Here is a 218,541-nt window from a genome sequence, read left to right as displayed (position 1 = left end):
CTCTGCGAAAAGGACCTGGCCGACATCGCCCGCGAGATCATCGAAAAGGCCAAGGCCGCAGGCTGCGAGCTTCTGCTGCCGGTCGATGTGGTAGTGGCCAAGAAGGTCGCCCCCGGCGTCGACGCCGAGACCCGCGCGCTTGGCGACGTCCAGCCCGACGACCTGATCCTCGACGCCGGTCCCGAAACGACCCGGCGCCTGCTGGCGGCCATGGACGCCAGCAAGACCCTGATCTGGAACGGTCCTCTGGGCGTTTTTGAAGTCCCTCCGTTCGACGAAGCGACCGTTTTGGCGGCGAAACATGCCGCCCAGCTGGCGAAATCGGGTAAGATCGTCGCCGTGGCTGGCGGCGGTGATACGGTGTCGGCGCTAAATCACGCGGGCGTCGTGGGTGACATGACCTTCGTCTCGACCGCCGGCGGCGCGTTTCTTGAGTGGATGGAGGGCAAGGACCTGCCCGGTGTCTCGGCTTTGAACACCTAAGGGATCCAGATTTTTGAAACGCGGGCCTCCGGAAGGGGTCCGCGCGCGTTATCGAACGACCCGGGCAGAGAACGCAAAAGCGTCACGGCCCCAAAAACAAGAAACGACCCAAACCTTTCAAGCTTGCAGGAGAGATATCACGTGGCGAGGATCACGCTTAGGCAGTTGCTGGACCATGCGGCGGAGCATGAGTACGGGCTGCCGGCCTTTAATATCAACAACATGGAACAGGGTCTGGCGATCATGGAGGCGGCTGACGCCGTCAACTCGCCGGTCATCATCCAGGCCTCGCGCGGCGCGCGCAGCTATGCCAACGACATCATGCTGGCTCGCATGATCGACGCCCTGGCCGAGATCTACCCCCATATTCCGGTGTGCATGCACCAGGACCACGGCAACGGCCCGGCGACCTGCGCCACGGCGATCCAGTACGGCTTCACCTCGGTGATGATGGACGGATCGCTGATGGAGGACGCCAAGACCCCGGCCTCCTACGAGTACAATGTCGAGGTCACCCGCAAGGTCGTCCAGATGGCCCACAGCTGCGGCGTGTCGGTCGAGGGCGAGCTTGGCGTGCTGGGCTCGCTGGAAAGCGGCATGGGCGAGGCCGAAGACGGCCACGGCTTCGAGGGCGTGCTTTCCCATGACGAGCTGCTGACCGACCCCGACCAGGCCGTCGACTTCGTGCAGCAGACCGGCGTCGATGCCCTGGCCATCGCCATGGGCACCAGTCACGGCGCCTATAAATTCACGCGCAAGCCGGACGGCGACGTCCTGGCCATGAACGTGATCGAGGACATCCACCGCCGCCTGCCCAACACCCATCTGGTGATGCACGGCTCGTCCAGTGTTCCGCAGGACCTGCAGGACATCATCAACCAGTACGGCGGCCAGATGCCCCAGACCTGGGGCGTGCCCATCGAAGAGATCCAGCGCGGCATCAAGCACGGCGTTCGCAAGATCAATGTCGATACCGACAACCGGATGGCGATCACCGGCGCGATCCGCAAGGTGTTGGCGGAAAAGCCGGGCGAGTTCGACCCGCGCGCCTATCTGAAGCCCGCCAAGGAAGCCATGCGCAAGGTCTGCGCGGCGCGCTTCGTCGAGTTCGGCTCGGCCGGTCACGCCAGCAAGATCAAGGCGTTTTCCACCGCCACCATGGCCAAGCGCTACAGCTCGGGCGAACTGCACGCCAAGTTCGGCGTCGCGGCTGGCAAGGTCGCGGCCGAATAGGTTTTCGATCAGAGGCGAGAACAGGGGCCTCCCGGAGCGATCCGGGGGGCCTTTTTCATTCGCCGATCGCGAGATCCGGAAGGGGGCGGCGGCTGATCAACTTCAGTCCCACGGCCCCGACCGCGCCGCACAGCAGGATGGCGGCCGTGTACGACAGCGCCACGAACAGGAAGGTCGAGCCATGGCAGTGTACGCCGTACACGCTGGCGGCCACGGCGCCGCTGAACAGGCCGACGAACAGGCCGGTCGCGGCCGGCCGCTCCAGCTCGATGCCGCGCAGGCCAATCCCGGCGATCAGCAGCATGGGCGCCGACAGGATGGCGACATAGGCGGCGCAGGCCAAGGCTCCGGCCGGATCGAACACGTGGGTCAGCATCGCCGCGTCCAGGCTCGGCGCCTCGAAGGCTGCGGCGAGGGCCATCACAGCGACAACCGCGGCGCCGGTCGCCAAAGCGGGACGCATTGAGACACCCGGGCGCGCGACGGCCGTCGCGCCGCCCAGGGCCACCGCGGCCAGGGCGACGGTATAAAGCACCTTGAGCCAGAAGAACGGCTGGCCGATGGCCACCCAGAAGTCGGCCCGGGGGTGGAGCCAGACCAGGACCAAAAGCACGGCCGCCAGAGCGCCTGCCGCGGCGATCTCCAGAAGGCGCTTGTGCAGTGTTGCTGTCGACCACCCCGGGGCGGCCGCCGGCGCCTCGTCAGGGAGGACGAGGACGTCGTCTATCGTCACGGGCGACCCTCCCCACAAGGTGTCAGAACCGGCCAGGAGCCGCGTTTTGCGTATCGCTCGCAAAATAGGCGATGGCACTTGAGGAGTTGGACCGCCCCCTGTCAACCGTCATTATGCCGCCGCTAACCAGACGTGATCGCGGCGCTCGCCAGCCGGCTAGAGCATTTTCCGATAAGTGTGAAACGGTTATCGGATCGAAAAATGCTCTAAACTTTTGATTTAGAGCCTTTTTCGCCCGACCCTGATGAAGCCATCAGGTCGTAAAGGGCTCTAGCGCGCACGCCGGCGCAGCGCAGTGTGCGTTAGGCGCGCAGGAAGGTTGTCACCAACCCCCGTAGATCGGCCCGAACCGGTATTCCAGATCGTCTACCTCGCGCTCGGCGTCGCGCTTGGCCCAGTCGGCGCGGCGCCCGTCCTCGACGGCGGCGCGGCGCTCGCTGCGCAGCCGGTTCAGCCGGTCGCGAAGCTCGCGCTTCTGCTCGTCGTTGAGCACCGGATTGCGCAGTTCGTCCTCGACGCCGCGCGCCTCGCGATCCCGCTTTTCGGCGCGATTGTCGGCGCTGGAGCGATCGGATTCGGCCTGACTCAGCCGCGCCCCCGCTGCGTGGACCAGCCTGCCGTCGGCATAGGCGGCCAGAAAGTCGCGCGCCGGACCGTCGGGGCAGACTTCCGCATAGGCGTTGCCCTGGCGGCCCTCATGAAAGCCGCGTCCGGGCGTGCAAAAGAGCTTCAGCCCTTGAGCGCGGGCCGCGAAATAGGGCACCGGATCAGGGGCGACGCCGCTCTTGGAGCAGGCCTTGGCGTGATCGTCCAGACGGCTTTGCGGATGCCCCGCCTCGCCGTCCTTGAAGCCGGCGCCAGCCCAGTCGCCCTGCAGGCAGGATTCCTTGCTCATCGTCGCGCAGCCGGCCAGCAGCAGCCCGCCCGCCAGGACCGAAATCAGTAGACGCATGCCAAATTCCCCCGAAGTCGTCCCGGGAGCTAAAGCTTGGCCGTATGACTGGTCAATGAACCAGATCCAGCGGACCTAGCTTATCGAAAACGCTCTAGTGCAGCGTCGGCGCCAGCGGCCGGCGCCACAGGTGGGCGGTCAGCGCATTGGCCACGCCCAGCCAGCCCAGGTCCGGGGCCGTACCGCCGCCGACCTTGTGGGCCTCGATGGCATAGGCCGTCGAGGCCGCCAGCGAAGCGGTCGCCGCAGTGGCCTGTCCGCCCAGACGCCGGGCGCCCAGACCCAGCCACAGGGCGTTGAAGCCCTGGGTCAGGCTCCACAGGGTCAGGGCCCGCGTACGCGCCGGGCTGGCGGGCGCGTTCCAGGTGCGCAGGCCCGACAGGGTCATGGCGATGAACAGGGGCGGCAGGATCAGGCTGGTCAGCGGCTTGGGCTGATGGGCGACGGGCTCGTGCATCTCGGCAAACTCGACCGCGTACATTTCGTCGTCCAGCAACGCCTCGTGCCGCCGCCCCATGGCGAGGGCCGCCAGGATGGCGCCGCCCGCCAGCAAGGCGCCGAGCGCTATCTGGGCGGCGGGATGGTTGTTGGTGTGACCCTCAGCCTCGAAGGCCTCGCGTCCCGCACGGGTCCGGCTCCGGTGCGGTTTGCCATTCAGAATGTTCATGCCCGGACTCCTCGCTAAAGTGGCTGTCTAACCGTCCGGAACAGGCTTTGTTCCGGCGCGGCGCAGACGCGGTCCATGATGGATTTGATCGCGTCGCAAAGCCAGCGGCTAGAGCCGTGAGGGTGCGAGTGGCTGGACCTCGGCGTGCGCCCGCGCCAAGCTTGGCCCATGCCTCCCCTCCTTCGCCCCGCTCGCCAGGATGAGATCGAGACGCTCCGCGCGATCGAACGGGCCTCCGCCCGGCGGTTCGTGGGGGTGATGGATGCGTTGGCCGAAGACGAGCCCACGCCGGACCCAGTGCTGGCCGACCGGATCGCGGCGGGAGGCCTGCTGACGGCCGTCGTGGACCAGATCCTGGCGGCCTTCGTGATGTTCCGGCCAGTCGAGGACAGCCTCTATATCGAGCAGATCGACGTCTTGCCGGCCTTCGCGGGCCAGCGGATCGGCGCCCGTCTACTGGACGCTGTGGCGGACGAGGCCCGGGCCAGCGGCTTGCACGCCCTGACCCTGTCGACCTTCCGCGACGTGCCGTGGAACGCGCCCTGGTATCGCCGGCTGGGCTTCATCGACATCAAGGGCGACGGCTTGACGCCGGGCCTTCTGCAGATCCGCCGGGAGCATCTGGCGCGCGGGCTGGATGAGAGCGCGCGCACCTTCATGCGGCGCGCGCTTTAGGCCGGCAGTTCGCCCATGGCGCTCTGCAGGTAGTTCTGCTCGCCCAAGGCCTTGACCAGACCCAGCTGCATTTCGAGGAAGTCGATATGCTCCTCGGTGTCAGTGAGGATTTCGCGCAGGAGTTCGCGGGTGACATAGTCGCGGACCTGCTCGCACTGGATGACGCCGGGGATCAGGGTTTCGCGGCCGCCGACTTCCACGGCCAGATCCGAGGCCAGGCACTCGGGCACGGTCTCGCCGATCTTCAGCTTGTGCAGGTCCTGCAGGTTGGGCAGGCCTTCCAGGAACAGGATGCGATTGATAAGCTTGTCGGCGTGCTTCATCTCGCCGATCGACTCGTCATAGGTGATCTTGCCCAGGCGCTTGAAGCCCCAGTTGTCGTACATCCGCGCGTGCAGGAAATACTGGTTCACGGCGGTCAGCTCGTTGGTGAGCACCGCGTTGAGCAGGCGGATGATGCCAGGATCGCCTTGCATGGCGCGCCTCCCTAGAAATCGGGTTGGGAAAATTCGAGTCGGCGCGACCGTGAGGCAAGCTGACACAGGCTTCAACCGCTATGTCTGCAAGTGTTTCGCGCTTTCACGGAAATCTTCGCGAGCGCCAATCGTTCTCAGAATGCGTTCTGAAAAGCGGCTTTAATTCTGCGGCGCCAGCTCTATTCTGCGGCGTAGGCCATGGCCTCGCGGCTCTCGTCGATCATTTGGCGCATCTCGCAGACGCACTTGGCGCACTGGGCCTGGCAGCCTTTGTGACGGAAGATCTCGGCAGGACGGCTGGCGCCCGCGTTGATGGCGGCGCGCACTTCGCGCTCACGGATACCGTTACAGTTGCAAACGTACACGGAAACAAGGCCCTTGCCGAATGAGTGTCATTCTCATGTAACGAAGCCTGACGCCTTTTGCAACTGACTCTCACTCTGGTCAGCAGCGACGCGGTGTCGCGGGAGATCCTCCCTGAAGGTAGGAGGTGGTCGCGTAGCGGCCGGAGGGGGGGAGTCTCTCTGTTCATGGCATCGCCTCTCCGTCGACTGCGCCGACACCTCTCCCACAGGGAGAGGATCATGCTATTTCCCACATCATGACCCTCGATTGCCGCCTCTACCTGATCACTCCGCCGGTCCTGCCCGATCTGATCGCCTTCGGCCTCGAGTTGACCAAGGCGTTGGAGGGCGGCGACGTGGCTGCGCTGCAGATCCGGCTGAAGGACGCGCCCGACGACGTCATCGCGGCTGCGGTGGCGGCCCTGGCTCCCATCGCCCGCGCCCATGACGTGGCGGTGATCCTCAACGACCGGCCCGACCTCGCCGCCAGCCTCGACTGTGACGGCGTGCACGTGGGCCAGGGTGACATGCCCTTTGCGGCGGCCCGCAAGCTGATGGGCAAGGACCGCATGGTCGGCGTCACCTGTCATGACAGCCGACATCTGGCCATGGAGGCCGCCGAGGCCGGGGCCGACTATGTCGCCTTCGGAGCCTTTTACCCGACCACGACGAAAGAGGCGCCAACCACCGCCGATCCGGAAATCCTGTCGATCTGGCATGAGGTGATGGAGACCCCCTCGGTGGCCATCGGCGGCGTCACCGCCGACAACGCCGCCATCCTGGCCCAGGCGGGCGCCGACTTCCTGGCGGTCTCGGCCGGGGTCTGGGGCTATCCGAAAGGTCCGGCCGCCGCCGTGGCCGACCTCAACGCCGCCATCGCGGCCGGGCTCGCCGCTCGTGTCTGAGAACAGCGTTATTGTGGGCGGGTCCCGACAGGCATAGCCTTCCCGCAACGATAAGTTACCGGGGGCGACGCGATGAACTATCGACTCGTACTGTGCTTGCTTGGCGTATCGGCCGTGTCCGTGGCGACCTTCGCCCAGGCCGAGAACTGGAAGCCCTCGCCGGGCGAAACCAAGACCTTCTACGACCAGGACTTCATGCGGATGGACAACAAGTCCGGCATGGTCGTGGTGCGGATCGCCGACGGCAAGCCCAATGGCCCCTACAGGAACTGGCCGGCCGCCAGTCGGGGTCCGATCATGCTGTTCGCGCTCGATTGCGCAGCCAACAAGTGGATCGACCTGGGCATGGACTTCACCGGCGACCAGGGCGTTGGAAAAGGCTGGCGCAACGACGAAAAGATCGAGGACATCAGCGGCGCTGTCGGCGGCGCGGGTAAGCTGGCCTGCGAGACCAAGGATAGCCTTCCGAAGGTGGATCTGCCTTAGCGCCAAGTCCTGCCCCTGAAGGGGGAGGCGGCCGGAGGCCGGAGGGGGAAGGCCGCAATGACTCAGCCGCACTTCCCCCTCCGTCGCCTGCGGCGACACCTCCCCCGCTAGAGCCCTTTCCGACCTGATGGCTTCTTCAGGGTCGGGCGAAAAGGGCTCTAAATCAAAAGTTTGGAGCATTTTTCGATCCGATAACCGTTTCACACTTATCGGAAAATGCTCTAGGGGGAGGATCTTCTGCCTAGCTGTTCAGTCGCGCCAGCTTGTCCGGGTTGCGCATCGTATAAACGGCGGCGATGCGGCCATCGACCAGTTCAAGGCCTATGGTCTGGAACACCACATCTTCGTGCGACAGCACGATGCCAGGCTGGCCGTTGATCCGCGCCAAGCGCGCAGTCGCGCCCTCCGGCGGCGGCCACTTCTTCTGAATGCCAAGGATCAGGCGCACCGCGTTGTCCAGGCCGTACACCGGGTTCAGAGTAGCCGACACCTTGCCGCCGCCGTCGGCATGCCAGACCACGTCCGGGGTCAGCAGATTTCGCGGCGAGACCTCGTCGCCCGTCATGGCCGCCAGCAGAAAGGCCGTCGTCAGCGAGCGTTCCTCGTCCACCGACGGCCTGTAGCGGGGTCGCTCCTCGCGGACATGCTGGCGCGCCCGGGCCGCCAGCTGCCGACAGGCCGCCTCACCGCGCCCCAGGGTTTTGGCGATCTCGGCGAAGGGCGTGTCGAACACGTCGTGCAGCAGGAAAGCGGCGCGCTCCAACGGCGTCAGGCGCTCCAGGGCCAGCAGGAAGGCCACCGACAGGTCGGCGTCCAGCTCGCCGGGGACGGCGTCGAAATCCTCCTCCACCACCGGCTCGGGCAGCCATTCGCCGACATAGACCTCACGGCGGGCGCGAGCCGATTTCAGGCGGTCCAGGCACAGGCGGGCGACCACGCGATTGAGAAAGGCCGCGCCGTCCTCGACTCTCGTGGTCTCCACCTTGCGCCAGCGCAGCCAGGCGTCCTGCACCACATCCTCGGCGTCGGCGCGCGAGCCGAGCATGCGGTAGGCCAGGCCCGTCATGGCCGGCCTGCGGGTCTCGAACAGCGTCTGCGCCGGGGTCATGCCTCCCCCCCCCCCACATCTTGCGGCAGAGTTCGAAGGCGATCCAGCCCGCCAGGATGGCCGGCAGGAACACGCCCGGGAAATCCCGCGCCAGTAGGAGCCAAGGCGGCGCGGTCCCGCAGAAGGGCGTTATGACGTGGATCGCGGCGTGGACGATCAGGAACGCCGCCGCCACGACCGCCCCGCTGGTCCCGCGCCGGGGATCCAGCGCCGCCCACGCCAACCCGACCGCGCAGGCCAGATAGGTCGCCCCGACATCGCGCACGAAGTGGTCGTTGAACGGCCCGGTCTCGACCACACCCGGCACGCGCATGAACCAGCCATAGGGGACGAGCAGCATGGCCAGCCCATTCAGGGCCAACAGCGCCGCCAGGATCAGTCCCGTCCACCGGATCTTCGTGCCAGGCTCCTCCAGCTTTCGAAGACGAGACGAGACAGCATGGCCGGTCGCGACATCGCGCCACGAAAAATCGCCTCGCCTTGCTTTCGCAAGCGTCCGCGACTAGGTTCCGCGCCCAATTTCCCGATCTTTCTTACCGCCGCTCGCATATCCCCCGCCGTCTTCCCTTGACTGCAAAGAGGGGGACGCTGCGCAGGGGGACCTATGAGGAAAACCCGTCTTGGCCACGCCTTCCGCCCTCCTGAACGTGATGATCGACGCTGCTCGCAAGGCAGCGCGTGGCCTGGCTCGCGACTTCGGCGAAGTCGCCGAGCTGCAGGTTTCCAAGAAGGGCGCGGCCGACTTCGTCACCAACGCCGACCTGAAGGCCGAGCAGACGATCTTCGAACTCCTGGAAAAGGCCCGTCCCGGCTACAGCTTCCTGGGCGAGGAACGCGGCCTGATCGAAGGAACCGACAAGACCCACACCTGGGTCGTCGATCCGCTGGACGGCACCACCAACTTCCTGCACGCCATCCCGCACTTCGCGGTCAATATCGCCCTGCAGCGCGAAGGCGAGGTGGTGGCCGGCGTCACCTACAACCCCGTCACCCACGACCTGTTTTGGGTCGAAAAGGGCAAGGGCGCCTTCCTCGGCGCCGAAAAACGCCTGCGGGTCGCCGCCAGGCGCTCGCTTGACGAGGCCGTACTGGCTACCGGCGTGCCGTTCCTGGGCAAGCCCGGCCACGCCCAGTTCCTGAAGGAACTGCATCAGGTCAGCCAGAAGGTCGCCGGCGTCCGCCGCTTCGGCGCCGCGTCCCTCGATCTCGCCTGGGTCGCCGCCGGCCGCTTCGACGGCTACTGGGAACGCAATCTGGGCGCCTGGGATGTCGCGGCCGGCGTACTGATGGTCAACGAGGCTGGCGGCAAGGTCTCGACCATCGAGGAACACGGCAACCCGGCGGAGGGCGTCTCGATCCTGGCCGCCAACCAGGACCTGCACCCGCTGGTGCTGGAGAAGCTGCGCGCGGCCCAATAGTCACCGCTCATCCCCGCCACGGCGGGACCCAAGCGGCGGATGGGCTCAATACGCAGGCGTGCGGCGGCGGACTCGGCTCGGGTCCCGCCTTCGCGGGGATGAGCGAATAAAGAAGGTTTCAGCACAGCTTGGCGCTCGCCAAACCGTCACATCCTGGCGCTAAATCGCCGCCATGACCCTGCTGACCCGTCGCGCCATGACCACAGCCGCCCTCGCCGGAACCTTCCTGCCGGGCCTCGCCCGCGCCCAAGGCAAGAAGCCCATCGTCATCGCTCACCGCGGCGCTTCGGGCCTGCGGCCGGAGCACACCGCCTTGGCCTATGAGTTGGCCATCGAGCAGGGCTGCGACTTCATCGAGCCGGATCTGGTGCCCACCAAGGACGGTCATCTGGTCGCTCGCCACGAGAACGAGATCGGCGGCACGACCGATGTGGCCGCCCGTCCCGAATTCGCCGCCCGCAAGGCGACCAAGACCATCGACGGCCAGACGGTCGAAGGCTGGTTCACCGAGGACTTCACCCTCGCCGAGCTCAAGACCCTGCGCGCCCGCGAGCGCCTGCCGCAACTGCGCCCCGCCAGCGCCGCCTTCGACGGCCAGGCCCAGATCCTGACCTTCGACGAGGTGGTCGCTATTGCCAGGTCGGCGACCGCCCGCGCCGGCCGGACCATCGGCGTCTATCCGGAGATGAAGCACCCGACCTATTTCGCCTCCATCGGCCTGCCGGTCGAAGGCCGGATGCTGGACGCCCTGAAGCGCAACGATCTGAATTCAGCGACCGCGCCGGTGTTCGTGCAGTGCTTCGAGGTCACGCCCTTAAAGACCCTGCGCTCGAAGACACGCGCCAGGCTTGTCCTGCTGGCCGACGCCGAGGGCGGCCCGCCCGATTTGAAGAATGTGAGATATGCCGACCTGCTCACCGCCGAGGGCCTGAAGGGCGTCGCCGCCTATGCCGACGGCCTGGGGCCGCATCAGGCCCTGGTCATCCCTCGCGCCGAGACCCTGCTGCCCGCCACCTCGTTGGTGAAATACGCCCACGCAGCGGGGCTGCAGGTGCACCCTTGGACCGTGCGCGCCGAGAACTATTTCCTGCCGCCTGCCCTGCGCCGGGGCGACGCCGCGCGGCCGGACTATATGGCCCTGCCGGGCGACGTGGAGCCGCTGCTGAAGGCCCTTTACGCGGCCGGCGTCGATGGCTTGTTCAGCGACTTCCCGGACCTGGCGGTCGCCGCCCGCTGAGTTTCATTACATTTGGTTCATTTGCCGCCCGCGCCGCGCGGGGGCAGCGTGCCCGCCTTGAGTTTGAGCGAGGCGCCTTCATGAACATCCGTCTGGCCGGCCTGGCCGCCGCTCTGCTCGGGGCCTCCGCGCCCGCCCTCGCCGCCTCTGCTGGCGGTCCGAAGCTGGACGTCATCGCCAAGGACTTCGTCGCCCTGACGCTTGAGGCCGGCGAGCGCGAGCCGGGCTATGTCGATGCCTATTACGGTCCGAAAGCGTGGGCCGACGCCGCCAAGGCCAATCCGCGCGCCGTGCCGGCGCTCAAGGCCGAGGCCATCCGCCTGACCGCCGCGACCAGGGCCGTGGACGACGCCTCACTTACCCCTGACGAGCGCCGCCGCAAGGCGTTCATGCTGGGCCAGCTGAAAGCCGCCGAAACCCGCTTGGCCATGCTGGAAGGCCAGAAGTTCAGCTTCCAGGACGAGGCAGAGGGCCTGTTCAGCGTCCGCCCGCCGATCAAGCCGCTTTCGAGCTTCGACCCGATCCTGGCCCGCATCGACAAGCTGGTCCCCGGTGACGGCGACCTGGCCGCCCGCATTGACGCCTTCCAGAGCCGGTACGTCATCCCCGCCGACAAGCTGGACGCGGTGATGAAGGCCGGCATCGCCGCCTGCAAAGCCCGGACGCAAGCGCATATCGCGCTACCGAAAGCCGAGAAGTTCGACCTCGCCTTCGTCACCGGCAAGCCCTGGAGCGGCTACAACTGGTACAAGGGCGGCGCCCACAGCCTTATCGAGATCAACACCGACCTGCCCGTCGCCATCAGCCGCGCCGTCGATCTGGGCTGCCACGAGGGCTATCCGGGCCACCATGCGCTGAACGTGCTGCTGGAAGACAAGCTGACCAAGGGCAAGGGCTGGGTCGAGTTCTCGGTCTATCCGCTGTTCTCGCCGCAATCCCTGATCGCCGAGGGCTCGGCCAATTACGGCATCAGCCTGGCCTTCCCGGGGCCTGAGAAGGTCAGGTTCGAGCGCGAGCACCTCTATCCGCTGGCCGGCCTCGACCCGCAAACCGCCGACGCCTATGACGCCCTGATGACCGCCAAGGCCGATCTCGCCAGCAGCGAGAACACCATCGCTGACGCCTATCTGTCGGGGAAGATGGACAAGCCGACCGCCGTCGCCGCCCTGGCCAAATATGGCCTCAGCTCGGTCGCCCGCGCCGAAAAGCGCCTGAGCTTCATCGAGACCTACCGGTCCTATGTGATCAACTACAACCTCGGCCAGGACATGGTCCGCGCGCATGTGGAACGGGCGAGCGCCAGCCAGGACGCGCGCTGGAAGGCCATGGAGGCGGTGATCAGCCAGCCCACAACGCCTGCGGATTTGATGAAATAAATCCTCCCCCTAGAGCATTTTCCGATAAGTGTGAAACGGTTATCGGATCGAAAAATGCTCTAAACTTTTGATTTAGCACCTTTTTCGCCCGACCCTGATGAAGCCATCAGGTCGGAAAGGGCTCTATCGGGGGAGGTGTCGCCGCAGGCGACGGAGGGGGAAGTGCTGCTGCTGAGTCGTTGCGGTCTTCCCCCACCGGCCTCCGGCCGCCTCCCCCTTCAGGGAGAGGATGTTCAGGCCGCTTCCACCCCGAACTGCAGCTTGGCCAACCTCGAATAGAGCCCGCCGCGCGCCGAGAGCTCGGCGTGGGTGCCCTGTTCCACGACGCGGCCGTCCTCCATGACCACGATGCGGTCGGCCTTCAGCACGGTGGCCAGGCGGTGGGCGATGACCAGCGTCGTGCGGCCGCTCATGGCCGCGTGCAGGGCCTGCTGGACCAAGCGCTCGTTCTCGGCGTCCAGAGCGCTGGTGGCCTCGTCGAGCAACAGGATCGGGGCCTGACGTACGAGCGCACGGGCGATGGCCAGGCGCTGGCGCTGGCCGCCCGACAGAGTCTTGGCGCGCTCGCCGACGGCGGTGTCGAAACCCTCCGGCAGGGCTTCGAGGAAGCCGGTCGCCTGGGCGGCGGCGGCGGCGGCGCGGGCCTCGGCCTCGGTGGCGTCCTCTCGGCCAAAGCGGATATTGTCTAAAGCCGAGCCCGAGAACAGCGGCGAGTCCTGGGCCACCAGCGCCATGCGCTGGCGCACCTCCACCGGGTCGGCGTCGCGCAGATCGACGCCGTCGAGGCGCACTGCGCCGACTTGCGGGTCGTAGAAGCGCAGGAGCAGGCGCAGGACGGTGCTCTTGCCCGCGCCCGAGGGTCCGACCAGGGCGACGGTCTCTCCGGGCCTGACGGTCAAATCAAAGCCCTTCAGCGCCGGCAGGTCCGGGCGGCCGGGATAGGCGAAGGTGACGTTCTCGAAGGCCACGGCGCCGGTGGCGGGCGTCGGCAGGGCGGTCGGCTTCTCCGGCGCGGCGATGCCGGGCCGCGAGCTCAGCAGTTCGGCGATGCGCTCCATGGCGCCGGCGGCCTTCTGGACATCGCCCCAGACCTCGCCCAGGGCGCCGATCGAGCCGGCGGCCATGATGGCCAGCAGGGCGAACTGGGCCAGGGTGCCTGGGCTCATCTCGCCGGCCAGCACCAGACGCGCGCCGGTCCAGAGCAGCAGGGTGATGCTGCCGAAGGCCAGGACGATGACCACCGCCGTCATGCCGGCCCGGGCGCTGATGCGGCGCACCGAGGCCTGATAGGCCATCTCGACTGCCTCGCCGAACCGGCCGACCGAGGCCTTCTCGCGCCCGAAGGCCTGGACGGTGTCGAGGGCGTCGAGGCTCTCGCCGGCATAGCCGACAGCTTCGGCGAAACGGTCCTGGGCCGTGACGGACAGCGTGCGCACCTTGCGACCCATCACGAACATCGGCGCCAGCACCACGGGCACCATCAGCACGATGAAGCCGGCCAGCTTGGGGCTGACCACGGCCATATAGCCCAGGCCGCCCACGAGGCTGAGAATGTTGCGCACGGCCACCGAGGCCGAGGTGCCGACCAGTTGCTCGACGATGGTGACGTCGGTGGTCAGGCGCGACAAAACCTCGCCGGTGCGGGTTTTCAGGAAATAGGCCGGATCCAGCGTCAGGGTGTGGCCGTAGAGCGCGCGGCGCAGGTCGGCGACGACCCGCTCGCCCAACCGGGTGACGAAGAAGAACCGCGCGGCGGTGGCCACGGCCAGCACCAGGGCTACGGCGCCCAGGCCCAGAAACGCGCCATTGACGTCCGCCTCGGCGCCGGAGGCGAATCCCTTGTCGATAACGCCTTTGAAGGCCGCCGTGAGGCCCAGGGCGGCGCCGGTGGAGAACAGCAGGAAGAAGCCCGTGGCCAAGGCGTCGCCCACGTGGGCGCGCACGAAAGGCAGCAGATGGGCGAGCGGGCGGACGTCCTTTCGGCGGGGCCGCCGGGCAGCCGCATCGGCCATGCCCTGGACCAGTTCGGCGCCTGCGCCGGGGCGCCCGTCCGCCGAAATTTCTCCGCCGTTCACGTCGGTCATCAACTGTCCCTTGCCAAATTCGCGCGTGTTCTTTATAGCCGCGCCTCTTCGAGGGCCACCCGCAAGGGAGTCCGCTCACCAACTTTCACACCGCCAGTCGGTTGGACTCGCCCGATGAAACAAGACATTCACCCCGACTATCACTTCATCACCGTCACCATGACCGATGGCACCAGCTATCCGACCCGTTCGACTTACGGGAAAGAGGGCGCGACCCTGGCGCTGGACATCGATCCGCGCGTTCACCCGGCCTGGACCGGCGGCAACGCCCACCTGCTGGACCGTGGCGGTCGCGTCTCGCGCTTCAACGCCAAGTTCGCTGGCTTCACCAAGAAGTAGGCACTTCTCGCAGCAAGGGCGACGAAAAGCCGGCTCCGCGTTCGCGGGCCGGCTTTTTCTGTGCTTGGTGTCCAGAGCCCTTTCGGACCGGATGGCTTCATCAGGGTCGGGCTAGGCGTCAAAAAGCCCGCCATCTCGGCCGAGATGGCGGGCTTTTTGCTGGATCGCGGGCGGCTTAAGCCGCGCCGAACGCCGCCGCGAGGCGGTCGAACTGGGCCTGGACCGGGCGGGGCGCGTCTTCGAGGGCGATCTCGATATACATGCGCTTGTCCAGGTGACGGACCCGCTCGTACAGGCGCTCGGAGCGCTGCAGCAGATTGACGAGACCGTAGGGCAGTTCCTCGACCGCGGCGCCGATCACGGCGGCTTCCTCAGCCAGGCGATAGCTTTCGGCGCAGGCGGCCTCGGCGGCCATCTCGCCTTCGCGCACTGCGCGCTGCACCAGCAGCCACGAGGCTACCTGCATCAGGCGGGTGGTCAGGCGCATGCTTTCGGTGGCGTAGGCCAAGGCGGCGTTGCGCGAGAGGATCTTGCTGTCATGGCGGCCCGCGCCGTCGAGATAGCCTGCGGTCTCCTCGACCAGCATCATGCCTTCCTCGAACGTGCGGTCGAACAGCTCCGACTTCGCGAAGTCCTGGATGACTCCTGCACGCCAGGGCGTCGACGCGGATGCGTTCAGATCGGTCATAGGTACTCAATGCCCCTTCGAAAGGCCGCGAGAACGTCTCGCCTAGCGACGGGACTGCAACCCCCGTGCCAACCGAACTCGTCCCGTTTCGCGACCCGCCCCCTTCGAACCTCGACACACGTAAAACAACGCGGCTTCCGCCTTTAGATATTGATTAGGGTAAACGAATCCCTAGTCGAGGCGACCAAACAGCGCATTGGCCGCGTCGCGGCCCGCGCGCTTCTTGTCCAGCTGGGTTTTGGTCCGGGCGATTTCGGCCTGCAGAGCCTCGATGCGCTCCTCGAGCTCGGCCACGCCATAGATTTCGAGGTCTTCGTGCGTCGTTTCATTCAGGGCGCGACCACTGAAAGCGCGCGGCTCGACAGGTTCCTCGAACATCGACTGGCTCCCTAAGACCTATCAACGACCTTTTCGATCTTTCATCTGACGCCTACCTAAGGCTCAAGGCAAGCTTGAGGGACAACACATCATGTCGGATACGATGACCGCGATCGCCATCGAAGGCGGCAAAGGGCCGGCCGACGCTCTGGTTCCGACCACCCTGGAGCGCCCTGTTCCCGGCCCCGGAGAGATCCTGATCAAGGTTGCGGCGGCGGGCGTCAATCGACCCGACCTCATCCAGCGCCTGGGCTATTATCCGCCCCCCCCGGGCGCTCCGGTCACTTTGGGCCTGGAAGTCGCGGGCGAGGTCGTCACCGGTTTTGGCCGCTGGAAGGCCGGCGACAAGGTCTGCGCCCTGCTGGGCGGCGGCGGTTATGCGCAATATGCCGTGGTCGACGCCCGCCACGCCCTGCCCGTGCCGGAGGGTTTCGACTTCATCCATGCGGCCGCCCTGCCCGAGACGGTTTTCACCGTTTACGCGAATGTGTTCGAGCATGGGGCGCTGAAGGTTGGCGAGACCCTGCTAATCCATGGCGGAACGTCCGGAATCGGAACAACCGCCATCGCCATGGCGAAGGCCGCCGGCGCCCGGGTGATCGCCACCGGACGCGGCGCCGACAAGAAGGCCAAGGCCCTGGAACTGGGCGCCGACATCGCCGTCGATACCAAAACCGAGGACTTCGCCGAGATCGCCCGCGCGGCCGGCGGCGTCGACGTGGTGCTCGACATGGTCGGGGCCAGCTATTTCGACAAGAATCTGCACGCCCTCAATATCGGCGGCCGCATCGTCTATATCGCCGCCCTGGCTGGCCCGGTTCTGGAGGTGCCGATTATGCAGATCATGCAAAAGCGCGCCACCATCACCGGCTCGACCCTGCGCCCCCGCTCGGCCGACGAAAAGGCCCGTCTGGCCGCCGAGATCGAACGCGTCGTCTGGCCCTGGATCGCGGCGGGCAAGCTGAGGCCGATCATCGACGCGACCTTCCCACTGGAGGAAGCCGCCAAGGCGCACGCCCACCTGGAGGCGGGCGAGCATGTGGGCAAGGTGGTGTTGGTGGCTTAGACCGCCGACAGGGCCTTCTGCACCGCCTCGGGATCGTGGGCGATAACGGTGAGCAGGATGCGGTCGGACATGGCCAGCTTCCGGCCCTGCTCCCAGCCCTCGAGAGTCCGCGCCGGAATCCCGAACTTGCGCTCGAACTCCCTGGGGCTCTTGGCCACGGCCTTGCGGATCGCCTTTACGCGGGCCGCAGACATCGGCTCCAGCTTGCGGGTTTCCAGCGCCAGCTTGCCGTCACGGTGCGCGATCGCCTCAAGGAGGGCGGCCTCCAGGTCAAGGCCCAGGTCGGTGCGCTCGTCAGCCATCGGTCAGTTCCTTCACCAGGGTCTTGAACAACTTCAGCTCGGCCTTTGTCAGATCGTCCTTGTCGGCCTTGGGATAGGTCACCAGCAGATAAAGGGTCTCGTCTTCGGTCAGGACGTAATAGATCGTCCTGCCGCCGCCCGGGCACCTATATCGGCATAGCCAAAGCGAACCTTCCGCATCCCGCCCGAGCCCGGTATCACGTTACCGACATGGGGATTGGCCGCGACGGCGTCTTCCATGTTCAAGATGTCCTGATCGGACGCGCCCAGCTTGAGCAGGCGCTTGACGCCCTAGGCGTAGCTGCTGGTCCGGACGATCTCCATGCGAACCTTGATACGCCAATAGCGTACTATTTGTCAAGCAAGGCTACACAGGTCACGTCGTGACTCCGAACTTCGCCGCCGGCCTACTTCGCCAGCGCCGCCGCCACCTCGGCGCGGGCCATGTCCATGTCTTGGCGAAATACGGCGGAGCGATGCTCGGCGGCGTAAATGACCGTGCCCGCTTGCAGACCCGCCTCGGCGGCGCTGACCGTGTGCGAGCCGCAGATGTAGCGGCTTTCGGCATACTCTCGACCCCGCGCGTAGAGCGCGTCGGCCCGTGAGGGGGCCAGCTCGGCCAGGATCATCGCCACGTGCCCGCCGTGAGCCGAGTGGCCGGACGGGTAGTCTGGATTGGCGGTCAGATCGGCTCTCTTGGTCTCGCAGACCGGAGCGGCGTCCTTGCCAACATAGGGCCGCTTGGTCCCCCAGTGGGTCTTGGCCACCCCGACCACCGGGCGATCCTCGCCCGCCCGCTCGATCAGGGCGGTCAGGATCGGGGTCTTGGCGGGGTCCAGCCGCACACCCAGGGCGTCGGCGAAATGGTCGTAGAAGTGGCCCTTGACGTCGTCGGTGGCCAGCACCCAGCGGGGCGTGTCCTTCAGGCTGCGGGTCTGGTCGAAGATCGCCGCGTCGGCGATAGCCCGGGGCGAGCCCGGGGCCGGCGGCGGGGCGAGGATCTTCGTCAGGTCGGGCCGCGCCTCAGGCGCCAGATAGCCGCGCGCCGGGGCGCCGGGCAGGGCCTCCAGCGCCAGACCCTCGCAGCGCTGCGCCGCCCGGACGGGATTGCACGCGGCGACGTCGCCGCCCGTCAGGCGGACAGCATAGCCTCCGACGAAACGCGGATCGGCCCAGATATAGTCGGTCGAGACATATTGCGCGCCGCTCGACAGGGCGGCGCTGCGCTGCGTCACATCATTGGTTCGCGCGGCCCAGGTGTCGGCGTCGGCGCGGGTGCGGACCATGAAGCCGGCCTTAACGGCGGCGGCGATGCGGTCCTTCTGGGCCACAGGATCGTTGAGGGTCAGATAGGCGGCGGCCGGCGAGGCCTCGTCGGTATTGACGAACATCGCCCGGCCTTCCAGCGAGCGCCGCGCGCCGCGATAGAGGGCGACCTTGGCGGGGCTTTCGTCCAAGGCAAAGAATAGTTTGCCGCGCGACGCCGCCAGCCGGGGCCAGCCATCGGCCAGCACCGCCTCGCGCAGGGTGGCGCGCTTGCCGCGCACTTGGTCGGGGGTGATCAGTTCGCCGTCCGCAAACACCGAGCGGATCTCGGCGTCGAGGGCGTCGAAGGCCGTCTCGTTGAAGGCCAGGGGCGTTACGCCGCCGGGCAGGCTGGCTTGGCCCTCCTTGGCGTTGATCAGGATCAGGATCGGCACGTGGCCTGGGTGGGCGTTCGACCAAGCCTTCACCTGGGTCAGGCACGCTACAAAGGTCAAGCACGAGGTGCGAAAGTCGACATCGGGCATGTGCAGGGTCTTGAACCCCGGTCGGGCCAAGGCGGCGACTTGGTCGGGCGTCAAGGTCGTCCCTGCTCCAAGCGCCGTCAGCGGCCGCGCGTAGAGCCCGCCCTGCGGATCGGCGACGACGTCCAGCTCCAGCTGGCGGGCGCCGGCGTCCAGCTGCTCAGCCAGAGGGCGGTGGTACTTCGGCAGCATCGGCATGCTGACCGCCGGCGTGTTCCACAAGAACATCGACGGCCTGGTGACCAGCCAGACCACCACCAATGTCAGCTACGCCAGCACCGGCTTGGCCGAGGGCCTCTATCCGGGCGTCACCGGCTCGACCAACGTTGCGTCCTATACCCGCCAGGTGAACCTCAACAATGCCAAGCTCACCGGGCTGGAGCTGAGCGTCCAGAGCGACTTCTTCTTCCTGCCGGGCCCGTTCAAGAACATGGGCGCGGTGGCCAATGTCACCCTCATCGACTCCGAGACGGTGAACCTGGTCAACGGCAAGAGCCAGAAGAGCGCCATCTATGGAATGTCGGACCTCAACCACAACGTCACGATCTACTACGAGACGGCCCAATGGGGCGCGCGGGTGTCGTCGAACTATCGCTCCGACTACACGATCGACAACGGCGGCTTCGAGGCAACGACCTATATCGACGCGGCGGCTTTCTATCAGCTGATCCCGCGCATCCGCCTGTCGCTGGACGCCGTGAACCTGTCGGACGAGCGCGAGGCCCAGTATAACAGCTTCAACAATGGCTTTGGCGAAACGGGCGCCCACCGCCTGTGGAACCACACCACCAGCGGCCGCACCGTGTTCATCGGCGCCAACATGCAGTTCTAGACGACCTCGTGAGGGGGAACGGGGGATGCAACCGCATCCCCCGTTCCCTTTTCAACTGAACCGGATTATAGCGGTCACCAACATCCCGCCCGGCCGAAAGGCCGGGCGCCGTCATTTCTGGAGGACCGCATGTCCGACATCCTGATGCCCAAGGCGACGGCCGTCTGGCTCGTGGACAATACGTCGCTGAGCTTCGAGCAGATCGCCGACTTCTGTAATCTGCACCCGCTGGAAGTGCGTGGCATCGCCGACGGCGAAGTGGCGCGCGACATCCGCGGCGCCGATCCGATGGGCAACGGCCAGCTGACCCGCGAAGAGCTGGACCGCGCCCAGGCCAACGACGCCTATCGCATGAAGGCCCAGGTCAGCCGGCACGCCGAGCTGCTGAAGCCGCAGAAGAAGGCCCCGCGCTACACGCCCGTGTCGCGCCGTCAGGACCGCCCCGACGCCATCGCCTGGTTCCTGCGCCATCACCCCGAGGTGACCGACGCGCAGATCTCCAAGCTGCTGGGCACCACCAAGTCGACCATCGAGCAGGTGCGTCACCGCACGCACTGGAACGCCGCCAACATCAAGCCGATCGATCCGGTGACGCTTGGCTTGATCGGTCAGCTGGAACTGGACGCCCTGGTCAAGAAGGCGGCCGAGAAGAAGGCCAAGGACGACCTGAAGAAGGGTATCCTGCCGGAAGATCCGACCCTGCGCCCCGCCTCCGAGACCGGCGTCGTCGAGACGCCCGAGGAGGACGAAGAAGCCGTTTACCGCAAGTCGCGCGCCGAGCCCAAGGCCGAGGACGTGTTCGGCAAGTCGACCTATGTGGCCGATGACGAGGACGACGACGAAGACTAAGCCCTCTCGCGGCCCCAATGAAAAAGGCCCATTCCGCGATCACGGAATGGGCCTTTTCTAGATCAGGGTCGTCCCCCTGCTTGCTCCTTTGAGCAAGCAGGATGGGTTTCAAACATTTGGCGCGTGATGGACGCCGAAACCGATTTCCACTTTCGGCTATCACGCTTCAATGCAGCTGGGATCTGAGCCCCTCTATCTCTTCCTTCAGCCTGAGCTTTTGCCGCTTGAGCTCTCGAAGTCGGGTCGCATCGCTGGCGGGACGCTTGGTCTCTTCCTGGATCGAGCGATCGAGGTTCTCGTGACGGGACCCAAGCTCGCGGATACGGGATTCGATGGCCATGGCTGTCGGCTCCTTGCTGTTGACCTGATGAGTGAACACCCGCTGCGCCGGGCTGTCAGATCACATATGGTTGCACTCGGCCCCGCTTGACGTAGGGCTTCTTCCTCCCGTGTCGGACGAAAATTCACCATGTTGGACCCTTCCAAGACCGCCGATCGGCCCAGACTGATCGTTGGAATCTCAGGCGCTTCGGGCGTTATCTACGGCTTGCGGGCGCTGGACGCCTGTCGCGAGCTAGGGGTCGAAAGCCATCTGGTTTTGTCCAAATCGGCGGCCCTGACCCTGTCGCAGGAGACCGATCTTTCTGTCTCGGAGGTCAATGCCAAGGCAGATGTGGTGCATCGCGCCTCCGATGTGGGCGCCGCGATCGCCTCGGGATCGTTCCGGACGCTGGGCATGATCGTCGCCCCCTGCTCGGTGCGAACCATGAGCGAGATCGCCAGCGGCGTAACGTCTTCGCTGCTGACGCGGGCCGCCGACGTGGTGCTGAAGGAGCGCAAGACCCTGGCCCTGATGGTGCGCGAGACGCCGCTGCACCTGGGCCATCTGCGCACCCTGACCAGGCTGTCGGAGATGGGTGCGGTGATCGCCCCGCCCCTGCCGGCCTTCTACGCCAAGCCGACCTCCATAGCCGAGATGGTCGACCAGTCGGTGGGCCGGGTGCTGGACCTGTTCGACCTCGACTGGCGGCCCGTGAAGCGCTGGGGCGAGGACATCGCTCCCATCGCCGGAAAGGACTGAAAGTTAACGCCATGAAGCTCTGGGACTGGGCTCTGCAAGCCTATGCGCGACAGCATGTCGCGGACGCCTGCCTGCACCTGCAGGACGCTCACGGCCAGAACGTGCCCTACCTGCTGTGGGCCGCCTGGGCCGCCGGCGAGGGCCGCGGCGCCGACGCCAAGGCCGCCGCCTTGCTGATGAAGCGCTGGGACACCGAGGTCGGCGCGCCGCTGCGCGGCGTGCGCCGGGCGCTGAAGGCCCCCTTCCCGGCCGTCGCCGACGCGCCGCGCGAAAGCTTCCGCGAGGCCGTCAAGGGCGTGGAGCTGCAGGGCGAGCGGGTTCTGATGGAAAGCCTTGAAGCCATGAGCGGCCCTTCCAGCGCCCCCCAGGACGTTCTGGAAGGCTTGGTCGCCGCCGCAAAGGCCTCTGGCGATCCGCCCCGTCGTGCCGCTTTGGAGCGTCTCGCGGACGCGCTGGCTTGAACCCCTTTACGAGCGCTGCGCCTTTGCTATCTATCGGGTCTGGCGGGCCGGCCGAGGAGAACCATCCATGACCGATGAACCGTCGACGAACGACGACGAGCCGTCGGACGAGTCCGACCACGCGATCGAACGCCGACTGTCGATCCTGCGCGAAGAGCACCAGGATCTGGACGCCGCCGTCCAGGCCCTGGAAGAGCGCCCCCAGCCCGACATGCTGCAGGTCGCGCGGCTGAAAAAAAAGAAGCTGGCCCTGAAGGACAAGATCGGCCGGCTGGAAGACATGCTGATGCCGGACATCATCGCCTAAGCCGACCAGCAGGTCCCGATCAGTGGGCCTGGCAGGCCTCGAGCGCCCGGACGCCGCTGAGCAGGCTGGCGGGGGTGATGGGCTTTTCGAGGCGGGCGTCGGCCCACTCGTCCTCGCGGAGGTTGGCCGGATCGATGGCCGAGGCCAGCAGGGTGCAGGTCAGGGCGCCGCGACGCTTGCGCACCGCGCGGATCAGCTCGCCGCCGGTCATTCGCGGCATGTAGAAGTCGGTGATCACCAGGTCGGGCGCGAAAGCATCCAGCGCGTCCAGCGCTTCCACGCCATCGCGACACATCAGAACCTCGAATCCGGCCTCGGCCAGCGTGATCTCATAGATCATCGACAGGATGGGATCGTCCTCGGCGATCAGAATTCGGTGCATTCTCGCGCCCCACAACGCCCGACCGCAGCCAGAGCGCCTTTGCTTAACCAGTGGTTAAGCCATAGCGCGCCGGACCGGCGGGAGTCCCTGCGCAAAACGTCGCAAGACCCTGAGGAGAGCAGTGCGTGTCTAAAGCGTTTTCGAGCGAAGTGGATTCCGGTTCGCGTGAAGAAAATGCGTTAAAACAATAACCTAGAGTTTCGGACTGACGCAGTCAGGATGGAAAATGCTCTAGGTCTGCCGACGCTTGCGCACGAACATCGCCGCATCGGCCTCGGCCAGGGCCTCTTCGGGATCGGCGCCCGGAGCGATCTCGCGCACGCCCCACGAGATGTGCAGCGGGGCGGACCATTCGCCGAACTCCACCGGCGTGTCCTGCACGGCGGCGGCCAGGCTGGCGGCCTTGGAGAGGGCGGTTTCCTTGTCGGCCTGGGCCAGCAGCACGGCGAATTCGTCGCCGCCCATGCGTCCGACCACGTCGCTCTCGCGGACATTGGCCAACAAGCGACGCGCGACAGCCTGCAAGGCGGCGTCGCCGGCGGCATGGCCAAAGCGGTCATTGACGCTCTTGAAGCCGTCGAGATCGAAGAACACCACGCTGGCGGGCGAGCCATAGCGCTGGGCGAAGGCGGCCACGCGCTTCATCTCGCGCAGGAAGGCGCGGCGGTTCAGCACCGGGGTCAGCACGTCCTGGTCGGCCTGGAACTGGGCTTCGTTGAGCCGCAGCTTCAGGACCGACACCTCGTTTCGCAGGTCGTCGATCTCGGTCATCAGGGTCGATAGCGCTTCCTGCACCTGAGGCGTCAGGTCAGCCTCGCCCAAACCCAGGAACGACGCGGCGTCCGGGGCCGCGACCTCGCGCGCGGACACCTGCGCGCCCGCCCGGACCAAGGCCCGTTTGCGGATAGCGGCGAAGGGTTCGGTCCGGGCGCCGGAGATCTTCATGAACTAGGGAATCATCCGTTGTCGAGCTTCCGTCAATTCTTAACGGGAACGTCGCTGCGCGCAATCGGGGCGCGTTTTGGTCGCAGGGGCTTGTGGTCACGGCTCCTCTTCAGACCGGGGGGCGCCCGTTTCCAAGGCGCATATGGCGTTTTGCACTTGCGCTGGCGCGATTGACGCGCATACGGGGCGGCTTTCAGGCTCGCCGCCGCAAGGGGACCTCGACGCATGCCTAACGCGATCCCGGACAGGAAGGGCAAGCCGCCCCCCATCTCGCCTCAGGTCGCCATCATCATGGGCAGCCGCTCGGACTGGCCGACCATGAAGGCCGCCGCCGACGCGCTGACCAGCCTTGGCGTCGCCTACGAGGCCAAGGTGATCTCGGCCCACCGCACGCCAGAGCGCCTGTTCGACTTCGCTAAGGGCGCGCAAGGCGCGGGTTTCAAGGTGATCATCGCCGGGGCCGGCGGCGCGGCCCACCTGCCGGGCATGGCCGCCGCGATGACCAACCTGCCGGTGCTGGGCGTGCCGGTGCAGTCCAAGGCGCTCAGCGGCCTGGATAGCCTGCTCTCCATCGTCCAGATGCCCGGCGGAATTCCCGTGGCCACCCTCGCCATCGGTGAAGCGGGCGCCAGGAACGCTGGCCTGCTGGCCGCCCAGATCCTGGCCCTGTCCGACCCCGCCCTGGCCGAGCGCCTGGCGGCCTTTCGCATCGCCCAGACCGACAGCGTCGCCGAAACCGTCGAGGACTGACCGGCATGAGCGACACAGACATGAGCAAGGGGACCTTTCCCCTCGTCCCCGGCTCGACCATCGGCTTATTGGGCGGCGGACAGCTGGGCCGCATGCTGGCCCTGGCCGCCGCGCGGCTGGGCTTCGACGTTCTGATTCTGGATCCTGAGGAAGGAAGCCCCGCCGGCCGCGTCGCCGCCCGCCAGATCGTCGCCGCCTATGACGACCGCTGGGCCCTGAAGCGGCTGGCCGAGGCCTGCGACGTCGTCACCTACGAGTTCGAGAACGTCCCCGCCGAGACTGTCGCCGAGCTGGCCGCCCTGGGCTGCGTCGTCGCGCCCGGTGCCAAGGCCCTGGCCGCCGCCCAGGACCGGGTCGTTGAGAAGAGCTTCCTGGCCGAGATCGGCGTGCCCACCGTGGCCTTCGCCGCCGTCCACGACACCGAGACCCTGGCCGCCGCCGTCGCCCGGATCGGCGCGCCATCCCTGCTGAAGACCCGCCGCGAAGGCTATGACGGCAAGGGCCAGGCCTGGATTCAGCGGGCCAGCGAGGCCGAGGCCTCGTTCGACAGGATCGGTCGCCAGGCCGCCATCCTGGAAGCCCCCGCCGACTTTGGCCGCGAACTGTCGGTCATCGCCGCGCGCGGCCGCGACGGCGAGATCGCCTGCTATCCGCTATCGGAAAACCACCACGAGGGCGGCGTGCTGAAGCGCACCTCGGCCCCCGCCAAGATCACCCCGGCCACCCGCGATCAGGCCGAGACCATCGTCATCAAGATCCTCACCGCCCTGGACTATGTGGGCGTCATCGGGGTGGAGCTGTTCGAGCTGGTCGGCGGCAAGCTGCTGGTCAACGAGTTCGCCCCCCGCGTCCACAATACCGGCCACTGGACCCAGGACGGTTGCGAGGTCGACCAGTTCGAGCAACACATCCGCGCCGTGGCCGGCTGGCCGCTGGGTCCCACCCAGCCGCTCGCCCATGTGGAAATGACTAACCTGCTGGGCGCCGACATCGACGCCTGGAGGAAGCTGGCCAGCGAGCCCGAGACCCGCGTCCACCTCTACGGCAAGGGCGAGGCCCGCCCGGGCCGCAAGATGGGGCATGTGAACCGGCTGCGGGGCCTGAAGGACTAGCCTCCCCATGACCGACCAAGCGATCATCGGCCTGATCGGCGGCATGAGCTGGGAAAGCTCGGCCCAGTATTACCGGCTGATCAACGAGGCCGTCCGCGACCGGCTGGGCGGCGTGGCTTCGGCCCGCACCCTGATGTGGTCGTTTGATTTCGCGCAGATCGAGGCCCTGCAGCACCAGGGACGCTGGCCCGAACTGGCCCGCCGCCTGGCCGACGCCGCCCGGGCGCTGGAGGCCGGCGGGGCCGACTTCCTGGTGCTGTGCACCAACACCATGCACCGCGAGGCCGACACCATCGAGGCGGCCGTCCACATCCCCCTGCTTCACATCGCCGACCCGACAGCCGAAGCGATCAAGGCCGCCGGGCTTTCAAAGGTCGCCCTGCTGGGAACCGCCTTCACGATGGAGCACGACTTCTATCGCGGCCGGCTGGAAAAGCGCCACGGCCTGGAGGTGTTGACCCCCGACCCCGACGACCGCAAGGCCGTGCATGACATCATCTATCGCGAACTGGTGGCGGGCCAGGTTGTGGACGCCTCCCGCGAGGTCTATCGCGGGGTGATCGCCCGCTTGGTCGAGCGCGGAGCCCAGGCGGTGATCCTGGGATGCACCGAGATCATGCTGCTGGTCGGGCAGGAGGACAGCGCCGTGCCGGTGTTCGACACGACGCAGTTGCATGCGCTGGCGGCGGTGGAGCGGGCGCTGGGTCGCGACGCATAGGCTGAGGTCGAGAGGGCGGCTACGGATGGAAGGCCGAATCAAGCGCCACGCTGGCTGGGCGCGTTAACGGCTGGGCAAGCGGTCATCGCTCGCCATCGACGATATCCTTTTGCGGGTCAGAACGCTTCCCACGACTGGGCCGCCGCCTGGGCCGCGCCGCCAGGACGGACGAAAGCGGCGATCTTGGCCTGAGCGCGCGCCACAGGGTTCGCCGCAGGGGCATGGCGGCCTGGCTGGGCGCGTTCGACCCGCGCCGTGGGTACGCCGGTCTGAAAGCGCGAGACCAACGAGGCAAGTTCGGCGGCTTCGGTCTTGAGATTAGCCGCCGCGGCGGTGGCTTCCTCGACCATGGCGGCGTTCTGTTGGGTGACCTGATCCATCTGGTTGACGGCCGTATTGACCTCATTGAGGCCAGTGGCTTGCTCTTGAGACGACGTGGCGATCTCAAAGATCAATACGTCGATTTCTGCGATCTTGCCGGCGATGCCCGTCAGCGCCTGGCCGGTGTCGCCCACCAACCTGACCCCCCGTTCGACCTGGGCGGTGCTGCTGGCGATCAGTGTCTTGATTTCCCAGGCCGCTTCCGCTGAGCGCTGGGCCAGGGCCCGGACCTCTTGCGCCGCGGCCGCAAAGCCCCGGCAGGCTTCCCCGGCGCGAGCGGCCTCAACGCCCGCGTTAAGGGCCAGAAGGTTGGTCTGGAAAGCGATCTCGTCAATCACGCCGATGATCTGGGTGATCTGTTGTCATGGATGGCGAGCTTTCACACCCGGGTCCAACCATCCTGTATGTCAATGGCGCCTTCGAACGTATGACGGGTTATCAGAGCGTGGAGCTGCTGGGACAAACGCCCCGCATGCTTCAAGGCGAAAAAACCAGCCTTGCCACGCGCCGAACGCTGGTGCGCGCGTTGCGCGAAGGGAAACGGACAAAGGTCGCCTCGATCAACTATCGCAAGTCGGGCGAGCCTTACCGCTGCGAGATCGAGGTTTTTCCCATCCTCAGCAGGGACGGAGAGTTGGTCAACGCCGTGGCGCTGGGGCGGGAGGTTCGGCGCGGACCGGGCCGGCGTCCTGCGATCAGCGAAGCCTAGCCTCTGGCGCGCTGAACAATCTTGCGGACGTACCCCAGCATGAACGCTCAGGGCCGCCCCCCATCATCTGACGGGTGAAGCGCCAGCGAAGTGCGCATGCACTTTGCTCCTCCCACGCTCGCGGCGGCGCGAGGGATCCCCGCCACAAAAGCGTGTGTTGACCAGGACCGACACTCCGTTTGGGCCATGGTCCCGTTCCAGGCCGGAAGTCGATAGCCGACTCCGACCCTTCTCTGGCCTTCGCGATGTCTGGTTTCGGGCGACGGCCTGATTTCAGGCCTCGACCCGGAGCGGTCGTTTGGCTTGCCGCCTATGGCTGCTTGTTGGAGGATAGACGAACGCGTTTCGGAGCCAATTCATGCCATTTGTGACCTATCTGGAAGTGGCTGCATTCCTCTTCGCGGCTGCAGGTTTGTTATCCGCGAGCGGCAGCCTGCTAGCGTCCGCTGGGTTCGTTGTAGCGGCGCTCGCCAGCTTCGCGCTTTCTTGGTCCGTCAGATGTCCGCGCTGCGAGTTGCAGGTGCACAGCACCGACGGCGTCCGAAAGTTTGGTGAAGCCGCATCCAAAAACTGCGAGCGCTGTGGTCGCACACGGATCGGGGTCTGGCCCCTCCAATACAAGCTAAGGCCTGAGCATTGGGATGGGACAAAGGCACGTGCCTGCTAACCACCGAGGCTGTGTAAAAACGTCGGGCAGAACCCGCTCACGAAAGAAAACTTTCGCGTCCCGATCGGCCGCCATGCGCGACAAAGCGCCAGATCAGCCATTTCGTGACCCAGTCAACGGGCGCCTTCAGGTCCGAAACGCGTTTTTACACAGCCTGCACCCGGAACAGACCCTCGGCATGTCCGCTTCCGGCGCCGGCGGCCGGCCTTAGCTAGCGTCGGTGTTATCCCCGTCGTTGAGAGCGGGAATGAGGGGGTACGGGGATCGGCTGTGCTCTATCCCCGTGCTTTCCAAAACAAACTCCAGCTAGATCAGCGACTTGTAAAATTCTTGATCGCGCCAATCCTCGGCGCTGAAACCGCCCGCATACTCATCTCACCCCAAGGCAAGGGAAGGGACGTCGGCCGGCGACCTGATGGGCCTTGGGGTGTGATCGAGCGGGGTTTGCCGGAGTCGCGAGAGCGGGGCCGGCGGACTTAATCAGAGGACAGGGGACGTAAACCTGTTCATCGGGGAACCGCCAGGGTCCCCGCCCGTCCGAAGGTTCGTTCCGGGTCCCCGGGAAGGCCGTGGCTGCAGCTCAAGGGCTGGGTCCGGTTTCGAAGGGGGCAAGCCCGGACGGGGGCAAAAGGTTGAATGAGACCTGCGCGCCCCGGCCAGAGGGATAACGATCACGCGGAGCGTCTGCCTTCGTCGAAACGGTAATTCTACACCCTCACATCCGGGCGAGGCCCGGACGCTCCGCAGCCCTTCCCATCACCTCGGCGGTTTTCGCGCGAGGCTGCGAACGCGCGCGCCTCGACGGATCGTAGGCGCCATCGAATTGAGCCATGCTTTTCCGGACGACCGGCATCGAGCAGGAGACATCATGGCGCGCATCTCGATCTCGAGCGTCGATATCGAATACGAGCTTCTCGGCGAGCCCGGCGCGCCCGCAGTGGCTATCACGCCGGGCGGCCGGTTCTCGAAGGACATGCCCGGGATCGGCGAACTGGGCCAGGCCCTCGCCGCCGGCGGCCGCCGCGTGCTGCTCTGGGACCGCCCCAATTGCGGCGCGTCGGACATTGCCTTCGACACCGACGGCGAGTCGGCGCTGCACGCTAGAGCCCTTTCCGACCTAATGGCTTCATCAGGGTCGGGCGAAAAGGGCTCTAAATCAAAAGTTTAGAGCATTTTTCGATCCGATAACCGTTTCACACTTATCGGAAAATGCTCTAGGACCCTGATCGAGCTCATCCGCGCTCTGGACCTTGGCCCCACGGCCCTGGCGGCGGGTTCGGCGGGCTCGCGGGTGTCGTTGATCGCCGCCGCGCGTGATCCCGACCTGATCTCGCACCTTGGGTTGTGGTGGATCAGCGGCGGGATCGTCAGCCTGATCAGCCTGGCCAACTATTACTGCATCGACTACGCCCTGGCGGCCAGCGCTGGCGGCATGCGGGCCGTCGTCGCCATGCCCGGCTGGGCCGAGCAGATTTCCTGTAATCCGAAGAACCGCGACATCCTGCTGGCCCAGGACCCTGCGGCTTTCATCCAAAAAGATGGAGCAACGGGTGCCGGTCTATCTGCCGGTCGAGAACTCGCCCGTGCCCGGCATGAGCCCGGCCGACTTCGCCCGGCTGCGGATGCCCGTGCTGCTGTTCCAGAACGGCCTGAGCGACATCAGCCACACCCGCGCCACCAGCGAGTGGGTCGGCAGCCTGATCCCGCATGCCGACCTGCGCGAACCGCCGTGGCCGGATCAGGAGTGGAACCAGCGCTGCGCGAGCGTGACGGCGGACGGCCGGCCCGGCCTGTTCGCCGGCTGGCCCGCCATGGCGCCGGCGATCCTGGAGTTTACCGCGCCCGGTTGAAGGAGGGGGTCACCTCCGCCCGTAGCGCATCTTCGCCAGCGCCGTGACCAGCTCGCTGGCCAGGTCCATCGGCTTCAGTCCCGCCTTCCACTTCTCGAAGGCCATCACATTGTCGATGCGGGCGTCCAGATGGGCCAATGCCGAATCCCGGCCCGAGGCCATGTCGACAGCCATGGTCGAGATCAGGATGCCGGAGAGAATCGCCCGTTTGGAATAGTGGTTCTCGTCGGTAGCCGTATCACCGGCCCAGCGCCACAGGACGTCGGCGCTTTCCCAGGTCAGGCGCAGGGCCAAAGCCAGGTTGGTCGGGAAGGCCAGGAAGGCGGCCAAGGCCCGCATGACCTCGGCGTCGGCGGCCACGGCGTCCAGGCGGGCGATAACGCCAGCGCGGATCTTTTCGCGGATCTTCAGGGCGGCGGGGTCGAGGGCGGTCAGCGTCTGCAAGGCCGCCGCGTCATGGCGCCGCGACAGCAAGGCCGCCAGATCCCTTGCCCCTTCGGGCAGCAACAGCTGGGTTTCGCCGGGCGACAGACCCGCCGCCTGGGCCGCACGCTCGGTCAGCCTGGCGTTCCAGCCGGCGGCCGGCGCCAGGCGCAGGGCCTCGTCCAGCACGCGCTGTTCGGCCTGGTCGGCCCAGCTGCTCGCCGTCTGATTTCCGTCTTGGGCGCCTTTGCTCATGAATCCGAGTCTACACCGTGGTTTAGGCCGCGTCGCGCATGGACAGGGCCCATTCACTCTGCTATCAGCCGCCCCTCGTTTCCCGGAAGCCCCCCTTCCGGATTTATCAGGTTTTGTTCGCCCGCCCGGCCCCTGAGAGGGACTCGGGACATTGGTCGGGCCGTCGAATGGAGAGAGACCCCTGGTCCAGATTTTCGTCCGCGACAACAACGTCGATCAGGCCCTCAAGGCCCTGAAGAAGAAGATGCAACGCGAAGGCTCGTTCCGCGAAATGAAGCGGCACGTGCACTATGAAAAGCCGTCGGAAAAGCGCGCCCGTCAAAAGGCCGAAGCGGTTCGCCGCGCTCGCAAGCTGGCCCGCAAGCGCGCCCAGCGCGAAGGCCTGATCCCGATGCCCAAGAAGCCGGTCGGCGCGCGGTAGGCATTAGCCTCACCGCCTGAGGATTATCGAAAGCCGCGCGGCGATCCGCGCGGCTTTCGTCGTTTCTGGCTCTAGCTCATCTACCCCCGCCCGGGTTGGCCACGAAGGCCACAGCCTTGACGATGTGGTCGGCGAATTCTCGGCCCAGCAGCCGGGTATGGCTGGCGGCCACGACATGGTCGATCATCCCGTGGTGGGAGGCTTCCGCCGGCGCCGACTGGATCGCCTTCCACGCCTCACGCCCCTTCGCCGGCCCGGCGGTGACCACGGCGACCGGCCATTTGGGATCATAGGGCGGCTGTTTTCCGGCCTGATCCGAGGCTTCCGCCCACAGCGCCACCTCGTCGGCCGAGGTGCGGTTATGGCGACCATTGGCGAAGGCCCAGCGCTTCTCGGCGCTCGCTTGCTTTGGCAACCCAATCTTGTCGCCTAACCGGGTATGGGCCAGCGGCTTGTAGAGGCCGATGGACGCCCCTCGCGCCGCCCAGCGCGAGGCCGAGGCGAAAGTTTTGATGAAGCCGCTCATGCGAGGATTCTGGGCCGCTTCCGGCGTCGCCGCGTCGATCAGAACCAGGCCCACGATCTTGTCCGGGTTGCGGCCCGCATACTGACGCAGCCTCAGCCCCGCCATCGAGTGACCGACCAGGACATAGGGCCCCGGCTCGCCCGAGGCGGCGGTCAGCTCCTCGAAGTCGGAGACGATGGCCAGACCATCACGCGGCGCGGGTCCCGGCGGCGAATAGCCCATGCCAGCCCGATCATAGGCGCAGGAGCGCCAGCCGGCCGCCGTCAGGGCTTCCTGGGTCGCCCCCCAGTCTGCGGCGAAGCCGAAGGCTCCGGCCTCCAGCCAGACCACCGGACGGGCGCTGCTTGGCCCTTCGCAGACCAGCCGCAGGTTGCGGCCTTGCTCGATCTGGGCCATCTCGCCGCGAGGCCGCGGCGCGCTGGCGGCGCTCATCACGCCACCCAGAGCGATATAGGAAACCAGGAAAACAAAGACACCAGCGAAACCGCGAACAAGGACCTTGGACATGGCCCCACCTTACCGGCGGATCGCGATGCGTCGAGCCGCCTTGCTCAGCTATCGGCGACCGAAATGCGGGTCTGGATCCGGCCGCCCTTGGCCTTGGTCACCTTCACGCTATCTGGCCAGTTGGAAACCTGGGCCATCCGGACCTTGCGGGACACGCGGGCGGCGGCCCGGAGCGGCAGGTCGTCGGCCTCGGCGAAGGTTTGCCCCAGGAAGAAGGAGGGGTTCAGCGGCTTGCCCTTGCGGCGCAGTTCAAAATGCAGGTGCGCGCCTGTCGAGCGGCCGCTGCTGCCGACATAGGCGATCGTCTGGCCGCGCTTGGCGTACATGCCGGGCTTCACGCCCCGCGCCGTAGCGCCCAGATGGGCGTACATCGTGCGGAAGCCGTCCTTGTGGGCGATCTCCACGAAACGGCCATAGGAGCCGCTGGCTCCCGCGCGGACGACCACGCCGTCGGTGGCGGCCTTGATCGGCGAACCTGCCGGCGCAGCGATGTCGACGCCTTCGTGCAGGCGCCCGTTTTCTTCCCAGGGCAGCTGGCGCAGACCGAACGGCGAATTGACCACCCGGCCCGGCAACGGCGTGTCGAAAACAAAGGCCGGCGGCGGCGGAGGCGGCGGAGCTTCGACGGGCGGCGCCTCAACGACAGGAACCGGCGCGGGCGCGGGCTCACTGGCGAAAGCGCGCAAGGCCGAGCCCGCGTTCAGCGCGCCCACGGTGGCGATCACGCCCACCAGGGCGAGAAACGCGACACGGGAATAGGGCGGTCGGGTGGCAAGGGTCTGTGACGTCAAGAAATCCGCTTCCTCAGAGACGAGCGGCCTGATTGCGGGACCGTGCGAAGGCGCACTTGGTCCCACATCGACCTTTCGTGATAATGAATCGACGGGCTAGATGACGACTCTATTGGGCGAAAGCTGGGCGCAGCTTAACCATTCATCTACCTATAGCCCCGCCGAGCACCCGCGTATCAACATGCATTCTATCGCTCGACATGTTGATTGAAGCGCTCATGGCAATATTCGACCGCCGCTCGCCAAGAACTTTAGCGGCGCGGGTCAGGAAAGAGTGATCGCGTCTTACACCCTGCCAACCCGGCAAAGCTTGCCAAAGCTTTAGGCGCATTGGCGGGCCACGGCCTTGAAATCAGGAACGAGCGGATCAAGCGCCACCTTGACCTAGACAATGGCCGCTTTCGCCCGGCGCGCTCTCCGCAGAACGGTGCGACACCCTGTCGCGACAGGTCGCCTCCGCGAGGATCGCGATCGCCTGCGGAGCCACACGCGCCGATCACCCCAAACATTACTGGAAGTTTATTCTGTTAAACCCACGTAACTCTTTAAATTAGACGTCATGACCGAGACGTAACGGGACTTAAAGAACACTCGCAAGTACACCTCTCGACATGGGGCGCAGCAAAGCGCCGGACACCAACCAAAACCGAGGGATTATTTCAAATGCGCAAGTTCATCATGAGCCTGACCACTGTCGCCAGCCTGAGCCTGGCCGCCATTCCCGTCCTGGGCCTTACCCAGGCCGCTCACGCCGGCGAACCCCAAGCCCGCATCGCATTCGGCGACCTGAACCTTTCCAACCCCGCCCAGGCCGCCGTGTTCAAGGCTCGCCTCGGAGCCGCCGCCGACACCCTGTGCAGCGCCAAGGCTCGCACCAACGACCTGAACATGTCGTTCAACGATTGCCGCGTGTCGGTCGAGCGTGAAGCCCGCCGCCAACTGTCGAACACCCAGCGCAAGGCCCTGCAAGTCGCCGCCCGCGCCGCGCCGGTCGAGATGGCCGCCCGGTGATTTCAAACCCACCGACGCCTGAAAACGATAAAGGCCTCAGGATCACCTGAGGCCTTTGCCATATCTGGAAGATGAGAAGGAAGATCAGAGGCCCTTCACGATCCCCTCGACCATCTTCTTGGCGTCACCGAACAACATCATGGTGTTGTCGCGGAAGAACAGCTCGTTCTCGACGCCGGCATAGCCCGAAGCCATGCCGCGCTTGATGAACAGGACCGTGCGAGCCTTTTCGACATCCAGGATCGGCATGCCGTAGATGGCGCTGGTCGGGTCGGTCTTGGCGGCCGGGTTGGTGACGTCATTGGCGCCGATCACGAAGGCCACGTCTGCTGTCGAGAACTCGCTGTTGATGTCTTCCAGTTCGAAGACCTCGTCATAAGGAACGTTGGCCTCGGCCAGCAGCACGTTCATGTGGCCTGGCATGCGGCCGGCGACGGGGTGGATGGCGTATTTCACCTCCACGCCCTCTTCCTTCAGCTTGTCGCACATCTCGCGAAGGATGTGCTGGGCCTGGGAAACGGCCATGCCGTAGCCGGGGACGATGATCACCTTGGACGCGTTCTTCATGATGAAGGCCGCGTCATCGGCGCTGCCGCGCTTGACGGGACGGCTCTCGACCTTGCCGCCCGGGCCGGCCACGGCGTCTGCCGCGCCGAAGCCGCCGAGGATCACCGAGACGAACGAGCGGTTCATCGCCTTGCACATGATGTAGGACAGGATAGCGCCCGACGAACCCACCAGCGCGCCGGTGATGATCAGGGTGGTGTTTTCGAGCGTGAAGCCGAGCGCCGCCGCCGCCCAGCCGGAATAGCTGTTCAGCATCGACACCACGACCGGCATGTCGGCGCCGCCGATCGGGATGATCAGGGTGATCCCGATGATCAGGGCCAAGGCGAAGACCCCCCAAAAGGCCCAAATGGCCGAGCCGCCGGAGATCACCAGCACCACGATCAGAACGACGATGCCCAGGCCCAGCGCGATGTTCAGCAGGTGGCGAGCGGGCAGCATGATCGGCGCGCCGCCCATGTTGCCGTTCAGCTTGGCGAAGGCGATGACCGAACCGGTGAAGGTGATGGCGCCGATGGCCAAGCCCAGCGACAGCTCGATCAAGCTGTTGACGTGGATGCGGCCGTCCTCGCCAACAATGCCATAGGCAGCCGGGGTGTAGATGGCAGCCACGGCCACCAGACAGGCGGCCATGCCGACCAGACTGTGGAAGGCGGCGACCAGCTGCGGCATCGAGGTCATCGGCACCTTGCGGGCGATCACCGCGCCCACGCCGCCGCCGACGGCGACGCCGCCGAGAATCAGGCCCAGGGTGGTGACGTCCAACGCGCCTAGGCCCCACAGGGTGGCAAGGGTGGTGCCGACGGCGATGGCCATGCCGATCATGCCGTTGCGGTTGCCCGCCTGACTGGTGGTCGGGCTGGAGAGGCCGCGCAGGGCCAGGATGAACAGCACCCCCGAGACGATGTAGAGGATGGCGGCGATATTGGCGTTCACTCGGAGGTCCCCCCGGACGGCGGCGCCTTTTCGGCGCGCAGATTAGAGAGCAGCAGCGCCGCGCCCATGCCGACGGCAAAGGGCGAGAGCCAGCGAAGGATGTCGGCCGCGCCACTCGTTCCGGCCTGCAGGCCGACGGCGTTGGCGCTGAGGCCGATGGCGATCAGGACGAAGGCGGGCGCGAAGGCGGCGCCGTTGCCGGCGGATTTCCGCCGGGGCAGCACCATCGAGACGCCGGCGGCGATGATCAGGATGACTAGCGCAGCCAGGGTCAGAGTGGCAAAGCCGCTCACTTGGCCTTGTCCTTCTTCTTGTACATGGCCAGCATCCGCTGGGTGACGAGGAAGCCGCCGAAGATATTGACCGCCGCGAAAGCTGCGGCGATGGCGCCGGCCCCCTTGGAGATCCAAACCGAACCGGTCGTCGCCTCGCCCGCTCCGCCATGAGCGGCGGCGGCCAGCAGGGCCCCAACGATGATTACGGAGGAAATGGCGTTGGTCACGGCCATCAACGGCGTGTGCAGGGCGGGCGTGACGCTCCACACGACGTAATAGCCAACAAAGATGGCGAGCACGAAGATCGCCAGACGGAACACGGTGGGGTCGACGGCTTCCATGGGAGCCTCCCTTTCGATGTGAGTTAGGCGGTCTTCAGCGAAGGATGGACGATCTCGCCCCCCTGGGTCACCAAGGCGGCTTTCAGGATCTCGTCCTCGAAGTCGGGGGCGAACGCGCCCTCCTTGTTCAGGAACAGACCCGAAAGGGCGAAGAGGTTGCGCGAGTAGAGCGCGCTGGCGTCGGTGGCGATCCGGCCCGGCAGGTTGGCCCGGCCGAGGATCTTGGCGCCATTGGCGGTGACCACGGTCTCGTTCAGCCTGGCGCCGACGACATTGCCGCCCTGCTCGATGGCCAGGTCGATCAGGATCGAACCGACGCGCATCGAGGCAACCTGTTCGGCGCTGACCAACTTGGGGGCCGGACGACCGGGGATCAGGGCCGTGGTGATAACGATGTCCTGCTTGGCGATGTGCGCGGAAACCAACTCAGCCTGCTTGGCTTGGTATTCCTTGGACATTTCCTTGGCGTAGCCGCCGGCGGTCTGGGCGTTCTTGAACTCGTCGTCTTCAACAGCAAGAAATTTGGCGCCGAGGGACTCGACCTGTTCCTTGGTGGCTGGACGAACGTCGGTGGCGGTGACCACCGCGCCCAGACGGCGAGCTGTGGCGATGGCCTGCAGGCCGGCGACGCCGACCCCCATGATGAACACCTTGGCCGCGGCGATGGTGCCGGCGGCGGTCATCATCATCGGCAGGGCCTTGCCATAGGCCTCGGCGCCCTCGATCACGGCGCGATAGCCGGCGAGGTTGGCCTGGCTGGACAACATGTCCATCACCTGGGCGCGGGTGATGCGCGGGATGAATTCCATGGCGATGGCGCTGGCGCCGGCCTTGGCCAGGGCGGCGAGCGTGTCCTTGTCTTGGTGCGGATTGAGGGCGGCGACGACGATGGCGCCGCTCTTCAAGGCGGCGATTTCGGCGGCTTCAGGCGCGCGCACCTTGAACAGGACGTCAGCGCCGGTAATCGCGTCTTTCGCGGTCTTGGCCAGCTTGGCGCCAGCCGCTTCATAGTCCGCGTCGGGGTAGGAAGCGGCGCTGCCCGCGCCGGCTTCGACCACCACCGAGAAGCCGGCGGCGGTCAGTTTCTTCACCGTTTCAGGCGTGGCGGCGACCCGCGTTTCACCCCCGCGGGTTTCTTTCGTCACGGCGACGACGGCCATCGGCATACCCCTCCCAGAGCGCTGCTATCCTAGTCAGCTTGCGCTGCTGTTTAGGGGATAGTCTTGCCTCTTGTCGAGGCATCACGCGCAGGTAAGGGAGAAAATATGCCGATGTCCACCGGTGTCAGTGTGACGAAGCGGGCTTTTCGCGAAGGAACACAAAGCCCGCCACGGCCAGTACGAATCCGGCGATAGCGCCACCAAGGAAACCGGCCGAGGTGCAGAACCACACGGTGATCGTCAGCAGCAGGACAGCGATCGCCAGCGAGCCCCACTTGGTCATGCCGCCAAAGGCCGCATAGGTCGCTGCCTGTTCCTCAATGTCCATTTCACCGCGGTGGTAGTCGCCGGCCATGTCGTCGTCCTCGTTGGGGAAGAGAAATCGTCTTGCCGCTTACAACGGCGGGGCTAAAGGCTCAAGCGGGCTATGCCGGCGACACTTTCGACCGTCAGGGCCGTCATGCCGCCCCGCGGGCCGATAATCGGCCGCAGAAAGCGCGAATAGTCGAGCGGCGGGCTGTCGCCGAACAGGCCTATCGACGGGACACCCACCGAGGCTGCGAGATTGAGCGGCCCCGAGTCGTTGCCGATGAAAAGGTCGGCGCGCGAGAGCAGCGCCGCGCCGGCGTCGAGCTTCAGGTCGCAGACATTGACGTTGATGCAGCCCCGGTCGGCGCGCGTCAGCTCGGCGTCGACGGCGGCGCTGTCGCCTGATCCGCCCAGCCAGAAATGAGTCCCGCCAAGGTCCGACAGGGCGGCGCTGAGGCCCGTAAAGCGGTCCAGCGGCCAGCAGCGGTGCGGCTCGCTGGCCCCCACGCCATAGACGATCCATGGCTTGGGCCTGTCGCCAAAGCGTTGCTCGACGACCTCCAGAGCGGCGGGCGCGGGCGTCAGCGCAGGCTCACGACTGGCCACCTTCAGGCCATGCGCTTCTTCAAACGCGGCCAGCTTGGCGATCCGGTGGGCTGGTCGCATGTCACGAGGCAGGAAGGGTCCGTGGGTCAGCCAGCTTTCCTGGCTGTGCCCCAGGCCAAAGCCGCGCCGCTCGCGCACCCCGGCCAGGGCGGCGCCGATGGCTGGACGGTCGATCTTTTCCAGTATCCACACCGCCCGGGGGCGACGCAGCCGGCACAGGCGATAGAAGTCGATGATCTCGGCCAGATGACGGAAAGCGCCGGAGCGATACTCCAGATAGTCGACGACCTCGATGCAGGGTTCGCCTGCCAACAGTTCCCGCGCCCGGCTGGACGGTCGGGCGGCGAGCAGGACCCTGCCCTCAAGCGCCCGGCTCGCGATGGCGCGCAGGGTGGGCAGGTGCCACATCAGGTCGCCCACGCCCCGGTCGGGCATGTAGACCATCACCATTCCAGTAGGAGCCCCCCCAGGCTGGGTCATCGCCAGTTGGCGAGCAGGCCGCGCAGCCCGGCCACGAAGGCCAGAGGCTGGTCGATCATCACATGGTGGTCGGCGTCGGGGATCGGCACGAGCAACACATCCTTGGGCATCTGCTCGACCATATAACCCAAGGTCTCGGCATCCATAAGGTTGGACCGGTCGCCCCACATCAGAGCGGCGGGGCAGGCGATGCCGGTCAGCAGCGCGCCCAGATCCGGCATCTTGAAACGCTGCCCGAAGCTGGGGTCGAATTTCCAGGTCCAGCCACCGTCCACCGCCTTCAACGAGCGGCGGGCGATGTCGTCGGCGATATAGAGGTTTTCGCAGCCCTGCGGCGGCGCCAGCCGGAAGCGGCCCAGGGCCTCGGCCAGGGTAGGATAGACCTTGTGGCCGAGATGCTCGCGCGGCAGGGGTCCCTTCCAGCGCTTCTCCGGCGGCTGGATGCTGGTGTCGACCAGAACGATCCCGCGAAGCCGGTCGGCGTGCTCGACACCGCAATAGAGGGTGGGAAAGCCGCCAAACGAGTGGCCGACGAGGATTGGCTTGACGCCGCCTGCCTCTAATTGCGCCGCCTCGATGGCGCCGAGAACCTCGGCCGCGAAGCTCTCGGTCGAATAGGTGTCCCGCCAACCAGAACCGCCCATGCCGGCCCAGGAGATCGCCGCGACGCGCCAGTCCCCGCCAAGTGACGGATCGGAAAAATAGGGCGCGATGAAGCTCCACCAGTCGGCATGGGCGCCATTACCGTGGAGGAACAGCAGGCCCGGCTTGCCGACCTCGCCCCAGGTCAGAAGCTCGATATCGACGCCTTCGACGGCGAAGGTCGAGCGCTCGGGCTCGATCGCCAGCGCGGCGCCGAACCAGGCCGGGGCCGGGGGACGCTCGCCCTGAAACGGGACGAGCAGCGCCGGAACGGCCGGCTTCTGGTCGTCTGCCATGCTCAGGCCTCGGCCTTGAAGGCCAGCTCGCCCGGACGCGGCTTGCGGGGACTGAGGCCTTTGAAGACCCCCGTGCCGGTGATCAGGGTGCGGTCGCCTGACCAGATGCGGCCCCGCACGGTGAATACCTTGTCTTCCTCGCCGATCAGTTCGCCCTGGCCCTCGACCCAGTCGCCCAGCTTGGCGCCCGAGAGAAAGTCGCACATCAGCCGCACCGTGACCCAGCTATAGGACTTCTGTAGCGAGATGATCCGGCCCCAAGCCATGTCGGCGAAGCTCATCAGCATGCCGCCGTGGCAATTGCCCAGGCCGTTGGTGTGATGCTCCTCGACACGGAAGCCGAGACAGGCTTGGCCCGGCCCGGAGTTCTGCTCGAACAGCGGCCCGATCTGTCGGCCAAAGCCGCGCGACCAGTTGAGCTGGCTGTAGCCGTCTGGAATGGCGGCGGTCTGGGCGTCTGTAAGATCATCGGACATGGGACAAATCCTAACGACCGTTTGAACAAAGCGGAACCCTTCCGCGACGGTGCTCAGGACCGGTCATTCCTAACGATGGCTAGAAGGCCCCGCCGGCGCGCAGGTTGATCCCGTATTCCAGCGAGCCCTTCATGACCGCCAGCATATGCATCCAGCCGCCGGCATTGCCTTGCGAGGCGGTGATCCCGGCCTGGGTCTCCGGCCAGCCGGACTCGCTGATCTGGACCATGGTCTCCTCGCCATTCATCGGCTTGAAGACGATCTCGACGCTGTTGACCCCTTCGCCCACCGCCGAGGGCCATTCAAAAACGACGCGCTCGTTCTGGACCACTTCGCGCCCCGTGACCGGAAACGCTTCGTCCAGTTCCGGGAACTTCCACATCACCGTGACGCCAGAAACCAGCGGACCGGTCGAGGTCTCGATGAGGTAGCCGCTCAGCTTCCTGTGATCGACCACCGCGTCGAACACCTGGGCCACAGGCTTGCGGATCTTCAGCTGCACCTGGAATTTCAGGTCCATGGTCGAGGCCTCCCCTTAGACGCGGTGAGTTCACACCGAAAACCGGGACTACGCCACCCCGGCCGCCGCCAACACTGCCGCCTGTCGCTTGGCCAACCCCTCTTCCGAAAAGCCCTCCAGCGAGGCCTCGAACAGGGCCTTCCAGTTATGACGCGCGCCCAGATGCAGGAAGGCCGCGCCCAGGCCGATGGCGGCGCGGTCCATGAACACGAATTCGCGGGGAATGGTGATCGGGCCCTTTTCCTTGAGGGCCTGACGCACCTTGAAGGCTTCCCGCCGGCCATATTCGCCAGGCGGCACATCGTCGGCGACGCTGCGCACGCGGTCGTCGAGCAGAGGGCCGTAGATGAAGCGCGCCCAGACGTTCAGCACGTCGATCAGATCGTCATTGAGGTTGGAGAAGCCCCAGCTGCGATAGGCCTCCATCTGCTCGGCGCGGTCATCGGCCAGCAGGGCGCGATAGAGCCGCACGACGCCCGCCACGAAGCGCGGCGGGAAGATGCGGATACAGCCGAAGTCGAGCAGGTTCAGATGCGCCGCGCCGTCCCCGCCCTCGGGACCGCCGAAGGTGTAGTTCCCCAGGTGCGGGTCGCCGTGGATGATGCCCAGCTTGGTCATCGGGCTCCACCAGGCCTCGAACAGCAGGGCGGCGATGCGGTCGCGGGTTTCCTGCGGCGCGTCCTTGAAGGCCAATAGCCCCTGCCCGTCCATCCAGGTCATGCTGAGCAGCCGTTTGGTCGACAGTGAAGGCACGGGCTCGGGCACGCGGATGTCGTCGCGACCCGCGAAGAAGCCGCCATACAGCGCCATCAGCCTGGCCTCGCGCTCGTAGTCGAGCTCCTCGCGCAGGCGGTCGCCGATCTCCTCGATCATCTGGGTGGGGTCGATGGATCCGTCCATACGCTTGAAAAGGGCAAACAGCGATCGAAGCTGGCCAAGATCGCTTTCGACGGCGCTCTGCATGTCGGGATATTGCAGCTTCACGGCGATGGCCCGGCCGTCCGGCGCGACGGCGCGGTGGACCTGGCCCAGCGAGGCGGCGTGGGCGGCCTCGTGCTCGAAGCTCTGGAACCTGCCCTGCCAGTCAGGGCCGAGCTCGGCAGCCATCCGCCGACGAACGAACGGCCAGCCCATAGCCGGGGCGTTGGTCTGGAGTTCCGCCAGTTCGGCAGCGAACTCCGGCGGCAGGAGGTCGGGGACCGTGGCGAACATCTGGGCCGCCTTCATCAGCGGCCCCTTCAGCCCGCCCAGCGCCGCGCGCAGGGCCTTGGCGTTGCGGGCGTCGGCGCTGTCGCCGCCGAACAGGCTGTTGGCGCCGTAGGATACGGCCGCGCCGGACAGGCCCGCCCCGACCTTGGCGAAGCGGGTCAGGCGGCCGGACAGGCGGTCGCGTTCGGGGTCGCGGGTCATCTAGATCCTCCCCCTGGCGGGGGAGGTGTCGGCGCAGCCGACGGAGGGGGAGGTCGGCCGACCCATTGCGGCCTTCCCCCTCCGGCCTCCGGCCGTCTCCCCCTTCAGGGGGAGGATCTCGCGGGCAGCACTCACACCAACGCCTCGAACTCGTCCACCAGCCGCTCAAGCTGCGAACAGCCCGCCGCCCAGAACGCCTTCTCGCGCGGGTTCAGACCGAACGGTTTCAAAGCCTCGACATAGGTCTTGGTGCCGCCCGCCGCGAGCAACGCCTCATACAGCGGCGCGAAACCCTCCGGATCCTCGCGACGCTTCTCCATCAGGCCGCGCACCAAAAGATCGCCGAAGGCGTAGGCATAGACATAGAAGGGTGCGTGGCAGAAGTGGCTGACATAGGCCCAGTAGTGCTCGTAGCCGGCGTTCAGCCGCACCGCCGGGCCCAGGCTCTCGCCCATCACCTCCAGCCACAGGGCGCCGATCTGCTCGGGCGACAGCTCGCCGTCCTGACGGGCCTCGTGGAAGCGGCGTTCGAAGCGGTGGAAGGCGATCTGGCGGACGACGGTGTTGAGGCCATCCTCAATCTTGCCGGCCAGCAGCTTCCTGCGGTCGTCCGGCGTCGCCTCGGCCAGCAGGCGGTCGAACACCAGCCCTTCGCCGAAGATCGAGGCGGTCTCGGCCAGGGTCAGGGGCGTGTCGGCCAGCAGGGTGCCCAGCGGCGCGCACAGGGTCTGGTGCACGGCGTGGCCCAGTTCGTGGGCCAAGGTCAGCACGTCCCGCCGCTCGCCCATATAGTTCATGAACACATAGGGATGACGCTCGGCCGTCACCGGATGGGCATAGGCGCCCGACTGCTTGCCGGGGCGCGGCCTGGCGTCGATCCAGGGCTGGGTGAAGAAGGTTCGGGCGGAATCGGCGAACTTCGGGGCCAAGGTCTGGAAGCTCTCCAGCACCACGCTCCGGGCTTCTTCCCAGTCATAGGTGCGCGGCGCGGCGGCATCCAGCGGGGCGTTGCGGTCCCAATAGTCGAGGGCGTCGACGCCCATGATCTTCGCCTTCAGCGCATAGTAGCGATGCGACAAGCGAGGATAGGCCTCGACCACCGCCGCCTCCAGGGCGTTGACGGCGTCGGCGTCGACCTCGTTAGAGAGGTGCCGCGCCTGGGCCGGATCGGCGTAATGACGCCAGCGGTCCTCGACCTGTTTTTCGAAGGCCAGGGTGTTGAGAACCAGGGCCTGGGTCGAGACACGCGCTTCCAGAGCGGCGGCCAGACCCTCGGCGGCGGCCTTGCGGCGGGCGACGTCGGAGTCGGACAGGCGGTTGAGGGTTTCGGGCAGGGTCAGGGTCTCGTCGCCGACCTTGGCCTGCAGCTTGGCCAGGGTCTCATCATAGAGACGCACCCAGTTGGCGGCGGCCGGGCTCTTGTCGACGATGAACCGCTCCAGATCCGGCGACAGCTCGTGCGGCCGCGACAGGCGCACCCGGCGCAGCCACGGCGTCCAGCGGACGCCCAGCGGATAAGCGCGAAGCGCCGCCTCGATCTCGGCGTCCTCAAGCTTGTTGAGCTCCAGAGTGAAGAACAGGCTTTCGGCGGCGATCCCGGCCGAGCGGGCCCGCAGGTCGGCCTCGAACTTGGCGCAGGCCGGATCGTCGTGCGCCACCGAGCCGGCGAGGCTGGCATAGGCGCCGACGCTCCACAGGTGGTTGGTGGCCTTCTCGTAGAGCTGGATGCCGCGATCGATCAGCAGACCCAGGCGCTCAGGCTCCGTGCGCGCCTGCAGGAACAGGCCCTCCAGCGAGGCCAGTTCGTCATTGGCGGCCTTGGCGGCGGTCAGGTCGAGCTCGATGCGAGGATCGTCGCGACGCTCATAGAGGTCGGCGAGGCTCCACTCGGGAAGGGCGTCGGTCTTGAAGGGGGCGTTCATGATCACAGGGATATGGCGCGCGTGGGGTCGGACGCAACGGCGCACGGCCGTTGGGGGGTGACATTCGTTGTGCGGTCTGGCGGACACGGCTTGTCGGCCTCGCGCCAAACTGGCTGCAAGTGGGTGGGGAGGCGCGAAGCGGCCGGGGCGAACCCGGATGACCGTGATGTGTTTTGTGCGTTTCGGTTCGACCTGTCCGCTTCGCCAAGCTGTTCTTGACCGTGAGGATCGGGGCACACGAGCGTTAGTTTCAGCTCTGATTCCCAATTAACCCCCGGACGGGCGCGCATCTCGTCGATCGGCTATCCGTCTCGACGCCGACGATGTGCGATAGGCGGCTTCTGATCCCCGCCCTCTTCAACCCGCGCTCACCCGGCCGACAAGCCACTCAGCGTTTGCGCCGTCCTTCTGAGACAGCCCGCACACCTCGACCCGCCTTCCAGGGCGTCGCGGCCCCGCTCAGCTTCATCACCCGTCGCCGCATCAGGCCGGTACCAAGCGCCCTCCCCCTGCGACGGGGACAGGGAGAAGTATCCACCAGGTTTTGGAGCGGGGGATACAGAAGGGTGAGAAATCTTCAAGTCATTGATTTCGCTGATTTCGATTCGCTGAACGCAGAGGATAGAGCGCGAATCTTCACTGATGGGCTGTGCTACCGCATAAGACCAAAAGCGGTTGTCATCCCGGACGAGCGCGAAGCGCGAAGATCCGGGACCGACGCCTGAGCGCCGCGCTTCCGGCGGTCCCGGCTCTCCGCTTCGCTGCGGCCGGGATGACAAGCTTTGTTGGCGCCGAACACACCTTCGCGCCGAGGGGAGCCATCCTTACATCTCACGGCGAGATGATCGCCGGATTGGAAAGATCACTCCGCCGACACCGCCCTCCGGGCGGCCGCTCCGCGGCGGCCCGGAGGGCCGTCCTTGACAGACCTTTCCAGTCCGGCACGCTGCCGCCTCCAAGAGATTTAAGGATGAGCGGGACGCGGGGCGTCCGTTTATGGGTCATGAGACGAAGGGCGCTTTCGACCCTAGTCGGACGTTCGCCACGTCCGCTTCCCGGCGGATGCTATCAGACTTCGTTTCTTGGGCCTCGTTCGAGCGCGGTCAGCAGCACGCTCAGTTGGATCAAATTGAGCTCACCCGTGCTCACAAACCATTGTTTTTCTTCGAAGCGCACGCAGAGTTGAGGCCATCCGGAACTGTCGATAATCCCAATCCAGCTGCTAACGACAGGCACGGACCAAATACGCGCAAACAATCTGTGCATCGTTAGCACCCCGTCTGCGAGCACCAGTCTGGCCGTCGCCAAATAAGCGATCACGAGCCCCAAGATGGCGACGACGCCCAGAGCCGCCAGCTCACCGGTAAAAGCCAACCAGAGAAAAAACGCCAGTATGGGAGCCGTTACGATCGGCACGAATATGGTTGAGCCGGCGCTCGGACCGACGGTGATCAATCTGGCTTCCCACTTTGCTGCGCCAGCTAGTTCTCAGCTTTCGACGGTGATGGTTCAAGCAAAGATTGCGAGATAGGGAAATCGGAACAAGGCGAGCGTCGAGTCTGACATCCACCCACAACCGACCCTCCGCGCGTCCGCTTCCCCGTCAAACCTCCCACCGCCTTCGGCTCCACGATCCTCCACGCCTCCCGCAACAACCCCGCCAGCTCTTCCGCCTCGATCTCCGCCAGCCGCACCAGCACCGCCGGATAACCCCGATAGTGGTCGTCATCGAAGAAGCGATCAGGCGCGGCTTCGATCAGCATCTCCTTGGTCTCGATCCGGCAGCGCACCGCGAAAACGCCGGGGACGAGCACACGGCGAGCCTTGGGCGCGGGCCGCGCCACATAGGCCCAGGCGAAACCCTTGCCGCCCACCGAATAGGCGATCTGGGCGCCGTTGAGGGCCTCCTCCGCCTCCGGCAGGGCCATCGCCAGGGCGCGCAAACCGACCCCGTCGATCATCGTCAAAACCCGTCCTGGCAAGGCCTTGTTAAGCCTGAACCTTAAGGTTGCCGACACCTCTCCGAAAGCCGGTGTTTACCCCCGTGCTGTATCACTCTGAACCAACAAGAGCCCTGCTCCATGTCGAGCGTGGCCGGTTATGATGGGTGTCTTCCTATGTCCAAGACGGTTCTCGTCGTCGATGACGATCCGACTCAGCGGCGCCTGATCCAGGCCGTGCTGGAGCGCGACGGGTTCGCGGTCTCGCATGCCGAGAACGGCGACGCGGCGATGGCGCACCTGTCCTCCGGCGCGCCTACCGACGTGGTGCTGCTGGACTTGGTCATGCCCGGCCTGAACGGCCACGACACCCTGAAGGAGATGCGCTCGCGCGGGTTTGTGCAGCCCGTCATCGTTCTAACGGCCAGCGGCGGCGTCGACACCGTGGTCAAGGCCATGCAAGCCGGCGCCACCGACTTCTTCATCAAGCCGGCTTCCCCCGAGCGGATCACCGTGTCGATCCGCAACGCCCTGTCGATGGGCGACCTGAAGGGCGAGGTGGAACGGCTTACCAAGCGCACCGCCGGCAAGACCACCTTCGCAGATTTGATCGGAACCTCGCCCGCCATGACCCTGGTCAAGCGGATGGGCGAGCGCGCCGCCAAAAGCTCTATCCCCATTCTGATCACCGGTGAAAGCGGCGTCGGCAAGGAGCTGATCGCCCGCGCCGTGCACGGCTCGTCCGACCGGGCCGGCAAGCCCTTCGTGGCCGTCAACTGCGGCGCGATTCCCGAAAACCTCGTCGAATCGATCCTTTTCGGCCACGAGAAGGGCAGCTTCACGGGCGCCACCGACAAGCATCTGGGCAAGTTCAAGGAGGCCGACGGCGGCACCCTGTTCCTTGACGAGGTCGGCGAACTGCCGCTCGACATGCAGGTCAAGCTGCTGCGCGCGTTGCAGGAGGGCGAGATCGATCCGATCGGCTCCAAGCGTTCGCAAAAGGTCGATGTGCGTATCGTCTCGGCGACCAATCGCGACGTGGCCCAGGCCGTGGCGCAAGGCCGGTTCCGCGAGGACCTCTATTACCGCCTGAACGTCTTCCCCATCGAGGCCCCCTCGCTGCGCGAACGCCGCGACGACGTGCCGGCCCTGGTCGAGGCCTTCATCCGCCGGTTCAACGTGGAAGAGGGCAAGCGCGTCATCGGCGCCTTGCCCGAGACGCTGGCCCTGCTGACCGCCTTCGACTGGCCGGGCAATGTCCGCCAGCTGGAAAACACGGTCTATCGGGCCATCGTCCTGGCCGACGCGCCCTATCTGCAGCCCTACGACTTTCCGGCGATTTCCGGCCTGCAGGCGCCGATCGAGGCCCTGCCGTCGGCCAGTGTGAGCGCGCCCGACCTGCCTTCGGTGCTTCAGGCGACCCATGCGGCCATGGCCAACGCAGCCGGTGACGCACCGGTGCGGATCCTCGATGATCGCGGCCATCTGCGGACGCTGGAAGAAATCGAACGTGACCTCATTCAGCACGCGATCGATGTCTATGCGGGCCACATGAGCGAGGTGGCTCGCCGTCTGGGGATCGGTCGCTCCACCCTCTATCGCAAGGTCCGGGAGCAGGGCATCGAGATTGATATGAAGGAAGCTGGCTGATGACCATCGTTCTGCGCCCGGTCTCGCGCGAGCAGCGCCTGAAGACGCTGATCCGGCCCTGGAAGGCGCCCCGCCAGGCGCCCCGTCAGGTCTAGTTTTTACGCCACTTGGGCGACTTCGCTGTCTTCGGGATGATCGGGATCGACCGTTTCGGCCGTCCGGGTCCATCCCGCCAGACCACGCGTCACCGCGCCGTCGGCTTCGAGTTGCTGCAGTTCGAGCGTGATGGCCGTGACCGGCAAGGACCGGTTCCAGCGTCGTTCAAGCTGCAGGGCGATGTCGGTCACAGCCAGACCCGCGCCGCCGTGCTGTAAGGCCATCAGGATCATGTCGCCGATGGAGCGGCTTCGCCGTCCCCTCCGGCTGGGCGCGGGAATGGCGAAGGAAGACGGTTCGGCCGCGACACGGTCCTCGCTGAGGCCGGCCCTTTCGATCGCTCCCAAAGCCAGACCGATAGCTCGCAGTTCGCCTTCGAAGGGCGCCAAGGCGCGCTTCTGGGCTTCACCCATGCGGACCTCTAGGTCCGCCTTTCTTCGTAGTAGATATTCATACGTCGTCGCCATGGCGCTTGTCCGTTATCGTTAGCGTTGATCCGGCGCCGATGCAGATCAAGGTCCGCGCGCGCTAGAAGGGCGAACGTCGCCCCCACCGGACGAAGCGTTCCTTATGATCAGGACCGTGAGATCCTGCGCCATAATGTCTCACCCGGCGGGTTACTGCGGCCTTAACGGAGGTCGCTGAACGTTGGTTTTCGGTAAGCTTTTGAGACCGTTATCTCGGCAAACAACGGCAAAAACTCATTGCGCCGAGCGCTCGGCGCCATACCGAATATTCTAAATCCTTATCGCCCTGAGCGTGCGTCCGTGGCCGGGGTCCGCAGCCTCCAGCGGGCCGCGAGGGCGATCGGCATGCCGACGGCCAGAACGTGGGCGAATATTCCGTCGAGGAAGACGAGCCAGTCGAACGCTCCGCTGCCGGCCAGCGACAGCGGCACGACGACATAGGTCATCACGACGTACAACCCCAGGCCGTACAGACTTCCCATCGTCCACGGCCGTCGGATCAGGACCTCGAGACGGCGCGCGGCGAGCACATAAACGGCGGCCATGATCAGGGTCATGCCAAAATGCAGACCAAGCCCCAACCCTGCGGTTGGCAGGCCGCCAGCGAAGGACGCCTTGCCAAGAAGCCCCGAGGCGACCGACTGCAGAATGCGGATCGGCTCGACCCCCTTTAGGGCGTAGAACACCATCACCTGAATGATATCGAAGGCGCCCGCGCAGACCCCGCCGACGGCGATGGCGACAAGCTCTCTCTTCGATACCGTGGCGGTTCCCGACATGGCGACTCCCCTGCGACTTGGGCGAGCCTAACTTTCAGAACGGCGTTATGCCAATGGCCGGCTACTCATCGCCCTCGGCTTCGACTTCGGTCGGCGTCGCCGCCGCGCGGCGGCCAAAGCCTCGGCCGCGCTTCATGGGCTTCTTCTCGCCCTTGGCCTTGGCGACGATTTCCTTGAGCTTGAGGGTCTGATTGCCCGACAGGGCCTGGTCGCGACCGCCCTTTTCGGGATCGCCGAAGGCCCGGCCATAGGTCTCGACCCGCTGGGCGACCGAGGTCAGGAACTCGCCCTCCCAGTCGGAAAGCGCGATCCCGCTCTTGTCGGCGGCCCGCCTGGCGCGTTTCAGAGCGTTCAGCGCCGCTCTCTTGGCCTGGGCTCTGGGATCAGGGGGCTTGGCGCGCATCGAGGGAGACTATCCCCGAAGCCGCGCCAAGACGCACCCTGCAAAAATGCCCGAGGCGCGCGTTCGGGCGCCGGCCAAAGATAGGCTTTAGATCGCGCCGACGGCCGACAGATAGAGGTCGAGGATTGCGTCTTCTTCCTGACGCTTGGCGCGGTCCTGCTTGAGGATGCGGACCACCTTGCGCAGGATCTTGACGTCGAAGCCGTTGCCCTTGGCTTCGTTGTAGACTTCCTTGATCTGCTCGGAGATCTCGGCCTTCTCGACCTCGAGGCGCTCAATGCGCTCGATGATGCTCTTCAGCTGGCCTTGAGCGGTGGAGTTCAGAACATCGGCGTGGGCGGCATCGTCGGCCATGACGGGAAAGCTCTTCGGTCGGGGGTGGAATTGGGCGCGGACCATAGGGCCCGAGCCTCTCCGTCACAACAGGCCGTGGGCCTGAATCATCGGCCGCGGAGCCGCCAGATCTGTGAACAGATGTGTATGGAATCCCATCGCGTCGGCGGCCGCGATATTGGCGGCGTTGTCGTCGACGAACAGCAGGTCGCCGGGCTCAAGGCCCGTCCGCTCCAGCACGATCTCGTAGATCCGCCGGTCGGGCTTGATGACCTTTTCTTCGGCCGAGACGATGACGTCCCGGAAGAGCGTGAACACCGGGCTCATCGCCTGGACGCCGGGCCAGGTCTCGCTCGACATGTTGGTGAGGCCAAACTGCGGGACGCCCCGCGCGGCCAGGTCGTTCATGACGGCCTCAGTTTCGGGAATCGCACCCGAGAACATTTCCGGCCAGCGGCCCCACCAGGCGGCGATCTGTTCGGCATATTGGGGATGCAGCGGTGTCAGCCGCGCGATGTTGTCGGCGAAGGTCAGGCCCCGGTCGGTCTCGCCGTGCCAATCCATGGTGCAGACATGCGAAAGAAACCCGTCAAGTTCGGCGGGTTCCTTGAAGATCTTCGCGAACAGCGTGCGCGGATTCCAGCGCACGATGACATTGCCGACGTCCCAGAGCAGCGCCCTGGGTCCATCGACAAGCGTCATCAGCCCTGCTTGGCTTTGAAGCGCGGGTCGGTCTTGTTGATGATGTAGACGACGCCCTTGCGGCGCACCAACTTGCAGTCGCGGTGGCGAGACTTCAGCGACTTGAGCGAGCTACGAACCTTCATGACCGTCTCTATATTCAGCGGAGAGGTTCGGGAACGCCAGATGGCGACCAGAACATCCGGGATGTTTCGGAGGGAGGGCGTATAGGCAAGGCGCGGCTCGGAGTCAACGGCGCTAACCCTTCAATCGGAACTTCACCGCTTTGTCGGCCTTGTGATTGAAGAGTTCACCCGGATGCCGGTAGCCTGCGCTCATGGATCGTCGCTTCTTTCTCGTTCTCCTCCTCGCCGGCTGCGCTGACGCCTCGCCGCAAGGGCCGCTGACGCCGCTGACCTCGGCCATGCCGACCGCGGCGCCGCCGATTCCGGTGAACACCGCGCCGCCGCCGGCGGCGACCGCTGTCCCGGCCAGGGAGCTCAGCTTCGACACTTGGCTGGCCGACTTCATGGTTCGCGCCCAGGCCGCCGGCCTGACACAGCAATTGCTGAACCGCGAGCTGGGCGGCGTGACGCCCGATCCCAAGGTCATCAGCCTGGACGGTCGCCAGCCTGAATTCTCCAAGCCGGTCGGCGACTATATCAAGGGCGTGATCAGCGACGACCGTGTCGCCGTGGGCCGCCGCAAGCGCGCCGAACTGGCCTTCCTGCAGCAGGTCGAAGGCCGCTACGGCGTGCCGCGCGACATCCTGCTGGCGGTCTGGGCCATGGAATCCGCGTTCGGCCAGATCCAGGGTAATTTCGACGTCGTCCGCTCGATGGTCAGTCTCGCCGCCGACGGCCGCCGACGCGGCTGGGCCGAGGGCGAACTGATCGCGGCCCTGCAGATCATCGATTCGGGCGAGGTGCCTCGCAGCCAGCTGAAGGGCTCGTGGGCCGGGGCCATGGGCCAGACCCAGTTCCTGCCCAGCAACTATCGCTCGACCGCCGTGGACGCCGATGGCGACGGCAAGCGCGACATCTGGGGGTCGGACGCCGATTCCCTGGCCTCGGCCGCCAATCTGCTGGCCAAGGGCGGCTGGAAGCCGGGCGCCGGCTGGGCCGAGGAAGTGATCCTGCCCGCCGGCTTCGACTACGGCCTGTCGGAAGGCCCGCGCGAGGTCCCGTCATGGTGGGAAGCCAGGGGCGTGCGTCGCGCTGACGGCTTGCCGTGGAGCGCCGCCGACGCCGCCTCGCCCACAGGCCTGATCCTGCCGGCCGGCGCCAATGGCCCGGCCTTCCTGGCCCTGCCCAACCACTTTGCGATCCGCAAATACAATAACTCGACCTCCTATGCCCTGGGCATAGGCCTGCTGGCCGACCGCTTCGGCGGCAGCGGTCCGCTGGTCGCCGTCTGGCCGGTCGAGGCGCCGCTATCGCTGTCGGATCGCATGGCCGCCCAGATCGCCCTGGCTCGCCTGGGCTTCGACCCCGGCGCGCCCGACGGCGTGATCGGCGCCGGCTCCCGCAAGGCCCTGCGCGCCTGGCAGCAAAACCGCGCCCTGCCGGCCGACGGCTATCTGTCGATGGACATGGTCCAGCGCCTCAAGGCCCAGGCTGGGCTCAGCTGATCGTCGCGCTGGCGCCCGTGCGAAAACCCTCTCTCTTTGAGAGAGGGTTTTAGGTGCGCGGCGGGTCGAACGTCGCCTCTCAGCCTGTTGTGATCTCCATCCAGATCACGTGACTCTGGCCCGGCGCCAAGGTCACCATGCCGGAGTCCGGGGGTCCAAAGGGATTGGGCCGGTTGGCGCACGGTTCAACGCAATAGAAGTCCTGGCCGGGCGGCACATAGAGATGCAGCCAGCGGCACTCGGGTGAGGCGGTGATCGTCGTGGTCGGCTGGCCCGGCGCGCTGAGCTCGGCAAGCTGGTTCCAGCCCGTGTAGCAATGGTCGATCAGGCTATCGTGACCCTCGACGCCGGCGCCCCTGGCCCAGTCAGGACCCCAGACGCCTTCGTGATGGATGGTCGGCAGCACGGTTTCGTCGATCATCCAGACGCCACCGACCGTCGCCTTCAACGCCTCGCCCGGGCGGCGCGGGAAATAGGGGTGGAAGCCCAGGCCGGCGGGCATGGGCGCATCGCCCGTATTGGTCACTGACAGTTCCATACGCAGGCCGCGCTCGCCCAGGATGAACCGTTGCTCGGCGCGATAGGCCCAGGGCCAATCCGAAGGCGCATGGTCGTAGGAAAGCAGCGCCTGGGCGCCCTTGGCGCTATCGACGGTCCAGGCTTCGCGCCAGCCCTGGCCATGCAGCGGATGGGGATGACCGCCGAGGTTAGGCTTCAGACCCACATCGCGCCCCTCGAACGCGAAGCGGCCGTGCGGAATGCGATTGCAGAACGGCACCAGCGGGAAACTGGCTGCGTCCAGCACGTCGATCGCGCCCTGCGTCATCGGCCTCAGGATGTCGCGGCCATCGACGGTGAAGCCGGCGACAGAGCCGCCGACATTGGGGAACAACTGAAGGCGCGACGCGCCGTTTTCGAGGACGATCATGGCCCATCGGTAGGGCCTTTCCCGGATCGCGCGCAAGTCCGATTGGTAGCGATCCTACCCCCCAGGCGGCTTGCGCGATCCGGTCGGACGATGCTCAACTTGGCCATGATCGAGAAGCTCTCCGCCAGGACGGCGCGGCGTATGGCGCTGGCGGCGCAGGGGTTTGGCAAGGCGCGCCCAACCGCGCCCGGACGTCGCCATGTGCTCTCGACGATCGAGACGCTGGGCCTTCTCCAGATCGACTCGGTCAATGTGGTGTCACGCTCGCACTACCTGCCGCTGTTCTCGCGCCTGGGCGACTATCCGCGCGGCCTGCTCGAAGACCTCGCCTGGGGCAAGAAGCCCGCCCTGGTGGAATATTGGGGCCATGAGGCCTCGCTGATGCCGCGCGACATGCATCCGCTGTTTCGCTGGAGGATGGCCGACGCCAAGGCCGGGGTCGGCGTCTGGAAGGGCGTGGCCCGGTTCCTCGACAGCCATCCCGACTTCATCGCCAAGGCCCTGGCCGAGATCCGCCGACGCGGCCCGATCTCGGCCGGCGAACTGGAGATCGGCGCCAAGAAGGGCCCCGGCGGCTGGTGGGGCTGGAGCGAGGCCAAGCGGGCGCTGGAATGCCTGTTCTGGATCGGCGAGCTGACCACCGCCACCCGCCGCGCCGGCTTCGAGCGGGTCTATGGCACGCCTGAGCAGGTGCTGCCTGCGTCCCTGATCGAGGCGCCGACACCCCACCGCGAAGACGCCCACCGCGCCCTGATCGCCCGCGCCGCCAGGGCCATGGGCGTCGCCACCGAACGCGACCTGCGCGACTATTTCCGCATGGGTCCCGCCGAAACTCGCGCCCGTGTCGCCGAACTGGTCGAGGAAGGGATCCTCGTCCCCGCACAGGTCGAGGGCTGGGAGCACACGGCCTATGTCTCCGCAGGGGCCGCCAGACCCCGCAAGGTCGAGGCCCGGGCCCTGCTGTCGCCGTTCGACAACCTGATCTGGTTTCGCGAGCGCGCCGAGCGGATCTTCGACGCCCGCATCCGGCTGGAAATCTACACCCCCGCTCACCTGCGCACCCATGGCTACTACGTCCTGCCGTTCCTGCAGGGCGAGACCCTGACCGCCCGCGTGGATCTCAAGGCCGACCGTAAAACGGGTCGCCTTCTGGTCCAGGCCGCTCACGCCGAACCCGCCGCCAATGGCGAGACGGCGGCGACCCTGGCTGAGGAGTTGAGGTTGATGGCCGGCTGGTTGGGCCTGTCGGACGTCACCGTGGCGGAGAAGGGCGATCTGGCGGGAAACCTGGCCTCAGCACTAAAGGTCTGAACCTCCAGGTTGACAGGTCTGACCTCTTCCGGGATTTTATCAGAGAGACATTTTTTACATATAATAAACCGGGACGAACACAGTGGGCGCGGCGCCATCGGATAGCGGATCGGGCGAAGCGGTGATTTCGCGCCTGCCTCCGCTGGGATTCGGCGGCGGAGCGATCGGCAATCTCTACGCCGCGATGAGCGACGCCCAGGCGTCGGCAACCATCGCGACAGCCCTCGACGCCGGCCTCCGCTATTTCGACACCGCGCCCCACTACGGCTTTGGCCTGAGCGAGGCGCGGCTGGGCCAGGCCCTGTCCGGCCGTTCCGACGTCATCGTCTCCAGCAAGGTCGGCCGGCTGCTGGTTCCCACCGACGCCGGCCCGGGCGAGCGGCACGGCTTCGTCGACGCCGCGCCGTTCGAGCCGGTCTTCGACTACGGCTATGACGCGGTGATGCGCTCTTGCGAAGAAAGCCTGAAGCGCCTGGGCCGCGACCGCATCGATATATTGCTGGCCCACGACCTGGGTCGCCGCACCCATGGCCAGGATCACCCCGCCCGGTTCCGCGAGTTCTTCGAGGGCGGCTATCGGGCCATGCGGGAACTGCGTGACAGCGGCGCGGTCGGGGCCATCGGGCTGGGCGTAAACGAGCATGAGGCCTGCGAAGAGGCGCTGGGCCATGGCGACTTCGACGTCTTCCTGCTGGCCGGTCGCTACACCCTGCTGGAACAGACCGCCCTGGACGGCTTCCTGCCGCTCTGCCTGAGGCGGGGCGTCCGGATCATCGTCGGCGGTCCGTTCAATTCCGGCGTTCTGGTCGAGGGGCTCGCAAGCGCCCACTACAATTACCGGCCAGCGCCATCGGAGATCATCGACCGGGTTCGGAAGCTGCAGGCCGTCTGCGCCGCCCACGACGTTCCATTGCCGGCAGCGGCGCTGCAGTTTCCGCTGGCCCATCCGGCCACGGCCAGCGTCATTCCGGGCCTCGGCAGCCCCACTCAGGTCGCCCAGGCGATGGCCTGGATGCGCACGCCCATCCCCGGCGCTCTGTGGGACGATCTTCGCACCGAGGGCCTGCTGCATCCCGGCGCCCCGACGCCAGACGCGCGGGTCCCCGCATGAAGCTGGTCCTGCTGCATCCCGACGACAATGTCATGGTCCTGGCCGCCCCGGTTCGAGCGGGTGAGACGCTTAGTATTGAGGGAAGCGCGCTCGTCGCCTCGACCGATGTCGAGGTGGGTCACAAGCTGGCCCGGCGCGCCCTGGCGGTCGGCGACAAGGTTCTGAAACACGGCGCGCCGATCGGATCGATGACCGCCTCGGCGGCGCCCGGCGAACACGTCCACCTGCACAACATGAAGAGCGACTACATCGCCAGCCACACACGGTTGGCGACCGGGGCGGGCGAGGTCTGAGCCATGCGCGGTTATCTGAGGGGCGATGGTCGCAAGGGCGTCCGCAACGTGGTGGCGGTGGCCTATCTGGTGGAATGCGCCCACCACGTGGCGAGGGCCATCGTCAGCAAGATCGATGACCCCGACGTCCATCTGATCGGCTTTCCCGGCTGCTATCCCAACGCCTACGCCTTGAAGGTCATGCAGGCCATCGGGACCCATCCCAATGTCGGCGGGGTGCTGCTGATCTCGCTGGGTTGCGAGAGCTTCAATCGCGAGGCCCTGCGCGCGACCATCGAGGCCAGCGGCCGGCTGGTCGAGACCCTGGTGATCCAGGAGGCCGGCGGCACGGCGGCGACCATCCAGAAGGGCCGCGAGGCCGTGGCCCGTTTGAAGGCTATCGCCGACCAGGCGCCGGTGGTTTCCATGGACATCTCCGAACTGGTGATCGGCGCCATCTGCGGCGGTTCGGACGGCACCAGCGGCATCACCGCCAATCCCGCCGTCGGGCGAGCCTTCGACCGTCTCGGCGCGGCCGGCGCGGCCTGCATCTTCGAGGAGACCGGCGAGCTGGTCGGCTGCGAGACGATCATGGCGGGCCGCGCGATCACGCCGGAACTGGGCCGCGAACTGGAGGCCAGCGTCCGCAAGGCAGAGGCCTATTACACCCTGATGGGCTATGGCAGCTTCGCGCCCGGCAACGCCGAGGGCGGCCTGACGACCCAAGAGGAAAAGTCGATGGGGGCCTATTCCAAGTCCGGCTCGGCGCCCATCGTCGGCATCCTCAAGCCTGGTGACCAGCCACCAAGCGGCGGGCTGTATCTGCTGGACGTGGTGCCGGACGGCGAACCGCGCTTTGGCTTTCCCAACATCTCCGACAATGCGGAGATCGTCGAGTTGATCGCCTGCGGAGCGCACATGACCCTGTTCACTACCGGCCGAGGCTCGGTGGTCGGCTCGGCCATCTCACCGGTGATCAAGGTCTGCGCCAATCCCGAGACCTATCGCAAACTGGCCGGCGACATGGATATCGACGCCGGCCGGATCATGGAAGGGCGCGGCACGCTGGAGCAGGTCGGCGACGAGATCCACAATTTGGTCGTCGCCGTGGCCGGCGGCGCGCGGACGGTGTCCGAAACGCTGGGCCACCAGGAGTTCATCCTCACCTACAAGGCCTTCGACCCGGTTGGTCCAGCCTGCCTGCCCCTTCGACGGGTCAGCTGATGGGCAGACTGGCTGGCCGACTGGCGGGCAAGACCGCCCTGGTGACCGCGGCGGGTCAGGGCATCGGCAAGGCCAGCGCCGAACTGTTCGCCCGCGAAGGCGCGCGGGTGGTCGCCACCGATATCAATGACGACCTTCTGACCGCGGTGGAAGGCTGCGAAACCCGCCGCCTCGACGTGCTGGATCCCCAGGCGATCAAGGCGCTGGCCGCCGAGCTTGGCGCGGTGGACGTGCTGTTCAACTGCGCTGGCTTTGTTCACGCCGGCACGATCCTCGACTGCGACGAGCAGGCCTGGGCCTTCTCAAACGACATCAATGTGGGGGCCATGTACCGGACGATCCGCGCGTTCCTGCCGGCCATGCTGGAGACCGGGGGCGGCTCGATCGTCAACATGTCGTCGGTGGCCAGCTCGATCAAGGGCGTGCCTGGACGCTTTGCCTATGGCGCCACCAAGGCCGCCGTGATCGGGCTGACCAAGGCCGTGGCGGCCGACTTCGTGGGACAGGGAGTTCGCTGCAACGCCATCTGCCCCGGCACGGTCGAGACTCCGTCCCTGAACCAGCGGCTGGCCGACACCGGCGACTACGAGGCTGCCCGCGCGGTCTTCACCGCACGTCAGCCCATGGGGCGTCTAGGTCAGCCGGAGGAGTTGGCGCAACTGGCGCTGTATCTCGCCAGCGACGAGTCGTCGTTCACAACGGGCCAGATCCACATCGTCGATGGCGGCTGGATAAACTAGGGCGGAAAGCCCTCAGGCGATCTCGCGGCTCTGGGCGAGACACTCGCCGATGGCGCGCGCGCAGCCCGGAATACCGAGCGCGCCGATGAACGACATGGCGACGGCGCCGACCAGCATTACGGGCTGAAAGATCGATTGGAAGAAGCGCATGGGGTCTCTCCGCAAAGCCTCACCGTTCGGCGTTATGCAAAGCAATAAGCCTGAACCGTGACAATTGTTCCGGACCCGTCCTGAAAAGTTCAGACCGCGTTGTTTTTATCGCTGACGTCCGCGAACCCGTAGGCCTGCCGGGCCGCCTCGATCCGGTCAAGCTTGGCGTAGAGAGGGGCCCAGTCGTCCTCGGCGGCGATGGACCCCCACAGCGCCTCGACCTCTTCGATAAGCAGCTCCTCAGGCTCGTCGCTTGCGAAGACCGGATGCTCCAGACGTTCCGGCCGATCCGGCTCGAAGTCCGCCAGCCTGCCGCGGAAATCGGCGAAGGCCTCGTCGCCATAGAGGGCGGCGCGAGGACCGGCCATGGCGCGGGACTCCGAGGCCGGTCCGCCAAACCAGTCGAAGAAGAAGGGCTCCCAGCGCAGGGCGTCACCCCCCGCCGCCAGGGCCTTGAAGGCGGCGCTGACCAGGTTCATGTCGGTCGCCAGATCGCGAGGCTTGAGGTCGAGGCGTCGCAGCATCGCCGCGCGGAGGGCGTCGCGATAGGCGTCGGAGAAGCCGTTCAGCGCCTCGACCAGCCCGGCCTGGTCGGTCACCAGGGTCAGGCAGGCGGCCAGTTGCTGCAGATTCCAGAACACCGCCTCTGGCTGGCGGCCAAAGCTGTAGAGGCCGTTGTGGTCAAAATAGGCGGCGGTGAAGTTCGGATCGTTGCGCGGCAGGAACCGCCACGGGCCGTAGTCAAAGCTCTCGCCGGTCACCACCATGTTATCGGTGTTGAGCACGCCGTGGACAAAGCCTGCCGACATCCAGCCGGCCAAGAGCTTGGCGCTGGCCTCGACCACCGCCCGCATCAGCGCGGCGGGGCGGTCGGGTTCATGGGCCAGATGCGGATAATAGGTCTCGACCGCGTGATCGACGAGCACGGTGATCAGATCAGGCCGCTCGAAATAGGCCTGACGCTGGAAGGTCCCGAAACGGATGTGGCTGTGCGACAGCCGGGTCAGCACGGCCGAGCGGGTCGGGCTGGGCTCGTCGCCGCGCTGCAGTTCCTCGCCGGTCTCGACAAGCGAAAAGGCGCGCGAGGTCGGAACGCCAACGGCCTCCAGCAGGCTGGCGGCCAGGATCTCGCGCATGCCGCCCTTCAGGGTCAGCCGTCCGTCGCCCTGCCGCGACCAAGGCGTCTGGCCCGAGCCCTTGGTGGCCAGGTCAAGCAGCCGCCCTGTCTGGCTTGAGGGCGTCCCCTGTTCCCGAAGCTGAGCGAACAGGAAGCCGCGCCCGTCGCCAAGGTCGGGATTGTAGCTGCGGAACTGATGGCCGTGATAGCGCATGGCCAGTGGCTGGGGCTGATTGCCGGGCAGAGGCTCGAACCGGCCGAACGCGGCGATCCACTCGGCGTCCGACAGGCCGTCCAGCCCCACGGTCGCCGCCGCGCGGTCGTTGCGGAAGCGCAGGCGGGTCGTGGGGAAATCGGCAGGATCGACCGGATCGGCGAAGTCGCGACCCAGGGCCATGAACTGCGGATCGGGACGATAGGCGAGCGACGATGTCATAGGTCGCAAATGAGCGCGCCGAACCGATCTTGCAAGCTTCGCCAACGACGGGCTGCATCACCGGGGATGGCGACCGACCCGTGTCGCTTCTGCGCAACAGGCCTTTCCGATCCTTTTACCTGTAAGGGTTTTCACTTGCTCTGACCGCCAGCGATCCGTAACCGTGGAGTGTCCATTTGAACAGTCGTTCGAGTGAGTCCAAACAAAATCAGCCGTGGGCGATGCAAGCGCTCGCGGCATAACGAACCGAGGTAGGAAATGCGCTTTACCCAGGTGCTTTGCGGCACGGCGTCCGCCGTTGTGCTTGCCGGTCTGTTCACCGCTGGCGCGGTTCAGGCCCAGGAAGTCGAAATCCCCACCGTCGACAGCATCGTCGTCACCGCCCAAAAGCGCGAGCAGAACCTGCAGGACGTGCCGGTCGTGGTGACCGCCGTCGGCGCCAAGCTGCTGCAAGACACGGGCATCAAGGACATCAAGGATCTGACGATCCTGACCCCCGGCCTGACCGTCACCTCGACGACGTCGGAAGCCTCGACCACCGCCCGCGTCCGCGGCGTCGGCACCGTCGGCGACAACCCCGGTCTGGAAAGTTCGGTCGGTATCGTGATCGACGGCGTCTATCGCCCGCGTAACGGCGTGTCCTTCGGCGATCTGGGCGAAATGGAGCGCATCGAGGTCCTGAAGGGCCCGCAAGGCACGCTGTTTGGCAAGAACACCTCGGCCGGCGTCATCAACGTCGTGACCAAGGAGCCTGAGTTCGGCTTCGCCGCCAACGCTGAAGCCACCATCGGCAACTTCAACGCCCACGGCCTCGCCGCTTCGGTGACCGGCCCGCTGTTCGGCACCGAGACCCTCGCCGGTCGCCTGTATGTCGCCGCCCGCGAGCGCGATGGCTACAACGACGTCAACAACGGCCGCGGCCCTAGCGACCGCGACCAGGACGCCGACCAGGGCTTCTACACCGTGCGCGGCCAACTGCTGTTCGTGCCCAATGACGAAGCCACCTTCAAGATCATCGCCGACTACACCAAGCGCGACGAAAACTGCTGCGGCGCCGTGCAGATCCGCACCGGCCCGACCGCCGGCATCCTGAACCTGGTCAGCGGCGGCGTCGCCCTGGCTCCGACCGCCAAGCCCTATGATCGCGTCGTCTATGCCAACCGCGGCACACCGTCCTCGATCGAGGACAAGGGCGTCTCGCTGGAGGGCAATATCGAACTGCCGATCGGCGAACTGACCTCGATCACCGCCATCCGCAACTGGCGCACCGACAACGGCCAGGACAGCGATTTCTCCACCGCCGATCTGGCCTATCGCAACAAGGACGGCACCAACTACAGCGAGTTCCTGACCTTCACCCAGGAACTGCGCCTGGCCGGCAAGACCGGTAACCTCGACTGGCTGGTCGGCGCGTTCCTGGCCGACGAGAAGCTCGAGACCAAGGCCAACTTCCTCTATGGCAATCACTACGAGCAGTATCTGGGTCGCCTGCTGTCGCAGTCGGCCGCCAATCCGGCCGGCATCGCCAACTTCATCTCGATCCTGACCGGCCGCGCGCCGAACACCACCTTCACGCCCGGTCAGGGCCTGCGGGACAGCTATAGCCAGCGCGCCAAGACCATCGCGCTGTTCACCAGCAACACCCTTCAGCTCACCGACGCGTTCAGCATCACCGCCGGCCTGCGCTACAGCGCCGACAAGAAGGATCTGGACACCTACCAGACCATCACGGACGGCGGCGTCGGCTGCGGCATCGGTCTGTCGCCCGCCGGTCAGGCTCGCATCGCCGGCATCGTCGGCCCGGCGTCCACCCCGCTCGTCGTCGGCCGCCTTTGCCTGCCCTGGGCCAACCCGCTGTTCAACAACCGCGGCACCCACCAGACGCGCACCGACAAGGAATGGTCGGGCACGGTCAAGGCCGCCTATCGCTTCTCGCCCGAAGTGTTCAGCTACGCTTCATTCGCTCGCGGCTATAAGGGCGGCGGCTACAACCTGGACCGCACCCAGTCGTCCAACGGCCTGCAAAGCGGCGGCCAAGGCGTGCTGCCGATCCAGGACACCTCGTTCGAGGGTGAGTTCGTCGACAGCTATGAAATCGGCCTGAAGAACACCCTCTTCAACCGCTCGGTGCTGTTCAACGTCACGGGCTTCTATCAGAAGTTCACCGACTTCCAGCTGAACACCTTCCTGGGCACCTCGTTCGCCGTGCGTTCGATCCCGGAAGTGGTTTCGCAGGGCGTCGACGTCGACTTCCTGTGGTTCACCCCGGTCCGCGGCCTGTCGGTGCAGAGCGGCTTCACCTACGCCAAGACCGAATACGGCGACCAGAAGATCCCCAACGATCCGGGCAACGCCCTTTCCCAGTTGCCGGGCAGCCGCCTGTCGCTGGCGCCGGAATATTCGGCCTCGGGCTCGCTGACCTATGAGCGTCCGGTGGGCGACAACTACCGCGCCCGTTTCAACGTCGGTGCGAAGTACTCCTCGGAGTACAACACCGGTTCGGACCTGTTCCCGCCGAAGACGCAAGAAGGCTACACCGTGGTCAACGCTCGCATCGGCTTCGGCGCCGCCAGCGAAGCCTGGACCGTCGAACTGTGGGGCCAGAATATCCTGGACGAAGAATACACCCAGGTCGGCTTCAACGGCTTCCTGCAAGGCGCGTCGGGCCTGAGCGCCACCAACGCGACGTACGTCCCGGCTAATGACACCATCACCTACGACGCCTTCCTCGGCGCGCCGCGCACCTACGGCGTGACGCTGCGGGCGAAGTTCTAACCGGGAGGGGATCCGAAGGTCCGCTCTCCAAAGCGAGCAGGGCCTTTGGCTTTCGGATGAGGAAGGGGCGATCCGGGCAACCGGGTCGCCCTTTTTCTTTTGGCCTTCCGATCCCGCCTGACCCGACGCAACCTCCTGATGGGGATTCGCCGGACCACGAGGCAGACCGTGAAGACGATCAGGATACTGGGTTTCTGGATCTGTCTGGCCATCGGCGTGGCCCTCGGCGCCTACGCCCAGAGAACGCCTCAGCCTGTCGACGCCTCCGCGCCGGCCGCCGCCTTCTCCGCAGCCCGCGCCATGGGCGATGTCAAGGCCATGGCGCAGCGTCCGCACCCGACCGGCTCGGCCGATATCGTGCGGGTGCGCGATCACCTGCTGACCCGGATCGGCGAGTTGGGCCTGGAGGTCTCGGTGCGCCCCGGCGAGGGCTTCCAGCCCTATTCGAACAATGGCCGATCGCTGGGCGTGGCGGCGGTGCAGAACGTGGTCGGCGTCCTGCCCGGACAGGACCGCGAACTGCCAGCCGTGCTGGTGATGAGCCACTACGACTCCGTGCACAATTCGCCCGGCGCGGCTGACGACGCCCTGGGGGCCGCCGCCGCCCTGGAGATCGCCCGCGCCCTGAAGGCCGGTCCGCCGCCGGCGCGCGACGTGATCTTCTTGTTCACCGACGGCGAGGAAGCCGGCCTGCTGGGCGCCGACGCCTTCTTCGCTCGCGACCCCACCGCCGCCCGGGTCGGCGTGGTGCTGAACATGGAAGCCCGGGGAGACGCCGGTCGCGCGGCCATGTTCCAGACCGGCCCCGACAACGGCGGCCTGCTGGCCCTGATGGCTCGCGAGGCCGTGGGCCCCTCGGCCAATTCCCTGGCCTCGACCGTCTATGAGCGCATGCCCAATGACACCGACTTCACCCATTCGGTGAAGGCCGGCCTGCCGGGCCTGAACTTTGCCTTGATCGACAATCAGCTGGCCTATCACACGCCGCTGTCGACGCCCGAGCGGCTGGACCAGGGCAGCCTGCAGCATATGGGCAACCAGGTCTTGCCCATCGCCCGGGCCCTGGCCAGCGGCGCGAGCCTGCCCACCAAGACCCCCAACGTCATCTATTCCGACGTGCTGGGCCTGTTCCTGATCAGCTATTCGACGGCCATCGGCTGGGGGCTTCTGGCCCTGGCCGCCGGAATGATCGGCTTCGTGGTCTGGCGCGCCCTGAGCGGCGGCGTGACGTCCCCGCTCGATATCGTCCGGGGCGTGGCTGGCGCTGTGCTGCTGCTGCTGGCCAGCGCGCTGGTCCTGCATCTCCTGGGCCGCCTGCTGAACGTCGGCGACGGCCAGAAACTGTACGATCTGCTGGGTCGTTTTGACTTCCTGCTGCTGGGGGCCGGAGCGCTCAGCGTCGGGACCGGACTGCTGGTCGTCACGGCCCAGGCCCGGGGCGCGAAGCGGATCTGGCCCAGCCTGGCGGCCCTGGCCCTGGGCGGCGCCTGCAGCATCGTCGGCGGGTTCGACGCCGTGGGCCTTGGCCTTGGCGTCGCGGTAGAGTTGATGTGCTGGGCGGCGCTAGGAGGCAGGGTCGGGGTGTTGGGCGTCTGGATCGGCGGCCTCCTCACCCTGCTGCTGCTGTCCCTGGCCGCCCAGATCATGGCGCCCGGCGCGACGGTGATGCTGGTCTGGCCGCTGCTGATCGCCGCCTTGGGCGCGACCCTGGCCATGGCGCTGGGCGGAACCCGCGACCGCCGCGTGGCCCTGGCCATGACCCTGGCCATGGCGGTGCTGGCCACCGTGACCATCGCCCAGTTGACCGCCTGGGGCGCCTGGACCTTCGCCGGGATCGGCCTGATGGAGCCCGCCGTCCTGGCTCTGTTCGTACTGCTGGCCACCCCGGCCCTGGTGCCGATCACCTTCGACTTCGCGCAATCCCGATGGAGCTGGCGCGGTGTGGTTGTGCTGGTCGTGGCCGGCCTTGGCCTCGTGATCACTGCCGCCATCCCCGGCGCCTCGGCCGACCGGCCCAACCTGACCGAGGCCCATCACATCGCCGATCCCTCGACAGGCAAGGCCTGGCGCGTCTCGTCAATGCCAGAGCTGGACGCCTGGACCCGCGCCGTCCTGGTCGCCGACGGCGGGGTGGACCTGAAGAAGCAGCCCCTGCACCCGTTCCACGGCGACCCGATCTGGATGGCCGAAACCCGCGCCGTGCCGGTCACCCCGCCGGTCCTGACCGCCGAGCGCTCGGGCGACCGCCTGATCGTTCGCGTCATCCCCGGCCCGGGAACCGAGGTGCTGACCCTGAAGATCCGCGCCACCACCGATCTTCTCGATCCACGCCTGAACGGCCGGCCGATCACCCTGACCAGCCAGCCCGACGCCTGGTCGACCGTGACCTATCACGCCCCCGATCCCAATGGCGTCACGCTCAGCTTCACCTCCGGGGCGACGGGCCGGGTCGAGGCTGCGGTCATGGAGATGCGTGACGGCTGGCCCGCCGAAGCGACAGCCCCCGCCGCCAAACCGCCCGAGCTGATGGCCACCGGCATGTCGGACAAGACCGCCGTGATCGCCCATGCCCGGCTGGCCTGGTAGGCGTCAGACCGTAACCACGCCTTCCCCCAGCTGGGCCGCATACAGCGCCTCGACCAGGGCCGCGCGCCGCTCAAGCGTCGCCCGCTGGTTCACATAGCCCTTGTCGGTGATCTCGCCGGCGTCGATGGAGGGCGGCTCGGTCATCACCGTGAAGCGCCCCACCCTGCGCGACGAGCCCCCGGCAGCCGCATTAAACGCCGCCAGCCGTTCGCGCAGAAATACGACCAGCTTCTCCATCGGCGTGCCCGGCCCCTCATCGGCGACCAGGGCCATCAGGCCCGACGGCGAGGGCCAGAACAGCGCGCCGATGAAGCCCTTGTCCTGGCCGCAGATCACCGCGTCCTGGATATAGGGGCTACAGGCTGCCACCAGATCGGGGCGCAGCACGCCGACGCTGACCCAGGTGCCGCTGTCGAGCTTGAAGTCCTCGGTCACCCGGCCGTCGAACACCAAGCCCTTGGCCGGATCTTCGGGATCGACGAACCGCGCCGCATCCCCCAGCCGATAAAAGCCCTCCTCGTCGAAGGCCGCCGCGGTTTTCTCAGGATCCTTGTGGTAGCCGCTGGCCACCGTCGGCCCCTTGACCCGCACCTCGAACTTGGACCCGCTGGGCGCCAGTTTCAGCTCGATGCCCGGCAGGGGCAGGCCCACCAGCCCGACGCGCTCGGTGATCCAGTGGGTGACGGTGATGCCCTGGGTTTCGGTAGCGCCATACATCGTCGTCAGCGGGATGCGATGGCCGGTTTCGGCAACGGCGAGAGCCTGGATGCGCGTATAGACGTCGTTCGACAGCGTCGCCCCGCCATAGGCCATGTAGCGCAGGTTTTTGAAGAACGAGGCGCGCAGCACCGGGTCCCTCTCCATGGCCTCGGCCAGCATCGAAAAGGCGATCGGCGCCGAGCCGAACACGATGGGCGAGACCTCATAGAGGTTCTTGATCGTGGTCTCGAACATCCCGGGCAAGGGCTTGCCCTCGTCGATATGCAGGGTGCCGCCGGACCACAGCAGGCCATTGAAGCCGATATTGCCGGCCGAGATGTGGCTCCACGGCATCCATTCCAGCCCCTGCGAAACCTCGCCGTCTTCGGGCTCGTCGAGCTTCAGACCCTCCTGGCCGGCGATCACCCCGGCCATCATGCCGTGGGTCTGGGGCACGGCCTTGGGCATGCCGGTCGAGCCGGAGGTGAACAGGTACTTGGCCACCGTGGCCGGACCCAGGGTCTCGCGCGAGGCCTCGACAGCGATGGTGGGAACGGTGGCGGCGATGTCGGCGAAGCTCAGCACGCCCCCATCCCCCATTGAGCCGGTTCCATCAACGGTGATCACCTTCACGGTCGGATCGATGGCCCGAAGGGTCTCCAGCGCCTTGGCGAACATCGCCCCGCTCTGGGCGAAGACGACGCGGGGGGCGACCTTGTCGAAACAGTGCTTCAGCTTGGCGTGATCGGTCGAGACCAGGCTATAGGCCGGGCTGATGGGCGCAGCCGGGACGCCGGCGGTGTAGGCGCCCAGCGTCATCAGGGCATGCTCGACGGAGTTGCCCGACAGGATCATCACGCTGTCGTCGGCTCCGAAGCCCTGGTCGAGCAGCCACTGAGCAATACCCTCGATCGCTCGCAGGGCCTGTCCATAGCTCACCGACCTCCACGGCCCGTGGCCGGGCTCGCGCTGTTTCAGATACGGCCGATCCGGATGCTCGGCGGCCTTCTGGGCCAGCAGATGGGCGATGGAGCGCGGCCCCTCGCCGGGCGCGTGGTTGGAGGTGATGATCAGCGAGCCATCCGGCCGATGCTCGACGCTGACGTCCGGCCCCTTCATCGGCAAGGGCTTGAAGGGAACATCGCTGACGTCGCGCGCGAGCGACGCGCCTTGGGGCGGCGTCATGGTTTCTCTCCCGGTAGGTTATCGTTGTTCTGTTGGGACGAGACGTTAACGCAACCTCGGCGGACGGCAAGGATCACGCAAGGGAACCGCCCCCTTCGACGCGCGGTTAGAGATGGAGACGTCCAGCCAAGGAGCCTGACATGAACCCGATCAGCGCAACGCCCGACGACAAGACCGAGCTCGAGCCCTCCCTGACACCCACCGAGGCCTCCACCGACAAGAAGGCCGCGGCCGAGGAAGAGCGAGCGATCGACTCCGACTCCGGCCTCGCGCCCGTGCAGCAGGGCGCCTCGGCCCTCGCCAATCTGGGCAAGCGGCGCGGTAGCGAGCTTTTCCGGGAATAGTTGCGCCGGAACCTTCCTCGCTGCGCGGTGAAGAGGCGATAGGCCCCAGGGCCCGTTCATGAGGTGGCGCCGCCGGGGTCTGGGTGAGCAACCGTTCGGCGAGGGCGGTGGTTGCCCCAACCTCGTTCGCCCACTCCCCAAACGCCTCCTCGTCATCCCGGGCCTTGTGCCCGGCCCCCCCGGTTCAGCTTCCGCGTGAGGGACCCGCCCTGTTCCGCGCCTGCGGCGGATAGAGGGGTCCCGGGCACAAGGCCCGGGATGAAGGAGCTTAGATGGGTCGCGGCTTGCCGCCCCTTCGCGCCGAGGGGAACAAACCCTCATCTCACGGCGAGACGATCGCCGGTCTGGACAGGTCACTCAAGGACGACGCTTCGCGTCGCCGCGACGCGGCCGTCTGAGGCGGGCCTTGACTGACCTGTCCAGACCGGCACGCTGCAGCCTCCAAGAGATGAAGGGATTGGCGTGACGCCTGGGCGTCCGCTTTCGAACCAACATGAGTATTGAGCTAGCAAACGTCGCACATCTCGACCGCCTCAGCCTGGATTCGGACGGCGCGGAAATCGTCCGATCAGCGATCGGTTCGGACACTCTGAGAATGATCAGAGAGGCCCTTTTCGACCAGCCGGCGGATCAGGCCGGGATCAGGCTCTTCGGCGTGGAGGACCTGCGCCCCTTCCTGGAACCGGATGGAGCTATCGGCAAGCTCGCCGCCCTGAGGATGAAAGGGTCGCCACGGGCGGTCCGCGCCATTCTCTTCGACAAGACTCCTTCGACCAACTGGTCACTGGCCTGGCATCAAGACCGGGTCATCGCGGTTCAGGACCGCATCGAAGTCGCCGGATTTGGACCGTGGAGCCGGAAGCATGGCGCGCTTCATGTCGCTCCGCCGTTTGAAGTTCTGTCGCGCATGATCACGCTGCGAGTTCACCTCGATCCCGTGCCCGAGACTAATGCGCCGCTGCTCATCGCACCGGGCTCGCACAGGCGAGGCCGGATCGCCGAGCACGATGTGCTCGCCGTGGTAGGTGAATGCGGCGTGGTGTCGTGCTTGGCTGCGGCCGGTGACGCCTGGCTTTACGCGACGCCGATCCTGCATGCGTCGGAGGCGGCGGCCATTCCGGCGCATCGTAGGATTCTGCAGGTGGACTTTGCAGCCGAACCGCTGCCCGGCGGCCTGCAATGGCTAGACGTTTGAGACCGGCACGCTGCAGCCTCAAAGAAATAAACGGCCGGGTGGGAGAGTAGCTTTGCAGCTTGCAAATGCCCGCCGGTCAGATTTACGGTCTCGGAATGTCGAGACGACGCTTGGAACCGTCGCCTCGACAAACCGGGCCTGTCCTTTTGGAAGGGACAGCGGGTGTTGTAGATGGGGCGTTTCCCTTGAGAAGGAGCCCCATCTACGTTCCCATAGGGGCCACAGTGGCTGATGACTCGTCAACGACGAGACGACCGCTCCACACCGATTTTTAGTTAACAAGATGTTAACGTCTATAACTATTTTAATAAAATCAATAGCTTAAAAGATCGGCTATTTTCCGGTTGAGCGGCAATATCGGCATGAGTAGATCCGTCCTGCGATGTATTCGCGCCGAATCGCCCCCAATGTGGCCGTTAATCGCTCTAGATCCACGCGACCAACCTCAATCCTATTCGAGACTTTCTACGTTCTCGGACTTCCAACACTTCAAAGGTCACGCAATCTGCGGCCACGAAACAAAAAAAGGGCGGAGCCCTTGAGCCCCGCCCCTTCAAACTCACAACCTCAGTAGAACCCTACTCCGCCGCCACTTTCGCCGCGTAGCCCAGGATCGCCTTCGTCTCGAGGAACTCCCCGAACGCGTGGTCGCCCCATTCGCGGCCGTTGCCGCTCATCTTGTAGCCGCCAAACGGGGCCATCATGTCGGGGCCGGCGCCGTTGATGTTCACCTGGCCGGCGCGCAGCCGCGAGGCCACCTTGCGGACCTCCGCTTCGTCGCCGCCCGAGATATAGGCCGCCAGGCCGTACTCGGTGTCGTTGCCGACCTTCACCGCCTCGTCGATCGTCTCGTAGCCGAGGATGGCGACGACCGGGCCGAAGATCTCTTCCTTGGCGATGCTCATCTCGTTGGTGACATTGGCGAAGACGGTGGGCTTGACGTAATAGCCCTTGTCCAGGCCTTCGGGCCGGCCGACTCCGCCGCTGACCAGGGTGGCGCCCTCGTCGATGCCCTTCTGGATCAGGCCCTGGATCTTGTTCCACTGCACGTCGGAGACGACGGGGCCCATCTTGGAATTGCCGTTGGGGTCGCCCACCGTGTGGGACTCGGCGGCGGCGCGGGCGATGGCGATGACCTCGTCCATCTTCTTGCCCGGCACCAGCATGCGGGTGGGGGCGTTGCACGACTGGCCCGAATTCATCATCACCGAGGCGATGCCGCCGGTGACGGCGCGCTGGAAGTCGGCGTCTTCGAGGATGATGTTGGGGCTCTTGCCGCCCAGTTCCTGGTGCACGCGCTTGACGGTCGGGGCGGCGTTGCGGGCCACCTCGATGCCGGCCCGGGTCGAACCGGTGAACGACACCATGTCGACTTCCGGATGGCTCGACAGGGCCGCGCCGACGGTCGGGCCGTCGCCATTGACCAGGTTGAACACCCCGTGCGGCACGCCGGCGGCATGCAGGACCTCGGTCCAGATATAGCCGCTGAACGGCGCGATTTCCGAGGGCTTGAGCACCATGGTGCAGCCGGTGGCGAGCGCGGGCGCCACCTTGCAGGCGATCTGGTTGACCGGCCAGTTCCACGGCGTGATGAAGGCGCAGACGCCGATCGGCTCCTTGACGATGCGGGTGGTGCCGCGATCTTCCTCGAACTTGTAGGTCTTCAGCACCGCGATGGCGGTCTGGACGTGGCCGATGCCCATGGCGGCCTGGGCGCGCTGGGCGAGCCACGCGGGGGCGCCCATTTCCTCGGTGATGGCCTTGGCCATGTCCTCGAAACGCTTCTGATATTCGGCGACGATGCGCTCCAGCAGGTCGATGCGCTCTTCGCGGCTGGTCAGGCTGAAGGTCTCGAACGCCTTGCGGGCGGCCATGACGGCCTTGTCGACATCGGCGACGCCGCCCATCGAGATCTTGCCGCAGACCTCTTCATTGGCCGGATTGATCACGTCGAGCGTTTTGGGCGCGACCGGATCGACCCAGGCCCCGTCGATATAGAACTTGGTGTAGTCGCGCATGTCGTGCTCCTGCCCTGTCTGGGAATGTTCGAGGCCCGCTCTCATGTGGGACGCGGCGAGCCTTCTTCAAACAACCATTTTAATGATCGGCGATCATGTGGCTAGGGGCTGAGCGCCAAAACCACGAACAGTTGTCATTCCGGGCGAAGACCCGGGACCGCGACAGGCTCCGAACTTCCGGCGGTCCCGGATCGGCGCGCTAGGCCCGCGGCTCAGGGCCGGGGCGGGCTGATAGCTTTCAACCTCACCACAGCGGGTCGGATTCCACCCCCTCCAGAGCCTCGACGATCCGCCGCCGCGTGGCGGGGGTGACGTCGTCGGGAAGCGCGTCCGGCGCAAACCAGCCAACCTCATGGATTTCGCCCTGAGCCGAGGCCGCACAGGGCTCCCAGGCCTCGATGCGATAGACCAGCACGTGATCGCCGGGATGGCGGGCGTTGTTGTCATGCGCCGACAGCAGGCGTGGCCGGCCGATGACGCGCACGCCGGCCTCCTCCTGCAGTTCGCGGGCCACGGCGGTCTCGGCCGTCTCGCCCCGCTCGACCCCGCCACCGGGCATGTACCAGCCGGGCACACAGGTGTGCTGGATCAGTAGCACCCGGCCCTCCTTGTCGGTGACCAGCCCGCGCACTCCCAAGGTCAGCCCCCGGTTCCAGCGAAACCAGGCATAAACCAGGGGACGGGTGAAGGGTTCGATGCGACGGCGCCAGAGCATGGGGGTTAGGTTAGCCGTCCTTGCTCGTTCGGCCCATTCGAACTATCATCTGACCAGCTAGTCAGATGGAACATTCGATGGGCGATCTCAGCTGGAAACTGGAAGACGCCAAGGCGCGCTTCAGCGAAGTGGTGCGCCTGGCCCGCAGCCAGGGCCCGCAGCGCGTGACCGTGCGTGGCAAGGACGCCGTCGTGGTGATGAGTGTCGAAGACCTGGAGCGTCTGGCTCCGCCCGATCCGACCCGCCCGTCGCTGATCGCGTTTCTCGAAGGCTTGCACCTGGACGGCCTGGATCTCACGCGCGAACCCGACCACGGCCGAGATGCCGAACTGTGAAGGGCTGGCTGATCGACACCAATGTCATCGCCGCCTTGATCAATCCCAACGGCGCGCCCAGCGTGAAGGCCTGGGCGGCCGGCCAGCCCGAGGACCGGATGTTCATCAGCGTCCTGTCGCTGGGCGAATACGACAAGGGCGTCCACAACCTGCCGGCCGATCATCCCGACCGGTCGCGCTACATCGCCGCCCGCGACGCCCTGGCCGGACGGTTTGCTGGACGTATCCTGTCGGTCAGCGATTCCGTCGTGCGCCGCTGGGGCGAGATCTCCGGCTCGGTGAAGCAGCGGACAGGTCATGCCCCCGCGTTGATTGACACCCTATTGGCCGCAACGGCGCTAGAACACGACCTGTTCCTGGTCACCGGCAACACGCGCGACGTGCAGGAAAGCGGCGCGGCGGTGTTCAATCCCTGGACCGATGATCCCACGCAATTTCCGTTGGCGTGACCCCGCTCTTGCCGCCGGCCCTTCGCCTCGCTAAAGCCGCAGGAACCTTGGTCTTCAACGGAGCCGCGTCATGATCGCGATCCTCGTCATCGTCGGCTTCATCGGCGTCCTCCTGGCCCTGAACTATTTCGAGTTCGGCCGTATCGACTAGGCCGCATATGAGCTCGCGCGGCGCGGCCCTGGTCACCGGCGCGGGGCGTCGGATCGGCCAGGCCCTGGCTCTCGAGGCCGCGCGCGCCGGATACGACGTCGCCGTGCACCATCGCGGCGGGGCCGAGGAAGCTGCCGAGACGGTCGCTGCGATCCAGGCCCTGGGCCGCCGCGCCATCGCGGTCTCGGCCGAGCTTTCCGACGAGGCCCAGGTCTCCGGGCTGATCGCCCGGACCGCCGAACTTGGCCCCCTGACCCTGCTGGTCAACAGCGCCTCCAGCTTCCATGACGACCGCGTCGGCTGCCTCGACCGCGCCCTGTGGGACAGCCATATCGAGACCAATCTGCGCGCGCCGCTGGTGCTGGCGCAGGCCTTCGCCGCGGCCCTGCCGGAAGACGCCGAGGGGCTGATCGTCAATATCGTCGACCAGCGGGTCTGGCGGCCTAATCCGCAGTTTTTCAGCTACAGCCTCAGCAAGGCCGGCCTGTGGTGGGCGACCCAGACCCTGGCCCAGGCCCTGGCCCCGCGCATCCGCGTCAACGCCATCGGTCCCGGCCCCACCCTGCCGTCGGTGCATCAGGCCCCCGGCGAATTCGAGGCCGAGGCCGCCAGCACCCTGTTGCAGCGCCGCGCCACGCCGGACGACCTGACCGCCGCCCTGCGCTATCTCATTGACGCAAGGTCGGTCACGGGCCAGATGATCGCGGTGGACGCCGGGCAGCATCTGGCCTGGCGTACGCCCGACATCGTCGCTCCTTAAGAAAGGCGCACCGCTTGGCCGCCTCCTCCCTCGCCGAAAACGCCTCCGAAAGCGTCCCCCCACAAGGCCTTATTGGGGCCCGCGTGATCGTGACCAAGGTCTTCGTCCGCGCCCTGAAGGTGGAAGCCTGGATCGGGGTCTATGACCACGAGCACGGCGCCCGGCAGCCGCTGATCATCGATGTCGAGCTCGACATCGCCGCCACTCACTGCGAGCGCATCGGCGATACGGTCAATTACGAGACCATCGGCCAGTTCGCCCGCGCCATCGCCGACGCCGGCCATATCGACCTGGTCGAGACCTTCGCCGAGCGCCTGGCCCAGGCCTGTTTCGCCGACGCCAGAGTGACCCGCGCCCGGGTGCGGGTGGAAAAGCCCCTGGCCCTGGCCCCTCACGCCGCCGCCGCCGGCGTGGAAATCACCGCCGTCCGCTCATAATGGACCCGACCCACAGCGCCCGCCTCGCGCCGTTCCAGCCGGAAACGGTCTGGACGCTGAGGGATGGGACGCTGGTCGAGACGCGCGGAGTCCGGGTGCGCGGCTTTCCTCTGTCGGCGCTGACCCGCTTTCGCCTCGCCGCCGCGCCGCAAGGCGGCCACCGCCGCGTGCTGCAGCTGAGCTTTGGCCGCGCCAAGGTCGTCATCATCGCCCAGAGCTATGTCGGACCCGGCCGCACCGAGGACCGGCTGGCCAACTTCTCGGCCTTCGTTCGCATCCTGGCCCGCCAGGCCGCCGACGCCGCGCCCGCTGCGCGCTTCGACCTGGCCGGTGTCGAGGCCCGCCCGGCCCTCACTTGGGTCGCCGGGTTCCTGGCCATCGGCGTCATCGCCCTGCTGCTGTCGTCGCTGGGCGCCGACATGGCGGGGGTCGGGATCGACATGGCCGCGCGGATGAGCTTCGTCCTGATCCTCCTGCTGGCGGCGCTGCCCTGGCTGTCGCGCGGCGACGGCTTCGACCCGCGCGATCCGCCAAGGAATCTGCTGCCTTAAGAGGTTCGCGACGGTCGAGGAAAATCGGACCCGATGTCGGAAGACCCCTTGGCCGTTCGTTCTCGGTGTATCGCCGTCACGCCTTCGCCCGGATCCTCGCCATGCGCCCCACCATCACCGCCTTCAAAAGCTCGCCGGATCGCGGCCGGGGACTGGCGCGTGACATGTAGGTGCGCTGGGCGTTTGAGGAAGTCGGCCTGCCCTACGACGTCCGCCTGCTTTCGTTCGGTGAAATGAAGGAAGCCCCACATCGCGCGCTGCATCCCTTCGGGCAGATCCCCACCTATGAAGACGGCGATCTGGCCCTCTTCGAGTCGGGCGCCATCGTGCTCCACATCGCCGAACGCCATGCGGGCCTGCTGCCGGACGATGCGAACGCCCGGGCGCGCGCGGTCACCTGGATGTTCGCCGCGCTGAGCACCGTCGAGCCGCCCATCGTCGAGCGCAGCATGGCCGTGCTGCTGGAGCGCGAGAAAAGCTGGCACGAAGAGCGCTTGCCCATCCTCGAGCAACGCGTCCGCGGCCGGCTGGACGAGCTTTCCAAGTATCTGGGTGACGCCGACTGGCTCGACGGAGACTTCAGCGCCGGCGACCTGATGATGGTCACGGTGCTGCGCAGACTGACAGGATCGGGCATACTGGAGGACTATCCCAACCTCTGCGCCCATATCGCCCGCGCCGAGGCCCGGCCCGCTTACGGGCGCGCGTTCGACGACCAGTTGGCGGTGTTCGTCGTAGCGTCCAGCGACTGAGGTTGGCCTCGGGTTACGGGACCTTCATTTGCATCGATGACCGATAAGGACGATCCTTGGGACAACATCGTTTTTCAGGGTTCAGCCTCAAAGTGACCGATCTCGACCCCACCGCCCAGCCTGCCCTGCAGGACGACAAGACCCTGCCTGTCGTCGTCTATGTCCTGCATCTGGCCGGACTGGTGACTGGCATCACCTCGGTGATCGCCGTCGTGCTGGCCTACGTCAGCCGCAAGAACGCGCCGGAGTGGATCCAGAGCCACTACGAGTTCGCCATCCGCACCTTCTGGCTGGCTTTGCTGTTCGCCATCATTGGCGCGGTGTTGAGCGTGATCGGCATCGGCTTTGTGATCCTGGCGGCGATCGGCGTGTGGGTCGCGGTGCGCTGCATCGTGGGCCTCTCCTACCTGATCAAGGGCCGGGCCTATCCCACCCCCAAGAACTGGATGCTCTGAGCCATGACCGACACGTCCGCCCCTGTTGTCCGCGCCGAAGAGGACAAGGTCCTGCCGGCCGTCGTCTACAGCCTGTATCTGCTAGGCTTCGCCAGCTGCGCGGCCACCACCATCGTCGGCCTGATCGTGGCCTACGCCAATCGCTCGACGGCCGGGCCGATCAACGAGAGCCACTACACCTTCGCGGTCCGCACTTTCTGGCTGACCATCGGCTGGTTCCTGATCGGGCTGGTGCTGTTTATCCTGGGCTTGCCGCTGTCGCTGCTGATCGTCGGCATCCCCGTCGTAGCCGCTGGCGCGATGATCATGGGCCTGGTCGGCGTATGGTTCGCGGTCCGCTGCGGCGTCGGGATCTACTACCTGGCGCGCGGCGAAGCCTATCCCCGCCCCCGGACATGGCTGATTTAGAGGCGCCTTTGGCGGCCGGCGCCCGTATGAGGGTCGTCCGGTTGCACCCGAATCCCCCACCGGTTGAGACGGCTCGACGTCGCATGCCTGCTCGGTTGACCTGTCGCTCCTGGCGAATGGACGTCTTGGAGGGGGCGGGATGCTGGCTCGTATCGTAGGGATCATCTTGGGGACGATCCTGGCGACGTCGGGATATGTGGTTGCGGGCTGGGGGCAGCTGGGAAGCTGGGCCGCGCATCTCGATCTCGGACCGTTCGAGCCGCATCGACCATTGGCCGGGGCGGCGGCGGCGATACTCGGGGGAGTCTTCGTCGTCGCCGCCCTGACGCCGCGCCCAAAGCCCAAGTCGCGCAAAAAGGGTCCGACGATTCTGGACTTCGACTCCAGCCTGGCGGCCTGGCCGGTCGCGGCGCCGGAACAGGACTTCGCGCCCATCGCCACCCCGATCCTCAATGTCGCGCCGGCGCCGAGCCTCCAACCCGCGTCGCTCGCCCAGCCGGTCGAGGCGGCGGCTCCGCAGGCGACGCCCGCCCCGGCCGCCGCCGAATCCTTCGCCCAGATGCGCGAGCGCATGGTCGACCTGACCCGAGCCGAATCCTGGTCCGAGGCGGCGCGGGTGCTGATCGCCATGAAGAGCGCCGCACGCGGCGACCGCGAGCTGGCCGCCGTCTATCGCGACCTGGGCGACTTCGCGCGCGGCCAGGGTCAGATGGACGACGCCGCCGAGGCCTATGAAACCGCCGCCTCTTACGCCCGCGACGCCTTGCGCGCCGCTCCCAGCAACGTCGACGCCATCGAACTGCTGGCCGGCACGCTTGCCGGGGTCGGCGATGTGGCCGAAGCCGAGGGCCGCCTGGACGACGCCCTGTCGGCCTTCGAGGAATCCCTGGCCCTGCGCCGGTCCAGCGGCGGCCGGGAGGCCCGGGATCCGCACGCCCAGCGCGCCCTTTCGGTGTCTCTGGAGCGGCTGGCCGACCTGCGCGAGGATCGCGGCCATCGCATGCGGGCTCTGGACCTCTATCGCGAAAGCTACGACGTCGCCGCCCGCCTGGCCGCCGCCGACCCGGCGCGGTTCGGACCAGACCTGGCCCTGACCCGACAACGGCTGGCCGAGCTCGAGGCCAAGGTCTCGACCTGACCCCACATTGGCGCTTGAACAACTCATAGCTCTGTAGTTATACGTTTATCCATAGCCAGTGAGTTATTGATTAACCATGCAGACTGCTCAGGACATGCTGTTTCGAACGCTCGCCGACCCGACCCGGCGGGCGATCTTCGAGCGGCTGTGCCGTGACGGAGAGCAAACGGTCGGGACCCTGACGGCTCAGGCCGGAGTTTCGCAACCGGCCGTCTCCAAGCATCTGGCCGTCCTCAAGCAGGCCGGGCTGGTGCGCGACCGCCCCGAAGGCCGCCAGACCCATTACAGCGCCCAGCTCGCCGCCCTTGGCCCGCTGCGCGACTGGACCAATGAAATGGCCGGGTTCTGGGAAACCCGCTTCGACCGTCTCGAAGACCTGCTCGCAAGGATGGACCAATGAGCCCTGCCGCGCCCGATATGCGCTCCCCCGAAACGCGCTCTGTCGTGGTCGAACGGGAGATCGCCTTTCCGCCCGAAAAGCTCTGGCGCGCGCTCACCCAGCCGCACCTGATCGAGGAATGGCTGATGAAGAACGACTTCCAGCCCGTCGTCGGCCACGGCTTCAATCTGCGCGGCGAGTGGGGCGGCGTGCTGAACTGCGAGGTCCTCACCGTGGAGCCCAACCGGACGCTGTCCTACACCTGGAACCACACCAACGAGGACGCGGCCTACGACCTGCGCAGCGTGGTGACCTTCACCCTCACCCCGACGGGCGCGGGCACGCATCTGCGCATGGAGCAGTCGGGCTTCAGGCCCGATCAGAAGCAGGCCTTCGGCGGCGCCGGCCACGGCTGGCGGCAGTTCTTCGAAAAGCTGGAACAGGTCGTAGCGGGCCTCGACTGAGGCCGCCCAGCCCCTTCGGCACATTCTCAGAGGAGGTCGCCTTGAATTGGAACTCATGAATTCGGCAGGGCCACCGCTGGCTTTCCATCGCCTTCACCCTGGGTGTCATCACCTACATGGTCGTCATGTCGGGCGGCCAGCCCGCCGTCTGGGTAGGGCTGCTGGCGCTGGTCCCGCTGATCCTGCTGCTGCTGTCGGGCCTCTATCTGTTCGCCCTGCCGCATGTCATCCGCTGGCGCCGACCGCGCCGCGGACAAGGCTGACGCCATGACCGGTGAGCCACCCGCGCCCAGGCTGCTCTCGGGCGGCAACCCAGAGATCGCCAAGGGCGACGGAGATGCTTCGGTTCAGGCCTATATCGCCGCTATGCCGGGCTGGAAGAGCCAGGCCGGGCGCCCGCGCCATCGATTTCCATGAAGGCGCCCAACTCGACGAAAAGGCGTTCGAGGCGCTGATCCAAGCCGCCGTGGCCTTGAACACGGCCCCCAAGCCCAAGCGCGGTGGCTGAGCAGGCACGCATCGGCCAGTGATGCCGAAAAGGTAAAAACTGGTCGATCATCTCTTACAGGTAAGATGCATTAACTCTCTGGGCTGACCGTCTAAAACGTGAACTCTCTGTAATGATTACAAAGATATAACAACCTTTCGGCCTTGTAACTTGAGATGAACGACCCGCACCGGCAGACCTCGTCAATAAGTTTGACGGGGATACCGATGACCAGAACCATCCTGCTGGCCACCACAGCGCTTGTCTTGACCGCCGGCCCGGCCTTCGCCGCCAATGCCGCGCAAACGGCCGAGACACCAGCGCCGGCCAGTGCGGTCGCCGACGACGCCAGCCGGAGCGGCGTTCTGGTCTTCAAACCCGACTTCTTCGCCGCCCAGCGCCCGAACACCGCCTTGGACATGGTCAACCGGGTGCCCGGCTTCGCGGTCAATGACGGCTCGGGCGCGCGCGGCTTCGAGGGCGCGGTCGGCAACATCCTGATCAACAACAACCGCCCGGCGTCGAAGAACGACACCGGCTCGAATGTTCTGTCGCGCACGCCGGCCAGCCAGGTCGAGCGCATCGAGCTGATCCGTGGCGGCGCCTCGGGCATCGACATGCAGGGCTATTCGGTGATCGTGAACGTGATCCTGAAGACCACCGCCAGCCGCCAGTCGATCCTGACCTGGAACGCCGCGATCTTCGACGGCGGCCAGGACCTTTATGGCGGCTCCTACCAGTTCACCGCCGGCGAGGGGGCCCGGAGCTGGGGCGTCACCCTGTCGGACGGCATTGGCAACAACGACTCCAACGGCCCGGGTCGCACGATCCGCCGCGACGGCGCCGGGAACATCATCCGCGACGAGTCCTACGAGAACGACGGCTACGGCGGCGGGCGCGGTATTCGCGGCAACTATACCGGGCCAGTGGCCGGCGGAAAGCTGGACGCCACCGCCCGCTACGGCGTCAACGACTGGCAAAGCTGGAGCCTGCAGCGCTCGGCGGTCGCCTTACGCGAGAGCGACTATGCCGAAGAAAGCAAGAGCGGCGAGCTGGGCCTGACCTTTACCCGTCCGATCATGCCGCGCTGGGCGTTGGAAACGCGGGCCATCCACGAATTCGAGACCTTCGAAGACGTCTCGACCGGCAACGAGACCCTGGGCGGCGCCGCTCGTCCCGAACAGCGGTTCAGCGCCGAGGGCGAATCCTCGGAATCCATCGCCCGCGCCCTGGTCCGCCACGAGCGCTCCGCCGCCCTGACCTTCGAGGCCGGCGGCGAGGTGGCCTACAACATGCTCGAGATCCGCCAGGCCTTCACCCAGGGCGGCGTGGCCGTGCCCCTGCCCTCGGCTTCGGTCAAGGTCGAGGAAACCCGCGGCGAGGCCTTCTCCAAGGCGACCTGGCGAGTGAACCCCAAACTGACCCTCGAAGGCGGCCTGCGGCTGGAAACCTCGACCATCAAGCAGTCGGGCGACGCCGATCAGGAGAAGAGCTTCTTCTACGCCAAGCCCCGGTTCCTGGCGACCTGGACGCCGGTCGCCAACAACCAGTTGCGCGTCCGCTTCGAGCGCGAACTGGGCCAACTGGACTTCGGCGACTTCGCCGCCTCGGCCGAGCTGGAGGACGACACCGTCTATGGCGGCAATGTCGATCTGGAGCCGGAACAGCGCTGGATCTCGGAGGTCACCTATGAGCGCCGCTTCTTGGGCGAGGGCATCGTCTCGATCGGCTATCGCCATGACGAGATCATCGGCGTCATCGACCGCCTGCCCCTGCCGGGCGGCCTGTCGGCCACGGGCAATATCGGCAATGGCACGCTGGACAAGCTGTCGGTCAACATCGTGGTGCCGCTGGACAGGTTCGGCATCAAGGGCGGCCGCTTCACGGCCAAGAACGACTGGAACGAGACCCACGTCACCGACCCGACCACCGGCAAGGACCGGCCGATCTCGCGCATCCGTCCGACCCAGGCCAATATCGGTTTCCAGCAGGATCTGGTGAAGTACAAGATCCAGTGGGGAATCAATTGGCTGCCGCTGCTGGGCCAGGGCACCTATGACGTCGACCAGACCAGTGTCTGGCGCGGCGCGAACTATTACGAGAGCTTTGTCGAGTACAAGCCGACCCCGACCCTGGCGCTGCGGGCCCAACTGAATCTCTGGGATGACTACACCAATCGCCGCACGGTCTTCTCCAATCGCACGACCCGGACGGTGGCCTTTGTCGAGGACCGGGCCGTTGATCCGCGCACCTTCATGAACCTGCGCCTGCGCAAGACCTTCTAGACTCGCCAAGGCCGCGATCCCTGCGAGCCGGCTGGGGGCGATCCCGGGCGGCTCTTTCGTTCATGGCGGGGCGCGCTGGAACGCCGATCATTTGGCTGCCGCTGGTGGCGATTTAGCGAACATGAGGGCCGTCGGGGTTGTTCTTGGTCGCGCTTGCCTTGCGGGCCTCGCCGATCTCGGCCACCGTGTGCGATAGACCTCCCGACATCTCGAACCGTCAACCAAGTGGACTCACGGCGATGATAGCCCCCCTCCAGCAAGGCGCGGCCGATCCCCGGCTCATCCTGCGCGAGGAGGAGCTGGACAGCGGACTGGAGCTGATCCTGCTGGCCGAAGCGGCCCTGTGGGCGGCGGTCGACGCGACCCTGGAGGCCGAGACCCTGGGCCTGGGCCGCTCGCACTGGCGCGCGGCCTTCTTGCTACGCCGCCGGCCCGGCATCGGGGTGCAGGACCTATCGAAACTGACCAGCCTCTCCAAGCAGGCCGCCAGCCGCACCCTGTCGGACCTGACCAAGGCCGGGCTGGTCGAACGGGCCGGGGGCGATCTGGACGGCCGCCGCAAACCCGCCGTGCTGACGGCTGAGGGCGTGGCCTTCGAGGCCCGAACCGCCGAGCGCCTGCGCACCCTGCTGGCCAAGGCCTATCGCACCGGCGGCCTGGACGGTGTGGCCGGCACACGGCGCATCCTGGCGGCCCTGGCCGGTTCGCGTCAGGGCGTCGGTCCGACCCGGCGGGTCGTGGCATGAGCCCCGACGAACGCCGCGACCGCCACCTGCTGGTGGTCGATGACGACGACCGCATCCGCAAGCTGCTGAAGGAGTTTCTGGTCCGGGCCGGCTTCCGGGTCAGCACCGCCGCCGACGCCGCCGGGGCCGACAAACTGTGCGGGTCGCTGGACTTTGATTTGATGGTGCTGGACGTGATGATGCCGGGCGAGGACGGCTTTGCCTTCACCAAGCGCCTGCGGGCCAAGGGCGGCGAGACCGGCAAGACCCCGATCCTGATGCTGACCGCCCGCGACCAGACCCAGGACCGCATCGAGGGCCTGAGCCACGGGGTCGATGACTATCTGGGCAAGCCCTTCGAGCCGCAGGAACTGTTGCTGCGCATCGAGGCCATACTGCGCCGCACCGCCGCCAGGCCCAGCGGGCCGCGCGAGTTGTCGCTGGGCCGCTGTTCTTTCGAGCCCGAGCGCGGCGAGCTGACCTGCGACGGCCAGCCGGTGCGCCTGACCGAGGCCGAGGTCGCCCTGATGCGCCGGCTGGCCCGCGTGGCCCACGAGCCGGTCGACCGCCTGGAACTCGCCCGCGACACCGCCGACGCCACCGGCCGCGCCATCGACGTCCAGGTCACCCGCCTGCGCCGCAAGATCGAGCCGGACCCAAAGAACCCACGGTACCTGCAGACGGTGCGGGGCATAGGGTATCGGCTGGCGCCGGATTGATGGGATCACGCGCGCAAATCCTCCCCCCAGCGGGGGAGGCGGTCCGCAGGACCGGAGGGGGAAGTGATCCCCATGGCCTGCCGACTTCCCCCTCCGTCCCCTCCGCGGACACCTCCACCGCCAGGGGGAGGACTTAAGCCATGCGTCTGCGCGCCAAGCTCTACATCCCGCGTCAGATCAAGCGCTGGCTGCCGACTTCGTTGTTCGGCCGCTCGCTGCTGATCATCGTCCTGCCCGTCGCCGTGATGCAGATCGCCGTCACCTGGGCCTTTTTCGACGCCCATTGGCAGACCGTGAACAGCCGTCTGTCGGAAGGTCTGGCCGGCGACGTCGCCTGGGCCGTGGCCAGCTATCAGGACGATCCAGGCCCCGCCGCTGTCGACAAGCTGGCCGACCGGGCCGAGGAATCCCTAGCCCTTTCCATCGCCTTCCAGAAGGGCAAGAAGCTGCCGACCGGCCGGCGCACCTCGCTGCTGCCGGCCCTGGATCGTTCGCTGCAGGAGGCCCTGGCCGACCGGTTGAACGCCCCGTTCTGGTTCGATACCACCCGTTACACCGCCTATATCGACATCCGGGTGCAGGTGGATGGCGGGGTGCTGCAGATCTACGCCCTGCGCGACCGGGCCTTCGCGACTCAGGGCCATATCTTCATCGTCTGGATGGTGGTGGCGACCCTGCTGCTGACCGCCGTCGCCATCCTGTTCATCCGCAACCAGGTGCGGGCCATCGAGCGTCTGGCCGACGCGGCCGACGCCTTCGGGCGCGGCGGCGACATCGACTTCAAGCCGCACGGCGCCCGCGAAGTGCGCCAGGCGGCCCAGGCCTTCCTGGCCATGAAGGCCCGCATCCAGCGCCATATCGAGCAGCGAACCGCCCTGTTGGCCAGCGTCAGCCACGACCTGCGCACGCCGCTGACCCGCCTGAAGCTGGAGGTGGCCCTGGCCGAGCCGTGCGAACGAATGGACGCCATGAAAGGCGACCTCTCCGAAATGGAGCACATGATCGACGAATATCTGGCCTTCGCGCGCGGAGAAGGCGGAGAAGCGCCTCAGACCGTAGACCTGACCGACCTGATCGGCGGCGTTGTGGCGGCGGCGACCAGGGCCGGCGCGGCGGTGGAAGCAGAAGTGCCGCCCGAACTGACCGTCGAGCTGCGTCCCAACGCCTTCAAGCGCGCCCTGGCCAACCTGATCGACAATGCCGCCGCCCACGGCGACCACGTCAAGGTCACCGCCGCCGAGCGGCTGACCGGTGGGGTCGAGATCGTCGTCGAGGACGACGGTCCGGGCATTCCCGAGGACCGTTACGAGGAAGCGTTCAAGCCGTTCAGCCGGCTGGACGAGTCGCGGAACCAGAACGAGAAGGGCGTCGGCCTGGGTCTGGCCATCGCGCGCGATATGGCGCGCGGACTGGGCGGTGATCTAGTGCTGGAGCGGTCGGCGATGGGGGGACTGCGGGCAGTGATGCGGTTGCCGGGGTAGGCGGAATTAAATCCTTCCCCTGAAGGGGGATGCGGCCGGAGGCCGGTGGGGGAAATCGGCAATGACTCAGCAGCACTTCCCCCTCCGTCGGCTCCGCCGACACCTCCCCCGCTAGAGCATTTTCCGATAAGTGTGAAACGGTTATCGGATCGAAAAATGCTCTAAACTTTTGATTTAGAGCCCTTTTCGCCCGACCCTGATGAAGCCATCAGGTCGGAAAGGGCTCTAGGGAGAGGACCTTTACTCGAACCCTGCCCCGATCTTCGATAGCCGCTCGGCCATCTGCTTCAGCCGCTTGTCCAACTCAGCCATGGTCCGGTTCAGCGCGCCCTCGTCGTCGCGCCAAACCTGAACCGTACGCGCCCACACAGCCGTCATCGCCGCCAGCCGCACGGGGGTCGCTTCCACGCCGCCGGCCTCGAGCATGGCTCGCGCGGTCTTGGGAAACCGCAAGGCCGAGACCACCACGCCTTCCGAGCTGGCGATGGCGATCAGCGCCGCGCGGTGCGGCTCCATGGCCTCCAGCCGCGCCATGGCGGCGTCGAACAGGCGGTCATGCGGCGCGGCGTCCTCGGCGCAGACGGTGCCCAGGGCGGCGCGGTCGAAGCGCGTCGAAAGATGGGCCAGCACCGCACCCTTGCCCGAGGCCAGGGCGTAAAGCTCGACGAACGGGACCTCTGCCTTCAGGGCGATGTCGCGCAGGGCGATGTAATGCCAAGGCCTGTCCGCCGCCAGGGCGAGAGCAGCGGCGGCGGCGCGGTCGAGGATGTCTTCAGCGGCGGTCATGGTGACTCAGATGGCTGTGGAAAGCGGCTCTGGCAAGGCGGGGCGCGCGATGGGCAAGCGACGGCGCTAGAGCATTTTCCGATAAGTGTGAAACGGTTATCGGATCGAAAAATGCTCTAAACTTTTGATTTAGAGCCCTTTTTGTCCGACCCTGATGAAGCCATCAGGTCGGAAAGGGCTCTAGCCGCCCAATTCCTTCGAGCGCGCAATCGCCGCGTCCAGCGCCCGGGGCAGCAGGTCCCCGAACCCGCCCTGCCCCATCAGCACCGCCAGCGCCGCCGCGGTGGTGCCGCCGGGCGAGGTAACCTGCTTGCGAAGCTCGGACGGTTCTTCGCCGCCGGCCTCCATCAGGGCCGCCGCGCCGATGATGGTGGCGCGGGCCAGCCTTGCCGAGGCGGCGGGATCGAGACCGGCGCCGGCGCCCGCTGCTTCGAGCGCCTCGACGAAGGCGTAGAGATAGGCCGGAGCCGAACCCGATACGGCGGTGGCGGCGTGGAGCAGCTCTTCGTCGTCCAGATCGACCACCGTGGCGACTGGCGCAAATAGGGCGTGGGCGGCGGCGCGGGCCGTGGGATCGGCGGCGTGAATGCTAGCCGTGCCCCGGCCGATGGCCACGGCGGTGGTCGGCATCACCCGGGCGACGGCGCGGCCGCCGAAGGCTTCGGAAATGTCGGCCGCGCGCACGCCGGCGGCGATGGAGACGATGATGGCGTCGGGCGCCAGATGCGGAACCACGTCCTTGATCGCCTCGCGCCAGATCTGCGGCTTCACCGCCAGCAAAACGGTCTGGGCGGCCGACAGGGCTTCGAGCGGCGGATTGACCAGCGCGCCCCCAAAGACGGCGGGGTCGGCGGCGGCGTCGACATTGGGATCGCGGACGATCAGGTCGGCGGCGGAGAAGGCTCCGGCGTAGCGCCAGCCCTGGATCAGCGCGCCGCCCATGCGACCGGCGCCGAGGAGGAGGATGGGGGTCATTCGAGTCGCTCCGCTGCCGTCATCCTTCTCCCCTTGCGGGAGAAGGTGTCGCGAAGCGACGGATGAGGGGTCGCACGGCGCCCATCAAGACCGATCAGTGGCGAACAAGGAGAAACCCCTCATCCGACCTGCTTCGCAGGCCATCTTCTCCCGCAAGGGGAGAAGGAAAGTCCAGCGCTATGCCTGACCCACCGTCTCGAACATGCAGGCCGCCATGGCCTCGTCCGGGGTCTTGGCGCCCTGTAGCAGGAAGTCGAAGGCCGGATAGAAGCGGTCGGCCGCTTCGACGGCGGCGTCGATCATCGAGGCGGCCTGGGCCATGGTCGGACGCTCGCCCGAGGGCAGGGCCAGGGCATGGCGGAACACGACCTCGCCGTCCTCGGTCCAGACCTCGAAATGGCCCAGCCAGACGCGCTGGTTGATCATGGCCAGCAGCTCATAGGCGCTGGTGCGCTTGGTCTTCGGAGCGCGCAGGTCGAGCGACAGGCACAGCTGGAGGCAGTCGGCCTCGGGCCGCCAAGCGAACCACAGCTCGTAGTCCTTCCAGTCGCCGGTCAGGGAGAAGGCCAGATCGCCGTCTTCGGTGCGATCAAAGGTCAGGTTTTCGGCCGACAGGACATGCTCAACCACTTCGAGGGGGTCGAGAGCCATCAGGACGTCGTCGTCTTCCGGTTGGGTGTCCATGGGAATCCTGCGCGTCCCGTGAGCGATGGCGGGCGTGAGACCCTCCATGAATCGCTTACGTCGCGATGAGTCTAATCTGCTTCGGGAGCGCCGTCACAGCCCCTTCACGTCAAGGGCGAGCGGCGAATGGTCTATTCGCCTGTTCCGGCCGCCTTCTTGGGTAAGGCCTTCTTGGCTTTCAGGCCCGCAACCTCTTCGCGCAGCGCAGCCACCTCGGCCTTCAGCGCCTCGAAATCGTCGCGACGGATCAGATCGAATTCGGCTGTCAGGCGGTCGGCCTGGGCGCGCATCGCGGTCTTGGCTTCCTCGCCGGCCGTCTGGGCGATGCCCATGGCCGCCTGGGTCAGCTTGGCGAATTCGTCAAGGAAAGGGTTCTGGCTGTGCATCGAGGTTCCAAGGGCGGGCGTCGTGTCCGCCGTCCTTATATGGGATGCGGGGGGTGAAAGCGAAGACCGAACCGGCTATGCCTGCGACGATCTGTCCGGAACGGAGCCTGCCGCGTGATCTTTCCCGATATCGACCCGGTCGTTCACATCGGCCCGCTGGCCCTGCAATGGGGGCCGCTGGCGATCCGCTGGTACGCCCTGGCCTATGTGGCCGGCATCCTGCTGGGCTGGCGCTACGCCGTACGGCTGGTCAAGAACGAACCTCTGTGGGGCGGACGCACGCCGACCGCCACACCGGTGCAGATCGACGATCTGGTGCTGTGGATCACCCTGGGCATCATCCTGGGCGGACGGCTGGGCTACATCCTGTTCTACATGCTGATCAATCCCGATCAGCGCTATGGCTTGATGCAGCAGCCGCTCGAAGCCTTCAAGATCTGGGAGGGCGGCATGTCCTTCCATGGCGGCTTCCTGGGGGTCTGCGCGGCCATCCTGCTGTTTGCCCGCCAGCAGAAGATCGACGTGCTGAAGCTGGGCGACCTGATCGCCCCCGTCGCGCCCATCGGCATCTTCTTCGGGCGCGTGGCCAACTACATCAATGGCGAGCTTTGGGGCCGGGTCACAGACCACCCGTTCGGCGTGATTTTCTGCAACCAGACGATCCAGACCGCCAATGGCGGCCGCTGTCCCGCTGGACCTGATCCCCGTCATCCCAGCCAGCTTTACGAGGCGGCGCTGGAGGGCGTGGTGCTGTTTGCGATCCTGTGGTTCGCAACCCATCGCCTGAAGTGGCTGCAGCGACGCGGCGCCCTGATCGGCACGTTCCTGGTTGGCTACGGCCTGTTCCGCGCCGTGCTTGAGAACGTCCGCAATCCCGACGAGGGCATGCCCGACTTCCCGCTGGGTCTGACCATGGGGATGATCCTGTCGATCCCGATGCTGCTGGTCGGGATCTGGCTGTTGTGGAAGGCCCTGCGCGAACCGGCCGACCAGGCTCATGAGCCTGCTTGATCGCCTGAAGGCGCAGATCGTCCAGGACGGGCCGATCAGCGTCGCCGAATATTTCAGCCGCTGCCTGCACGACCCGCGCGACGGCTACTACGCCACGCGGCCTGATCTGGGCCCCGGCGGCGACTTCATCACCGCGCCGCTGGTCAGCCAGATGTTCGGTGAGTTGATCGGCCTGTGGGCGGTCGAGACCTGGATCCGCATGGGCCGGCCCTCGCCTTTCCTTCTTATCGAGATGGGACCCGGCGACGGAACCCTGATGAGCGACCTGCTGCGCGCTGCGGGGCTGGCGCCGGACTTTCTCGCAGCGGCCGACCTGTGGTTGGTCGAGGTGTCGCCACCCTTGCGGGCTCTGCAAGCGCAGCGGTTGATCGCCGCTACGCCGCAGTGGGCCGATCGGCTGGAGACCGTCCCAGCTGGCGCGCCGATGATCCTGGTCGCTAACGAGGTGCTGGACTGTTTGCCCGCCCGGCAGTTCGTCCGCACCTCAAAGGGCTGGGCCGAGCGGGTGATCGGACTGGATGAGCAGGGGAACCTGGCGTTCGGACTGCGCGGTTTGTCGGCTCCGACGCGTGGCGAACCCTCGCCGCCGGAGGCTGGCGACAGACCGGTCGGCGTCATCCTCGAATCCTCCCTCGCCCAGGAAGCCCTTGGGGCCGAGATCGGCCATCGCATCGCCACCGACGGCGGCGCGGCGCTGCTGATCGACTATGGCCGCGACGCGCCCGGCGCCGGCGACACGCTCCAGGCCATCCAAAGTCACGGCAAGGTCGATCCGCTACATGCCCCCGGCCGGGCCGACCTGACCGTCTGGGCCGACTTCCCCGCCGTGCTGGCCGCTGGCCGTGAGGCGGGAGCCCAGACCGGTCCAATCCTCAGCCAGGCCATCTTTCTCGCGATGCTCGGAATCGAGGCGCGGGCCGGGGCTCTGGCCGCCGCCCGCCCCGACCGCGCCGAGATCATCGCAAGACAGCTTGATCGCCTGACCGGCGAGGCGCAGATGGGCGCGTTGTTCAAGGCCGTGTGCCTGCACGCACCCGGTTTCACGCCGCCTGCCTTTGAGGTCGCCTGACATGCCGTACAGCAAACTGCCCACGATCCAGTCGCCGCTGCTGGCCGCCGTTCCCGGCGTGCGCCACGCCTTCTTCACGCGCCAGGGCGGGGTCTCGACCGGCATCTACGACAGCCTGAACGTTGGGCGCGGCAGCAAGGACGACCCGGCCGACGTGATCGAGAATCGCGCCCGCGCCGCCCGCTGGTTCGGGGTCGATCCGGAAGACCTCAACACCTGCTACCAGATCCACTCGACCATCGCGATCAAGGCCGACGGCTCGTGGGGCGACGTCCGACCCGAGGGCGACGCGGTGGTCACCAGGACCCCCGGCATCGTATGCGGCGCCCTGGCGGCCGACTGCGCCCCGGTGCTGATCGTCGATCCCGAGGCGAAGATCGTGGCCGCAGCCCACGCCGGCTGGCGCGGGGCCCTGGACGGCGTGGTGCAGGCCGCTGTCGACCGCATGGTCGAGCTAGGCGGAAGCCCTGAACGCATGATCGCCGCCGTCGGCCCCTGTATCGGCCCGGCCTCCTACGAGGTCGGCCTGGAATTCCTGCACCGCTTCGAGGCCGACTGCCCGGGCTCTGGCCACTTCTTCCGGCCCGGCGTCAGCGAAGACAAGCGGATGTTCGACCTGCCGGCCTTCGTGCTGGACCGCCTGCGCACAGCGGGGATCGAGCAACGCGAATGGGTAGGCCGCGACACCCGCGCCGAGGAAGCCCTGTTCTTCTCCAACCGCCGCGCGGTCCTGAACGGCGAAGGCGACTATGGCCGCCTGCTGTCGGCCATAGCACTGGAGGGGTAAGGCGGCCCGAAAGCCACAAAGCGTCATCGATCCGTCACGCGGGCCGTTAAGGTCTTGTTCGCCGGCCGATCACTGCTAGAAGGCCCGGCAACGCGCACCCCCTGCTCCGAGCGACCCCATGAAGCTGCTGTCCGGCAACTCGAACCGCCCGCTGTCCCAGGCCATCGCGGAGTACCTCGACATGCCGTTGACCCGCGCCCAGGTGCGCCGGTTCGCCGACCTGGAGGTGTTCGTCACCATCGACGAGAATGTGCGCGGCGAGGACGTTTTCGTCCTGCAGTCGACCAGCTATCCCGCCAACGACAACCTGATGGAACTGCTGATCTGCATCGACGCCCTGAAGCGCGCGTCGGGCAAGCGGATCACCGCCGTCCTCCCCTATTTCGGCTATGCCCGCCAGGACCGCAAGACCGGCGGCCGCACGCCGATCTCGGCCAAGCTGGTGGCCAATCTGATCACCCGCTCGGGCGCCGACCGGGTTTTGACGATGGATCTGCACGCCGGCCAGATCCAGGGCTTCTTCGACATTCCCACCGACAACCTGCTGCCCTCGCGCCTGCTGGCCGACGATATTCGCGGCAAGTACCCGCTGGGCGAGGACCTGATGATCGTCTCGCCCGACGTCGGCGGCGTGGTGCGCGCCCGGGCCCTGGCCAAGCGCCTGAACGACGCCGATCTGGCCATTGTCGACAAGCGCCGCTCGGGCCCCGGCCAGTCGGAAGTGATGAACATCATCGGCGATGTTTCGGGCCGCCGCTGCATCCTGTTCGACGATATCGCCGACTCGGCCGGCACCCTGTGCAACGCCGCCGCCGCCCTGGTCGCCCAGGGCGCGGTCTCGGTCAGCGCCTATGTCACCCACGGGGTGCTGTCGGGCGCTGCCGCCGAGCGCGTCGCCAACTCGGTTTTGACCGAACTGGTGGTCACCGACTCCATCGAGGCGTCGGACCCCGTCAAGGCCTGCCCGAAAATCCGCTACGTATCCTGCGCCCCGCTGATCGGCGAAGCGATCCGCCGGATCGCCAACGAAGAGTCGGTTTCAAAGCTGTTCGACTGATCTTTTGGCTTTCGAAGCCTGAGAGGCCTAGAGCATTTTCCGATAAGTGTGAGCCGGTTATCGGATCGAAAAATTCTCTAAACTGTTGATTTAGAGCCCTTTTCGCCCGACCCTGATGAAGCCATCAGGTCGGAAAGGGCTCTAGCGTTTCGAGCGGCCTCCGGCGGCCGGAACAAGCCCTACCCGACAGCGTTACCGGCTGAGGGAGGCGGCTTTGACCGACATCGTGCCGAATAGCATTCCTGCCAACGAGCAGCAGCGGCTGGCCGCCGTCAGGCGCTACGACGTCCTCGATACGCCGCCAGACGGCGCCTTTGATCGCATCACGGCGATAGCGGCCCGGCGCTTCGATGTTCCGATCGCCATCATCAGCATCGTCGACGAGAACCGCATCTGGTTCAAATCCCACCACGGCCTGCCTGTGGAGGAGATCGGGCGAGATTCCGGACTGTGCGCATCGGCGATCCTGTCGCCCGAGGTCCACATCGTTCTCGACGCCAGCCTGGATCCCCGCACCTTGGCCAATCCGCTGGTGGCGAGCAATTTTGGGCTGCGATTCTATGTCGGCGTGCCGCTGGAAACGAACGACGGATACAATCTCGGCACCCTCTGCGTGATCGACAAGGTCGCACGCACCGTCAACCAGGATCAGATCGACGATCTGAAGGACCTGGCCACGGTCGTCATGGATCAGCTGGAATTGCGGCTGGCGGCTCGTAAATCCGTCGGTCAGGCGCAGTTGATGGCCCGCGAGATCGATCACCGCGTCATGAACAGTCTGCAGTTCGTCTCCGGCATTCTGGCGATGCAAAGCCGAACCGGCAGCGCTGAGGCGGCAGAACAGCTCGAAACAGCCGCCAACCGCGTCGCCGCCGTGGCGCGCGTGCACCGCCACTTTCACGCCGAGCAGGCCGACATGGTGTCCAGCCTGGGCTTTCTGCGCCGCCTTTGCGCAGAACTGTCCGACATTCTCGACCGGCCGATAGAGGTGGTCGGCGATGAAGGGATGGTCGCCACCACCCTGGTGCAACCCATCGGCCTGATCGCTAACGAGCTGATCACCAATGCCGCAAAGCATTGCGCGGGCGCGGTGCGCGTCAGCTACCGGATCCGGGGCGGGTCCCACACACTGGCCGTGTGCGACGAAGGAGAAGGCCTGCCTGCGGCCTTCGATCCCGAAAAGGGCGCCGGACTGGGCATGAAGGTGATCGTGGCCCTGGCGCGCCAGCTGGGCGGTAAATTCGCGGTCGAGCAAAATTCCGTCGGCGTCGGATCCAGACTCTCCGTGACCTTCACCCCGCCAGACCCTATGCATCCGGATCTGCAACTCTCCCGGTGAGGGGGCTTGCAGATCAGGACCGTTCTTTACAGACACGCATCAGGTGAACGGCCTTGCGGCCACGCTTGTCAAAGTCTGGTTAACGGGCTGAGTGTCACAATATCGCCCGTCGCGGGTGCTACTCGCGAAATCAGACTCATGGGGAAGTTGCCCGGAATGCACATTTTTTCGCGTGCGCGCGCCGTTCTAATGACGGCCGCCGTCGCGCTGACCACTGTGGTGGCCGGCTGCGAAACCCCGCCTCCGCCGCCGCCGGTCGTGATTGCGGCCCCGCCGGCCCCGCCGCCGATCACCCTGTCCAATGTCCTGGTCGAGCGCGCGAGCGCCTTCCGCGGCTACATGGCCCGAGCCGGAGCGATCAACCCCAAATTCCTGAACGGCGACGAGATCCAGTCCTCGCTCAAGGTGGCCGTCGCCTACGAACCCAAGCAACTGCTGTCGGGCGTCACCGCCTACGCCGCCGTCATCGCCCTGCAGGACCCGGCGTTCGTCGGCGCGGTGCGAACCTTCGCCGTCGATCCTGTCCAGCGCCAGCAGGTCATCGCCCAGTTGGTCGCCGATCCGGCCTACGCCGTCGGTTTCAAGGGCAGCGACACCGCAGCCGGACTGGTCATCGACACGCTCGGCGCGGAAGGCCTGAAGGTCTACATCACCGGCAAGGCCGTCAAACAGGCCGCCTACGACGTCCAGCACTCGTCCTGGTCCAAGGCTTCGGTAGCCGACCGCGACGGCCGCCTGGCCTATGCCAAGACCATGTCGGCAATCCCGGCCCTGGGCGACACTACCGACGTGACCGCCTTGCAGCAGGCCTCGGTGGGGGCCCAGCCCTTGACCCTGACTCCGCGCTCGGCCTCGGGTCCCTACTCGCCCGTGGTCATTCGCGGCCTGGCGGTAGCCGCCCTGGCGGCGCTTGGCGCGGCCGGCGACGACAACCTGACCCTTATCGAAGCGGTGATGGCCGAGCCCAATTCGGCCATGTGCCTGAACATGGGCAAGCTGAACCTCTACCAGTGCCTAGCCGTGTCGAAGCCGCACTATGAGGACGTCTTCTGCCTGGGCCAGCACATCCTGATGGACACCGGTCAGTGCGTGATCAAGGCTTCGGGCTCGCCGATGCCGGTCGAACCGCCCCCGCCGCCACGCGCCGTGCCGGAAAAGACCTCGCTCAGCCAAGGTGGCGGCGCGGGCCGCAACTCCAAGAAGGCCAAGGATGCCGTCAAGAAGCCGGTGACCAAGAAGTAGTCGCCTTCACGGCCTCGGCCGGAAAAACCTGGAAGGGCCGGACGTTGCATCGTCCGGCCCTTCTGTGTATGTAGCGCCACCCTAAAAACGTCGACCGAGCGGGACAATTCAGTCCTGTGCGGCGATTTTGCATTTCGAGAGCAAGGGCTCTCCAGAGAGAATATCATGGCCGAGATCATTCTGAACGTTGAACTGCGTGAACGCGCCGGCACCGGCGGCGCTCGCGAAACCCGCCGCAACGGCAAGGTCCCCGGCGTGCTGTACGGTGGCGGCAAGGCTCCCGTGAACATCGCGGTGAAGGTCAACGAATTCCGCAAGGCGCTCTACACCGGCAAGCTGCTCGGCCACTTGGTCACGCTGCAGCATGGCGAAGAGAAGCAATCGGTCATCGCCAAGGCCGTCCAGTTCCACGCCGTCACCGACGTTCCGGTCCACTTCGACCTGTTCCGTGTCAGCGAGCACCAGCTGATCAAGATCGAAGTTCCGGTTCACTTCAAGAACCACGAAACCTCGGTCGGCCTGAAGAAGGGCGGCACGCTGGAAGTGATCCGTCACACCGTCGAGCTGGCCTGCCCGGCCGACAAGATCCCTGAAGAACTGGTCATCGATCTGGCCGGCCACGACATCGGCGACGTCATCCGCATCTCGGAAGTAAAGCTTCCGGAAGGTGTGAAGCCCGCCCAGGACCGCGACTTCGTGATCGCCAACCTGAAGGCCTCGGCCGCTTCGCAATCCGGTGAAGGCGACACCACCGCCGAAGGCTAGAGCCCTTTCCGACCTGATGGCTTCATCAGGGTCGGGCGAAAAGGGCTCTAAATCAAAAGTTTAGAGCATTTTTCGATCCGATAACCGTTTCACACTTATCGGAAACTGCTCTAGGCCTTCGGACCGGTTGTCCGATCGACTATCGAGACGGGCGGGCTTTCGGGCCCGCCCGTTTTTCGTTTCCGCTTACCGCGTTGGATTGAAGCGATGCTGATCCTGGCCGGTCTCGGCAATCCCGAGGCCAAGTACGAGAAGAACCGCCACAATGTCGGCTTCACGGCCGTCGAGGCCCTGGCCCGACGCTGGGGTACGGGGCCGTGGCGTGCGCGCTTCCAGGGACTGGCCTGCGAGGGTCAGGTCTCGACTCCGGCCGGGGCGGTCAAGCTGCTGCTGCTCAAGCCAAAGACCTTTTACAATGAGAGCGGCCGCGCCGTGGGCGAGGCGATGAAGTTCTTCAAGCTGGCGCCCACCGACGTCATCGTTTTCCACGACGAGATCGACATGGCCCCGGGGCGCTTCCGGATGAAGGCCGGCGGCGGAGCGGCGGGCAATAACGGCATCCGCTCGATCACCAGTCAGGTCGGCGACACGTTCCGCCGAGGCCGGATCGGCGTGGGCCATCCGGGCGACAAGGCCATGGTTATGCACTACGTGCTGGGCGACTTCCACAAGGTCGAGCACCAGTGGCTGGATCCGCTGCTCGACGCCATCTGCGACGCCCTGCCCTTCGCGGCGGCCGGCGACGATGAGCGCTATCAGGCCGAGGTGCTGCGCCTGGCGCCCGCGCCGAAGGCTGACCCCAGGAAGCCCATCAAGTCCGGGGACTGACGGTCAGGACAGCCGGTCGCGAAACTCGGCATAGTCGAACTCCCGCACCAGCTCCAGGGCGTCGGTGTCGCTGTTCCACAGGGCGATGGCCGGCAGGGGCACGCCGTTGAAGGTGTTGGTCTTGACCATCGAATAGTGGGCCTGGTCGAGGAAAGCGATGCGCTGGCCCGGAACCGGCCGCGTGGCAAAGCCGTAGTCGCCGATGATGTCGCCGGCCAGGCACGAGGGCCCGCCGATCCGCACCGCGACGCCAGCACCGCCCTCTACCGCGACCTCGTCCAGCATGGCCGGCCGATAGGGCGCCTCGATGACGTCGGGCATGTGGCAGGTGGCCGAGATGTCGGTAATGGCGACGGGCAGGCCGTTGTCGAAGGTGTCGAGGATCTCGCCCACCAGGATGCCCGCGTCCAGCGCGATGGCCTCGCCGGGCTCGATATAGACCTGCAGCCCGTGGCGTTCGGCGATCCCGGCCAGGAAGGCGATCAGGTCGGCGGTCTGGTAGTCGGCCCGGGTGACATGGTGGCCGCCGCCGAGGTTGAGCCATTTCAGCCGGCCCAGCATCCCCTCCAGCCGGGGCTCCAGCGACTGCCAGATCCGCTGCAGCGGCGCGAAATCCTGCTCGCACAAGGCATGGATGTGCAAACCATCGACGCCGTCGAGATGCTCCGGACGCAGCTGCGAGACCGGAAAGCCCAGGCGCGAGCCGCGCTGGCAGGGGTCGTACTTGGCGACCTCGGCCTCGCTGTGCTCGGGGTTCAGGCGCAGGCCGATGTCGAACACATCGCCCGCCGCCCGCGCCGCCGCGATCAAATCGGGAAACCGCGCAATCTGGTCGGGCGTGTTGAAGATCACCGAGTCGGAGATCCGCAGGATGGCGGGCAGATCCTCGCGCTTGTAGGCCGGCGAGTAGGTGGTCAGGTGGCCGCTATAGAACTCGCGAGCCAGCCGGGCTTCCCACAGGCCCGAGGCGCAGACGCCGTCCAGATATTCGGCGACGACGCCGGCCAGCGACCACATCGAGAACGCCTTCAGCGCTAGCAGCACCTTGGCGCCGGACCCTTCGCCCACGGCCTTGAGCATGGCGAGGTTACGCCGCACCGCGACCTCGTCGACCACGAAACAGGGCGACGGGACGCGGTTCAGATCGAAGCGGGCGAAAGCGCCGGGGCCGGCGGCCTTGGTTTCCATGATCAGAAAGCTAGCGGAGCTTCCAGGTCCTGGACCTTCCAGGGCAGGCCATGCCTGTTCAGCATGTCCATGAACGGATCGGGATCCAGCTGTTCCATGTTGAACACGCCCGCGCCCTTCCACTGACCGGTCAACATCAGGGCAGCCCCGATCATGGCCGGAACGCCGGTCGTGTAGCTGACCGCCTGATTGTTGGTCTCGGCGTAGGCTTCTTCATGGTCGCAGATGTTGTTGATGTAGACGGTGCGCGCCTTGCCGTCCTTCTCGCCCGTGGCGATGGTGCCGATATTGGTCTTGCCCTTGGTGATCGGGCCCAGCGACGACGGCTCTGGCAGCAGGGCCTTCAGGAACTCGATCGGGATGATCTCGCGGCCCTGGAACATCATCGGCTCGATGCTGATCATACCGATATTGCCCAGCACTTCCAGGTGCTTGAGGTAGGAGTCACCGAAGGTCATCCAGAAGCGGATTCGCTGGATCTCGGGGTAGAACTTCACGAGGGACTCAAGCTCCTCGTGGTACATCAGGTACATGTTCTTCGGGCCGACCTGGTCGAAGTCAAACACCTGCTTGTGGCTCAGCGCCGGACCTTCGACCCACGCGCCGTTCTCCCAATGCCGGGAGGGCGCGGTCACTTCGCGCAGATTGATCTCGGGATTGAAGTTGGTGGCGAAGGGCAGGCCAGTGTCGCCGCCGTTGCAGTCCAGGATGTCGAGCGTGTCGATCCGGTCCAGCAGATGCTTCTTGGTGTAGGTGGCGAACACCGAGGTCACGCCCGGGTCAAAGCCGCTGCCCAGCAGCGCCATCAGGCCGGCGTCCTTGAAGCGGTCCTGATAGGCCCACTGCCAGCTATATTCGAACTTGGCCTCGTCACGCGGCTCGTAATTGGCCGTGTCGAGATAGTTCACCCCGGCCGCCAGACAGGCGTCCATGATGTTCAGGTCCTGGTACGGCAGGGCCAGATTGACCACCAGAGCCGGCTTCACCACCTGGATCAGGGCTGTCGTCGCGGCGACATCGTCGGCGTCGATCGCGGCCGTATCGACCGTCACGCCCGTGCGCTGCTTCACCGACGCAGCGATAGCGTCGCATTTCGACTTCGTGCGACTCGCCAGCGTGATGTGCGAGAACACATCGGCGTTCATCGCCATCTTGTGGACGGCGACCGAACCAACGCCGCCAGCACCGATAACCAGCACCCTGCTCATTTGGGCTTCTCCTAACGCGTATTACCTCTGGCAGCTCAAACGCACGCAAGAGGGGGGCGGGGGTCTTATCACGAGGACCGCGAGTCCGCTAACCACCCTAGGCAGAAGCTGCGACGGTTCTTTATCTGCTCTGTCCCCGTATCAAAACCTCTGCAAGCACCGCGCGGTAGGCCGTATCGAACGGAACGCGGTCGTTTTCGGGCTTGGTTGGATAGATTGGCCGCAGGTTAGCAATTCGAGCGGCCGTCGCCTCGCGCCAGGCTGGACTGGCCCTTTCCAGTCGCGCCAGGATCGCCGCGTCGTCGCGACCGGCGACGGGTTCATAGGCCAGCAGCGCCTTGAACTGCCATGTCGCCTGGCGCGAGACGTCCGGCTTGGCCGAGCCCGAGGAGCGCCTGCCCGTCCAGCGAATCGCCTCGGCCACCTGCCGACGGAAGCGCGGATCGTCCCAGGTCGAGGGCGTGTGGCCCAGATTGGTGAAGAACAGCCGCCCCTTGCCGATCTGGCGCGCCCAGGTCACCGGCACGGCATAGGGGCGCTTCAGCGGCGTTCCGGTAAAGTCCAGGGTCTGCAGCACGCGCACCCGGGCCGGATCGAAACCCGAATACTGATAGATCTCCTCGGCATAGTCGAAACCGACGGGCCACATCGAAACCGCTGGAAAGTCGGGGTCCAGGGTCTCGATCCGGATCGGCGTGCCTTGGGTCCACGGATGGCCGGCGAACTGCCCGCCGATGAACCGGTCATAGGGCTCGCCGGGGCCGTCATAGGTCCAGTTGGTGTCGGTGGCGCTGTGCAGGCCTACGAAACCCAGCTTGCCGGCCGCGACGCGGGTCTGCACCGCGCTCCACGCTTCGGCCGAGATCGGCAAGGCGCCGGTCGTGTAGAACACCAGCACGTCCACGCTCGCCAGCCGCTGCGGTGTGATCTCGCGGCCGTCCTGGGTGACCTCGGCGACGAAGGCGCGGCTTTCCTGGCCGATGGCGATCATCGCGATTTCGGAAAGGGCCAGGCCGCCCTTGCGCGGCCGGACCACCGGCTCGTGCCGCCAGCCCACCGACTGGTCCAGATAGAGCACGCGCAGCGGCTCGCCGGCCGCGATGGCCGCAGTCGACAGCGTCAGGAAGGTCGTCGCGGCGACCAGGAAGACGATCAGTCGATGCATCTATTGGCCCTTCATCTTCAGATAGAAGTTCGACAGCACCTCGAACGCCGGCTTGCGGCGACCGGTCGGCGAGACCAGGCCCTTGCGGTTCCAGCCCTGCTGATAGACGGGATGCTGGCGGCGCGGCGCGCGGAAGTCCTTGAGGATCCACGGCGACATACCGCGCAGCGAGGGCGCCTTGGCGGCCATTTCGAGGGTCTTCTCGTAGTACTTCTTCTGGAAGTCCTCGCTGAACTTGCGCATCAGTCTGGGGTCCTCGAACCCGGCGAGGGCGTCAGCGCCAAACTCCGAGAACATCATCGGCTTTTCGGTCTTCGTCCAGCCTATGGCCGGCAGGTCGTCCAGCGCGTCGTCCGAATACCAGCCGCTATAGGTGTTGACCGACAGCACATCGAGCTTCTCAGCCAGAGGATCGGCCACACCCATCTGCGGATGGCCGTCGACGGTCTTGCGGTCCGACAGCAGGGCGGCGGTGACCAGACGCGTATCGTCCAGAGCCCGCACGTCGTCGATCAACTGGTACAGGAAGGCGTTGCGCGCCTCGCCCACCGGGGTCTCGTTGGCCACGCTCCAGAACACGATGGAGGCGCGGTTGCGGTCGCGGCGGATCATGTCGGCCAGCATGCCGCGCGCCAGGCCAAGCGTGCGCGGGTTCCCGAAATCGACCAGCCAGTAGACCGGGATCTCGCTCCAGACCAGCAGGCCCATCTCGTCGGCCAGCCGGGTGGTGATCTCGGCGTGCGGATAGTGGGCCAGGCGCACGAAATTGGCGTTCAGCCCGTCGCGCGCCTCGCTAAGCAGGGCGCGAGCGCCGGCCTCGGTGATGGTGCGGGCGGGGTTTTCGCCAAACTCCTCCTCGTGGATGCTGATGCCGCGCAGATAGATCGGCTTGCCGTTCAACAGGATCTGGTCGCCGCGCGTCTCGATGGTGCGAAAGCCGACCCGGTCGGTCATGCGATCCTCACCAGCCTCGACCACGATGTCGTAGAGCTTGGGCTTCTCGGTCGACCAGCGGACCAGCCCTTTGGGGGCGGCGGCCGACAGCTGGGCGACGCCGTCCGCGCCGGCCTTGCCGGAGAGCACCAGCCCCAGCTCCGGCGCGCGCACCCGCACCTCCAGGCCCGCAGACTGGGCGCCGTCCAGCTTCACGGTGGCGGCGATGCGGCCGTCCTTGCCCAGGCGCACCCAGGCCTCGTCGACGAAGGTGGCCGGGGTCAGCACCAGCCGCATCGGCCGGGTGATACCGCCGTAGTTCTCCCAATCGGTGACCGGCGGCGGCACGCCATCGACCTTGGGGGTAGAGTCGACGCCCACGGTCACCTGGTTGCCCCCGTCGCGCAGCAGGTCCGTGACCTCCAGCGAGAACGGCGTAAAGCCGCCTTCGTGCTCGCCGGCCGGCTTGCCGTTCACATAGACCCTGGAGGTGTAGTTGACGGCCTCGAAGCGCAGGAAGGCCCGCTGGCCCGGCTTGAACGCCGCCTCGAAGCGGCGCTGGTACCACATCAGGCCCTGATAGTGCCGAAGGCTCGGATCGTGGGCCAACCAGGCCTGGGGCAGGGATACGCTGGGCGAGCGGTCCATGTCGTATTCATAGAGGGCGTTGGGATTGGCGCGGGTGAAGGCGTCCACGTCGGTGTCGTCGAAGCGCCGATGCCCCTCGCCCGCCGCGCCGCGATGGAAGCCCAGCAGGCCATCGCGATAGGGATCGATCGAGTAGTGCCAGGCGCCCGACAGGTCCTTGCCGGCGCGCAGGTCGGCGCGGGTCAGGGTGGGCGTCGAGGCCATGGCGCCCATCGGAGCGATCAGGCCGATGGCGCAAATCATCAGCGCCCGGCGCAGACGCGCCGCGAGTCCCTTGGCCATACGTTTCCTCCACGCTCTATTGGTCAGGCCACTTGAAGCACAGGCGCGGCGGAGGCGTAAGGGGGCTACGGCAGACGTCGAGAACGCCCCCTCCGTCACGTCGCGTATCGCCATTACGGAGGGGGCGTCCCGGCCGTACCGGCATCGGTGACGCCCGGGATCACCTTGACCGTGACGCCGCCGTCGCGCGCCTCGACCGGGATCGCGTCGCTTTCGAATTCCAAATAGCCGGGCTCGCTCATCTTGAGCTTCGCTGGCAGGTTCACCCACAGCTGGAAGCCGCGCATGCGGCCCTACGCCTGTTCGGGCATTTCGGAGTGAACGATGCCCTTGCCGGCCCGCATCCACTGGATGCCGCCGGGACCGATCACGCCTGCAGCTTGCTTCACAACACGCATAGGATGTGCCAATCTGCTTGACGTCTCCACGGTCGCGAGGAAATAGCGATGAACCGCAAGATCGTAGTCGGGATGCGCGCCCTTACCCTGACGCTGGCGGCGGGGTTGGTCGCGGCAGCCTGCAGCGTCAGCGAAACCAGAGCCCCCTCGCGCTTTGTCATCACGGGCCCGTCCCCGCGCGTGGAGCAATATCTGGCCCGGCAAAGCGCCTGGCGTCCCGAGTTGCGGCCCTCAGTCTCGGCGCCCGACAGTCAGGGTCGGGTCGAGGCTACTGTGATACTGCCCAAGACCTTCGCGGGCGATGATGTACTGCAAATGGCCAATAGAGCCAGCGACGCCAAGCTGACCTGGTCCTACACGGAGGGCGGCTCAACCCGCACCCTGCGTCTGGGCTGAACCGATCTCGATCGTAGTCGCGCTCGATTGCGACGATCCACGCCGTCCGATGGTGAGCGGGGCAGTCCCCGCCCTTCGCCTTCCCGCGCATCCGTGCTAGGTCGCGGCCAACGAAATTCACGAGAGTTCCATGGCCCTTAAAGTCGCCATCGTCGGCCTGCCCAATGTCGGCAAGTCCACCCTGTTCAACGCCCTGACCCAGACGGCGTCTGCCCAGGCCGCCAACTATCCGTTCTGCACGATCGAGCCCAATACCGGCGAGGTCGCGGTGCCCGAGGCGCGCCTCGACGCCCTGGCCAAGATCGCCGGCTCCAAGGAAATCATCCCGGCCCGGATCACCTTCGTCGACATCGCCGGCCTGGTGCGCGGCGCGTCCAAGGGCGAGGGCCTGGGCAATCAGTTCCTGGCCAATATCCGCGACTGCGACGCCGTGGCCTTCGTGGCCCGCTGTTTCGAGGACGGCGATATCGTCCACGTGGAAGGCCGCATCGACCCGATCAGCGATCTCGACATCATCGAGACCGAGCTGATGCTGGCCGATCTGGAAAGCCTGGAAAAGCGCGTTCCCGCCCTGGAAAAGCGCGCCAAGACCGGCGGCGACAAGGAAAGCGCCAATACGCTGCGCCTCGCCAACCTGGCCCTGGACCAGCTGCGCGAAGGCCGTCCCGCCCGCGTCGCCAAAATCGACGCCGACGACGAGAAGGCCTGGCACATGCTGCAGCTGCTGACCGCGTTGCCGGCCCTCTATGTCTGCAATGTCGACGAAGCCAGCGCCGACAAGGGCAACAAATATAGCGATCTGGTCGCCGCTCGCGCCGCCCAGGACAACGCCAACAGCGTGGTGATCTCGGCCCAGATCGAGAGCGAGATCGCCCTGCTCGACGCCGACGAACGCGCAGATTTCCTCGAGACCCTGGGTCTGGAAGAGCCGGGCCTGAACCGCCTGATCCGCGAAGCCTATAAGCTGCTGGACCTGCAGACCTATTTCACGGTCGGCCCCAAGGAAGCCCGCGCCTGGACCATCCATGTCGGCGACACCGGCCCCCAGGCGGCCGGCGTCATCCACACCGACTTCGAGAAGGGCTATATCCGCGCCGAGACCATCGCCTATGACGACTTCGTCAAGCTGGGCGGTGAAAACGGCGCCAAGGAGGCCGGCAAGATGCGGGCCGAAGGCAAGGACTACGTCGTCAAGGACGGCGACGTGATGCACTTCCGCTTCAACGTCTAGGACATTCAAACGGCCGGGGTGGAAACGCTCCGGCCGTTTTCATATCGGGAAGATCGTGCGCCGATGACCACCGACCGCCTGACCCTGACCGCCGTTCATGACGGCTTCGTCTTCACCGCCGCCCACGAGCACCCGCAAGGGGTTCGCCACGGCGGGGTGATCGTGATCCAGGAAATCTTTGGCCTGGACCGTTATGTTCAGGAGGATGTGGCGCGCTGGGCCGAGCGCGGCTTCGAGGTGGTCGCGCCCGCGATGTTCGACCGTCAGGAACTGGGTTTCGTGGCCGAGCACGACCCGGCCGGCTTCGAGACCGGCGTCCGGTACGCCAAGGCCAACGGCCCCGACAGCGCCATGGGCGACATCCAGGCCTGTATCGACTTCCTGGCGCCGCGCGGGCCGGTGTTCGTGGTCGGCTACTGCTATGGCGGGACCATGGCCTGGCTGGCCGCGTCACGTTGCACCGGCCTGTCGGCTGCCGCCAGCTACTATGGCGGTCAGGTGGCGGGCATGGCCAGGTTCGACCTCTCCTGCCCGGTCATTGTCCATCTGGGCCGCGAGGACCCCCACATTCCCGCCGACGAAACCAAGGCCGCCATCGCCGCCGCCCATCCTGATGTCCAGGTCCATATCTACGAGGCCAGCGGCCACGGCTTCAACAATGATGGTCGCCCCGAGTCCGACCTCGCCGACGCCCAGCTGGCGCGGGAGAGGACCCTGGCCCTGTTCCTCGCCAACGGGGTCTGAGCATGGGCGACCATATCGCCCTGGCCACCCGTGACGGCGCGCCGTTCAGCGCCTGGCACGCCCTACCCCAGGACGCCCGGCGTGGCGGCCTGGTGATCCTGCACGCCATCTGGGGCGTGACGCCCCATATCCGCGAGTTGTCCGACACCTTGGCCGAGCAAGGTTATGAGGTGATCGCACCCGCCCTGTTCGACGCCGCCGACGCGCCCTTCCCCGACGCCAATACCGAGCCCGCCATGCTCGACCAGCGCATGGCCATGGGCAAGACCACCGGCTGGGGCCTGAGCGCCCTGCCCCGGGTCCAGACCTGTATCGAGGCCCTGGACGGTCCGGTGTTCGCCATGGGCTTCTGCTATGGCGGCACGACCGCCTGGCTGGCCGCGGCCCGCTGCGAGGGCCTGTCGGGCGTCTCGGCCTTCTACGGCGGCGACATTGTTCAGTATGCGGATGAAGTGCCAAAAGTCCCGACGGCCCTGCATTTCGGCAAGAGCGATCCGATGATCCCCCTGGCCGATGTCGAAAGCATCAAGACCGCCCACCCCGACCTTCCGGTCTGGCTGTACGACGCCGGCCACGCCTTCGTCGCCCCGAACGGTTATCACGCCGATAGCGCCCGGTTGGCCATGCTGCGCACCCTTCAGCTGTTCCAGCGGGGCGGTGGGAACCGGGGCGAGGTCTAGACCCGCTGCTTCGTCAGGTGAGTGTAGACGTGCTTCTACAACTCAGAAATGTCGAGTTCAGCTAATCGTTTTCTACGCTCGGCATAGCGGTCTCCAAGGGCGGTCGTGTTCAAGAACGCCGCCAGGATAGATTCTACCGTGGCGTCGTCAGTAACGTCTGCCCCCAAGACCAGCATGTTGGCGTCGCCGTGTCGGCGAGCGTCGATGCTTTCCTCCGCCGTGTGAAGGAGTGTGGCCCGCACGAAGGGAAAGCGGTTCGCGGTTATCGCCATCATCTGCCCACTGCCGCAGATCCCTATGGCGAAGTCCGACCGGCTCGCTTTGAGTTCCGCTACCAGCTGAAGCGCATAGTCCATCGCATCGACCCGCGCTGCAGCGCTGTCGGTCCCGCAATCTTTTACCCTGTAGCCCTTGGCGAGCAGCCAACCCTTCAACCGCTCCTTCAAAACGACGCCGCGATGGTCAGCCGCGATCGAGATTGGTTTATCGGTCAGCTTCGTGATCATGGCGCAACCTATCGTGCCTCTGGAGGCACGTGCAATTCGCCGTCTGGCCTACAGTCGCTACCGGTGCATCGCCGAGGACGAAAGGGTTGGCTAGGATAACGTCATGCGTCGCTCCGCCACCGCTTTGCCATTGATCCTGTCGCTGGGAGCGGCCGCCCCGGCCGTGGCTGGCGAGACAGCCTGCTGGTTCGAGAACGGGGCCATCGTTGCTCCGGCCGCCATCGCCGACATGGCCGGCGACTTCGTCATCGACCTGTCGGCGCCGCGCACCCTGCTGCACAATACCAAGGCCCAGATGAGCGGCTATGCGGACATCGACCTGACCCTGCCAGTGCGGGTGGCCGGGCGCCGGGTGGAGGCCGTACCGGTGCTGGTCAGCGATCTCGACTATCGCAGCGTCGGGTTCGTGGCCCCGATCGCAGGCGTCATCGGGGCTGATGTCCTGGGTCGCTATGTCGTCATCATCGACTTTGCTCCCTGCCGTCTGCGGCTGGAGGCTCCGGGATCGACGGCCGCCTCCAACGGGCCCGGCTTGCCGGTGACTGTGGTGGGTGGCGTGCCGACCGTCCAGGCCACGGCGTCGGACGGGTTTGCCAGCCTGACCGGGGCCTTCGCTCTCGATACGGCCTCGAACGGGGGGGTGCGGGCGCGCGGCGACGCCGACGGTCCGCGCCAGAAGCCGGCTGGCGTCCTGGCCGGCCTGTCGCTGGACGGCCGTCTGCGCCAGCGCGTTTTGGCGGTGCGAGCCGGCGACCTGCCCCGGGGCGTGACGGGTGCGGTCGGCGTGGCGATCCTCTCGGACTATCGCCTGCGCCTCGACGCCCAGGCCGGCCAGCTGTGGCTGACGCCGACCCCACAAGCGCCCAAAGAAAAAGGGCCCGGCGTTTCCGCCGGGCCCTGATCTTTCCCGAACCTTACGAGGTTCCCGGAGCGCGGAGCGCTCCAGATGTTTGGTCTGAGCCCTCTTATCCCGTCGATCTCGACGGGGAAGGTTCAGTGGGACTCGTGCTTCCAGACCTTGCGGTAGCTGGCATAGAGCAGGCCCGAGAACATCATTAGATAGAGGATGACCACGAAGCCCATCTTCTTGCGCTCTTCCAGCTTGGGCTCGGCGGCCCACATCAGGAAGGCCGAGACGTCCTTGGCCTGCTGGTCGAGGGTCGACTTGGCGCCGTCGTCGAAGCTGACCAGGCCATCCTTCAGGGGCGCGGCCATGGCGATGAAGCCACCAGCCGGAACCTTGTCGTGCGGACCCGACCAGGACGCGGTCAGATCACCGGCCATGTAGGGGTTGTAGTGCTGGCCGGCGCCGACCTTCAGACCCTTCGGGGGTTCCTCATAGCCGGTCAGCAGCGAGTAGATGTAGTCCGAGCCGCCGGTGCGGGCCTTGGCCAGCAGCGACATGTCCGGCGGCAGGGCCCCGCCATTGCCGGCGCGGGCGGCCGGCTCGTTGGGGTATGGCGCGGGGAAGCGATCGGCGGCGGTCGCGGGACGCTTTATGACGTCGCCGGTCTCGGAGTCGATGTCGGCGACCTCGTAGTCCTTGGCGATCGCCTTGACCCACGGGTTGTCGTTCGCGTTCTTGTATTCGGAGTTATAGAACGGGCCGCCCTTGTCGCCGAGGTTGCGGAAGCTGACCAGACTCATCGAGTGACAGGCCGAGCAGACCTCCCGATAGACCTTGTAGCCGCGTTGCAGCTGGGCCTGGTCGAACTTGCCGAACGGCCCTTCGAAGGACCACTCGACGTTCTTGGGCGGGTGGGGGTGACCGGCGGCCAAGGCCTGGCCGCCGGCCATCAGACCCGCGACGGCTGCGATGATGGAGAGTTTGCGCAGCATCTGGATCAGCCCTTCTCAGCAGGCGACAGCGCCGGGGACGCGATCGAGTCCGGCACCGGCAGAGGCGTTTCCTTCAGGCCCACCCAAGGCATGATGACCACGAAGAAAGCGAAATAGTAGATCGACGCCACGCGGCTCAGCCACACGAAGCTGTTCAGGTCAGCATCGTAGAGTTTGAACGTGGTCAGGTGCGGAATGATTTGGTCATCCGGCAGCTTGGCGCCGCAGAAGCCCAGAACGATGCACGCTATCGCGAAGAACACGAAGTAGACCTTCATGGTCGGGCGGTAGCGCATCGAGCGCACCTTGGAGGTGTCCAGCCAAGGCAGGGCGAACAGGCAGGCGATGGCGCCGAACATGGCCAGCACGCCCATCAGCTTGTCCGGAACAGCGCGCAGGATCGCGTAGAACGGCAGGAAGTACCATTCCGGAACGATGTGCGACGGCGTCACCAGCGGGTTTGCCGGGATGTAATTGTCGGCGTGGCCCAGGGCGTTTGGCATGTAGAAGACGAAGAAGGCGAAGAGGATCAGGAAGATGCTCATCGCGAACCCGTCCTTCACCGTCGCGTACGGGGTGAAGGGAAGGGTGTCGGCTTTTGACTTCGGATCCACGCCTGTCGGATTGTTCTGACCCACCACGTGCAGCGCCCAGACGTGCAGGATCACGACGCCGGCGATCATGAAGGGCAGCAGGTAGTGCAGCGAGAAGAAGCGGTTCAGCGTGGCGGTATCGACGGCGAAGCCGCCCCATAGCCAGGTGGTGATGCTCTCGCCCACGATCGGCAGGGCGCCGAACAGGTTGGTGATCACGACGGCGCCATGGAAGGACATCTGACCCCAGGGCAGGACATACCCCATGAAGGCAGTAGCCATCATCAGCAGGTAGATCACGCAGCCCAGCAGCCACAGCACTTCGCGGGGGGCCTTGTACGAGCCGTAATAGAGACCGCGGAACATGTGGATATAGACGGCGATGAAGAACATCGACGCGCCATTGGAGTGCATGTAACGGATCAGCCAGCCGTAGTTCACGTCGCGCATGATGTGCTCGACGCTGTTGAAGGCGTCGCCCACATTGTAGTGCATCGCCAGGATGATGCCGGTGATCAACTGCGAGGCCAGGCACAGCGACAGGATGCCGCCGAACGTGTACCAATAGTTGAGGTTACGCGGCGTCGGGTAGTCGACGAAGCTGTCATAGCCGAGGCGCACGATAGGCAGACGGGCGTCGAGCCAACGCTCGAAACCGGTCTTCGGTTGATAGGTCGAATGTCCGCTCATCTCGCTTAACCGATCTTGACCTTGGTGTCGGTGAGGAACTCGTAATCCGGAACCGCGAGGTTCAGGGGCGCAGGGCCCTTACGGATCCGGCCCGAGGTGTCGTAGTGCGAGCCGTGGCAGGGGCAGAACCAGCCACCATAGTCGCCGCCGCCGAACGTCGGCACGCAACCCAGGTGCGTACACGAGCCGATCAGCACCAGCCACTGAGCCTTGCCCGGCTTGACCCGCTCGGCGTCGGTCTGCGGATCCTTCAGGGCCGCGCCGTCGTCGGCGACCGCCTTCTGGATCTCGGCCGGCGTGCGATTGCGCACGAACAACGGCTTGCCGCGCCACTTGAGCGTGACCTGCTGACCGTCGACGACCTTGGTCAGGTCGAATTCGGTCGAGGCCAGCGCCAGCGTGTCGGCTGACGGGTTCATCTGATCGACGAACGGCCACACGAGCGAAGCGCCGGCGCCTGCGGCGGCCGCGATCGTCGCGATGTAAATGAAGTCGCGGCGGCTGGGGTCAGCCCCATGCTCCGGCTCGGTCGTTGCGCCCACGGCGGTGTCGGCCACCTTAAGTCACCCTTCGATTCCGCCGCGCCGAGAAACCGGCCGGCCAGGAGATGCGCCTTTCGGCGCCGTATCTTTCTCGACCCGCAAGCGGATCTCCGCCACAAGGCGACGGTTGGTTCGTCCTATCGGACCTGCGGCACGAGTCCGCAAGCCCTTTCGATTCGCAGCAATGTCCCTGCTAGCCTTGTGGTGGTTCGCTTAGAATGCGTCTCGCGCTTTTTCAACCAGGCATTCCTCAAAACGTCGGCGCGGCGATCCGTCTCGCCGCCTGTTTTGGCGCCGGTCTGGACGTGATCGAGCCCTGCAGCTTCCCCTTGGACGACAAGAGCCTCAAGCGGGCGGCGCTGGATTACGGCCCGCTGGCACATATGAAACGCCATGTTTCGTGGGAAGCCTTTCTCGCCGCACCTGAACGCGCCGAAGGGCGGTTGCTGCTGTTCACGACCAAGGGGGCCGTCGCCTTCCACAGGTTTGCATTCCGTCCGGGCGATACGCTTTTGTTCGGCAACGAGAGCCGTGGCGCGCCCGAGGAGGTCCACACGGCCGCGCAAGGGCGGCTGGTGATTCCACTGCGGCCCGAGGCGCGGTCGATGAACCTGGCCACCAGCGCGGCGATGGCTCTGGGCGAAGCGCTGCGACAGACAGACGGGTTCGCCGATCTGCTCTGATGCCAGGTGCGACATTATGCCGGCATCGTCACCCAGGTTGATCGGCGCCTTCCGCGTCGAACCGAGCGCGGCCAAGGCCCGCGCGGCTTAGGAACTGGCCTTACGCATCTTCCCGGATTTGCGCGGGGCGTCGGTTGGCCTTAATCGGCTCCCATGACCGACGTCCTCGATCTCGACCAGAAGAAAGCCACGGCGAAAGCCTGGTTCGAAAGCCTGCGCGACCAGATCTGCGCCGAGTTCGAGCGCCTGGAAGACGAGGCCCCCGCCGACCTCTATCCGGGCCAGCCGGGCCGCTTCGAGCGCAAGCCCTGGAACCGCGCGGCCGGCGGCGGCGGGGTGATGTCGATGATGCACGGCCGTCTGTTCGAAAAGGTCGGCGTCCACGTCTCGACGGTGTTTGGAACCTTCACGCCCGAGATGGCCAAGTCGATGCCGGGCGCGGGCGACGACCCACGGTTCTTCGCCACCGGGATCAGCCTGATTGCCCACATGGTCAGCCCGCGCGTGCCGGCCGTGCACATGAACACCCGCTTCATCGCCACCACGAAAAGCTGGTTCGGCGGTGGCGGCGACCTGACGCCCCTGCTCGGCTATCAGCGTAGCCAGGACTTCCCCGACGCGGTCGATTTCCACGCCGCCTATCAGCGCGCCTGCGACGCCCATCACCCCGATTGGCACGCCAAGTACAAGGCCTGGTGCGACGAGTACTTTTTCCTGCCCCACCGCAACGAGCCGCGAGGCGTCGGCGGCATCTTCTACGACCACCATGACAGCGGCGACTGGTCCAGGGACTTCGTCTTCACCCAGGATGTCGGCAAGGCGTTTCTGGAGGTCTATCCGCAGCTGATCCGTCGCCGGATGGCCGAGGCCTGGACGGCCGAGGAGCGCGAGCAGCAGTTGGTGCAGCGCGGGCGGTATGTGGAGTTCAACCTGCTCTACGACCGCGGCACGATGTTCGGGCTGAAGACGGGCGGGAACGTGGAGTCGATCCTCAGCTCGATGCCGCCGACGGTGAAGTGGCCGTAGGCTGTCTCCTTCTCCCCTTGCGGGAGAAGGAGGCGCGCAGCGCCGGATGAGGGGTCGCACGAGCGACGCCGCATCCGTTCGCAACATAAGGGCCTACCGACCCCTCATCCGACCCGCTGGCGCGGGCCACCTTCTCCCGCAAGGGGAGAAGGAAGAATCACGCCTTCGGGCACTTGGCCCCGGTATCGATCCACGCCCGGATGATCTCGCCGAACTGAGCCTGCGTCCCCGGCGCCGGGAGGCGTCCAGCGCCCGGGTTCCAGCCCCAGCCCACCAGTTGATCCTGCGCCATGTGATGGTGGATCTGGTCCAGGGTCTTGCCGCCGTTGCGGGCCGGATCCTTGATCTGGGCGCAGATCTGACCCAGCGACTTACCCTGCCAAGCCATCTCGACCGGAGCCAGCGCCCATTTCGGATCGCCGGGGATGCTTTGGATCTTCTCGCCCCAGGCCGGCACATTGGCGGGGCCATGGCACGACAGGCACGGCAGGCCGGGCACGCCGTGGCCGCTCTGGCCGCCAGCGACGGGCGGGTTGTGCGGGTGCATGTCGTCGCCCTGGGTCGGGCGGCGCTCAACGGGGTGGCAGTTCATGCAGCGCGGGCTCTGGATGACCTTGCCTGCCTCCTGGAACAGGGCCACCGACCGGGCGGCCGGATCCTTGATCGAGACAAAGGTCGCGACAGCCTTCAGCGGAACTGGTGCGGGTTTCGCCGCGTCCGGAGCAGCATTGACGCTGGTGATAACAGCGCCGCCCGCGAGGGCGAGGCCTAGAACGGCGATAACGGTGGCGGCGCGCATGGCAGGGTCTCCCTCAGACAGCAACGCTCAAGCTAGCGCCCGGTTGCCTGATCAAGGAAGGCCCTGATCCAGCCGCCGACCCTCGAGCGGTCATTGGGGGCCTGAAGCGTAGCGATGGCGGCGTCGGCCTGCTCGTCGGTGTAGCGGGTCCCCCGCCGGGCTTCGATCAGAGCCGCCGCATAGGCGGGCTCGAACTCCGGGTGGAACTGCATCGAAATGGCCCCCTTTTTCCGCCCGGACGCGTCGTCATAGGACAGCAGGCCATAAGGCGTGAAGGCGCTGCCGCCGATCACGGTCGCCGAGGGCGGCAGGCTCACGACCTGATCCTGGTGCGAGGCGGGGATGGCGACGCTCGCCGCATCGGTCCAGCCCTGGGGCCGCTCGACGGCGTAGCGATGCAGACCCACGCCCCAGCCGCGCTCGGACTTCACTACCTGGCCGCCAAAGGCCTGGGCCATGATCTGGTGGCCGAAACAGACCCCGACGAAGGCCGCCTCGCCCCGCGCCGATCTGAGAAAGTCCGACAACGGATCGATCCATGGCAGAGCCTCATAGACCCCCGCCGACGAACCGGTGATGACATAGGCGTCCTGCTCGCCCGCTGTAGCCGGCAGCTGGCCCGCCTGGACGTCATAGATGGCGTAGTTGTGGTCGGACCCCAGCAGGGTCTGGAACATGCCGCCATAGCGACCGAAGGCCGGCTGCAGCTCGGCCGGCGGCGCGCCTGTCTCCAGCAGGCCGATCCGCATCAGTAGGCAATGCCCTGGGCCACCGCCTTCAGGCGTTCGATGGCGCTGAATTTGTCCTCGATAAAGTCCTGGTCGATCCACCAGATCTCGATCTCGCGCATCACTTCCCCCACCAGCGGCCCCTTGGGCACGCCCGCCTTCATCACCTCGTCGCCCGACAGCGGGAACGGCGGCGGGGTCCAGGTCTCGGCCATGGCCAGCAGGCCGCGCCACTGCGGGGCGGTGACGGGACGCCCGGAGCCAGCCCAGGCCAGCTTGATGCGGTCGCAGAAGGTGCGCACCCCCAGGGCGTAGATAGCCCGGCGCGCCTCGCGCGGGCTCATCCAGCTGACGATGCGCGGGTTCTTGCCCACCGCGTCGACCAGGCGATCCTTGGTGTTGTTGGCCAGCCGCAGCCGCTCGGACATCTGCTCGGCGATGGTGGGGTCGTCGGGGATCAGCGAGGCCAGCCGCAGTTCGGGATCGTTCTCGAACAGTTGCTCGGTCTCGATGGTCAGCAGACTGTCGAAACGGGCCAGGGATTTGACGAAGGGCAGGATGGACCCCAGCACACCGGTTGCCGCCATCAGCCGCAGGGCCGGGCGCGGATCTTCGGAGGCCAGAAGCTTCATCACCTCCTTCTGGGTTCGCTCGGCGGCGCGGCCGGAGACCATGCCCTTCAGCGCCTTGCAGGCGGCCAGGGCCTTCTGGTCGGCCTCGCCCTTGCCATACCAGGCCTGGAAGCGGAAGAAGCGCAGGATGCGCAGATAGTCCTCGCGGATGCGGGTCATGGGATCGCCCACAAATACCACCCGCCCCTCGCGCGCGTCGTTCACGCCCTCTCCGGTCGGGTCGTACAACCGGCCCTCGGGATCGACATAGAGAGCGTTGAAGCGGAAATCGCGGCGCTCGGCGTCCTGGCCCCAGTCCTGACTGAACGCCACCGTGGCCCGCCTGCCGTCGGTGGAGACATCGCGGCGCAGGGTGGTGATCTCGTAGGGGCGGCCGTTCGAGATGGCCGTGACGGTGCCATGATCGACCCCCGTCGGAATTGCCCGCAGGCCGGCATGGGCCAAGGCGTCGATCACCTGGTCGGGCGTCAGGGTGGTGGCGATATCGATGTCGTCGATGGGCTTGCCCATCAGGGTGTTGCGTACGCAGCCGCCGACGAATCGCGCGCAGCCGACGAAGCCGCGTTCTTCCAGCGCCGCGATCACCGCCCGGGTCTCCGGCAGCGCCATCCACGGCGTTATGCCTATCGATTCAGTGTTCACGCGACCAACTCCTACGCACCCAATGCGCGCCCCAAAGAGCAAGGGCGGCATTGTTAGGCAGGAAGCGTGACGGCGGCTACGGGCGATAGGCCCTAAACAGGGGTTTGATCTGTGGATTCATCGTGCAGGCGTTCGTAGAGCGCCCGCAGCATCCCGGCCGTCGCGCCCCAGATGAAGCGCTCGTTCCACGGCATGGCGTAGAAGTTGCGCCGCTCGCCGCTGGGCGTCACCCGATGCTGGCGCTCGTGATTGGCCGGATCCATCAGGAAGTCGAACGGCGTCTCGAAGACGTCGGCGACCTCTTCGGGACTGGCGACGAACTCGGCGGCCGGATCGATGAAGCCCACCACCGGGGTGACGTGAAAGCCGGTCACCGTCTGATAGCCGTGCAACAAGCCAGCCAAGGTGACGAACCGGGGGTCCAGCCCCACCTCTTCCTGAGCCTCGCGCAACGCCGTGACCCAGGGGGTCTCGCCCGGATCGCAACGACCGCCGGGGAAGGCGATCTGGCCGGTATGGCTGCGCATGGTGTCCGAGCGGCGGGTCAGCAGCACGGTCAGACCCTCCTCGCGATCGATCAGCCCGACCAGCACGGCGGCGGGGCGCAGGGCGTGGGGGTTGTCGAAGGTCAGGCCAGGATTGAGGTCGAAGTCCGAGCGGACGGGATCGGCCAGGCTCGGATTATAGTGCTCGATGGGGTCCAGCCGGCTGGCGATCCAGTCGCGGCGCTCCTGCGGCGTCACGCCAGGACCGTCCCGGCCGGGGCGACAGGAAACCAGGCGCCGTTCGAGCTGATGCCGAACACCTCGCCCTCGGGCGTCGCGCGGGGCTGGGCCATCTCGGCCAGTTCGTAGAACACCGGGCGGGCGATCAGGGCCTCAAGACCCCGCCGCACATGCAGATAGGGCCGCGGCTCGCCGGTTTGCGGATCAGTCTCGACACGGATGATGTTGTCTGGCCCAGCCTCGACCACGTCGCCGACATTGGTCAGGAATTTCAGCGTCTCGCCTTCGCGATCCACACGCACGGCGATGAACGGCGCGTCCTCGACGACGATCTTCATCTTCTCGACGGGCGTAACGAGGTGATAGCCGTCCGGATCCAGCCGCAGCACGGTCGAGAACAGACGCACCAGGGCCTCGCGGCCGATGGGCGTGCCCTCGTGGAACCAGACCCCGTCCTTGCGGATGCGGATGTCGATCTCGCCGCAATGTTCCGGATGCCACAGATGCACCGGCGGCAGGCCGCGCTCGCCCGCAGCCTTCACGGCGGCGGCGACACCTTCAAGTCCGGCTTTTGGAGGATCGGCGGTCATGGCTTTCAGGTAGGCCATGCCGCCCGACCACTCAAGCATAGTGAGGCGCGCGATCCGCTTGGGCTCAAGCGACGGAACGTCTCAGGCGACCGCGACCAGCCCCGAGAGACCTTGATCGCCGCCTTCGACCAGGGCCTTCAGCAGCACCCTGCGCTGATCCACGGGTCCCGGCATCACGACACCCCAGGTATGATCCGCCGAAAAGCCGGCGCGGGTGAAATAGGGCGCGTCGCCGACTAGCAGCACGGCCTTCCAGCCGGCGGCCCGGGCGGCTTCGCATGCCGCCTCGACCAGGGTCTGGCCCAGGCCCGCGCTGCGCTCCTCGGAGTCGACAGCCAGAGGACCCAGGAACGCCGCTGGCTCGCCGCCGATGGTCACAGGCCACAGGCGTACGCAGCCGACCGGCTCGCCGCCGCGCATCGCCACGAACGAGCAGTCGGCCAGCAGGCGGTTGCCCTCGCGCAGGCGCTCGGAAACCTTGGCGAAGCGGCCGGGGCCGAACGCCCGGTCGATCAGGGCGGTGACGGCGGTTTCCATAACGGGCATCTCAAGGACGAGGGCGGGCGCGGAAACCGGAGCTTTGGAAACAGGATAAATGGAGGTCATCAGCCTTTGAAATGCGAAAGGTCGTCGGGGGCTCCCGACGCCAGGCGCGGGAGGGCTTCAGATCGTGGCGCGTTCGCGCGTCATTCGTCGCGCGTGTTTGGGCAGTCGCATCCCCGGACCTCTCAACAACTCGCGGGCGCTGTAGGGCCAAGCCGCCCTCGGGTCAACAACGTTGCGGCGCCGCTCAGCGTCAGTATGGTGCGGCGCAATGTCCGACCTTTCCCCCCCGGCCGCCGAACCCGCCCCTGACACCTCTACCCGCGCCCTGTTGCGGGAACGTGACTTCATGCTGTTCTGGGTCGAGCGCTTCATCTCGACCCTGGGCGTGCAGATCCAATCGGTGGCCCTGGGCTGGCAGGTCTACGCCATCGCCCGCCTGACGAAATCGGTCGGCGAGTCGGCCTTCCTGGTCAGCATGATCGGCCTCGCCCAGTTTCTGCCGCTGCTAGCCCTGACCCTGATCGCCGGCGAGACCGCCGACCGCCGGACCCGCAAGCTGATCGTCGCCGTCAGCCTGGCGGTGGACGCCGTCAGCGCCGGGGTCCTGTTGTTCCTGGCCCTGACCGGCTCGCACACCCTGTGGCCGGTCTTCGCCGTCTCGGTGATGTTCGGGGCCAGCCGCGCCTTCCTCTCGCCCGCCAGCAGCGCCCTTGGCCCCATGCTGGTGCCACGCGCACTGCTGCCCCGCGCCATCGCCTGGAACTCCCTGGCCTGGCAGAGCGCCTCGATCATCGGCCCGGCCGTTGGCGGCCTGCTGCTAATCCATTCGCCAGCCCTGGCGTTCGGCGTGGCCCTGGCCCTCTATCTGACCGCCGCCGTCATGGCCCTGATGATCCGCCAGAACACCCGGCCAGAGACCCAGCCCGGCTCGCGCCTTGAGCTGATCAAGGAGGGGCTCTCCTATGTCTGGAACAACAAGATCGTCTTCGGCTCGATCTCGCTCGATCTGTTCGCGGTGATCCTCGGCGGCGCTACGGCCCTGCTGCCCGTGTTCGCCAAGGACGTGCTGCATATCGGGCCGGCGGGTTTTGGCATACTGCGCGCCTCGCCCGCCATCGGCGCGACGATCGTGGCCATCTACCTGGCCAGCAACCCGATCCGCCGCCACGCCGGCCGGGTCATGTTCGCAGGGGTCGCGGTGTTCGGCGCCGCCACCGTGGTGTTTGGCCTCTCGCAGCTTTTGTGGCTGTCGGTCGGCGCCCTTGCCCTGCTGGGCGGGGCCGACATGCTCAGCGTCTATGTCCGCCAGACCTTGGTCCAGATCGTCACCCCCGACGCCATGCGCGGCCGGGTCTCGGCCGTCTCGGGCGTGTTCATCAGCGCCTCCAACGAACTGGGCGAGGCAGAGAGCGGTGTCGCCGCCTGGTTCCTTGGCCCGGTCGGGGCGGTTGTCTTCGGCGGTCTGGGGGCGCTGGGCGTGACAGGGCTATGGGCCTGGCTGTTCCCGGAACTGCGGAAAGCCGACCGGCTGGACTAATTCCTCCTGCCCCGTGAAACGGGGGAGGTGGCGCGACGCCATCGGCGGCGTGACGGAGGGGGCGTCGGGCGGTGGCCCCGTCAAAGCACGCCGGCAAGGCTGGACGCCCCCTCCGTCACGGCGCGTATCCGCACCGCGCCACCTCCCCCGCTATGCGGGGCAGGAGAAGAGTTTCAGACGCCGGCCAGCTTGCGCAGCGCATCCCCGGTCATCCGCCGCACGGTCCACTCGTCCATCGCGGCGGCGCCGAGGCTGTCATAAAAGGCGATGGACGGCCCGTTCCAGTCGAGCACGGCCCATTCCAGCCGACCGAGCTCCTCGTCCACACAGCGCCGCGCCAGATTGGCCAGCAAGGCCTTGCCCGCGCCAGAGCCTCGCGCTTCCGGCCGCACGAACAGGTCTTCCAGATAGATCCCGTGACGCCCGACGAAGGTCGAGAAATTGTAGAACCACAGAGCGAAACCCACCGGCGCGCCGTCGATCTCGGCGATGTCGCAGAACGCCCGGGGGTTTTTTCCGAACAGCGCCGTCGTCACATGTGCTTCCGTCGCCTCTACCGAATCCAGCAGCTTTTCATACTCGGCCAGATCGCGGATGAACTGGAGGATCAGGGCGCCGTCGGTTGCGACAGCTGGGCGGATGGTGACGTTCCTGGAGGGCGAGGGCATGGCGGTCTCTTCGGACTATCTGGACTTCGCGCTCGAACAGCTGGCCCCGCTGGGACTGCTGTCGTCGCGCAAGATGTTCGGCGGGGTCGGGCTCTATGCGAACGGCCTGTTCTTCGCCCTGATCGATGACGACACCCTCTATCTCAAGGGCGACGAGTCGCTGAAAGCCGATTTCGAGGCGGCAGGCTCTCACGCCTTTGATCCGTTCGGCGAAGGCAAGCCCATGGCCTACTGGACCGCGCCCGTCGATGCGCTGGACGACAGTGACCTGCTGGTCGCGTGGGCAAGGCGTTCGCTGGAGGTGGCGGCGCGGAAGAAGAAGCGCTAGCCGATCTTCACCCCCGGCGGCGGGACACTATCCTCGGGCACGAAGAAGTCTGGCATCAGGGTGGCGGTTGGGTCGACGGCGTAGGGGGTGAAATCGGTGACGCCCTCGCCGTACAGGAAGCTGTCGTCGATCAGGAAGTTGCCTGAAAACGCCCGTGACGGCTTTTCGAAGATCGCATGGGCCGCGTCGGCCATGATCTCCGGCTTGCGGCAATGGCGCAGGCCTTCCTCGCCGGTCAAAGCGAACTGGATGGCGGCGGTGGCGATGCCGGTCCTCGGCCACAGGGCGTTGAAGGCGATGCCGTCGCTGCGGAATTCCTCGGCCATGCCCAGCACGCACAGGCTCATATTGTACTTGGCCATCGAATAGGCGACGTGCGGCGCGAACCAGCGGGGCTTCATGTCCAGCGGCGGCGACAGCATCAGGACGTGCGGGTTCTCCGCCTTCTTCAAATGCGGGATGCAGGCCTTCGACGTCAGGAACGTGCCGCGCCCATTGACCTGATGCATCAGGTCGTAGCGCTTCATCTCGGTCGACAGCGTGCCGGTGATCGAAATGGCCGAGGCGTTGTTCACGCAGATATCGATACCACCGAACCGGGCGACGGCCTTCTCGACAGCCTCGTAGACGGAAGCCTCCTCGCGCACATCGACGATCAGCGGCAGGGCCTTGCCGCCGGCCGCCTCGATCTCGGCCGCAGCCGAATAGATGGTGCCCGGCAGCTTGGGATGGGCCTCGGCGGTCTTGGCGGCGATGACGATATTGGCCCCGTCGCGCGCCGCGCGCAGGGCGATGGCCAAGCCGATGCCGCGCGAGGCGCCGGTGACGAACAGGGTCTTGCCTTGAAGCGACATCAGCAGGTCTCCGGAAGTGATCGACCTGTTCTAGCCCCGCTGCGGCGGCGGGTCACCCCGCGCCTGTGGTCTTTACCGACAGGTCCCACAGGCGATCAGCGGCCTCGGGGTCCAGAGCGTGGGGCATGACCCCGGCCCAGGGCTTGTCCTTGGTCCAGGGAGCGGCCTGCGCCAAGTCTTCCAGATAAAGCCCGCCCACGCCTTCCAGCTCGTCGCCAACGGCGGCCCAGACGCTGGTCGAGGCGCCCTCTTCGGTGGTCTTGAAGCCGTCGCGGACCTTGCCGCTCTCGTCGATCCAGCCGAGGGCGATCTGCTCCTCGATCGGCAGGTGGCGCTGCAGGGGGGTCATGATGCCGCCCGGCATGACGGCGTTTGCGAACACGCCCTGGTCCTTGAAGCGCTTGTTGAAGCCGACCGCGAACAGGGCGTTGGCGCTCTTGGCCTGGCCATAGCTTTCCCACTTGTCGTACTCGCGGGTCTTGTAGTGCGGGTCGTCGAAGTTCACGCCCGAGCGCCGGTGGCCGATCGACGACAGCGACACCAGCCGCGAGGTCTTGCCCGACTGCTTGGCGCCCGCGATCAGGTTCGGGGCCAGCAGCACCGACAGCAGGTAGTGGCCGAAGTGGTTGGTGCCGATCTGCATTTCCAGCCCGTCCTCGGTATAGGCGAGCGGGCAGGCCATGACCCCGGCATTGTTGATCAGGAGGTTCAGCGGCTTGTCGCCCCAGCGCTCGGCGAAGGCGCGGATCGACTTGAAGCTGGAGAGATCGAGCATCGACCAAGAGGCCGTGGCGCCTTTCGCCGTCTTGTTGACCTCCGCGACGGCTGCCTCGGCCAGATCCGGCTTGCGCGCCGCGATGACCACCTCGGCCCCAGCCTCGGCCAGAGCCCGGGCAGTCTCGACCCCGATGCCGGTGGCCGCGCCGGTGACGATGGCGACCTTGCCGGTCAGGTCGTGGCCGGCGACCACGTCGCGGGCCGGGGTGTGGGGCTTGAAGCCCGAGGTGATGCGGTCGGCCATGTCGTCTCTCCCGTGATTTTCTTGTTGCTTCGAACGCTACAATTGCAGGGCCAGCAGCCCCAGGACGATGGCCAGGCACAGCGGGCCATAGGCGCGGCGGTTGAGGCGGGCGAAGGGCGTGCCCTCGGCGCAGCGGAACACCGGCGGCGCATAGGTCGCCAGGCCACGCAGGGCGAAGACAGCGAACAGTATCCACCGCGCGGCCTGCAGCCAGGGATCCAGCGGTGACGGCGGCGCGAGGACGGCCAGGATCAGAAGCCCGCCGGCCGCCAGGGCCGCCGCGACGGCGGCGCTGGCCAAAGGGCCAGGCGCCCGCATGCCGGCCGTGCGGCCGACCACATGCTCGACCATGAAAGCCTCATCATGACCCGGCCAGCGGCCGCCGAACGCCCAGTACAGATGAACGCCGGCCAGCGCGAACAGGGTCGCGGCCAGGATCACGGCCAGCAGCATGTCGCTAGGCGACCTTGCTGAAGTCAGCCGGGCGACGCTCGGCGAAGGCCATGAAGGCCTCGCGGGCTTCGGCCGTCTGCAATCGCTCGGCGAAGAGCGCGCCTTCGGTGTCCATCAGGGCGGCGATCTTCTCGGCGTCGCGCATCAGGCGCTTGGTGGTGGTCAGGGCGCCCAGCGGACGCTTGGCAAGCTGGTCGGCGGCGGCCCGAGCCCGGGCGCGAAGTTCGTCCAGCGGCACGACCGCGTTCGACAGACCCCAGGCGGCGGCGGTCGTGCCGTCCACGGCTTCGCCCAACGCGAACATGGCATAGGCGCGGGCGTGGCCGATGCGGGCCGGCAGCAGCCAGCTGGAGGCGGCTTCCGGCACTAGCGCCAGGTTGACGAACGGCGTGGTCAGGCGCGCGTCGGGACTGGTGAAGACGAGATCGCAGTGCAGCAGCATGGTCGTGCCCACGCCCACGGCCTGGCCGTGCACGGCGGCGACCAGCGGACGCGTGGCGTTGGCCAGGGCTTTGAGAAACCGCCCCACATGCCGCTCGCCGCTGAAGCCGCCGGTGGCCTGGGCAGTGAAATCGGCTAGGTCGTTGCCGGCGGTAAAGGCGTCGCCGTCGGCCTGAAACACCACCACCCGCAAGGCGGGATCGGCCTCGGCCTGTTCCAGGCTGTCGGCCAGCACGCCATACATGGCGTTGGACAGGGCGTTCTTCTTTTCCGGGCGCGACAGGGTGATGGTCATCACGCCGGCGTCGATCTGAACTTTCACATGCTCGGTCATGCGGCGTCTCCTTTGGGGAACTTGGTTTGCAGGCTCATCAGCCAGCGGGCGACCACGGCGATCTCCTCATCGGAGAAGCCGTCGGTCAGGTTTGCGTTGATGCTGTCGAGGCCGCCCTTGGCGTATTCGCGCGCGGCGCGGCCCTTTTCGGTGAGGTACAGCCGCATGGCGCGGCCGTCGGCGGGGTCGGAGCGACGCTCGACCAGGTCGACCTTGGTCATCCGGTCAATCAGGCCGGTCATGGCCGAAGGCGCCAGATCCAGCGCCTCAGCCGCCTCGCCGATCAAGGCGCCGTCGCGCTGGCCCAGGAAGAACAGCACGCCGGAATTGGCCGCTGTCAGCCCGCCCTTGGCCGCCATCGCCGCCTCGATCCAGCGCTGGACGCGCCGGTTGCCGGCATTGAGCAGGAAGACAAGACGGCGGTCGGGCGGCACGGGCATGCCGCGACGCTAGTACTTCGCGCACGAAATATCAAACGGTTGTTTCGAGGGCTTCGACGGCTCCGTACCAGGCCACGCCCTCGGCGTCGGTCTCCTTGCGCACGGCCGCTCGCCCGATCAGGCAATTTAGATGGGCCAAGGCCTCGCCCGTGGCCATGCCCAGCAAGTCTGGACCGATGGGTCGGGCGAACAGCGCGCCGAAGACGTCGATGGCCCGTTTTGGCTCTTTCAGCTTGCCCTGCAATCGGTCCAGCCCCCGCTCGTGGCCGTTGATCAGATGGTCGATCCGGGCGTGAAGGCCGTGGAACGGATCGTTGTGAGCCGGCAGGACCAGCACGCTGTCAGGCACCGTCGCCTTGACCTTGGCCAAGGATCGCAGCCAGTCGCTCAGAGGATCGGCGTCGGGCTCGGTCGGGAAGACCGAGACATTGGACGAGATGCGCGGCAGCACCTGGTCGCCGCTGATCAGCAGACCCAGCGCCGGACACCACAGGCAGGCGTGATCGGGCGAATGGCCCTGCCCCGTCACCACGCGCCAGATGTGGTCGCCGATTTGGAAGTCCTCGCCGTCGGACAGCCGGCGATAGCTGTCGGGCAGGGCGTAGATCGCTTTTCCGAAGCCGCCGAAGCGGGCCTTGTAGTTCTCGATGGCGTCCTCGTCCCAGCCTGCGGCCTTGAAGAATAGCACCCCGTCCTCGGGCGCCTCGCGGCCGGTGTCGGCCACCAGCATCCGGCACTGGAAATATTCCAGGCGGGTCATCCACAGCCGGCACTGGAATTTGCGCACGATCCAGCCGGCCAGGCCCACATGGTCCGGGTGCAGATGGGTGCAGATCACCCGGGTGATCGGTTTGCCACCCAGAGCGCCCGCAAAAGCCGCGCGCCAGGCCTGGCTGGTCTCCTTGGTCTGGACGCCGGTGTCGACGATGGCCCAGCCCTCGCCATCGGCTATGGCCCAGACATTGATGAACTGCAGCGACCCGCCAAGCGGCTGTCTCAGCCACAGAACGCCTGGCGCGACCTCGACGGCCTCGCCCGTGCCCTGCTCCGGCGCGACCTCGAACGGATAGACCAGCTTGGCCTTGCGCGGTTCGGTCGCATCCTCTTCCAGCCCGTCGCGCATACGCCGCTCCCTTTCGCCATGTTTTCGCTCACCTCGGAGGACATCTTGACCCCCAACGCAAGGGCGCGCTTATGTCCGCGCGAGGAATCCACCCAGGAGATGTTTCCCATGAGGCCATTCGCGATCGGCTTGGCCGCCGCCCTCGCGCTCGGCGCGCTTGTTCCCGCCGCCGTTATTTCGGCGCCGAAAGAGAGCAAGAGCAAGCCGGCTATTGACGCCAAGGCGCGTGAAGCCGGCATGAAAGACGCCCCAGCGCTCATGCAAACCGTCAATACCGGCTGCGTCATCACCGACGCTCGCCTGATCGGCGCCGACAAGAAAACCGCGAGCAGCTATTACGAGGTCGCTTGTCAGGACAGCATCGGCTTCGCGCTGATCGCCAAGAAGGACGCCGCGCCGCAGGTCTTCACCTGCCTGGAATCGAACGCCCCGGCCGCTGACGGCAACCCGAGCGCCCTGGCCTGCTTGCTGCCCGGCAACGCCGACCCCAAGGCCGGCCTGAAGCCGTTCGTCACCAAGGCCGCCCTGGCCTGCGACATCGAAAACGCCCGCGCCATCGGCTCCGGCGCCAAGAAGTCGTACTTCGAAGTCGCCTGTAAGGGCGGCACGGGCTACATCCTCCAGACCAGCGCTCCGGCCAATGTGGCCGACGAAGTCGCCGGCACCAGCTGCCTGCTCTACGAAGAGGGCGCCAATGTCAGCTGCAAGCTGACGGATAAGGCCACCCAGCTGGCCATCGTCGACACCCTGACCGCTGCGTCGGGCAAGGCCTGTCAGGTCAAGGACAAGCGCTACGTCCTCAGCACCAAGGCCGACAACTACTTCGAGGTCGCCTGCGCCGACGGCAAGGGCTACATGCTGCAGCAGACCGCGGCCGGCGGAGCCTTGGCCCGCGCCATCGACTGCGCCCAGGCCGCCTTCGTCGGCGGCGGTTGCACCCTGACCGACTCGGTCGCGGCGCAAACCGAGCAAGCCGGCCTCTACAGCAAGCTGGCCACCAAGGGCGGCTTCAACTGCGATGTCGAAAAGTACGGCATGCTGCCCAGCCAGGACCCCAAGAAGGAAATCGTCGAGCTGAAGTGCAAGAACCGTCCCGACGGCGCGATTGGGATCTTCTCGACAGGCCCGGCGATCGTCTACGACTGTCTGTTCGCGGAAATGAACGGCTATCGCTGCAGCTTCTCCAAGCAGGACTCGGTGTTCCCGCGCCTGTCGGCCGATCTGAAGGCCTACGGCAAGGGCTCGTGCGAGGTCTCGGGCGTCCGCCTGGTGGGTCGCAACGAGACCGAGGGCTATTTCGAGGTCGCCTGCTCGGACGGCCTGCCGGGCTGGGTGATGAGCTATCCGATCAACACCCCGGCTCCGAAGTCCAAGGAGATCCTCTCCTGCTCGCAAGCCAAGGGCATCGGCGGCGGCTGCAAGCTGCCGACCAACGCCTCCAAGAAAACCTGATCACGGCGAAAGCCTGAACAGCAAAGCCCGCCGGGAGCGATCCCGGCGGGCTTTTTAATCCTCCCCCTATAGGGGGAGGTGTCACCTTAGGCGACGGAGGGGGAAGTGCTGCCGATCGGTGCGGTCTTCCCGCTCCGGCCTCCTCCCCCTTCAGGGGGAGGATTTACTTCATCGCCGCCTCAATGAAATGCGGCCCCGGCGTCGTCATCGCCCGCTGCATCGCCACGTCGAACGCTTCGGCCGTCTCGACCCGCTCGGCGGGCATGCCCAGGCCGCTGGCCAGCGGCACCCAGTCGATCTTCGGATCGCCCAGGTCCAGCAGGCGCGAGGCCTTTGGCCCCGGTTCGCCGCCGCCGGTGCGGGCCATCTCGATGCTCAGGATGCGATAGGCGCCGTTGGCGAAGATCACCACGGTGACGTCCAGCTTCTCGCGGGCGATCGTCCACAGGCCCTGCACCGTGTACATGCCGGCGCCGTCGCCGTTGAGGCTCAGCACCTTGCGGTCGGGGCAGGCCACAGCCGCGCCGATGGCGACCGGCATGCCTTGGCCGATGGCGCCGCCCGTAAGCGACAGCCAGTCATGGGCGCGGGCGTTGCGGGTCTGGGTGAAGATCGGCAGGCCGGCCGTCACCGCGTCGTCCGAGATGATCGCGTCCGTGGGCATGTGCCTAGCGATCGAGGCGCCCATGGCCCAAGCGTCGAACTTGGCGCCCGGCGCGGCCGGTTCGACATAGGCCTCGACCACCGCCTGGGCAGGCGCGCCAAGGGCGTCGGCCAGAGCGTTCAGGGCTGCGAGCGCATCGACCTCCCGGCCGCACAGGGTGGTCAGATCGCAGCCTTCCGGGACCAGCACGCTGGGGCGGTCGGGATAGGCGAAGAAGGCCACCGGCTGGCTGGTTCCGGCCAGGACGATCAGATCGGTCCCGTCGAGGTCCTTCAGGGCCTGCTCGCCGAAATACATCATCTTGTCGGGCCGGAAGCGCCCCTCGCCGCGCGACTGGCGGGCGGTGAAGGTATCGGTCAGCACGCGCACGCCGACGGCGCTCAGCCGTCCGGCGGCGGCTATCCCCGCCTCCCCGCAGGCGCTGGAGCCCAGGAGGATCGCCGGCTTTTTGGCCGCCCTGATCGCAGCGACGACCGACGCGACGGCTGCCGCATCTGGCGCGGCCGGACGCGGAGCCTCGATCACCGGCCCTGAAGCATTGGTCTCATTCCAGGCGCTGTCGGCCGGCAAGATCAGACAGGCATTGCCGCCCGGCGCGCCGAAGCTGGCGGCCACGGCCTCGGCGGCCAGCGCTCCGACCTGATCGGCGCTCTCGGCGGACTTCACCCAGATCGAGTTTGGCGCGGCCAGCGCGGCGATGTCGGAATTCAGCGGCGCGTCATACTGGCGATGATCGGTGGCATGGTCGCCGATCACATTGACCACCGGCGTATAGGCCCGCCGCGCATTGTGCAGGTTTGCCGCGCCGTTGGCATAGCCGGGACCCAGGTGCAGCAGGGTGCAGGCGGGCTTCCCCGCCATGCGGCCATAACCGTCGGCGGCCCCGGTGGCCACGCCCTCGAACAGGCACAGGATCGAGCGCATGCGCGGCTCGCGGTCGAGCGCGGCGACAAACTGCATCTCGCTGGTGCCGGGATTGGCGAAACAGGCAGTAACGCCGTTATCGGCCAGGGTGGTGATCAGGGCGTCCGCGCCGTTCATGGTCTTCTCCGTACCAGGGTGTTCTTCCTTCCGACATTTCGCGGGAGGCGCCAACACAGCTTGCGAAAAACGCCCCCCTCGCGCCAGTCTGGCCGCCACAAGCCGCCGTAAAGCGCGGCCAATCGAGGGGACGGATTTCGCATGGACACCAAGGACAGGATGGCTCGCTGGGTGCTGGTCGCCTCGATCATCGCCGGCGTCAGCTATGTGGCGTCATGGGACCGGGGCCTGCCACAAGCCGCCGAGCTGACCTGGAAGGGTCTCGGCGTCGGCCTGCTCGCCGTCTATGCGATGCTAAAGGCCAGGAGCCTCGACGGTTGGCTGCTGGTCGCGGTGATGGCGTTCGGCGCCCTGGGCGATGTGCTGCTGGGCGCGATGGGCCTGACCGTCGGAGCGCTGGCCTTCCTGGTCGGGCACCTGATCGCCATCGGCCTCTATCTGCGCAACCGGCGACAGACGCTGTCGCGCAGCCAGCTGGCCCTCGCCGTCGTGCTGGTCCCGGCGACGGTGATCATCGCCTGGCTGCTGCCGTCCGACCGCGCCGGCGCGTCGGGCGTGGCGCTCTACAGCCTGGGCCTTTCGCTGATGGCCGCCACCGCCTGGATCAGCCGCTTCCACCGCTTCCGGGTCGGGATCGGAGCGGTGATGTTCGTGGTGTCGGACCTGTTGATCTTCGGTCGCGCCGGACCGCTGGCGGACAGCTTCGTCGTCGGGCTGGGCGTGTGGGGGCTGTATTATTTCGGGCAGTTGCTGATCTGCGTCGGGGTGGTTCAAGGACTGAACCCTTCTCCCCTTGCGGGAGAAGGTGGCCTGCGAAGCAGGTCGGATGAGGGCTCGCACAGCCCTGTCCGCTAAGCCGCGACGGCAAAGCATCACCGCCCGTCGACCCCTCATCCGTCGGCTGCGCCGACACCTTCTCCCGCAGGGGGAGAAGGAAGGGTCGTGCGGCTTAGAACACCATCACCCCATCGTCCGCCACATCCGCGAACAACCGCTCCAGCTCGACCGGCCGGCGGTCCCGCGCCAGGGCCTGGTTGATATAACCCTTGTCGGTCAGCTCGCCCGAGGCGGCGTCCGGCGCGCCTTCGAGGATCAAAGCGCGGGCCACCTTGCCGCCGCCCTTGGCCGTGGCGTTCAGCTGCTCCAGTCCCGTCCGGATCGCCTCCCGCACCGCCGAAGCGTCGCCTAGCCGCGCCGCGGCCGTGGGATCGACGAACAGCATCAGCCCCACGCCATCCTGCCCTTCGCCGCAGACCAGGGCGTCGGACACCACCCCGCCGATGGCCGACACCGCCGCCACCCGCAGCGCGCCGGCGGCCACGAAGGTGCCGCTGGCCAGTTTGAAGTTTTCCACAAGGCGACCGTCAAAGACGAGACCGGCGGCCGGGTTCTCCGGGTCCGCCAGCCGCGCCGCGTCGCCCAGGCGATAGAAGCCTTCCTCGTCAAAGGCGTCGCGCGAGGCCTTGGGCTGATCCAGATAGCCCGGCGAGACCTGCGGCCCCTTGACCCGGATCTCGAACTTGTCGCCGGCCGGGACCAACTTCACGGCCGTGCCCGGCGTCGGCAGGCCGATCATGCCAGAGCGGGCGTTCAGCCAGTGGATGTTGCAGGCCGTCGGGCCGGTCTCGGTCGCGCCATAGCCGGCGGCGAAGGTCACCCGCTCGCCGATGGTCCGCACGGCAACGGCCTGAACCCGGTCGAGGATCGACTGGGCCATCGAGGCGCCGCCATATTGCAGCACACGGACCTTCTCGAAGAACTTCGCCGCCAGGGCCGCGTCGCGCTCCAGCTCGCCGACCAGCAGGCCCCAGCCGGCGGGGACCATGTTGTGATAGGTCGTGGCCACCTCGCGCAGGTTTCGCAGGGTCTCGGCGAACCGCGTCGGCGTGGGCTGGCCGGCGTCGATGTACAGCGTCCCGCCCCGGTGCAGCACCATGTGCAGTATGGCATTGGCGCCGAGGCTGTGGCTCCAGGGCGCGGAATTGACCAGCACCGGCGGCTCGGGATCGGCGTAGCAGGCCTCGATCTGAGCGGCGTTCAGCGCGATGTTGGCGTGGGTGCAGATCACCGCCTTGGGCTTGCCGGTCGAGCCCGAGGTCAGCAGCAGCTTGGCGACATCGCCGGGCTGGCAGACCGGAGGAGTGGACTGCGCTTCGGGAAGATCCGTAAACGGAATATGTCCATCACCCGCGTTGTGGCTAACGATGACTGGCAGCCCCGCCAGGAACGGCGCGGCCAGCGCCGCGCCGAACGCCCGGGCGTCGTCGACATAGACCGCCGCCGGCTTCAGTCGCTCGACGGCGAACTCTAGCCGGGACAGGTCCGCGCCCGCCAGGCCGTACTGGGGCGACACCGGCGAGATGGGCGCGCCCAGGCTCATGGCCGCATAGCCGATCAGGGCGTGATCGATGCCGTTGCGGGCCAGGATCAGCAGCGGCTGGTTCGGTCCGAGACCGAGGGCTTTCAGCCCGCCGGCCAGAGCCTCGATCTTCGTCCTGGCGTCAGCGAAAGTGATCGTCCGCCAACTCTCGCCGTCACGCTCGGCCAGCCAAACCCGGTCCGGCGCTTCGACAGCCCAACGCGCCAGAGGCGCGGTCACGGTCTGCACGGAATCTGAATAGGCCATCGGATTGCGCAGGATCAGCGCGTCGTCGCGCTGTTCGACATCAAGGGCGCGCGGCGCGTAGCGGGCGTCGCGGAAGGGGGCCGTAGCGGGGGATGATCCGTCCATCGCTTCTTATCCCGCGCCTCATACGCCTGTTCAATCCATGACAAGCGCGTTGCGGCGACGCTCCAGCCACATCCGTTCGGCGGGACCGGGGTCCAGGGCCAGGGCGCGGTCATAGGCGGCCCGCGCCTCAGCCGCTCGGCCGAGCCGCGCCAGCAGGTCGGCGCGCAGGGCGTGGAAGGGTGCGAAGTCGGCAAGCCCGGTCGGGTCCAGCCCCTCAACCTCGACCAAGGCGGCCTGAGGCCCGGCGATCTGCGCCAAGGCCACCGCCCGATTGAGCCGCACCACCGCATCGTCTCGCCAGTCCAGCAGGGCGTCGTAAAGGCGTAACACAGTGCCCCAGCGCGGCGGCTCGGCAAGGCTCCTGCGGCCGCACCAGACAGCGTGGATCGCCGCCTGCAACTGACGCGGACCCGGCCGGTCAAGGTCGGCGGCGCGGCGCAGAAGCCGCTCGGCCTCGCGCATCAACGGCTTGCGCCAGGGGGCCGGGTCCTGTTCCGACAGCGGAATCATGGCCCCGGTCTCGTCCAGCCGAGCCGGACGCCGCGCCTCGGCGTAGCGGACCAGGGCCGCCAGACCCAGACACTCGGGCTCGCCTGGCAGCAGCTCCGCCAGGGCGGTTGTCAGGGCCAGCATCTCGCGGGCGTAGCCAGCATGGGCGCCGGCCCCCGCCGCGTCCTCGTGGGCCTTGGCGTAGGCCACTTCCAGAGTCGAGAGCACCGCGGAGAGCCGCTGCGTCCAGGCTTCGGGGCCGGGGATCTCGAACGGCTCGCCCGACTGGGCGATCCTGCGCTTGGCGCGGGCCAGACGCTGGAACATGGCCGGCTCGGCCACCAGAAAGGCGCGGGCGATCTCGCGCACGCTGAGGCCGCAGACCAGACGCAGAGTCAGGGGCGCGCGAACCTCGACCGGCACGACCGGATGGCAGCAGACAAAGATCAGCCGCAGCCGCTCATCGGGGATCATGGCGTCATTGGAGGTCATGGCCTCCTCCACGCTGGGCGCCGGCTCGGGTGGATCGGGCGCGAGGCGACCCCGCACGTCGCGCCGCCGCACGGCGTCCAGGGCCGCACGACGCGCCGTGGCGTACAGCCAGGCGGCCGGATCGTTGGGCGGCCTGGACGGCCAGACCGCCGCCGCGCGGGCGCAGGCCTCGGCATAGGCCTCTTCGGCGAGGTCGAGGTCGCGGAATGAGGCGGCCAGAGCGGCGATGATCCGCCCTCCGACCTCCCGCGCGGTTAGGTCCGGCACCCCGCCGGCCGCCGCTGCGCCTAGAGCCCTTTCCGACCTGATGGCTTCATTAGGGTCGGGAAAAAAGAGCTCTAAATCAAAAGTTTAGAGCATTTTTCGATCCGATAACCGTTTCACACTTATCGGAAAATGCTCTAGCAGTGATCCCCAGGCGCACGCACCTCGACCTTGCCGCCGGGCGACAGTGGGATCTTGCGAGCCCAGGCGATGGCGGTTTCCCGGTCAGGCACATCGACCATGTAGTAGCCGCCCAGCTGCTCGCGGGTCTCGGCGAACGGTCCGTCATGCACGACGCCGTCCCTGGTCACCGTCGCAGCGGTCGCAGCGGTCGCAGCCGAGGCCAGTTCCGAACCGCTCCACTCGATCCCCGACGCCGCCAGCTCTTCGGTCAGGGCCATATGTCCGGCGATGATCCGGGCTCCCAGCTTTTCGCCCGCCTCGCCGGCGTACTCGGCTTCGTTTTCGTAGATCAGCAGCATGTACTTCATGGCGGGTCTCCCATCTGGCGAGCGCACGCCGCGCCGCTTTCAGGGCAGAGACGCGCGAGGTCGACGGGATTCGACAGGGGAATGGGGAAAAGTCGAGTGGCCGGCCGCAAGGTCCTCCCCCTGACGGGGCCCTGAAGGGGGAGGCTTCGCACACGGAGTTACCGGGAAAAGGCTGTCATCCCGGACAGCCCCGGCGAAAGCCGGAGGCAGATCCGGGACCGCCGGGAGCGCTGAGTTCAGGCGTCGGTCCCGGATCTGCGCGCTTGTCCGGGATGACAACCGTCTTTGGTCATACGGGATCACCTCCCCGCCAGGGGGAGGATTTACAGTCAGCCCGCCAGCGTCTCCAGGAACCGCACCGGCTCCCCACGCCCTTCGGCGATGATCTCGTCATCCCGCATCACCACGATCCCGCGCACGATGGTGGCCATCGGCCAGGCCTTGGCCTCGAAGCCGTCGAAGGGGGTCCAGCCCGAGCGGGTGGCCATCCAGTCGTGGGTGATGGTCCGCCGCGCCTTCATGTCGACGATGGTGAAGTCGGCGTCGAAACCCTCGGCGATGCGGCCCTTGTCGGCCAGGCCGAACACGCGATTGACGCCGTGGCTGGTCAGGTCGACGAAGCGCTCCAGGCTCAGCCTGCCATCCACCACATGGGTCAGCATGACGGGAACGAGCGTCTGGACGCCCGGCATGCCCGAAGGCGATGCCGGATAGGGCCGGGCCTTTTCCTCGCGGGTGTGGGGGGCGTGGTCGGAGCCGAGCACGTCGGCGATGCCGGTCTCGATACCGCGCCAGATCCCGGCCACGTGGTCGGCCGAGCGGATCGGCGGGTTCATCTGGGCAAAGCCCTTCAGCCGCTCATAGGCTTCCGGCGCCACCAGGGTCAGGTGCTGGGGCGTGACCTCGACCGAGGCGACGTCCTTGTTCTGGGCCAGGAAGTCGATCTCTTCCTTGGTTGTCACATGCAGCACGTGGATGCGCTTGCCCAGGCTCTTGGCGATGCGCACCAGACGGTGGGTCGATTGCAAGGCGGCCTGGGCGTCGCGGACCTCAGGGTGGCTTGTCCAGTCGCCGGGGCGGGCCAGATGGCGGCGGTCGGCCAGACGGTACTCGTCCTCCGAGTGGAAGGCGGCGCGGCGGTTCACATGCCGCAGCACGTTCTCGACGCCCTCGTCGTCCTGCACCAGCAGCGAGCCGGTCGAAGCGCCCATAAACACCTTGATGCCGCAGCAGCCCGGCAGGCGTTCAAGTTCGCCCAGGAACGTCGCGTTCTCGTGGGTGCCGCCCACATAGAAGGCGTGGTCGGTGTGCATGCGGTTCTTGGCGCGGACCAGCTTGTCGGCCAGGGCTTCGGGATCGGTGGTGGTCGGCTCGGTATTGGGCATCTCGAACACGGCGACCACGCCGCCCAGGGCCGCGCCGCGCGAGCCGCTCTCGAGGTCTTCCTTCCACTCCAGGCCGGGCTCGCGGAAGTGGACCTGGCTGTCGATGACGCCCGGCAGGACGGTCAGGCCGGTGGCGTCGAAGATTTCGCCAGCGCTGGCCTGGGACAGATCGCCGATGGCGACGATCTTGCCGCCTCGCACCCCGATGTCGGTGAAGCCCCGGCCCGCGTGATTGATCACCTCGCCGCCACGCACGATCAGGTCGAAGGTCGGGGTCATGGGACGGCTCCTCAGGAAGGTTTGAGGCGGTCTATGACCGCGATCTTCCGCGATCAACTAACTTCTTGCTGACCATCACAAACCTTCGTCATCTCCCGATTGTTCGGAGACGACGACTATCAGGTCCGGTCGGTATCGATTCGCGGCTCGACCGCCTCGGCCAGAGGCTCTGGATCGGCCTCAACTTCGACCGCAACGAACCGCTCGGGCATGATGATCGCCGGCTCGGGGCGTTCGGGCGCGGCTTCCGGCGCCGCCTCAGAGTCAGCCTCGATCACCGCCTCCGGCTCAACCGCTACCGCAGCCATCCCCGCCGCCCGCGCCTCGATCAGCAACGCCTTGGCCGCCTTGACCACCTTCGCTACCGGCAGGTCGCTCATGTGGCGGATGGCTTGCGAGAGGTCCGGATCGACAGCCAGGAATTGCTCGAACTCGCGCGGCCCCCGCACGGCGCGGGTCAGCGGCCCCCAGGGCGCGTAGCGGCGCTCGTCGGAGGGGCCGAACAGGCCGATGGTCGGCGTCCCGGCCGCGGCGGCGATGTGCATCAGGCCGCTATCATTGCCGATGAACAGGTCGGCGCGCTTGAGGCAGGCATAGGCGGTCAGCAGATCGACCTTGCCTGTCAGGTCCACGCAGCGCCCCCGCGCCGAGGCCATCCGCAGTTCCTCGACCATGCGGCCGTCTTCCGGTCCGCCCAGGATCAGCAGGCGACCGCCGGCCATGGGGCCATCGGGACCCAGCAATTGACCCGAGGTCTGAGCGAAGCGCTCGATCGGCCAGACCTTGCCCACCCAATTGGCGGCGGGGCCCATGGCCAGCAGCGGACCGGCGGCCTCGCCCCTTTTCGGAGCCAGCATCTGGTCGGCCAGGGCCTGGACCTCAGGCGTGATGTAAAGATGCGGAGCCGGCGGCGCGCCTTCCAGCTTCAGCACCCGGGCCGCGTCGATCACCTTGTGGACGACCTCGCCGGGGACCTTCTTCCAGATCGCCCGCTTGTCGCGGCGCAGGAACAGGGCGGTGCCAGAGCCGCGCAAATCGACGATCAGGCTCCACTTTCTGTGGCGCACCTGGTTCCACAGCTTGAACCAGTGACCCTTGCCCTTGCCCTTTTCCATGACAATCACCCGGTCGAGACCGGGCACATGGGCGAAGAGGGGCGCGGCCAGCGGGCCGGCGACAATCGTGAAGCGGGCGTTGGGAATTTCGTCCGCCAGCATGCGGATCAGGCCGGACGACAGCACGGCGTCGCCGATCCGCGTGGCGGTGATGAAAAGTATCGGGAAGGCCCGCTGTGTCATCGGACCATCTATAGGCCGCCATCTGAGTCGGCGCATCCCGCTATAGCGGCTCAGCTTTCCAAACAGCGAAGGACTGGCGCCGGCGTCGCCAGGGCGCCACATTTGCGGACATGACCACGCCCGCCCCCGTCCCCTTTGCACAAGCTCACCTGTCGTCCCGCGCCGTCATCGCCCTCAGCGGTCCCGACTGGCGCGCGTTAATGCAGGGGCTGATCACCCAGGATGTCGAGACCCTGGCGATGGGGGAGCTGCGGCTGGGCGCGATCCTCACCCCGCAGGGGCGGTTGCTGTACGACCTGTTCATCGCCGGAACCGAAGGCGGCGCCCTGCTGGACGTGGCCGCCCAGCACCGCGAGGCGATCATTCTGCGCCTGACCATGTATCGCCTGCGGGCCAAGGTTGAGATCGCGGCCAGCGACCTGACCGTCACCGCCATCTTTCCCGCCGACGAGACGCTGCGCGCCGACGAAGGCTTCTTCCGCGATCCGCGCCTGCCGGCGTTGGGCGCCCGCGCCTACGGCTTGGCCGCTGCTCCGACAACGGGCGAAGACGCTTACGACGCATACCGCCTGGCCCTGGGCGCGCCCGGTCCGGCCGACTGGCTGAGCGACAAGACCTATCCCATCGAGGCCAATTTCGACCTGCTGAACGGCATCGACTTCAAGAAGGGCTGTTTCGTCGGCCAGGAAACAACCAGCCGCATGAAGCGGCGCGGAACGATCAAGACCCGCATGCTGCCCATCGTGTTCGACGGCCCTGCCCCGGCTTTCGGCGCCGAGATCCTGGCGGGCGAGCTTCGCGCGGGCGAGGTGCTGTCAGGCCACGACGGCCGCGCCATGGCCGCCCTGCGCCTGGACCGCATCGAAGCCGGCGGCCTCACCGTGGACGGGCGACCGGTCAGCGTCGACCGGCCGGACTGGATGCCTGCGGCCTGAGCCTGTTCACGAAAAGTTCTGGAAATCGCGGCGCGGTTGAGCCAAGCTCGACCGCATGACCGAGCTTCAGCGTTGCACCACCTGGAAGGGCATGGCGGGCGACCCCGTCTACGAGGCCTATCACGACACCGAATGGGGCGTGCCGGAGTACGGCTCCCGCGCCCTGTGGGAGAAGCTGGTCCTCGACGGCTTCCAGGCCGGCCTGTCGTGGATCACCATCCTGCGCAAGCGCGACGCCTTCCGCGCCGCCTTCGCCGACTTCGACCCCGAGGCCGTCGCCCGCTTCGGAGAGGCCGATCGCGCCCGGCTGATGGCCGACGCCGGCATCATCCGCTCCAACGCCAAGATCGACGCGGCCATCAGCGGCGCGCGGATCTATCTGGACATGCGCGAGCGCGGCGAGGACCTCAGCGACATGCTCTGGGGCATGGTCGGCGGCGCCCCGGTGCAGAGCGCCTGGAACCCAGAGACCAGCACGCCGGCCCGCACGCCCCTGGGCGACGACATGGCCAAGACGCTGAAGGCCAGGGGCTTCAAGTTCTGCGGGCCGGTGATCGTCTATGCGTTCATGCAGGCGACGGGGCTGGTGAATGATCACCTGACGACGTGCTACCGGCATGAGGAGTGCCGGGCGATGGGGCGGTAGCCTTGCCAATTTTTGCCAAGAACCCCGCTCCCCAGCGCCTGCGCAATCTCCTGCTGGACGGCGCCGCCTCGGCGCCAGGCGCAAAGACGGACGCCCGCTATTTCGATGCGCTTAGAGCGCGCGTGCTCAATAGCGGACCCCTTCTCCCATAGGGAGAGGGTTGGGGTGAGGGGTCACAGTGTCGGACGGAGTGCCGGCACGCCTTCAAGCCTCGTAACCCCTCACCCTCCCACCGCTTCGCGGCGGGCCCCTCCTTCTCCCTATGGAAGAGGGAATTTTAGATCCGCCACAGTCGAAGCCGACCAAACCCAGCCCTCCCCCAAACCCCATGGTGGAACGGTTGCGCCGGCGACCGGCTTGGTCAAGGACGGCCTCGCCAGAGGTCGCCGCGCAGCGGACGCCGGAGGCGGTCCTTGAGGAAGGCGGGCGGCGGAGCCAGACTCGCCGCCGGGGTTTCGGGGTGCGGCCGCCTCAGCAGCATAAACCACCGTCATCCCGGGGCTTGTCCCCGGGACCCATGGTTCAGGCGGCACGGGAAGCGCAAGCCAAGTGCGCGCGCACTTGGCTCCTCCTGCCCTTGCGGCGGAAAGATGGGTCCCGGGGACAGGCCCCGGGATGACGGGGGTTATCTGAGCGAGGTCTCAGGACGCGGCAGCCTCCCCCTCCCCACCCCGCGCATAGGCCGCCGCCAACTGCCGGTAATGCCGTGAATTGAACGCCACCACCGTCGCCACCACGCCCACCATCCCCGCCAGCGTAAACACCAGCGCCATCCCCCGCGCCGGTCCTCGGCCGAACCAGTCGCCAATGGCGTCAGCGCCTGCGCCGTCGGTCATGAACGGGATGACGATGAACTGGGTCAAGGGGCCGATCAGGAAGGCGGTCAGGGGCGAGGCGGCCTGCTCGACCGACTGGGCGAAGCCGAACACCCGGCCCTGGCGCTCCAGCGGCACCACCTTCTGCAGGGTGGTGTGTTCGGCCGCCTCGGCATAGGGGCCCAGCAGCATCCAGACGAAGCACCCGGCCGCCAGCAGCACGATGGATGGCTGCAGGGTGAAGACGCAGCACACCGACCAGGTGATCAGATTGACCAGCAGCAGGGTGCGCAACGGGCTGGCGCCCAGGCCGGTCCTGGAGATCACGATCCCGCTGAGGATGAAGGCCGTCGACAGGAAGCCAAACAGCAGGCCCCAGGTCTGGACCGAGACCAGCGACAGGCCATAGGCGTCCAGCAGCGCCATGAAGATGCCGCCCAGGAAATTGTTGAAACAGGCAAACAGGATCAGGGCGAACAGGCCCGGCACGGCGCTGATCACCTTCATCGTGCCCTGGATATCGACCCGCCGGCGCCCCGGCGCTGCGTCAGCCGCCGGCTCGGCGCGCGGCTCGTCCACCCGCACCAGCAGCAGATGGACCAAGACGACCACGGTCAGGGCCAGGGCGAAGACCAGGGTGTAGCGCATCCCGCCCCAGGCCACGAGGAAGCCGCTGATCACCGAGGTGGTCAGGAAGCCGACGCCGCTGACCATGCCGACCAGGCCATTGGCCTTGTCGCGCCGGTCTTCGGGAATGAGGATCGTCACCAGGGTCGGCAGGGCGATGCTGCGGATATTGCCGGCGATGACGCCCAGCATGGTCAGCCAGATGAACACCCACAGCCACGGCCCGGCCACATCGGCCATCGCCCCCTTCGGCGCCAGTTCGTGGAGGGCCAGGGCGACCGCGTAAAGCGCCAGTGACGCCAGGGTGGAACCCAGCATGGCCGTCTTCTTCAGGTGATGGTCCACCAGGCTGCCGAACCAGAAGCCCGACCCGGCGGTCAGCACCAGATAGATGCCCGCGACCATGCCGGTGGCGAACACCGAGCGGGTCTCCAGATAGACGTAGAAGGTCAGAGCGAACCAGACCGTGAAATTGGTGATGTTGGCGACCAGATTGTTGCCGAGCAGGTGATAAAACACGGACTCGGGACGGCGCGGGCCAGCCTGGCTTTCGGGGTCGGATGGTATGCTCGTCATGCCGCGAGCCATGCCAGCCGATCATGACGGGCGCAACGCGTGGTGACCAGGTCCTCCCCCTGAAGGGGGAGGCGGCCGTCAGGCCGGTGGGGGAAGACCGCACCGAGTCAGCAGCACTTCCCCCTCCGATCGCTTCGCGATCCCCTCCCCCTTCAGGGGGAGGACTTGTCCGCGCTCTATCCCCTGTGGATAGCGAATCGAAGTCAGTAAAATCAATGTCTTGAAGATTTATCGCCCTTGCGTATCCCCCGCTCCGAAACCTGATGGATACTGCTCCCTGTCCCCGTCGCAGGGGGAGGGCGCTTGGTACCGGCCTGATGCGGCGACGGGTGATGAAGCTGAGCGGGGCCGCGCGGTCACGCGGCGGGGACGATGGTGGTCTGTTCGTTGGATTGATCCGGGACCACCGGACCACTCGCAGGTGAGACAGCGCGGAATAAAGGAGGGCGGGGGTCAGAAGCCGCCTATCGCACATCGTCGGCGTCGAGACGGATAGCCGATCGACGAGATGCGCGCCCGTCCGGGGGTTAATTGGGAATCAGAGCTGAAACTCACGCTCGTGTGCCCCGATCCTCACGGTCAAGAACAGCTTGGCGAAGCGGACAGGTCGAACCGAAACGCACAAAACACATCACGGTCATCCGGGTTCGCCCCGGCCGCTTCGCGCCTCCCCGACCAGCTCAGCGAGTGATCGCGTGAGATCGCTAGCCTGTATCCGCCAAAGATCCTCTCCCCGTGGGAGAGGTGTCGGCGCAGCCGACGGAGAGGGGCTGCCGACGGAGAGGGGCTGCCATGAACAGAAGAGACTTCCCCCTCCGGCGCTTCGCGCCACCTCCCCCGACAGGGGGAGGATCTTCAACGCCACTACCGCTGGCTGACCCGCACCCAGTCCACCTCCATCGTCGCCGGCAAGGCGCCCTCGTCCACGCCCTTGGCGTTGGCGCCCTCGGGCCAGGCGCCGCCGAAGGCCAGGTTGAGGATCAGGTGGAAGGGCCGGTCGAACGGCGCGGGCGAGGCCTTGCCGTCCACGGGCTTCCAGTCATCCGCTGTGGCCTTGAAATAGCGGACGCCGTCGACGAACCAGGCGATCTGGCCCGGCGACCATTCCACCGCATAGACGTGGAAGCCGTCGGCCGACGGCGGCATCTGGACCGGCCCCCCGTGCTGGCGGTGATCAGCGCCGAAGCCCTTGCCGAAGTGGATCGTGCCAAAGATCCGGTTCTCGCGACCGCCCGAGCAGGTGTCGCACGGCGCGCCCAGATTGATGGTCTCCAGGATGTCGATCTCGCCCGATTTGGGCCAGCCGCCATAGGCATCGCTCTCTGGCATCATCCAGATGGCCGGCCAGACGCCCTGGCCGCTCGGAACACGCGCCCGGGCCTCGATCCGGCCATACCGCCAAGAGGCCTTGCCTCTGGTCAGGACCTTGCCCGAGGCGAAGGCGCCGGTCTTCAGCGGCCCATCCGGCGGTCCCCACGGATTGGCGATGGCGGTGGTCGGACGCTTCAAGGCCGTCAGACGCAGGACGCCGTCCTTGACCGTGACGATATCCGGAGCGTCGGTGTAGCATTGACGCTCGTTGTTGCCGCCGCCTCCACAATCGACCGCATGAGACCATTTGGAGAGATCCAGGGCGGCGCCGTCGAACTCGTCGGACCAGACCAGCCGCCAGGGCTTCTCCGCCGCGCAGCCGCTGGTGGCGGCCAGGAGGGTCGAGACGAGAGCCGCCAGGGCCAGATGTTTTCGCGGAGCCATTGCCGACCTCATGAACCAGACGGCCGCCAGCCTAGGCGCCGGAGCGGCATTCACAACCCCGGCAAATCTGCCTATGGATGGCCCCATGCCTCCTGGTCCCGACATGATGCTGGAACTGGCCTGCGGACCCGGCCCGGTCTGCGGTGTGGACGAGGCTGGCCGTGGCCCGTGGGCCGGGCCGGTCAGCGCCGGGGCGGTGATCCTGGATCCGGGCCGCATCCCCGAAGGCCTCAACGACTCCAAGAAGCTCACCGCCAAGGCCCGTGCGGCCCTGGAGATCGAGATCAAGGCCACAGCCATAGCCTGGGGCGTAGGCCTGGCCAGCATCGAGGAGATCGAGGAGCTCAATATCCTGCATGCGGCCGGCCTGGCCATGTGCCGGGCCATCGAGGCCTTGGCGGTCAAACCCGCCTTCGCACTTGTGGATGGCAATTACCGCTTCAAGCTGCCCTGCCCGATCAAGACGGTGATCAAGGGCGACAGCCTGTCGTGCTCGATCGCCGCGGCCTCGATCCTGGCCAAGGAAGCCCGCGACCGGATCATGATCGAGATGGACGGCGTCTATCCCGGCTATGGCTTCGCCGGCCACAAGGGCTATCACGCGCCCATCCATGTCGAGGGCCTGAGGAAGCTGGGGCCCTCACCCATCCACCGCATGGGCTGGGCGCCCGTGAAGGCGGCCCTGGCGGGCGACCTGTTCCACGACATGGCGGGCGAAAACCTGGAGGCCTGATCGCGCACGAGATTGTGAGTCCAATAAGACTCAAATCGACGCATCGAGGGTGGATTAACGCCTCGCTAACCACGCTTCGACACGTCCCGTTTACCAGCAAGACTCATGATTCCGCTGGCTGTTTTACAGGACGCGGACATGACCTTCGGGCCAGAGACCATCATTCAAGGCGACTGCATCGAGGCGATGAACGCCCTGCCCGAGAAGTCGGTCGACCTGATTTTCGCCGATCCGCCCTACAATCTGCAACTGGGCGGCGACCTGCTGCGCCCGGACAATTCCAAGGTCGACGCGGTCGACGACCACTGGGACCAGTTCGAGAGCTTCGCGGCCTACGACAAGTTCACCCGCGAATGGCTGAAGGCCGCCCGCCGGGTGCTCAAGGACGACGGCGCGATCTGGGTGATCGGCAGCTATCACAACATCTTCCGCGTCGGCGTGGCCGTGCAGGACCTGGGCTTCTGGATCCTCAACGACGTCATCTGGCGCAAATCGAACCCCATGCCCAATTTCAAGGGCACCCGTTTCGCCAACGCCCACGAGACCCTGATCTGGGCCTCCAAGAGCCAGGCCGCCAAGCGCTACACCTTCAATTACGACGCCCTGAAGATGGCTAATGACGAGGTGCAGATGCGCTCGGACTGGACCATCCCGCTGTGCACCGGCGAGGAGCGCATCAAAGGGTCCGATGGCCACAAGGCCCATCCGACCCAGAAGCCGGAAGCCCTGCTGTACCGAGTGATCCTGTCGACGACCAAGCCGGGCGACGTGATCCTGGACCCGTTTTTCGGCGTCGGCACCACCGGCGCGGCCGCCAAGCGCCTGGGCCGCCGCTTCGTCGGCATCGAGCGCGAGACTGACTATATAGAGCACGCCAAGGCCCGCATCGCCAAGGTGATCCCCATTGCGCCGGAAGACCTCGACGTGATGGGCTCCAAGCGCTCGGAGCCGCGCGTGCCGTTCGGCACCATCGTCGAGAGCGGCCTGCTCAGCCCCGGCGACACCCTGTTCTGTTCCAAGGGCGCCCATGCCGCCAAGGTGCGGGCCGACGGCTCGATCACGGTGGGCGACCTGTCAGGCTCGATCCACAAGATCGGCGCCCTGGTGCAATCGGCCCCAGCCTGCAACGGCTGGACCTACTGGCACTTCAAGACCGACGCGGGTTTGGCGCCGATCGACGTGCTGCGGGCTCAGGTTCGGGCGGGGATGAATTAGGGCAATTGCTCGCCCGCCATCGCCGCCTTCAGGAATACGCTGGGTAGGGCGCCCAGCCCCTCGCGTGGCGTCCAGACGAAGTCGCCCCCAAGACCCGGGGAGCCGTCGGCGGCGAACACCCGCAGGGTCAGCGAAAAGTGCGTGAAGACGTGCTCGATCGCGCCCCGATCGCGCCAGGCGGCGGAGAGCGGCGCGGCGGCGATGGCCTCTTCGTCCGACCACGGAACCCCGCGCCAGTCGCTGGTCGGCAGGCCCAGCATCCCGCCCAGAAGGCCCTTGGGCGGACGGCGGATCAAGGCGACTTCCTCGCCCCGCTTCAGCAAATAGGCGACACCGTAACGACGCGGCCGATCCGCCTTCTTCGTCTTGCGCGGATAGGTCTCTGGGGCGCCGGTCTTTCGGCCTTCGCACCAGGTCGAGATCGGGCAGAGGTCGCACAGCGGGCTCCTGGGCCGGCAGACCGTGGCGCCCAAATCCATCAGCGCCTGAGCCCAGTCGCCGGGCCGGTCGGCGGTGACAAGATCGGCGGCCAGTTCCTTCAACTTCGGCTTGGCGTCAGGCACGGGGACCCCGACGGCGAACAGCCGCGCCATCACCCGCTCGACATTGCCGTCGACGACGTTGGCTTCGCGGTCGAAGGCGATGGCCGCCACGGCGGCGGCGGTATAGGCCCCGACACCCGGCAGAGCGCGCAGGCCCTCCTCGGTATCGGGAAACACCCCGCCGTGCTGGCCGGCCACGGCCCGGGCGCAGGCCAGCAGGTTGCGAGCCCGGGCGTAATAGCCAAGCCCCGCCCAGGCCGCCATCAGGTCGCCGTCCTCCACAGCCGCCAGGTCAGACACTGTCGGCCAGCGCTGGGTGAAGCTCAGGAAATAGGGCGTGGCGTGCGGCACGGTGGTCTGCTGCAGCATCACCTCCGACAGCCACACCCGGTAAGGATCGCTGCGGACGCCCGCTCGCCGGTCGGCGGGCCCCACGCGCCAGGCCAGGTCTCGGGCCTGGCGATCATACCAAGCCAGCAGGGCCAAGCGGAGCGCGTCGCGGTCTTTCATGCCTTCCGCCTACCTCAAACCTCGCATCCAGCGAAGGCCCCGTGCTAGTTTGAGCCATGGCCCGTCGCCCCCTGCCCACCGCCGAAGAGGCCCTCGCGATCCTGCGTCAGCGCCGCACCCGGCCGCCGATCCGGCCGCCGCCGCCAGCCGGCAAAAACCTCGCGCCGCTGCTCAAGGCGCTGGAGGAAAAATACGGTCAGGGTCCGGCCGCCCTGAAGACCCGCTGGAAGGAAATCGTCGGCGAGACCCTGGCTCGTCGCACCGAACCCGTCCGCATCATCAAGGGCCGCAACGGGGCCGGCGGGGCGCTGGAACTGCGGGTCGATGGTCCCGTGGCCTCGCTGATCCAGCATCAGGCTCCGCAGATCACCGCCCGGCTCGACATGCTGCTGGGCAAGGGAACCGTTACTCGCCTGCGCATCGTCCAGGGTCCGCTGAGCGCAGCGCCCCCGCCGGTCGCCGCGCGACCTCGCCGCAAGCCGCCGCTGGACGCCGCGCTCGAACGCCAGTTGACCGACAGCCTGGCCGACCAGCCAGACGGCGGCCTGAAGGACGCGCTGATGAAACTGGGGCGCGGGGTTCTTCGCAACGAACCTGGCTGACGCCCAAACCCCGGCTGGCGCCCAAACATTGACAAGCGCGACTTGATTGCGCTCATGCCAAGGCCTTACCCGCGCCCTTTTCGCACGTCTAAAGAATCGCGCTTAACTCCACTGTTCTCGCCTCAAGGAAGATCGATCATGCGCCCGATGACCCGCCGGCTCCTGACCGCCGTCGCACTCACCGCCTCGCTGGGCGCCGGCCTGTCCGCCTGCTCGCCGAAGGACGCCGGCTCGGCCGACGACATGCGCCTGGGCAATGCCGACGCCAAGGTCACCGTGATCGAATACGCCTCCACCTCGTGCAGCCATTGCGCAGCGTGGAACGAGGAGGTCTTCCCGGCCTTCAAGGCCAAATATATCGACACCGGCAAGATCAACTTCGTCTATCGCGAAGTGCTGACGCCGCCCGCTCAGGTAGCCGCAGCCTCGTTCCTGATGGCCCGCTGCGCCGGCAAGGACAAGTATTTCGAGGTCGTCGATTCGACCTACCGCGCCCAGGAAGAGATGTTCACCACCGGCCAGTTCCGCGAGGTCCTGCTGCGCATCGGCCAGTCGGCCGGTCTGGACGAAGCCAAGTTCAACGCCTGCGTCACCGACGAAAAAGCGCTGAAGGCGATGAACGACCGCATCGAGAAATATTCCAAGACCCAGAACATCCAAGGCACCCCGACCTTCGTCGTCAACGGCAAGATCGTCGGCGACCCGTCGGGCGGCGCGCGCAGCCTGGCCGAGCTGGACGCGGCCATCGCCGCCGCCTCCAAGTAAGGACGCCGCCTTGCCCCTCGACCGTCGCGCGCTGATCATCTCCAGCCTAGTCCTCGCGGCAGGGCCGGCGATGGCGCGCGCCGCGCCGCTGCCGGCCGCGCCCGGCGACATGGTCCTGGGCTCCCCCACGGCCCCGATCCAGCTGGTGGTCTTCGCCTCGCCCAGCTGCTCGCATTGCGGCCACTGGTGGAACGACGACCTGCCGGCGATCCGGAAGGCCTATATCGACACAGGCAAGGTACGACTGGTGTTCCGCGAGTTCCTGACCGGACCCGTCGAGTTCGCCGCCGCCGCCTTCCTGCTGGCCCGTCGCGTGGGTTCGCCGCGCTATTTCGCCGTGCTGGACGCGGTGTTCGCCAAGCAGACCGTTATCCTCCAGAGCGGCAATCTTTGGGAAGGCCTGCTGACTATCGGCAAGGACTTTGGCCTGACCGAGGCGCAGTTCACCGCCGCCCTCGGCGATCAGCAGGCCCTGGCCGCGCTCAATGAACGGGTCGAGATCGCTGGCGTGCGGGACAAGGTCAACCAGACCCCCACCTTCATCTTCGATGGCCGCCGAATTCCCGGCGAACTGACGGTCTACGGGATGAAAACCGCTCTGGCCGCTTCGGCCAAGGGCTGAGGCAGGAGGGGACCGCCGCGTGCAGTTCCAGCGCCTGCGCCTTTCGGGCTTCAAGTCCTTCGTCGAGCCGACCGAGTTCCGGATCGAGCCCGGCCTTACCGGCATTGTCGGGCCCAATGGCTGCGGCAAGTCCAACCTGCTGGAAGCCCTGCGCTGGGTGATGGGCGCCAATTCGGCCAAGGCCATGCGGGCCGGCGGCATGGACGATGTGATCTTCGCCGGCAGCGGCGCGCGCCCGGCCCGCAACCACGCCGACGTCACCCTGACCATCGACAACGCCGACCGCACGGCGCCCGCCCAGTTCAATGACGACCCGGTGCTGGAGGTCGTCCGCCGTATCGACCGGGGCGAGGGCTCGACCTACAAGATCAACGGCCGCGAGGTGCGGGCTCGCGACGTGCAGTTGCTGTTCGCCGACGCCTCGACCGGCGCCAATTCACCGGCCCTGGTGCGTCAGGGCCAGATCAGCGAGCTGATCGGGGCCAAGCCCCAGAACCGCCGCCGCATCTTGGAAGAGGCCGCCGGCGTCTCGGGCCTGCACACCCGCCGCCACGAGGCCGAGCTGCGCCTGCGGGCGGCCGAGACCAATCTCTCGCGCCTCGAGGACGTGGCCCGCGAACTTGAGACGGCGCTGAACCGCCTGCGCCGCGAAGCCCGTCAGGCCGAAAAATACAAGCGCTTGTCCTCCGAGATCCGCGCCGTCCAGGGCGCCGTGCTGTTCGCTCGCTGGAGCGAGGCGCGCGACACCCTGCATCGCACCCAGACGCAGGCCACTGAGGCGGCTCGCGATGTCGAGGACACCGCCCGCGCCTCGGCCGCCGCCCAGGTCGAGATCACGCGCGCCGAAGCCGCCATGCCGCCCCTGCGCGAGGAGGCCGCCATTGCCCAGGCGGTGCTGGGCCAACTGGCCATCCAGAAGGACCGCGCCGAACGCGACGCCGAGGCCGCCGCCGCCGAGTTCCAGCGCCTCTCGGCCGAGCTGGCTCGCATCGACGATGACCGGACCCGCGAGGCCCAGACCCAGCAAGACGCAGTCCAAGCCCTGGCCCGGCTCGACGCCGATCTGGCCGAGGTCCGCGCCCTGGTCGCCGCCGCGCCGGAGCGGGGTCCGGAACTGGCCGCCGCGGCCAAGGCCGCCGAGGAGGCCCGCGCCGACGCCGAGGCCGTAGTCGAGCAACTGGCCGCTCGCGCCGCCGCCGAGGACGCCCGAGCTCGCGCCTCCGCCGCCCGCCTTTCCGACGCCGAGGGGCGGATGGCCCGCACGGTCCGCGCCCTGGACCAGGCCAGAACCGAGCGCGGCGCTCTGAGTCCCGAGACCGATCCGGCCGCCGCCGACGCCCGCCAGCGCCTTGCCAATGCCGAGGCCGCGCTCACCGCCGCCCGCGCCGCCCTCGAGGCCGCCGAGGCCGAGCGGGCCAGGACCGCCGAGCAGGAAGCCATGGCCCGCCAGTTTGCTCGCAGCCTGGAAGACCAACTGGGCCGCCTGCGCACCGAGGCCCGGGGCCTGGCCCAACTGACCGCGCCTCGCAGCAAGAGCGGCCACGCCCCGGCGCTGGACGCCGTTTCGCCCGACAAGGGCTATGGCGCAGCCCTGGCTGCCGCGCTTGGCGATGATCTGGATGCGGCGCTGGACGCCAGGGCTCCATCCTATTGGGGCGGGGCCGAGGCCTTATCGCCGGCTTGGGCCAATGGCGCCCTGCCCTTGGCCCCGCTGGTCAAGGCGCCGCCGGAACTTGCGGCGCGCTTGGCCCTGACCGCCGTAGTCGACCGCTTTGATGGCGACAGACTGCAAAAAACTCTAAGCCCAGGTATGCGTCTGGTCTCCAGGGAAGGCGACCTGTGGCGTTGGGACGGCTTTGTCGCCCGCGCCGACGCCCCCAAGCCCGCCGCCGTGCGGCTGGAGCAACGCACTCGCCTGGCCGAGGTCGAGATCGAAATAGACCTTACCGCGCCACGCGCCGAAGCCACCGCCGCTGCCTTGAAAGCCGCCTCGGATCGGCTACGCCTCGCCGAAGACGCCCTGCGCGACAAGCGCCGGGGTCCACCGGACGCCGAACGCCTGATGACCGGGGCGCGCGACGCCCTCGCGCAGTTCGAGCGCGCCTCCGCCCTGCGCGCCGCCCGCGCCCAGTCGCTGGACGAGACCATCGCCCGCTTCCAGGCCGAGCATGCCGAGGCCGAGACCGCCCTGACCACCGTTCGCGCCGAACATGCCGGCGCGGAGGGCGCGGCCGATCTGGCGCCGCAACTCGCCCAGGCCCGGCAGGCCGCCGCCGCGGCGCGGGAAGCGGCCTCGACGGCCCGGGCCACGCTCGACATCGAGACCCGCGAGCGGGCCGGCCGCCAGGGCCGGCTGCAAAGCCTGGAACGCGATCACGTCGACTGGGCTCGCCGGGCCGAGGCCGCTAGCAAGCGCACGGACGGTCTTGAAGCCGACCGGATCAAGGCCGCCGCTGCTCTGGAGGCCGTCCGCGAAGCGCCGTCGACCTTGAAGGAAAAGCTGCTCGTCCTGCTCGACGAGTTCGGCGCCGCCGAGGCCCGGCGGGCCAAGGCCAGCGACGCGCTGGAAGAGGCCGAGACCGCGCGGCTGGCCACCGACCGCACCGCCCGCGCCGCCGACCAGGCTGCGGGCGAGGCGCGCGAGCGCCGCGCCGCCCTGGTCGCCCATCTGGACGGCGCTCGCGGCCGCTTCGCCGAGATCGCCGGCAACATCCGCGAATCGGTCCGCATGGAGCCCGAAGAGCTGGGCCGCCACGTGGCCGGCGAGGCGGTGGCGATCCCCAAGGACGCCACCGGGGTGGAGGCTCACCTGTTCGCCCTCGAACGCGAACGCGACGCCATTGGTCCCGTGAACCTGCGGGCCGAGGAAGAGGCCCAAGAATATGCCGGTCGGCTGGAAACCATGCGCACCGAGCGAGCCGACCTGTCGGGCGCCGTCGGCAAGCTGCGGGCCGGCATCGAGGAACTGAACGCCGAAGGCCGCGAGCGGCTATTAGCCGCCTTCGAGGTGATCAACGCCCACTTCCAGACCCTTTTCCAGGCCCTGTTCGGCGGCGGCCAAGCCGAGCTGCGACTGATCGAGAGTGACGATCCACTGGAGGCTGGCCTCGAAATCTACGCCTGCCCGCCCGGCAAGCGCATGGCCTCGATGAGCCTGATGAGCGGCGGCGAGCAGGCCCTGACGGCCAGCGCCCTGATCTTCGGCGTCTTCTTGGCCAATCCGGCCCCGATCTGCGTGCTGGACGAAGTCGACGCGCCGCTGGATGACGCCAATGTCGATCGCTACTGCAACATGCTCGACGAGATGCGTCGCCGCACCCAGACGCGGTTCATCGCCATCACCCACAATCCGGTGACCATGAGCCGGATGGATCGCCTGTTCGGGGTGACCATGGGCGAGCGCGGCGTCAGCCAGCTGGTCAGCGTCGATCTGTCGACGGCCGAGCAACTGGTTGCGGCTCAGTAACCTTCAGCCGCCGATCAGATGCGCAAGCGCCTGCCGCAGCGGGTTTTGCGGGTCGGCCAGCAGCTTCACGGCCATAGCGCACGACATCACCACCAGCAGCGGCCGGATCAGCTTGGCTCCGAACCGCATGGCCAGGCGTGAGCCGACCTGAGCGCCGAGAAAGGCGCCCGCCGCCATGGCCAGACCGATCGGCCAGATCACCGCGCCCTTGAAAATGAACAGGATCAGGCTGCCCAGATTGCTGGCGGCGTTGGCCAGCTTGGTATGGGCCGTGGCCTTCAGCGCGCCGTAGCCCAGCAGGGTCACGAAGGCGACCATGTAGAAGGCCCCGGCGCCTGGACCGAATATGCCGTCATAGAATCCGATCAATGGCGCTACAAAACCGGCGAAGACCGGCAGGGTCAGACGCAGGGCCGCGTCCTGGGCCTTCAAGGCTTTCGAAAGACCGAAATACACCGCGATGACGAGGAGCAGGATCGGAACCAACGCCGCCAGGAAGCGCGGCGACAGCAGGCTGGCGCACAGGGCGCCGCAAAGCCCGGCGACCGCGGCGGCGGCGGCGACCGGCAGAGCGGTCTTCCAGGCGATCAGGCCGCGACGAGCGAAGGCGAGGGTAGAGGAGACCGAGCCAAACGAGCCCTGCAGCTTGTTGGTGCCCAGGGCGGAAACCGGATCGAGGCCGGCCAGCAGCAAGGCCGGTACGGTCAGCAGTCCTCCGCCGCCAGCTATGGCGTCGAAGGCCCCAGCGAGCGCGGCCACGGCGAACAGGGTCGCCAGCAGTTCAGGTTGGACAGGGTCCATGGGCCGCCCTCCCGCATGGCTGGCTAAGAGCCAGGACCATGCAGTCGAGTCGCGGCTCGGAGGGAGGGGGAAAGAGCGAGGGCTCCTCCCGCCCGATCAACCGATCAGATTGCCCCACTCGTGAGCGCGGGCGCTCTTGGTGTTGCGGCCCAGGGAGCGAAGCTGCTCGCGCTGGGCGGCTTTCTCGTCCTTGCGCATCTTCTGCTCGGCGGCGGCGTCGGTCTTGCGTTCCTTTCGCTCGGCGCGCTTGGCGGCGAGGATCGCTTCCTGCTTGGCCAGCTGCTCCAGGCGAACCACCTCGCGAGCGGCGGCGCGGGCGGCGCGCACGGCTTCCAGTTCGGCGGCGCGAAACTCTTCGCGCTTGTCGAAATCAGGATCCGTAACGGTAGGCTTGGGCTTCATTTTCGCCAGCATGGCCTTCTTGGCCTCGGCGGCGGCGGAGATACGATCGGAGAAACCGGTGTTCTTCAGATGCGACATGAATCTTCTGGCTTAGGGAAAAGTCGCGGCTCTAAAAGCGCGGAATGTCGCAAAAAGCAATGCGTCATCCTGCGCGCGCGTGCAGCCCGCGACCGGGTGCGGCTGATATGTCGCGCGGTCCCCGTTGTTCAAGACGAGCGGCCCATTCTTTTCCATAAACCGCATCGCCAGAGCGGCTTTTGTCCTCAGCGGACCGGGAGCCGAGGCGGCGTCGCAAGGATTTGCCCGCCAGCGGACAGCGCGGCGCAAAACGCGTTATTATACAGTCGCTTGCAACACTCCAAGCCAACCTTGACGCACCGCAGCGAGGTCTATAGGTTCCGCCGCGATCAAGCTGGCCGGAAATGCGCTTCTTTCAAGCGTATCCGCAGGCGTTTTCGGACCTGACCGCTCCCATGCCCAAGGCCGACGAACCGAACGACAAGGCTCTGAAAAGCCTCGACGCTCGGCTCGACGCATTTGAGGCCAAGAAGGCGGCGGAACAGCCGATACGCGCCGAAAACGAGAAATCGTCCCAGGACGGCTATCGGCTTCTGGCGGATTTGATTGGCGGCGTCTTGGTGGGGCTCGGCTTTGGCTGGCTGCTCGACCGGTTCGCCCACACGGCGCCCTGGGGCATGGTCGGCGGTCTGCTGATCGGCATGGGGGTGTCGATATTCTCCGTCGTCCGCAAGGCGACGAAACTGAGCGCGCAGGCGTCGACGCAAGCTCCCAAGGAGCAGGTCGGCGAAGACACGGGAGGCGGGTCTACCGCCCCCAAGCAGAAGAGAGACTAGGGCCAATGGCCGATCCGATGCACCAGTTCCAGATCGCAAAGATCGTGGAACTGCCTACCGTGACCGTGTTCGGCCAAGCGATCGACCTGTCGATCACCAATTCCGTGGCCGCCATGCTGCTGGCCGCGACCTTGGTCATCGTGTTCTACGCTGTGGCCTCGGCCAAGCAGGCCGTGGTGCCGGGCCGGCTGCAAACCGTAGGCGAACTGCTCTACGGACTGGTCAACGGCTTGACCGAGTCGATCATCGGCCACGACGGCAAGAAGTACCTGCCGTTCGTCTTCACCCTGTTCATCTTCGTGCTGTTCGCCAACATCCAGGGGATGTTCCTGGTGTTCACCGCGACCTCGCAGATCGCTGTGACCCTGACGCTGGGCCTGCTGGTCATCCTGACCGTGGTCGTCGTCGGCTTCGCCAAGAACGGCCTGAAGTTCTTCAAGCTGTTCGCGCCGTCGGGCGTGCCGTGGCCGCTGTACTTCCTGCTGGTGCCGATCGAGATCCTGTCGTTCCTGATCCGTCCCGTCACCCTGGCGCTTCGTCTGTTCGGCAACATGCTGGGCGGCCACGTGGTGCTGAAGATCTTCGCCGGCTTCGTCGTCGCCCTGGGCGGCATGGGCGTGCTTGGCTGGGCCGGCGCCGTGCTGGCCCTCTCCTCCGTCGTCGCCCTGACGGCTCTAGAGTTCATGGTGGCCTTCCTTCAGGCCTTCGTGTTCGCGGTGCTCACCTGCGTCTATCTGAACGACGTCGTGCACCTCGACAGCCACTGATCACCCTTTTTCTTTTCCAACCTTTCGATCTTTAGGAGTCTCACAATGGAAGCTGAAGCCGCGAAGTACATCGGCGCTGGTCTGGCGATGCTGGGCATGATCGGCGCAGGCATCGGCCTGGGCGTGATGTTCGGTAACTATTTCCAAGGCGCTCTGCGCAACCCGACCGCCGCCGCTCAAGAACGTCCCATGCTGTTCCTGGGCATGGCGCTGACGGAAGCCCTGGGCATCTTCGCCCTGGTCATAGCCTTCCTGATCCTGTTCTCCTAAACCCCGGCGCGAGCCGCTTCCCCCGGAAGCAGCTCGCTCCGAGTCTTTGTTCTTACGCATTTTCCTGACGCGAACCGGCGTCACTTCGCTTGAAAATGCTTATCCAAGAGGCGTCTTCGCCCATGGCGACGGAAACCCACGGCACGGTCGAAACGACTGGTGCGCCCGAGGCTCACGGCGGCGGCGGACTTCCGCAACTGCAGTTCGAGCACTGGGGCGGCCAGATCGTCTGGCTGTTGCTCATCTTCGCCGTTCTCTACGTGGTGCTGTCCAAGGGCCTGCTGCCCCGGGTCAGCGGCGCGATCGAGACTCGCGGCGCCAAGATCGCCGGCGACATCGCCGACGCCCGTCGTCTGAAGGACGAAGCCGAGGTCCAGGCCCGCGCGGCCGCGACCGAGGTCACCGAGGCTCGCGCCTCGGCTCAACGGACTGCGGCGGACGCCAAGGCCAAGGCTTCGGCCTCGGCCGCCGAGCGTCAGGCTAAGGAAGAAGCGGTGCTGGCTGAAAAGCTGGCCGCCGCCGAGGCCGACATCCAGGCTGCGCGCGACCGGGCCATGAGCCATGTCGCCGGCGTGGCCTCGGATACGGCCAGCGCCATCGTCGAGAAGCTGACGGGCAAGGCGGCCACGGCCGCTGAGCTCCAGGCCGCCACGGCGTAAGGAGAGACGACTATGGAACATCAGTCCCTGTTCAGCTTCTCCAACCCCGAGTTCTGGGTTCTGGTCGCTCTGGTCCTGTTCTTCGGCCTTCTGGTCGTATTCAAGGTCCTGCCCGGCGCCCTTTTCGGGGCCCTCGACGCCCATGCCGCCAAGATCAAGGCCGAGCTCGACGAAGCCCAGCAACTGCGGGAAGAGGCCCAGGCCCTGCTCGCGGACGTGAAGGCCCAGCGCGACGAAGCCGAACGTCAGGCCGCCGGCATGCTTGACGCCGCCAAGGCCGACGCCAAGCGTCTGGCCGAGGAAGCCCAGGAAAAGCTCGAGGAGCAGATCAAGCGCCGCGCCGAAATGGCCGAACGCAAGATCGCCCAGGCCGAGGCCCAGGCCGCCGCAGACGTCAAGGCCGCTGCTGTCGACCTCGCCGCCCAGACCGCCGAAGCCGTGCTCACCGCGCGTCTGGTCGGCCTGAAGAGCGATCCGCTGGTCGATGCGGCCATCGGTCAAATGGCTTCCAAGCTGCAATAGCTTTCGAGCTTTGGGCTAAACGATCAGGGGCGCGGCCTTACGGCTGCGCCCTTTTTCTTTGGCTCCAGACCTTGCGAGCGTGCTTGCGTCCCCTCTTAAGCACTCGCCACCGCGCCTTGCGCAGGATCATCTTCTCGGTGCGCAGCAGTTGCTGCCAGAAGACCAACAGCACTTCGGGCTCGCGCCTCATCAAACGTCGGATCGGGAAGACCAGCTTGGGATGGCGGCGCTGCCAGCGGATGAACGTCTTGCGGGCCTGGAACGAGTAGCGCAGCACGATCATCAGGCCGATGACCAGCATCGGCAGGCCGACATGGCCGGGCAGAGGCGTCAGGATTGCGCCCGCCAGGATCACCAGGCCGCCAAAGGTGAGAGCCGCGATGCGGTAGACCCGCGCCGCCGCCTCACGCAGCAGCAAGGCCAACCGGACTCGCCGGCGGACCTTGTGCTTGACTTCGAGGGCAACGGTGGAAGCGGCCGTCAACGCCGACGGCGCTTGAGCGACTTGCGCCAGCGCACGGCCATCTGCCAGCGACGGGGCATGATCAGACGTTCGATCCGCAGGACCTGCTGCCAGGCCACCAGGACCACCTCGGGCTCGCGACGCAGCAGTCGGCGGATCGGGAAGACCAGCTTGGGATGGGCATGCTGGAAGCGCACGAACTGCTTGCGGGCCTTGAACGAGTTGCGCAGCACCAGCATCAGACCCACCACCGTCAGCGGCAGACCAAGCGGCCCCGGCAGTGGCGCGATCAACGCGCCGCCCGCGATCAACACAAGGCCAATCACCACCAGGATGACGCGCAGGAAACGCGCCACGATCTCGCGGGCGAGATCATCGGCTGGGGAGAGGCGGGCGCGCGGCATGGCGAGGGCGACTGAAACATTCATGAGGGAGCTAACGGGGTTCGCGCCTCGTTTGCTCCCTGGAAAATCCAGTCAACCTCGACGCACGAGGCTGATATGTGGACCCATAAGGGCGCCGTAAAGGCGCCCTATCGCCGCGCCTGAAATAGTGACCTGCTATTCCGCAGCCAGTGGCGCTTCAGCCACAGGTTTCCACCTCAACCGGGGCTTGCGGGCCGCCAGGGTCTCATCGAGGCGGCGCAACGGGGCCTGGAACGGGGCGCCCTTGAACCGATCGACCTCGCCGGCCTTGGCCGCAGCAGCCAGAGCGCGGAGCGCGACCACGAAGCGATCCAGCTCCTGCTTGCTCTCCGTCTCGGTCGGCTCGATCAGCATCGCGCCATGGACGACCAGCGGGAAATACATGGTCATCGGGTGGAAGCCTTCGTCGATCATCGCCTTGGCGAAGTCGAGCGTGGTTACGCCCGTGCCTTCCAGCCAGCTGTCGTCGAACAGTGCCTCGTGCATGCACGGACCGTCCGGGAAGGCCGGGCTCATTACGTCCGAAAGCCGAGCCTTCAGATAGTTGGCGTTGAGAACGGCGTCTTCCGCCACCTGACGCAGGCCGTCGGCCCCGTGGCTGAGCATGTAGGCATAGGCGCGGACATACATGCCCATCTGGCCATGGAAGGCGCTCATGCGGCCAAAGGCGGTTTCCGCGCCCTCTTCGCCGGCATGTTCGATCAGGGCGAAGCCATCGTCGCCATGGACCAGCCAGGGGGTGGGCGCGAAGGGCGCAAGCGCCTCGCTGAGCACCACCGGACCCGCGCCCGGCCCGCCGCCACCGTGGGGCGTCGAAAAGGTCTTGTGCAGATTGATGTGCATGGCGTCGACGCCCAGATCGCCCGGGCGCACCCGGCCGACGATGGCGTTGAAGTTGGCCCCGTCGCAGTAGAAATAGGCTCCGACCGCATGGGTCAGGCGGGCGATCTCGACGACGTCGCGCTCGAACAGGCCGCAGGTGTTGGGGTTAGTGACCATGATGGCGGCCACGTGGTCGCCGAGCTTGGATTCGAGGTCTGCCATGTCGACCCGGCCGTCGGCGGTTTGGGCGATCTCGACCACGGTATAGCCGACGAAGGCCGCCGTGGCCGGGTTGGTGCCGTGGGCGCTGGTCGGGGCCAGGACGGTTTTGCGGTGACCCTGGCCTTTGGCCTCATGGGCCGCGCGGATGGCCAGCATGCCGCACATCTCGCCGTGAGCGCCGGCCTTGGGCGTCAGGGCCACAGCGGGCATGCCGGTGAGGGTCTTCAGCCAGTGGGCCAGGCGGTCCATCAACTGCAGGGCGCCTTGCACCGTCGACTGCGGCTGCAGCGGGTGGATGTCGGAAAAGCCCGGCAGGCGCGCCATCTTCTCGTTCAGGCGCGGGTTGTGCTTCATCGTGCACGAGCCCAGCGGATACAGCGCCAGATCGATGGCGTGGTTCTTCTGCGATAGCCGCACATAGTGACGTACGGTTTCCGGCTCGGAGAGACCCGGCAGACCGATCGGCGCGGTGCGCAGCAGGCCGCCGAGGTCGTCTGCGGGAGCCGAGGCTTGTGGCAGGTCGACGCCGGTCTTGTGCCAACCATCCAGCTCGAAGATCAGGGCTTCGTCCTGCAGCAGGCCGCGCGCGCCGGTCAGGGTCTGGTGGCCGTTGGACGCATCATTGACGGCTTCGGGACGGGTCGGCCGTCCAACGGTGTTCATGCTCATTGGGCGATGACCTTGGCCAGGAACTTGGCGAAGAAAGTGATGTCGATATCAAGCGTGGTCTCGGTGGCCGCGACCAGCAGCACGTCGCCGAGACCGGCGTTGGCGTCGAGGCGCGAGAACGGCACACCGGCGATGATCCCATGACCAGCCAGGGTCTCGACGATCTCGGCGGCATCGCCCGGCACGCGGATCGCGAACTCGTTGAAGAAGCGCGAGGTCAGGATCTCGACCCCCGGCACGGCGGCCAGGGCGTCGCGCAGGGCGCGGGCCTTGTCGTGGTTGATCGCTGCCAGCTGACGCAGGCCAACCTCGCCCAGCAGGCTCATGTGGATGCTGAACGCCAAGGCGCACAGGCCACTGTTGGTGCAGATGTTGCTGGTCGCCTTGTCGCGGCGGATGTGCTGCTCGCGGGTCGAAAGCGTCAGGACGAAACCGCGACGGCCGTCGGCGTCGACGGTTTCACCGCAGAGCCGGCCGGGGGCCTGGCGGATATATTTTTCCTTGCAGGCGAACAGACCGACATAGGGACCGCCGAAGTTCAGGCCGTTGCCGATCGACTGGCCCTCGGCCACGACGATGTCGGCGCCCATCTCGCCGGGCGACTTCAGCAGGCCCAGAGACACCACCTCGGTGGTCACTACGATCAGCAGCGCGCCTGCGGCTTGGGCGGCGGCGGCGATCTTGCTGACGTCGGTGGCTGTGCCGAACACGTTGGGGGTCTGGACGACGACGCAGGCGGTGTCGGCGTCGATGGCGGCGATCACCGCGTCCTCGGCGTCTATAGCGACGGCCAGACGCTCGGTGCTGACACCGGCTGCGTGGGCCAAGGTCTCGACCGTCTCGACATAGTGCGGATGGACGCCGCCCGACATCACCGCCTTGTTCCGGCGCGTGACCCGGGTAGCCATCATCACCGCCTCGGCGGCGGCGGTGGAGCCGTCATAGAGCGAGGCGTTGGCCACTTCCATACCGGTCAGGGCCGCGACCTGGGTCTGGAATTCGAACAGCACCTGCAGGGTGCCCTGGGCGATTTCCGGCTGGTAGGGCGTGTAGCTGGTTAGGAATTCAGACCGCTGGATGATGTGATCGACCGTGGCCGGCACATGGTGGCGATAGGCGCCAGCGCCGCAGAAGAACGGCCCCTCCCCCGCCGCGCGGTTGCGCTTGGCCAGAGCCGCCATCTCGCGCTCGACTTCCAGTTCGCCGGCGTGGAGCGGCAGGTCGACGACGCCGGAGCGCTGGGCGGAGGCGGGCACGTCGACAAAAAGGGCGTCGATGGAGTCCACCCCGATAACGCCGAGCATCTCGGCGCGATCTTCGGGGGTGAGGGGCAGGTAACGCATGGGGGAGGAGCGCCTATTGAGTTGTCATCTCGAACCGACCCTTTGGGCGTCCGGGATGACAGGAAATCAGAGGGTCGAGAGGAAGGCTTCGTAGGCGTCGCGGTCCATCAGGGCCTCGACTTCCGACGGGTTCGACAGCTTCAGCTTGGCGAACCAGCCGCCGGCTTCCGGCACCGAATTGACCGTCTCCGGCGCATCGCCCAGGGCGGTGTTGGCTTCCACGACTTCGCCGGACACCGGAGCGTAGACGTCGGACGCCGCCTTGACGCTCTCGACCACGGCCAGGCCATCGCCCTGCTTCACGGTCTTGCCGACTTCGGGAACCTCGACGAACACCACGTCGCCCAGCTGTTCGGCGGCGTAGGCGGTGATGCCGACGGTGGCGACGTCGCCTTCAACGGCGACCCATTCATGGTCTTTGGTAAAGCGCATTGGTCTGGGCCCTTTTCAGATCTTGCGGACGTAACGATTGGGAACGAACGGCGATGTTACGACCTCGGCGGCCTGCGGCTTGCCGCGAACGATGACTTTCAGCTTCGCGCCGATCACCACCAGAGCGGGCGGGACAAAGCCGATGGCGATGGCGCCGCCGACGCTGGGACCAAAGCCGCCGCTGGTGACCACGCCGACCACGGCCCCGGTCTCGTCGGCGATCTCGGCGCCTTCGCGGGCCGGAGCGCCTTCCAGGACGCGAAGGTTGACCCGCACGCGCTTGAGGTCGCCTGCCAGCTCTTTGGAAATCCGATCGACACCCAGATAGTCGCCAGCCTCGCGGCGGCTTTTGCCGATGGCGAAGTTCATGCCGGCTTCGATCGGCGAGACGGTCTCGTCCATGTCGTGGCCGTAGAGCGGCAGGCCGGCCTCAAGGCGCAGGCTGTCGCGCGCGCCCAGACCGATGGCTTTTACGCGCTCGTCTTCCAACAGGGTGTTCCAGATGCGGGTCGCGTCGGCAGCGGGGACCGAGATCTCGTAGCCGTCCTCGCCGGTATAGCCCGAGCGCGAGATGATCGCACCGACGCCGAAGGCGGTCATCGCGGCGGTGTCCATGAACACCATGGTCGCGACTTCCGGCACATGGGCGGCCAGCACGGCGGCGGCCTCGGGGCCCTGCAGCGCCAGCAGCGCGCGGTCCTCCAGGCGCTCGACGGTCGCTTCACCTTTTAAGGCTTCAGCGATGATGGCGTAGTCGTTTTCCTTGCAGGCGCCGTTGACCACCACGAACAAGCCGTCGTCGTCGGGGCGAGCGGTCATCAGGTCGTCGATGACCCCGCCTTGCTCATTCAGCAGCACCGCGTAGCGCTGCTTGCCGGGCTTGAGGCCTTGATAGTCAGCCGAGACCAGCTTTTCGAAACTCTTGGCGGGATTGGCGCCGCGCAGCCGAGCCTGACCCATGTGCGAGACGTCGAACAGGCCGGCGTGCTCGCGGGTCCAGAGATGCTCCTTCAGCACGCCGTCCTTGTACTGCACCGGCATCGAATAGCCCGCAAACGGGACCATGCGCGCGCCGGCGGCGACATGCGCGTCGTACAGGGGCGTCTTCTTGAGATCTGGGTCGGACACGCGGGGGCTCCAAAACGGGGACAGCGCTGCAAGCCCGGCTTTCACCAGACGATAGCGCCCCCGCTGTCCCTTTGACCTGAGAGATTCCGGCCCAGCTCCTCAAGCTTGAAGAGAGATGACCTTGCTCCTTCGGCGGGCGCCCCTTTCGAGGCGCCTCTTTCCAGCGTTCCTAAACCCGCGCGGTCCGTTTGCCTGAGCGTTTCCGGGGCGGTTGCGCCTTCGGCCTCGGGACGCGAATCCCGATGTCTCCCGCGTGAGTCGCTGGCTCAATGCGGGAGGGCTCGCGGGGAGTCAAGCGATGCCAACGTCCCGGAGGGTCACTCCCTCAAAACGCCTTCGGCAGACCCGCTTGCTTAAGCACTTCGTTAGCGGTGTTTCGGCTTTTGGATCGAGGAACGATAACTACTTGTCCGGAAGTGCCGTTGCGCCATTTTTCATGGCTGCCCTTTCCGCCCGGCACACGTTCCAATCCTGCAGCGCGCAGGTGTCGGGAAAGGTCGGGATAGAAATCCTTGGGCATGCGACTCACGATCAAATGAACGAGCGCCAGCATAATACCGTCTTTTCAAACGGATGCGATTTTGTACCGCATACGTTCTTGTGGACAGCCGAAGAGCGTCGTTAGGCGACCGCGAGTTCGATCAACCCATGAGCACGCAATTCCAACGGCACTTTCCCACGGACACCTAGGTTCTCAGCTAGAAGCTCCGGAGCTAAGGCGTGCACAAGCTCTAAGAACTCAGGAAGAGTTGCTGCCTCGACGACGAGACCGGGGATGTTGCTGGATGACGTCCAAACGCCAGCCTCGGCATCCCACTCAGCCTCAACATGATAGGCGTTGTCGCTCATACCAGTACATTGCGCTGCCTTAGCCGCATCACCAAGACCCATCTACATCCGCTCCGGCGTTTCGATGCCCAGCAGCTCCAGGGCCTGCTCCAGCTGACGCAGGGTCGTCTGCGCCAGGTTGAGGCGGGAAGCGCGGGTGGCTTCGTCGTCGGCGCTCATGATCGGACAGGCCGCGTAGAACTTCGAGAAGGTCTGGGCCAACTTGTAGGCGTGCTCGGCCACGAAGTTGGGGGCCTTCTTGTCATAGGCCTCCGACAGCGCGCCCTCGAAGGCGTCCAACAGCATGGCAAGGTCCCGCTCGGCCGGCTCGCCGATGACGATCCGCCCGGCTTGCGCCCCGGCCTCGGCCGCCTTGCGCAGCACGCTCTTGATCCGCACTGACTGGTACAGCAGGTAGGGGCCGGTCTTGCCCTCGAAGCTGGTGAAGCGGTCGAGGTCGAAGACGTAGGACGTGCCGCGGAAGTTCTGCAGGTCGGCGAACTTCAGGGCCGCGATCCCTACCTTGTGGGCGGTGTCCTCGAAGGCCTCTTCCGGCAGTTCCGCGCCGAGGCCGGCTTCACGCAGGCGTTCGCGGGCCTTTTCGCGAGCCATCTCGATCAGATCGTGCAGCTTCAGAACGCCGCCAGCGCGGGTCTTGAACGGCTTGCCGTCGCTGCCGTTCATTGTCCCAAAGCCGATATGCTCCAGCGTGCCTGGCTCGGCATAGCCAGCCAGATAGGCGGCGCGGAACACCGTCTCGAAGTGGTCCGCTTGACGCTGATCGACGCAATAGAGGATCAGGTGCGGGTCGAACGAGCTGCGACGATCCAGGATCGTGGCCAGGTCGGTCGTGCCGTACATGGCCGAGCCTTCCGACGACACGACCAACAGCGGAAGCACGTCGCGCTTGTCGCCTTCCTGGGAAACGCGAACGATCCGGGCGCCCTGGTCCTCGACCAGCAGGCCCTTGACCTCCAGCTGCCGCACCATCGGCGCGATCAGTTCCTGGACGTCGCTCTCGCCCTTCCACAGGTCGAAATCGACGCCGAGGGCGTGGAACTCGCGCTCCAGGGCCACGCGGCTGACATTGACGAAGTGGCGCCACAGCAGGCGGTAGCCGAAGCGGCCGTTCTGCAGCTCGGCAGTCGCGCGGCGCGCCCGCTCTTTGTACTCAAGGTCTTCCTTCTGGCGGGTCGAAGCCAGCGGGTAGAGACGGTCCAGATCGGCCAGGCTGATCAGCGACACGAACTCCGCCAGCACCTTGTCCTCGTCGGCCTTGGTGAAGCCGCGCGGCGCTTCCGGCAGCTTTTCCATCAGCGCCTGGATGAAGGGATGCTCGTCCATCACCGCGACGATCAGCAAGCCCATCTGGAAGCCCCAGTCGCCGAAGTGGGCGTCGCCCACCACGTCGTCGCCGCGGAAGCGATACAGGCGCTTGACCGACTCGCCAATAATCGAGGCTCGCAGATGGCCCACGTGCATCGGCTTGGCGACATTGGGGCCGGCATAGTCGATCAGCACGCGGCGCGGCTCTTCGACCAGGGCGGCGCCGACGCGGAGATCGGCGGCGATCTCCTTGGCGCGGGCCGACAGGGCCTCGGCGCTGACCCGCATATTGATGAAGCCGACGCCAGCGATCTCGACCGAGGCCAAGCGCGGGTCGCCTTTCAGGTGATCGGCGACCTGCACCGCGATTTCGCGCGGATTGCGCTTGGCGCTCTTGGCGGCAGCGAGGGCGCCATTGCACTGGAAGTCGGCAAGGTCGGGTCGGTCGGACGCCGTGACACGCCCGAACTCGGGAGATAGTCCGGCGGCCTCGAAGGCGGCCGCGGCCGCCTCGCTCAAGGACCGCTTCAAATCGCTCATTGCTTGGTGGGAGTCCCTGCTTGCGCCGTCGTCTGGCCGGCATTGACCCGGAAGCGTTTGCCCTCGCGGTTGAAGGCGGCCATTTCCGGGGTCACGTCGAAGCCGATCAGGACTTCGAAATTGCCGCCGCTGACCTTGGCGTCAGCACGCGGGATGGTGATGGTCTGCAGTTGCTCGGTGGCGAACACGCGGTCCTGGCCAGCCGGAAAGGTGATCGGAAGGTCGAAATATTCCTTGGCGATCACGGCCTGGTTTCGTTCCGTGACGGCGACCCAGTAGCGATAGGTGCGCTGCGCGTCGGCGGCCTGCGGACCGCGCCCCAGCTGGAACAACACCTCGACGCGGATGGTGATCGGGTCGTCGCTCTTGTAGGCGCAGCCCGAAGAAATCCCCTGGATTTCGCCCGTATAGGCCACGGCGGCGGGGTTCTCGCGACCGTCCTTGAACTCGACGAAGCGGCTGGCGTCGTACAGCACCTTCACATAGGGGCACGGGCCGGCGTTGCGCAGCTGGGCCAGCGGCGCCTTGGACTGGTTCCACTCCTCGTCGCGCTTCTTCTTCTTGCCGGCCTGCTCTTCGTCCTGACCGCCTTGGTCCTGGCCGCGACCGCGCGCCTGGGCGTGAACGCTCGTCGCCGTCGCGGCGATCGAAACAGCCATCAGGGCGCTGAGGGCGGCGGTGAAATGGGCGCGCATGAAACGTCCGGTCAGAAAAATGAGGAGCCTGAAGGGGCGCATGCCCCAGACGGCGTCATGGAGCCTGATAAAGGCATATGCGTGACGTCGCAATGTACTGCTTTGCAGCGCGGACTCGCCTGCCGGCGCTGGCGCGGGGGCCGCCGAACGCTTAGGTTCCGCTCATGAACGCCCTCATGCCGATCCGTCCGCCGCTCACCGTCGTGCTCGCCAGCCCTCGCGGCTTCTGCGCGGGGGTCGATCGCGCCATTCAGATCGTCGAGCGCGCCATCGAGAAATTCGGCGCGCCGGTCTATGTGCGCCATGAGATCGTCCACAACCGCCACGTTGTCGATCGCCTGAAGGCCCTGGGCGCGGTGTTCATCGAGGAGCTGTCCGAGGCCCCCGACGACCGCCCGATCGTGTTCTCGGCCCACGGCGTGCCCAAGTCGGTGCCGGCCGAGGCCAAGGCTCGCGAGATGATCTATCTGGACGCCACCTGCCCGCTGGTCTCCAAGGTCCATGTCGAGGCCCAGAAGCACTTCAATTCCGGTCGCGAGATCGTGCTGATCGGCCATGCCGGCCACCCGGAGGTGGTCGGCACCATGGGCCAGCTTCCGGAAGGCACCGTCACGTTGATCGAGAACATCGACGACGCCCGCGCCTGGATCCCCAAGGACGCCTCGAACGTGGCCTTCCTGACTCAGACGACCCTGTCGGTCGACGACACCGCCGAGATGGTCGATCTGCTGAAGGTCCGCTTCCCCGGCATCGCCGCGCCGCACAAGGAAGACATCTGCTACGCGACCACCAACCGTCAGGACGCGGTCAAGCATCTGGCCGGCTCGACGGAGCTGATCCTGGTGGTCGGCTCGCGCAACTCGTCCAATTCGGTGCGCCTGGCCGAGGTCGGCCTGAAGGCCGGCGCGCAGGACGCCCGGCTGATCGACGACGCCGCCGGCCTGGACTGGTCGTGGTTCGAGGGCGTCTCCCGCGTGGGCCTGACAGCCGGCGCCTCGGCGCCCGAGGATTTGGTGCAGGGCGTCATCGACGCCATCTCGGCCCGCTTCGACGTCACCATCGAGGACCTGATCGAGGCCCGCGAGACCGTGACCTTCAAGCTGCCTAGACTGTTGACGGCCTAAGTTGGGGAGCGGACATTGCTCAGAGCTTGGGATCTGCGTTAGCTGCGCCAAAGCTTAGCAGGGGCACTGAGACAAGATGTTTGGTGGCAAGTCGAAGGCAAATTTTGATGGAGAGGCCCTCGCTGAACGGGCGAGCACTATCGAAACTAGGGAAGATTTCAGCCAATTCGCTAAACTGCTTTCGCAGAATTATAAGAAGCGCAAACGTGAATGGGAAAACGACAAGCTCGAGAGCTACCTTGAAGGCGTTGCGGCATTTTCCTCTGACTTCGATGGGTACGTGTTGAATATGGGCAACGACGCTGCTGCCAATCCCTGGCGTCTCCTCGCCACTGTCCTACTCGCGGCTAAGGTTTACGAATAGCGGTCACGTCCGTCGCAAGCGGACCTTTAAGGTTGGCGCGATAGAGGCAGCGCGCTTCTGCCGCTCACTTCGCCAGCGCCTCGAATGTCTTTCGATAGCGATCAAGAATTTCGAGGCCGAGCTTATACCGTCGCTCAAGCTCGGCGTCCGACCGACGAACGTCGGCGCTTACTTCCGGACGCGGGGGCGGGCACGTCGGGTCATCTGTCGCGTCGTCCATGCCGGGCCTCCTTAGGCGCATCATAACATGGCCGACGCACCCTCGCCCCCTTGACCACCAGCGCCCGGTCCCGCATCCCCCGAGCATGGCCGTCTATACCGACATCACCGACGAAGAACTCGCCGCCTTCCTGGCCGACTTCGACCTGGGGCAAGCCCTGGCGTTCAAGGGCATCGCCGAGGGCGTGGAGAACTCTAACTTCCTGCTGGAGACGGAAGCCGGACGGTTCATCCTGACGGTCTACGAGAAGCGCGCCGCGCCCGAGGACCTGCCCTATTTCCTGAACCTGATGCGCTGGCTGGCTGACAAGGGCTTCCCCAGCGCCACGCCGATCGCCGATCGCGCGGGACGCACGCTGAAGACCATTCGTGGCAAGCCCGCCGCCTTGGTCGAGTTCCTGTCCGGCCTGTCGGTGCGCAGGCCCACGGCGGCCCACTGTCGCGAGGCCGGCGAAGGCCTGGCCCATCTGCACCTGGCCGGCGAAGGCTATGCCGGCCGCCGCGCCAATGACCTGGGCCAGCCGCACTGGGCGCCGCTGTTTTCCAAGCACCGCGCCGCCGCCGAGGGCCTGAAACCGGGTCTGGCCGCGACGATCGACAAGGATTTGGCGCAGCTGGCGCTGGCCTGGCCGCGCGACCTGCCGTCGGGCGTGATCCACGCCGACTATTTTCCCGACAACGTCTTCTTCAACCCCGACGGCAAGTTCGCCGCGGCGATCGACTTCTATTTCGCCTGCGACGACAGCTACGCCTACGACATCGCCGCGACCCTGAACGCTTGGTGCTTCGAGGCCGACGGCAGTTTCAACATCACCGCCGCCCACGCCTTGCTGACGGGCTATCAGCGCCGCCGTCCGCTGAGCCCCACGGAGAAACAGGCCCTGCCGATCCTGGCGCGCGGCGCGGCGATGCGCTTCTTCCTGACCCGTCTGGCTGACTGGGGCGCGACGCCCGAGGGCGCTCTGGTCAAGCCGAAGGATCCGCTGGAATACGAGCGCAAGCTGGCCGTCCACCGTGAAGGCCTGACCCTGTTCGGAGCCGGCGCATGACGCCTAAGGTCATCGTCTACACGGACGGCGCCTGCAAGGGGAACCCGGGTCCCGGCGGCTGGGGCGCGTTGCTGATGTACGGGGACAAGAAGAAAGAAATCTGCGGCGGCGAGACACCAACCACCAACAACCGCATGGAGTTGATGGGCGCGATCATGGCGCTCGAGACCCTGACCAAGCCGTGCAAAGTCGAGCTGCACACCGACAGCCAGTACGTCATGAAGGGCGTGACCCAGTGGATCCACGGCTGGAAGGCCCGAGGCTGGCGCACGGCTGACAAGAGCCCGGTCAAGAACGACGACTTGTGGAAGCGTCTCGACACTGCCCGCAATCGGCACGAGGTCGATTGGCGTTGGGTCAAGGGCCACTCAGGCCACCCGCTAAACGAACGGGCCGACGAACTGGCAAACCAAGGCCTGCGCGAAACCCGCACCTGATGTAAGCCTCGGCGCGTGAGCAACGATATCGGAGATTTCCATGATCCTCGCCCTGTTCGCAGCCTTCGCCCTCAACGGTTCAGTCCTGCCGCCCGCCGCCGCCACATCACCCACGATCGCCGCAACGGCTACGAGGACCGCGCCGCAAGCGCTCGATCCAGCGATCGATCAGGGCCATCGAGGCGACTGTCTATGACTATGTGGACGGCCAACTGGAGGGTGATCCCGCGCGGGTTCGCCGCTCTCTGCACCCGGACCTTGCCAAACGCGCCGTGCGCTCCAAGCCTGATCCGGACGAAGCCCTGGGCCTGCGGCGCATGAGCCGCGACGAATTGGTGGAGCTGACCCGGCAAGGGGCCCTGAGGACGCCTCGCGAAAAATGGGACCGCAGTGTGAGGGTCCTCGACATCACCGAAAATGTGGCGTCGGCGCGCGTGGAGACGCCCTGGTTTGTCGACTACTTCCATCTCGGTCGGTTTGGGGAACGCTGGGTGATCGTCAACGCACCGTGGTTCGCAAACCCCCGCAGCCCGTGAAGTGACGGAAATTGTGGGCGGCCTGCCGCCCGCGCCGAAAACCCCTCGCCAACGGCCGGCCGGTTTGCAAAATGCCCGGATGAATCTCGTCGGCTACTACCGCCTGCCGCCCGTTCGGGGCGTCTTCTTCAGCCCCGCCCAGGAAGAGCGGCTGCTGTTTCTGGGTTGCCAGGAAGTGTTCAGCGACCGGTGCCTGGCCGGCGGTGTTGTGCGCCCGGGGCTGGAGCGAGCGCTGGCGGCCTTGGAGCCCGGCGGAACCCTGGCCGTGCCCAGCTTTCACGCCCTGGCTGGGGCCATGGTCGATCTGCTGGACATCGTGCTGCGGTTAAAAGCCAGAGACCTGCACCTTATCGTCCTGCAGCCGGCGATCGACACGCGGACCGCTCCCGGCTTCTTTGGCGCTTGGCAGACCTTGGCGACGTTCAACGGCGAGCGCGGCATGGTCCGCACGGCGGAGGCCTCAATGGTCGCCAAGCGCTTTCAGCGTCCGAGAGCCCAAGTCGAGGCGCCGGCAGACGCCGGCGCCTCTTCGGAAGACTTTACGTCTTCAGGCGATAGCCCGTCTTGAAGATCCACCACACCGCCGTCAGGCAGATGGCGAGGAACACCACGGTCATGCCCAGGCTGACGCCGACCCCGACGTCCGAGACGCCGTAGAAGCTCCAGCGGAAACCGCTGATCAGATAGACGACCGGATTGAACAGGGTGATCTTCTGCCAGATCGGCGGCAGCATGCTGATTGAATAGAAGCTGCCACCCAGGAAGGTCAGGGGCGTGACCACCAGCAGCGGCACGATCTGCAGCTTCTGGAAGTCGTCGGCCCAGACCCCGATCACGAAGCCGAACAGGCTGAAGGTAATGGCCGTCAGCACCAAAAAGAGCAGCATCACGAACGGGTGGGCGATCTCGAACGGCACAAAGATCCGGGCCGTGGCCAGGATCAGCAGGCCCAGCAGCACCGACTTGGTCGCCGCGGCGCCGACATAGCCGATCACCGTCTCGACCCACGAGATCGGGGCCGACAGCAGCTCATAGATCGTTCCCGCCCATTTGGGCATGTAGATGCCGAACGAGGCGTTGGAGATGCTCTCGCCCAGCAGCGACAGCATGATCAGGCCGGGCACGATGAAGGCGCCGTAGCTGACGCCGTCGATGGCCTGCATGCGCGATCCGATGGCCGAGCCGAACACCACGAAATAGAGCGAGGTCGACAGCACCGGCGAGACGATGCTCTGGGCCAAGGTGCGGAACCACCGCGCCATCTCGAAGCGATAGATGGACTTGATCGCGTAGAGGTTCATGCCGCGTCCCTCACCAGGCTGACAAAGATGTCTTCCAGCGAGCTCTGGCTGGTGTGCAGGTCCTTGAAGTCGACGCCCTGTTCGCCGAGGCGGCGCAAGAGCTCGGCGATACCGGTCTCCTCGGCCTGGGCGTCGAAGGTGTAGATCAGCTCGTGGCCGTCGGCGGCCAGTTCCAGCGCGTAGTCCGACAGGGCGGCGGGTACGGCGGTCAGCGGGCTCTGAAGCTGCAGGGTCAGCTGCTTCTTGCCCAGCTTGCGCATCAGAACCTCCTTGTCCTCGACGAGGATCAGTTCGCCCTTGCTGATCACCCCGATCCGGTCGGCCATCTCCTCGGCCTCCTCGATATAGTGGGTGGTCAGGATGATGGTGACGCCGCTGGCCCGCAGGGCGCGGACCATTTCCCACATGTCGCGGCGCAGCTCGACATCGACGCCGGCGGTGGGCTCGTCGAGGAACAGGATGGTCGGCTCGTGGCTGAGCGCCTTGGCGATCATCACCCGCCGCTTCATGCCGCCCGACAGCGTCATGATCTTGGCGTCCTTCTTGTCCCAGAGGGACAGGTCGCGAAGCACCTTCTCGATATGGGCGTCGTTGCGCGGCTTGCCAAACAGGCCGCGCGAGAAGCGCACCGTGGCCCGGACCGTCTCGAAGGCGTCGGTGTTCAGCTCCTGCGGAACCAGGCCGATCTTGGAACGGGCGGCGCGATAGTCGCGGACCACGTCGTGGCCGTCGGCCAGGATCGTTCCCGTGCTGGGATTGACAATGCCGCAGATGATGCTGATCAGCGTGGTCTTGCCGGCCCCGTTGGGACCCAGCAAGGCGAAGATCTCGCCCTGGCGGATGTCGAGATCCACCGACTTCAGGGCCTGATGGCCCGAAGCATAGGTCTTGGTCAGACCCGATACCGATATGATGCCCGTCACGGGTCCCCCTGAAGATCCCGCGCGATGCAAGCGACGGTGTGACGGCCAGATGGGGACGCCGTTAGCCCGGCGCCAGCCGTCGCCCCGTCACACTGCCAAGTTAATAGGCGCGCACCGTCAGGGTGGCGCCGTCAACACCCACCACCTGAATGCGCTGGCCCGGAAGCGGCGGTCCGCCGTCGAGACGGGCCTGCCATTCCTTGCCGTCGACGAACACCCTGCCCATGCCGGCCTCGAAGGTGGAGAGCACCTCGCCGTCCCGGCCGATCAGGCGCAGCAGCGGGTCGTTGAGGTCAGGGGCGTCACCTTCCAGGGCCGGGCGCAGGAAGCGGCGCGCCAGATAGGTGGTGGCGATGGTCAGAACGGCGAACAGGGCGATCTCGACCGGCAGGTTCATCGGCACGGCCAGGGCCAGCACACCGACCACGGCGGCCGAGGCCGCCGGCCACAGCAGCCAGCCGCTGCCAGTTCCGACCTCGATCGCCAGAAAGATCGCGGCGATGGCAAGCCAGACCCAGAAGGGGTGCATCGCATAGAAGCTCGTCAGGGCGTCCATCGATCAGACCCGCTTGGCGCCGCCGGTCGGCGTGTTGGTGGTGCGTGGGAGGGGCGCTGTCGGCGCGACGGTGTTTCCACCACCGCCCAGCGTCTTGACCAGTTCGGCGACGCCCGCGACCGTTCCGGTCAGGCCGGCGAAATCGGCGGGCACGATCACGGTCTTGGCATTGGGTGATCGCGCCAGTTCGCCGAAGGCTTCGACATACTTCTGGGCGATGAAGTAGTTGATGGCGTTGACGTCGCCCTTGGAGATGGCTTCAGACACGAAGGCGGTGGCCTTGGCCTCGGCCTCGGCTTCCCGTTCGCGGGCCTCGGAGTCGCGGAAGGCGGCTTCCTTGCGGCCTTCGGCCTGAAGGATGGCCGACTGCTTCTGGCCCTCGGCGCGGGCGATGGCGGCCTGCTTTTCGCCCTCGGCCTCGGTGATCACGGCGCGGCGCTCGCGCTCGGCCTTCATCTGGCGGGCCATGGCGTTGGTGATGTCGGCCGGCGGCGTCAGGTCCTTGATCTCGATGCGGGCGATCTTAACGCCCCACGGCCCGGTGGCGTGATCAATGGTCGACAGCAGGCGGGTGTTGATCTGGTCGCGTTGGCTGAGCACCTCGTCCAGCTCCATCGAACCGACGACGGTGCGCAGGTTGGTCTGGGCCAGCTGGGTGATGGCGTACATCAGGTTGTCGACCTTGTAGGCCGCCTGGGCGGCGTCCATCACCTGGATGAAGACGATGGCGTCGACCTTCACCGAGACGTTGTCCTTGGTGATGACCTCCTGCTGGGGCACGTCGAGGACCTGCTCCATCATGTTCACCTTTCGCCCGATCGTCTCGATGAAGGGGGTCAGGATGCTGATGCCGGGCTTTAGGGTGCGAGTGTAGCGGCCGAACCGCTCGACCGTGAATTCGCGCCCTTGAGGCACGATCTTGATGACGCTGATCACCATGAATAGCGCCAGGACCAGAAGGACAAGCGGAACCAGATATGAGGCCAAGACGACGCTCCCAACACAACCGACAGGCGTAGGTTAGCGCGGCGCGGCGACCTCCGCTACGGAATCCGGCGCGGTCTCGCCACGCCGGACCGTTCGTATCGACTGCGAGAGCTTCAGGGCCAGGGCCTGGCCCTTGCGCGCTGTTTGCTGCTCGGCTTTACGGCTTGCCTCGTCGCACAGCGGGAACTCACCCTGACGAGCGGCGAAACCAGTGTTGAAGCGTTCGCGCATCTGGGCGTCGAAACCCTGATCAGCCTGCTCCACCTCGGTCATGCGGACCATCCTTGAGCGCCAGAACTGGTCGTTAAGGCCCTCGCAGGTCTGGCGCAGGACATGGCTCTCGCCCAGCGTATAGGCCAGGTCCAGCAGGCGCTGGCGCTCATCCGGCTCCCGCTCCTGGGCGAGGGCCGAGGTGGCGATGCAAGCGATGATCAGGGCGGCGACAGGCAACCGAAGCATGCGTGCAGTATTCCCGGCTCGCGTTGCAATGTCACGACCACGCGCCCCTCGCGCGAATCCGTGGCGATCTGATGGCGTCTTTGGCCTTGCGATGGCCTCGGATCGGCGCGACGGTGTTTTCACTGCAAGGAGGTCGATCATGGCTGAAGTGCATTATGGCGTCGTACGCGTCGGAAACTACTGGTCCATCGTCGGCGAGCACCTGCGGTTCGGGCACTACGCGACCCAGCATCAGGCCACCGAGGCGGTGTCTCGCCTGGCCGAGCAATCCACCGGGGTCGGCATGCCGGTTCTGCTGGCGGTGCAGGAAGAAGACTTCACCCTGCCGCCTCCCACCCTGCTGAGCTGATCGTCACGCCTCGGCGGCGGATCGCGCCAGCCACGGCTTGACCACGCGCCACACCTGCAGGGCCGAGGCCACGAAGCCGACGATCGACGCGACGATCTGGAAAGCGCTCCAGACGGCGGCGACCAGCGGCCCTTCCACCAGCATCGCCACCACTGGATAGATCATCTGGCTGACCACGATCCGGAACTGGGCGTAGGCCTCTGAATATTCGATCGCGACCTGACCGATCGCCGCGATGATCAGCACGGCCAGAACCGGCGACCACAGCAAGGGCAGGATGAGCAGCAGGGCCAGCAGCGTGACCAGGCATTTGGCGATCAGGCTGGTCCGCGAGGCCACGGTGACTCCAACGCCGACCACCATCGCCAGACCGAGAATGGCAAAGCTGATCGGCAAAACCATGTCGGCGACATCGATCAGGTCGCGCCCGAGAGCGAAGGCGACAAACCCCACCCCGGCCAGCACCGTCACGAACGACGCCAGCCACAGGGCTCCATACTCGCTGAGCCGCGTTTTCAGGACATAGCCGGTGCGCATGCCGCTCTCTCCATCGATGCTGGCGAGCCTGCCTTGGAAGCTTTGCCGCGTCGATGGGAAACTAAAGCGCCGCTTCGCGCGCTATGGCCACGCAAGCTTGCGATCGCGGAGGATCGATGATGGCCGATACAGGTGAACCTCAGGTGCTGCGCGAGCCCCATGCGCCGCGCGGCGAACTTATCGCCAACCGCCTGCTGGCCGCCTTGCGCCCACGCGAGCTCGAGCGGGTGGCGCCCTATCTGCGCAAGGTTGATCTGGCGCGCGACACCCTGCTGTTCGACTGCGGCGAAGACGTCACCATGACGCACCTGCCCTGCCACACCACCATGATCTCGCTGCTGGTCGTTTCCAAAGAGGGCCAGGAGGTCGAGGTGGCCAATGTCGGCCGCGAAGGCGCCATTGGCGGCATCGTTAGCGCGGGCTTCAAGCCGGCCTATGGCCGCGCCGTGGTCCGCGTGCCGGGCTTCGCCTTCTGCATTCCCACCGCTCGGCTGGAAGACGCCAAGGGCCAGTCGCCGGCCCTGGCGGACCTGTTTTCCCGCTATGCCGACGTGCTACTGGCCCAGATGATGCAATCGACGGCCTGCAACGCCCTGCACGGCGTCGAACAGCGCTACTGCCGCTGGCTGCTGTCGACCCATGACCGAGCCAGCGACGAGCCGATTCGCCTGACACAGGAAACCTTGGCCCAGATGATGGGCGTCCAGCGCACCACGGTGACGGCGGTGGCCCGGGCCTTGCAGGACGACGGCGTGATCGCGACCGGCCGCGGCCGGATCGAGATCCTCGACCGCCCAGGCCTCGAAAAGCGGGCCTGCGAATGCCATGACGCGGTAGAACGCCACTTTCAGCGACTGCTGCCCGAGGTCGATATCAACGATTGAGCGCGGCGATCCGGCTGATCGAGGCGCGGGCCTCGGCGACCAGCTGGTCTACGATCACGCCGGCTGGCAGCACCTCGCGGATGCCGCCAGCGCTCTGGCCCATGGCGAAGCAGGACCTATCGGCGTCCAGCCCTTCGATCTGACCGCCGATGCCGCCCATGGCGCCGGCCTGGATCGAGACCATGGCCTGTTGCGGGAAGCCCTGGATGTCGGCCGGCCGGGCTTCCCAGTCGTCGACATAGGGGTTCTTGCGCACCCGCATCGGCTTGCCCGAATAGCAGCGGGTGCGGACGGTGTCCTCGTCGGCGGCTTCGACCACGGCTTGGCGGTAAAGGTCGCCGGCATGGGCTTCGGTCGAGGCGATGAACCGCGTGCCCATCCAGACGCCTTGAGCGCCCAGGGCGAGAGCCGCCGCCAGACCTCGGCCGTCATGCAGACCGCCGGCCGCGACCACGGGGATTTTCACGGCGTCCACGGCCTGGGCGACCAGCGGCAGGGTGCCGACCAAACCGGTATGGCCGCCACCTTCGCCGCCCTGACAGATCACCGCGTCGCAGCCGGCCTGCTCGGCCTTGACCGCGTGCTTCACAGCCCCGCAGACGACCATGACCTTCAGGCCCGCCGCTTTTAGCCGCGCGATGATCGGCATCGGCACGCCAAGCCCGGCTATGAAGGCGCTAGCGCCCTCCTCGATGATCACTTCGACACTGGCGGTCAGGGCGTCGGGCGTGGCGGCCAGCAGGTCGACGCCGAACGGCTTGTCGGTGAGGGCGCGGACCTGACGCATCTGCTCTCGGATGAAGTCGGGGGAGGTTCCGGCCATGCCCAGCACGCCATAGCCGCCGGCGTTCGACACGGCGGCGGCGAGCGGCGCGTAGGAGACTCCGCCCATGCCGGCCAGCAGGATCGGGTGCTCGATGTGCAGAAGATCGCAAAGGGGTGTGTGCAGCGCCATGGAACCCATCCTCCCGTTATTTTTCCGGGAGAGTGGGCGTCGCATCGGCAGGCTAGCAAGCCTGCCGCGAGGTCAGCCGGATCAGCCCCGGTCGCTGCGCACCGCTTCGACGGTGGCTTCAGTCGTGAAGAAGCAGGCGGCCATGGCCGTCAGCATCATGGCGATCAGGGCCAGCATACCGCGCGGTGGAGCCAGGCTGACGAGGTCTTGCGGGGTCATGGTTCGTTTCCTCGAAGGCGCCCGGATCTGATGTCCAGGCTGCTCTCGAGAAAAGCTTCTCACCGCGCAGCGGCTTCCGCAAGCGCCTTGTATCTCAAGGGTTTTCTTCGACTCCAGAGTCCAGAAATCAAAAGATCGAATAGCCGCCGTCGATCACCAGGGTGTCACCCGAATGGTAGCTGGAGGCGTCCGAGGCCAGATAGACCGCCATGCCGCCAAAATCCGCCGGCTCGCCCCAGCGGCGGGCCGGAACGCGGGGAATGACCTTCTCGGCGAAGGCAGCGTTGCCCTGGGCCCCGGCCGTCATCTCGGTGGCGATCCAGCCGGGCAGAATGGCGTTGGCGCGGACGCCGTAGCGGGCATGCTCGACGGCCACCGACTTGATCATCGAGATCACCGCCCCCTTGGTCGCGGCATAGGCCTCATTGCGGGCCGCGCCCTCGATGGCGGCCAGCGAAGCGACCCCGACCAGCGAGCCGCCCGGATCACCCGACCTGGCCCGGTCGATCATGTGGCGGCAGGCTTCGCGCAGGGTGAAGAACACGCCGTCCAGATTGACCGCCAGGACCTTGCGATAGACCTCGGTCTGCATGTCGACGAAGGAGGGCGAAGCGAAGTTCACGCCGGCATTGGCGAACACCGAGTCGATCCGCCCCATCGAGGCGACCGCTTCGCCCATGGCGTCGGCGACCTGGGTCTCGTCGGACACGTCGACCGTTTGGGCCTTCACCCGCACGCCGTGCTTCAGCAACTCTCCCTCAGCAGCCTGGTTTCGCTCGGCGCTGGAGCCCCAGATGACGATATCCGCGCCCGACTGGGCCAAGGCCGAGGCCATGCCCAGGCCGATACCGCGATTGCCGCCGGTGACCAGGGCGACCTTGCCGGCCAGATTGAACGGCGCATAGGCCATGACGCTTCTCCCTTGAACGTTTGTTTGAAGGAGAGGCGGAGGCGACGCTCCCGTCAAGGGCGCCGCTACGTCCCTTCGTCTCCTCCGTTGCCCAGGGGAGGCGAAAACAGCTCATAGGTTTCAGCGATCATCCGGCGGGTCTCGTCCCATTCGACCAAGGCCATGGCTTCGTCACGCGTGACGAACCGCGCCTCGGCCGCGTCGTCGCCGGCCACCGGCTCGCCGGAGATCCAGCGTGCGGCATAGTCGATCAGCACATAGTGGCGAGTGACCTCGCCGACCTTTCCATCGAGAAGGGGTCGAGCCGAAAAGACGCCGTCGATCACATCGACCAGGCCCAGGATTTCGGCCTCGACACCGGTCTCTTCCTTCAGTTCGCGAAGGCCCGCCGCGACCGTGGTCTCGCCCCACTCCATGCGACCGCCCGGCAGGCTCCACTGGCCCAATCGGGGCGCCGTGCCGCGTTTGATCAGCAGCACCTCGTCGCCGCGCAGGCAGATCACGCCGACGGTGGGCACGGGAAAGGTCATGGGAATCCGGTCTTCAGGTCGATGCTGGATTTGACCCCGATACAGGTTCCGCAGCCGGTCAGCCAGGTCTCGGCGGCCTTGCGGCCTCGTTCCTTCAGGCCGAGCAGGAAGCTCCACTCGGTGTTGAACTTGGTCGATAGCGCCAGGTCGGCCAGCGGCCCGTCGGCGGTAATGGCGTGGACCAGTAACCGGCGATAAAGAAACGCGCCATGCGCGCCGCCGCCCTGCAGGGCCAGGCTCAAGAGCCGGGGGTCGGCGGGCTTATTCTTGAACAAACCCAAGGACATGACCCGCTCCTTCCCTATTGGGCGGTCCAGCCGCCGTCGATCTGGAAGGCCGAGCCGTTGGCCGAGGCCCCGGCGTCGGAGACGAGATAGAGCAGCATGCCGGCCAGCTGGTCGAAGGTGACGAACTGCTTGGTCGGCTGGCTGGCCAGGATGACGTCGCGCATGACCGCCTCCTCGCTGATGCCGCGGGCCTTGGCCTGGTCGGCGATCTGGGCCTCGACCAGCGGGGTCTTCACGAAGCCCGGGCAGATGGCGTTGCAGGTGATGCCGAAGGTCGCGACCTCCAGCCCGACCGTCTTGGTCAGGCCCATGATCCCGTGCTTGGCGGCCACATAGGCCGACTTGAACGGCGAGGCGACCAGACCGTGCGCCGAAGCGATATTGACGATCCGCCCCCGCCCTTGCGCCTTCATGATCGGCACCGCCGCCTTGGTGGCGTGGAAGGCCGAGGTCAGGTTGATGGCGATGATCTGGTCCCACTTGTCGGTGGGAAAGTCCTCGATCGGGGCCACGTGCTGGACGCCGGCGTTGTTGATCAGGATGTCGAGCTCGCCGAACTCTGCCTTGGCGGCCAGCACCATGTCGGTGATCTGGCCGGGATTGGTCATGTCGGCGCCGTTATAGAGCACTTCGACGCCATGTTTTTCGGCCAGCTCGGCGCGGGTCCGCTCGATGGCGTTCATCTCGCCAAGGCCATTGAGAACGATATTGACGCCCTGGGCGGCAAGGGCGTCGGCGAGCGCGTGGCCGATGCCGCTGGTCGAGCCCGTGACGATGGCGACCTGACCCTGCAAACCGAAATCGACGGCCATGGATGCGCGCTCCCTGATCTAGCTGCCCCAGTAAATGTTGCGGTGCAGCATATAGCTCGCCTCCGCGAAGGGCGAGCGCTTATAAATTCATCACTAGATGAATTCAGGGCTGCGGGCGAGCGAAAACCCAGTCGGTGTCGGTAGAGAGCGCGGGGCGGAACTTGTAGCCGTCCAGATCGAACGCCTTCAGGTCCTTGGCGTGCTCGACGCGCTTGTCGATGATAAAGCGCGCCATCCGGCCCCGGGCCTTCTTGGCGAAGAAGCCCAGCACCTTCAGCATCCCGGCCTTCTCTTCCTTGAAGTGGCAGGTGACCACCGGCAACTTCAGGGCCTTGGCGTCGACGGCGCCGAAATATTCCTGGCTGGCCAGGTTCACCAGCGTCTTGTCGGCATGGCCTTCGGCAGCGTCGTTGAGGGTCTTGGAGATCGTCTCGCCCCAGAAATCGTAGAGATTGGCGCCGCGCTTGGTCTTCAGGCGCGTGCCCATCTCCAGACGATAGGGCTGCAGGGCGTCCAGCGGCCGCAGCACGCCGTACAGGCCTGACAGGATCCGTAGATGGTCCTGCGTCCACTCCAGAGCCGGCCGATCCAGCTCCCGCGCCGCAAGCCCTGCATAGACGTCGCCATTGAAGGCGATCACGGCCTGCAGGCCTTCCTCGACCTCGGGATCGAAGGCCTGGAAACGCTCGCGGTTCAGCGAGGCCAGCTTCTCGGAGATGTGCATAAGTCGGCGCAGGTCGGCAGCGGTCAGCTTGCGCGTCACCTTGGCCAGTTCGGCGATCTTGCCCTTCAGCTCGGGCGTCGTCAGGGGCAGAACCTGCTCCGGAGCGGTGAAGTCCAGCGACTTGGCGGGGGAGATGACCATCAGCATGAGCGGGAGATAGAGGGTCCTGAGGGGGATCGCCAGCGGCGAGGTGATGGATCGTCACTTGTCCCCACCTGACCGCGGAGCCTGTCCTCGGGCGCGCGCTTCGCGCGACCCGGGGGGCGGTCGTCCTCCCCCACAGGGGGAAGATGAGGTCAGCGCGTTTCATCTTCCCCCTTATGGGGGCGGACGGCTGCGTAGCAGCCCGTAGGGGGCAAGTCTGGCGGCATGGCTTCGCGACCTCACGCGGAAAACCGCCGAGTTGGTGGGAAGGGTCGCGGAGCGTCCGGGCCTCGCCCGGATGTGTGAGTAGCTGAATACCGTTTCGACGAAGACGAACGCTCCGCGTGATCGTTATCCCTCTGGCCGGGGTGCGCAGGTCTGGTTCAACCTTTTGCCCCACCCGGGTTTCTCCTCCTTCGTAGCCGGACCCAGCCCTTGAGCTGCAGCCTCGGCTCTCCCGGAAACCCGGAGCGAACCTTCGGACGGGCGGAGACCCTGGCAGATCCCCGATGGACAGGTTTACGTCCCCTGTCCTCCTTTAAGTCCGCCGGCCCCGCTCACGCGACTCCGGCAAACCCCGCTCGATCACCCCTGACAGCCGTCGCTGGTCGCCGGCCGGACGCCCTTCCCGTGCTGTCAGGTGAGATTGATTATGCGGGCGGTTTCGGCGCCGAGGATTGGCGCGATGAAGAATTTTACAAGTCGCTGAGATGACTGATATTTTTTTCGAAAAGTGTGGGGATGGAGGGCAGCCAATCCCCTCTCCCGCTCCAGAAAACTTGTCATCCCGGAAGCCTCGCAGAGGCTATCCGGGACCGCAGCAAGCTCCGCGTTTCCGGCGGTCCCGGTTCTCCGCTGTGCTACGGCCGGGATGACACGACTTTAGGGCGCAAGCCCACGTACGCGCCGAAGGGGGCCATCCTTCAATCTCCCGGCGAGACTCGCCGGACTGTTCAGTAGCCACTCGCTAGAGCCGCGACCACTAGACTGGCTTGCGTGCCGTGATTCCGACCCACGGTCCCTGGCCACCATCATACCCGCCGCCCAAATATTCCGTGACTGATTGAATGTCCCATTCGGCCGAGCGCCTATAGGCGGCACTGACTTCGTCGGCCGTCAGATAGTTGAAGTAGCGTCCGAAGGCGTCACGCCCTTCGCAGCCGCCGCCTTTGAAATTGGCGAAGTGGACCCCACCAGCCCTCAGGGCGCGAAACACAAGAGCCAGAACACCTGGAAGTGCGGGACGGGGCACGTGTACCAAGCTGGCGTGCGCCCAGACACCATCGTATTCGTCCACCCCATCGAGTTCATCGAACCGCATCACGCGGACTGGGCGACCTATCCGTTCCTCAGCCTTGCGGGCGATCTCTGGGACGCCGTCCGTAGCGTCGAGTTGAAAGCCTCGGGCCAGCATTTCTTCGCTGTCTCGACCGCCGCCGCAACCAAGTTCAAGAATGCGGGCTCCTGGCGCGAAAAGCTGAAGAAACGAATCCAAGTGCCGGCTTGCGCCGCCCGGTCCGCTGGCCGCGTAGACCGGCGCCTCATTGGCGTAGAAGCCAAGCGTCGCCTGATCGCGTGCTGTGTGATCGGGCAATGAGGGCCCAGGCGCTGCCATGCTCTATTTTATCCTCCGACTGGGCGCAGGACAATGACGCAAGCCCACCCGAGGCACCTCGCCCGGCGTCCACTCACCCCCTCGACGCCGCCGCGCCCGCCCGCTATCCCGCGCCCATGACACCCCAAGCCCTCGGCCACCTGGCCGCCCTCGCCTGGCCGGTCCCGATGGTCGCCGCCCTGATCCTGGTCGCCGCGACGCGGGCGCTGCGGTTTCGGGTTCTGTGGTGTCTGGTCAGCCTGGTCGGCGTCGGGGCGTTCTGGATGGAGATCAGCTCCGGCCGCTGGGGCTTCATCCCGCTGGCGATCAACCTGCTGGGCCCCGGCCACGCACCCGGCTTCCACAAGGCGGTGATCCCGCTGGGCGCCGTGATCGCCATCGCGGCCGCGCTGCGGGCTAGAGCATTTTCCGATAAGTGTGAAACGGTTATCGGATCGAAAAATGCTCTAAACTTTTGACTTAGAGCCCTTTTCGCCCGACCCTGATGAAGCCATCAGGTCGGAAAGGGCTCTAGAACAAGACCCGGGGGTTCATGATCCGCTGGGGATCCAGCGCCGAGCGGATGGCTCTCAGGGCCGCCAGCTCGACCGGATCCTTGTAGCCAATAGCCTCGGCCGTCTTCATCGCGCCAAGCCCGTGCTCGGCGCTGATCGAGCCGTGCATGTCGGCGGTGATGTCGTGAACGATCTTCGCCCCTGCATCACGCAGGGCCTCGTGAGCGTCCTCGTCGCCGCCAACGGGCCTGAGCACATCGTAGTGCACATTGCCGTCACCCACATGGCCGAAGGCGACGATGCGGGTTCCCGGATAGGCCTTGGCGATGGCGGCGTTGGCCCGCTCAATGAAGACCGGGATCTGCGACACCGGCACGCTGACATCGTGCTTCCAGGCCGCGCCTTCCGGCTTCTGGCCAGCGGAGTGGCCCTCGCGGATATGCCAGAAGGCCTTCATCTGGGTTTGCGTCTGGGCGACGGCGGCGTCGCTGATCAGGCCGCGTTCCAGGGCGCCGGTCAGCAGGCGCTCCAGCGCCGCCTCGGCCGCGCCGGGCTCGCCGCTGGCGATCTCGATCAGCACGTACCAGGGATGGATCGACGGCAGAGGATCGCGCAGGCCCGGCACGTTGCGTAACGTCAGCTCGAAGCCCAACCGGCCCATCAGCTCGAAGGCCTCGACCGCTCCGCCCGTCTCGTCCTTGGCGCGGGCCAGCAGCTGGATGGCGTCGGCCGGCGAGCCCAAGCCGACGATGGCCACGGCGCGCGAGGCCAGCAGCGGGTGCAGCTTCAGGCTAGCGGCGGTGACCACGCCCAGCGTGCCCTCGGCCCCGATCAGCAGCTGCTTGAGATCATAGCCGGTATTGTCCTTGCGCAGGCGTTTCAGGCCCCGCCAGATCTCGCCATTGGGCAGCACGGCCTCAAGGCCCAGCACCTGCTCGCGCATCATGCCGTAGCGCAGCACCGCCGTACCGCCGGCATTGGTCGAGACCAGGCCGCCGATGGTGCAGGAGCCCTCCGAGGCCACGCCCACGGTGAAGCGCCGGCCGACGGAGGCGGCCTGGGCATGGGCCTCGGACAGGGTCACCCCCGCCTCCAGCACCATCACGTCGTCCAGGCCGTCGACGTCGCGCACGGCCCGCAGCTTCTCGGTGGAAAGAAGGATCTCGCCCTGCGGAATCTGGCCGGCCACGAGGCCGGTATTGCCGCCCTGCGGGGTGATCGCCACGCCGCCCTCGGCGCAGATGCCGACCACGGCGGCCACCTCCTGCGTGGATCGCGGCAACACCAGCAGAGGCGTCTGCCCCCGCCAGCGCCCGCGCCATTCGAGGAGCTTGGGGGCGAGGCGATCAGGGTCCTGGCTCCACCCGTCCTCGCCGAGCACGGCTTTCAGGCGGGACAGGGTATCGGCGGGAACGGGCTTGGTCATGGGGCCGGAGGATACGCTTTTGAGCGAGGGCGGAAATAGGATATACGCCGATATATACCGGAGACGCCTGATGGGCATTTTCATCAAGAACCCCGAAACGGAGCGCAAGGTGCGTGAACTCGCGAACCGCCGCGGCTCCACGCTGACTGCGGCTATCGATCAAGCGCTTGATCAGGCCTTGAAGACTGAAGTCAGCGCGCCACGCGCCAAGAAGACCCTTGAGGAAATTCGAGCGGCCACCGACCGGTTTCGTCGCGCGACAGGCCTCGACAAGCTACCATCGACGCCCGTCTCCAAGGCGGAGTGGGATGCGCTTTGGCCGACAGGCATACCAGAGATCGACAATCTGTGACGGTCGTGGTGGACGCTTCCGCTCTGGTGGCCATGGCGCTCGCGGAACTTGAACGTTCATCGTTCGAGCGGATCGTAGCGCAAACAGACACCCTTCTGGCGACACCGGTCAATTTGATGGAAGCCGGAATTATCCTCATCCTGCGGGAGAAGCGCTTCACTGCCGACGAGTATCATCGCTGGCTCGAAGACTTGGACATAGTATCGTCCGACCTCGTCAACGAACGTGAGGCCCTCGACGCCTACATGCGATGGGGCAAGGGCGTGCACCGGGCCGGGCTAAACATGGGCGACTGCTTTGCCTATGCCCTGGCCAAGGCGCTGGACGCGCCGCTGTTGTACAAGGGCGACGACTTTCCGCAGACCGACGTCCGCTCGGCGCTCGACTAACCCAGCGCCGGATCCGGAACGCCCCGAATATCGCGCCAGTATTCCTCGCGCACGTCGTCGTCGATCACGGCCGGATCGCCCGCGCCCTTGTAGAGGCGGTCGCCGCCGTCCTTGCGGGCCTTGGCGATCCAGAAGGGCTGGCCGGTTTCGAGGTCGCGGAAATTGGCCTTCAGGCCCGAGCCGCGCAGAGCTTCGAACGACCGGCCCGCATAGTAAAGGGTCTCGCCGGTTTTGGAGGAGCCGACGCGGCCGATTCGGGCGGGGCCGTTCAAGCCCTTGGACTTGTCCTCGAGATACATGATCCGGAACTTCATCGGCCTATCCTACGTACCCGGCGGCGCGACGCAGCCGGTCATTGATCGCTTCGCCCAGGCCTTCGCCCGGAATGGTCGCCACCGCGATGCCGACCGGTTTAGTCCGATCAGCGGCGCGCAGAAACGAAAAGAGGTTCGCGGCGGCTTCCGCCAGATCGCCGGTTGGGCTGAGATTGAACACGCGCTCCCCGTCCGGCCACGGTCCGAACGCCAGGAACGCCTCGCCAGCTTCCGGCGCGGCGGCGTCGATCCGCACGGGCGCGTCGGGAGCGTAGTGCAGGGCCAGCCGGCCGGGTGAGCGCCTGGCGTCGTTCTCGGCCTCGGCCAGAGGACCGACGACGGCCTCAAGCTGGGCGCGGGTGACGGCACCGGGACGCAGCAGGCGCGGCGGGCCGTCGAGCACGGCGACGACGGTGGATTCCAGGCCGACCTCGCAAGGGCCGCCATCGAGCGCGACTGCGGCCTTGTCGCCGGTCTCGCCGAAGGCGTCCGCGAAGGTCGTGGGGCTGGGCCGACCCGAACGATTGGCCGACGGCGCGACCACCGGTCCGCCGAACGCCGCCAGCACCGCGCGCGACAGTGGATGGCCGGGCACGCGGATGGCCACAGTGTCGAGGCCGGCCCGGGCGAGGTCGCAGACCGCCGCAGCCTCGCGGATCGGCGCGACGATGGTCAGCGGGCCCGGCCAAAAGGCCTTGGCCAGGGTCATGGCGCGGTCGTCGAGGACGGCGATCCGCGCGGCGGTCTCGACATCGGCGACATGGGCGATCAGCGGGTTGAATCGCGGACGGCCCTTGGCCTCGAAGATCGCCGCCACGGCGGTTGGATTCGAAGCGTCGGCGCCCAGACCATAGACGGTCTCGGTCGGCAGCAGCACCAGCCCGCCAGCCGCCAGAGCCCGTGCGGCGGCTTCTATTTCCGCTTGGCGGTCAGCGAGAAACTCACCCGCACCTTCGCCGCGATCTGATCCGTAGACGCCCATTCACCCTGTCCAACCCCGAACGTCGTCCGGTCTAGGGTGGTTACACCGCGCGCCGTGGCCGTGTCGCCGTCGATCTTCAGCGAGAACGGCAGGCTGAGAGGCTTGCTGACCCCGCGCAGGGCCAGCGTGCCGTCGGCGACATAGCGACCCTCCCCGGTCTTGCGGAACTTGGTGGCTGTGAAGATCGCCTTCGGATGGGTGGCGCTATCGAAGAAGTCGGCGCTGGGCAGGCTCTGGTCGCGCTGCTCATCGCCGGTCCGGGCCGAGGCGGTGTCGATGGAAACGGTCAGCTTCGAGCGGTCCAGGGCCTCGGGCGAAAACAGGATATCGGCGGTCCAGCGGGTGAAGCTGCCTTCCAGCGCCTCGCCTGACCAGGTGGCGGTGAAGCCGAGCTTGCCGCCCTTCGACATCGTCCAGGCCACGGGGTCCTTCAGCGCCGATTCAGCGACCGGAGCGGCGGCATCGGCAGGCGTCGTCGCCTCCGGGGTGACCGGCGCGGCGACAGGTCGGTCGATGTCCTCGACGACCGCCGAGGCTGGGGCGGCCTTGACGGTCGGCATGTATAGATAGCCGGCGGCTATCACGGCCGCGAGACCCGCGGCGGCAAGCCAGGCCCGCGGCTCCTTCCAGCCCGGTCGGGCGCCCGGCGCCATGTGGCTCAGCACCTCGTCCTTATCGAGGATCTGGTGCTTGGCCACCGCGCCCAGGTGCAGCAGCAGGAGCAGATAGGTGGTCTTGACCAGCACGCCGTGGCCGATCTCGCCGATCTCGTGCCAGACGCCCTTTGCGCCCGCAGCCAGGTCCGGCAGCAGCGGCAGGTGCGGCCAGGGGATCGCGCCGAACAGCAGGGTCGGGATGTTGGTCCGGCTGGTCGAGACGATCAGCCAGCCAGTCAGGGGCAGGCCGATCATGATCACGTAGAAGCCGGCGTGCACCACGTGCGAGGCGATCTTCTCCCAGTTGGGCTGGCCCATCGGAGGAGGCGGCGACCTATGGGTCAGCTTCCAGGCCAGCCGGAACAGGCTGAGCAACAGGATGGTGATGCCGATGGACTTGTGCAGCTGAAAGAGGGCGAAGGTCGTCGGTCCCTTGGGACCGTCCCCCGCCCTCCAGCCCAGAATGATCTGGAAGATGATGGCCGCAGCGATCAGCCAGTGAATGACGATCGCTACCGTCGTATAGCGCGTGCGTGTCGCGGCCATCAGGCTCTCCAGATTCCCTCTGCTCTCAAGCTTACGCATTTCTTCGTGCGAACCGGAGGCCAGTTCGCACGAAGATGCTTGGTGGCTTACTTCTTGTCGAACTCGACTTCGATGTTCAGCACGACGTCATCGGAAACCATCGGGACGTACTTGGAAACCCCGAACTCCGAGCGCTTGATCGTGGTCGAGGCCGAAAAACCGGTCTTGACGCTGAGCGGCGCGAAGCTGCCGCCGACGCCGTTGAAGGTGACGTCCAGCACGACCGGCTTGGTGACGCCGTGGAAGGTCAGGTCGCCGGTCACCTTGCCCGTGTGGCCATCGCCGATATCGACCTTGGTCGAGACGAAGGTGATGGTCGGATATTTGGCGGTTTCAAGCCAGCCGTCGCCAACCAGTTCTTTGTTGAACTTCAGGCCAAAGGCGTCGGCTCCTGTGGAGGTGTCGATCGAGGCTGGATCGACCGTCACGGTGATCTTCGAGGCTTCCGGCGCCTTGGGATCATAGGTGAAGCTGGCGTCCAGCTTGGTGAAGCGCAGGGTGTAGTTCGAGAAACCCATGTGCTTGAGCTTGGCGGTCAATACCGCGTGGGTCTTGTCGAGCACGTAGTTGCCGGCCGGCAGGTCGGCGGGCTTGGTCGAGGTGACGCCTGGCGCGGCCGAGGCGGCGGACGCCGTTAGCAGGGCAGCGGCGAGCGCGGCATAGGCGAAGGGGCGAGTCATCAGGGAGCTCCAAAACTGTGATCGCTGCAGTTACGATTTATCCGACTTAAGAAGTCCACGCTCAAGATGAAGGGCCACAACATCACAAAGTCGTGACCGCTTGGCGCGATCCGCTGACGCGCCTAAACAGAACGCCGATAATCTGGAGCTTCTCCCCCATGACATTCCGCGCGCCCGTCCGCGACATCGCCTTCTCGCTGCGGCACGCGGCCGGCTTCGACCGCCTGTCCGCCGCCTTCCCCGAAGTCGACGCCGACACGGTCGAGGCAGTTCTTGAAGGGGCCGGAGCCCTGGCTGGCGACATCCTTGCCCCGCTGAACCGTCAGGGCGATCTGGTCGGCGCGAAGCTGGAAAACGGCGTGGTCCGCGCCGCGCCCGGCTTTGGCGACGCCTACACGCAGTTCGCAAAGGGTGGCTGGAACAGCCTGGCGGCCAGTCCCGATCACGGCGGCCAAGGCCTGCCCAAGAGCCTGGAGATTGGCGTCTTCGAGATGGTCCACGCCGCCAACATGGCGTTCGGCCTCTGCCCGATGCTGACCCTGGGCGCCATCGAGGCCCTGGCCCACCATGGCACCGAACGCCAGAAGACCCTGTTCCTGCCCAAGTTGGTCTCAGGCGAGTGGACCGGGACCATGAACCTGACCGAGCCCCAGGCCGGTTCGGACCTGGCTGCAATCACGACGATGGCCACGCCGGATGGCGACGGCGGCTGGACCCTGTCGGGTCAGAAGATCTACATCACCTGGGGCGACCACGACGTCGCCGACAACATCGTCCACCTGATCATCGCCCGCACGCCCGATGCGCCGCCCGGCGTGAAGGGCATTTCGTTGTTCCTCGCCTCCAAGGTCCTGGTCGGCGAGGACGGGGCGCTGGGCGCGGCCAATGCCCTGCGGGTCGGCGGGTTGGAGCACAAGCTGGGCATCCACGGCTCGCCCACCTGCGTGATGTTGTTCGAGGGCGCCAAGGCCGAGCTGGTCGGCCAGCTGGGCTCGGGCCTGGCCCATATGTTCACGATGATGAACGCCGCCCGCCTGCAGGTCGGAGCCCAGGGCGTGGGCATCGCCGAACGCGCCTACCAGCAGGCCCTGGTCTTCTCGCTGGAGCGCCGCCAGGGCCGCTCGGCCTGGACGGGCGAAAGCGCGGCCCGGCTGTTCGACCATCCGGACGTGCGCCGCACCCTGATGCTGATGAAGGCCAAGATCGAGGCGGCGCGGGGCATCTGCCTGTCGACCGGCGTCGCCGCAGACCTGGCCAGCCACGGCGCGACCGAGGAAGAGCGCACCGCCGCAAAGCTGCGCGAGGAGCTGCTGACCCCCATTGCCAAGGCCTGGTCGACTGATATCGGCGTTGAGGTCGCCTCGCAGGGCGTGCAGATCCACGGCGGCATGGGCTTCATCGAGGAGACCGGCGCGGCCCAGCACTATCGCGACGCCCGCATCGCTCCGATTTATGAGGGGACCAACGGCATCCAGGCCATCGACCTGGTCGGCCGTAAGCTGAGCCTTGGCGAAGGCCAAGCCATCGGCGACCTGATGGACGACATCCGCGACACGATCGACGCTCTGGACGCGGCTGGTGATCCGGCTTTCGGAACCGTGGCCAGGCGCCTGGAGACCGCGCTGGACGCGGCCAGCGCCGCGACCGCCTGGCTGATCGAGCGCCGGGCGCGGGCCATGCCCGACGCGCTGTCGGGGGCCACGGCCTATCTGAAACTGCTGGGCGACGTGGTTGGCGGCTGGATGCTGGCCAAGGGCGCCCTGGCGGCCCCGGCGGCTATCGCGGCTGGCGAAGGCGACGCGGGATGGCTGGGGACGAAGCTGGCCCTGGCCCGGCTCTATGCCGAGGCGGTGCTGGCCCAGGTACCGGGGCAGATTGCGGGCGTGATGATCGGCGCGGCGGATCTGGCGGCGGCGACGCCGGAAATGCTGGGGGCTTAGGGCGGGCAGAAATCCTCCCCCTGGCGGGGGAGGTGGCGCGAAGCGCCGGAGGGGGAAGTGCAGCTGAAATCCAGCCAGACCTCCCTCTCCGTCGGCTGCGCCGACACCTCTCCCATCAGGGAGAGGATCTAAAGCCTACAGCTGATCCAGCATGTAGTCAGCCGACGAAACCTTGAATTCCCCGCCTTCTTCGACGTTCAGCGTCGTCACCACGCCGTCCTTGGCGATCAGCGAATAACGCTGCGAACGCGAGCCCATGCCGAACTTGGAGCCGTCGAACTCCAGGCCGATCGCGCGGGTGAAGTCACCATTGCCGTCGGCCAGCAGCAGCACTTCGCCGTCGATGCCCTGGTCCTTGCCCCAGGCCTTCATCACGAACAGATCGTTGACCGAAACGCAGGCGATCGTATCGACGCCCTTGGCCTTCATTTCGGCCGCGTGGTCCTTGAAGCCCGGCAGATGCTTAGCCGAGCAGGTCGGGGTAAAGGCGCCGGGGACGGCGAACAGGGCCACGGTCTTGCCCTTGAACAGGGTGTCGGAGCTGACCGGCGCAGGGCCTTCAGCCGTGCTGGTCATGAAAGTGGCCGCTGGAAGCGTATCGCCAACCTTGATCGTCATGGGCTTGGTCCTGTTCGTTGAGGGTGCGTAAAATCGAATATAGGTCGTATGACAACGCGCCAAGTCAGAGGTTGGACTTGAAACTGTCGCCTTCCGCCCCGATCCTCTAGCCATGGACCAAGTCACCCAGGAAGACGCGGAGTTCCTGGCCGGTCGCCTTTTGGTGGCCATGCCGGGTATCGAGGACGAGCGGTTCGAGCGCGCGGTCCTCTACATGTGCGCCCATGACGCCGAGCAGGCCATGGCCATCACGGTCAACCGCCCGGTCGAGGGCCTGACGGTGTTCGAACTGCTCGACAAGCTGGGGGTGCGCTCCGAGATCAAGACCCAGACCAATCTGGTTCTGATGGGCGGTCCGGCGGAGCTGGAGCGCGGCTTTGTCCTCCACACCGACGATTTCAATTCGCCCGATTCGACCCTGGCCCTGAACGACGGCCTGGCCCTGACGGCGACGCGGGACGTGCTGGACGCCATGGGCAGCGAGATCCGCCATCCGCGCCGGGCGATCCTGGCCCTGGGCTATGCCGGCTGGGGTCCGGGGCAACTGGAGCAGGAGGTCCGCGATAATATCTGGCTGGTCTGCGACGCCGACGAAGAGCTGCTGTTCGACGACGACCACGAGCACAAGTGGACGCGGGCGCTGGCGAAGCTTGGGATTTCGGCCGATCACCTGTCGGCGCAAGCGGGTCGGGCTTAGTCCGCGCGCGAGCTCTTGTTCGGACCGAACTGGAGCAGGAACAGCAGGCCAAATAGCACGAACTTGGACCAGGAAATCAGAGCCGGGACACCGGTCGTATAGACCACGCCAGAATCCGACATGACCGGATAGGTGGCTCCGGCAGCCTTGTCAGGCGCAGAGTGAAACTCGTGGCCGACGAGGAAACTGGCAACAAACATTGCCACGATCAGGCCAATGAGGAGCCACTGACATACCTTACGATGATCGGCGAAAAACCGGGTCCGCATCGGCGTTTCCATGGGTTCAGCCAGCGTTGAACACGGTCAAAATAGATCCGTGTCGCCATAGGTCAACCTAAGGATTAGCCCCGCGCCTTCACCGGCGCGGCGCCATCCACATAGGCCTCGTTCAAATAGACCTCGGCCTCCTGCGGCGACAGGGCCGGCGCGTAGCCGAAGCCTTGGCCGTAGTCGCAGCCCAGCGCTTGCAGGGCCGCAGCCATTTCGGCGTTCTCGACGCCTTCGGCGACGACTTCCAGGTCCAGGTCCTGACCCAGCTTGACCACCGAGCGGACGATCTTGGCCGAGCCCGGATTGCTGCCCATGGTGCGGACGAAGTAGCGGTCGACCTTGAGGGTGTCGAACGGCAGGCGCGTCAGATATTGCAGCGACGAGAAGCCGGTGCCGAAGTCGTCCAGCGCCAGGCCGGCGCCGGCGTCGCGAAGGGTCCGCAGGATCACGGCGGCCCGCTCGGGGTCGCGCATGATGTCGCTTTCGGTGACCTCGAGCTTGAGGGCCCCACGCGGCAGCTTGTTGACCCGCAGCACCTCGGCCACGTCGTGAACCAGGCCCGGACGATCGATCTCGCCGGTCGAAAGATTGACGCTGACGGTCAAGGCGCCGACGGCCGGATGGCTGCGGCGCCAGGCGGCCAGCTGCGCGCCGGCCGTGCGCATCATGTGCTCGCCCAGCTCGCTCATCAGGCCCATTTCCTCAATCAGCGGGAGGAATTCGTCGGGCGGCAGCATGCCGCGGCGCGGGTGCAGCCAGCGGGCAAGGGCCTCGAAGCCCGATAGCGCGCCGGTCGACAGCCGCACAACGGGCTGGAAATAGGGGGTGATCTCGCCGCGGGCGATGGCGCCGCGCAGGTCGGCCTCCAGGGCCAGGCGCGACAGGCCGTCGGTCTCCATCGAGCGGCCATAGGCGGCGGCGCCGCCACGACCGGCCGAGGACGCGGCCTCGACGGCCAGTTCGGCGCGACGCAGCAGTTCGGTGGCCTCAGGCGCGTCTTCGCCGCCCTCTGCCGACACGGCGCCGATGGACAGGGTGGGATGGATATCGAATCCGGCGACCCGCAAGGGCTGTTCCAGCGCCTTGCGCAGGATCTCGGCCGGCTCGAAGCCCTGGGGTTCGCACAGCACGGCAAACTCGTCTTCGCCGATCCGGCCCATGATCGAACCCGCCGGGAAGGCCGCAGCCAGGCGCGAGCCCAAGGCGGCCAGCACCAGGTCGGCGCGTTCGTGGCCCAGGGCCTCGTTCAGGCGGCGCAGGCGATCGACGTCGGCAACCACCAGCTCGTGGACGCCGTCATGGGTCAGGCGCTCGCGGGCACGGGCGATGAAGCTCTTGCGGTCCAGCAGGCCGGTCAGGTCGCAGCGCTCGGAGGCGGCGAATTTCACTTCGGGGGCGACGACGCCGGCGGCGCGAACGCCCTCCTCCAGCCACACGCCCCGCCAGATGCAGGTCTCGAAGCCGCGCATGCGCAGGCGGGCGACGACTTCCGAGCCCGGCTCGCGGAATTTCAGGACTTCCTCGGCCTGGGCGCGATCCTGCGGCAGGGCCAGAGCGCGGAAGGCGGCGGAGGAGCATTCAGGGGCCAGCGGGCCAAGACCCAGGGCGCGAGCGGCGCCATTGACGCGCAGGCGGTCGGCTTCAGGCTCCCAGATCCACAGGGCGACGTCGGCCGCGCCCAGCGCTTCCAGCGTGGCGGTCGTATCCCAGATCTTACGGTCCGTAGCCCGAAACGACATACTCGATCCCACGCCATTGTGGCGTTTCTCGCCAGGACCTCCGCGCTAGGATCGCGCGACAAGTCCGAACAGACGATGATCTCGCCATTCGCCGTTAATTTTCAAATAAGCAGGCGCGTAACCCTCTTCGGAAAAGCCGCATTTCAGCAAAAGAGCGGCCGAGGCGGTGTTTTCCGGCATGCAGGCAGCTTCCAGCCGATGGAGCCCAAGACCTTCGAACGCGAACCGGATCACCGTGTCGACGGCGTCGGTCATGTGGCCCTGACGGGCGTGTGGCTGGCCGACCCAATAGCCGGCCGTGCCGCTCAGCGAGACGCCCCGCCGCACGTGAAACAGCCGTACCGCCCCAATCAGGACATCGTCGCTCTTGCGAAAGACGAAGAACGGCCAGGCCTCTCCGGTCTCCAGTTCGCGGGCATAGGCGCCCAGCCGGGCGCGAAAGGATCGGCGGCCTAGATCGTCCTCCGGCCAGGCAGGCTCCCAGGGCTGCAGGAACTTCCGCGAGCCGCGCCGCAGTTCGGCCCAGGCGCGATGGTCCGACACGCGCGGGGCGCGTAGATAGACGCCACTGCCTTGAAGCTTCAGGCCGGGTCCGGAGCGGAACATCTTCAGAAGGGTCGACACAAGGTCCTCGGCGGAAGGACGGCCCTCAGGCCGCCGCGAACAAGGCTTTCTCGAAAGCCGGGCCGGCTTTCAGGGCCGACTTCGCGCCGAGAATGGCGGTGGCGCAACGCCCGGAACCCAGCAGTTGTTCACCCAGACGTACGACATCGGCCGGAGTGACGGCGTCGACCTCGGCGGCCAGTTCGGCCGGCGGATAGAGGCGGTCAAACAGCAGCACCTGGCCGGCCGCCTGTTCGGCGCGTGACAGCGCCGCCTCGCGGGCCATGAACATGTGAGCCTTCAGCTGGGCCTTGGCGCGGGCCAGTTCGCTGGGCTCGATGTGACGGGCCAGGGCCACCAGCTGCTCGGCGCAGACCTTGGCCGTCTCTACGGCGTTGCCGGCCGCGCAGCCGGCGTAGATACCAAGCGCCCCGTGATCGGCATAGGTGTCAGAATAGGCGTCGATATTGTAGGCGAGGCCGCGCTTCTCGCGGGCCTCCTGGAAAAGCCGCGACGACATGCCGCCGCCCAGGCATTCGGCGAAGATGCGCAAGGCGAAATAGTCCTGCTGGCGCGCGCCGCAGGCCGGCAGCATGAACACCAGGTGCGACTGTTCCAGCTTGCGGACTTCGCCCTCGTGCCCGCCGACGAACGGTGCGGGACTAGACTCGGCGAGACCGTTGTGAGCGGGAACGCCGCCAAAGGCGCGCTCGGCGGCGGCCAGCAGCTCGGCCTCGCCGACCGCGCCCGTGGCGCTGACCACCAGCCGGTCGGGGGCGTAGAGCGCGCCGCGCCATTCGGAGAGGGCGGCGTTGGTGGCGGAATTAACGCTTTCGACCGAGCCGAGGATCGGTCGGGCCACCGGATGCTTGCCCCAGGCGGCGCGCTGGATCAGGTCGAAGACATAGTCGTCGGGCGCGTCGGCGGCCTCGGCGATCTCCTGGGCCACCACCTGCTTCTCGCGGGTCAGGTCGGCCTCGTCGAGGGTGGGGCGCAGCAACAGGTCGGCGATGACCTCCATGCCCAGCTCCAGCCCGCCCTTCAGGGCCCGCACCTGGAAGCTGGTGCGCTCATAGCCGGTGGCGGCGTTGATCGAGCCGCCCTGGCTTTCGATCACCTCGACGATATCGCGCGAGGTCCGCGAACCGGCGCCCTTGAAGACCATGTGCTCCAGCAGGTGCGACCAGCCCGAGCGGGGGACGTCCTCATGGGCCGCGCCGCGACCGGCGACGACGGTCAGGGCCAGGGTTTCCAGACCCGGCATCGGGTCGCAGACGACCCGGACACCGTTGGGAAGGGCGGTGAGGGTGGCGGTCATGCGAAACCCTCCCCCTGAAGGGGGAGGCGGCCGGAGGCCCGTGGGGGTAGTACGCACTGAGACAGCAGAACTTCCCCCGCCGTCGGCTTCGCCGACACCTCCCCCGCTAGGGGGAGGACCTGAACGTGCTTGCTCACGAAGTGGCCGCGAAGGTGCGCACGAAGGCCTTTACCGTTTCGACGCTGGCGGGCAGGCGGTCGAAGCGCTCTGGCTTGTGGGCCAGGTCCGGCGTGGTGCGCGGCGTGGCCGGCGTCAGGCCGCAGGCGGCCAGAACGGCTTCCGGGAACTTGGCCGGGTGGGCCGTGGAGAGCACCACCACCGGCGTGGTCGGATCGTCCAGCTTGACGCCGGCGGCGGCGGCCACGCCCACGGCGGTGTGCGGATCAATGACCTCGCCGGTCTCGTTCAGGGTCGAGAGCATGGTCTTGGCGGTGTCGGCCTCGCTGACCGCCACGCCGCGGAACAACTCGCGCATCATGGCGAAGGCGCTGGGCGGGATGTCGATCAGGCCGCTGTCGGTGAAGCCCCGGAAAGCCCGGCTGGTCTCGACCCCGTCACGGCGCACGGCCTCGAAATAGAGCCGCTCGAAATTGCTGGCCACTTGGATGTCCATGGCCGGGCTCTGGGTCGCGGCCACCGTCCCCTTGGCGTAGCGACCCTCCTCGAAGGTCCTGGCCAGGATGTCGTTGGAATTGGTCGCGCAGATGATCTGAGCGATCGGCAGGCCCATGCGGGTGGCCACGAAGGCGGCATAGGCGTCGCCGAAATTACCGGTCGGCACCACGAAGGCGACCGGTCGCTCCGGCGCGCCAAGCGCCACGGCGGCGGTGAAGTAATAGACGCTCTGGGCCGCGATCCGCGCCCAGTTGATCGAGTTGACGCCCGACAGATCGACCGCGTGGCGGAACCGGTCGTCCTGGAAGGCCTGTTTGACGATGGCCTGGCAGTCGTCGAACGAGCCCTGGATCGAGACGCAAGCGACATTGTCGTCGGTCGCCGTGGTCATGAACCGGCGCTGGACCTCGCTGATCCGGCCTTCGGGAAAGAGGGCGACGATGCGGGCGTTCTTGCGGCCCCGGAAGGCCTCGACCGCCGCGCCGCCGGTGTCGCCCGAGGTGGCGCAGATGATGGTCATCTTCCGCGACTGGCGCTCTAGGACATAGTCGTAGAGCCGCCCCAGCACCTGCATCGCAACATCTTTGAAGGCCAGGGTCGGGCCGTGGAACAGCTCCAGCAGGAAGCGGTTGGAGCCCAGCTGCTTCAGCGGCGCGACCGCGTTGTGGGCGAAGCTGGCATAGGCCTCGGCGCACATGTCGGAGAGCACCTCGGCCGGAATGTCGTCGCCGACGAACTTGCCCATCACCGCAGCGGCGACCTGGGCGTAGGGCTGGCCGGCGAACGCGGCGATTTCCGCCTTGGTGAAGGTCGGCCACTCGGCCGGCACATAGAGGCCGCCGTCGGGGGCGAGGCCCGCCAGCACGGCGTCGAGGAATCCGATCGGGGCGGCCTCGCCGCGGGTTGATACGTAGCGCATCAGGGTCTCAGTCTCCGCCAGAGCATGGCGGCATAGATAAAGAGCAGGGTCACGGCAAGACCGAACCACGTCAGGGCGTATTCGAGGTGTCGATTGGTAATTTCTGCCGGAAGCGGCGCGGGCGCGACGCCGGACGGCGCCGGGGTCTCGCGCTCGACCATCAGCGCCAGCGGCGCCGGCTTGCGCCCGGCGAGACCGGCCACGGCCTTGGCGCGGTCGCCGCCCAGCTGGGCCAGAGGGATCAGGACGCCCGTGACCTGTCCTGGTTCGGCGAAGGCCCGGGCCGGGGCTTCGACCTGACCGGTCAATTCGGTAACGACGCCGCGATCGACCAGGATGAGGTCATAGGGACCGCTCTCGACGCCGCACAGGGCCTGGGCGCGCCAGACCATGTCACCGTCGCGTATGCCATAGGCCAGGGACAGGGGCGGCAGGGACGCCGGGCGGCAGGCGACCTCGACCCGCGTCCAGGCGACGTTGCTGCCCTTCGCTGCGTCGGCCAGAACCGGGCCGATCGGAACGGCCGGGGCGGTCTTCAGGGCTTCGATCCGCGCGAGCAAATCTTCCTTCCAGGCCATGCGCTTCATTTGCCAGACGCCCAGGAAGCACAGGATGCCAAAGGCGATAGCCACGGCGACCGTCAGGCCGATGGGGAAGCGTCGCCGCTCCGTGAAGTCGAACTTGGGAAGGATTTCAGACATCGCGACGACCGGCCTCCGAGGCCTTGTTGGCGATTGCGGCGGCGACCATCAGGCCCTTGGCGGGCCGCATCAGGCCAAGGCTCAGCGCCAGGGTGACGGGCAGCCAGACCAGCAGCAGCAGCCAGATCGGCCAGTTCCAGGCGAACATCGAAAACAGCGCCCCGAAGGCTCCGATGAAGCCGGCGATCAGGATGATGAAGGTCGAGGCTCCGTCGCCGGTCTCGTGGCGGCCTAGCGCGAAGCCGCAGGCCTCGCAGGTCGGCGCGATCTTCAGGAAGCCCTCGAACAGAAAGCCTTCGCCGCACTTGGGGCAGCGACCGCCGGCGCCGGCCAGGAATGGGTTCACATGAGCCATGAGGCCGTCCTTACACCCTCCCGTCGCCGGGCGTGAGTGGAAGCCAAAAATGAAAAAGCCCGGAACGCTGGTCTGCGTTCCGGGCCCCTCGGAAGTTTGGATCTAGTGGGCCGAAGCGCCGAAGATCACGTAGATGAAGGCGAACAGGAACAGCCAGACCACGTCGACGAAGTGCCAGTACCAGGCCGCAGCTTCGAAGCCGAAGTGCTGTTTGGGGGTGAAGGCGCCGTTCTGCAGGCGGATCAGGCAGACGATCAGGAACAGGGTGCCGACGAACACGTGGAAGCCGTGGAAGCCGGTCGCCAGGAAGAAGGTCGAGCCATAGAGGCCCGAATTCACGGCGGCTTCCGAATAGAACAGCTGTTCATGATTGATGTGGGCGTATTCGTAAAACTGGATGGCCGTGAACAGCGCGCCCAGCAGGATGGTCAGGATCAGGCCCCACTTGGCGCCCTTGCGATCACCGACCTGCAAAGCGTGGTGCGCCCAAGTCACGGTGGTGCCTGACAGCAGCAGGGTCAAGGTGTTGACCAGCGGCAGGTGCCAGGGCGAGACGGTCTCGACGCCGGCCGGCGGCCAGCTGGCCCAGGCGGTGCGGACTTCCTCGATCGCCGACAAGGTGCGGTGTTCGTGGAACAACGCCATCTCGAAGAACATCCAGAACCACGCCACGAAGAACATCACCTCCGAAGCGATGAACAGGATCATGCCGTAGCGCAGGCCGATCGTGACGACCGGGGTGTGGTCGCCGGCCTTGGCTTCCTTAGCCACGTCGCGCCACCAGCCGAAGAAGGTGTAGAGCACGCCAGCGAAGCCTGCGGCGAAGATCGCCCAGTTGCCCTTTTCGATGCCCAGCACGCCCTTGACCCAGCCGATCAGGCCGATGGCCATGACGGTGGCGGCGATCGAGCCCACGAGGGGCCACGGACTGGGCGGCAGGATGTGATAATCGTGTTTGACGGCGCCGTGGGCCATGTTGGTGCTAACCCTTATTCCCTCTAGAGCGTGATAGCCGAAAGTGGTCGCCGGTTTCGGCGGCCATCACGCCCTCACCCAAAGTTTTGAAGCCCGTTTTATTCCTTTGGGCAGATTCCAAAGGGACAGGCTTCAAGCGCGCCGACCAGGTCCCCCCGCCGAAACGCTCCGTGCTGAACGCTATAGCCCTCTCGACGGCGCGCCGCCAAGGGGTTGAACGATGCGAGGCGTAGTCGAAACCGCCTGTTTTTGCGCCGAGCCGTCCTCGACCGCCGGGAAGAAGGTGTAGGAGAGCGTGATATCGCCCTTACCCTTGGTCTCGGGGTCGTCGACATATTGCGGATCGACGAAGTAGACGACCGGAAACTCGACCGTCTGGCCGGGCCGAATCGTCTGGTTGCTGAAGCAGAAACATTCCAGCTTCTGGAAGTAGGGACCCGCCTGTTCCGGCACCACGTTATAGATGGCCCGGCCAGTCATCGCCCGGTCGCTCTTGTTGGTGACCTTGAAGAAAGCCAGGCCTGTATCGCCGATGCGGATGTCCTGGCTGGTCTGCTCGGTGGTGAACTCCCAGGGCAGGTTACGGATATTGGCGTCGAACCGGATGGTAACCTTGCGGTCCAGCACCTTGGTCGGGGCCAGGTCGGCCTTGCGCACCGTGCCGTCGAAGCCGGTCATCTGGCAGAACAGCTTGTACAGCGGCACCGAGGCATAGGCCGCGCCGACCATGCCGAAGAACGCAGCCGCGCAGATCAGGCCGACGCGCGCATTGCGCCTGGCCATCAGATCCTTGGGACCGGGGGCGGGATCAGAAGGGACGGTCTGCGACATTGGCGCCAAGCCTCACAACGGTAACCACGAACACCAGGATGACGAAGGCCACAAGGCCCAGGCCCAGGGCGATATTGCGCCCCTTGCGCGCCTTGCCGGCGGCGTTGTCCTCGACAAGCTTGTTCATTGCAGAAGCTCCAAAGCCTTGACGCCAAACACCGCCTCGCCCAGCAGGGCGGCGAACATGACGAACAGATAGAGGATCGAGAAGGCAAACAGGTTGCGGGCCGCCTTGGCGCCGGCCGCCTCCTCCGGTGAAGAAGAGCCATCCTCGGCGACCTCATAGAGGTCGCGGTCGGCGGCGCGCGGATCGGCGGCGTCGCCGGCCTTGCTCAGGAACACCCGGAAGGCCAGCAGCAGGAACACAGCCCCACCCAGTCCAGAGACGGCCAGATAGATCGGACCGCCCAAGCCCGTCAGGACGGGCGACAGGCAGACCGGGATCAGGATCAGGCTGTAGATCAGGATCTGCAGACGGGTGTGTTTCGCGCCCTTGACCACCGGCAGCATGGGAACCCCAGCCTTGGCGTAGTCGGTGGTGATGTACAGCGACAGCGCCCAGAAGTGCGGCGGGGTCCACAGGAAGATGATGGCCACCATCAGCCAGGCGTTCAGCGGAGCCGAGCCCGTGGCCGCGGCCCAGCCGATGACGGGCGGCAGGGCGCCGGCCAGGCCGCCGATCACGATGTTCTGGGTCGTCCAGCGCTTGAGCCACATGGTGTAGACCACGGCGTAGAAGATGATGGTGAAGGCCAGCAGGCCAGCGGCCAGCCAGTTGACGGCCATACCCAGCAGCATCACCGACAGCAGGCCCAGCACCACGCCCAGGGCGGCGGCGTCGTCGCCGCGCACCTTGCCCGAGGGCACGGGGCGGCCGCGCGTGCGGCGCATCAGGCCGTCGATATCGGCGTCGAACCACATGTTCAGGGCGCCTGAGGCCCCTGCCCCGACGGCGATGCACAGCACCGCAACGGCGGCCAGCACCGGGTGCATGGGCTCGCGCGCGGCCAGCAGGCCGGTCAGGCCGGTGAACACCACCAGCGACATGACGCGCGGCTTCAGCAGTTGGAAGAAATCCTGCCAGCGGGCGGCTTCGGGGGCCGTCTGGGGCTGGGCGGTTTCCGGGGTCATGGCGGCGGTCTTCGACATCGTGCGGGATTATAGCAATCTTGATGGGCGAAGGGCGCGGCCCGGACCCTTAAGTGGTCCAGACCGCGCCCCCGCGTTTCAGGCTTTGGTCTAGAGCCTGTCCACGCCGCCTTCGGCGGGGATAAACAGGCTCTAATCTAAACATCTAGAGCATGGCAGGCGCCGAAACCGGCATCCACTTTCGGCTGCCATGCTCTGGCGAAGCGATCAGCGGTGATCGTCTTCCCTGATCACCGGCGGCTCGCTGAACTGGTGGAACGGCGGCGGCGAGGACAGGGTCCATTCCAGGGTAGTGGCGCCTTCGCCCCACGGATTGGCCTCGGCCTTGCGGCGGCGGACAGCGGCCTCGATCAGGATGATCAGGAACACGATCACGCCGACGACGGTGATCATGTAGCCGACCGTCGAGACGTAGTTCCACTTCGCGAAGGCTTCCGGATAGTCGACATAGCGACGCGGCATGCCTTGCAGGCCCAGGAAGTGCTGCGGGAAGAAGATCAGGTTGACGCCGACGAACATGATCCAGAACTGCAGGCAGCCTAGGAACTCGTTGTACTTCACGCCCCACATCTTCTCGAACCAGTAGAAGAAGCCGGCGAAGATGGCGAACACGGCGCCCAGCGACAGCACGTAGTGGAAGTGGGCCACGACGTAATAGGTGTCGTGCAGGCTGTAATCGATGCCGGCGTTGGACAGGACGACGCCCGTGACGCCGCCGACCGTGAACAGGAAGATGAAGCCGATCGCCCACAGCATGGGCGTCTTGAAGCTGATCGAACCGCCCCACATCGTGGCGATCCACGAGAAAATCTTCACGCCGGTCGGAACGGCGATGATCATCGTCGCGGCCACGAAATAGGCGCGCAGATTGATGCTCATGCCGACGGTGTACATGTGGTGAGCCCACACGACGAAGCCGACGAAGCCGATGGCGACCATCGCGTAGGCCATCGCCAGATAGCCGAAGATCGGCTTCTTGGAGAAGGTCGAGACGATGTGGCTGATGATGCCGAAGCCTGGCAGGATCAGGATGTACACTTCCGGGTGACCGAAGAACCAGAACAGGTGCTGGAACATCACCGGGTCACCGCCGGCGGCCGGATCGAAGAAGTGGGTGCCGAAGTTGCGGTCGGTCAGCAGCATGGTGATGGCGCCGGCCAGGACGGGCAGCGACAGCAGCAGCAGGAAGGCGGTGATCAGCACCGACCAGGCAAACAGCGGCATGCGGTGCAGGGTCATGCCCGGCGCGCGCATGTTGAAGATCGTGGTGATGAAGTTGATCGCGCCCAGGATCGACGAGGCGCCGGCCAGGTGGAGCGACAGGATCGCCAGGTCCATGGCCGGACCCTTGTGGCCGATGGTCGACAGCGGCGGATAGATCGTCCAGCCGCCGCCAAAGCCGTTGCCCGGACCGCCGTCGACGAACATCGACAGGCAGAGCAGGATCCAGGCGGCGATCAGCAGCCAGAACGAGACGTTGTTCATCCGCGGGAAGGCCATGTCCGGCGCGCCGATCATGATCGGCACGAACCAGTTGCCAAAGCCGCCGATCATGGCGGGCATGACCATGAAGAAGATCATGATCAGGGCGTGGGCGGTGACCACGGCGTTGTAGCCGTGCTTGCCCTTGAACAGACCCATCTGGGCCAGGACGCCGGTGTCGGAGAACACCTGGATGCCCGGCTCCATCAGTTCCCAGCGGATCAGGCCCGACAGGGCCCCGCCCACGATCCCGGCCATGATGGCAAACAGGATGTAGAGGGTGCCGATGTCCTTGTGGTTCGTCGAGAAGAACCAGCGCTGGAAAAAGGGCGGCTTGTCGTCAGCGCCGTGCGCTGCGTCGTGATGATCGGTGTCTGCGGCGTAAGCCATCGGACTAATCCTGCAATCGTGTCTTAGACCGCCGGCGCGGCGGGCGCCGCAGCCGGGGTGGAGGCGGGGGCGGCGACCGGCGTGGCGACAGCAGCCGGAGCGGCGGCGTCAGCAACGGGGGCGGTAGACGGCGGCGGCGCGGTCTTGGACAGCACCCAGGCGTCAAATTCGCTCTGCGATACGACCTTGATCTCGATCGGCATGTTCGAGTGTTCAACACCGCACAGCTCAGAGCACTGGCCGTAATAGGTTCCGACCTTCTCGGCCTTGAACCAGGTTTCGTTCAGTCGGCCGGGAATGGCATCGGTCTTCAGGCCAAAGGCCGGCAAAGCGAAAGCGTGGATCACGTCGGCGCCGGTGACCTGCACGCGGACCACCTGATTGACCGGAACGACCAGCGGCTTGTCGGCGGCCAGCAGGTAGGGAACCTTCTTGGCTTTAGCCTCGGCCTGGGTCAGCGGCAGGGAGATGATCTCGCTGATCTTCTGGTCGGGATACTCATAGCCCCAATACCACTGGTAGCCCGTGGCCTTCACCGTCATGTAAGGCTTGGGCATGTCGTTATAGGCGAACAGCAGCCGGAACGAGAAGATCGCGATCACCATCAGGATGATCACAGGCACGACCGTCCAGATGATCTCGATCGTGGTGTTGTGGCTGAACTTGGCCGGGATCGGGTTGGCCTTCTTGTTGTAGCGGATCGCGATCCACGCCAGCAGACCCGCCACGAACAAGGTGATGATCGTGATGATCGGCATCAGGATCACATTGTGGAACCAGATCGCATCGTGCTTGAGCACCGAAGCGGCCGGCTGGAGGTCGATCGCCCCCGGCGTCGGCTGACCCAGTAGATCCTCAGCGAGGGCCTGCCCCGCGAACATCACCGTAGCGGCGAGGGCGCTAGCGCCCGTCAACATCCGCCGAATCCCCTGAAATTGCGCCTTCATATTCCTCACGGCCCGTTTCGGCGGCGATCCGACGTCAATCATTTGACCTGATCAACGTCACGTCGCGCCGACATGCACATTACAGCCAAGACCACGGTGTCGCGCAATCGACTCAAGAAGAGAGTCGCGGTCGCGCCCGCCCGACTGACCATTCCGCTGGCTGCATACGCGCATCGCCTGCGGTTGCCAAGCGCCTGAAACCCCCGCCAAACCCACCAGCGCAACGGCTCCGGCGCCCAGCTGCGAGCGACTTTCAACAAGGTCCGCTCAGGGGCTCAGGATCATTACGTAACATTCATTGACAGGTACCTTGCACCACTCAGTACCTTGCCGTAGAAGAGTGCATCAACCGCGGCGAGGACAACGTGCCGGAAGCCATTGAAATACAACTGAAGAAAGGCGTGCTGGCGCTCTGCGTGCTGGCCCTGCTGTCGCGAGCCGACAGCTACGCCTACGAGATCGCAAGCAAGCTCGCGAAGGACATCGATATGGGGGAGGGGACAATTTATCCACTGATGCGGCGCATGCAATCGGACGGCCTGGTGGAGACCTATCTGGTCGAATCCCAGAGCGGTCCGCCGCGCAAATATTACCGCCTGACGTCGGCTGGTCGCGCCAGCTTCACGCAACAGAAAGCCGAATGGGCCGCCTTCACGACGGCCGTCGAAGCCATACTGGGAGCCGCCGCATGACCCGTCCCATGACTCAAAGCGAGTTCATGTCCAGGCTGCGCCGGGGTCTCTCCGGCCTGGCGCCCACCACAATCGCCGACATCGTCGCCGATCACGAGGCCCACTTCGCCGACGCCCTGGCTGAAGGCCGCAGCGAAGCCGAGGCCGCCGCCGCCCTGGGCGATCCCGACCGCTTGGCTCGCGAACTGCGCGCCGACGCGGGGCTGAAGCGGTGGGAGGAGACCAAGTCACCGTCCAACGCCGGCGCCGCGATCATCGCCCTGATAGGCCTGGGAGCCATCGACATCATGTTCCTGCTGCCCCTGCTGATGGGGGTGCTGGCCACGATCTTCGGTTTCCTGGTCGCCGTCGTCGCTCTCTTCGTCTCCGGCGGCTTCGTCTTCGCCATGGGGCCGCTGGCCGCGCCTCCCGGCGGACCGATGACGGCCTTCCTGGCCGGCGTGGGCCTGATGGCCGGCGCGACCTTCCTCGGCGCACTGCTCACCTTGGCCACGGTCGGCCTGTTCAACGCGGTCGTCTGGTACGCCCGACTGCACTTCCGGCTGCTCAAGCCGGCCATCGAAAACCAAGGCTGAGGGGCCGTCATGATCCGTAATGCGCTCATCATCGCCGGCGCCAGCTTCGTGCTGATGCTCGGCTGCTTCGCTGGGGTCGCCGCCCTGGCCGGTCCGACCATCATGAAGGAAGGCTGGACCATTCCCTTCGACGAGGACGCCGATTTCGACGTCAAGGTCGGCGGCTCCAGCCACCATGTCACCGTCAAGGGCTCCACGCCCTCGCCGACCGTCAGCCGCGAGTTCGCCTGGAGCGGCGGCGACTTTCTGAAGCTGGACGTGCCATCGAACGTGGAATTCATCCAGGGGCCGGTCGGCAAGATCGAGGTCACGGGCCCCAAGTCGATGGTCGACCGCCTGACCATTGAGGGCGGGTCCATCCACGTGGCCGACAATATCGAGGGCGAAAGCCTGACCATCGACCGCCACGGCATCCGCGTCCAAAGTGGCTCCGACCGGCTGAGGATCGTCGTCACCGCCCCCGGCGTGCGTCGCTTCGAACTGTCGGGCTCCGGCGACCTGGAGATCCAGGGCTTCAACCAGTCCAGCCTGTCGGTGACCATCGACGGTAGCGGCGACGTCTCGGCCAATGGCCGCGTCGACACCGTCGAAGTGAAGACCAACGGCTCGGGCTCGGCCTATCTGGAAGACCTCAAGACGAAGGACGCCAACGTGGCGATCCTCGGCAGCGGCGGGGTCGAGATCTCACCCAGCGACAAGGTCAAGATCGACATCACCGGCAGCGGCGATGTGAGCTTGGAGAGCGAAGCCACCAGTGTCGTCAGCAACGTCACCGGGTCGGGGTCGGTGCGGCACTCCTACTGAAATCGGGCGCTGCGCTCCTCCGCTTAAAGAGGAGGGGTGACAAAGGGGCGGGGTGACGGAACGGCTTCGAGCGCCTACCTGTAGGCCATGAACGCTCCGATCTCCGCCCCCTCCCTGCTCGACGCCGCCGGCGTCGATCCCGACCGCGCCCGCAAGATCCTTGGCGAGGCCCTGGCCGGCGCCGACGACGGCGAACTCTTCGTCGAGCGATCCGAGAGCGAAGCCTTCGTCTTCGACGACGGCCGCCTGAAATCGGCCTCCTATGATTCGGGCGAGGGCTTCGGCCTTCGCGTCGTGGCGGGCGAGACGGCCGGCTACGCCCACGCCGCCGAGGTTTCCGAAGCCGCCATCGGCCGGGCGGCAGCCTCGGCCAGCCTCGCCAAGCGCGGCTATGCCGGCGTCAGCGCCGAAGGTCCCCGCGCCACCAACGCGCGGCTCTATGGCGAGGACGATCCGCTCGCCTCGCCGGCTTTTTCCGACAAGGTGTCCCTGCTTCAGGAAATCGACGCCTTCGCCCGGGCTCGCGATCCGCGCGTCGTCCAGGTGATGGCCTCGATGATGGGTGAGCGCCGGATCGTCGAGATCCTGCGCGCCGACGGCAAGCTGGTTCGCGACGTCCGCCCGCTGGTTCGCGTCAATGTGCAAGTCACGGTCGAGAAGGACGGCAAGCGCGAGAGCGGCTCCTCCGGGGCGGGCGGCCGCGCCGGCTTCTCTGCCTGGATCAGTCCCGACAAGTGGCAGGGCCAGGTCGACGAGGCCCTGCGCCAGGCGCTGGTGAACCTCGACGCCGTCCCCTGCCCCGCTGGCGAGATGGACGTGGTGCTGGGCTCGGGCTGGAACGGCGTGCTGCTGCACGAGGCCGTCGGCCACGGCCTGGAAGGCGACTTCAATCGCAAGGGCATCAGCGCCTTTTCCGGCCGCATCGGCGAGCGGGTCGCCGCCAAGGGCGTTACGGTGTTCGACGACGGCTCGCTGACCGGCCGTCGCGGCTCGCTGACCGTCGACGACGAAGGCACCCCCACCGAGCGCACCATCCTGATCGAGGACGGCATTCTCGTAGGCTATATGCACGACCGGATGAGCGCGCGGCTGATGGGCATGCACGCCACCGGCAACGGCCGCCGCCAGTCCTACGCCCACATGCCGATGCCGCGCATGACCAATACCGGGATGCTGGCCGGCAATGACGATCCGGCCGAGATGATCGCCTCAATGAAGCGCGGCCTCTACTGCGCCAATTTCGGCGGCGGCCAGGTCGACATCACCAACGGCAAGTTCGTTTTCCAGTGCACCGAGGCCTACCTCGTCGAGGACGGCAAGATCACCGCCCCGGTCAAGGGCGCCACCCTGATCGGCGACGGTCCCAGCGCCCTGACCAAGGTGACCATGATCGGCCACGATTTCGACTTCGACCCCGGCATCGGCGTCTGCGGCAAGTCCGGCCAGGGCGTGCCTGTCGGCGTCGGCCAGCCGTCGCTGAAGATCACGGGTCTGACAGTGGGCGGCACGGCGGTCTAGGAACCTTCACTCGCCAGTCAAGAAACCTGTCGCCGATTTAATCTACATTTCAAGGTTGTAACTTTTCCTGCGTGTCACGCACGACCACGGTCGGCTGGCTGTCGTGCCCGGGGGAAACAGGCGTGTTCGAACTTTATCTGGCGGCCCAGGCCGCCGCGACCACCGCCCAGGCGGCGCAGACCCAGGGCGTAATCGTCTATGAACGCGCCTTCTTCGACGCCTACCAGCCCAACAGCGCCTTCGACCTGATCGCCCGCGTGCCGGGTTTCAGCTTCGACGGCGGCGCCGATGTGCGCGGCCTCGACGGCGCGGCGGGCAACGTGCTGATCGACGGCCAGCGGCCCTCGTCCAAGAGCGACCGCCTGCAGGACGTGCTGGGCCGCCTGCCCGCCTCGCAAGTCGCGCGCGTCGAACTGATCCGTGGCGGCGCGCCGGGCATCGACATGCAGGGCAAGACCGTGGTCGCCAATGTGGTCCTGAAGACCGGCACGAGCATGAAGGGCCTGGCCGCGGTGTCCAACAAAGCGGTCTATGATGGCCGAAACTTGCCCGGCGCGCGCCTGGAAGGCTCGGCCCGCTTCGACGGCAAGACCCTGGAAGGCACCCTTGTCTATGGCGGCTTCGTCGATGACGGGGCCGGCGACGGCACGCGCGTGCGCCGCGACGCCTCGGGTGTTCCCGTGCGCGTGGGCGAGGTCGATGCCGACGGCGACGGCGTCCAGAACCTGGCCAGCGGCTCATATGAGACGCCGCTTTATGGCGGCAAGCTGCGGATCAACGGCCGCTACAACAGCGAGCGCTTCAGCTTCAAGCAGGTCGACAAGTCGGCCGCCGGAACGGACATCGAGAAGAACTTCAACGACGAATACGAGCGCGAGATCGGCCTGCGCTACACGCGCGACCTGGGCCCCCGCAACTCGCTGGAGGCCGTGTTCCTGCATCAGGAGGAAGACGAGCAGTTCGACGCCGACTTCCGCTCGGGCGGTTTCGTCGCCGAGTTCGGCCAGCACAGCCTGACCAAGGAAGACATCGTTCGCGGCGTCTGGAAATTCCGCCCCACCGCCACCCTCTCGTTTGAGGGCGGAGCCGAGACGGCGATCAACACCCTGGAGGGCAAGACCGCCTATGCCGAGAACGGCTTAGCCGTCGCCCTGCCCTCGGCCAATGTCGATGTCGAGGAAAAGCGCGCCCAGGCCTTTGTCACCGGCACCTGGCGGGCCACGCCAAAACTGACCGCCGAGGCGGGCCTGCGCCTGGAAAAGTCGACCATCAGCTCGACCGGCGACGTGGCGCTGGAAAAGGACCTGAAGTTCCTAAAACCGCGCCTTTCAATCTCGTGGGCTCCGATCGCCCAGACCCAGATCCGCGCCAGTATCGAGCGAAAGGTCAGCCAGCTGGACTTCGGGGACTTCGTCGCCGACTCGGCCCTGACCACGGGCCAGGTCCGGGCAGGCAATCCGGATCTTGATCCCGAACAGTCGTGGAACGGCGAGCTGACCCTCGAGCGCCGGTTCTGGAAGGATGGGGTTGCGACCCTGACCCTGCGCCACGCCGAACTGACCGACGTGATCGACCGCGCGCCGATCTTTACCGCCAGCGGCGACGTTTATGATTCGCCCGCCAATATCGGTGATGGAACCGACGACTCGGTCAGCGTCACCCTGAACCTGCCGCTGGAGAAGTTCGGCGTCAAAGGCGGCCTGCTGAAGGGCGAAGGCACATGGACGCGCTCGGAGGTTACCGATCCCACCACCGGCAAGGCGCGGCGCAAGTCTGGCCAGCACCCGATCGACTGGGAACTGGCCTTCAGCCAAGACCTCCCGGCCAAGGGCGTCAAATGGGGCCTGGAAGCCTACGGCGCATGGCGGGAGACCTATTACCGGTTCTCGGAGGTCGAGACCTACAAGCTGCGCACCTTCGTGATCACCTATGTCGAGTACAAGCCGCGGCCAGACATCACGCTGCGCGCCGAGATCGACAATCTGACGGCTCGCAACTTCGTGCGGATCAACCAGGGTTATTCCGGCCCCCGCACCACCGCCCCCCTGGCCTATACCGACACCCAGAACCTGGAGTTTGGCCGCATCTTCTTCCTGCGCGTGCGCAAGACCTTCGGCTGAGCCCCTGCGGCGCCCAATAAAAAAGGCCCCGGATCGCTCCGGGGCCTTTTCTGTGTCTGGAGATCCTAATGGATCTTGGTGGCGCTATCCACGGGCGCGGCGTCGGTGTCGTCCGAGCCGTGCGACCACTTTTTCAGCCAGGGCGCCAGGACCAGGAACAGTATCCCGGTCCCGATCGAAACCAGACCGATGACGTTGAACACCTCTAGCGAGGTCTTCAACGCTGCGGCGGGGTCGAGAACCTGGCCCCCGACCGTCTCAGTGGCGGTCAGGCCGGCGATGAAGCCGCCGACATATTGGGCGATGGCCACGGCCATGAACCAGACGGCCATCATGAACGACACCACGGTGGGCGGCGACAGCTTGGTCATCTGAGACAGGCCGACCGGCGACATGCAAAGCTCGCCCGTGGTGTGCAGCATGTACATGACCACCAGGAAGACCAGCGGTATGCGGAAGGCGCCGTCGGCGAAGGTGGAGCCGATCTGCAGGATCAGAAAGCCGGCGCCGACCTGGATCAGGGCCAGACCGAACTTGACGACGGGGTTCAGGTCGCGGCCGCGCTTGCCCAGCCAGGTCCACAGGAAGGCGAAGACCGGGGCGAAGATCAGGATCCAGCCGGCGTTCAGCGCCTGGGTCTGAGGGGCGTTGAAGCTGGTATTGATCCAGAAGGTCGCACCGGGCGCGAAGTTGGCGGCGGCGAGTTGTTCGGGCGTGGCGAAGGTTATCGCGCCATTGAACCACTGCACCGGCGCCGAGACCAGGTCGAGTTGAACATTGGTGGCCGCGAACAGGCTGAGCGACGAGCCGGCCTGTTCGAACAGGGTCCAGAACACCACCGCGCCGAAGATCAGGAACACGGCCAGGGCCAGGCGTTCGCGCTCTTCCTTGCCGCACTTGGCGAACATGAACCACAGGATGTAGCCCAGGGACGCGACAATGCCGAAGATCAGGGCCGCGCCGACCACGGGGTTGCGCTGCACCAGGAAAAACACACCGATCACGCCGACCAGCGACAGGGCGTAGATCAACGTCTCGCGATTGATCGGACCCAGCACCTTGGCCTTCAGGGCCTGGGGCTCGGGTGGCTCGCCCTTGCCCATCAGCAGGGGCTTGCCCAGCACGAAGACGACGAAGCCGGCCAGCATGCCGATCCCGGCCAGGCCAAAGCCCGCCCACCAGCCGACCGTGACGCCCAGCAGGCCGCACATGATCGAGGCCCAGAACGAGCCCAGATTGATGCCGTAATAATAGAGGGTGAAGCCGGGATCGCGGCGCGGGTCGCCCTGCGGATACAGCTGGCCGACGATGGTCGAGATGTTGGGCTTGAGGAAGCCGACGCCGACGATGATCAGCGACAGGGCCAGCCAGAAGATGTTGAGATAGGTCGGATCCCGACCGGTCACATCCAGCTTGTAGTCGGTCTTGGCCAGGATGGCGGGCAGCGGCGCGTCCGCAGGCAGGCCCTTGACCTCGAAATCGCCCGTCTTGGTGGCTGCGACGTCATAGGGCTTTCCGGCCACGACCAGCTTGGCGACGCGGTCCTGGCCCCGGCCATCGGCCTGGAACTCATAGGTCGCGCCTTGATAGGTCAGGGTCTGGACGGCTGGCTTGCCCTCGATGGCCATGGCCAGGTGGCCGGCAACCAGCAGAATCGCGCCGAACGCGACAGCTTTGCGGGTGCCCAGATACTTGTCGGCCAGGAAGCCGCCGATCAACGGCAACAGATAGACCAGCGAAGTGTAGGAGCCATAGTGGGCCGAGGCGACCTTCGGTTCGAAGAGGAAGTGCTGGGTCAGATAGAAGATCAGGATGGCCCGCATGCCGTAGTAGGAGAAACGCTCCCACATCTCGGCGAAAAACAGGATCAACAGCCCCTTGGGATGCTGTCGGAGAAGCTGGATAAGCACGGGGATGCCGGTCACGAGGGTGACCAGAATGCCCAGGGCGATGACGATGTTCATTCACTAACCTTGACGCAGTCGAGGGATCGGGACGCCGCCATGGTCGTTTCGCCCTCGCCTCCCCCAGTTCGCGGGGAGAAGATCACGCGACAATGCGTTTAACAAGCAATGGCTTGCCAGCCGGGAGCCGAGTTGGCCTCCCGCGCGTTTGCTAAGCGAGCGCCTCACGCGCTGGAGAAACAGTATGAAGACCCCGGACGAAACCCACCCGATCACCATCGAGCGCGAGCGCTCCCGCGTGCGGGTGTTGTTCCAGGGCCATGAGATCGCCGACAGCGGCGACGTGGTCGCACTGCGCGAGGCCGGCTATCCGCCGGTGCGCTATTTTCCGCGCGACGACGTGCGGATGATGTTCCTGCGCCGCACCGACCAAGTCACCCATTGCCCCTACAAGGGTGACGCCGCCTATTTCACCATTTATCGCGACGGCAAGGTGATCGACAACGCGATGTGGTCCTACGAGGACCCCTATCCCGCCGCGAGCGGCATCGGCGGCCGGGTGGCCTTCTATCCGCAGCATGTCGAGTTCGAGGTCGGCGCCCTGACGGCCTCCGAAACCGAGGCGTTCGACGTCGACGAGGTGGTCCGCCACACCGACAGCGGGTCGGGAACCAGCCAGGCCGAGCGCTGGGAGCCCACCGTCGATGCTCCGGACGGCGAGCCTTCGAACCCTTCGCCACAATTGGGGTGAGATTGCACAAGAATGGAGCAAATGCGGTTAAAGCGACCCTAATGTTTGGAAGGACTGACAGTTTTGGGGAAATTATTCCAAAATTGCACCTGGCATGGGACGCATTGACGCGTTACGGCTGCGCTCCAACGACAGTAAGGGTTGGTTAAGTGTCTAGAGCGTTGCATGGCCCCTGACGCGATCGCGTTGAGCCTCCAATAGAGAGGCGAGGAGGAAGCCATGGCCTATATCAGCTTCGATCAGGCGCCGGCCGCCGGCCGCATTTCCAGGATCGCCGCCCCTCGCCTTGCCTGGGGCCGGATCGGCATGCTGGCCTTCTGCCTGGCCTTCTGGGTCGGCTTGGCCTTCGCGGTGCGGGCGATCTTCTAAGACGAGGCGGGTCGCCGGGCCCTCAGGGCTTGGGCGATCGTGCCATCGTCCAGCCAGTCCAAATCGCCGCCGACCGGGACTCCGCGCGCCAGCATCGTCACCGACACGCTTGAATTGGATGTCGCCAGCCGGTCGGCCAGATAGTGCGCCGTCGTCTGGCCATCGACCGTGGCCGGCAGGGCCAGGATCACCTCGGCCACCTCCCCGCCCTGAACGCGCGCCAGCAGCTCGCCGATACGCAGGGCCTCGGGACCGATCCCGTCCAGCGCCGACAGCAGGCCGCCCAGCACGTGATAGCGGCCCTTGAACTGGCCGCCGCGCTCCATGGCCCACAGCGAGCCGACCTCCTCGACTACACAGATCAGCCGACCATCGCGGGTTTCGTCGGCGCAGACGGCGCAGGGCTCCGTCGTATCCAGCGAACCGCAGATCGAACAGGTCCGCACCTTGGCCTGGGCGTCGACCATGGCCGCCGTCAGCGGAGCCAGCAGGGTGTCCCGCTTCTTGAGCAAGGCCAGCGCCGCCCGCCGACCCGAGCGCGGCCCCAGACCCGGCAGCTTGGACAGCAAGGCGATCAGACGCTCGATCTCGGGTCCGGCGGAAGCGGGCAAATCTAGAACTTCATGCCGGGCAGACCGCCCATCATGCCAGCCATCGGCCCGGCGGCTTCCTGCATCAGCCGGGCCTGCGTGGCGTCGAGCTTCTTCTTGGCGTCGGCGTGGGCGGCGACGATCAGGTCAGAGATCACCTCGCCCTCGCCCGGCTCTATCAGGCTCTCGTCCAACACCACCCTGGCCAGCTCGCCGGTCCCCCTGAGGGTGACGGTGACCATGCCGCCGCCCGAAGTTCCCTCGACCAGGGTCTCGGCCAACCGCGCCTGGGCGTCGGCCAGTTTCTGTTGCATCTCCTGGGCCTGCTTCATCAGGCCGCCGAGGTCTTTCATGGTGTCACTCCATTTTAAATGGCTGTCATTCCGGCCAAGCGCGCAGCGCGCCGAGCCGGGATGACAGAAAGCTCAGAACCTGTCGCGGTCCCGGATTTTCGCGCTCCGCGCTCGTCCGGGATGACAGCTTTAACGACTAGTCCTCGACCTCGTCCGGCTCGATCGGGGCCGCCTCGGGCCCGGGAATCTTGCGGACTTCGATCTCGGAGCCCGGGAAGGCCGCCAGCAGCGAGGCCACGAACGGGTCGGCCCTGATCTGGGCCATCGCTTCGATCTTCTCGCGCCTCTCGCGCTCCATCAGGGTCTCGGCCCCGCCGCCGCCCTCGGCGGCGACCAGCCAGGGCTGACCGGTCCATTCCTTCAACGCACGAACCAGACGACCGGCCAGATTGCCAGGCGCGCCCGGGGCGGGCTCATAGGTGATGGCGCCGGGCCGGAAGCTGATCGGGCGGACGAACTGCTCGACATCCAGCCGCAGGCCGATGTCGCGCTTGGCGACGATCAGGGCGAGCACGTCGTCGAACGAGGCCAGCACCGGCAGGGCTTGGGCCGCAGGCGAGGCCATCGAGACTATCTGGGCGCTGACGCCGCCGCCGGACCCGCCGCCGCCACCCAGCGAGCCTCCGCCGGGCGCGCCGCCGGGAGCAGTCGTCCCGTCGCGCATCGCCTTCAAGGCTTCTTCGGGACTTGGCAGATCGGCCGCGTAGCACAGGCGGATCAGAGCCATTTCGGCGGCCGCCTTGGCGTCCGGCGCGCGTCGCACCTCATCATGGGCCTTGAGCAGCATCTGCCAGAGACGGGACAACGTGCCGGCCGAGGTGTGAGCGCCGATGGCGGCCAGCCGCGCGGCCTGTTCCTTGGGCAGGGTCAGGGCATCAGGGCCCAAGGCCTTGGCGACAGCCGAGCCGTGGCAGTGGTCCAGCAGGTCGAGCATGACCACCGCCGGATCGGCGCCGAAGCCCCACAGGGCGCGGAAGCCTTCCAGGGCGTCGGCCGGCTTGCCGCTCATCACGGCCTCGAACAGGGCGATGGTCTGGCCGCGATCGGCCAAGCCCAGCATGTCGCGGATCACGGCGGCGGAAACGGTGGCCCCGCGGTCGGCCTGAACGATGGCCTGGTCCAGCAGGGACAGGCCGTCACGCACCGACCCTTCGGCGGCGCGGGCGATCAGGGCCAGGCCGTCAGCGTCGACCCGCGCGCCTTCTTTGGCGGCGATCTTGTCGAAGTGCCGGACCAGCACGTCGGGCTCGACCCGGCGCAGGTCGAAGCGCTGGGTGCGCGACAGGATGGTCACCGGAACTTTTCGGATCTCGGTGGTGGCGAAGATGAACTTGGCGTGCGGCGGCGGCTCTTCCAGCGTCTTCAGCAGGGCGTTGAACGCCGCCGTCGACAGCATGTGCACTTCGTCGATGATGTAGACCTTGTAGCGCGCCTCGACCGGGGCGTAGCGCACCCCGTCCAATAGCTCGCGCATCTCGTCGACCTTGGTACGCGAGGCGGCGTCCAGTTCCAGCACGTCCATGTGCCGGCCCTCAATGATCGAGCGGCAGTGGCGGCCGTCGACCGTGAGATCGACCGAAGGCTGGTGGACGGTGTCGCTATCGTAGTTCAGGGCGCGGGCCAGCAGGCGAGCGGTCGTGGTCTTGCCCACCCCCCGCACGCCGGTCAGCATGAAGGCGTGGGCGATGCGGCCGCTGGAAAACGCATTCGCCAGTGTGCGGACCATGGCCTCCTGGCCGATCAGGTCCTCGAAGGTGCGCGGGCGGTACTTGCGGGCCAGGACGGTGTAGGCGGCCCCGGCTTCCTCTGAAGAGAGGTCGCTCGGCGCTTCGACAACGACCGGCGCCGGCGCAGCGACGACCGGAACGGCGGCAGGCTCAGCAGGCGGCGCGCCGAAGATGTCGGCGGTGTTCGCGTCCCGCTCGGCGGGCTCTTCTTCCCACGGCGGCGCGGAATCGGATGTGAGGTCGTCGTGGTCGGCCATGGCGACAACTGTAGTGCGCCGGAGCGCGCAGCAAAAGGCTCGGTCGCGCCCGGCGGCCGTCTGCTGACAGATTTAAGGGCTAATCATTTTTGGGGAAAGGTGGAGACCGGCGGACGACCCGAAGCTTGGCTCGTTGTGGCTGCTGCCTCTCGGCCCTGACCAGATTGGCGAGGGCTCCGCCCGTCACCGATCTCCGAGGCCTATATCGCGAGTCATCGCGCCATATGCAAGACGCCATGCAAGTCCGTGCGACGTCGTGACGACTCTTCAAGGCTGGGTTACAGAAATCGCATGGCCCTCTCGATCATCACCAACACCTTCGCCGGCAACCCCCTGGACCGCTCCAGCGAACGACGGGGCGATCCGTCCTGGCTGGCCGAAAAGCTGGCCGACGCCGGTTCACTGGCCGTGGCGGTCTGGAACGGCAAGCCGCTGGTCGAGGACGTGGTGGGCGAGGATGGCAAACCCACCAGCGTCCAGATCGCCTATCTGCGCGCCGACATGGCCCAGGAACTGGCCGGCGGTTCCGAGAAGCTTCTGTTCCTCGGCTTGTGGAAGGACATCGCGGTCTTCGCTGTCGATCTGGACGGGTCGGCCGATCCTGTAGAAGGCCCACTGCAGGGCCTGGGCCGGTTCGAGGAACTGCGCGGCATCGCCGCCTCCATGCCGCCGGCCGATGCCGGGATTCTCGCCACTGCCCGCTCGATGTTCGAATGGCGCCGCCGCCATCGCTGGTGCAGCGCCTGCGGCCAGCCTTCGGAAGTCGGCGACGGCGGTTGGAAGCGTATCTGCCCCGCCTGCAAGGCCGAGCATTTTCCGCGCACCGATCCGGTGGCGATCATGCTGGCCGTCCACGAGGACAAGTGCCTGCTGGGTCGCCAGGCCGCGTGGCCCGAAGGCATGTTCTCGGCCCTGGCCGGTTTTCTGGAGCCCGGCGAGACCATCGAAGAGGCCTGCGCCCGCGAACTGATGGAAGAGGCCGGCCTGACGGCGACCTCGGTGCGCTACCACTCCAGCCAGCCTTGGCCGTGGCCGTCTTCGCTGATGATGGGCCTGATCGCCCAGGTCGACAGCAACGAGGCCCGCCCCGACCAGACGGAGCTGGAAGAGGTGCGCTGGTTCACCAAGGACGAGGCCGGAGCGCTGATCAAGGGCGAGCTCGAGGGCGCCTTCGCCCCGCCGGCTCTGGCGATCGCGCATCAGCTGATCAAGGCGTGGGTGGAGGAGGCTTAGGGCCGCCCTCCAAGACCTTGTCATCCCGGCCGCAGCCAAGCGGAGAGCCGGGACCACGGCAAGCTCCGTGCTTGTTGCGGTCCCGGCTCGGCGCGCTTCGCGCTTGGCCGGGATGACAATTCTTATTTTTTACTGACTGCCCCCACGGCATCTCCTTTTTACTCCCTCCCGACAGCCGGCGTCCGATCGGCGAGACATGGGAGTAAGCGAATGGCCGAAGCCTGGATCATCGACGCCTGCCGCACGCCACGCGGCATCGGCAAGGTCGGCAAGGGCGCGCTGGCGGACATCCATCCCCAGCAGTTGGCGGCCTCGGTGCTGAGCGCTCTGGCCAGCCGCAACAACCTCAACACCGCTGATGTCGACGACATCATCTGGGGCACGTCCAGCCAGCGCGGCAAGCAGGGCGGCGATCTGGGCCGGATGGCGGCGCTGGACGCCGGCTATGACATCCGCGCCAGCGGCATGACGCTCGACCGCTTCTGCGGCTCGGGCATCACCACCGCCAACCTGGCCGCCGCCTCGATCATGTCGGGGATGGAAGATCTGGTCATCGCCGGCGGGACGGAGATGATGTCCTACACCGCCGCCTCGGCGACGCCGGGCGTGATCCCGATGATGGACAACGGCAACCTGCGCCTGAGAGCCCGTCATCCCCAGTCGCACCAAGGCGTCTGCGCCGACGCCATCGCCACGCTGGAAGGCATCGACCGCCAGGCCGTCGACGACCTGGCTCTGGTCAGCCAGCAGCGCGCCGACGCCGCCATTCGCGGCGGCCATTTCGACAAGAGCCTGGTGGCGGTGTTCAAGGAAGACGGCTCCTTGGCGCTGGACCGCGAGGAGTTTCCGCGTCCGCAAACCACCGCCGAGGGCCTGGCCGGCCTCAAGCCCGCCTTCGCCGCCATGGCCGAGTTCGCGCTCGATGAGGCCGGCACCACCTATGGCGGGCTGATCCGTCAGGTCTATCCGGACCTGAAGATCGAGCACATCCACCATGCCGGAAACTCGTCAGGCGTCGTGGACGGCGCGGCGGCGATCCTGATGGCCTCGCCGGACTATGCCCGCAAGCATGGCCTCAAGCCCCGGGCTCGGGTGCTGGCCATGGCCAATATCGGCGACAGCCCAACCCTGATGCTCAACGCCCCCGTCCCCGCCGCGCGCAAGGCCTTGGCCAAGGCCGGGCTGACGGTGGACGACATCGACCTGTGGGAGATCAATGAGGCCTTTGCCGTAGTGGCCGAAAAGTTCATCCGCGACCTGGGTCTGGACCGCGACAAGGTCAATGTGAACGGCGGCGCGATGGCGCTGGGTCACCCAATCGGCGCGACGGGGTCGATCCTGATCGGCACGATGCTCGATGAGCTGGAGCGGCGGGACCTCAAGCGCGGGCTGATCACGATGTGCGCGGCCGGTGGCATGGCGCCGGCGATTATCGTGGAGCGGATGTAGAGGCGGCGGCCTTGCGCCGTCCGGATGCTGCGCATCCTCCTCCCCGATAAGGGGGAAGATGATCTTGTCTGGCCCCTATGGGGGAGGACGACCGCGAACCGGTCAGGTGGGGGCGAGTAATCGTCCCATCCTTCTCCAATCACCTGAACGGCGGCTCGTCGAACGCCCGCAGCTTGCGCGAGTGCAGGTTCGAGCCCTCTTCCAACAGCAGCTTGCAGGTCAGGATGCCGATCTGCAGGTGCTGGCTGATCGCCCGCTCGTAGAACGCATTGGCCTGACCCGGCAGCTTGATCTCGCCGTGTAGCGGCTTGTCGGACACGCACAGCAGCGTCCCGTACGGCACCCGGAAACGATAGCCCTGGGCGGCGATGGTGGCCGACTCCATGTCGATGGCCACCGCGCGGCTCTGGTTGAAGCGCAGAGCCGACAGGCTGTGGCGGAGCTCCCAGTTGCGGTCGTCGGTGGTCACCACCGTGCCGGTCCGCAGGCGCTTCTTCAGCTGGTCGCCGCTGTCGCCGCTGATCACCTTGGAGGCGTCATAGAGGGCGCGCTGCACCTCGGCGATCGAAGGCACCGGGATCTCCGGCGGAAGGACGGCGTCCAGCACATGGTCGTCGCGCAGATAGGCGTGGGCCAGCACATAGTCGCCGATCGTCTGGGTGTCGCGCAGGCCGCCGCAATGGCCGATCATCAGCCAGGCCTGGGGACGCAGCACGGCCAGATGGTCGCAGATGGTCTTGGCGTTGGACGGGCCGACGCCGATGTTGACCAGGGTGATGCCCGTGCCGCCCGGACCCATCAGGTGGTAGGCCGGCATCTGGTGCTTGCGCCAGGTCGACTCCGCCACCGCCAGTTCGGGATTGGCCGTATTGGCGGTGATCATCAGCCCGCCCGAGCACGACATCGCCTCGAAGCGCGTGCCCTCCTGGCCCAGCTGCTCGATGCCCCAGCGGACGAACTCGTCGACATAGCGGTGGTAGTTGGTGAACAGGATGAACTGCTGAACGTGCTCGGCCGGGGCGCCGGTATAGTGTTTCAGCCGCGCCAGCGAGAAGTCGGTGCGCAGGCCGTCGAACAGGGCCAGCGGCCGGGTCTCTTCCAGCGCCGCGTCCCAGACGCCGTCGGCGATCTCGTCGCCGATGAAGGCCAGATCAGTCGTCGGGAAGAACCGCGCGATGTCCTCGCTGCGCACATCGGCCTGGTTGAGGTCGATGCTGGCGTCCAGCACGTAGGGATAGGGGATCTCCTGGCGCGAGCGGTCGACTTCGACATCGACGTCGAAATCGTTCAGCAGCAGGGTCAGCTGCTCGACCAGATAGTCCTTGAACTGGTTCGGCTTGGTGACCGTGGTGGCATAGACGCCGGGACGGCTGACCCGGGCGTAGGAGCGGGCCAGCTTGGGCGGTAGGGCCTCGGGATCATAGGTCAGGCGCAGCTCGGGATAGGCGAACGTCCCGTCGAAGCGCTGTTGCGGATCGGGCCGCGCGCCGGTTTCGAGATAGGCCTTGAGGGCGGTCCGGAGGGCGCCCACGGCGCGCTCGTATTCCTGGTTCAGCTGTTCGACGACAGCGATTGCTTTTTCTTGGTTCGACATGGGCTCTTATAGCGGCGTTTAGCGACATTGGCGAGACTGCCCCCTTGCCGGGCGCGAAGGGCATGGACGAACCCGCCCGCGTCGGCCACAAGGGCGGACATGCTCAAGACCGGGGCAGGCAATGACGGGTTCATGCCCGCGCTGCGCCAGACGGCCAGGGCGCAAAAAGACTACTCACGCCGGGCGGCGTCCCAGGGGAGTTTCATGAACAAGCGTTTCGCCTATCTGATCATCGCGTCCATGATCCTTGGGGTCGCCACGGGCTGGGCCTGCAACCAGTATCTCGACCCGGTCCAGGCCAAGGCCGCGGCCAGCAATCTCTCGATGATCACCGACGTCTTCCTGCGCCTGATCAAGATGATCATCGCGCCGCTGGTCTTCACCACCCTGGTGGCTGGCATCGCCCACATGGAAGACGCCGCCGCCGTTGGCCGCATCGGCGCCAAGACGATGTTCTGGTTCATCAGCGCCTCGGCAGTTTCGTTGCTGCTAGGCCTGCTGATGGTCCATCTGCTGCAACCCGGCGCCGGCCTGAACCTGACCGAGCTGTCGACCTCGGCCGCGCCCACCGCGACCACCGAGGCCTTCACCCTGAGGGGCTTCCTGACCCATCTGGTGCCGACCTCGATCTTCGACGCCATGGCCAAGAACGAGATTCTGCAGATCGTCGTCTTCTCGCTGTTCGTCGGCACCGCCGTCGCTTCGCTGGACAACAAGGCCCCTCAGATCCTGGAACTGGCCGAGCAGGCCGCCGCGGTGATGCTGAAGGTCACGGGCTTTGTCATGAAGCTGGCCCCGCTGGCCATCTTCGCGGCCCTGGCCTCGACCATCGCCACCCAGGGCCTGTCGATGCTGGCCGTCTACGGCAAGTTCGTGCTGGGCTTCTACGCCACCATGGGCGTGCTCTGGCTGATCCTGTTCGTCGCCGGCGCCCTGGTCCTGGGCAAGCGGGTGATCCCGCTGTTTGGCGTGATCCGCGACCCGGCGCTGCTGGCCTTCTCGACCGCTTCGTCCGAAGCCGCCTATCCGCGCATCCTCGACAGCCTGCCCAAGGTGGGCGTGCGCCGCCGCATCGTTTCGTTCGTCCTGCCGCTGGGCTACTCGTTCAATCTCGACGGCTCGATGCTGTACTGCACCTTCGCCACCATGTTCATCATGCAGGCCCATGGTGTGCATCTGTCGGTGCAGCAGCAGATCTTCATGCTGCTGCTCTTGATGGTGACCTCCAAGGGCATCGCCGGCGTGCCGCGCGCCTCGCTGGTGGTGATCATGGCCACCCTCACCTATTTCGGCCTGCCCGAAGCCTGGATCGCTTTGGTGCTCGGCGTCGACCACCTGCTGGACATGGGCCGCTCGGCCACCAACGTGGTTGGCAACAGCGTCGCCGCCGCCGTGGTCGCCAAGTGGGAGGGCGAGCTGGACGACATGCCCGAAGATGACGTGGAACGCGCCAAGGCCTGATTGTTCCGCAATCGATCAAGATCGAACGGCCCGCTTCGGACCTCGAGGCAGGCCGTTTTCGTTCGGCCTCCGCCATCCATATAGTAATTACTGGATATGATCGTTGACATGGGCCTGTCAAAGCCCAATCCTTCAAGGCGGGGACTGATAAGGATGACAACGATGAGCAAGTTCATGCCTGTCGCCCGCGCCGGCCTGATGGCCTTGGCTGTAGCCGGCCTTTTCACCTCGACCGCCCAGGCCCAGGACGGCGCTCAAGCCAAAGCCAAACCGGCCCGCGCCTGCTTCTCGCTGTCGGACTGGCAAGGCTGGAGCTCGCCCAGCCGCGACGTGCTGTACATGAAGGTGCGCAACAGGGACGTCTATCGCCTGGACCTGACGCGCGGTTCCAACCAGCTGGGCTCGCCCGGCTCGCACATCGTCAGCGTGGTGCGTGGCAGCGACCGGATCTGCAATCCGATCGATCTGGATCTACGGGTCTCCGACGGCATGGGCTTCGCCATTCCGATCCGCGCCAAGACCATCACCAAGCTGACGCCTGAAGAAATCGCGGCGATCCCCAAGAAGGACCGGCCGTAGGGCCGGTCGTCGACCTCTCAGCCCGACAGCCGGGGCGTCGATCCGCCGGGCTTGGGTTTTGACGGCGTTTTCCCGGCCACGGCGCCGGTGTTCCACGGCACCTTGGCCTTGACGATCTGCGTCGGGCCGAGGATTTGCGGCGTCTGATCGTATTGCAGCTCGATCAGCTTCTCCCGGGTCGCATCGACCAGCGCCTCGAACGAGATGGACTTGCGTTCACGCAAGAGGCTGGCCAAGCAGAAGGTAAAGGCGCCGTAGCTGGTCGCGCCGTGCCGATACTCGTAGGACAGTTGCGTCTCGCCGCAGGCCTCAATGATCAGCGGCAGATAGGGGCCGACGATCTTGTCGTCGGTTTTCTTCCTGGCCTGAACATATTCGTTCGCTGTGGTCAGGCGCAGCATTGAGGCGCGACCAAGCCGGGCCGTCGAGCCTTTCTGGCCGAAGAAATCAGCGTTCGACTTGGTTTTGGTGGAGAAGTCTGCGTTCAGGCGCTTGAAGTCGCGCTCCACCCACATCTGGCTGACGGTGTCCCACTTCAGCTCCCGATGCCGGATGTCGTCGGGCGGCGAAATTCCCCGGGCTGCCGGTCCGCCCTGACGATGCACCCCGCCCGAATGACAGCAGTCGAAGATCAGCACCAGGCGCGAATCGTAGGGCAGCTGGCTGTATAGATCGAAGATCTGATCGTCCGTAATCGAGGTTTCCGGCGACCAGTCGAAGTCCCAGGGCACCAGGGTTTCGTTCTGCCGGTCGGGCTCGAGTTCGTCGCCATATTCGGGAATGCGGGCACCGTGTCCGCTGAAATAGAAGACCCGCTCGTCGCCCGGCTGGGCGTCGTCGAGCAGCCACCGCAACCGCTCCAGAATGCCCGCCGCCGTGGCGCGATCGTTCAGACAGGTGCGAATGTCGCCCGGGGCGAAGCCGCACTCCTGCAGGGCGGCGCTGATCGTGAAGACGTCGTTGACGCACCCGGCCAGACGATCCGCCTCGCGGGGATAGTCGTTGATGCCCACCAGCAGCGCGCGTCGACGGGTCTTGTCGGTCTTGAGCCTGGGCGTCTTGCGCCAGGGGTCGGTCGCCGCGCCGAAGGCCTTGCCTCCAGCCGCCTGATTGCCCAGCGGCCGCCACAGCGATCCCACGGTGACGTTGTGACCCAGATAGGCCTCCGCGTCGTGGTCGCCCACGCCGGGCAGGTCGAAGGCCGTCTGAAGCTGGGTGAAGTTGGGCGTGCCTGATAGCTGGATCCGGGCGGTAAAGACGTCGTCATGCTCGTTATAGAGATGGTGCCAGTGCCGCACGGCCAGCGGCTCGACCCGGCCCTGGCTGAGATTGCCGATCACGAACGGATTGCCGATCTGGGAGCCGAAGGTGACGTAGTGCGCATTGGCCAACAGCTTGGCCACATCGGCCTGCCTGGCGTCTTCATGCGAAAAGGCGTTGTAGGTGACCAGCGAGCCCAGGCTATGGGCCAGAATCACGTCCGGCGCGAAATCCTTGACCGTGTCGAGCATCAGCTGACGGGTCTGGGCCTGGAACGCCTTGTCCTCAACCCAGGCCACCACATAGCCGGCCGTCCAGCGCACCTTGTCGGAGACATCTGAGACCAGACCGCGCTCGCGTCGGCCGATCTGGGAAACGCCGCTGCGCGACAGCTTCCAAAGCGCCTTCATGGTCTCGGCAAAGCTGATCTTGGTCGTTTCGAAGATGGGGTCGTAGGTGACGAACCGGAATTCCAGCGTGATATCGGCGTCGCTGGCGAAGGTTTTCCTGACGCACCGCTCCCAGTCGTCCTTCCACGGCGAACTGCGCTGATCGCCTAGGCCATGGACCCCCAGAATTCTGATCGTCTTCTTGGCCATGACATTTCTCCCGCCCGCGGCCTCGCCCTTGAAAGTTGAGCTTGACCTTATCGATACCATTCAGGCGGGAAAGAATCGAGCTTGGAAAACGCTGTTATTCGGCAGCAGCCTTGATCAGCGCCACGACCGCGGCGTTTGCCGGCGTGGCGATGCCGTGCTTGGCTCCGCGGCGGACGATGACCCCATTGCGGGCGTCCAGTTCCATCGGCCGGCCCGCCATCCGGTCGGCCTGCAGGGAATTGACCGATTCTGGCGCGGCGCTGCGATAGCCGGCGATCACCACTTCGGGCAGATCGTCTGACAGGTCTGCGCCCTCGGCCCGGCCCACCGCCACGCATTCGCGCACCAGGGTTCGCATCACCTCGGCGACGGCTTCGTCGTGGGCGACGGCCGAGGGCTTCAGCACCAGGGCGTTGACTGCGCCGGCGCAGTTGAGCGCCAGCTTCTTCCAGGCCTGCGTCTTGAAGTCCGGCGTCGTGGAAACCGCGATCGGCGTATGAGCGAACAGGGCGACGAAGTCCCGCCCGACCGCGTTGTCGGGAACCAGGATCGAACCGTCGCGGCGCTGCAGGATACGGCCGGGCGCGCTACGCTCGACGGGGATGTCGACCACGGCCGGGACGATGCGTGTCGCCAGCAGGCGGTCAAGGAACGGCTCCAGATGCTCGACGCCATTGCGCAACACCGCCAGCCGCGTCTGCGGTCCGACCAGGGCGTCCAGCCAGGCCTCGGCCGAGGCGGTGTCGTAGGTCTTGGTGGCGATCAGCACCCAGTCGACGGGTCTGGCGTTCGCTGGATCGGTCAGCGCGGTCGGGCTGGCGGAGATCGCTCCACCGGGCGTCTGGATCTCCAGCCCCTGAAACGGCGTCCGCGCGCAAACCGTGACCGACAGCGCCGGGTTCTGGGCCAGCCACGCGGCCACCGTACCGCCGACCGCGCCGGGTCCGATCAGGGCGATGCTGGTCATGAAGGACTCCGCTGATGTCTTCTCCTGCCCCGTGAAACGGGGGAGGTGGCGCGATGCGAATACGCATCGTGACGGAGGGGGCGTTTACCACGCCTCAAGCAAGGTTCTGAAACGAGAAAGGGCGCGCGACGATCTCCCGTCGAACGCCCCCTCCGTCATGTCGCGTATCCGCGCCCTGCCACCTCCCCCGCTCCGCGAGGGAGGAGAACTATTCCGCCGGCAGCGACGGCTCCGACCGCTTCTGCAACATGTTGTCGAAGCTGGACCACACGCCTTCGCCGCCGTGCCACAGCCCCTTGGTCGCGGCCTTGGAATATTCCGTGGAGCGCGCCTCGAAGAAGTTGGCGTGCTCGACACCGCTGAGCAGCGACTGCAGCCACGGCAGCGGGTTTTCCTTGATGCCGTACACTTCCGGCAGCTGCAGCTGGCGCAGGCGCCAGTCGGCGATGAAGCGGATATATTTCTTGATGTCGGCCGGGGTCATACCCTGGATCTCGCCGGCCTCGAAGGCCAGGTCGATGAAGTTGTCTTCCATACTGACCACGGTCTTGCAGCAGTCGACGATGTCGTCGGCCACGGCCTTGGTCACGCAGCCGGTCTCGGCGTTGAACGCGTGGTAGAGCTTGATGATGCCTTCGCAGTGCAGGCTCTCGTCGCGGATCGACCACGAGACGATCTGGCCCATGCCCTTCATCTTGTTGAAGCGCGGGAAGTTCATCAGCATGGCGAAGCTGGCGAACAGCTGCAGGCCTTCGGTGAAGCCGCCGAACATGGCCAGGGTGCGGGCGATGTCGGCATTGGTCTCGACGCCGAACTTCTGCATGAAGTCGTGCTTGTCGCGCATGGCTTCGTATTCCATGAACGCGCCGAATTCGCTCTCCGGCATGCCGATGGTTTCAAGCAGCAGGGCGTAGGCCGCGATATGGATCGTCTCCATATTGGCGAACGACGACAGCATCATCTTCACTTCGGTGGGTTTGAACACCCGGCCGTAGCGTTCCATGTAGTTGTCGGCGACCTCGATGTCGCTCTGGGTGAAGAAGCGGAAGATCTGCGTCAGCAGGTTCCGTTCCTTGTCGTTCAGCTTTACGGCCCAGTCCTTGAGGTCCTCGCCCAGCGGCACTTCCTCGGGCATCCAGTGGATCTGCTGCTGCTTCTTCCAGAAGTCGTAGGCCCACGGATAACGGAAAGGCTTGTAGGCGCCAGAGGGGGTCAGGAGGCCGGGCGTGGTGATCAGCTTGGCGGACATGAGGCAACCCTTGGGGCGAGAATCGAGCGGACAGGCTATGATACGTTACGTGAGGCAGTAAGCCAGACGGATCGGTTCGCTGTCCAGACGCTACACACCAGATATGGTGTGGCGATGCGCCACATCCACAAGATAGAGCTCAGCCTGTGGAAAAACCTTTTCGCCTATTCAGCGCTCTCGGGTCGGGCGGCGTGCCCGTCGAAGCGGCCATGACGCTGATCGGCCTGCCCTATGACATCGTCGAGGCGCCCACTTGGGAAGGCGAGGCCGAGCAGGCCAAGGTGGCCGTGGTCAATCCACTGCGGCAGATCCCGGCCCTCGTCACTCCGGCCGGCGAGACCATCACCGAAAGCGCAGCCATCCTGATCTGGCTGGCCGACAATCACCCCGAGGAGGGGCTGTCCCCTGCGCTGGACTCGCCACAGCGCGCCCAGTTCCTGCGCTGGATGACCTTCATCCCGGCCTCGCTCTATTCGCTGTTCTGGGTTCGCGACGAGCCCTCTCGTCTGGTCGGCGACAACGCGGAGATGCAGGCCAAGGTCAAAGCCGCCACCGCCGAGCGCATCCTCGACTGCTGGCGGATGATGGAGAGTCAGCTGACGCCCGGCCGGTACCTGTTTGGCGACCAGATGACGGTGCTGGACCTCTATGTCGCCGTCGTCAGCCGCTGGGGCCCACGCCGGGTGCGGTTCTACGAGGTCGCGCCGAGGATGGCCGAAGTGGTCAAGCGGGTGGACGCCGATCCGAGGCTGGCGGCGTTCTGGGAGAAGCGGTTTCCGTTTTTCGAGGGTTGGGAGCGGCTGGGTCAGCAGGCGGGTTAGGCTGGCGCGAACGTCAAGAATCCGGCCCGAAGCCAGCTTCCGCTTTCGGCCATCATGCGACATCCAGGCCAGCTTGCGGAACGAGGCGAAATAGCTACGCTTTCTCTCGATGCGACTGATCATTTTCGACTTCGACGGCGTGATCGCCGACAGTGAGGCGCCGGCAAATGAAATTCTCGCCGAGAGTCTGACGGCGATTGGCGCCCCTACGACCACAGAGGATGCCATACGTCTATATATGGGCCGCCGCTGGCTCGACTGCGCGCCCATCATGGAAGAGTGCCTCGGGAGTGTTCTGCCAGAGGGTTTTCTAGAAACTCATATTGCTACTGTGCATGCGCGGCTTAAGGCCGAGGTGACGCCTGTGCCTGGCGTGCTGGATTTCCTGCACCGACATGCAGACATACCGCGCTGCATCGGGTCTTCATCCAAGCTCGACTACATCGGGCAGTCTCTGGATCGGATGGCCATGAGCCATTGGTTCGAACACCGTTTCAGCGGTCACGATGTGCCACGTGGCAAGCCCCATCCAGACCTCTTCCTGAAAGCTGCGGCCACTCTGAACACCTCCACCGCCGATTGCCTTGTCATCGAGGACAGCCCACCGGGCGTCATGGCTGGGAAGGCAGCGGGCATGAAGACCATCGGCCCTTGCGCGGGCTCTCATATTTTGGACGGCCATTGGCGACGTCTGGAGGATGCTGGGGCTGACCACGTAGTGGCCAGCTATGCCGAGATTGACCCGCTGATAATGGCGTTGACGACCTAGCGATAGCCGTCCCGGGTTGCCTCGTTTCC

General features: G+C 66.4%; 238 protein-coding genes, 1 other RNA gene, 6 pseudogenes and 1 riboswitch (1 of these 246 only partly in view). Of the genes and pseudogenes, 110 read left to right on the top strand and 135 right to left on the bottom strand.

Annotated elements, in window-relative coordinates; genetic code table 11:
- A protein-coding gene (locus ACP69S_RS03390; protein ID WP_425994847.1) for a phosphoglycerate kinase crosses the window boundary here: on the top strand, window positions 1–483 show its end. Its footprint begins 708 nt before the window's first position; the window shows 483 of its 1,191 coding nt (coding positions 709–1,191); its start codon lies off the left edge, out of view; its stop codon occupies window positions 481–483.
- Between the two features lie 141 nt (window positions 484–624).
- On the top strand, window positions 625–1,716 hold the full coding sequence (fba, locus tag ACP69S_RS03385; protein ID WP_425994845.1) for a class II fructose-bisphosphate aldolase: 1,092 nt from the start codon (window positions 625–627) through the stop codon (window positions 1,714–1,716).
- A 55-nt stretch (window positions 1,717–1,771) separates the two neighbouring features.
- Here fba and ACP69S_RS03380 read toward each other — a convergent pair whose 3' ends face one another.
- The 3 genes from ACP69S_RS03380 to ACP69S_RS03370 form a co-directional block, all read right to left on the bottom strand.
- A complete protein-coding gene (locus tag ACP69S_RS03380) occupies window positions 1,772–2,449 on the bottom strand; it encodes an NrsF family protein (protein WP_425994843.1) in 678 nt (225 codons plus the stop codon).
- 322 nt (window positions 2,450–2,771) lie between these two features.
- Entirely contained in the window at window positions 2,772–3,401 is a 630-nt protein-coding gene (locus tag ACP69S_RS03375; RefSeq protein ID WP_425994841.1) for a DUF2799 domain-containing protein, read from the bottom strand.
- A gap of 94 nt (window positions 3,402–3,495) precedes the next feature.
- On the bottom strand, window positions 3,496–4,068 hold the full coding sequence (locus ACP69S_RS03370; protein WP_425994839.1) for a tryptophan-rich sensory protein: 573 nt from the start codon (window positions 4,066–4,068) through the stop codon (window positions 3,496–3,498).
- A 168-nt stretch (window positions 4,069–4,236) separates the two neighbouring features.
- On the opposite strand from ACP69S_RS03370, the gene ACP69S_RS03365 reads away from it, so the two are divergent.
- The gene (locus tag ACP69S_RS03365; RefSeq protein ID WP_425994837.1) at window positions 4,237–4,743 is read left to right on the top strand and encodes a GNAT family N-acetyltransferase; all 507 of its coding nucleotides are present in this window, start codon (window positions 4,237–4,239) and stop codon (window positions 4,741–4,743) included.
- Here the strand turns inward: ACP69S_RS03365 and bfr are convergent.
- The gene (gene bfr / locus ACP69S_RS03360) at window positions 4,740–5,219 is read right to left on the bottom strand and encodes a bacterioferritin (protein ID WP_425994835.1); all 480 of its coding nucleotides are present in this window, start codon (window positions 5,217–5,219) and stop codon (window positions 4,740–4,742) included. The genes ACP69S_RS03365 and bfr overlap by 4 nt on opposite strands.
- Window positions 5,220–5,398: 179 nt before the next feature.
- Window positions 5,399–5,584, bottom strand: coding sequence for a (2Fe-2S)-binding protein (locus tag ACP69S_RS03355; RefSeq protein ID WP_425994833.1), 186 nt, complete (start codon window positions 5,582–5,584; stop codon window positions 5,399–5,401).
- A gap of 236 nt (window positions 5,585–5,820) precedes the next feature.
- On the opposite strand from ACP69S_RS03355, the gene thiE reads away from it, so the two are divergent.
- Together thiE and ACP69S_RS03345 are read left to right on the top strand one after the other, a co-directional pair.
- Window positions 5,821–6,468 (top strand): thiamine phosphate synthase, encoded by a 648-nt coding sequence (thiE, locus tag ACP69S_RS03350; protein ID WP_425994831.1) that lies wholly within the window; start codon window positions 5,821–5,823, stop codon window positions 6,466–6,468.
- Between the two features lie 72 nt (window positions 6,469–6,540).
- Window positions 6,541–6,954 (top strand): hypothetical protein, encoded by a 414-nt coding sequence (locus tag ACP69S_RS03345; RefSeq protein ID WP_425994829.1) that lies wholly within the window; start codon window positions 6,541–6,543, stop codon window positions 6,952–6,954.
- A gap of 241 nt (window positions 6,955–7,195) precedes the next feature.
- On the opposite strand, the gene ACP69S_RS03340 is transcribed toward ACP69S_RS03345, so the two are convergent.
- Entirely contained in the window at window positions 7,196–8,062 is an 867-nt protein-coding gene (locus ACP69S_RS03340; RefSeq protein WP_425994827.1) for a sigma-70 family RNA polymerase sigma factor, read from the bottom strand.
- Between the two features lie 620 nt (window positions 8,063–8,682).
- On the opposite strand from ACP69S_RS03340, the gene ACP69S_RS03335 reads away from it, so the two are divergent.
- The 3 genes from ACP69S_RS03335 (at window position 8,683) to ACP69S_RS03325 (ending at window position 12,093) form a co-directional block, all read left to right on the top strand.
- Window positions 8,683–9,480 carry an inositol monophosphatase family protein gene (locus tag ACP69S_RS03335; protein ID WP_425994825.1) on the top strand — a complete coding sequence of 266 codons (798 nt, stop codon included), beginning with the start codon at window positions 8,683–8,685 and terminating at the stop codon, window positions 9,478–9,480.
- A gap of 172 nt (window positions 9,481–9,652) precedes the next feature.
- A complete protein-coding gene (locus ACP69S_RS03330; protein WP_425994823.1) occupies window positions 9,653–10,717 on the top strand; it encodes a glycerophosphodiester phosphodiesterase in 1,065 nt (354 codons plus the stop codon).
- 80 nt (window positions 10,718–10,797) lie between these two features.
- Entirely contained in the window at window positions 10,798–12,093 is a 1,296-nt protein-coding gene (locus tag ACP69S_RS03325) for a hypothetical protein (protein WP_425994821.1), read from the top strand.
- Window positions 12,094–12,326: 233 nt separating this feature from the next.
- Here ACP69S_RS03325 and ACP69S_RS03320 read toward each other — a convergent pair whose 3' ends face one another.
- On the bottom strand, window positions 12,327–14,180 hold the full coding sequence (locus tag ACP69S_RS03320) for an ABC transporter transmembrane domain-containing protein (protein WP_425994819.1): 1,854 nt from the start codon (window positions 14,178–14,180) through the stop codon (window positions 12,327–12,329).
- Window positions 14,181–14,291: 111 nt separating this feature from the next.
- Here ACP69S_RS03320 and rpmE point away from each other — a divergent pair, with 111 nt between their 5' ends.
- On the top strand, window positions 14,292–14,516 hold the full coding sequence (gene rpmE, locus ACP69S_RS03315; RefSeq protein WP_425994817.1) for a 50S ribosomal protein L31: 225 nt from the start codon (window positions 14,292–14,294) through the stop codon (window positions 14,514–14,516).
- A 175-nt stretch (window positions 14,517–14,691) separates the two neighbouring features.
- Here the strand turns inward: rpmE and ACP69S_RS03310 are convergent, their stop codons facing one another.
- Window positions 14,692–15,204 carry a DUF1465 family protein gene (locus ACP69S_RS03310; protein ID WP_425994815.1) on the bottom strand — a complete coding sequence of 171 codons (513 nt, stop codon included), beginning with the start codon at window positions 15,202–15,204 and terminating at the stop codon, window positions 14,692–14,694.
- Between the two features lie 171 nt (window positions 15,205–15,375).
- Complete coding sequence (locus ACP69S_RS03305; RefSeq protein WP_425994813.1) at window positions 15,376–15,582, bottom strand: DUF1192 domain-containing protein; 207 nt, start codon at window positions 15,580–15,582, stop codon at window positions 15,376–15,378.
- A gap of 91 nt (window positions 15,583–15,673) precedes the next feature.
- On the opposite strand from ACP69S_RS03305, the gene ACP69S_RS03300 reads away from it, so the two are divergent.
- The gene (locus ACP69S_RS03300; RefSeq protein WP_425994811.1) at window positions 15,674–16,648 is read left to right on the top strand and encodes an NAD(P)H-quinone oxidoreductase; all 975 of its coding nucleotides are present in this window, start codon (window positions 15,674–15,676) and stop codon (window positions 16,646–16,648) included.
- Here ACP69S_RS03300 and ACP69S_RS03295 read toward each other — a convergent pair.
- The 3 genes and pseudogenes from ACP69S_RS03295 to ACP69S_RS03285 form a co-directional block, all read right to left on the bottom strand.
- On the bottom strand, window positions 16,645–16,950 hold the full coding sequence (locus ACP69S_RS03295; RefSeq protein WP_425994809.1) for a helix-turn-helix domain-containing protein: 306 nt from the start codon (window positions 16,948–16,950) through the stop codon (window positions 16,645–16,647). The two genes, ACP69S_RS03300 and ACP69S_RS03295, sit on opposite strands and share 4 nt — an antisense overlap.
- Before the next feature lie 407 nt (window positions 16,951–17,357).
- A complete protein-coding gene (locus ACP69S_RS03290; RefSeq protein WP_425995001.1) occupies window positions 17,358–17,717 on the bottom strand; it encodes a phosphatase PAP2 family protein in 360 nt (119 codons plus the stop codon).
- 297 nt (window positions 17,718–18,014) lie between these two features.
- Window positions 18,015–18,914 (bottom strand): annotated as a pseudogene (locus tag ACP69S_RS03285) (phosphatidylinositol-specific phospholipase C1-like protein); the annotation flags it as partial.
- On the opposite strand from ACP69S_RS03285, the pseudogene ACP69S_RS03280 reads away from it, so the two are divergent.
- Window positions 18,913–19,569, top strand: a pseudogene (locus ACP69S_RS03280) (TonB-dependent receptor domain-containing protein); the annotation flags it as partial. The pseudogenes ACP69S_RS03285 and ACP69S_RS03280 sit on opposite strands and share 2 nt — an antisense overlap.
- A gap of 129 nt (window positions 19,570–19,698) precedes the next feature.
- Window positions 19,699–20,418: a DUF1013 domain-containing protein gene (locus ACP69S_RS03275; protein ID WP_425994807.1), complete on the top strand. Its 720-nt coding sequence runs from the start codon at window positions 19,699–19,701 to the stop codon at window positions 20,416–20,418.
- A gap of 166 nt (window positions 20,419–20,584) precedes the next feature.
- On the opposite strand, the gene ACP69S_RS03270 is transcribed toward ACP69S_RS03275, so the two are convergent.
- A complete protein-coding gene (locus tag ACP69S_RS03270) occupies window positions 20,585–20,758 on the bottom strand; it encodes a YdcH family protein (RefSeq protein WP_419319861.1) in 174 nt (57 codons plus the stop codon).
- 129 nt (window positions 20,759–20,887) lie between these two features.
- On the opposite strand from ACP69S_RS03270, the gene ACP69S_RS03265 reads away from it, so the two are divergent.
- The 3 genes from ACP69S_RS03265 (at window position 20,888) to ACP69S_RS03255 (ending at window position 22,267) form a co-directional block, all read left to right on the top strand.
- The gene (locus ACP69S_RS03265; protein WP_425994805.1) at window positions 20,888–21,499 is read left to right on the top strand and encodes a UbiX family flavin prenyltransferase; all 612 of its coding nucleotides are present in this window, start codon (window positions 20,888–20,890) and stop codon (window positions 21,497–21,499) included.
- 11 nt (window positions 21,500–21,510) lie between these two features.
- On the top strand, window positions 21,511–21,960 hold the full coding sequence (locus tag ACP69S_RS03260; RefSeq protein ID WP_425994803.1) for a TIGR02444 family protein: 450 nt from the start codon (window positions 21,511–21,513) through the stop codon (window positions 21,958–21,960).
- A 67-nt stretch (window positions 21,961–22,027) separates the two neighbouring features.
- On the top strand, window positions 22,028–22,267 hold the full coding sequence (locus ACP69S_RS03255; RefSeq protein ID WP_425994801.1) for a YdcH family protein: 240 nt from the start codon (window positions 22,028–22,030) through the stop codon (window positions 22,265–22,267).
- Between the two features lie 19 nt (window positions 22,268–22,286).
- Here ACP69S_RS03255 and ACP69S_RS03250 read toward each other — a convergent pair whose 3' ends face one another.
- Both ACP69S_RS03250 and ACP69S_RS03245 read right to left on the bottom strand, forming a co-directional pair.
- Window positions 22,287–22,649, bottom strand: a complete 363-nt coding sequence (locus ACP69S_RS03250) for a response regulator (RefSeq protein ID WP_425994799.1) — start codon at window positions 22,647–22,649, stop codon at window positions 22,287–22,289.
- 231 nt (window positions 22,650–22,880) lie between these two features.
- The gene (locus ACP69S_RS03245) at window positions 22,881–23,594 is read right to left on the bottom strand and encodes a GGDEF domain-containing protein (RefSeq protein ID WP_425994797.1); all 714 of its coding nucleotides are present in this window, start codon (window positions 23,592–23,594) and stop codon (window positions 22,881–22,883) included.
- Between the two features lie 225 nt (window positions 23,595–23,819).
- On the opposite strand from ACP69S_RS03245, the gene purE reads away from it, so the two are divergent.
- Genes purE through ACP69S_RS03230 form a run of 3 tightly spaced genes read left to right on the top strand, consistent with a single transcriptional unit; the run spans window position 23,820 to window position 26,174 of the window.
- The gene (gene purE, locus ACP69S_RS03240) at window positions 23,820–24,344 is read left to right on the top strand and encodes a 5-(carboxyamino)imidazole ribonucleotide mutase (RefSeq protein ID WP_425994795.1); all 525 of its coding nucleotides are present in this window, start codon (window positions 23,820–23,822) and stop codon (window positions 24,342–24,344) included.
- 20 nt (window positions 24,345–24,364) lie between these two features.
- Window positions 24,365–25,456, top strand: coding sequence for a 5-(carboxyamino)imidazole ribonucleotide synthase (locus ACP69S_RS03235; protein ID WP_425994999.1), 1,092 nt, complete (start codon window positions 24,365–24,367; stop codon window positions 25,454–25,456).
- A 7-nt stretch (window positions 25,457–25,463) separates the two neighbouring features.
- Window positions 25,464–26,174, top strand: a complete 711-nt coding sequence (locus ACP69S_RS03230; RefSeq protein ID WP_425994793.1) for an aspartate/glutamate racemase family protein — start codon at window positions 25,464–25,466, stop codon at window positions 26,172–26,174.
- Window positions 26,175–26,290: 116 nt separating this feature from the next.
- Here ACP69S_RS03230 and ACP69S_RS03225 read toward each other — a convergent pair.
- Window positions 26,291–26,914, bottom strand: a pseudogene (locus ACP69S_RS03225) (methyl-accepting chemotaxis protein); the annotation flags it as partial.
- A gap of 5 nt (window positions 26,915–26,919) precedes the next feature.
- Between ACP69S_RS03225 and ACP69S_RS03220 the strand changes: the two are divergent.
- The 3 genes from ACP69S_RS03220 (at window position 26,920) to ACP69S_RS03210 (ending at window position 29,781) form a co-directional block, all read left to right on the top strand.
- The gene (locus ACP69S_RS03220) at window positions 26,920–27,264 is read left to right on the top strand and encodes a PAS domain-containing protein (RefSeq protein ID WP_425994791.1); all 345 of its coding nucleotides are present in this window, start codon (window positions 26,920–26,922) and stop codon (window positions 27,262–27,264) included.
- A gap of 1,535 nt (window positions 27,265–28,799) precedes the next feature.
- Complete coding sequence (locus ACP69S_RS03215; protein ID WP_425994789.1) at window positions 28,800–29,099, top strand: alpha/beta fold hydrolase; 300 nt, start codon at window positions 28,800–28,802, stop codon at window positions 29,097–29,099.
- A gap of 382 nt (window positions 29,100–29,481) precedes the next feature.
- Window positions 29,482–29,781 carry a hypothetical protein gene (locus ACP69S_RS03210; RefSeq protein ID WP_425994787.1) on the top strand — a complete coding sequence of 100 codons (300 nt, stop codon included), beginning with the start codon at window positions 29,482–29,484 and terminating at the stop codon, window positions 29,779–29,781.
- A 9-nt stretch (window positions 29,782–29,790) separates the two neighbouring features.
- Here ACP69S_RS03210 and ACP69S_RS03205 read toward each other — a convergent pair whose 3' ends face one another.
- Window positions 29,791–30,459 carry a COQ9 family protein gene (locus ACP69S_RS03205; RefSeq protein WP_425994786.1) on the bottom strand — a complete coding sequence of 223 codons (669 nt, stop codon included), beginning with the start codon at window positions 30,457–30,459 and terminating at the stop codon, window positions 29,791–29,793.
- 181 nt (window positions 30,460–30,640) lie between these two features.
- Between ACP69S_RS03205 and rpsU the strand changes: the two genes are divergently transcribed.
- Window positions 30,641–30,880, top strand: a complete 240-nt coding sequence (gene rpsU / locus ACP69S_RS03200) for a 30S ribosomal protein S21 (protein WP_085953736.1) — start codon at window positions 30,641–30,643, stop codon at window positions 30,878–30,880.
- 76 nt (window positions 30,881–30,956) lie between these two features.
- Here the strand turns inward: rpsU and ACP69S_RS03195 are convergent, their stop codons facing one another.
- A complete protein-coding gene (locus ACP69S_RS03195; RefSeq protein ID WP_425994784.1) occupies window positions 30,957–31,913 on the bottom strand; it encodes an alpha/beta fold hydrolase in 957 nt (318 codons plus the stop codon).
- Window positions 31,914–31,957: 44 nt separating this feature from the next.
- Window positions 31,958–32,704, bottom strand: a complete 747-nt coding sequence (locus ACP69S_RS03190; protein WP_425994783.1) for a M23 family metallopeptidase — start codon at window positions 32,702–32,704, stop codon at window positions 31,958–31,960.
- Window positions 32,705–33,367: 663 nt separating this feature from the next.
- On the opposite strand from ACP69S_RS03190, the gene ACP69S_RS03185 reads away from it, so the two are divergent.
- Window positions 33,368–33,715, top strand: a complete 348-nt coding sequence (locus ACP69S_RS03185; protein WP_425994781.1) for a UrcA family protein — start codon at window positions 33,368–33,370, stop codon at window positions 33,713–33,715.
- A gap of 84 nt (window positions 33,716–33,799) precedes the next feature.
- On the opposite strand, the gene ACP69S_RS03180 is transcribed toward ACP69S_RS03185, so the two are convergent.
- From ACP69S_RS03180 to ACP69S_RS03115, 14 genes and pseudogenes are all read right to left on the bottom strand, one after another.
- Window positions 33,800–35,218: an NAD(P)(+) transhydrogenase (Re/Si-specific) subunit beta gene (locus ACP69S_RS03180; RefSeq protein WP_425994779.1), complete on the bottom strand. Its 1,419-nt coding sequence runs from the start codon at window positions 35,216–35,218 to the stop codon at window positions 33,800–33,802.
- Entirely contained in the window at window positions 35,215–35,511 is a 297-nt protein-coding gene (locus tag ACP69S_RS03175; RefSeq protein ID WP_425994777.1) for a hypothetical protein, read from the bottom strand. Before ACP69S_RS03175 ends, ACP69S_RS03180 begins: the two co-directional genes overlap by 4 nt.
- Window positions 35,508–35,834, bottom strand: a complete 327-nt coding sequence (locus ACP69S_RS03170; RefSeq protein WP_425994775.1) for a proton-translocating transhydrogenase family protein — start codon at window positions 35,832–35,834, stop codon at window positions 35,508–35,510. Before ACP69S_RS03170 ends, ACP69S_RS03175 begins: the two co-directional genes overlap by 4 nt.
- Window positions 35,835–35,857: 23 nt before the next feature.
- On the bottom strand, window positions 35,858–37,000 hold the full coding sequence (locus tag ACP69S_RS03165; protein WP_425994774.1) for a Re/Si-specific NAD(P)(+) transhydrogenase subunit alpha: 1,143 nt from the start codon (window positions 36,998–37,000) through the stop codon (window positions 35,858–35,860).
- Window positions 37,001–37,118: 118 nt separating this feature from the next.
- Window positions 37,119–37,349: an aa3-type cytochrome c oxidase subunit IV gene (locus tag ACP69S_RS03160; RefSeq protein WP_425994773.1), complete on the bottom strand. Its 231-nt coding sequence runs from the start codon at window positions 37,347–37,349 to the stop codon at window positions 37,119–37,121.
- A gap of 53 nt (window positions 37,350–37,402) precedes the next feature.
- The gene (locus ACP69S_RS03155) at window positions 37,403–38,353 is read right to left on the bottom strand and encodes a glycosyltransferase family 9 protein (protein ID WP_425994772.1); all 951 of its coding nucleotides are present in this window, start codon (window positions 38,351–38,353) and stop codon (window positions 37,403–37,405) included.
- Between the two features lie 32 nt (window positions 38,354–38,385).
- A complete protein-coding gene (locus ACP69S_RS03150) occupies window positions 38,386–39,327 on the bottom strand; it encodes an alpha/beta fold hydrolase (protein ID WP_425994771.1) in 942 nt (313 codons plus the stop codon).
- Window positions 39,328–39,329: 2 nt separating this feature from the next.
- Window positions 39,330–39,803: a PaaI family thioesterase gene (locus tag ACP69S_RS03145; RefSeq protein ID WP_425994770.1), complete on the bottom strand. Its 474-nt coding sequence runs from the start codon at window positions 39,801–39,803 to the stop codon at window positions 39,330–39,332.
- A 79-nt stretch (window positions 39,804–39,882) separates the two neighbouring features.
- The gene (locus tag ACP69S_RS03140) at window positions 39,883–40,323 is read right to left on the bottom strand and encodes an SRPBCC domain-containing protein (protein ID WP_425994769.1); all 441 of its coding nucleotides are present in this window, start codon (window positions 40,321–40,323) and stop codon (window positions 39,883–39,885) included.
- 48 nt (window positions 40,324–40,371) lie between these two features.
- The gene (locus ACP69S_RS03135) at window positions 40,372–41,733 is read right to left on the bottom strand and encodes an ABC1 kinase family protein (RefSeq protein ID WP_425994768.1); all 1,362 of its coding nucleotides are present in this window, start codon (window positions 41,731–41,733) and stop codon (window positions 40,372–40,374) included.
- 3 nt (window positions 41,734–41,736) lie between these two features.
- Window positions 41,737–41,837: pseudogene (locus tag ACP69S_RS03130) on the bottom strand (hypothetical protein); the annotation flags it as partial.
- Window positions 41,838–41,864: 27 nt separating this feature from the next.
- On the bottom strand, window positions 41,865–43,655 hold the full coding sequence (locus tag ACP69S_RS03125) for a M3 family oligoendopeptidase (RefSeq protein ID WP_425994767.1): 1,791 nt from the start codon (window positions 43,653–43,655) through the stop codon (window positions 41,865–41,867).
- A 1,068-nt stretch (window positions 43,656–44,723) separates the two neighbouring features.
- The gene (locus ACP69S_RS03120) at window positions 44,724–45,110 is read right to left on the bottom strand and encodes a hypothetical protein (protein WP_425994766.1); all 387 of its coding nucleotides are present in this window, start codon (window positions 45,108–45,110) and stop codon (window positions 44,724–44,726) included.
- Window positions 45,111–45,136: 26 nt separating this feature from the next.
- Complete coding sequence (locus ACP69S_RS03115) at window positions 45,137–45,598, bottom strand: MmcQ/YjbR family DNA-binding protein (RefSeq protein WP_425994765.1); 462 nt, start codon at window positions 45,596–45,598, stop codon at window positions 45,137–45,139.
- Window positions 45,599–45,772: 174 nt separating this feature from the next.
- Between ACP69S_RS03115 and ACP69S_RS03110 the strand changes: the two genes are divergently transcribed.
- Window positions 45,773–47,245 (top strand): sigma-54-dependent transcriptional regulator, encoded by a 1,473-nt coding sequence (locus ACP69S_RS03110; protein ID WP_425994764.1) that lies wholly within the window; start codon window positions 45,773–45,775, stop codon window positions 47,243–47,245.
- Between the two features lie 98 nt (window positions 47,246–47,343).
- Here the strand turns inward: ACP69S_RS03110 and ACP69S_RS03105 are convergent, their stop codons facing one another.
- The 6 genes from ACP69S_RS03105 to ykgO form a co-directional block, all read right to left on the bottom strand.
- Window positions 47,344–47,754 (bottom strand): hypothetical protein, encoded by a 411-nt coding sequence (locus ACP69S_RS03105; protein ID WP_425994762.1) that lies wholly within the window; start codon window positions 47,752–47,754, stop codon window positions 47,344–47,346.
- Between the two features lie 332 nt (window positions 47,755–48,086).
- Entirely contained in the window at window positions 48,087–48,587 is a 501-nt protein-coding gene (locus ACP69S_RS03100) for a hypothetical protein (protein ID WP_425994760.1), read from the bottom strand.
- Window positions 48,588–48,648: 61 nt separating this feature from the next.
- Window positions 48,649–48,990: a hypothetical protein gene (locus ACP69S_RS03095; protein WP_425994758.1), complete on the bottom strand. Its 342-nt coding sequence runs from the start codon at window positions 48,988–48,990 to the stop codon at window positions 48,649–48,651.
- A gap of 87 nt (window positions 48,991–49,077) precedes the next feature.
- Window positions 49,078–49,344 (bottom strand): DUF2312 domain-containing protein, encoded by a 267-nt coding sequence (locus tag ACP69S_RS03090; RefSeq protein ID WP_035047451.1) that lies wholly within the window; start codon window positions 49,342–49,344, stop codon window positions 49,078–49,080.
- A gap of 63 nt (window positions 49,345–49,407) precedes the next feature.
- Complete coding sequence (locus tag ACP69S_RS03085; RefSeq protein WP_425994756.1) at window positions 49,408–50,025, bottom strand: HAD-IA family hydrolase; 618 nt, start codon at window positions 50,023–50,025, stop codon at window positions 49,408–49,410.
- Window positions 50,025–50,150: a type B 50S ribosomal protein L36 gene (gene ykgO, locus ACP69S_RS03080; protein ID WP_007663273.1), complete on the bottom strand. Its 126-nt coding sequence runs from the start codon at window positions 50,148–50,150 to the stop codon at window positions 50,025–50,027. Before ykgO ends, ACP69S_RS03085 begins: the two co-directional genes overlap by 1 nt.
- 191 nt (window positions 50,151–50,341) lie before the next feature.
- On the opposite strand from ykgO, the gene ACP69S_RS03075 reads away from it, so the two are divergent.
- Window positions 50,342–51,634 carry a lytic murein transglycosylase gene (locus ACP69S_RS03075; protein ID WP_425994754.1) on the top strand — a complete coding sequence of 431 codons (1,293 nt, stop codon included), beginning with the start codon at window positions 50,342–50,344 and terminating at the stop codon, window positions 51,632–51,634.
- A 79-nt stretch (window positions 51,635–51,713) separates the two neighbouring features.
- Here ACP69S_RS03075 and ACP69S_RS03070 read toward each other — a convergent pair whose 3' ends face one another.
- Entirely contained in the window at window positions 51,714–52,562 is an 849-nt protein-coding gene (locus ACP69S_RS03070; protein WP_425994752.1) for an aldose 1-epimerase, read from the bottom strand.
- A 90-nt stretch (window positions 52,563–52,652) separates the two neighbouring features.
- Here ACP69S_RS03070 and ACP69S_RS03065 point away from each other — a divergent pair, with 90 nt between their 5' ends.
- From ACP69S_RS03065 to ACP69S_RS03045, 5 genes are all read left to right on the top strand, one after another.
- Window positions 52,653–53,873 carry a winged helix-turn-helix domain-containing protein gene (locus ACP69S_RS03065; RefSeq protein WP_425994750.1) on the top strand — a complete coding sequence of 407 codons (1,221 nt, stop codon included), beginning with the start codon at window positions 52,653–52,655 and terminating at the stop codon, window positions 53,871–53,873.
- A gap of 121 nt (window positions 53,874–53,994) precedes the next feature.
- A complete protein-coding gene (locus ACP69S_RS03060) occupies window positions 53,995–54,984 on the top strand; it encodes an aldo/keto reductase (RefSeq protein WP_425994748.1) in 990 nt (329 codons plus the stop codon).
- Window positions 54,981–55,277, top strand: coding sequence for a UxaA family hydrolase (locus ACP69S_RS03055; protein WP_425994746.1), 297 nt, complete (start codon window positions 54,981–54,983; stop codon window positions 55,275–55,277). Before ACP69S_RS03060 ends, ACP69S_RS03055 begins: the two co-directional genes overlap by 4 nt.
- 3 nt (window positions 55,278–55,280) lie before the next feature.
- Window positions 55,281–56,480 carry a UxaA family hydrolase gene (locus ACP69S_RS03050; protein WP_425994744.1) on the top strand — a complete coding sequence of 400 codons (1,200 nt, stop codon included), beginning with the start codon at window positions 55,281–55,283 and terminating at the stop codon, window positions 56,478–56,480.
- Window positions 56,480–57,220 (top strand): SDR family oxidoreductase, encoded by a 741-nt coding sequence (locus tag ACP69S_RS03045; RefSeq protein WP_425994742.1) that lies wholly within the window; start codon window positions 56,480–56,482, stop codon window positions 57,218–57,220. The genes ACP69S_RS03050 and ACP69S_RS03045 overlap by 1 nt, the downstream gene beginning before the upstream one ends.
- A 12-nt stretch (window positions 57,221–57,232) precedes the next feature.
- Here ACP69S_RS03045 and ACP69S_RS03040 read toward each other — a convergent pair whose 3' ends face one another.
- Window positions 57,233–57,370, bottom strand: coding sequence for a hypothetical protein (locus ACP69S_RS03040; RefSeq protein WP_425994740.1), 138 nt, complete (start codon window positions 57,368–57,370; stop codon window positions 57,233–57,235).
- An 89-nt stretch (window positions 57,371–57,459) separates the two neighbouring features.
- Complete coding sequence (locus tag ACP69S_RS03035) at window positions 57,460–58,923, bottom strand: protein adenylyltransferase SelO (protein WP_425994738.1); 1,464 nt, start codon at window positions 58,921–58,923, stop codon at window positions 57,460–57,462.
- 258 nt (window positions 58,924–59,181) lie between these two features.
- On the opposite strand from ACP69S_RS03035, the gene ACP69S_RS03030 reads away from it, so the two are divergent.
- Both ACP69S_RS03030 and ACP69S_RS03025 read left to right on the top strand, forming a co-directional pair.
- Complete coding sequence (locus tag ACP69S_RS03030) at window positions 59,182–61,698, top strand: TonB-dependent receptor (protein WP_425994736.1); 2,517 nt, start codon at window positions 59,182–59,184, stop codon at window positions 61,696–61,698.
- A 168-nt stretch (window positions 61,699–61,866) separates the two neighbouring features.
- Window positions 61,867–64,284: a M20/M25/M40 family metallo-hydrolase gene (locus ACP69S_RS03025; protein ID WP_425994734.1), complete on the top strand. Its 2,418-nt coding sequence runs from the start codon at window positions 61,867–61,869 to the stop codon at window positions 64,282–64,284.
- 3 nt (window positions 64,285–64,287) lie between these two features.
- Here the strand turns inward: ACP69S_RS03025 and ACP69S_RS03020 are convergent, their stop codons facing one another.
- Window positions 64,288–66,168, bottom strand: coding sequence for an AMP-binding protein (locus ACP69S_RS03020; protein WP_425994732.1), 1,881 nt, complete (start codon window positions 66,166–66,168; stop codon window positions 64,288–64,290).
- Between the two features lie 140 nt (window positions 66,169–66,308).
- Here ACP69S_RS03020 and ACP69S_RS03015 point away from each other — a divergent pair, with 140 nt between their 5' ends.
- Together ACP69S_RS03015 and ACP69S_RS03010 are read left to right on the top strand one after the other, a co-directional pair.
- Window positions 66,309–66,512: a hypothetical protein gene (locus tag ACP69S_RS03015; protein ID WP_425994730.1), complete on the top strand. Its 204-nt coding sequence runs from the start codon at window positions 66,309–66,311 to the stop codon at window positions 66,510–66,512.
- Window positions 66,513–67,005: 493 nt separating this feature from the next.
- Window positions 67,006–67,707, top strand: a complete 702-nt coding sequence (locus ACP69S_RS03010; RefSeq protein WP_425994728.1) for a phytanoyl-CoA dioxygenase family protein — start codon at window positions 67,006–67,008, stop codon at window positions 67,705–67,707.
- Window positions 67,708–68,285: 578 nt separating this feature from the next.
- On the opposite strand, the gene ACP69S_RS03005 is transcribed toward ACP69S_RS03010, so the two are convergent.
- Window positions 68,286–69,725 (bottom strand): aldehyde dehydrogenase family protein, encoded by a 1,440-nt coding sequence (locus ACP69S_RS03005; RefSeq protein ID WP_425994726.1) that lies wholly within the window; start codon window positions 69,723–69,725, stop codon window positions 68,286–68,288.
- 244 nt (window positions 69,726–69,969) lie between these two features.
- Window positions 69,970–70,440, bottom strand: a complete 471-nt coding sequence (locus tag ACP69S_RS03000) for an NUDIX domain-containing protein (protein ID WP_425994724.1) — start codon at window positions 70,438–70,440, stop codon at window positions 69,970–69,972.
- A gap of 77 nt (window positions 70,441–70,517) precedes the next feature.
- On the opposite strand from ACP69S_RS03000, the gene ACP69S_RS02995 reads away from it, so the two are divergent.
- From ACP69S_RS02995 to ACP69S_RS02915, 17 genes are all read left to right on the top strand, one after another.
- Window positions 70,518–70,775, top strand: a complete 258-nt coding sequence (locus ACP69S_RS02995; protein WP_425994722.1) for a type II toxin-antitoxin system Phd/YefM family antitoxin — start codon at window positions 70,518–70,520, stop codon at window positions 70,773–70,775.
- Complete coding sequence (locus tag ACP69S_RS02990; protein ID WP_425994720.1) at window positions 70,772–71,224, top strand: type II toxin-antitoxin system VapC family toxin; 453 nt, start codon at window positions 70,772–70,774, stop codon at window positions 71,222–71,224. Before ACP69S_RS02995 ends, ACP69S_RS02990 begins: the two co-directional genes overlap by 4 nt.
- A gap of 158 nt (window positions 71,225–71,382) precedes the next feature.
- Window positions 71,383–72,135 carry an SDR family oxidoreductase gene (locus ACP69S_RS02985; RefSeq protein WP_425994718.1) on the top strand — a complete coding sequence of 251 codons (753 nt, stop codon included), beginning with the start codon at window positions 71,383–71,385 and terminating at the stop codon, window positions 72,133–72,135.
- A 14-nt stretch (window positions 72,136–72,149) separates the two neighbouring features.
- Window positions 72,150–72,572, top strand: coding sequence for a dihydroneopterin aldolase (gene folB / locus ACP69S_RS02980; protein WP_425994716.1), 423 nt, complete (start codon window positions 72,150–72,152; stop codon window positions 72,570–72,572).
- On the top strand, window positions 72,572–73,123 hold the full coding sequence (locus ACP69S_RS02975; RefSeq protein WP_425994714.1) for a hypothetical protein: 552 nt from the start codon (window positions 72,572–72,574) through the stop codon (window positions 73,121–73,123). The genes folB and ACP69S_RS02975 overlap by 1 nt, the downstream gene beginning before the upstream one ends.
- A 170-nt stretch (window positions 73,124–73,293) precedes the next feature.
- Entirely contained in the window at window positions 73,294–73,875 is a 582-nt protein-coding gene (locus tag ACP69S_RS02970) for a glutathione S-transferase family protein (protein WP_425994712.1), read from the top strand.
- A gap of 92 nt (window positions 73,876–73,967) precedes the next feature.
- Window positions 73,968–74,330, top strand: coding sequence for a DUF4870 family protein (locus ACP69S_RS02965; protein ID WP_425994710.1), 363 nt, complete (start codon window positions 73,968–73,970; stop codon window positions 74,328–74,330).
- Between the two features lie 3 nt (window positions 74,331–74,333).
- Entirely contained in the window at window positions 74,334–74,738 is a 405-nt protein-coding gene (locus ACP69S_RS02960) for a DUF4870 family protein (protein ID WP_425994708.1), read from the top strand.
- A 139-nt stretch (window positions 74,739–74,877) separates the two neighbouring features.
- Complete coding sequence (locus ACP69S_RS02955; RefSeq protein WP_425994706.1) at window positions 74,878–75,876, top strand: tetratricopeptide repeat protein; 999 nt, start codon at window positions 74,878–74,880, stop codon at window positions 75,874–75,876.
- 76 nt (window positions 75,877–75,952) lie between these two features.
- Window positions 75,953–76,276, top strand: a complete 324-nt coding sequence (locus ACP69S_RS02950) for an ArsR/SmtB family transcription factor (RefSeq protein ID WP_425994704.1) — start codon at window positions 75,953–75,955, stop codon at window positions 76,274–76,276.
- The gene (locus tag ACP69S_RS02945; RefSeq protein WP_425994702.1) at window positions 76,273–76,719 is read left to right on the top strand and encodes an SRPBCC family protein; all 447 of its coding nucleotides are present in this window, start codon (window positions 76,273–76,275) and stop codon (window positions 76,717–76,719) included. The genes ACP69S_RS02950 and ACP69S_RS02945 overlap by 4 nt, the downstream gene beginning before the upstream one ends.
- A 116-nt stretch (window positions 76,720–76,835) precedes the next feature.
- Window positions 76,836–76,982, top strand: coding sequence for a hypothetical protein (locus ACP69S_RS02940; protein ID WP_425994700.1), 147 nt, complete (start codon window positions 76,836–76,838; stop codon window positions 76,980–76,982).
- A gap of 4 nt (window positions 76,983–76,986) precedes the next feature.
- Window positions 76,987–77,136, top strand: coding sequence for a hypothetical protein (locus ACP69S_RS02935; RefSeq protein ID WP_425994698.1), 150 nt, complete (start codon window positions 76,987–76,989; stop codon window positions 77,134–77,136).
- 297 nt (window positions 77,137–77,433) lie between these two features.
- Window positions 77,434–79,491, top strand: coding sequence for a TonB-dependent receptor plug domain-containing protein (locus ACP69S_RS02930; RefSeq protein WP_425994696.1), 2,058 nt, complete (start codon window positions 77,434–77,436; stop codon window positions 79,489–79,491).
- Between the two features lie 239 nt (window positions 79,492–79,730).
- Window positions 79,731–80,237: a MarR family winged helix-turn-helix transcriptional regulator gene (locus ACP69S_RS02925; RefSeq protein ID WP_425994694.1), complete on the top strand. Its 507-nt coding sequence runs from the start codon at window positions 79,731–79,733 to the stop codon at window positions 80,235–80,237.
- Window positions 80,234–80,935 (top strand): response regulator, encoded by a 702-nt coding sequence (locus ACP69S_RS02920; RefSeq protein WP_425994692.1) that lies wholly within the window; start codon window positions 80,234–80,236, stop codon window positions 80,933–80,935. The genes ACP69S_RS02925 and ACP69S_RS02920 overlap by 4 nt, the downstream gene beginning before the upstream one ends.
- A gap of 140 nt (window positions 80,936–81,075) precedes the next feature.
- On the top strand, window positions 81,076–82,416 hold the full coding sequence (locus ACP69S_RS02915) for an ATP-binding protein (RefSeq protein ID WP_425994690.1): 1,341 nt from the start codon (window positions 81,076–81,078) through the stop codon (window positions 82,414–82,416).
- A gap of 240 nt (window positions 82,417–82,656) precedes the next feature.
- Here ACP69S_RS02915 and ACP69S_RS02910 read toward each other — a convergent pair whose 3' ends face one another.
- The 4 genes from ACP69S_RS02910 to ACP69S_RS02895 all read right to left on the bottom strand — a co-directional run bounded on the left by ACP69S_RS02910 (window position 82,657) and on the right by ACP69S_RS02895 (window position 85,247).
- Window positions 82,657–83,202, bottom strand: coding sequence for a TetR family transcriptional regulator (locus ACP69S_RS02910; RefSeq protein ID WP_425994688.1), 546 nt, complete (start codon window positions 83,200–83,202; stop codon window positions 82,657–82,659).
- A 180-nt stretch (window positions 83,203–83,382) separates the two neighbouring features.
- Window positions 83,383–84,177 (bottom strand): pyrroline-5-carboxylate reductase, encoded by a 795-nt coding sequence (gene proC / locus ACP69S_RS02905; protein ID WP_425994686.1) that lies wholly within the window; start codon window positions 84,175–84,177, stop codon window positions 83,383–83,385.
- A gap of 177 nt (window positions 84,178–84,354) precedes the next feature.
- Window positions 84,355–84,861: a YbjN domain-containing protein gene (locus ACP69S_RS02900; protein WP_425994684.1), complete on the bottom strand. Its 507-nt coding sequence runs from the start codon at window positions 84,859–84,861 to the stop codon at window positions 84,355–84,357.
- A gap of 131 nt (window positions 84,862–84,992) precedes the next feature.
- On the bottom strand, window positions 84,993–85,247 hold the full coding sequence (locus tag ACP69S_RS02895; RefSeq protein ID WP_425994682.1) for an accessory factor UbiK family protein: 255 nt from the start codon (window positions 85,245–85,247) through the stop codon (window positions 84,993–84,995).
- Window positions 85,248–85,361: 114 nt separating this feature from the next.
- Here ACP69S_RS02895 and lgt point away from each other — a divergent pair, with 114 nt between their 5' ends.
- The 8 genes from lgt to pth all read left to right on the top strand — a co-directional run bounded on the left by lgt (window position 85,362) and on the right by pth (window position 93,345).
- A complete protein-coding gene (lgt, locus tag ACP69S_RS02890; protein ID WP_425994680.1) occupies window positions 85,362–86,258 on the top strand; it encodes a prolipoprotein diacylglyceryl transferase in 897 nt (298 codons plus the stop codon).
- Window positions 86,245–87,327 carry a class I SAM-dependent methyltransferase gene (locus ACP69S_RS02885; RefSeq protein ID WP_425994678.1) on the top strand — a complete coding sequence of 361 codons (1,083 nt, stop codon included), beginning with the start codon at window positions 86,245–86,247 and terminating at the stop codon, window positions 87,325–87,327. The genes lgt and ACP69S_RS02885 overlap by 14 nt, the downstream gene beginning before the upstream one ends.
- A gap of 1 nt (window position 87,328) precedes the next feature.
- Window positions 87,329–88,114 carry a peptidoglycan editing factor PgeF gene (gene pgeF / locus ACP69S_RS02880; protein ID WP_425994676.1) on the top strand — a complete coding sequence of 262 codons (786 nt, stop codon included), beginning with the start codon at window positions 87,329–87,331 and terminating at the stop codon, window positions 88,112–88,114.
- 118 nt (window positions 88,115–88,232) lie between these two features.
- Window positions 88,233–89,171 carry a ribose-phosphate pyrophosphokinase gene (locus ACP69S_RS02875; protein ID WP_425994674.1) on the top strand — a complete coding sequence of 313 codons (939 nt, stop codon included), beginning with the start codon at window positions 88,233–88,235 and terminating at the stop codon, window positions 89,169–89,171.
- A 214-nt stretch (window positions 89,172–89,385) separates the two neighbouring features.
- On the top strand, window positions 89,386–90,510 hold the full coding sequence (locus tag ACP69S_RS02870; RefSeq protein WP_425994672.1) for a sensor histidine kinase: 1,125 nt from the start codon (window positions 89,386–89,388) through the stop codon (window positions 90,508–90,510).
- Window positions 90,511–90,699: 189 nt separating this feature from the next.
- Window positions 90,700–91,752 (top strand): hypothetical protein, encoded by a 1,053-nt coding sequence (locus ACP69S_RS02865; RefSeq protein WP_425994670.1) that lies wholly within the window; start codon window positions 90,700–90,702, stop codon window positions 91,750–91,752.
- A 165-nt stretch (window positions 91,753–91,917) separates the two neighbouring features.
- A complete protein-coding gene (locus ACP69S_RS02860; RefSeq protein WP_425994669.1) occupies window positions 91,918–92,517 on the top strand; it encodes a 50S ribosomal protein L25/general stress protein Ctc in 600 nt (199 codons plus the stop codon).
- A gap of 207 nt (window positions 92,518–92,724) precedes the next feature.
- Complete coding sequence (gene pth / locus ACP69S_RS02855) at window positions 92,725–93,345, top strand: aminoacyl-tRNA hydrolase (RefSeq protein WP_425994667.1); 621 nt, start codon at window positions 92,725–92,727, stop codon at window positions 93,343–93,345.
- A 3-nt stretch (window positions 93,346–93,348) separates the two neighbouring features.
- On the opposite strand, the gene ACP69S_RS02850 is transcribed toward pth, so the two are convergent.
- The 5 genes and pseudogenes from ACP69S_RS02850 to ACP69S_RS02830 form a co-directional block, all read right to left on the bottom strand.
- On the bottom strand, window positions 93,349–94,533 hold the full coding sequence (locus ACP69S_RS02850) for a carboxynorspermidine decarboxylase (protein WP_425994665.1): 1,185 nt from the start codon (window positions 94,531–94,533) through the stop codon (window positions 93,349–93,351).
- A 2-nt stretch (window positions 94,534–94,535) separates the two neighbouring features.
- Window positions 94,536–95,741: a saccharopine dehydrogenase C-terminal domain-containing protein gene (locus ACP69S_RS02845; RefSeq protein ID WP_425994663.1), complete on the bottom strand. Its 1,206-nt coding sequence runs from the start codon at window positions 95,739–95,741 to the stop codon at window positions 94,536–94,538.
- A 121-nt stretch (window positions 95,742–95,862) separates the two neighbouring features.
- Window positions 95,863–96,906, bottom strand: coding sequence for a ThuA domain-containing protein (locus tag ACP69S_RS02840; protein WP_425994661.1), 1,044 nt, complete (start codon window positions 96,904–96,906; stop codon window positions 95,863–95,865).
- Complete coding sequence (locus tag ACP69S_RS02835) at window positions 96,907–98,769, bottom strand: glycoside hydrolase family 2 protein (RefSeq protein WP_425994660.1); 1,863 nt, start codon at window positions 98,767–98,769, stop codon at window positions 96,907–96,909.
- Window positions 98,770–98,897: 128 nt separating this feature from the next.
- Window positions 98,898–99,143, bottom strand: a pseudogene (locus ACP69S_RS02830) (pirin family protein); the annotation flags it as partial.
- A 72-nt stretch (window positions 99,144–99,215) separates the two neighbouring features.
- Here ACP69S_RS02830 and ACP69S_RS02825 point away from each other — a divergent pair.
- The 4 genes from ACP69S_RS02825 to ACP69S_RS02810 all read left to right on the top strand — a co-directional run bounded on the left by ACP69S_RS02825 (window position 99,216) and on the right by ACP69S_RS02810 (window position 102,218).
- On the top strand, window positions 99,216–99,563 hold the full coding sequence (locus tag ACP69S_RS02825; RefSeq protein ID WP_425994658.1) for a hypothetical protein: 348 nt from the start codon (window positions 99,216–99,218) through the stop codon (window positions 99,561–99,563).
- Between the two features lie 130 nt (window positions 99,564–99,693).
- Window positions 99,694–100,794 (top strand): redox-regulated ATPase YchF, encoded by a 1,101-nt coding sequence (ychF, locus tag ACP69S_RS02820; protein WP_425994656.1) that lies wholly within the window; start codon window positions 99,694–99,696, stop codon window positions 100,792–100,794.
- Window positions 100,795–100,857: 63 nt separating this feature from the next.
- Window positions 100,858–101,538 carry a dienelactone hydrolase family protein gene (locus ACP69S_RS02815; RefSeq protein WP_425994654.1) on the top strand — a complete coding sequence of 227 codons (681 nt, stop codon included), beginning with the start codon at window positions 100,858–100,860 and terminating at the stop codon, window positions 101,536–101,538.
- A 2-nt stretch (window positions 101,539–101,540) separates the two neighbouring features.
- Window positions 101,541–102,218, top strand: coding sequence for a dienelactone hydrolase family protein (locus tag ACP69S_RS02810; protein ID WP_425994652.1), 678 nt, complete (start codon window positions 101,541–101,543; stop codon window positions 102,216–102,218).
- 35 nt (window positions 102,219–102,253) lie between these two features.
- Here ACP69S_RS02810 and ACP69S_RS02805 read toward each other — a convergent pair whose 3' ends face one another.
- Entirely contained in the window at window positions 102,254–102,724 is a 471-nt protein-coding gene (locus ACP69S_RS02805; protein WP_425994650.1) for an RpiB/LacA/LacB family sugar-phosphate isomerase, read from the bottom strand.
- A gap of 103 nt (window positions 102,725–102,827) precedes the next feature.
- Here ACP69S_RS02805 and ACP69S_RS02800 point away from each other — a divergent pair, with 103 nt between their 5' ends.
- Window positions 102,828–103,625, top strand: coding sequence for a hypothetical protein (locus ACP69S_RS02800; protein ID WP_425994648.1), 798 nt, complete (start codon window positions 102,828–102,830; stop codon window positions 103,623–103,625).
- 92 nt (window positions 103,626–103,717) lie between these two features.
- On the opposite strand, the gene ACP69S_RS02795 is transcribed toward ACP69S_RS02800, so the two are convergent.
- From ACP69S_RS02795 to petA, 3 genes are read right to left on the bottom strand one after another with little or no spacing between them, the layout of a single operon-like run.
- Window positions 103,718–104,563, bottom strand: coding sequence for a cytochrome c1 (locus ACP69S_RS02795; protein WP_425994646.1), 846 nt, complete (start codon window positions 104,561–104,563; stop codon window positions 103,718–103,720).
- A gap of 5 nt (window positions 104,564–104,568) precedes the next feature.
- The gene (locus ACP69S_RS02790) at window positions 104,569–105,846 is read right to left on the bottom strand and encodes a cytochrome b (RefSeq protein WP_425994644.1); all 1,278 of its coding nucleotides are present in this window, start codon (window positions 105,844–105,846) and stop codon (window positions 104,569–104,571) included.
- A gap of 5 nt (window positions 105,847–105,851) precedes the next feature.
- Entirely contained in the window at window positions 105,852–106,403 is a 552-nt protein-coding gene (gene petA, locus ACP69S_RS02785; protein WP_425994642.1) for a ubiquinol-cytochrome c reductase iron-sulfur subunit, read from the bottom strand.
- Window positions 106,404–106,606: 203 nt separating this feature from the next.
- On the opposite strand from petA, the gene ACP69S_RS02780 reads away from it, so the two are divergent.
- Window positions 106,607–107,071, top strand: coding sequence for a tRNA (cytidine(34)-2'-O)-methyltransferase (locus ACP69S_RS02780; protein WP_425994640.1), 465 nt, complete (start codon window positions 106,607–106,609; stop codon window positions 107,069–107,071).
- Between the two features lie 153 nt (window positions 107,072–107,224).
- The gene (hemF, locus tag ACP69S_RS02775) at window positions 107,225–108,097 is read left to right on the top strand and encodes an oxygen-dependent coproporphyrinogen oxidase (RefSeq protein ID WP_425994639.1); all 873 of its coding nucleotides are present in this window, start codon (window positions 107,225–107,227) and stop codon (window positions 108,095–108,097) included.
- A 157-nt stretch (window positions 108,098–108,254) separates the two neighbouring features.
- Here the strand turns inward: hemF and ACP69S_RS02770 are convergent, their stop codons facing one another.
- From ACP69S_RS02770 to ACP69S_RS02745, 6 genes are all read right to left on the bottom strand, one after another.
- Window positions 108,255–108,896, bottom strand: a complete 642-nt coding sequence (locus ACP69S_RS02770) for an Isoquinoline 1-oxidoreductase subunit (protein WP_425994637.1) — start codon at window positions 108,894–108,896, stop codon at window positions 108,255–108,257.
- A gap of 32 nt (window positions 108,897–108,928) precedes the next feature.
- Window positions 108,929–109,645, bottom strand: coding sequence for a glutamine amidotransferase-related protein (locus ACP69S_RS02765; protein WP_425994635.1), 717 nt, complete (start codon window positions 109,643–109,645; stop codon window positions 108,929–108,931).
- Window positions 109,645–110,898 (bottom strand): CCA tRNA nucleotidyltransferase, encoded by a 1,254-nt coding sequence (locus ACP69S_RS02760; protein ID WP_425994633.1) that lies wholly within the window; start codon window positions 110,896–110,898, stop codon window positions 109,645–109,647. Before ACP69S_RS02760 ends, ACP69S_RS02765 begins: the two co-directional genes overlap by 1 nt.
- Before the next feature lie 92 nt (window positions 110,899–110,990).
- A complete protein-coding gene (locus tag ACP69S_RS02755) occupies window positions 110,991–111,641 on the bottom strand; it encodes a CoA pyrophosphatase (RefSeq protein ID WP_425994631.1) in 651 nt (216 codons plus the stop codon).
- Window positions 111,638–112,213: a DUF1285 domain-containing protein gene (locus tag ACP69S_RS02750; RefSeq protein ID WP_425994997.1), complete on the bottom strand. Its 576-nt coding sequence runs from the start codon at window positions 112,211–112,213 to the stop codon at window positions 111,638–111,640. Before ACP69S_RS02750 ends, ACP69S_RS02755 begins: the two co-directional genes overlap by 4 nt.
- A gap of 81 nt (window positions 112,214–112,294) precedes the next feature.
- Window positions 112,295–112,819: a GNAT family N-acetyltransferase gene (locus ACP69S_RS02745; RefSeq protein ID WP_425994629.1), complete on the bottom strand. Its 525-nt coding sequence runs from the start codon at window positions 112,817–112,819 to the stop codon at window positions 112,295–112,297.
- 208 nt (window positions 112,820–113,027) lie between these two features.
- On the opposite strand from ACP69S_RS02745, the gene ACP69S_RS02740 reads away from it, so the two are divergent.
- The gene (locus tag ACP69S_RS02740; protein WP_425994627.1) at window positions 113,028–114,296 is read left to right on the top strand and encodes an MFS transporter; all 1,269 of its coding nucleotides are present in this window, start codon (window positions 113,028–113,030) and stop codon (window positions 114,294–114,296) included.
- A 173-nt stretch (window positions 114,297–114,469) separates the two neighbouring features.
- On the opposite strand, the gene ACP69S_RS02735 is transcribed toward ACP69S_RS02740, so the two are convergent.
- Complete coding sequence (locus ACP69S_RS02735) at window positions 114,470–114,964, bottom strand: GNAT family N-acetyltransferase (protein ID WP_425994625.1); 495 nt, start codon at window positions 114,962–114,964, stop codon at window positions 114,470–114,472.
- Between ACP69S_RS02735 and ACP69S_RS02730 the strand changes: the two genes are divergently transcribed.
- On the top strand, window positions 114,963–115,292 hold the full coding sequence (locus ACP69S_RS02730; protein ID WP_425994623.1) for a TfoX/Sxy family protein: 330 nt from the start codon (window positions 114,963–114,965) through the stop codon (window positions 115,290–115,292). The genes ACP69S_RS02735 and ACP69S_RS02730 overlap by 2 nt on opposite strands.
- Here the strand turns inward: ACP69S_RS02730 and ACP69S_RS02725 are convergent.
- Genes ACP69S_RS02725 through ACP69S_RS02700 form a run of 6 tightly spaced genes read right to left on the bottom strand, consistent with a single transcriptional unit; the run spans window position 115,289 to window position 119,958 of the window.
- Complete coding sequence (locus tag ACP69S_RS02725) at window positions 115,289–116,146, bottom strand: SDR family oxidoreductase (protein ID WP_425994621.1); 858 nt, start codon at window positions 116,144–116,146, stop codon at window positions 115,289–115,291. The genes ACP69S_RS02730 and ACP69S_RS02725 overlap by 4 nt on opposite strands.
- 52 nt (window positions 116,147–116,198) lie before the next feature.
- The gene (locus tag ACP69S_RS02720; protein WP_425994619.1) at window positions 116,199–117,167 is read right to left on the bottom strand and encodes an SDR family NAD(P)-dependent oxidoreductase; all 969 of its coding nucleotides are present in this window, start codon (window positions 117,165–117,167) and stop codon (window positions 116,199–116,201) included.
- A 36-nt stretch (window positions 117,168–117,203) separates the two neighbouring features.
- The gene (locus tag ACP69S_RS02715; protein WP_425994617.1) at window positions 117,204–117,620 is read right to left on the bottom strand and encodes a DUF3995 domain-containing protein; all 417 of its coding nucleotides are present in this window, start codon (window positions 117,618–117,620) and stop codon (window positions 117,204–117,206) included.
- Between the two features lie 4 nt (window positions 117,621–117,624).
- A complete protein-coding gene (locus ACP69S_RS02710; RefSeq protein WP_425994615.1) occupies window positions 117,625–118,395 on the bottom strand; it encodes an enoyl-CoA hydratase in 771 nt (256 codons plus the stop codon).
- Window positions 118,392–118,835: a MarR family winged helix-turn-helix transcriptional regulator gene (locus ACP69S_RS02705; protein WP_425994613.1), complete on the bottom strand. Its 444-nt coding sequence runs from the start codon at window positions 118,833–118,835 to the stop codon at window positions 118,392–118,394. Before ACP69S_RS02705 ends, ACP69S_RS02710 begins: the two co-directional genes overlap by 4 nt.
- Window positions 118,836–118,866: 31 nt before the next feature.
- Entirely contained in the window at window positions 118,867–119,958 is a 1,092-nt protein-coding gene (locus ACP69S_RS02700) for an MBL fold metallo-hydrolase (protein WP_425994611.1), read from the bottom strand.
- 108 nt (window positions 119,959–120,066) lie between these two features.
- On the opposite strand from ACP69S_RS02700, the gene ACP69S_RS02695 reads away from it, so the two are divergent.
- Window positions 120,067–121,410 (top strand): hypothetical protein, encoded by a 1,344-nt coding sequence (locus tag ACP69S_RS02695; RefSeq protein ID WP_425994609.1) that lies wholly within the window; start codon window positions 120,067–120,069, stop codon window positions 121,408–121,410.
- Window positions 121,411–121,573: 163 nt separating this feature from the next.
- Here the strand turns inward: ACP69S_RS02695 and ACP69S_RS02690 are convergent, their stop codons facing one another.
- Window positions 121,574–123,115, bottom strand: coding sequence for an acetolactate synthase large subunit (locus tag ACP69S_RS02690; RefSeq protein WP_425994607.1), 1,542 nt, complete (start codon window positions 123,113–123,115; stop codon window positions 121,574–121,576).
- Window positions 123,116–123,256: 141 nt separating this feature from the next.
- On the opposite strand from ACP69S_RS02690, the gene ACP69S_RS02685 reads away from it, so the two are divergent.
- Window positions 123,257–123,970, top strand: coding sequence for a lysoplasmalogenase (locus ACP69S_RS02685; RefSeq protein WP_425994605.1), 714 nt, complete (start codon window positions 123,257–123,259; stop codon window positions 123,968–123,970).
- A gap of 94 nt (window positions 123,971–124,064) precedes the next feature.
- Here ACP69S_RS02685 and ACP69S_RS02680 read toward each other — a convergent pair whose 3' ends face one another.
- The 5 genes from ACP69S_RS02680 to ACP69S_RS02660 form a co-directional block, all read right to left on the bottom strand.
- Entirely contained in the window at window positions 124,065–125,846 is a 1,782-nt protein-coding gene (locus tag ACP69S_RS02680) for a feruloyl-CoA synthase (protein WP_425994603.1), read from the bottom strand.
- Window positions 125,847–125,876: 30 nt separating this feature from the next.
- On the bottom strand, window positions 125,877–127,094 hold the full coding sequence (locus ACP69S_RS02675; protein ID WP_425994601.1) for an RNA polymerase sigma factor: 1,218 nt from the start codon (window positions 127,092–127,094) through the stop codon (window positions 125,877–125,879).
- 134 nt (window positions 127,095–127,228) lie between these two features.
- Entirely contained in the window at window positions 127,229–127,582 is a 354-nt protein-coding gene (locus tag ACP69S_RS02670) for a YciI family protein (protein WP_425994599.1), read from the bottom strand.
- A gap of 329 nt (window positions 127,583–127,911) precedes the next feature.
- Window positions 127,912–129,246: a dihydroorotase gene (locus ACP69S_RS02665; RefSeq protein WP_425994597.1), complete on the bottom strand. Its 1,335-nt coding sequence runs from the start codon at window positions 129,244–129,246 to the stop codon at window positions 127,912–127,914.
- Window positions 129,247–129,365: 119 nt separating this feature from the next.
- Window positions 129,366–130,544, bottom strand: a complete 1,179-nt coding sequence (locus ACP69S_RS02660; RefSeq protein WP_425994595.1) for a glycosyltransferase family 9 protein — start codon at window positions 130,542–130,544, stop codon at window positions 129,366–129,368.
- 110 nt (window positions 130,545–130,654) lie between these two features.
- Between ACP69S_RS02660 and ACP69S_RS02655 the strand changes: the two genes are divergently transcribed.
- Complete coding sequence (locus ACP69S_RS02655; protein ID WP_425994593.1) at window positions 130,655–131,479, top strand: YgfZ/GcvT domain-containing protein; 825 nt, start codon at window positions 130,655–130,657, stop codon at window positions 131,477–131,479.
- A gap of 55 nt (window positions 131,480–131,534) precedes the next feature.
- The gene (locus ACP69S_RS02650) at window positions 131,535–132,125 is read left to right on the top strand and encodes a DNA-3-methyladenine glycosylase I (RefSeq protein WP_425994591.1); all 591 of its coding nucleotides are present in this window, start codon (window positions 131,535–131,537) and stop codon (window positions 132,123–132,125) included.
- Between the two features lie 641 nt (window positions 132,126–132,766).
- Here ACP69S_RS02650 and ACP69S_RS02645 read toward each other — a convergent pair.
- A complete protein-coding gene (locus tag ACP69S_RS02645) occupies window positions 132,767–134,143 on the bottom strand; it encodes an MFS transporter (RefSeq protein WP_425994589.1) in 1,377 nt (458 codons plus the stop codon).
- 864 nt (window positions 134,144–135,007) lie between these two features.
- Window positions 135,008–135,898 (bottom strand): glycoside hydrolase family 16 protein, encoded by an 891-nt coding sequence (locus ACP69S_RS02640; protein ID WP_425994587.1) that lies wholly within the window; start codon window positions 135,896–135,898, stop codon window positions 135,008–135,010.
- An 85-nt stretch (window positions 135,899–135,983) separates the two neighbouring features.
- Between ACP69S_RS02640 and ACP69S_RS02635 the strand changes: the two genes are divergently transcribed.
- Window positions 135,984–136,631: a ribonuclease HII gene (locus ACP69S_RS02635; RefSeq protein WP_425994585.1), complete on the top strand. Its 648-nt coding sequence runs from the start codon at window positions 135,984–135,986 to the stop codon at window positions 136,629–136,631.
- 138 nt (window positions 136,632–136,769) lie between these two features.
- The gene (gene ccrM / locus ACP69S_RS02630; protein ID WP_425994583.1) at window positions 136,770–137,846 is read left to right on the top strand and encodes an adenine-specific DNA-methyltransferase CcrM; all 1,077 of its coding nucleotides are present in this window, start codon (window positions 136,770–136,772) and stop codon (window positions 137,844–137,846) included.
- Here the strand turns inward: ccrM and mutY are convergent.
- Window positions 137,843–138,898: an A/G-specific adenine glycosylase gene (mutY, locus tag ACP69S_RS02625; protein WP_425994581.1), complete on the bottom strand. Its 1,056-nt coding sequence runs from the start codon at window positions 138,896–138,898 to the stop codon at window positions 137,843–137,845. The genes ccrM and mutY overlap by 4 nt on opposite strands.
- 56 nt (window positions 138,899–138,954) lie before the next feature.
- Here mutY and ACP69S_RS02620 point away from each other — a divergent pair, with 56 nt between their 5' ends.
- The 4 genes from ACP69S_RS02620 (at window position 138,955) to smc (ending at window position 144,353) form a co-directional block, all read left to right on the top strand.
- Window positions 138,955–139,500 carry a DUF721 domain-containing protein gene (locus ACP69S_RS02620; RefSeq protein WP_425994579.1) on the top strand — a complete coding sequence of 182 codons (546 nt, stop codon included), beginning with the start codon at window positions 138,955–138,957 and terminating at the stop codon, window positions 139,498–139,500.
- A 138-nt stretch (window positions 139,501–139,638) separates the two neighbouring features.
- Window positions 139,639–140,265 carry a DsbA family protein gene (locus ACP69S_RS02615; protein ID WP_425994577.1) on the top strand — a complete coding sequence of 209 codons (627 nt, stop codon included), beginning with the start codon at window positions 139,639–139,641 and terminating at the stop codon, window positions 140,263–140,265.
- 10 nt (window positions 140,266–140,275) lie between these two features.
- A complete protein-coding gene (locus tag ACP69S_RS02610; protein ID WP_425994575.1) occupies window positions 140,276–140,887 on the top strand; it encodes a thioredoxin domain-containing protein in 612 nt (203 codons plus the stop codon).
- A 19-nt stretch (window positions 140,888–140,906) separates the two neighbouring features.
- Window positions 140,907–144,353, top strand: a complete 3,447-nt coding sequence (gene smc, locus ACP69S_RS02605; RefSeq protein WP_425994573.1) for a chromosome segregation protein SMC — start codon at window positions 140,907–140,909, stop codon at window positions 144,351–144,353.
- 3 nt (window positions 144,354–144,356) lie between these two features.
- Here smc and ACP69S_RS02600 read toward each other — a convergent pair whose 3' ends face one another.
- Together ACP69S_RS02600 and ACP69S_RS02595 are read right to left on the bottom strand one after the other, a co-directional pair.
- Window positions 144,357–145,154, bottom strand: coding sequence for a TSUP family transporter (locus ACP69S_RS02600; RefSeq protein ID WP_425994571.1), 798 nt, complete (start codon window positions 145,152–145,154; stop codon window positions 144,357–144,359).
- A gap of 96 nt (window positions 145,155–145,250) precedes the next feature.
- Window positions 145,251–145,634, bottom strand: coding sequence for a DUF6481 family protein (locus ACP69S_RS02595; RefSeq protein ID WP_425994569.1), 384 nt, complete (start codon window positions 145,632–145,634; stop codon window positions 145,251–145,253).
- Window positions 145,635–146,029: 395 nt separating this feature from the next.
- On the opposite strand from ACP69S_RS02595, the gene ACP69S_RS02590 reads away from it, so the two are divergent.
- The 5 genes from ACP69S_RS02590 (at window position 146,030) to ACP69S_RS02570 (ending at window position 148,628) form a co-directional block, all read left to right on the top strand.
- A complete protein-coding gene (locus ACP69S_RS02590; protein WP_425994995.1) occupies window positions 146,030–146,410 on the top strand; it encodes an AtpZ/AtpI family protein in 381 nt (126 codons plus the stop codon).
- A 5-nt stretch (window positions 146,411–146,415) separates the two neighbouring features.
- Complete coding sequence (locus ACP69S_RS02585) at window positions 146,416–147,177, top strand: F0F1 ATP synthase subunit A (protein WP_425994567.1); 762 nt, start codon at window positions 146,416–146,418, stop codon at window positions 147,175–147,177.
- Window positions 147,178–147,222: 45 nt separating this feature from the next.
- A complete protein-coding gene (locus ACP69S_RS02580) occupies window positions 147,223–147,447 on the top strand; it encodes a F0F1 ATP synthase subunit C (RefSeq protein WP_108505567.1) in 225 nt (74 codons plus the stop codon).
- Window positions 147,448–147,569: 122 nt separating this feature from the next.
- Entirely contained in the window at window positions 147,570–148,106 is a 537-nt protein-coding gene (locus tag ACP69S_RS02575; protein ID WP_425994564.1) for a hypothetical protein, read from the top strand.
- 12 nt (window positions 148,107–148,118) lie between these two features.
- The gene (locus tag ACP69S_RS02570) at window positions 148,119–148,628 is read left to right on the top strand and encodes a F0F1 ATP synthase subunit B (protein ID WP_425994563.1); all 510 of its coding nucleotides are present in this window, start codon (window positions 148,119–148,121) and stop codon (window positions 148,626–148,628) included.
- Between the two features lie 37 nt (window positions 148,629–148,665).
- On the opposite strand, the gene ACP69S_RS02565 is transcribed toward ACP69S_RS02570, so the two are convergent.
- The 10 genes from ACP69S_RS02565 to ACP69S_RS02520 form a co-directional block, all read right to left on the bottom strand.
- On the bottom strand, window positions 148,666–149,112 hold the full coding sequence (locus ACP69S_RS02565) for a hypothetical protein (RefSeq protein ID WP_425994561.1): 447 nt from the start codon (window positions 149,110–149,112) through the stop codon (window positions 148,666–148,668).
- Window positions 149,109–149,519, bottom strand: a complete 411-nt coding sequence (locus tag ACP69S_RS02560) for a hypothetical protein (RefSeq protein ID WP_425994559.1) — start codon at window positions 149,517–149,519, stop codon at window positions 149,109–149,111. The genes ACP69S_RS02565 and ACP69S_RS02560 overlap by 4 nt, the downstream gene beginning before the upstream one ends.
- Before the next feature lie 132 nt (window positions 149,520–149,651).
- Complete coding sequence (gcvPB, locus tag ACP69S_RS02555) at window positions 149,652–151,229, bottom strand: aminomethyl-transferring glycine dehydrogenase subunit GcvPB (RefSeq protein WP_425994557.1); 1,578 nt, start codon at window positions 151,227–151,229, stop codon at window positions 149,652–149,654.
- Window positions 151,226–152,572 (bottom strand): aminomethyl-transferring glycine dehydrogenase subunit GcvPA, encoded by a 1,347-nt coding sequence (gcvPA, locus tag ACP69S_RS02550; RefSeq protein ID WP_425994555.1) that lies wholly within the window; start codon window positions 152,570–152,572, stop codon window positions 151,226–151,228. Before gcvPA ends, gcvPB begins: the two co-directional genes overlap by 4 nt.
- Window positions 152,573–152,638: 66 nt before the next feature.
- Window positions 152,639–153,004 (bottom strand): glycine cleavage system protein GcvH, encoded by a 366-nt coding sequence (gene gcvH, locus ACP69S_RS02545; protein ID WP_425994553.1) that lies wholly within the window; start codon window positions 153,002–153,004, stop codon window positions 152,639–152,641.
- A 15-nt stretch (window positions 153,005–153,019) separates the two neighbouring features.
- Window positions 153,020–154,132, bottom strand: a complete 1,113-nt coding sequence (gene gcvT, locus ACP69S_RS02540) for a glycine cleavage system aminomethyltransferase GcvT (protein WP_425994551.1) — start codon at window positions 154,130–154,132, stop codon at window positions 153,020–153,022.
- A 170-nt stretch (window positions 154,133–154,302) separates the two neighbouring features.
- A riboswitch (glycine riboswitch) is annotated at window positions 154,303–154,394 on the bottom strand.
- 63 nt (window positions 154,395–154,457) lie between these two features.
- Entirely contained in the window at window positions 154,458–154,685 is a 228-nt protein-coding gene (locus ACP69S_RS02535; RefSeq protein WP_425994549.1) for a type II toxin-antitoxin system HicA family toxin, read from the bottom strand.
- 68 nt (window positions 154,686–154,753) lie between these two features.
- Window positions 154,754–155,023: a DUF1902 domain-containing protein gene (locus ACP69S_RS02530; RefSeq protein WP_425994547.1), complete on the bottom strand. Its 270-nt coding sequence runs from the start codon at window positions 155,021–155,023 to the stop codon at window positions 154,754–154,756.
- Complete coding sequence (argS, locus tag ACP69S_RS02525) at window positions 155,024–156,826, bottom strand: arginine--tRNA ligase (protein ID WP_425994545.1); 1,803 nt, start codon at window positions 156,824–156,826, stop codon at window positions 155,024–155,026.
- Window positions 156,823–157,521: a Tat pathway signal sequence domain protein gene (locus tag ACP69S_RS02520; RefSeq protein ID WP_425994544.1), complete on the bottom strand. Its 699-nt coding sequence runs from the start codon at window positions 157,519–157,521 to the stop codon at window positions 156,823–156,825. The genes argS and ACP69S_RS02520 overlap by 4 nt, the downstream gene beginning before the upstream one ends.
- Window positions 157,522–157,685: 164 nt before the next feature.
- On the opposite strand from ACP69S_RS02520, the gene ispH reads away from it, so the two are divergent.
- Window positions 157,686–158,645 (top strand): 4-hydroxy-3-methylbut-2-enyl diphosphate reductase, encoded by a 960-nt coding sequence (gene ispH / locus ACP69S_RS02515; RefSeq protein WP_425994542.1) that lies wholly within the window; start codon window positions 157,686–157,688, stop codon window positions 158,643–158,645.
- Window positions 158,646–158,721: 76 nt separating this feature from the next.
- A complete protein-coding gene (locus tag ACP69S_RS02510) occupies window positions 158,722–159,009 on the top strand; it encodes a DUF7660 family protein (RefSeq protein WP_425994540.1) in 288 nt (95 codons plus the stop codon).
- Between the two features lie 64 nt (window positions 159,010–159,073).
- On the opposite strand, the gene ACP69S_RS02505 is transcribed toward ACP69S_RS02510, so the two are convergent.
- A complete protein-coding gene (locus ACP69S_RS02505) occupies window positions 159,074–159,229 on the bottom strand; it encodes a hypothetical protein (protein ID WP_425994538.1) in 156 nt (51 codons plus the stop codon).
- Between the two features lie 85 nt (window positions 159,230–159,314).
- On the opposite strand from ACP69S_RS02505, the gene thrB reads away from it, so the two are divergent.
- From thrB to ACP69S_RS02480, 5 genes are all read left to right on the top strand, one after another.
- Window positions 159,315–160,277, top strand: a complete 963-nt coding sequence (gene thrB, locus ACP69S_RS02500) for a homoserine kinase (RefSeq protein WP_425994536.1) — start codon at window positions 159,315–159,317, stop codon at window positions 160,275–160,277.
- Window positions 160,274–160,714 carry a ribonuclease HI gene (gene rnhA, locus ACP69S_RS02495; RefSeq protein ID WP_425994534.1) on the top strand — a complete coding sequence of 147 codons (441 nt, stop codon included), beginning with the start codon at window positions 160,274–160,276 and terminating at the stop codon, window positions 160,712–160,714. Before thrB ends, rnhA begins: the two co-directional genes overlap by 4 nt.
- Before the next feature lie 40 nt (window positions 160,715–160,754).
- Window positions 160,755–160,910 (top strand): hypothetical protein, encoded by a 156-nt coding sequence (locus ACP69S_RS02490; RefSeq protein WP_425994532.1) that lies wholly within the window; start codon window positions 160,755–160,757, stop codon window positions 160,908–160,910.
- A 4-nt stretch (window positions 160,911–160,914) separates the two neighbouring features.
- A complete protein-coding gene (locus tag ACP69S_RS02485; RefSeq protein WP_425994530.1) occupies window positions 160,915–161,250 on the top strand; it encodes a nuclear transport factor 2 family protein in 336 nt (111 codons plus the stop codon).
- Between the two features lie 79 nt (window positions 161,251–161,329).
- Complete coding sequence (locus ACP69S_RS02480; RefSeq protein WP_425994528.1) at window positions 161,330–161,818, top strand: recombinase family protein; 489 nt, start codon at window positions 161,330–161,332, stop codon at window positions 161,816–161,818.
- Here ACP69S_RS02480 and ACP69S_RS02475 read toward each other — a convergent pair.
- The 5 genes from ACP69S_RS02475 to ACP69S_RS02455 form a co-directional block, all read right to left on the bottom strand.
- On the bottom strand, window positions 161,790–162,551 hold the full coding sequence (locus tag ACP69S_RS02475; RefSeq protein ID WP_425994526.1) for an ABC transporter permease: 762 nt from the start codon (window positions 162,549–162,551) through the stop codon (window positions 161,790–161,792). The genes ACP69S_RS02480 and ACP69S_RS02475 overlap by 29 nt on opposite strands.
- Window positions 162,548–163,504: an ABC transporter ATP-binding protein gene (locus ACP69S_RS02470; protein ID WP_425994524.1), complete on the bottom strand. Its 957-nt coding sequence runs from the start codon at window positions 163,502–163,504 to the stop codon at window positions 162,548–162,550. Before ACP69S_RS02470 ends, ACP69S_RS02475 begins: the two co-directional genes overlap by 4 nt.
- Before the next feature lie 70 nt (window positions 163,505–163,574).
- On the bottom strand, window positions 163,575–164,030 hold the full coding sequence (locus tag ACP69S_RS02465; protein WP_425994522.1) for an NfeD family protein: 456 nt from the start codon (window positions 164,028–164,030) through the stop codon (window positions 163,575–163,577).
- A gap of 3 nt (window positions 164,031–164,033) precedes the next feature.
- Window positions 164,034–164,969: an SPFH domain-containing protein gene (locus ACP69S_RS02460; RefSeq protein WP_425994993.1), complete on the bottom strand. Its 936-nt coding sequence runs from the start codon at window positions 164,967–164,969 to the stop codon at window positions 164,034–164,036.
- Between the two features lie 81 nt (window positions 164,970–165,050).
- Window positions 165,051–165,476, bottom strand: coding sequence for a TIGR02301 family protein (locus tag ACP69S_RS02455; protein ID WP_425994520.1), 426 nt, complete (start codon window positions 165,474–165,476; stop codon window positions 165,051–165,053).
- Window positions 165,477–165,615: 139 nt separating this feature from the next.
- On the opposite strand from ACP69S_RS02455, the gene ACP69S_RS02450 reads away from it, so the two are divergent.
- Window positions 165,616–165,825: a hypothetical protein gene (locus tag ACP69S_RS02450; protein WP_425994518.1), complete on the top strand. Its 210-nt coding sequence runs from the start codon at window positions 165,616–165,618 to the stop codon at window positions 165,823–165,825.
- 3 nt (window positions 165,826–165,828) lie between these two features.
- Here ACP69S_RS02450 and ACP69S_RS02445 read toward each other — a convergent pair whose 3' ends face one another.
- Complete coding sequence (locus ACP69S_RS02445; protein WP_425994516.1) at window positions 165,829–166,362, bottom strand: hypothetical protein; 534 nt, start codon at window positions 166,360–166,362, stop codon at window positions 165,829–165,831.
- Window positions 166,363–166,481: 119 nt separating this feature from the next.
- On the opposite strand from ACP69S_RS02445, the gene ACP69S_RS02440 reads away from it, so the two are divergent.
- Window positions 166,482–167,246 (top strand): Crp/Fnr family transcriptional regulator, encoded by a 765-nt coding sequence (locus ACP69S_RS02440; protein ID WP_425994515.1) that lies wholly within the window; start codon window positions 166,482–166,484, stop codon window positions 167,244–167,246.
- Here ACP69S_RS02440 and ACP69S_RS02435 read toward each other — a convergent pair.
- The 8 genes and pseudogenes from ACP69S_RS02435 to ACP69S_RS02400 form a co-directional block, all read right to left on the bottom strand.
- A complete protein-coding gene (locus ACP69S_RS02435) occupies window positions 167,236–168,201 on the bottom strand; it encodes an NAD(P)H-dependent flavin oxidoreductase (protein WP_425994513.1) in 966 nt (321 codons plus the stop codon). The two genes, ACP69S_RS02440 and ACP69S_RS02435, sit on opposite strands and share 11 nt — an antisense overlap.
- 81 nt (window positions 168,202–168,282) lie before the next feature.
- The gene (locus ACP69S_RS02430) at window positions 168,283–168,420 is read right to left on the bottom strand and encodes a hypothetical protein (protein ID WP_425994512.1); all 138 of its coding nucleotides are present in this window, start codon (window positions 168,418–168,420) and stop codon (window positions 168,283–168,285) included.
- Window positions 168,421–168,547: 127 nt separating this feature from the next.
- Window positions 168,548–169,330, bottom strand: a complete 783-nt coding sequence (locus ACP69S_RS02425) for an SDR family NAD(P)-dependent oxidoreductase (RefSeq protein ID WP_425994510.1) — start codon at window positions 169,328–169,330, stop codon at window positions 168,548–168,550.
- A gap of 65 nt (window positions 169,331–169,395) precedes the next feature.
- On the bottom strand, window positions 169,396–169,860 hold the full coding sequence (locus ACP69S_RS02420; protein WP_425994508.1) for an NUDIX hydrolase: 465 nt from the start codon (window positions 169,858–169,860) through the stop codon (window positions 169,396–169,398).
- A pseudogene (locus ACP69S_RS02415) lies at window positions 169,857–170,057 on the bottom strand (patatin-like phospholipase family protein); the annotation flags it as partial. The pseudogene ACP69S_RS02415 and the gene ACP69S_RS02420, both read right to left, overlap by 4 nt.
- A 104-nt stretch (window positions 170,058–170,161) precedes the next feature.
- Window positions 170,162–170,959 carry a 3-hydroxybutyrate dehydrogenase gene (locus ACP69S_RS02410; RefSeq protein ID WP_425994506.1) on the bottom strand — a complete coding sequence of 266 codons (798 nt, stop codon included), beginning with the start codon at window positions 170,957–170,959 and terminating at the stop codon, window positions 170,162–170,164.
- Window positions 170,960–171,062: 103 nt separating this feature from the next.
- On the bottom strand, window positions 171,063–171,830 hold the full coding sequence (gene yaaA / locus ACP69S_RS02405) for a peroxide stress protein YaaA (RefSeq protein ID WP_425994504.1): 768 nt from the start codon (window positions 171,828–171,830) through the stop codon (window positions 171,063–171,065).
- Window positions 171,831–172,809: 979 nt separating this feature from the next.
- On the bottom strand, window positions 172,810–173,421 hold the full coding sequence (locus ACP69S_RS02400) for a class I SAM-dependent methyltransferase (RefSeq protein ID WP_425994502.1): 612 nt from the start codon (window positions 173,419–173,421) through the stop codon (window positions 172,810–172,812).
- Window positions 173,422–173,558: 137 nt separating this feature from the next.
- On the opposite strand from ACP69S_RS02400, the gene ACP69S_RS02395 reads away from it, so the two are divergent.
- Entirely contained in the window at window positions 173,559–173,900 is a 342-nt protein-coding gene (locus ACP69S_RS02395; protein WP_425994500.1) for a hypothetical protein, read from the top strand.
- Between the two features lie 52 nt (window positions 173,901–173,952).
- Here ACP69S_RS02395 and ACP69S_RS02390 read toward each other — a convergent pair whose 3' ends face one another.
- On the bottom strand, window positions 173,953–175,362 hold the full coding sequence (locus ACP69S_RS02390; RefSeq protein WP_425994498.1) for an FAD-binding oxidoreductase: 1,410 nt from the start codon (window positions 175,360–175,362) through the stop codon (window positions 173,953–173,955).
- A gap of 70 nt (window positions 175,363–175,432) precedes the next feature.
- On the opposite strand from ACP69S_RS02390, the gene ACP69S_RS02385 reads away from it, so the two are divergent.
- Together ACP69S_RS02385 and ACP69S_RS02380 are read left to right on the top strand one after the other, a co-directional pair.
- Window positions 175,433–175,714, top strand: a complete 282-nt coding sequence (locus ACP69S_RS02385) for a type II toxin-antitoxin system VapB family antitoxin (RefSeq protein ID WP_425994496.1) — start codon at window positions 175,433–175,435, stop codon at window positions 175,712–175,714.
- On the top strand, window positions 175,711–176,103 hold the full coding sequence (locus tag ACP69S_RS02380) for a type II toxin-antitoxin system VapC family toxin (protein ID WP_425994494.1): 393 nt from the start codon (window positions 175,711–175,713) through the stop codon (window positions 176,101–176,103). The genes ACP69S_RS02385 and ACP69S_RS02380 overlap by 4 nt, the downstream gene beginning before the upstream one ends.
- On the opposite strand, the gene ACP69S_RS02375 is transcribed toward ACP69S_RS02380, so the two are convergent.
- The 4 genes from ACP69S_RS02375 to ACP69S_RS02360 form a co-directional block, all read right to left on the bottom strand.
- Window positions 176,100–176,417 carry a 1-deoxy-D-xylulose-5-phosphate synthase gene (locus tag ACP69S_RS02375; protein WP_425994492.1) on the bottom strand — a complete coding sequence of 106 codons (318 nt, stop codon included), beginning with the start codon at window positions 176,415–176,417 and terminating at the stop codon, window positions 176,100–176,102. The genes ACP69S_RS02380 and ACP69S_RS02375 overlap by 4 nt on opposite strands.
- Before the next feature lie 4 nt (window positions 176,418–176,421).
- On the bottom strand, window positions 176,422–177,399 hold the full coding sequence (locus ACP69S_RS02370; RefSeq protein ID WP_425994490.1) for an L-threonylcarbamoyladenylate synthase: 978 nt from the start codon (window positions 177,397–177,399) through the stop codon (window positions 176,422–176,424).
- Window positions 177,330–178,601, bottom strand: coding sequence for a YceI family protein (locus ACP69S_RS02365; RefSeq protein ID WP_425994488.1), 1,272 nt, complete (start codon window positions 178,599–178,601; stop codon window positions 177,330–177,332). The genes ACP69S_RS02370 and ACP69S_RS02365 overlap by 70 nt, the downstream gene beginning before the upstream one ends.
- Before the next feature lie 86 nt (window positions 178,602–178,687).
- Window positions 178,688–179,320, bottom strand: coding sequence for a YceI family protein (locus ACP69S_RS02360; protein ID WP_425994486.1), 633 nt, complete (start codon window positions 179,318–179,320; stop codon window positions 178,688–178,690).
- A gap of 158 nt (window positions 179,321–179,478) precedes the next feature.
- On the opposite strand from ACP69S_RS02360, the gene ACP69S_RS02355 reads away from it, so the two are divergent.
- Window positions 179,479–181,260, top strand: a complete 1,782-nt coding sequence (locus ACP69S_RS02355; protein WP_425994484.1) for an acyl-CoA dehydrogenase — start codon at window positions 179,479–179,481, stop codon at window positions 181,258–181,260.
- 135 nt (window positions 181,261–181,395) lie between these two features.
- On the opposite strand, the gene ACP69S_RS02350 is transcribed toward ACP69S_RS02355, so the two are convergent.
- A complete protein-coding gene (locus tag ACP69S_RS02350; RefSeq protein WP_425994483.1) occupies window positions 181,396–181,878 on the bottom strand; it encodes a peroxiredoxin in 483 nt (160 codons plus the stop codon).
- Window positions 181,879–181,990: 112 nt separating this feature from the next.
- Here ACP69S_RS02350 and ACP69S_RS02345 point away from each other — a divergent pair, with 112 nt between their 5' ends.
- A complete protein-coding gene (locus tag ACP69S_RS02345; RefSeq protein ID WP_425994482.1) occupies window positions 181,991–182,575 on the top strand; it encodes a YqgE/AlgH family protein in 585 nt (194 codons plus the stop codon).
- Here the strand turns inward: ACP69S_RS02345 and ACP69S_RS02340 are convergent.
- From ACP69S_RS02340 to coxB, 13 genes are all read right to left on the bottom strand, one after another.
- Window positions 182,572–182,856, bottom strand: coding sequence for a hypothetical protein (locus ACP69S_RS02340; protein WP_425994480.1), 285 nt, complete (start codon window positions 182,854–182,856; stop codon window positions 182,572–182,574). The genes ACP69S_RS02345 and ACP69S_RS02340 overlap by 4 nt on opposite strands.
- Window positions 182,857–182,918: 62 nt before the next feature.
- Entirely contained in the window at window positions 182,919–184,586 is a 1,668-nt protein-coding gene (locus ACP69S_RS02335) for a putative bifunctional diguanylate cyclase/phosphodiesterase (protein ID WP_425994478.1), read from the bottom strand.
- Window positions 184,587–184,631: 45 nt separating this feature from the next.
- Window positions 184,632–185,192: a GNAT family N-acetyltransferase gene (locus ACP69S_RS02330; protein ID WP_425994991.1), complete on the bottom strand. Its 561-nt coding sequence runs from the start codon at window positions 185,190–185,192 to the stop codon at window positions 184,632–184,634.
- A 43-nt stretch (window positions 185,193–185,235) separates the two neighbouring features.
- Entirely contained in the window at window positions 185,236–186,507 is a 1,272-nt protein-coding gene (locus ACP69S_RS02325) for a M16 family metallopeptidase (protein WP_425994476.1), read from the bottom strand.
- Between the two features lie 133 nt (window positions 186,508–186,640).
- The gene (gene thrC / locus ACP69S_RS02320) at window positions 186,641–188,041 is read right to left on the bottom strand and encodes a threonine synthase (protein ID WP_425994474.1); all 1,401 of its coding nucleotides are present in this window, start codon (window positions 188,039–188,041) and stop codon (window positions 186,641–186,643) included.
- Entirely contained in the window at window positions 188,041–188,742 is a 702-nt protein-coding gene (locus ACP69S_RS02315; protein WP_425994472.1) for an SURF1 family protein, read from the bottom strand. Before ACP69S_RS02315 ends, thrC begins: the two co-directional genes overlap by 1 nt.
- Window positions 188,735–189,097, bottom strand: a complete 363-nt coding sequence (locus ACP69S_RS02310; RefSeq protein WP_425994470.1) for a DUF983 domain-containing protein — start codon at window positions 189,095–189,097, stop codon at window positions 188,735–188,737. The genes ACP69S_RS02315 and ACP69S_RS02310 overlap by 8 nt, the downstream gene beginning before the upstream one ends.
- A 102-nt stretch (window positions 189,098–189,199) precedes the next feature.
- Window positions 189,200–190,072, bottom strand: a complete 873-nt coding sequence (locus tag ACP69S_RS02305) for a cytochrome c oxidase subunit 3 (protein ID WP_425994468.1) — start codon at window positions 190,070–190,072, stop codon at window positions 189,200–189,202.
- A gap of 180 nt (window positions 190,073–190,252) precedes the next feature.
- Complete coding sequence (locus ACP69S_RS02300) at window positions 190,253–190,903, bottom strand: cytochrome c oxidase assembly protein (RefSeq protein ID WP_425994466.1); 651 nt, start codon at window positions 190,901–190,903, stop codon at window positions 190,253–190,255.
- Window positions 190,881–191,030, bottom strand: a complete 150-nt coding sequence (locus ACP69S_RS02295; protein ID WP_425994464.1) for a hypothetical protein — start codon at window positions 191,028–191,030, stop codon at window positions 190,881–190,883. Before ACP69S_RS02295 ends, ACP69S_RS02300 begins: the two co-directional genes overlap by 23 nt.
- Window positions 191,027–192,052, bottom strand: a complete 1,026-nt coding sequence (cyoE, locus tag ACP69S_RS02290; RefSeq protein ID WP_425994462.1) for a heme o synthase — start codon at window positions 192,050–192,052, stop codon at window positions 191,027–191,029. Before cyoE ends, ACP69S_RS02295 begins: the two co-directional genes overlap by 4 nt.
- A 207-nt stretch (window positions 192,053–192,259) precedes the next feature.
- The gene (gene ctaD / locus ACP69S_RS02285; protein ID WP_425994460.1) at window positions 192,260–193,924 is read right to left on the bottom strand and encodes a cytochrome c oxidase subunit I; all 1,665 of its coding nucleotides are present in this window, start codon (window positions 193,922–193,924) and stop codon (window positions 192,260–192,262) included.
- A 23-nt stretch (window positions 193,925–193,947) separates the two neighbouring features.
- The gene (coxB, locus tag ACP69S_RS02280) at window positions 193,948–194,871 is read right to left on the bottom strand and encodes a cytochrome c oxidase subunit II (protein ID WP_425994458.1); all 924 of its coding nucleotides are present in this window, start codon (window positions 194,869–194,871) and stop codon (window positions 193,948–193,950) included.
- A 365-nt stretch (window positions 194,872–195,236) separates the two neighbouring features.
- Here coxB and ACP69S_RS02275 point away from each other — a divergent pair, with 365 nt between their 5' ends.
- The 5 genes from ACP69S_RS02275 (at window position 195,237) to ACP69S_RS02255 (ending at window position 200,580) form a co-directional block, all read left to right on the top strand.
- Complete coding sequence (locus tag ACP69S_RS02275; RefSeq protein WP_425994456.1) at window positions 195,237–195,563, top strand: PadR family transcriptional regulator; 327 nt, start codon at window positions 195,237–195,239, stop codon at window positions 195,561–195,563.
- An 8-nt stretch (window positions 195,564–195,571) separates the two neighbouring features.
- A complete protein-coding gene (locus tag ACP69S_RS02270; RefSeq protein ID WP_425994989.1) occupies window positions 195,572–196,138 on the top strand; it encodes a DUF1700 domain-containing protein in 567 nt (188 codons plus the stop codon).
- A gap of 9 nt (window positions 196,139–196,147) precedes the next feature.
- Window positions 196,148–196,942 carry a GIN domain-containing protein gene (locus tag ACP69S_RS02265; RefSeq protein WP_425994454.1) on the top strand — a complete coding sequence of 265 codons (795 nt, stop codon included), beginning with the start codon at window positions 196,148–196,150 and terminating at the stop codon, window positions 196,940–196,942.
- Window positions 196,943–197,029: 87 nt separating this feature from the next.
- Window positions 197,030–198,460, top strand: coding sequence for a metalloprotease TldD (gene tldD, locus ACP69S_RS02260; protein ID WP_425994452.1), 1,431 nt, complete (start codon window positions 197,030–197,032; stop codon window positions 198,458–198,460).
- 122 nt (window positions 198,461–198,582) lie between these two features.
- Window positions 198,583–200,580, top strand: a complete 1,998-nt coding sequence (locus tag ACP69S_RS02255) for a TonB-dependent receptor plug domain-containing protein (protein ID WP_425994450.1) — start codon at window positions 198,583–198,585, stop codon at window positions 200,578–200,580.
- Window positions 200,581–200,645: 65 nt separating this feature from the next.
- On the opposite strand, the gene ACP69S_RS02250 is transcribed toward ACP69S_RS02255, so the two are convergent.
- Window positions 200,646–202,544, bottom strand: coding sequence for a peptide MFS transporter (locus ACP69S_RS02250; protein WP_425994448.1), 1,899 nt, complete (start codon window positions 202,542–202,544; stop codon window positions 200,646–200,648).
- A 184-nt stretch (window positions 202,545–202,728) separates the two neighbouring features.
- Here ACP69S_RS02250 and ACP69S_RS02245 point away from each other — a divergent pair, with 184 nt between their 5' ends.
- Together ACP69S_RS02245 and ACP69S_RS02240 are read left to right on the top strand one after the other, a co-directional pair.
- A complete protein-coding gene (locus tag ACP69S_RS02245) occupies window positions 202,729–203,235 on the top strand; it encodes a DUF427 domain-containing protein (RefSeq protein WP_425994446.1) in 507 nt (168 codons plus the stop codon).
- A 219-nt stretch (window positions 203,236–203,454) separates the two neighbouring features.
- On the top strand, window positions 203,455–203,604 hold the full coding sequence (locus ACP69S_RS02240) for a hypothetical protein (RefSeq protein WP_425994445.1): 150 nt from the start codon (window positions 203,455–203,457) through the stop codon (window positions 203,602–203,604).
- Here the strand turns inward: ACP69S_RS02240 and recR are convergent.
- The 4 genes from recR to ffs all read right to left on the bottom strand — a co-directional run bounded on the left by recR (window position 203,601) and on the right by ffs (window position 206,723).
- Window positions 203,601–204,215, bottom strand: a complete 615-nt coding sequence (gene recR, locus ACP69S_RS02235) for a recombination mediator RecR (RefSeq protein WP_425994443.1) — start codon at window positions 204,213–204,215, stop codon at window positions 203,601–203,603. The genes ACP69S_RS02240 and recR overlap by 4 nt on opposite strands.
- 2 nt (window positions 204,216–204,217) lie before the next feature.
- Window positions 204,218–204,547: a YbaB/EbfC family nucleoid-associated protein gene (locus ACP69S_RS02230; RefSeq protein WP_425994442.1), complete on the bottom strand. Its 330-nt coding sequence runs from the start codon at window positions 204,545–204,547 to the stop codon at window positions 204,218–204,220.
- A gap of 136 nt (window positions 204,548–204,683) precedes the next feature.
- Window positions 204,684–206,531 carry a DNA polymerase III subunit gamma/tau gene (locus ACP69S_RS02225; RefSeq protein ID WP_425994441.1) on the bottom strand — a complete coding sequence of 616 codons (1,848 nt, stop codon included), beginning with the start codon at window positions 206,529–206,531 and terminating at the stop codon, window positions 204,684–204,686.
- Between the two features lie 101 nt (window positions 206,532–206,632).
- Window positions 206,633–206,723: signal recognition particle sRNA small type (gene ffs / locus ACP69S_RS02220), an RNA gene on the bottom strand.
- Between the two features lie 99 nt (window positions 206,724–206,822).
- Here ffs and nudC point away from each other — a divergent pair.
- On the top strand, window positions 206,823–207,764 hold the full coding sequence (nudC, locus tag ACP69S_RS02215) for an NAD(+) diphosphatase (protein ID WP_425994440.1): 942 nt from the start codon (window positions 206,823–206,825) through the stop codon (window positions 207,762–207,764).
- A 210-nt stretch (window positions 207,765–207,974) separates the two neighbouring features.
- On the top strand, window positions 207,975–209,213 hold the full coding sequence (locus ACP69S_RS02210) for an acetyl-CoA C-acetyltransferase (protein ID WP_425994439.1): 1,239 nt from the start codon (window positions 207,975–207,977) through the stop codon (window positions 209,211–209,213).
- A gap of 139 nt (window positions 209,214–209,352) precedes the next feature.
- Here the strand turns inward: ACP69S_RS02210 and ACP69S_RS02205 are convergent, their stop codons facing one another.
- Window positions 209,353–210,807 (bottom strand): AMP nucleosidase, encoded by a 1,455-nt coding sequence (locus tag ACP69S_RS02205; protein WP_425994437.1) that lies wholly within the window; start codon window positions 210,805–210,807, stop codon window positions 209,353–209,355.
- A 204-nt stretch (window positions 210,808–211,011) separates the two neighbouring features.
- On the opposite strand from ACP69S_RS02205, the gene ACP69S_RS02200 reads away from it, so the two are divergent.
- Window positions 211,012–212,268: a dicarboxylate/amino acid:cation symporter gene (locus ACP69S_RS02200; RefSeq protein WP_425994435.1), complete on the top strand. Its 1,257-nt coding sequence runs from the start codon at window positions 211,012–211,014 to the stop codon at window positions 212,266–212,268.
- A 162-nt stretch (window positions 212,269–212,430) separates the two neighbouring features.
- Complete coding sequence (locus ACP69S_RS02195; protein WP_425994433.1) at window positions 212,431–212,847, top strand: DUF6491 family protein; 417 nt, start codon at window positions 212,431–212,433, stop codon at window positions 212,845–212,847.
- Between the two features lie 17 nt (window positions 212,848–212,864).
- On the opposite strand, the gene ACP69S_RS02190 is transcribed toward ACP69S_RS02195, so the two are convergent.
- From ACP69S_RS02190 to ACP69S_RS02180, 3 genes are all read right to left on the bottom strand, one after another.
- The gene (locus tag ACP69S_RS02190; RefSeq protein WP_425994431.1) at window positions 212,865–214,706 is read right to left on the bottom strand and encodes a caspase family protein; all 1,842 of its coding nucleotides are present in this window, start codon (window positions 214,704–214,706) and stop codon (window positions 212,865–212,867) included.
- Between the two features lie 94 nt (window positions 214,707–214,800).
- Window positions 214,801–215,673 (bottom strand): 2-dehydropantoate 2-reductase, encoded by an 873-nt coding sequence (locus ACP69S_RS02185; RefSeq protein WP_425994429.1) that lies wholly within the window; start codon window positions 215,671–215,673, stop codon window positions 214,801–214,803.
- Window positions 215,674–215,881: 208 nt separating this feature from the next.
- The gene (locus tag ACP69S_RS02180) at window positions 215,882–216,922 is read right to left on the bottom strand and encodes a ribonucleotide-diphosphate reductase subunit beta (protein WP_425994427.1); all 1,041 of its coding nucleotides are present in this window, start codon (window positions 216,920–216,922) and stop codon (window positions 215,882–215,884) included.
- A 146-nt stretch (window positions 216,923–217,068) separates the two neighbouring features.
- On the opposite strand from ACP69S_RS02180, the gene ACP69S_RS02175 reads away from it, so the two are divergent.
- Both ACP69S_RS02175 and ACP69S_RS02170 read left to right on the top strand, forming a co-directional pair.
- Window positions 217,069–217,743, top strand: a complete 675-nt coding sequence (locus ACP69S_RS02175; protein ID WP_425994425.1) for a glutathione S-transferase family protein — start codon at window positions 217,069–217,071, stop codon at window positions 217,741–217,743.
- 109 nt (window positions 217,744–217,852) lie between these two features.
- The gene (locus ACP69S_RS02170) at window positions 217,853–218,512 is read left to right on the top strand and encodes an HAD family hydrolase (RefSeq protein WP_425994423.1); all 660 of its coding nucleotides are present in this window, start codon (window positions 217,853–217,855) and stop codon (window positions 218,510–218,512) included.
- Window positions 218,513–218,541: the final 29 nt, after the last annotated feature.

The sequence above is a fragment of the Caulobacter sp. DWR1-3-2b1 genome, assembly GCF_049895765.1.
GTDB lineage: Bacteria > Pseudomonadota > Alphaproteobacteria > Caulobacterales > Caulobacteraceae > Caulobacter.
Note: the sequence above shows the minus strand (reverse complement) of the source record. Positions and strands in the feature narration are given on the sequence as shown.

Coding starts and splice junctions, on each gene's coding strand:
- ACP69S_RS02530 (WP_425994547.1), bottom strand. CDS start 155,023: ATGGGTCTTGGTGATGCGGCTAAGGCAGCGCAATGTACTGGTATGAGC.
- ACP69S_RS03195 (WP_425994784.1), bottom strand. CDS start 31,913: ATGTCCAAGGTCCTTGTTCGCGGTTTCGCTGGTGTCTTTGTTTTCCTG.
- ACP69S_RS03300 (WP_425994811.1), top strand. CDS start 15,674: ATGTCGGATACGATGACCGCGATCGCCATCGAAGGCGGCAAAGGGCCG.
- thrC (WP_425994474.1), bottom strand. CDS start 188,041: ATGCGCTACGTATCAACCCGCGGCGAGGCCGCCCCGATCGGATTCCTC.
- ACP69S_RS02230 (WP_425994442.1), bottom strand. CDS start 204,547: ATGAAAGACCTCGGCGGCCTGATGAAGCAGGCCCAGGAGATGCAACAG.
- ACP69S_RS02660 (WP_425994595.1), bottom strand. CDS start 130,544: ATGACACAGCGGGCCTTCCCGATACTTTTCATCACCGCCACGCGGATC.
- ACP69S_RS02390 (WP_425994498.1), bottom strand. CDS start 175,362: ATGACCAAGCCCGTTCCCGCCGATACCCTGTCCCGCCTGAAAGCCGTG.
- ACP69S_RS02920 (WP_425994692.1), top strand. CDS start 80,234: ATGAGCCCCGACGAACGCCGCGACCGCCACCTGCTGGTGGTCGATGAC.
- ACP69S_RS02950 (WP_425994704.1), top strand. CDS start 75,953: ATGCAGACTGCTCAGGACATGCTGTTTCGAACGCTCGCCGACCCGACC.
- ACP69S_RS02570 (WP_425994563.1), top strand. CDS start 148,119: ATGGAACATCAGTCCCTGTTCAGCTTCTCCAACCCCGAGTTCTGGGTT.
- ACP69S_RS02360 (WP_425994486.1), bottom strand. CDS start 179,320: ATGACTCGCCCCTTCGCCTATGCCGCGCTCGCCGCTGCCCTGCTAACG.
- ACP69S_RS03100 (WP_425994760.1), bottom strand. CDS start 48,587: ATGTCGGGAACCGCCACGGTATCGAAGAGAGAGCTTGTCGCCATCGCC.
- ACP69S_RS03045 (WP_425994742.1), top strand. CDS start 56,480: ATGGGCAGACTGGCTGGCCGACTGGCGGGCAAGACCGCCCTGGTGACC.
- ACP69S_RS02940 (WP_425994700.1), top strand. CDS start 76,836: ATGGTCGTCATGTCGGGCGGCCAGCCCGCCGTCTGGGTAGGGCTGCTG.
- ACP69S_RS02835 (WP_425994660.1), bottom strand. CDS start 98,769: ATGGCCAAGGGACTCGCGGCGCGTCTGCGCCGGGCGCTGATGATTTGC.
- ACP69S_RS03375 (WP_425994841.1), bottom strand. CDS start 3,401: ATGCGTCTACTGATTTCGGTCCTGGCGGGCGGGCTGCTGCTGGCCGGC.
- ACP69S_RS03370 (WP_425994839.1), bottom strand. CDS start 4,068: ATGAACATTCTGAATGGCAAACCGCACCGGAGCCGGACCCGTGCGGGA.
- thiE (WP_425994831.1), top strand. CDS start 5,821: ATGACCCTCGATTGCCGCCTCTACCTGATCACTCCGCCGGTCCTGCCC.
- ACP69S_RS02535 (WP_425994549.1), bottom strand. CDS start 154,685: ATGCTGGCGCTCGTTCATTTGATCGTGAGTCGCATGCCCAAGGATTTC.
- ACP69S_RS02240 (WP_425994445.1), top strand. CDS start 203,455: ATGGCCTATATCAGCTTCGATCAGGCGCCGGCCGCCGGCCGCATTTCC.
- ACP69S_RS02430 (WP_425994512.1), bottom strand. CDS start 168,420: ATGACCCCGCAAGACCTCGTCAGCCTGGCTCCACCGCGCGGTATGCTG.
- ACP69S_RS02575 (WP_425994564.1), top strand. CDS start 147,570: ATGGCGACGGAAACCCACGGCACGGTCGAAACGACTGGTGCGCCCGAG.
- ACP69S_RS02795 (WP_425994646.1), bottom strand. CDS start 104,563: ATGCTGCGCAAACTCTCCATCATCGCAGCCGTCGCGGGTCTGATGGCC.
- ACP69S_RS03095 (WP_425994758.1), bottom strand. CDS start 48,990: ATGCGCGCCAAGCCCCCTGATCCCAGAGCCCAGGCCAAGAGAGCGGCG.
- ACP69S_RS02295 (WP_425994464.1), bottom strand. CDS start 191,030: ATGAACAAGCTTGTCGAGGACAACGCCGCCGGCAAGGCGCGCAAGGGG.
- ACP69S_RS02885 (WP_425994678.1), top strand. CDS start 86,245: ATGAGCCTGCTTGATCGCCTGAAGGCGCAGATCGTCCAGGACGGGCCG.
- ACP69S_RS03160 (WP_425994773.1), bottom strand. CDS start 37,349: ATGGCCGGCGACTACCACCGCGGTGAAATGGACATTGAGGAACAGGCA.
- ACP69S_RS03030 (WP_425994736.1), top strand. CDS start 59,182: ATGCGCTTTACCCAGGTGCTTTGCGGCACGGCGTCCGCCGTTGTGCTT.
- ACP69S_RS02650 (WP_425994591.1), top strand. CDS start 131,535: ATGACCGAGCTTCAGCGTTGCACCACCTGGAAGGGCATGGCGGGCGAC.
- coxB (WP_425994458.1), bottom strand. CDS start 194,871: ATGAAGGCGCAATTTCAGGGGATTCGGCGGATGTTGACGGGCGCTAGC.
- ACP69S_RS03035 (WP_425994738.1), bottom strand. CDS start 58,923: ATGACATCGTCGCTCGCCTATCGTCCCGATCCGCAGTTCATGGCCCTG.
- ACP69S_RS02710 (WP_425994615.1), bottom strand. CDS start 118,395: ATGACCGAGCATGTGAAAGTTCAGATCGACGCCGGCGTGATGACCATC.
- ACP69S_RS02325 (WP_425994476.1), bottom strand. CDS start 186,507: ATGACCGCCACCCTCACCGCCCTTCCCAACGGTGTCCGGGTCGTCTGC.
- ACP69S_RS03245 (WP_425994797.1), bottom strand. CDS start 23,594: ATGAAGATCTCCGGCGCCCGGACCGAACCCTTCGCCGCTATCCGCAAA.
- ACP69S_RS03015 (WP_425994730.1), top strand. CDS start 66,309: ATGAACCCGATCAGCGCAACGCCCGACGACAAGACCGAGCTCGAGCCC.
- ACP69S_RS03270 (WP_419319861.1), bottom strand. CDS start 20,758: ATGGCCATCGAATCCCGTATCCGCGAGCTTGGGTCCCGTCACGAGAAC.
- ACP69S_RS02585 (WP_425994567.1), top strand. CDS start 146,416: ATGGCCGATCCGATGCACCAGTTCCAGATCGCAAAGATCGTGGAACTG.
- ACP69S_RS03065 (WP_425994750.1), top strand. CDS start 52,653: ATGCTCAACTTGGCCATGATCGAGAAGCTCTCCGCCAGGACGGCGCGG.
- ACP69S_RS02735 (WP_425994625.1), bottom strand. CDS start 114,964: ATGCCCTCGCCCTCCAGGAACGTCACCATCCGCCCAGCTGTCGCAACC.
- ACP69S_RS02930 (WP_425994696.1), top strand. CDS start 77,434: ATGACCAGAACCATCCTGCTGGCCACCACAGCGCTTGTCTTGACCGCC.
- ACP69S_RS03260 (WP_425994803.1), top strand. CDS start 21,511: ATGAAGCTCTGGGACTGGGCTCTGCAAGCCTATGCGCGACAGCATGTC.
- ACP69S_RS02200 (WP_425994435.1), top strand. CDS start 211,012: ATGAACAAGCGTTTCGCCTATCTGATCATCGCGTCCATGATCCTTGGG.
- ACP69S_RS02665 (WP_425994597.1), bottom strand. CDS start 129,246: ATGACCCCGACCTTCGACCTGATCGTGCGTGGCGGCGAGGTGATCAAT.
- ACP69S_RS02370 (WP_425994490.1), bottom strand. CDS start 177,399: ATGGGCGTCTACGGATCAGATCGCGGCGAAGGTGCGGGTGAGTTTCTC.
- ACP69S_RS02840 (WP_425994661.1), bottom strand. CDS start 96,906: ATGCATCGACTGATCGTCTTCCTGGTCGCCGCGACGACCTTCCTGACG.
- ACP69S_RS02350 (WP_425994483.1), bottom strand. CDS start 181,878: ATGACGATCAAGGTTGGCGATACGCTTCCAGCGGCCACTTTCATGACC.
- ACP69S_RS03275 (WP_425994807.1), top strand. CDS start 19,699: ATGTCCGACATCCTGATGCCCAAGGCGACGGCCGTCTGGCTCGTGGAC.
- ACP69S_RS03125 (WP_425994767.1), bottom strand. CDS start 43,655: ATGAACGCCCCCTTCAAGACCGACGCCCTTCCCGAGTGGAGCCTCGCC.
- ACP69S_RS03135 (WP_425994768.1), bottom strand. CDS start 41,733: ATGACCCGCGACCCCGAACGCGACCGCCTGTCCGGCCGCCTGACCCGC.
- ACP69S_RS02745 (WP_425994629.1), bottom strand. CDS start 112,819: ATGACCTCCATTTATCCTGTTTCCAAAGCTCCGGTTTCCGCGCCCGCC.
- ACP69S_RS02310 (WP_425994470.1), bottom strand. CDS start 189,097: ATGGCTCATGTGAACCCATTCCTGGCCGGCGCCGGCGGTCGCTGCCCC.
- ACP69S_RS02185 (WP_425994429.1), bottom strand. CDS start 215,673: ATGACCAGCATCGCCCTGATCGGACCCGGCGCGGTCGGCGGTACGGTG.
- ACP69S_RS03075 (WP_425994754.1), top strand. CDS start 50,342: ATGGATCGTCGCTTCTTTCTCGTTCTCCTCCTCGCCGGCTGCGCTGAC.
- pgeF (WP_425994676.1), top strand. CDS start 87,329: ATGCCGTACAGCAAACTGCCCACGATCCAGTCGCCGCTGCTGGCCGCC.
- ACP69S_RS02790 (WP_425994644.1), bottom strand. CDS start 105,846: ATGAGCGGACATTCGACCTATCAACCGAAGACCGGTTTCGAGCGTTGG.
- ACP69S_RS02170 (WP_425994423.1), top strand. CDS start 217,853: ATGCGACTGATCATTTTCGACTTCGACGGCGTGATCGCCGACAGTGAG.
- ACP69S_RS03235 (WP_425994999.1), top strand. CDS start 24,365: ATGAGCAAGGGGACCTTTCCCCTCGTCCCCGGCTCGACCATCGGCTTA.
- tldD (WP_425994452.1), top strand. CDS start 197,030: ATGAACGCTCCGATCTCCGCCCCCTCCCTGCTCGACGCCGCCGGCGTC.
- ACP69S_RS03140 (WP_425994769.1), bottom strand. CDS start 40,323: ATGGACCTGAAATTCCAGGTGCAGCTGAAGATCCGCAAGCCTGTGGCC.
- ACP69S_RS03220 (WP_425994791.1), top strand. CDS start 26,920: ATGGATGGCGAGCTTTCACACCCGGGTCCAACCATCCTGTATGTCAAT.
- ACP69S_RS03055 (WP_425994746.1), top strand. CDS start 54,981: ATGAAGCTGGTCCTGCTGCATCCCGACGACAATGTCATGGTCCTGGCC.
- proC (WP_425994686.1), bottom strand. CDS start 84,177: ATGACCCCCATCCTCCTCCTCGGCGCCGGTCGCATGGGCGGCGCGCTG.
- ACP69S_RS02730 (WP_425994623.1), top strand. CDS start 114,963: ATGGCGGTCTCTTCGGACTATCTGGACTTCGCGCTCGAACAGCTGGCC.
- ACP69S_RS02190 (WP_425994431.1), bottom strand. CDS start 214,706: ATGGCCAAGAAGACGATCAGAATTCTGGGGGTCCATGGCCTAGGCGAT.
- ACP69S_RS02720 (WP_425994619.1), bottom strand. CDS start 117,167: ATGGCCGACCGCATCACCTCGGGCTTCAAGCCCCACACCCCGGCCCGC.
- ACP69S_RS03165 (WP_425994774.1), bottom strand. CDS start 37,000: ATGCCGATGGCCGTCGTCGCCGTGACGAAAGAAACCCGCGGGGGTGAA.
- ACP69S_RS03340 (WP_425994827.1), bottom strand. CDS start 8,062: ATGACCCCGGCGCAGACGCTGTTCGAGACCCGCAGGCCGGCCATGACG.
- ACP69S_RS02195 (WP_425994433.1), top strand. CDS start 212,431: ATGAGCAAGTTCATGCCTGTCGCCCGCGCCGGCCTGATGGCCTTGGCT.
- ACP69S_RS02250 (WP_425994448.1), bottom strand. CDS start 202,544: ATGAACATCGTCATCGCCCTGGGCATTCTGGTCACCCTCGTGACCGGC.
- ACP69S_RS03365 (WP_425994837.1), top strand. CDS start 4,237: ATGCCTCCCCTCCTTCGCCCCGCTCGCCAGGATGAGATCGAGACGCTC.
- ACP69S_RS02815 (WP_425994654.1), top strand. CDS start 100,858: ATGACCACCGACCGCCTGACCCTGACCGCCGTTCATGACGGCTTCGTC.
- argS (WP_425994545.1), bottom strand. CDS start 156,826: ATGAGCGATTTGAAGCGGTCCTTGAGCGAGGCGGCCGCGGCCGCCTTC.
- ACP69S_RS03005 (WP_425994726.1), bottom strand. CDS start 69,725: ATGCGCGACTACACCAAGTTCTATATCGACGGGGCCTGGGTCGATCCG.
- ACP69S_RS03330 (WP_425994823.1), top strand. CDS start 9,653: ATGACCCTGCTGACCCGTCGCGCCATGACCACAGCCGCCCTCGCCGGA.
- ACP69S_RS03070 (WP_425994752.1), bottom strand. CDS start 52,562: ATGATCGTCCTCGAAAACGGCGCGTCGCGCCTTCAGTTGTTCCCCAAT.
- ACP69S_RS02595 (WP_425994569.1), bottom strand. CDS start 145,634: ATGTCGCATCTGAAGAACACCGGTTTCTCCGATCGTATCTCCGCCGCC.
- ACP69S_RS02455 (WP_425994520.1), bottom strand. CDS start 165,476: ATGCTTCGGTTGCCTGTCGCCGCCCTGATCATCGCTTGCATCGCCACC.
- ACP69S_RS02680 (WP_425994603.1), bottom strand. CDS start 125,846: ATGGACGGATCATCCCCCGCTACGGCCCCCTTCCGCGACGCCCGCTAC.
- ACP69S_RS02510 (WP_425994540.1), top strand. CDS start 158,722: ATGTTTGGTGGCAAGTCGAAGGCAAATTTTGATGGAGAGGCCCTCGCT.
- purE (WP_425994795.1), top strand. CDS start 23,820: ATGCCTAACGCGATCCCGGACAGGAAGGGCAAGCCGCCCCCCATCTCG.
- ACP69S_RS03000 (WP_425994724.1), bottom strand. CDS start 70,440: ATGCTCTGGCGCCGTCGCATCGAACCCTTCACCCGTCCCCTGGTTTAT.
- rnhA (WP_425994534.1), top strand. CDS start 160,274: ATGACGCCTAAGGTCATCGTCTACACGGACGGCGCCTGCAAGGGGAAC.
- ACP69S_RS02580 (WP_108505567.1), top strand. CDS start 147,223: ATGGAAGCTGAAGCCGCGAAGTACATCGGCGCTGGTCTGGCGATGCTG.
- ACP69S_RS02690 (WP_425994607.1), bottom strand. CDS start 123,115: ATGAACGGCGCGGACGCCCTGATCACCACCCTGGCCGATAACGGCGTT.
- ACP69S_RS02385 (WP_425994496.1), top strand. CDS start 175,433: ATGGGCATTTTCATCAAGAACCCCGAAACGGAGCGCAAGGTGCGTGAA.
- ACP69S_RS02655 (WP_425994593.1), top strand. CDS start 130,655: ATGACCACGCCCGCCCCCGTCCCCTTTGCACAAGCTCACCTGTCGTCC.
- ACP69S_RS02850 (WP_425994665.1), bottom strand. CDS start 94,533: ATGGAAACCAAGGCCGCCGGCCCCGGCGCTTTCGCCCGCTTCGATCTG.
- pth (WP_425994667.1), top strand. CDS start 92,725: ATGCTGATCCTGGCCGGTCTCGGCAATCCCGAGGCCAAGTACGAGAAG.
- ACP69S_RS02955 (WP_425994706.1), top strand. CDS start 74,878: ATGCTGGCTCGTATCGTAGGGATCATCTTGGGGACGATCCTGGCGACG.
- ACP69S_RS03020 (WP_425994732.1), bottom strand. CDS start 66,168: ATGACGCCGCCCCAAGGCGCGTCGCTCGCGCGCGACGTCAGCGATGTT.
- ACP69S_RS02825 (WP_425994658.1), top strand. CDS start 99,216: ATGAACCGCAAGATCGTAGTCGGGATGCGCGCCCTTACCCTGACGCTG.
- ACP69S_RS02435 (WP_425994513.1), bottom strand. CDS start 168,201: ATGGCGCTGCACACACCCCTTTGCGATCTTCTGCACATCGAGCACCCG.
- ACP69S_RS02505 (WP_425994538.1), bottom strand. CDS start 159,229: ATGGACGACGCGACAGATGACCCGACGTGCCCGCCCCCGCGTCCGGAA.
- ACP69S_RS03155 (WP_425994772.1), bottom strand. CDS start 38,353: ATGGTCTACATGCCCGACCGGGGCGTGGGCGACCTGATGTGGCACCTG.
- ACP69S_RS03150 (WP_425994771.1), bottom strand. CDS start 39,327: ATGGCAGACGACCAGAAGCCGGCCGTTCCGGCGCTGCTCGTCCCGTTT.
- ACP69S_RS02410 (WP_425994506.1), bottom strand. CDS start 170,959: ATGGCCGTCGATTTCGGTTTGCAGGGTCAGGTCGCCATCGTCACGGGC.
- ctaD (WP_425994460.1), bottom strand. CDS start 193,924: ATGGCTTACGCCGCAGACACCGATCATCACGACGCAGCGCACGGCGCT.
- ACP69S_RS02305 (WP_425994468.1), bottom strand. CDS start 190,072: ATGGCCCACGGCGCCGTCAAACACGATTATCACATCCTGCCGCCCAGT.
- ACP69S_RS02590 (WP_425994995.1), top strand. CDS start 146,030: ATGCCCAAGGCCGACGAACCGAACGACAAGGCTCTGAAAAGCCTCGAC.
- ACP69S_RS02805 (WP_425994650.1), bottom strand. CDS start 102,724: ATGATCACGAAGCTGACCGATAAACCAATCTCGATCGCGGCTGACCAT.
- ACP69S_RS02450 (WP_425994518.1), top strand. CDS start 165,616: ATGGCTGAAGTGCATTATGGCGTCGTACGCGTCGGAAACTACTGGTCC.
- ACP69S_RS02875 (WP_425994674.1), top strand. CDS start 88,233: ATGAAGCTGCTGTCCGGCAACTCGAACCGCCCGCTGTCCCAGGCCATC.
- hemF (WP_425994639.1), top strand. CDS start 107,225: ATGACCGACGTCCTCGATCTCGACCAGAAGAAAGCCACGGCGAAAGCC.
- ACP69S_RS03170 (WP_425994775.1), bottom strand. CDS start 35,834: ATGGAAGCCGTCGACCCCACCGTGTTCCGTCTGGCGATCTTCGTGCTC.
- ACP69S_RS02635 (WP_425994585.1), top strand. CDS start 135,984: ATGCCTCCTGGTCCCGACATGATGCTGGAACTGGCCTGCGGACCCGGC.
- ACP69S_RS03040 (WP_425994740.1), bottom strand. CDS start 57,370: ATGCGCTTCTTCCAATCGATCTTTCAGCCCGTAATGCTGGTCGGCGCC.
- thrB (WP_425994536.1), top strand. CDS start 159,315: ATGGCCGTCTATACCGACATCACCGACGAAGAACTCGCCGCCTTCCTG.
- ACP69S_RS02640 (WP_425994587.1), bottom strand. CDS start 135,898: ATGGCTCCGCGAAAACATCTGGCCCTGGCGGCTCTCGTCTCGACCCTC.
- ACP69S_RS02205 (WP_425994437.1), bottom strand. CDS start 210,807: ATGTCGAACCAAGAAAAAGCAATCGCTGTCGTCGAACAGCTGAACCAG.
- ACP69S_RS02695 (WP_425994609.1), top strand. CDS start 120,067: ATGAGGCCATTCGCGATCGGCTTGGCCGCCGCCCTCGCGCTCGGCGCG.
- ACP69S_RS02845 (WP_425994663.1), bottom strand. CDS start 95,741: ATGAGCAGGGTGCTGGTTATCGGTGCTGGCGGCGTTGGTTCGGTCGCC.
- ACP69S_RS02180 (WP_425994427.1), bottom strand. CDS start 216,922: ATGTCCGCCAAGCTGATCACCACGCCCGGCCTCCTGACCCCCTCTGGC.
- ACP69S_RS02395 (WP_425994500.1), top strand. CDS start 173,559: ATGACACCCCAAGCCCTCGGCCACCTGGCCGCCCTCGCCTGGCCGGTC.
- ACP69S_RS02265 (WP_425994454.1), top strand. CDS start 196,148: ATGATCCGTAATGCGCTCATCATCGCCGGCGCCAGCTTCGTGCTGATG.
- ACP69S_RS03205 (WP_425994786.1), bottom strand. CDS start 30,459: ATGAGCAAAGGCGCCCAAGACGGAAATCAGACGGCGAGCAGCTGGGCC.
- ACP69S_RS02445 (WP_425994516.1), bottom strand. CDS start 166,362: ATGCGCACCGGCTATGTCCTGAAAACGCGGCTCAGCGAGTATGGAGCC.
- ACP69S_RS03085 (WP_425994756.1), bottom strand. CDS start 50,025: ATGACGCTTGTCGATGGACCCAGGGCGCTGCTCTGGGACGTCGGCAAT.
- ACP69S_RS02620 (WP_425994579.1), top strand. CDS start 138,955: ATGGCCCGTCGCCCCCTGCCCACCGCCGAAGAGGCCCTCGCGATCCTG.
- ACP69S_RS02995 (WP_425994722.1), top strand. CDS start 70,518: ATGGGCGATCTCAGCTGGAAACTGGAAGACGCCAAGGCGCGCTTCAGC.
- ACP69S_RS02700 (WP_425994611.1), bottom strand. CDS start 119,958: ATGCGCGACGGGCTGGAAGAGGATGCGACCGAACCGCGCAAGGCCAAG.
- ACP69S_RS02705 (WP_425994613.1), bottom strand. CDS start 118,835: ATGCCCGTGCCGCCCGACCGCCGTCTTGTCTTCCTGCTCAATGCCGGC.
- ACP69S_RS02925 (WP_425994694.1), top strand. CDS start 79,731: ATGATAGCCCCCCTCCAGCAAGGCGCGGCCGATCCCCGGCTCATCCTG.
- ACP69S_RS02270 (WP_425994989.1), top strand. CDS start 195,572: ATGACTCAAAGCGAGTTCATGTCCAGGCTGCGCCGGGGTCTCTCCGGC.
- ACP69S_RS02480 (WP_425994528.1), top strand. CDS start 161,330: ATGAATCTCGTCGGCTACTACCGCCTGCCGCCCGTTCGGGGCGTCTTC.
- ACP69S_RS02860 (WP_425994669.1), top strand. CDS start 91,918: ATGGCCGAGATCATTCTGAACGTTGAACTGCGTGAACGCGCCGGCACC.
- ACP69S_RS02670 (WP_425994599.1), bottom strand. CDS start 127,582: ATGAAGTACATGCTGCTGATCTACGAAAACGAAGCCGAGTACGCCGGC.
- rpmE (WP_425994817.1), top strand. CDS start 14,292: ATGAAACAAGACATTCACCCCGACTATCACTTCATCACCGTCACCATG.
- ACP69S_RS02520 (WP_425994544.1), bottom strand. CDS start 157,521: ATGCGCGCCCATTTCACCGCCGCCCTCAGCGCCCTGATGGCTGTTTCG.
- gcvPB (WP_425994557.1), bottom strand. CDS start 151,229: ATGAGCATGAACACCGTTGGACGGCCGACCCGTCCCGAAGCCGTCAAT.
- ACP69S_RS02465 (WP_425994522.1), bottom strand. CDS start 164,030: ATGGACGCCCTGACGAGCTTCTATGCGATGCACCCCTTCTGGGTCTGG.
- ACP69S_RS03250 (WP_425994799.1), bottom strand. CDS start 22,649: ATGCACCGAATTCTGATCGCCGAGGACGATCCCATCCTGTCGATGATC.
- ACP69S_RS02900 (WP_425994684.1), bottom strand. CDS start 84,861: ATGGACACCCAACCGGAAGACGACGACGTCCTGATGGCTCTCGACCCC.
- ACP69S_RS02245 (WP_425994446.1), top strand. CDS start 202,729: ATGAAGACCCCGGACGAAACCCACCCGATCACCATCGAGCGCGAGCGC.
- ACP69S_RS02800 (WP_425994648.1), top strand. CDS start 102,828: ATGCGTCGCTCCGCCACCGCTTTGCCATTGATCCTGTCGCTGGGAGCG.
- ykgO (WP_007663273.1), bottom strand. CDS start 50,150: ATGAAGGTTCGTAGCTCGCTCAAGTCGCTGAAGTCTCGCCACCGCGAC.
- ACP69S_RS02915 (WP_425994690.1), top strand. CDS start 81,076: ATGCGTCTGCGCGCCAAGCTCTACATCCCGCGTCAGATCAAGCGCTGG.
- ACP69S_RS03110 (WP_425994764.1), top strand. CDS start 45,773: ATGTCCAAGACGGTTCTCGTCGTCGATGACGATCCGACTCAGCGGCGC.
- ACP69S_RS03230 (WP_425994793.1), top strand. CDS start 25,464: ATGACCGACCAAGCGATCATCGGCCTGATCGGCGGCATGAGCTGGGAA.
- nudC (WP_425994440.1), top strand. CDS start 206,823: ATGGCCCTCTCGATCATCACCAACACCTTCGCCGGCAACCCCCTGGAC.
- gcvH (WP_425994553.1), bottom strand. CDS start 153,004: ATGCGCTTTACCAAAGACCATGAATGGGTCGCCGTTGAAGGCGACGTC.
- ACP69S_RS02645 (WP_425994589.1), bottom strand. CDS start 134,143: ATGACGAGCATACCATCCGACCCCGAAAGCCAGGCTGGCCCGCGCCGT.
- ACP69S_RS03105 (WP_425994762.1), bottom strand. CDS start 47,754: ATGGGTGAAGCCCAGAAGCGCGCCTTGGCGCCCTTCGAAGGCGAACTG.
- ACP69S_RS03295 (WP_425994809.1), bottom strand. CDS start 16,950: ATGGCTGACGAGCGCACCGACCTGGGCCTTGACCTGGAGGCCGCCCTC.
- mutY (WP_425994581.1), bottom strand. CDS start 138,898: ATGAAAGACCGCGACGCGCTCCGCTTGGCCCTGCTGGCTTGGTATGAT.
- ACP69S_RS02600 (WP_425994571.1), bottom strand. CDS start 145,154: ATGGACCCTGTCCAACCTGAACTGCTGGCGACCCTGTTCGCCGTGGCC.
- ACP69S_RS02460 (WP_425994993.1), bottom strand. CDS start 164,969: ATGGTGATCAGCGTCATCAAGATCGTGCCTCAAGGGCGCGAATTCACG.
- ychF (WP_425994656.1), top strand. CDS start 99,694: ATGGCCCTTAAAGTCGCCATCGTCGGCCTGCCCAATGTCGGCAAGTCC.
- ACP69S_RS03345 (WP_425994829.1), top strand. CDS start 6,541: ATGAACTATCGACTCGTACTGTGCTTGCTTGGCGTATCGGCCGTGTCC.
- ACP69S_RS02725 (WP_425994621.1), bottom strand. CDS start 116,146: ATGTCGCTTCAAGGCAAGACCCTGTTCGTCACCGGCGCCTCGCGCGGC.
- yaaA (WP_425994504.1), bottom strand. CDS start 171,830: ATGCTGATGGTCATCTCCCCCGCCAAGTCGCTGGACTTCACCGCTCCG.
- ACP69S_RS02975 (WP_425994714.1), top strand. CDS start 72,572: ATGGACCCGACCCACAGCGCCCGCCTCGCGCCGTTCCAGCCGGAAACG.
- ACP69S_RS02315 (WP_425994472.1), bottom strand. CDS start 188,742: ATGTCTGAAATCCTTCCCAAGTTCGACTTCACGGAGCGGCGACGCTTC.
- ACP69S_RS03310 (WP_425994815.1), bottom strand. CDS start 15,204: ATGACCGATCTGAACGCATCCGCGTCGACGCCCTGGCGTGCAGGAGTC.
- ACP69S_RS02420 (WP_425994508.1), bottom strand. CDS start 169,860: ATGACCTTTCCCGTGCCCACCGTCGGCGTGATCTGCCTGCGCGGCGAC.
- ACP69S_RS02345 (WP_425994482.1), top strand. CDS start 181,991: ATGGACCAAGTCACCCAGGAAGACGCGGAGTTCCTGGCCGGTCGCCTT.
- ACP69S_RS03325 (WP_425994821.1), top strand. CDS start 10,798: ATGAACATCCGTCTGGCCGGCCTGGCCGCCGCTCTGCTCGGGGCCTCC.
- ACP69S_RS03255 (WP_425994801.1), top strand. CDS start 22,028: ATGACCGATGAACCGTCGACGAACGACGACGAGCCGTCGGACGAGTCC.
- ACP69S_RS03185 (WP_425994781.1), top strand. CDS start 33,368: ATGCGCAAGTTCATCATGAGCCTGACCACTGTCGCCAGCCTGAGCCTG.
- ACP69S_RS02945 (WP_425994702.1), top strand. CDS start 76,273: ATGAGCCCTGCCGCGCCCGATATGCGCTCCCCCGAAACGCGCTCTGTC.
- ACP69S_RS02440 (WP_425994515.1), top strand. CDS start 166,482: ATGGCCGATACAGGTGAACCTCAGGTGCTGCGCGAGCCCCATGCGCCG.
- ACP69S_RS02810 (WP_425994652.1), top strand. CDS start 101,541: ATGGGCGACCATATCGCCCTGGCCACCCGTGACGGCGCGCCGTTCAGC.
- ACP69S_RS02935 (WP_425994698.1), top strand. CDS start 76,987: ATGACCGGTGAGCCACCCGCGCCCAGGCTGCTCTCGGGCGGCAACCCA.
- ACP69S_RS02960 (WP_425994708.1), top strand. CDS start 74,334: ATGACCGACACGTCCGCCCCTGTTGTCCGCGCCGAAGAGGACAAGGTC.
- ACP69S_RS02765 (WP_425994635.1), bottom strand. CDS start 109,645: ATGCGGATCGGCCTGCTGGAGACAGGCGCGCCGCCGGCCGAGCTGCAG.
- ACP69S_RS02685 (WP_425994605.1), top strand. CDS start 123,257: ATGGACACCAAGGACAGGATGGCTCGCTGGGTGCTGGTCGCCTCGATC.
- ACP69S_RS02770 (WP_425994637.1), bottom strand. CDS start 108,896: ATGCGCGCCGCCACCGTTATCGCCGTTCTAGGCCTCGCCCTCGCGGGC.
- ACP69S_RS02910 (WP_425994688.1), bottom strand. CDS start 83,202: ATGACCGCCGCTGAAGACATCCTCGACCGCGCCGCCGCCGCTGCTCTC.
- ACP69S_RS02375 (WP_425994492.1), bottom strand. CDS start 176,417: ATGAAGTTCCGGATCATGTATCTCGAGGACAAGTCCAAGGGCTTGAAC.
- ACP69S_RS03010 (WP_425994728.1), top strand. CDS start 67,006: ATGAGTATTGAGCTAGCAAACGTCGCACATCTCGACCGCCTCAGCCTG.
- cyoE (WP_425994462.1), bottom strand. CDS start 192,052: ATGTCGAAGACCGCCGCCATGACCCCGGAAACCGCCCAGCCCCAGACG.
- ispH (WP_425994542.1), top strand. CDS start 157,686: ATGAACGCCCTCATGCCGATCCGTCCGCCGCTCACCGTCGTGCTCGCC.
- ACP69S_RS02335 (WP_425994478.1), bottom strand. CDS start 184,586: ATGTCGTTTCGGGCTACGGACCGTAAGATCTGGGATACGACCGCCACG.
- ACP69S_RS03050 (WP_425994744.1), top strand. CDS start 55,281: ATGCGCGGTTATCTGAGGGGCGATGGTCGCAAGGGCGTCCGCAACGTG.
- ACP69S_RS02985 (WP_425994718.1), top strand. CDS start 71,383: ATGAGCTCGCGCGGCGCGGCCCTGGTCACCGGCGCGGGGCGTCGGATC.
- ACP69S_RS02340 (WP_425994480.1), bottom strand. CDS start 182,856: ATGGAAACGCCGATGCGGACCCGGTTTTTCGCCGATCATCGTAAGGTA.
- ACP69S_RS02560 (WP_425994559.1), bottom strand. CDS start 149,519: ATGAATGTTTCAGTCGCCCTCGCCATGCCGCGCGCCCGCCTCTCCCCA.
- ACP69S_RS03145 (WP_425994770.1), bottom strand. CDS start 39,803: ATGTCCGATGATCTTACAGACGCCCAGACCGCCGCCATTCCAGACGGC.
- ACP69S_RS02715 (WP_425994617.1), bottom strand. CDS start 117,620: ATGCTGCTGGCCGTGATCCTGGCCGCGACCCTGTTCGCGCTGGCCGGC.
- ACP69S_RS02300 (WP_425994466.1), bottom strand. CDS start 190,903: ATGTCGCAGACCGTCCCTTCTGATCCCGCCCCCGGTCCCAAGGATCTG.
- ccrM (WP_425994583.1), top strand. CDS start 136,770: ATGACCTTCGGGCCAGAGACCATCATTCAAGGCGACTGCATCGAGGCG.
- ACP69S_RS02865 (WP_425994670.1), top strand. CDS start 90,700: ATGACGGCCGCCGTCGCGCTGACCACTGTGGTGGCCGGCTGCGAAACC.
- ACP69S_RS03305 (WP_425994813.1), bottom strand. CDS start 15,582: ATGTTCGAGGAACCTGTCGAGCCGCGCGCTTTCAGTGGTCGCGCCCTG.
- bfr (WP_425994835.1), bottom strand. CDS start 5,219: ATGCAAGGCGATCCTGGCATCATCCGCCTGCTCAACGCGGTGCTCACC.
- ACP69S_RS02330 (WP_425994991.1), bottom strand. CDS start 185,192: ATGTTCCGCTCCGGACCCGGCCTGAAGCTTCAAGGCAGTGGCGTCTAT.
- ACP69S_RS02475 (WP_425994526.1), bottom strand. CDS start 162,551: ATGAACCTCTACGCGATCAAGTCCATCTATCGCTTCGAGATGGCGCGG.
- ACP69S_RS02750 (WP_425994997.1), bottom strand. CDS start 112,213: ATGACCGCCGATCCTCCAAAAGCCGGACTTGAAGGTGTCGCCGCCGCC.
- ACP69S_RS02615 (WP_425994577.1), top strand. CDS start 139,639: ATGCGCCCGATGACCCGCCGGCTCCTGACCGCCGTCGCACTCACCGCC.
- ACP69S_RS03265 (WP_425994805.1), top strand. CDS start 20,888: ATGTTGGACCCTTCCAAGACCGCCGATCGGCCCAGACTGATCGTTGGA.
- ACP69S_RS02225 (WP_425994441.1), bottom strand. CDS start 206,531: ATGGCCGACCACGACGACCTCACATCCGATTCCGCGCCGCCGTGGGAA.
- gcvPA (WP_425994555.1), bottom strand. CDS start 152,572: ATGCGTTACCTGCCCCTCACCCCCGAAGATCGCGCCGAGATGCTCGGC.
- ACP69S_RS03090 (WP_035047451.1), bottom strand. CDS start 49,344: ATGGCCGACGATGCCGCCCACGCCGATGTTCTGAACTCCACCGCTCAA.
- ACP69S_RS02425 (WP_425994510.1), bottom strand. CDS start 169,330: ATGGCCTATGCGCCGTTCAATCTGGCCGGCAAGGTCGCCCTGGTCACC.
- ACP69S_RS02355 (WP_425994484.1), top strand. CDS start 179,479: ATGACATTCCGCGCGCCCGTCCGCGACATCGCCTTCTCGCTGCGGCAC.
- ACP69S_RS02210 (WP_425994439.1), top strand. CDS start 207,975: ATGGCCGAAGCCTGGATCATCGACGCCTGCCGCACGCCACGCGGCATC.
- ACP69S_RS02490 (WP_425994532.1), top strand. CDS start 160,755: ATGATCCTCGCCCTGTTCGCAGCCTTCGCCCTCAACGGTTCAGTCCTG.
- ACP69S_RS02780 (WP_425994640.1), top strand. CDS start 106,607: ATGCGTCTCGCGCTTTTTCAACCAGGCATTCCTCAAAACGTCGGCGCG.
- ACP69S_RS03215 (WP_425994789.1), top strand. CDS start 28,800: ATGGCGCGCATCTCGATCTCGAGCGTCGATATCGAATACGAGCTTCTC.
- ACP69S_RS02740 (WP_425994627.1), top strand. CDS start 113,028: ATGTCCGACCTTTCCCCCCCGGCCGCCGAACCCGCCCCTGACACCTCT.
- ACP69S_RS02365 (WP_425994488.1), bottom strand. CDS start 178,601: ATGGCCGCGACACGCACGCGCTATACGACGGTAGCGATCGTCATTCAC.
- ACP69S_RS02895 (WP_425994682.1), bottom strand. CDS start 85,247: ATGCACAGCCAGAACCCTTTCCTTGACGAATTCGCCAAGCTGACCCAG.